Annotated in this window: 203 protein-coding genes (1 of these 203 cut by a window edge); 128 read left to right on the top strand and 75 right to left on the bottom strand. The window is 59.7% G+C overall.

Annotated elements, in window-relative coordinates:
* A protein-coding gene (locus VB672_RS15375; RefSeq protein ID WP_329785071.1) for a dihydrodipicolinate synthase family protein crosses the window boundary here: on the top strand, positions 1-177 show its final stretch. Its footprint begins 735 nt before the window's first position; 177 of the gene's 912 nt are visible here — the last part of the coding sequence; its start codon lies off the left edge, out of view; the stop codon is at positions 175-177.
* A 24-nt stretch (positions 178-201) separates the two neighbouring features.
* A complete protein-coding gene (locus VB672_RS15370; RefSeq protein ID WP_329785070.1) occupies positions 202-981 on the top strand; it encodes an SDR family oxidoreductase in 780 nt (259 codons plus the stop codon).
* 45 nt (positions 982-1,026) lie between these two features.
* Here the strand turns inward: VB672_RS15370 and chrA are convergent, their stop codons facing one another.
* The 3 genes from chrA to VB672_RS15355 form a co-directional block, all read right to left on the bottom strand.
* Positions 1,027-2,376 (bottom strand): chromate efflux transporter, encoded by a 1,350-nt coding sequence (gene chrA, locus VB672_RS15365; RefSeq protein ID WP_329785104.1) that lies wholly within the window; start codon positions 2,374-2,376, stop codon positions 1,027-1,029.
* A 46-nt stretch (positions 2,377-2,422) separates the two neighbouring features.
* Positions 2,423-3,247: a sulfurtransferase/chromate resistance protein gene (locus tag VB672_RS15360; protein WP_329785069.1), complete on the bottom strand. Its 825-nt coding sequence runs from the start codon at positions 3,245-3,247 to the stop codon at positions 2,423-2,425.
* A 134-nt stretch (positions 3,248-3,381) separates the two neighbouring features.
* Positions 3,382-4,170 (bottom strand): TIGR00730 family Rossman fold protein, encoded by a 789-nt coding sequence (locus tag VB672_RS15355; protein WP_329785068.1) that lies wholly within the window; start codon positions 4,168-4,170, stop codon positions 3,382-3,384.
* Positions 4,171-4,465: 295 nt separating this feature from the next.
* On the opposite strand from VB672_RS15355, the gene VB672_RS15350 reads away from it, so the two are divergent.
* The 3 genes from VB672_RS15350 (at position 4,466) to VB672_RS15340 (ending at position 8,343) form a co-directional block, all read left to right on the top strand.
* The gene (locus VB672_RS15350) at positions 4,466-5,662 is read left to right on the top strand and encodes a fumarylacetoacetate hydrolase family protein (RefSeq protein WP_329785067.1); all 1,197 of its coding nucleotides are present in this window, start codon (positions 4,466-4,468) and stop codon (positions 5,660-5,662) included.
* Between the two features lie 2 nt (positions 5,663-5,664).
* Positions 5,665-7,140: an aldehyde dehydrogenase family protein gene (locus tag VB672_RS15345; protein ID WP_329785066.1), complete on the top strand. Its 1,476-nt coding sequence runs from the start codon at positions 5,665-5,667 to the stop codon at positions 7,138-7,140.
* Between the two features lie 414 nt (positions 7,141-7,554).
* Positions 7,555-8,343 (top strand): hypothetical protein, encoded by a 789-nt coding sequence (locus VB672_RS15340; RefSeq protein ID WP_329785065.1) that lies wholly within the window; start codon positions 7,555-7,557, stop codon positions 8,341-8,343.
* A 58-nt stretch (positions 8,344-8,401) separates the two neighbouring features.
* Here VB672_RS15340 and VB672_RS15335 read toward each other — a convergent pair whose 3' ends face one another.
* Genes VB672_RS15335 through VB672_RS15325 form a run of 3 tightly spaced genes read right to left on the bottom strand, consistent with a single transcriptional unit; the run spans position 8,402 to position 10,123 of the window.
* Positions 8,402-9,241 carry a lytic transglycosylase domain-containing protein gene (locus VB672_RS15335; RefSeq protein WP_329785064.1) on the bottom strand — a complete coding sequence of 280 codons (840 nt, stop codon included), beginning with the start codon at positions 9,239-9,241 and terminating at the stop codon, positions 8,402-8,404.
* Between the two features lie 54 nt (positions 9,242-9,295).
* Positions 9,296-9,763: a hypothetical protein gene (locus VB672_RS15330; protein WP_329785063.1), complete on the bottom strand. Its 468-nt coding sequence runs from the start codon at positions 9,761-9,763 to the stop codon at positions 9,296-9,298.
* Positions 9,764-9,769: 6 nt separating this feature from the next.
* A complete protein-coding gene (locus tag VB672_RS15325; RefSeq protein ID WP_329785062.1) occupies positions 9,770-10,123 on the bottom strand; it encodes a DUF6152 family protein in 354 nt (117 codons plus the stop codon).
* Between the two features lie 191 nt (positions 10,124-10,314).
* Between VB672_RS15325 and VB672_RS15320 the strand changes: the two genes are divergently transcribed.
* Both VB672_RS15320 and VB672_RS15315 read left to right on the top strand, forming a co-directional pair.
* Positions 10,315-10,614, top strand: a complete 300-nt coding sequence (locus VB672_RS15320) for an HlyU family transcriptional regulator (protein ID WP_329785061.1) — start codon at positions 10,315-10,317, stop codon at positions 10,612-10,614.
* Between the two features lie 298 nt (positions 10,615-10,912).
* Positions 10,913-12,628 (top strand): catalase, encoded by a 1,716-nt coding sequence (locus VB672_RS15315; RefSeq protein WP_329785060.1) that lies wholly within the window; start codon positions 10,913-10,915, stop codon positions 12,626-12,628.
* 56 nt (positions 12,629-12,684) lie between these two features.
* On the opposite strand, the gene VB672_RS15310 is transcribed toward VB672_RS15315, so the two are convergent.
* The 3 genes from VB672_RS15310 to VB672_RS15300 form a co-directional block, all read right to left on the bottom strand.
* Positions 12,685-13,545, bottom strand: a complete 861-nt coding sequence (locus VB672_RS15310; protein ID WP_329785059.1) for a YihY/virulence factor BrkB family protein — start codon at positions 13,543-13,545, stop codon at positions 12,685-12,687.
* 109 nt (positions 13,546-13,654) lie between these two features.
* On the bottom strand, positions 13,655-15,397 hold the full coding sequence (locus VB672_RS15305; protein ID WP_329785058.1) for a hypothetical protein: 1,743 nt from the start codon (positions 15,395-15,397) through the stop codon (positions 13,655-13,657).
* A gap of 20 nt (positions 15,398-15,417) precedes the next feature.
* A complete protein-coding gene (locus VB672_RS15300; RefSeq protein WP_329785057.1) occupies positions 15,418-16,485 on the bottom strand; it encodes an NAD(P)-dependent alcohol dehydrogenase in 1,068 nt (355 codons plus the stop codon).
* Positions 16,486-17,063: 578 nt separating this feature from the next.
* On the opposite strand from VB672_RS15300, the gene VB672_RS15295 reads away from it, so the two are divergent.
* The 7 genes from VB672_RS15295 to VB672_RS15265 all read left to right on the top strand — a co-directional run bounded on the left by VB672_RS15295 (position 17,064) and on the right by VB672_RS15265 (position 25,088).
* Positions 17,064-19,010, top strand: a complete 1,947-nt coding sequence (locus tag VB672_RS15295) for a PrkA family serine protein kinase (protein ID WP_329785056.1) — start codon at positions 17,064-17,066, stop codon at positions 19,008-19,010.
* 29 nt (positions 19,011-19,039) lie between these two features.
* Positions 19,040-20,344, top strand: a complete 1,305-nt coding sequence (locus VB672_RS15290) for a YeaH/YhbH family protein (protein ID WP_329785055.1) — start codon at positions 19,040-19,042, stop codon at positions 20,342-20,344.
* Positions 20,341-21,885 (top strand): SpoVR family protein, encoded by a 1,545-nt coding sequence (locus VB672_RS15285; RefSeq protein ID WP_329785054.1) that lies wholly within the window; start codon positions 20,341-20,343, stop codon positions 21,883-21,885. Before VB672_RS15290 ends, VB672_RS15285 begins: the two co-directional genes overlap by 4 nt.
* Before the next feature lie 215 nt (positions 21,886-22,100).
* Positions 22,101-22,562 carry a hypothetical protein gene (locus VB672_RS15280; RefSeq protein WP_329785053.1) on the top strand — a complete coding sequence of 154 codons (462 nt, stop codon included), beginning with the start codon at positions 22,101-22,103 and terminating at the stop codon, positions 22,560-22,562.
* Positions 22,563-22,627: 65 nt separating this feature from the next.
* Entirely contained in the window at positions 22,628-22,915 is a 288-nt protein-coding gene (locus tag VB672_RS15275) for a hypothetical protein (RefSeq protein WP_329785052.1), read from the top strand.
* Between the two features lie 191 nt (positions 22,916-23,106).
* A complete protein-coding gene (locus VB672_RS15270) occupies positions 23,107-24,060 on the top strand; it encodes an MDR/zinc-dependent alcohol dehydrogenase-like family protein (RefSeq protein ID WP_329785051.1) in 954 nt (317 codons plus the stop codon).
* Positions 24,061-24,062: 2 nt separating this feature from the next.
* The gene (locus VB672_RS15265; protein ID WP_442932064.1) at positions 24,063-25,088 is read left to right on the top strand and encodes a Gfo/Idh/MocA family protein; all 1,026 of its coding nucleotides are present in this window, start codon (positions 24,063-24,065) and stop codon (positions 25,086-25,088) included.
* Between the two features lie 85 nt (positions 25,089-25,173).
* On the opposite strand, the gene VB672_RS15260 is transcribed toward VB672_RS15265, so the two are convergent.
* Genes VB672_RS15260 through VB672_RS15235 form a run of 6 tightly spaced genes read right to left on the bottom strand, consistent with a single transcriptional unit; the run spans position 25,174 to position 30,501 of the window.
* Positions 25,174-26,103, bottom strand: coding sequence for a beta-xylosidase (locus VB672_RS15260; RefSeq protein ID WP_329785049.1), 930 nt, complete (start codon positions 26,101-26,103; stop codon positions 25,174-25,176).
* Positions 26,100-26,873, bottom strand: coding sequence for a TIGR04290 family methyltransferase (locus VB672_RS15255; protein ID WP_329785048.1), 774 nt, complete (start codon positions 26,871-26,873; stop codon positions 26,100-26,102). Before VB672_RS15255 ends, VB672_RS15260 begins: the two co-directional genes overlap by 4 nt.
* Positions 26,874-26,881: 8 nt before the next feature.
* Positions 26,882-27,694 carry a nucleotidyltransferase family protein gene (locus VB672_RS15250; protein ID WP_329785047.1) on the bottom strand — a complete coding sequence of 271 codons (813 nt, stop codon included), beginning with the start codon at positions 27,692-27,694 and terminating at the stop codon, positions 26,882-26,884.
* A gap of 2 nt (positions 27,695-27,696) precedes the next feature.
* Positions 27,697-28,806 (bottom strand): CgeB family protein, encoded by a 1,110-nt coding sequence (locus VB672_RS15245; RefSeq protein ID WP_329785046.1) that lies wholly within the window; start codon positions 28,804-28,806, stop codon positions 27,697-27,699.
* Entirely contained in the window at positions 28,803-29,402 is a 600-nt protein-coding gene (locus tag VB672_RS15240) for a histidine phosphatase family protein (RefSeq protein WP_329785045.1), read from the bottom strand. Before VB672_RS15240 ends, VB672_RS15245 begins: the two co-directional genes overlap by 4 nt.
* Positions 29,403-29,418: 16 nt before the next feature.
* The gene (locus tag VB672_RS15235) at positions 29,419-30,501 is read right to left on the bottom strand and encodes an inositol-3-phosphate synthase (RefSeq protein ID WP_329785044.1); all 1,083 of its coding nucleotides are present in this window, start codon (positions 30,499-30,501) and stop codon (positions 29,419-29,421) included.
* 408 nt (positions 30,502-30,909) lie between these two features.
* Here VB672_RS15235 and VB672_RS15230 point away from each other — a divergent pair, with 408 nt between their 5' ends.
* The 7 genes from VB672_RS15230 (at position 30,910) to VB672_RS15200 (ending at position 38,760) form a co-directional block, all read left to right on the top strand.
* Positions 30,910-32,022 carry an NAD-dependent epimerase/dehydratase family protein gene (locus tag VB672_RS15230; protein WP_329785043.1) on the top strand — a complete coding sequence of 371 codons (1,113 nt, stop codon included), beginning with the start codon at positions 30,910-30,912 and terminating at the stop codon, positions 32,020-32,022.
* The gene (locus tag VB672_RS15225) at positions 32,019-33,137 is read left to right on the top strand and encodes an SDR family NAD(P)-dependent oxidoreductase (RefSeq protein ID WP_329785042.1); all 1,119 of its coding nucleotides are present in this window, start codon (positions 32,019-32,021) and stop codon (positions 33,135-33,137) included. Before VB672_RS15230 ends, VB672_RS15225 begins: the two co-directional genes overlap by 4 nt.
* Before the next feature lie 42 nt (positions 33,138-33,179).
* Positions 33,180-34,313, top strand: coding sequence for a glycosyltransferase family 4 protein (locus tag VB672_RS15220; protein WP_329785041.1), 1,134 nt, complete (start codon positions 33,180-33,182; stop codon positions 34,311-34,313).
* Positions 34,310-35,422 (top strand): CgeB family protein, encoded by a 1,113-nt coding sequence (locus VB672_RS15215; RefSeq protein WP_329785040.1) that lies wholly within the window; start codon positions 34,310-34,312, stop codon positions 35,420-35,422. The genes VB672_RS15220 and VB672_RS15215 overlap by 4 nt, the downstream gene beginning before the upstream one ends.
* Entirely contained in the window at positions 35,419-36,513 is a 1,095-nt protein-coding gene (locus tag VB672_RS15210; RefSeq protein WP_329785039.1) for a CgeB family protein, read from the top strand. Before VB672_RS15215 ends, VB672_RS15210 begins: the two co-directional genes overlap by 4 nt.
* The gene (locus VB672_RS15205) at positions 36,510-37,619 is read left to right on the top strand and encodes a CgeB family protein (RefSeq protein ID WP_329785038.1); all 1,110 of its coding nucleotides are present in this window, start codon (positions 36,510-36,512) and stop codon (positions 37,617-37,619) included. Before VB672_RS15210 ends, VB672_RS15205 begins: the two co-directional genes overlap by 4 nt.
* A 112-nt stretch (positions 37,620-37,731) precedes the next feature.
* Positions 37,732-38,760 (top strand): UDP-glucuronic acid decarboxylase family protein, encoded by a 1,029-nt coding sequence (locus tag VB672_RS15200; RefSeq protein ID WP_329785037.1) that lies wholly within the window; start codon positions 37,732-37,734, stop codon positions 38,758-38,760.
* Positions 38,761-38,929: 169 nt separating this feature from the next.
* Here the strand turns inward: VB672_RS15200 and VB672_RS15195 are convergent, their stop codons facing one another.
* Positions 38,930-40,120 (bottom strand): YihY/virulence factor BrkB family protein, encoded by a 1,191-nt coding sequence (locus tag VB672_RS15195; RefSeq protein ID WP_329785036.1) that lies wholly within the window; start codon positions 40,118-40,120, stop codon positions 38,930-38,932.
* Positions 40,121-40,380: 260 nt separating this feature from the next.
* Between VB672_RS15195 and VB672_RS15190 the strand changes: the two genes are divergently transcribed.
* Positions 40,381-40,590, top strand: coding sequence for a hypothetical protein (locus tag VB672_RS15190; RefSeq protein ID WP_329785035.1), 210 nt, complete (start codon positions 40,381-40,383; stop codon positions 40,588-40,590).
* 396 nt (positions 40,591-40,986) lie between these two features.
* The gene (locus VB672_RS15185) at positions 40,987-41,373 is read left to right on the top strand and encodes a response regulator (protein WP_329785034.1); all 387 of its coding nucleotides are present in this window, start codon (positions 40,987-40,989) and stop codon (positions 41,371-41,373) included.
* Between the two features lie 58 nt (positions 41,374-41,431).
* Here the strand turns inward: VB672_RS15185 and VB672_RS15180 are convergent, their stop codons facing one another.
* Positions 41,432-42,307 (bottom strand): aldose 1-epimerase family protein, encoded by an 876-nt coding sequence (locus VB672_RS15180; protein ID WP_329785033.1) that lies wholly within the window; start codon positions 42,305-42,307, stop codon positions 41,432-41,434.
* 307 nt (positions 42,308-42,614) lie between these two features.
* Entirely contained in the window at positions 42,615-45,527 is a 2,913-nt protein-coding gene (locus VB672_RS15175) for a bifunctional diguanylate cyclase/phosphodiesterase (RefSeq protein ID WP_329785032.1), read from the bottom strand.
* 1,030 nt (positions 45,528-46,557) lie between these two features.
* Between VB672_RS15175 and VB672_RS15170 the strand changes: the two genes are divergently transcribed.
* The 6 genes from VB672_RS15170 (at position 46,558) to VB672_RS15145 (ending at position 52,439) form a co-directional block, all read left to right on the top strand.
* Positions 46,558-47,244: a response regulator transcription factor gene (locus tag VB672_RS15170; protein WP_329785031.1), complete on the top strand. Its 687-nt coding sequence runs from the start codon at positions 46,558-46,560 to the stop codon at positions 47,242-47,244.
* A 227-nt stretch (positions 47,245-47,471) separates the two neighbouring features.
* The gene (locus VB672_RS15165; RefSeq protein WP_329785030.1) at positions 47,472-47,750 is read left to right on the top strand and encodes a hypothetical protein; all 279 of its coding nucleotides are present in this window, start codon (positions 47,472-47,474) and stop codon (positions 47,748-47,750) included.
* Between the two features lie 245 nt (positions 47,751-47,995).
* Positions 47,996-50,794, top strand: coding sequence for a hybrid sensor histidine kinase/response regulator (locus tag VB672_RS15160; RefSeq protein WP_329785029.1), 2,799 nt, complete (start codon positions 47,996-47,998; stop codon positions 50,792-50,794).
* A 2-nt stretch (positions 50,795-50,796) separates the two neighbouring features.
* Entirely contained in the window at positions 50,797-51,285 is a 489-nt protein-coding gene (locus tag VB672_RS15155; RefSeq protein ID WP_329785028.1) for a chemotaxis protein CheW, read from the top strand.
* Between the two features lie 50 nt (positions 51,286-51,335).
* Complete coding sequence (locus VB672_RS15150; RefSeq protein WP_329785027.1) at positions 51,336-51,719, top strand: response regulator; 384 nt, start codon at positions 51,336-51,338, stop codon at positions 51,717-51,719.
* 18 nt (positions 51,720-51,737) lie between these two features.
* A complete protein-coding gene (locus tag VB672_RS15145; protein ID WP_329785026.1) occupies positions 51,738-52,439 on the top strand; it encodes a protein phosphatase CheZ in 702 nt (233 codons plus the stop codon).
* Positions 52,440-52,557: 118 nt separating this feature from the next.
* Here VB672_RS15145 and VB672_RS15140 read toward each other — a convergent pair whose 3' ends face one another.
* The 3 genes from VB672_RS15140 to VB672_RS22630 form a co-directional block, all read right to left on the bottom strand.
* Entirely contained in the window at positions 52,558-55,317 is a 2,760-nt protein-coding gene (locus VB672_RS15140) for a heparinase II/III domain-containing protein (protein ID WP_329785025.1), read from the bottom strand.
* A gap of 172 nt (positions 55,318-55,489) precedes the next feature.
* Positions 55,490-56,110 (bottom strand): response regulator FixJ, encoded by a 621-nt coding sequence (gene fixJ, locus VB672_RS15135; RefSeq protein WP_329785024.1) that lies wholly within the window; start codon positions 56,108-56,110, stop codon positions 55,490-55,492.
* Complete coding sequence (locus VB672_RS22630; RefSeq protein ID WP_442932058.1) at positions 56,076-58,823, bottom strand: PAS domain-containing sensor histidine kinase; 2,748 nt, start codon at positions 58,821-58,823, stop codon at positions 56,076-56,078. Before VB672_RS22630 ends, fixJ begins: the two co-directional genes overlap by 35 nt.
* 387 nt (positions 58,824-59,210) lie before the next feature.
* Between VB672_RS22630 and flgB the strand changes: the two genes are divergently transcribed.
* The 16 genes from flgB to VB672_RS15045 all read left to right on the top strand — a co-directional run bounded on the left by flgB (position 59,211) and on the right by VB672_RS15045 (position 72,140).
* The gene (gene flgB / locus VB672_RS15120; protein ID WP_329785023.1) at positions 59,211-59,597 is read left to right on the top strand and encodes a flagellar basal body rod protein FlgB; all 387 of its coding nucleotides are present in this window, start codon (positions 59,211-59,213) and stop codon (positions 59,595-59,597) included.
* Positions 59,597-60,013, top strand: coding sequence for a flagellar basal body rod protein FlgC (gene flgC, locus VB672_RS15115; protein ID WP_329785102.1), 417 nt, complete (start codon positions 59,597-59,599; stop codon positions 60,011-60,013). The genes flgB and flgC overlap by 1 nt, the downstream gene beginning before the upstream one ends.
* Before the next feature lies 1 nt (position 60,014).
* On the top strand, positions 60,015-60,344 hold the full coding sequence (locus VB672_RS15110) for a flagellar hook-basal body complex protein FliE (RefSeq protein ID WP_329785022.1): 330 nt from the start codon (positions 60,015-60,017) through the stop codon (positions 60,342-60,344).
* Positions 60,345-60,354: 10 nt separating this feature from the next.
* Positions 60,355-61,143: a flagellar basal-body rod protein FlgG gene (flgG, locus tag VB672_RS15105; RefSeq protein ID WP_329785021.1), complete on the top strand. Its 789-nt coding sequence runs from the start codon at positions 60,355-60,357 to the stop codon at positions 61,141-61,143.
* A gap of 51 nt (positions 61,144-61,194) precedes the next feature.
* Complete coding sequence (flgA, locus tag VB672_RS15100; RefSeq protein ID WP_329785020.1) at positions 61,195-61,629, top strand: flagellar basal body P-ring formation chaperone FlgA; 435 nt, start codon at positions 61,195-61,197, stop codon at positions 61,627-61,629.
* Positions 61,629-62,729, top strand: coding sequence for a flagellar basal body P-ring protein FlgI (gene flgI / locus VB672_RS15095; protein ID WP_442932057.1), 1,101 nt, complete (start codon positions 61,629-61,631; stop codon positions 62,727-62,729). The genes flgA and flgI overlap by 1 nt, the downstream gene beginning before the upstream one ends.
* 8 nt (positions 62,730-62,737) lie before the next feature.
* Positions 62,738-63,226 carry a MotE family protein gene (locus VB672_RS15090; RefSeq protein WP_329785018.1) on the top strand — a complete coding sequence of 163 codons (489 nt, stop codon included), beginning with the start codon at positions 62,738-62,740 and terminating at the stop codon, positions 63,224-63,226.
* Positions 63,223-63,921 carry a flagellar basal body L-ring protein FlgH gene (flgH, locus tag VB672_RS15085; RefSeq protein ID WP_329785017.1) on the top strand — a complete coding sequence of 233 codons (699 nt, stop codon included), beginning with the start codon at positions 63,223-63,225 and terminating at the stop codon, positions 63,919-63,921. The genes VB672_RS15090 and flgH overlap by 4 nt, the downstream gene beginning before the upstream one ends.
* A gap of 23 nt (positions 63,922-63,944) precedes the next feature.
* Positions 63,945-64,454 carry a flagellar basal body-associated FliL family protein gene (locus VB672_RS15080; RefSeq protein WP_329785016.1) on the top strand — a complete coding sequence of 170 codons (510 nt, stop codon included), beginning with the start codon at positions 63,945-63,947 and terminating at the stop codon, positions 64,452-64,454.
* Positions 64,455-64,523: 69 nt separating this feature from the next.
* Entirely contained in the window at positions 64,524-65,261 is a 738-nt protein-coding gene (gene fliP, locus VB672_RS15075; RefSeq protein ID WP_329785101.1) for a flagellar type III secretion system pore protein FliP, read from the top strand.
* A 119-nt stretch (positions 65,262-65,380) separates the two neighbouring features.
* Positions 65,381-67,018: a flagellar basal-body MS-ring/collar protein FliF gene (gene fliF, locus VB672_RS15070; protein ID WP_329785015.1), complete on the top strand. Its 1,638-nt coding sequence runs from the start codon at positions 65,381-65,383 to the stop codon at positions 67,016-67,018.
* Positions 67,018-67,665, top strand: coding sequence for a hypothetical protein (locus VB672_RS15065; RefSeq protein ID WP_329785014.1), 648 nt, complete (start codon positions 67,018-67,020; stop codon positions 67,663-67,665). Before fliF ends, VB672_RS15065 begins: the two co-directional genes overlap by 1 nt.
* Before the next feature lie 6 nt (positions 67,666-67,671).
* Positions 67,672-68,907: a MotB family protein gene (locus VB672_RS15060; RefSeq protein ID WP_329785013.1), complete on the top strand. Its 1,236-nt coding sequence runs from the start codon at positions 67,672-67,674 to the stop codon at positions 68,905-68,907.
* Between the two features lie 5 nt (positions 68,908-68,912).
* Complete coding sequence (locus VB672_RS15055) at positions 68,913-70,169, top strand: chemotaxis protein MotC (RefSeq protein WP_329785012.1); 1,257 nt, start codon at positions 68,913-68,915, stop codon at positions 70,167-70,169.
* A 56-nt stretch (positions 70,170-70,225) separates the two neighbouring features.
* Positions 70,226-71,572, top strand: coding sequence for a flagellar hook-length control protein FliK (fliK, locus tag VB672_RS15050; protein WP_329785011.1), 1,347 nt, complete (start codon positions 70,226-70,228; stop codon positions 71,570-71,572).
* Positions 71,478-72,140 carry a transglycosylase SLT domain-containing protein gene (locus VB672_RS15045; protein ID WP_442932055.1) on the top strand — a complete coding sequence of 221 codons (663 nt, stop codon included), beginning with the start codon at positions 71,478-71,480 and terminating at the stop codon, positions 72,138-72,140. Before fliK ends, VB672_RS15045 begins: the two co-directional genes overlap by 95 nt.
* Positions 72,141-72,876: 736 nt before the next feature.
* Here VB672_RS15045 and VB672_RS15040 read toward each other — a convergent pair.
* The 7 genes from VB672_RS15040 to motA all read right to left on the bottom strand — a co-directional run bounded on the left by VB672_RS15040 (position 72,877) and on the right by motA (position 78,112).
* Positions 72,877-73,380, bottom strand: a complete 504-nt coding sequence (locus tag VB672_RS15040) for a hypothetical protein (RefSeq protein WP_329785010.1) — start codon at positions 73,378-73,380, stop codon at positions 72,877-72,879.
* On the bottom strand, positions 73,377-74,441 hold the full coding sequence (flhB, locus tag VB672_RS15035; protein WP_329785009.1) for a flagellar biosynthesis protein FlhB: 1,065 nt from the start codon (positions 74,439-74,441) through the stop codon (positions 73,377-73,379). Before flhB ends, VB672_RS15040 begins: the two co-directional genes overlap by 4 nt.
* Before the next feature lie 142 nt (positions 74,442-74,583).
* Positions 74,584-75,612, bottom strand: coding sequence for a flagellar motor switch protein FliG (locus tag VB672_RS15030; protein ID WP_329785008.1), 1,029 nt, complete (start codon positions 75,610-75,612; stop codon positions 74,584-74,586).
* Positions 75,613-75,626: 14 nt separating this feature from the next.
* On the bottom strand, positions 75,627-75,992 hold the full coding sequence (fliN, locus tag VB672_RS15025) for a flagellar motor switch protein FliN (RefSeq protein WP_329785007.1): 366 nt from the start codon (positions 75,990-75,992) through the stop codon (positions 75,627-75,629).
* A gap of 11 nt (positions 75,993-76,003) precedes the next feature.
* Complete coding sequence (locus tag VB672_RS15020; RefSeq protein ID WP_329785006.1) at positions 76,004-76,318, bottom strand: hypothetical protein; 315 nt, start codon at positions 76,316-76,318, stop codon at positions 76,004-76,006.
* A complete protein-coding gene (locus VB672_RS15015) occupies positions 76,299-77,231 on the bottom strand; it encodes a flagellar motor switch protein FliM (RefSeq protein WP_329785005.1) in 933 nt (310 codons plus the stop codon). The genes VB672_RS15020 and VB672_RS15015 overlap by 20 nt, the downstream gene beginning before the upstream one ends.
* A complete protein-coding gene (motA, locus tag VB672_RS15010) occupies positions 77,231-78,112 on the bottom strand; it encodes a flagellar motor stator protein MotA (RefSeq protein ID WP_329785004.1) in 882 nt (293 codons plus the stop codon). The genes VB672_RS15015 and motA overlap by 1 nt, the downstream gene beginning before the upstream one ends.
* Before the next feature lie 203 nt (positions 78,113-78,315).
* On the opposite strand from motA, the gene flgF reads away from it, so the two are divergent.
* The 21 genes from flgF (at position 78,316) to VB672_RS14905 (ending at position 95,583) form a co-directional block, all read left to right on the top strand.
* On the top strand, positions 78,316-79,041 hold the full coding sequence (flgF, locus tag VB672_RS15005) for a flagellar basal-body rod protein FlgF (RefSeq protein ID WP_329785003.1): 726 nt from the start codon (positions 78,316-78,318) through the stop codon (positions 79,039-79,041).
* 8 nt (positions 79,042-79,049) lie between these two features.
* Positions 79,050-80,372 (top strand): flagellar protein export ATPase FliI, encoded by a 1,323-nt coding sequence (gene fliI / locus VB672_RS15000; protein WP_329785002.1) that lies wholly within the window; start codon positions 79,050-79,052, stop codon positions 80,370-80,372.
* A 96-nt stretch (positions 80,373-80,468) separates the two neighbouring features.
* A complete protein-coding gene (locus VB672_RS14995; protein ID WP_329785001.1) occupies positions 80,469-81,680 on the top strand; it encodes a flagellar hook protein FlgE in 1,212 nt (403 codons plus the stop codon).
* 32 nt (positions 81,681-81,712) lie between these two features.
* Positions 81,713-83,179: a flagellar hook-associated protein FlgK gene (gene flgK, locus VB672_RS14990; protein ID WP_329785000.1), complete on the top strand. Its 1,467-nt coding sequence runs from the start codon at positions 81,713-81,715 to the stop codon at positions 83,177-83,179.
* Positions 83,180-83,182: 3 nt separating this feature from the next.
* Positions 83,183-84,241: a flagellar hook-associated family protein gene (locus VB672_RS14985; protein ID WP_329784999.1), complete on the top strand. Its 1,059-nt coding sequence runs from the start codon at positions 83,183-83,185 to the stop codon at positions 84,239-84,241.
* Between the two features lie 15 nt (positions 84,242-84,256).
* Positions 84,257-84,604, top strand: coding sequence for a flagellar biosynthesis regulator FlaF (gene flaF, locus VB672_RS14980; RefSeq protein WP_329784998.1), 348 nt, complete (start codon positions 84,257-84,259; stop codon positions 84,602-84,604).
* A gap of 8 nt (positions 84,605-84,612) precedes the next feature.
* Entirely contained in the window at positions 84,613-85,023 is a 411-nt protein-coding gene (gene flbT / locus VB672_RS14975) for a flagellar biosynthesis repressor FlbT (RefSeq protein ID WP_329784997.1), read from the top strand.
* 15 nt (positions 85,024-85,038) lie between these two features.
* Complete coding sequence (gene flgD, locus VB672_RS14970) at positions 85,039-85,437, top strand: flagellar hook assembly protein FlgD (RefSeq protein WP_329784996.1); 399 nt, start codon at positions 85,039-85,041, stop codon at positions 85,435-85,437.
* Positions 85,438-85,439: 2 nt separating this feature from the next.
* The gene (locus VB672_RS14965) at positions 85,440-85,706 is read left to right on the top strand and encodes a flagellar biosynthetic protein FliQ (protein ID WP_009493088.1); all 267 of its coding nucleotides are present in this window, start codon (positions 85,440-85,442) and stop codon (positions 85,704-85,706) included.
* Between the two features lie 123 nt (positions 85,707-85,829).
* Positions 85,830-87,905 carry a flagellar biosynthesis protein FlhA gene (flhA, locus tag VB672_RS14960; RefSeq protein ID WP_329784995.1) on the top strand — a complete coding sequence of 692 codons (2,076 nt, stop codon included), beginning with the start codon at positions 85,830-85,832 and terminating at the stop codon, positions 87,903-87,905.
* A complete protein-coding gene (gene fliR, locus VB672_RS14955) occupies positions 87,902-88,654 on the top strand; it encodes a flagellar biosynthesis protein FliR (protein WP_329784994.1) in 753 nt (250 codons plus the stop codon). The genes flhA and fliR overlap by 4 nt, the downstream gene beginning before the upstream one ends.
* Positions 88,655-88,659: 5 nt before the next feature.
* Positions 88,660-89,058 (top strand): hypothetical protein, encoded by a 399-nt coding sequence (locus tag VB672_RS14950; RefSeq protein WP_329784993.1) that lies wholly within the window; start codon positions 88,660-88,662, stop codon positions 89,056-89,058.
* 50 nt (positions 89,059-89,108) lie between these two features.
* On the top strand, positions 89,109-89,621 hold the full coding sequence (locus tag VB672_RS14945) for a rod-binding protein (protein WP_329784992.1): 513 nt from the start codon (positions 89,109-89,111) through the stop codon (positions 89,619-89,621).
* Between the two features lie 42 nt (positions 89,622-89,663).
* A complete protein-coding gene (locus tag VB672_RS14940) occupies positions 89,664-90,011 on the top strand; it encodes a flagellar protein FlgN (protein ID WP_329784991.1) in 348 nt (115 codons plus the stop codon).
* Positions 90,008-90,457, top strand: a complete 450-nt coding sequence (locus VB672_RS14935; protein WP_329784990.1) for a hypothetical protein — start codon at positions 90,008-90,010, stop codon at positions 90,455-90,457. Before VB672_RS14940 ends, VB672_RS14935 begins: the two co-directional genes overlap by 4 nt.
* Before the next feature lie 52 nt (positions 90,458-90,509).
* On the top strand, positions 90,510-90,893 hold the full coding sequence (locus VB672_RS14930; protein ID WP_329784989.1) for a response regulator: 384 nt from the start codon (positions 90,510-90,512) through the stop codon (positions 90,891-90,893).
* Between the two features lie 4 nt (positions 90,894-90,897).
* On the top strand, positions 90,898-92,013 hold the full coding sequence (locus tag VB672_RS14925) for a protein-glutamate methylesterase/protein-glutamine glutaminase (protein WP_329784988.1): 1,116 nt from the start codon (positions 90,898-90,900) through the stop codon (positions 92,011-92,013).
* Positions 92,010-92,861, top strand: coding sequence for a CheR family methyltransferase (locus VB672_RS14920; protein WP_329784987.1), 852 nt, complete (start codon positions 92,010-92,012; stop codon positions 92,859-92,861). Before VB672_RS14925 ends, VB672_RS14920 begins: the two co-directional genes overlap by 4 nt.
* A gap of 404 nt (positions 92,862-93,265) precedes the next feature.
* The gene (locus VB672_RS14915) at positions 93,266-94,090 is read left to right on the top strand and encodes a flagellin N-terminal helical domain-containing protein (RefSeq protein WP_329784986.1); all 825 of its coding nucleotides are present in this window, start codon (positions 93,266-93,268) and stop codon (positions 94,088-94,090) included.
* Between the two features lie 82 nt (positions 94,091-94,172).
* Complete coding sequence (locus tag VB672_RS14910) at positions 94,173-94,736, top strand: hypothetical protein (protein WP_329784985.1); 564 nt, start codon at positions 94,173-94,175, stop codon at positions 94,734-94,736.
* Between the two features lie 61 nt (positions 94,737-94,797).
* Positions 94,798-95,583, top strand: coding sequence for a DUF1217 domain-containing protein (locus tag VB672_RS14905; RefSeq protein ID WP_329784984.1), 786 nt, complete (start codon positions 94,798-94,800; stop codon positions 95,581-95,583).
* 4 nt (positions 95,584-95,587) lie between these two features.
* On the opposite strand, the gene VB672_RS14900 is transcribed toward VB672_RS14905, so the two are convergent.
* On the bottom strand, positions 95,588-95,962 hold the full coding sequence (locus VB672_RS14900) for a hypothetical protein (protein ID WP_329784983.1): 375 nt from the start codon (positions 95,960-95,962) through the stop codon (positions 95,588-95,590).
* 187 nt (positions 95,963-96,149) lie between these two features.
* On the opposite strand from VB672_RS14900, the gene VB672_RS14895 reads away from it, so the two are divergent.
* Both VB672_RS14895 and VB672_RS14890 read left to right on the top strand, forming a co-directional pair.
* Positions 96,150-96,287: a hypothetical protein gene (locus VB672_RS14895; RefSeq protein ID WP_329784982.1), complete on the top strand. Its 138-nt coding sequence runs from the start codon at positions 96,150-96,152 to the stop codon at positions 96,285-96,287.
* Positions 96,288-96,628: 341 nt separating this feature from the next.
* Positions 96,629-97,303, top strand: a complete 675-nt coding sequence (locus VB672_RS14890; protein ID WP_329784981.1) for a transglutaminase-like cysteine peptidase — start codon at positions 96,629-96,631, stop codon at positions 97,301-97,303.
* Positions 97,304-97,396: 93 nt separating this feature from the next.
* Here VB672_RS14890 and VB672_RS14885 read toward each other — a convergent pair whose 3' ends face one another.
* Positions 97,397-98,011, bottom strand: a complete 615-nt coding sequence (locus VB672_RS14885) for a hypothetical protein (protein ID WP_329784980.1) — start codon at positions 98,009-98,011, stop codon at positions 97,397-97,399.
* Between the two features lie 176 nt (positions 98,012-98,187).
* Here VB672_RS14885 and VB672_RS14880 point away from each other — a divergent pair, with 176 nt between their 5' ends.
* A complete protein-coding gene (locus VB672_RS14880; RefSeq protein WP_329784979.1) occupies positions 98,188-99,858 on the top strand; it encodes a methyl-accepting chemotaxis protein in 1,671 nt (556 codons plus the stop codon).
* A 70-nt stretch (positions 99,859-99,928) separates the two neighbouring features.
* On the opposite strand, the gene VB672_RS14875 is transcribed toward VB672_RS14880, so the two are convergent.
* Positions 99,929-100,378 carry a response regulator gene (locus VB672_RS14875; protein WP_329784978.1) on the bottom strand — a complete coding sequence of 150 codons (450 nt, stop codon included), beginning with the start codon at positions 100,376-100,378 and terminating at the stop codon, positions 99,929-99,931.
* Between the two features lie 269 nt (positions 100,379-100,647).
* On the opposite strand from VB672_RS14875, the gene VB672_RS14870 reads away from it, so the two are divergent.
* The 3 genes from VB672_RS14870 (at position 100,648) to VB672_RS14860 (ending at position 102,234) form a co-directional block, all read left to right on the top strand.
* Positions 100,648-101,055: a response regulator gene (locus VB672_RS14870; protein WP_329784977.1), complete on the top strand. Its 408-nt coding sequence runs from the start codon at positions 100,648-100,650 to the stop codon at positions 101,053-101,055.
* A 44-nt stretch (positions 101,056-101,099) separates the two neighbouring features.
* Positions 101,100-101,522 carry a response regulator gene (locus tag VB672_RS14865; protein WP_329784976.1) on the top strand — a complete coding sequence of 141 codons (423 nt, stop codon included), beginning with the start codon at positions 101,100-101,102 and terminating at the stop codon, positions 101,520-101,522.
* Between the two features lie 298 nt (positions 101,523-101,820).
* Positions 101,821-102,234, top strand: a complete 414-nt coding sequence (locus tag VB672_RS14860) for a response regulator (protein WP_329784975.1) — start codon at positions 101,821-101,823, stop codon at positions 102,232-102,234.
* 225 nt (positions 102,235-102,459) lie between these two features.
* On the opposite strand, the gene VB672_RS14855 is transcribed toward VB672_RS14860, so the two are convergent.
* A complete protein-coding gene (locus VB672_RS14855) occupies positions 102,460-105,930 on the bottom strand; it encodes an indolepyruvate ferredoxin oxidoreductase family protein (RefSeq protein ID WP_329784974.1) in 3,471 nt (1,156 codons plus the stop codon).
* A gap of 163 nt (positions 105,931-106,093) precedes the next feature.
* Between VB672_RS14855 and VB672_RS14850 the strand changes: the two genes are divergently transcribed.
* Entirely contained in the window at positions 106,094-106,549 is a 456-nt protein-coding gene (locus tag VB672_RS14850; protein WP_329784973.1) for an Lrp/AsnC family transcriptional regulator, read from the top strand.
* 9 nt (positions 106,550-106,558) lie between these two features.
* Here the strand turns inward: VB672_RS14850 and VB672_RS14845 are convergent, their stop codons facing one another.
* From VB672_RS14845 to paaZ, 3 genes are read right to left on the bottom strand one after another with little or no spacing between them, the layout of a single operon-like run.
* Positions 106,559-106,978: a PaaI family thioesterase gene (locus VB672_RS14845; RefSeq protein WP_329784972.1), complete on the bottom strand. Its 420-nt coding sequence runs from the start codon at positions 106,976-106,978 to the stop codon at positions 106,559-106,561.
* Positions 106,979-107,036: 58 nt separating this feature from the next.
* Positions 107,037-109,127 carry a 3-hydroxyacyl-CoA dehydrogenase NAD-binding domain-containing protein gene (locus tag VB672_RS14840; RefSeq protein ID WP_329784971.1) on the bottom strand — a complete coding sequence of 697 codons (2,091 nt, stop codon included), beginning with the start codon at positions 109,125-109,127 and terminating at the stop codon, positions 107,037-107,039.
* Positions 109,124-111,151, bottom strand: coding sequence for a phenylacetic acid degradation bifunctional protein PaaZ (gene paaZ, locus VB672_RS14835; RefSeq protein WP_329784970.1), 2,028 nt, complete (start codon positions 111,149-111,151; stop codon positions 109,124-109,126). Before paaZ ends, VB672_RS14840 begins: the two co-directional genes overlap by 4 nt.
* A gap of 213 nt (positions 111,152-111,364) precedes the next feature.
* On the opposite strand from paaZ, the gene VB672_RS14830 reads away from it, so the two are divergent.
* The 7 genes from VB672_RS14830 (at position 111,365) to VB672_RS14800 (ending at position 116,980) form a co-directional block, all read left to right on the top strand.
* The gene (locus tag VB672_RS14830) at positions 111,365-112,261 is read left to right on the top strand and encodes a PaaX family transcriptional regulator (RefSeq protein WP_329784969.1); all 897 of its coding nucleotides are present in this window, start codon (positions 111,365-111,367) and stop codon (positions 112,259-112,261) included.
* A 222-nt stretch (positions 112,262-112,483) separates the two neighbouring features.
* A complete protein-coding gene (gene paaA, locus VB672_RS14825) occupies positions 112,484-113,479 on the top strand; it encodes a 1,2-phenylacetyl-CoA epoxidase subunit PaaA (RefSeq protein ID WP_329784968.1) in 996 nt (331 codons plus the stop codon).
* A gap of 14 nt (positions 113,480-113,493) precedes the next feature.
* Positions 113,494-113,784 (top strand): 1,2-phenylacetyl-CoA epoxidase subunit PaaB, encoded by a 291-nt coding sequence (gene paaB / locus VB672_RS14820; protein WP_181050377.1) that lies wholly within the window; start codon positions 113,494-113,496, stop codon positions 113,782-113,784.
* Entirely contained in the window at positions 113,784-114,542 is a 759-nt protein-coding gene (gene paaC / locus VB672_RS14815; protein WP_329784967.1) for a 1,2-phenylacetyl-CoA epoxidase subunit PaaC, read from the top strand. Before paaB ends, paaC begins: the two co-directional genes overlap by 1 nt.
* Before the next feature lie 18 nt (positions 114,543-114,560).
* Positions 114,561-115,070 (top strand): 1,2-phenylacetyl-CoA epoxidase subunit PaaD, encoded by a 510-nt coding sequence (gene paaD, locus VB672_RS14810; protein WP_442932062.1) that lies wholly within the window; start codon positions 114,561-114,563, stop codon positions 115,068-115,070.
* A gap of 16 nt (positions 115,071-115,086) precedes the next feature.
* Positions 115,087-116,163: a 1,2-phenylacetyl-CoA epoxidase subunit PaaE gene (paaE, locus tag VB672_RS14805; protein WP_329784965.1), complete on the top strand. Its 1,077-nt coding sequence runs from the start codon at positions 115,087-115,089 to the stop codon at positions 116,161-116,163.
* 13 nt (positions 116,164-116,176) lie between these two features.
* Complete coding sequence (locus VB672_RS14800) at positions 116,177-116,980, top strand: Phenylacetic acid catabolic protein (RefSeq protein WP_329784964.1); 804 nt, start codon at positions 116,177-116,179, stop codon at positions 116,978-116,980.
* 22 nt (positions 116,981-117,002) lie between these two features.
* Here the strand turns inward: VB672_RS14800 and VB672_RS14795 are convergent, their stop codons facing one another.
* The 4 genes from VB672_RS14795 to paaG are packed head-to-tail and all read right to left on the bottom strand — an operon-like array spanning position 117,003 to position 120,254.
* A complete protein-coding gene (locus VB672_RS14795) occupies positions 117,003-117,638 on the bottom strand; it encodes a TetR/AcrR family transcriptional regulator (RefSeq protein WP_329784963.1) in 636 nt (211 codons plus the stop codon).
* 9 nt (positions 117,639-117,647) lie between these two features.
* On the bottom strand, positions 117,648-118,982 hold the full coding sequence (gene paaK, locus VB672_RS14790) for a phenylacetate--CoA ligase PaaK (protein ID WP_329784962.1): 1,335 nt from the start codon (positions 118,980-118,982) through the stop codon (positions 117,648-117,650).
* Between the two features lie 19 nt (positions 118,983-119,001).
* Positions 119,002-119,463 (bottom strand): hydroxyphenylacetyl-CoA thioesterase PaaI, encoded by a 462-nt coding sequence (gene paaI / locus VB672_RS14785; protein ID WP_329784961.1) that lies wholly within the window; start codon positions 119,461-119,463, stop codon positions 119,002-119,004.
* Positions 119,463-120,254: a 2-(1,2-epoxy-1,2-dihydrophenyl)acetyl-CoA isomerase PaaG gene (paaG, locus tag VB672_RS14780; RefSeq protein ID WP_329785099.1), complete on the bottom strand. Its 792-nt coding sequence runs from the start codon at positions 120,252-120,254 to the stop codon at positions 119,463-119,465. Before paaG ends, paaI begins: the two co-directional genes overlap by 1 nt.
* A 350-nt stretch (positions 120,255-120,604) precedes the next feature.
* Between paaG and VB672_RS14775 the strand changes: the two genes are divergently transcribed.
* From VB672_RS14775 to VB672_RS14755, 5 genes are all read left to right on the top strand, one after another.
* The gene (locus tag VB672_RS14775; RefSeq protein ID WP_329785098.1) at positions 120,605-121,726 is read left to right on the top strand and encodes an ABC transporter substrate-binding protein; all 1,122 of its coding nucleotides are present in this window, start codon (positions 120,605-120,607) and stop codon (positions 121,724-121,726) included.
* Positions 121,727-121,802: 76 nt separating this feature from the next.
* Positions 121,803-122,675: a branched-chain amino acid ABC transporter permease gene (locus tag VB672_RS14770; RefSeq protein WP_329784960.1), complete on the top strand. Its 873-nt coding sequence runs from the start codon at positions 121,803-121,805 to the stop codon at positions 122,673-122,675.
* A gap of 2 nt (positions 122,676-122,677) precedes the next feature.
* Positions 122,678-123,625, top strand: a complete 948-nt coding sequence (locus VB672_RS14765; RefSeq protein WP_329784959.1) for a branched-chain amino acid ABC transporter permease — start codon at positions 122,678-122,680, stop codon at positions 123,623-123,625.
* Positions 123,622-124,404, top strand: coding sequence for an ABC transporter ATP-binding protein (locus VB672_RS14760; protein WP_329784958.1), 783 nt, complete (start codon positions 123,622-123,624; stop codon positions 124,402-124,404). Before VB672_RS14765 ends, VB672_RS14760 begins: the two co-directional genes overlap by 4 nt.
* Positions 124,397-125,101, top strand: a complete 705-nt coding sequence (locus tag VB672_RS14755) for an ABC transporter ATP-binding protein (RefSeq protein ID WP_329784957.1) — start codon at positions 124,397-124,399, stop codon at positions 125,099-125,101. The genes VB672_RS14760 and VB672_RS14755 overlap by 8 nt, the downstream gene beginning before the upstream one ends.
* Here VB672_RS14755 and VB672_RS14750 read toward each other — a convergent pair whose 3' ends face one another.
* The 11 genes from VB672_RS14750 to VB672_RS14700 all read right to left on the bottom strand — a co-directional run bounded on the left by VB672_RS14750 (position 125,102) and on the right by VB672_RS14700 (position 136,008).
* On the bottom strand, positions 125,102-125,320 hold the full coding sequence (locus VB672_RS14750; RefSeq protein WP_329784956.1) for a DUF2783 domain-containing protein: 219 nt from the start codon (positions 125,318-125,320) through the stop codon (positions 125,102-125,104).
* Positions 125,317-126,921 carry an FAD-dependent oxidoreductase gene (locus tag VB672_RS14745; RefSeq protein ID WP_329784955.1) on the bottom strand — a complete coding sequence of 535 codons (1,605 nt, stop codon included), beginning with the start codon at positions 126,919-126,921 and terminating at the stop codon, positions 125,317-125,319. The genes VB672_RS14750 and VB672_RS14745 overlap by 4 nt, the downstream gene beginning before the upstream one ends.
* Positions 126,922-126,947: 26 nt before the next feature.
* A complete protein-coding gene (locus VB672_RS14740) occupies positions 126,948-127,904 on the bottom strand; it encodes an MBL fold metallo-hydrolase (RefSeq protein WP_329784954.1) in 957 nt (318 codons plus the stop codon).
* 129 nt (positions 127,905-128,033) lie between these two features.
* Positions 128,034-128,864, bottom strand: coding sequence for an energy transducer TonB family protein (locus VB672_RS14735; protein WP_329784953.1), 831 nt, complete (start codon positions 128,862-128,864; stop codon positions 128,034-128,036).
* Between the two features lie 100 nt (positions 128,865-128,964).
* Positions 128,965-129,411, bottom strand: coding sequence for a protein TolR (gene tolR / locus VB672_RS14730; protein WP_329784952.1), 447 nt, complete (start codon positions 129,409-129,411; stop codon positions 128,965-128,967).
* Entirely contained in the window at positions 129,411-130,097 is a 687-nt protein-coding gene (locus tag VB672_RS14725; RefSeq protein ID WP_329784951.1) for a MotA/TolQ/ExbB proton channel family protein, read from the bottom strand. The genes tolR and VB672_RS14725 overlap by 1 nt, the downstream gene beginning before the upstream one ends.
* Positions 130,098-130,106: 9 nt before the next feature.
* Positions 130,107-130,565 carry a Tat pathway signal protein gene (locus VB672_RS14720; protein WP_329784950.1) on the bottom strand — a complete coding sequence of 153 codons (459 nt, stop codon included), beginning with the start codon at positions 130,563-130,565 and terminating at the stop codon, positions 130,107-130,109.
* Between the two features lie 782 nt (positions 130,566-131,347).
* Entirely contained in the window at positions 131,348-132,865 is a 1,518-nt protein-coding gene (locus tag VB672_RS14715; protein ID WP_329784949.1) for a UxaA family hydrolase, read from the bottom strand.
* Between the two features lie 43 nt (positions 132,866-132,908).
* Positions 132,909-134,315, bottom strand: a complete 1,407-nt coding sequence (locus VB672_RS14710; RefSeq protein ID WP_329784948.1) for a TRAP transporter large permease — start codon at positions 134,313-134,315, stop codon at positions 132,909-132,911.
* Positions 134,315-134,899, bottom strand: coding sequence for a TRAP transporter small permease (locus VB672_RS14705; protein ID WP_329784947.1), 585 nt, complete (start codon positions 134,897-134,899; stop codon positions 134,315-134,317). The genes VB672_RS14710 and VB672_RS14705 overlap by 1 nt, the downstream gene beginning before the upstream one ends.
* 113 nt (positions 134,900-135,012) lie before the next feature.
* Positions 135,013-136,008 carry a sialic acid TRAP transporter substrate-binding protein SiaP gene (locus tag VB672_RS14700; RefSeq protein WP_442932048.1) on the bottom strand — a complete coding sequence of 332 codons (996 nt, stop codon included), beginning with the start codon at positions 136,006-136,008 and terminating at the stop codon, positions 135,013-135,015.
* 206 nt (positions 136,009-136,214) lie between these two features.
* Here VB672_RS14700 and VB672_RS14695 point away from each other — a divergent pair, with 206 nt between their 5' ends.
* The 15 genes from VB672_RS14695 (at position 136,215) to VB672_RS14625 (ending at position 153,713) form a co-directional block, all read left to right on the top strand.
* Positions 136,215-136,850, top strand: a complete 636-nt coding sequence (locus tag VB672_RS14695; protein ID WP_329784946.1) for a GntR family transcriptional regulator — start codon at positions 136,215-136,217, stop codon at positions 136,848-136,850.
* Between the two features lie 157 nt (positions 136,851-137,007).
* Positions 137,008-137,670: a peroxiredoxin gene (locus VB672_RS14690; RefSeq protein ID WP_329784945.1), complete on the top strand. Its 663-nt coding sequence runs from the start codon at positions 137,008-137,010 to the stop codon at positions 137,668-137,670.
* A gap of 97 nt (positions 137,671-137,767) precedes the next feature.
* On the top strand, positions 137,768-138,688 hold the full coding sequence (locus VB672_RS14685; RefSeq protein WP_329784944.1) for an MBL fold metallo-hydrolase: 921 nt from the start codon (positions 137,768-137,770) through the stop codon (positions 138,686-138,688).
* A gap of 366 nt (positions 138,689-139,054) precedes the next feature.
* Positions 139,055-139,780, top strand: coding sequence for a DUF2270 domain-containing protein (locus VB672_RS14680; RefSeq protein ID WP_329784943.1), 726 nt, complete (start codon positions 139,055-139,057; stop codon positions 139,778-139,780).
* A 104-nt stretch (positions 139,781-139,884) separates the two neighbouring features.
* Positions 139,885-140,718, top strand: a complete 834-nt coding sequence (locus VB672_RS14675) for a universal stress protein (protein WP_329784942.1) — start codon at positions 139,885-139,887, stop codon at positions 140,716-140,718.
* A gap of 154 nt (positions 140,719-140,872) precedes the next feature.
* On the top strand, positions 140,873-142,105 hold the full coding sequence (locus tag VB672_RS14670; protein ID WP_329784941.1) for a 3-methyl-2-oxobutanoate dehydrogenase (2-methylpropanoyl-transferring) subunit alpha: 1,233 nt from the start codon (positions 140,873-140,875) through the stop codon (positions 142,103-142,105).
* Between the two features lie 3 nt (positions 142,106-142,108).
* The gene (locus tag VB672_RS14665) at positions 142,109-143,122 is read left to right on the top strand and encodes an alpha-ketoacid dehydrogenase subunit beta (protein WP_329784940.1); all 1,014 of its coding nucleotides are present in this window, start codon (positions 142,109-142,111) and stop codon (positions 143,120-143,122) included.
* A 1-nt stretch (position 143,123) separates the two neighbouring features.
* Positions 143,124-144,449, top strand: a complete 1,326-nt coding sequence (locus tag VB672_RS14660) for a dihydrolipoamide acetyltransferase family protein (protein WP_329784939.1) — start codon at positions 143,124-143,126, stop codon at positions 144,447-144,449.
* Positions 144,450-144,454: 5 nt separating this feature from the next.
* Positions 144,455-145,852 (top strand): dihydrolipoyl dehydrogenase, encoded by a 1,398-nt coding sequence (gene lpdA, locus VB672_RS14655; protein WP_329784938.1) that lies wholly within the window; start codon positions 144,455-144,457, stop codon positions 145,850-145,852.
* A gap of 390 nt (positions 145,853-146,242) precedes the next feature.
* The gene (locus VB672_RS14650; protein ID WP_329784937.1) at positions 146,243-147,559 is read left to right on the top strand and encodes an ABC transporter substrate-binding protein; all 1,317 of its coding nucleotides are present in this window, start codon (positions 146,243-146,245) and stop codon (positions 147,557-147,559) included.
* 68 nt (positions 147,560-147,627) lie between these two features.
* Positions 147,628-148,551, top strand: coding sequence for a carbohydrate ABC transporter permease (locus tag VB672_RS14645; RefSeq protein WP_329784936.1), 924 nt, complete (start codon positions 147,628-147,630; stop codon positions 148,549-148,551).
* A 9-nt stretch (positions 148,552-148,560) separates the two neighbouring features.
* Positions 148,561-149,382: a carbohydrate ABC transporter permease gene (locus VB672_RS14640; RefSeq protein WP_329784935.1), complete on the top strand. Its 822-nt coding sequence runs from the start codon at positions 148,561-148,563 to the stop codon at positions 149,380-149,382.
* A 15-nt stretch (positions 149,383-149,397) separates the two neighbouring features.
* Positions 149,398-150,531 carry an ABC transporter ATP-binding protein gene (locus VB672_RS14635; RefSeq protein ID WP_329784934.1) on the top strand — a complete coding sequence of 378 codons (1,134 nt, stop codon included), beginning with the start codon at positions 149,398-149,400 and terminating at the stop codon, positions 150,529-150,531.
* Positions 150,532-150,552: 21 nt separating this feature from the next.
* Positions 150,553-152,235 carry a GMC family oxidoreductase gene (locus VB672_RS14630; protein ID WP_329784933.1) on the top strand — a complete coding sequence of 561 codons (1,683 nt, stop codon included), beginning with the start codon at positions 150,553-150,555 and terminating at the stop codon, positions 152,233-152,235.
* Positions 152,232-153,713 (top strand): mannitol dehydrogenase family protein, encoded by a 1,482-nt coding sequence (locus tag VB672_RS14625; protein ID WP_329784932.1) that lies wholly within the window; start codon positions 152,232-152,234, stop codon positions 153,711-153,713. The genes VB672_RS14630 and VB672_RS14625 overlap by 4 nt, the downstream gene beginning before the upstream one ends.
* Before the next feature lie 4 nt (positions 153,714-153,717).
* Here the strand turns inward: VB672_RS14625 and VB672_RS14620 are convergent, their stop codons facing one another.
* On the bottom strand, positions 153,718-154,755 hold the full coding sequence (locus tag VB672_RS14620; protein WP_329784931.1) for an NAD(P)-dependent alcohol dehydrogenase: 1,038 nt from the start codon (positions 154,753-154,755) through the stop codon (positions 153,718-153,720).
* Positions 154,756-155,735: 980 nt separating this feature from the next.
* On the opposite strand from VB672_RS14620, the gene VB672_RS14615 reads away from it, so the two are divergent.
* From VB672_RS14615 to VB672_RS14595, 5 genes are all read left to right on the top strand, one after another.
* A complete protein-coding gene (locus tag VB672_RS14615) occupies positions 155,736-156,143 on the top strand; it encodes a DUF1236 domain-containing protein (protein ID WP_329784930.1) in 408 nt (135 codons plus the stop codon).
* 174 nt (positions 156,144-156,317) lie between these two features.
* Complete coding sequence (locus tag VB672_RS14610) at positions 156,318-156,809, top strand: RNA polymerase sigma factor (protein ID WP_329784929.1); 492 nt, start codon at positions 156,318-156,320, stop codon at positions 156,807-156,809.
* Between the two features lie 24 nt (positions 156,810-156,833).
* Positions 156,834-157,595, top strand: coding sequence for a hypothetical protein (locus VB672_RS14605; protein WP_329784928.1), 762 nt, complete (start codon positions 156,834-156,836; stop codon positions 157,593-157,595).
* Between the two features lie 122 nt (positions 157,596-157,717).
* The gene (locus tag VB672_RS14600) at positions 157,718-158,071 is read left to right on the top strand and encodes a DUF1236 domain-containing protein (RefSeq protein WP_329784927.1); all 354 of its coding nucleotides are present in this window, start codon (positions 157,718-157,720) and stop codon (positions 158,069-158,071) included.
* Positions 158,072-158,129: 58 nt separating this feature from the next.
* Entirely contained in the window at positions 158,130-158,870 is a 741-nt protein-coding gene (locus VB672_RS14595; protein WP_329784926.1) for a response regulator transcription factor, read from the top strand.
* Between the two features lie 51 nt (positions 158,871-158,921).
* Here VB672_RS14595 and VB672_RS14590 read toward each other — a convergent pair whose 3' ends face one another.
* Positions 158,922-159,644, bottom strand: a complete 723-nt coding sequence (locus VB672_RS14590) for a GntR family transcriptional regulator (protein WP_329784925.1) — start codon at positions 159,642-159,644, stop codon at positions 158,922-158,924.
* 280 nt (positions 159,645-159,924) lie between these two features.
* Here VB672_RS14590 and VB672_RS14585 point away from each other — a divergent pair, with 280 nt between their 5' ends.
* Together VB672_RS14585 and VB672_RS14580 are read left to right on the top strand one after the other, a co-directional pair.
* The gene (locus VB672_RS14585) at positions 159,925-160,638 is read left to right on the top strand and encodes a ribonuclease activity regulator RraA (protein WP_329784924.1); all 714 of its coding nucleotides are present in this window, start codon (positions 159,925-159,927) and stop codon (positions 160,636-160,638) included.
* Between the two features lie 108 nt (positions 160,639-160,746).
* On the top strand, positions 160,747-161,526 hold the full coding sequence (locus VB672_RS14580) for an HpcH/HpaI aldolase family protein (protein WP_329784923.1): 780 nt from the start codon (positions 160,747-160,749) through the stop codon (positions 161,524-161,526).
* Positions 161,527-161,754: 228 nt separating this feature from the next.
* Here the strand turns inward: VB672_RS14580 and VB672_RS14575 are convergent, their stop codons facing one another.
* The 4 genes from VB672_RS14575 to VB672_RS14560 all read right to left on the bottom strand — a co-directional run bounded on the left by VB672_RS14575 (position 161,755) and on the right by VB672_RS14560 (position 165,994).
* The gene (locus VB672_RS14575; RefSeq protein ID WP_329784922.1) at positions 161,755-162,420 is read right to left on the bottom strand and encodes a response regulator transcription factor; all 666 of its coding nucleotides are present in this window, start codon (positions 162,418-162,420) and stop codon (positions 161,755-161,757) included.
* Positions 162,421-162,783: 363 nt separating this feature from the next.
* Positions 162,784-163,452, bottom strand: coding sequence for a response regulator transcription factor (locus tag VB672_RS14570; protein ID WP_329784921.1), 669 nt, complete (start codon positions 163,450-163,452; stop codon positions 162,784-162,786).
* The gene (locus tag VB672_RS14565) at positions 163,442-164,860 is read right to left on the bottom strand and encodes a sensor histidine kinase (protein WP_329784920.1); all 1,419 of its coding nucleotides are present in this window, start codon (positions 164,858-164,860) and stop codon (positions 163,442-163,444) included. The genes VB672_RS14570 and VB672_RS14565 overlap by 11 nt, the downstream gene beginning before the upstream one ends.
* Positions 164,861-165,286: 426 nt before the next feature.
* The gene (locus tag VB672_RS14560) at positions 165,287-165,994 is read right to left on the bottom strand and encodes a GntR family transcriptional regulator (protein ID WP_329784919.1); all 708 of its coding nucleotides are present in this window, start codon (positions 165,992-165,994) and stop codon (positions 165,287-165,289) included.
* A 127-nt stretch (positions 165,995-166,121) separates the two neighbouring features.
* Here VB672_RS14560 and VB672_RS14555 point away from each other — a divergent pair, with 127 nt between their 5' ends.
* The 3 genes from VB672_RS14555 (at position 166,122) to VB672_RS14545 (ending at position 169,430) form a co-directional block, all read left to right on the top strand.
* Entirely contained in the window at positions 166,122-167,048 is a 927-nt protein-coding gene (locus VB672_RS14555) for a dihydrodipicolinate synthase family protein (RefSeq protein ID WP_329784918.1), read from the top strand.
* 79 nt (positions 167,049-167,127) lie between these two features.
* Positions 167,128-168,150, top strand: coding sequence for a 4-hydroxyproline epimerase (locus tag VB672_RS14550; RefSeq protein WP_329784917.1), 1,023 nt, complete (start codon positions 167,128-167,130; stop codon positions 168,148-168,150).
* Between the two features lie 44 nt (positions 168,151-168,194).
* Positions 168,195-169,430 carry an NAD(P)/FAD-dependent oxidoreductase gene (locus VB672_RS14545; protein WP_329784916.1) on the top strand — a complete coding sequence of 412 codons (1,236 nt, stop codon included), beginning with the start codon at positions 168,195-168,197 and terminating at the stop codon, positions 169,428-169,430.
* 550 nt (positions 169,431-169,980) lie between these two features.
* Here the strand turns inward: VB672_RS14545 and VB672_RS14540 are convergent.
* From VB672_RS14540 to VB672_RS14530, 3 genes are all read right to left on the bottom strand, one after another.
* Positions 169,981-171,855, bottom strand: a complete 1,875-nt coding sequence (locus VB672_RS14540) for a glycoside hydrolase family 2 protein (RefSeq protein ID WP_329784915.1) — start codon at positions 171,853-171,855, stop codon at positions 169,981-169,983.
* A 428-nt stretch (positions 171,856-172,283) separates the two neighbouring features.
* Positions 172,284-173,168 (bottom strand): 2-dehydro-3-deoxygalactonokinase, encoded by an 885-nt coding sequence (locus VB672_RS14535; RefSeq protein ID WP_329784914.1) that lies wholly within the window; start codon positions 173,166-173,168, stop codon positions 172,284-172,286.
* An 11-nt stretch (positions 173,169-173,179) separates the two neighbouring features.
* Entirely contained in the window at positions 173,180-174,331 is a 1,152-nt protein-coding gene (locus VB672_RS14530) for a mandelate racemase/muconate lactonizing enzyme family protein (RefSeq protein WP_329784913.1), read from the bottom strand.
* A gap of 114 nt (positions 174,332-174,445) precedes the next feature.
* On the opposite strand from VB672_RS14530, the gene VB672_RS14525 reads away from it, so the two are divergent.
* The 8 genes from VB672_RS14525 to VB672_RS14490 all read left to right on the top strand — a co-directional run bounded on the left by VB672_RS14525 (position 174,446) and on the right by VB672_RS14490 (position 183,425).
* Entirely contained in the window at positions 174,446-176,176 is a 1,731-nt protein-coding gene (locus tag VB672_RS14525; RefSeq protein ID WP_329784912.1) for an SMP-30/gluconolactonase/LRE family protein, read from the top strand.
* Positions 176,177-176,203: 27 nt separating this feature from the next.
* Entirely contained in the window at positions 176,204-177,301 is a 1,098-nt protein-coding gene (locus VB672_RS14520; RefSeq protein ID WP_329784911.1) for an ABC transporter ATP-binding protein, read from the top strand.
* Positions 177,298-178,104 (top strand): SDR family NAD(P)-dependent oxidoreductase, encoded by an 807-nt coding sequence (locus VB672_RS14515; protein ID WP_329784910.1) that lies wholly within the window; start codon positions 177,298-177,300, stop codon positions 178,102-178,104. Before VB672_RS14520 ends, VB672_RS14515 begins: the two co-directional genes overlap by 4 nt.
* 71 nt (positions 178,105-178,175) lie before the next feature.
* A complete protein-coding gene (locus VB672_RS14510) occupies positions 178,176-179,462 on the top strand; it encodes an ABC transporter substrate-binding protein (RefSeq protein WP_329784909.1) in 1,287 nt (428 codons plus the stop codon).
* 72 nt (positions 179,463-179,534) lie between these two features.
* Entirely contained in the window at positions 179,535-180,476 is a 942-nt protein-coding gene (locus VB672_RS14505) for a carbohydrate ABC transporter permease (protein ID WP_329784908.1), read from the top strand.
* Between the two features lies 1 nt (position 180,477).
* On the top strand, positions 180,478-181,314 hold the full coding sequence (locus VB672_RS14500; RefSeq protein WP_329784907.1) for a carbohydrate ABC transporter permease: 837 nt from the start codon (positions 180,478-180,480) through the stop codon (positions 181,312-181,314).
* Positions 181,311-182,222, top strand: a complete 912-nt coding sequence (locus VB672_RS14495) for a dihydrodipicolinate synthase family protein (protein ID WP_329784906.1) — start codon at positions 181,311-181,313, stop codon at positions 182,220-182,222. The genes VB672_RS14500 and VB672_RS14495 overlap by 4 nt, the downstream gene beginning before the upstream one ends.
* Before the next feature lie 6 nt (positions 182,223-182,228).
* Positions 182,229-183,425: a mandelate racemase/muconate lactonizing enzyme family protein gene (locus VB672_RS14490; protein WP_329784905.1), complete on the top strand. Its 1,197-nt coding sequence runs from the start codon at positions 182,229-182,231 to the stop codon at positions 183,423-183,425.
* A gap of 67 nt (positions 183,426-183,492) precedes the next feature.
* On the opposite strand, the gene VB672_RS14485 is transcribed toward VB672_RS14490, so the two are convergent.
* The 13 genes from VB672_RS14485 to VB672_RS14425 form a co-directional block, all read right to left on the bottom strand.
* Positions 183,493-184,677, bottom strand: coding sequence for a hypothetical protein (locus tag VB672_RS14485; protein ID WP_329784904.1), 1,185 nt, complete (start codon positions 184,675-184,677; stop codon positions 183,493-183,495).
* Positions 184,678-184,778: 101 nt separating this feature from the next.
* Complete coding sequence (locus tag VB672_RS14480; protein ID WP_329784903.1) at positions 184,779-186,005, bottom strand: polysaccharide pyruvyl transferase family protein; 1,227 nt, start codon at positions 186,003-186,005, stop codon at positions 184,779-184,781.
* A 135-nt stretch (positions 186,006-186,140) separates the two neighbouring features.
* A complete protein-coding gene (gene galE / locus VB672_RS14475) occupies positions 186,141-187,136 on the bottom strand; it encodes a UDP-glucose 4-epimerase GalE (protein ID WP_329784902.1) in 996 nt (331 codons plus the stop codon).
* Positions 187,137-187,215: 79 nt separating this feature from the next.
* Positions 187,216-188,403 carry a polysaccharide pyruvyl transferase family protein gene (locus tag VB672_RS14470; RefSeq protein WP_329784901.1) on the bottom strand — a complete coding sequence of 396 codons (1,188 nt, stop codon included), beginning with the start codon at positions 188,401-188,403 and terminating at the stop codon, positions 187,216-187,218.
* A gap of 34 nt (positions 188,404-188,437) precedes the next feature.
* Positions 188,438-189,745, bottom strand: a complete 1,308-nt coding sequence (locus tag VB672_RS14465) for a glycosyltransferase family 4 protein (protein ID WP_329784900.1) — start codon at positions 189,743-189,745, stop codon at positions 188,438-188,440.
* A gap of 7 nt (positions 189,746-189,752) precedes the next feature.
* Positions 189,753-191,942 (bottom strand): glycosyltransferase family 2 protein, encoded by a 2,190-nt coding sequence (locus VB672_RS14460; protein ID WP_329784899.1) that lies wholly within the window; start codon positions 191,940-191,942, stop codon positions 189,753-189,755.
* Positions 191,943-191,999: 57 nt separating this feature from the next.
* Positions 192,000-192,770 carry a hypothetical protein gene (locus VB672_RS14455; protein ID WP_329784898.1) on the bottom strand — a complete coding sequence of 257 codons (771 nt, stop codon included), beginning with the start codon at positions 192,768-192,770 and terminating at the stop codon, positions 192,000-192,002.
* On the bottom strand, positions 192,767-194,053 hold the full coding sequence (locus VB672_RS14450; RefSeq protein WP_329784897.1) for a glycosyltransferase family 4 protein: 1,287 nt from the start codon (positions 194,051-194,053) through the stop codon (positions 192,767-192,769). The genes VB672_RS14455 and VB672_RS14450 overlap by 4 nt, the downstream gene beginning before the upstream one ends.
* A gap of 5 nt (positions 194,054-194,058) precedes the next feature.
* Positions 194,059-194,886, bottom strand: a complete 828-nt coding sequence (locus VB672_RS14445) for a class I SAM-dependent methyltransferase (protein WP_329784896.1) — start codon at positions 194,884-194,886, stop codon at positions 194,059-194,061.
* A complete protein-coding gene (locus tag VB672_RS14440; protein ID WP_329784895.1) occupies positions 194,883-197,117 on the bottom strand; it encodes a glycosyltransferase in 2,235 nt (744 codons plus the stop codon). Before VB672_RS14440 ends, VB672_RS14445 begins: the two co-directional genes overlap by 4 nt.
* A gap of 75 nt (positions 197,118-197,192) precedes the next feature.
* Positions 197,193-197,933, bottom strand: coding sequence for a calcium-binding protein (locus VB672_RS14435; protein ID WP_329784894.1), 741 nt, complete (start codon positions 197,931-197,933; stop codon positions 197,193-197,195).
* 357 nt (positions 197,934-198,290) lie between these two features.
* A complete protein-coding gene (locus tag VB672_RS14430) occupies positions 198,291-199,679 on the bottom strand; it encodes an HlyD family type I secretion periplasmic adaptor subunit (RefSeq protein WP_329784893.1) in 1,389 nt (462 codons plus the stop codon).
* On the bottom strand, positions 199,676-201,397 hold the full coding sequence (locus VB672_RS14425; protein WP_329784892.1) for a type I secretion system permease/ATPase: 1,722 nt from the start codon (positions 201,395-201,397) through the stop codon (positions 199,676-199,678). Before VB672_RS14425 ends, VB672_RS14430 begins: the two co-directional genes overlap by 4 nt.
* A gap of 267 nt (positions 201,398-201,664) precedes the next feature.
* Between VB672_RS14425 and VB672_RS14420 the strand changes: the two genes are divergently transcribed.
* Together VB672_RS14420 and VB672_RS14415 are read left to right on the top strand one after the other, a co-directional pair.
* The gene (locus tag VB672_RS14420; protein ID WP_329784891.1) at positions 201,665-202,279 is read left to right on the top strand and encodes a winged helix DNA-binding protein; all 615 of its coding nucleotides are present in this window, start codon (positions 201,665-201,667) and stop codon (positions 202,277-202,279) included.
* Between the two features lie 246 nt (positions 202,280-202,525).
* Complete coding sequence (locus tag VB672_RS14415) at positions 202,526-203,215, top strand: hypothetical protein (protein WP_329784890.1); 690 nt, start codon at positions 202,526-202,528, stop codon at positions 203,213-203,215.
* A gap of 335 nt (positions 203,216-203,550) precedes the next feature.
* Here VB672_RS14415 and VB672_RS14410 read toward each other — a convergent pair whose 3' ends face one another.
* Positions 203,551-203,985, bottom strand: a complete 435-nt coding sequence (locus tag VB672_RS14410; protein WP_329784889.1) for a MarR family winged helix-turn-helix transcriptional regulator — start codon at positions 203,983-203,985, stop codon at positions 203,551-203,553.
* Positions 203,986-204,044: 59 nt separating this feature from the next.
* Between VB672_RS14410 and hmgA the strand changes: the two genes are divergently transcribed.
* The 6 genes from hmgA to VB672_RS14380 all read left to right on the top strand — a co-directional run bounded on the left by hmgA (position 204,045) and on the right by VB672_RS14380 (position 217,197).
* Positions 204,045-205,403, top strand: a complete 1,359-nt coding sequence (gene hmgA / locus VB672_RS14405; protein ID WP_329784888.1) for a homogentisate 1,2-dioxygenase — start codon at positions 204,045-204,047, stop codon at positions 205,401-205,403.
* A gap of 669 nt (positions 205,404-206,072) precedes the next feature.
* Positions 206,073-208,742: a cadherin domain-containing protein gene (locus VB672_RS14400; protein ID WP_329784887.1), complete on the top strand. Its 2,670-nt coding sequence runs from the start codon at positions 206,073-206,075 to the stop codon at positions 208,740-208,742.
* 187 nt (positions 208,743-208,929) lie between these two features.
* Complete coding sequence (locus VB672_RS14395) at positions 208,930-210,837, top strand: TonB-dependent hemoglobin/transferrin/lactoferrin family receptor (protein ID WP_329785096.1); 1,908 nt, start codon at positions 208,930-208,932, stop codon at positions 210,835-210,837.
* A 57-nt stretch (positions 210,838-210,894) separates the two neighbouring features.
* Positions 210,895-211,818, top strand: a complete 924-nt coding sequence (locus tag VB672_RS14390; protein ID WP_329784886.1) for a M10 family metallopeptidase C-terminal domain-containing protein — start codon at positions 210,895-210,897, stop codon at positions 211,816-211,818.
* 525 nt (positions 211,819-212,343) lie between these two features.
* Positions 212,344-214,872 (top strand): Ig-like domain-containing protein, encoded by a 2,529-nt coding sequence (locus tag VB672_RS14385; protein ID WP_329784885.1) that lies wholly within the window; start codon positions 212,344-212,346, stop codon positions 214,870-214,872.
* Between the two features lie 138 nt (positions 214,873-215,010).
* Positions 215,011-217,197, top strand: a complete 2,187-nt coding sequence (locus VB672_RS14380) for a CHASE2 domain-containing protein (RefSeq protein WP_329784884.1) — start codon at positions 215,011-215,013, stop codon at positions 217,195-217,197.
* Here the strand turns inward: VB672_RS14380 and VB672_RS14375 are convergent.
* Entirely contained in the window at positions 217,186-218,451 is a 1,266-nt protein-coding gene (locus VB672_RS14375) for an MFS transporter (protein WP_329784883.1), read from the bottom strand. The genes VB672_RS14380 and VB672_RS14375 overlap by 12 nt on opposite strands.
* Before the next feature lie 142 nt (positions 218,452-218,593).
* Positions 218,594-218,860, bottom strand: a complete 267-nt coding sequence (locus VB672_RS14370) for a hypothetical protein (RefSeq protein WP_329784882.1) — start codon at positions 218,858-218,860, stop codon at positions 218,594-218,596.
* A gap of 1,412 nt (positions 218,861-220,272) precedes the next feature.
* On the opposite strand from VB672_RS14370, the gene VB672_RS14365 reads away from it, so the two are divergent.
* Both VB672_RS14365 and VB672_RS14360 read left to right on the top strand, forming a co-directional pair.
* Positions 220,273-229,422, top strand: a complete 9,150-nt coding sequence (locus tag VB672_RS14365; protein ID WP_329784881.1) for a cadherin domain-containing protein — start codon at positions 220,273-220,275, stop codon at positions 229,420-229,422.
* Between the two features lie 81 nt (positions 229,423-229,503).
* Positions 229,504-230,686, top strand: a 1,183-nt coding sequence (locus VB672_RS14360) for a hypothetical protein (RefSeq protein WP_329784880.1), incomplete at its 3' end; no start/stop codon positions are given.

Raw genomic sequence — 230,686 nt, 5'->3', positions numbered from 1 at the left:
CACTTGCCGCTGGTGCGCTACGAGACGCAGCCGGGTGTGGGCCTTGCCGTGCGCAAATATGTCCTGAAGCGGCGCGGCATCATTGCATCCGACACGCTGCGCAAGCCCGGGCCGAAGCTGAGCCCGGAAACCATTGCCGATATCGAATGGCTGATGGAGCGCATCGAGCGCTCTTAAATCGAACAAGGGGAGTTTTCACGTATGGAAACAGGGTTGAAGGGAAAGCGCGCGCTCGTGCTCGGCGCGAGCAAGGGCTTGGGCTTCGGCATCGCTCAGGGCCTAGCTGATGAGGGCGCGCGTGTCGCCATCGCCAGCCGCACGATGGAAGGATCGAAGGCGGCCGCCGACAAGATCGGCAGGGACGTTCTGCCCTTCATCTGCGACACCGGCAAGGTCGATCAGGTCGATGCGCTGGTCAAGGATGTGGCGGACGCTCTCGGCGGCGTCGACATCCTCGTGCTCAACAGCGGCGGCCCGCCGCCCGGCAAGGCGCAAGGGGTATCGTCCGATCAATGGCGCCAGTCGTTTGAAGCCATGTTCGTCAATCTCGTGCGGATTGCCGACCAGCTTCTCCCCAGCATGATGGAGCGCAAGTTCGGCCGCATCATTTCCGTGATCTCCTCCGGGGTGATCCAGCCGATCCCGAATCTTGCGATCTCCAATGCCATCCGGCCGGCGCTCGTGGGCTGGGGCAAGACGCTGGCGAGCGAAGTGGCGTCCTCGGGCGTCACCGTGAACGCCATTGCGCCGGGCCGCATCGCCACCGATCGCCTGAAGCAGCTCGATGCCGCCAATGCGGAGCGCACCGGCCGCTCGGTGGAGGATGTGGCGACAGCGGCCCGGACGGGCATTCCGGCAGGCCGTTACGGCGAGATCGAGGAATTTGCGGCGGCAGCCGTCTTCCTCGCAAGCGAGAAGGCCTCCTTCATGACGGGTGGGATCCTGCGCGTCGATGGCGGGCAGATTTCGTCCACGACCTGAGCCGGATTCGACGCAAAGGTGAGGCGGGAAGCCGCCTCACCCCATTCAAGTGATGATTCCCGCCCAATACAGACCAATCCCAGCGGCGGATGTTGCTGCCAGCGTCGGGAGCATCCCGACCTTGAAGCGCAGCATGACGATGATGGCGGCACCTGCGAGCAGCAGCGCCCATCCGTTGACGCTCCCCCATTCCGGGGCATCGAACCTGAACGGTCCCCAGTCCACTGCGTGAACGCTGCCGAAGATCGTGTGGATGCCGAACCAGATGGCAAGATTCAGGATCACGCCGACCACGGCGGCCGTGATGGCCGTGAGTGCACCGCTCAAGGCCCGGTTCCCGCGCAGGATCTCGATGTAGGGCGCGCCCAGAAAGATCCAGAGAAAGCACGGCGCAAAGGTCACCCATGTGGCGAGGAGTCCACCCAAGGTGCCGGCCAGCAGCGGGTCGAGCACGCCGGCTTCCCGGAACGCCGCCATGAACCCCACGAACTGCAGCACCATGATCAATGGTCCCGGCGTGGTCTCGGCCATGCCGAGACCATCGAGCATCTCGCCAGGCTGCAGCCAGCCATAGGTTTCCACCGCCTGCTGGGCCACATAGGCCAGAACCGCGTAGGCTCCGCCGAAGGTGACCATCGCCATCTTGGAAAAGAAGAGCGCGATCTGGCTGAAAACGTCGTCGCGCCCGAGGATCAGCAGGAGCGCAGACACCGGTGCCAGCCAGAGCGTCAGCCAGGTTGCCGCGACGCGCACACTTCGTCCGAAGTTTGGAGCGGCATGAGCGGGAAGATGCTCACCCAGGAGATTGTCGCCCTGGGCGTCATTGCCATGCCCCCCGGCCTGGAACTGCGGGAGATCCGCTCGGCCGCCGAAAAAGCCGATCAGCCCGGCCACGAGAATGATCAGTGGAAATGGTGCGTCGAGAAAGAAGATCGCCACGAAGGCTGCCGCGGCGATCCCGATCAGAATGCGGTTCTTCAGCGCCCGCTTGCCAATCCGTATCACGGCTTCGAGCACGATGGCGAGCACGGCGGCCTTCAGGCCGAAGAAGAGGGCCGCAACGATGCCGATCTTGCCATAGAGGGCATAGATCCAGCTCAGACCCATGATGGCGATGATGCCCGGCAGGATGAACAGCCCGCCGGCTAAGAGGCCGCCGAGGGTGCGATGCATGAGCCAGCCCACATACGTGGCGAGCTGCTGGGCTTCCGGGCCCGGCAGCAGCATGCAGTAGTTGAGGGCGTGAAGAAAGCGGCCTTCGGAGATCCAGCGTTTTTCCTCGACCAGGATCCGGTGCATCACGGCGATCTGTCCGGCCGGCCCGCCGAAACTGAGTGCCGCGATACGCAGCCAAACACGGAAGGCCTCGCTCATGGGAACACCATGATCGGGCATGGTCCGTGCGACGCGCTCGTTTGAGGGCCGAAGAGTCTCGCTCACGTCACGGCCCCGGCTTTTTCGAGGGCCAGTTATGCGTCTCATCAGTCGCATCGCGGCACCAGCGGTAGAAGGCGTCGTAGAGCAGGAGCCCGGCCTCAAGCTGAGCGAGATCGTCCGCATACATCCGCGATAATCCCAGTGAGGCGGCGAGCAGCCCGGGCACTTCCGGCGCCAGATCGGGCCGGGCCGTATCGGCTCCCCTGACGATGGTGGCGAGGCGTCTCAGAGGTTCGGTGGTAAGACCGAACTCCTCGACCATGACATCGAAGGTGCACAATTCGCCACGGTGGCTCCAGAAGATGCCGTCGCCTTCGATGTCGAATGGGGTCGCTGTGAAGCGTTCCGCCACCCCCGGAACCTCGGAGGTCGGGACGAACAGGAAGACGGCCCCGGGATCGACGAAGCGACGGATCAGCCAAGGACAGGCAATCCGGTCTATCTTGGGCCGGGAACGCGTGACCCAAACCGTCCGCCCCTGCCGGTCGCGAGGCGGAATTCGGTCTGCCGGGACCATAGGCAATCCGGCCTGTGCCCAGGCCAGCGTTCCGCCATCGAGGGAATCAGCCGATAGTCCAGAATGGCGGAGCCAGGCCGCCACCCCATGGCTGAGCTTTAGGCCTTTGTGGCAGATCACCACAACAGGCTGGCCGCCAAGTTCGCACGACCAGTCAGTGACGGCATCGAATGGTCGGCGCCTGGAGCCCGGGATCAGGCGGGGATCTCCCGCGAAATCCTCATCGGTGCGTACATCGATGAGCAAGGGGCATCTCGGGGTGCCGATCAGGCGCGCGAGTTTTTCAGGGGAGATGGTGTTGAATGACGACATGATGCATCCGTAACGGTTCAGAGCGGATGCGATGCTTGAGCATGTCGCCTCGTGGGGAGATCGCAATCCCCATGACGTCGATCACAATCCAAGCCTGTCGTTTTGTCAATTCAATTCAACAGAGATCCGCAGGATTAGAAATCCGGCTCGTTATCCCTTTCCAGGGTCTGAACGACGAGCCCATTGCCGATCAGGGCTTGCCACACATCCTCTGCTGTCTCGGCGAAATTCACGAGCTTGCGGTTGTGCTCGCTTACCATGCCGTGCTCAAGCAGGGCATCGAACTTGATGACCGATTGCCAATAGGCCTTGTCGAAGAGCACGATCGGAAGAGGAGGGGCCTTGCCGGTCTGGCGAAGGGTCAGGATCTCGAACAATTCGTCCAGGGTGCCGAATCCGCCGGGAAACACCACAAGGGCATTGGCCCGCATCGCCAGGTGCATCTTGCGCATGGCGAAGTAGTGGAAGCGGAACGTGAGGTCCGGGGTTGAATAGGCATTGGGCTCCTGCTCGTGTGGCAGGGTGATGTTGAAGCCGATGGAGGGAGCGCCGACATCGTAGGCGCCTCTGTTGGCCGCCTCCATGATGCCGGGGCCGCCGCCCGTGGCGATCACGTTGTCCCGGGTGCCGCTGGTGACGGTCAGTGCTCCGCCCCGCTGCGACGCGAGGGCCCCGAAGGCACGGGCCTGCTCGTACCAGAACGGGTGCTTTCCGGGCCCATTCTCATGGATGCGAGCGCTGCCGAAGACCACGATCGTGGAGCGCACCCCCCAGGTTCGCAGACTTTCCTCCGCCTTGGCGTATTCCAGCATGAACCGGACGCCGCGCATGGAATCGCCCAGAAGGAAATCCTGATCCATCGCGGCCAGCCGATAGGAGGGCGAGTTGAGACTTGCTGCATTCGAAGGTTTGCCGTCGGCCATGGAAATAAGACTCCTTTCACTCGGGCTGCAAAAAGCACATTTTCGACGCCGGGCTAACCCGGTGCTGGAGCATAACCTTCAGAGGTCCACCGATTCGAATGCTCATGGCCTCACGGGAGGGCTTTCATTGTAGCGCGGCGCAACGGAGCACGAGCCGGCCTTGTTCCGACCTTTCCCCGATTGATGCCAGGGAAAGTCATTTTCCCTATAGCCGCTCGCGCTCTGGTGGCTATATCAAGGGCGCACAAGTTGAAGGGGCGGAAAACGGCCCCTAACAGGAAGCGAGCGCCAGCCGATGGACCAACTGTCTTCGACGAACCTAGCCCGAATTCTGCCAGCCGATGGTTTCCAAGGAGCCCTCGTCGGGCGCGTCTGGCGCCCCGGCATCGGACCGTCCGTGGTTGCGGTGCGGGAGGAAGGTCTCTTCGATATTTCCACGACCTGTTCCACCGTGAGCAGCCTTGCGGCGATGGAGGATCCTGCGCGGGTGGTGAAGACCGCGCAGGGCGAGAGGATCGGCTCCATCGAGGACATCCTGGGCAACACCGCGCCGGATGGCCGCGATCCGTCGAAACCCTGGCTGCTGGCGCCCATCGATCTTCAGGTCATCAAGGCAGCCGGCGTCACCTTTGCGGTCTCCATGCTGGAGCGTGTCATCGAGGAGCGGGCGCGGGGCGATGCGAGTGCCGCTGCCGCCATCAGGGCCGAAGTTCTGCGCCTCGTCGGGGACGATCTCAGCCGTCTCAAACCCGGATCTCCTGAGGCCATGGCCCTGAAGGAGGTTCTCGTCGCGCAAGGCGCCTGGAGCCAGTATCTCGAAGTCGGGATTGGCCCCGATGCTGAGGTTTTCACCAAGGCTCCGACCCTGTCGGCTGTCGGCGCCTTCATGGATGCGGGCCTGCACCCCAAATCGACCTGGAACAATCCCGAGCCCGAGGTGGTGGTCATCGTGACCGCTGAAGGAAAGATCGTCGGCGCCACTCTCGGCAACGACGTCAACCTGCGCGATTTCGAAGGGCGTTCGGCTCTGCTCCTGTCGAAGGCGAAGGACAACAATGCATCCTGTTCCGTTGGGCCGTTCATCCGGTTCTTCGACGACACCTTCTCCCTCGACGACGTGCGCCAAACCACGGTGACGCTGACGGTGGAAGGCGAGGACGGCTTCAAGCTCGAAGGCTCTTCGTCGATCACGAAGATCAGCCGTGATCCGGAAGACCTTGTGGCCCAGACCATTGGTCCCCACCATCAATACCCGGACGGGTTTGCGCTGTTTCTCGGAACGATGTTCGCTCCCACGCAGGATCGGGATGAGGCCGGCATGGGCTTTACCCACAAGCGGGGCGACATCGTCACTATCGCGGCGCCCAAGCTTGGAGCGCTGGTGAACCGCATGAAGTCCAGCTCCGAGTGCGAGCCATGGACCTTCGGTATCGGCGCTTTCATGTCCAACCTGGCCCAACGGGGCCTCATCAACACCAGACAGGCAGGTTAACGATGACGAAGAACTATATCGCGGGCGAGTGGCTCTCGGCCACGGAAGCATCGGCGAACATCAACCCGTCCAACACCAACGACGTGGTGGGGGAGTATGCCCGCGCGTCCGCAGCCGAGGCCGAGCGTGCGATCGCTGCCGCTTACGATGCTTTCCCGGCCTGGTCGCGTTCGTCGATCCAGCAGCGCCACGACATTCTCAAGGCGGTCGGCGACGAGATCCTCGCCCGCAAGGAGGAACTCGGCCGCCTCCTCTCGCGCGAGGAGGGCAAGACCCTGCCGGAAGGCATCGGCGAGGTGACCCGGGCCGGCCAGATCTTCCTCTTCTTCTCCGGCGAGTGCCTGCGCATGGCCGGCGAGAAGGTGCCGTCCGTGCGGCCCTTCATCGACGTGGAAATCACCCGCGAACCGGTGGGCGTCGTCGGCCTGATCACTCCCTGGAATTTCCCGATTGCCATTCCCGCGTGGAAAATCGCGCCCGCGCTCGCCTACGGCAATACCGTGGTGTTCAAGCCCGCGGACCTCGTGCCGGGTTCGGCCCATGCCCTGTCCGAGATCATCATCCGGGCCGGCGTGCCGGCCGGTGTGTTCAATCTGGTGATGGGCCGCGGCTCGGTGGTCGGCGAGGCGATGCTGCAGAGCCCCAAGGTCTCCGCCATCTCCTTCACCGGCTCGGTACCGACGGGACGCAAAGTGGCCCAGACCTGCATCACGGCCGATCCCATGAAGAAGGTCCAGCTCGAGATGGGCGGCAAGAACCCGATGGTGGTTCTCGACGACGCCGACCTGAAGGTGGCGGTGGAATGCGCGGTCAACAGCGCCTTCTTCTCCACCGGCCAGCGCTGCACGGCTTCCTCGCGCCTGATCGTGACCGAGGGCATTCACGACCAGTTTGTGGCCGCCATGCAGGAGCGCATGCAGGGGCTCGTCATCGATGATGCCCTGAAGGCCGGAACCCATATCGGCCCGGTGGTGGATCAAAGCCAGCTGGATCAGGATCTGAAATACATCCGCATCGGCCAGGAGGAAGGCGCCAAGCTGGTGGCGGGCGGCGAGCTCCTGAAGCGGGATGCTCCGGGCTTCTATCTGGCGCCCGCGCTGTTCACGGAGGTGAGCAACCAGATGAGGGTGGCGCGCGAGGAGATCTTCGGGCCGGTCGCCACCGTGACCAGGGCGAGGGACTATGACGAGGCGCTGGAGCTTGCCAACGACACACCGTTCGGTCTGTCGTCCGGCATCTGCACCACGAGCCTCAAATATGCCTCGCACTTCAAGCGCAATGCGGAGGCCGGCATGGTGATGGTGAACCTGCCGACCGCAGGTGTCGATTACCATGTGCCGTTCGGCGGCCGGAAGAGTTCGTCCTACGGTCCGCGGGAGCAGGGCCGCTATGCGCAGGAGTTCTACACCACGGTGAAGACCGCCTACACCTTCGACGGCAACGGACCCTACGTGCCGAAGACCAAATCGAGCGAGTAACTCCATTACGCTTGTGCGTCGCATGCTCTCAGCATTCTCAATTGTGAGATGCTGAGAGCATGAACTTATGTAATGGCTGAACACGCGAGAGCGACAATTCTGCCGTGCGAAGCGGCATCTGTTTCACAATCACATCATGTCAGCAGCAACTCACGCTTCTTGACATTAACTTTATCGACAAAACCCAGGCGGCATTTGGCCCTATCCATTGATCTTTGCCATGGGAACGCCATCATAGGCTTCCAAGAGGACTTGTTCTTACAGGCTCGAACTCCTGCAGCGGCAAACATTGTTGCGATCAAATCCATGCTCATTGGCATGGAAGATTGATTTGCAATTTCGTTCTATTGCGAGTGCATGCTGCAAGTCCTGCGAGCCGGTGAGTTGCGCTCCGTCAATAGTAGAGAACTTAATATGGTTACTTCCCGGCGTTATCTCATTGCTTCTTCGCTTGCGCGCCTGATCCGCAAGGAGAGAGGAGGCAATCGTGTCACGGAAGGCCACTTCCCCAATCAGGCCGATCGCAGCTCCTTCGTGGTCGTGGAGGGCGACAAAGGTAGCCTCGTCCTGCTTCATTCTGGACCCAACGGACCGATCGAGGAGCGCACCGAGGTTCCTCGAGCCCACGCTGAGGCGCTTCTCGATGTCACGCCTGGCAAGCTCGATTATCTGCTGACTCATCTCACCGTCGGCACGCGCGACATCCAGATCGTTCGCTTTGTGACGCCAGGTCCCCTGGACCTGATTTCAGTTCCGTTCGAAAGCGATGAAGAAGCCCGAGATTTCCGACCCTTGTCCTGGTTCGGTCCGGATGTGACGACGGAAGTGGCCTATCAGAACCGGTCCATCGCTCTTGAGGGCGCTCCTCAGGCGCCCGACGTGCCGATGTCGAACGCAGCCCTCAACAGCCTGCTCGATACGCTTGAGAATCGGTATTCGGCCCCACGCGGCTATACCCCGCACGCCCCCGCGCGCGGTTCGGCGGAAGCCGGGGCTGGCCAGCGCAATGCGCAGCCAGCAGCCTCTGCGCAGACCAATGAAAGGACGGCGCAGCCTCAACGGGGTGTTCTGTCCAGGCCTGCTGCTCCGGTCGATGCGGATCTGGGCGATGACGATGCTGGCGACGACAACGATCTGAACCTCAACATCGAGGACAATGTCATCCGCGAACTGGCCCGCTCGCTTCGGCCCCAGCGTCGCTGATCGATTGGCTCGTCGTGGATCCAAGAAAGCCTGTCCCGTTCGTGCGGGGCAGGCTTTTTCAACTCGGCAGCACGATGCAGCTGCCGCCTGCCGTACGGATGTTGCGGCATAGCTGCTCAGCCGCTTGGCGTGTTTCGGCCGGCGCCCGGACACGATAGAATGTGCGCGTGCCGCGATAGCGCAGCCGTGTGCCGATGATCATCGGTCGCACATCCTTCAGGAGCGAAGCGTAGGATTGGCTGGTCCGCCTGAACGTGGCGAGAGCCCTTTCTTTCGAGAAGTTGCCGGCAAGCTGGACGCCCCATGGTGCAAAGGGCGCTTCGATGGTATCCCCGCGTCCAGGGATACGCAGCGTGGCGACGATCTGCTGGCAGCTGAGCCTCGGCCCATCCCAATTGTCGGCATTCCTCCGCTCCCTCGCATCTGCGGCCCAATCCTCCGCGGACCGGCCTGTGACCGATATGACATAATTTCTGGTTTCTGACGGCAGTTCTCCCCGGCCTGCGAGCCAAGTGGTCACCCGTGCGGGCCCGCCGTTATAGGCCGCTGCCGCAAGGCCCAGATTGCCGAACTGCTCCGCAAGATGGGCGATGAACTCCGCAGCTTTGGGGATCGCCTGCTCGGGGTCGAAAGGATCGGCCAAACCCCGCTCTCGGGCCGTTCCTGGCATGAACTGGGCAATCCCCTGCGCACCCGCCGGGCTGACGACGCGGGGACGAAACGAGCTTTCCTGCCAGATCAGCTTGGTGAGCAGATCGTGCGGAATCCGCTGGGTGCGCGCGGCTCCCTCGATCAATCGGCAGAGTGCCTGCTCGACGGTTTCCGTAGGCGCTCCCGGATTCGCCCAAGCGCTGCCCCAGCAGAGGGCAATGCCACAAAGCGCCAGCCGCAAGCGCATGAAGAACCTCGCTTGAAAGGATTGGGGATCGAAGAATGCAAACCACGTGTCAGGCTACAAATAGGCGATCATCCGTCCTGCCAAGAGCGTGACGATCCAGGCGAAGAGAGAGACAATTGCATAGATGCGGGCTTCCGGCGGCAAAGCGCCCACCCGGAGGGCCGATCCGAACTGGATATGGAAAAGCGCGACATTGGCGAGCCCGAGAGCAATGAAAGCAAGCTTCACGTAGAAGGCAGGGTTGATGCCGAGGGCGCGGGCCTCCACTGCCAGGAGCAGGGTTCCGGTCGGGATCTGAAGTGCCAGACCGGTGGCGGCAAGCGGAATGGCATAGCGTCCGACCTGCCATGCATGCTTTCCGCGCTCAGCCAGGACCTTCAGGTCGAAGACCGCGATACCGCCGACAACGAAGGCCGCTCCCAGGACGTGCAGCAGATTGGCGACAGTGTAGAGCCAGGCGGAATGTCGCCCTGCATGGCCGAGCCACGAGCCCTCCAGGGCGGCAAGGAAATCAAGATACATGATGGCTTAGCGCAGTTCGTAGGTCCTGCCGCTCACGATAATCCGTTCGGCTCTCATCTCTGTTGCTGTCCGAGTGGAAGGATAGCCTTCGAGCCTTACCTGTGTTCCAGGCTTGATCATGTCGGGATTCAGCCCACGTGCGCTCATGCGGAAGGGAGGCGCGAGCACCGCCTCCCAGCTTTTACCCTGGTAAGGCACGAGCACCATGACGTGGGGGTTCTCCCAATTGGCCTGCTCGACACTTCCGGCGATCGTTATGACACGGCCCGCATCGTAGCTGCCCCAGCCATGGTGGGCCAAGGCAATGCCGCCGGTCAGCACTGCCGCAGAGAGACAAAATCCGAACAGAGGGAATTTCATAAGGGGCCCCTGCATCTTTTGAGCCAGATGGAGAACGAGAGTTGGCCGCGGGAGGCTTGGCGTCAAGGCGTTCGAAGGGGTGGCTCGCCTTGATCATCGGATCGTGATGGGGACAGGCCAGCGGATTCGCTCCTCTGCGGCGTCCCGGCTATGCTGCGGCTTCTCGAATCAAACCTTGTTCAGGGACAGCCATGGCATCGATCTTGAAAGGCCTCTGGAACCGGCTGGCAGGTGGAGGCAGTACAGGCGAGCAAGAGGAGCCGGCAGCCGAGGCCGTGGAGTACAAGGGGTTTCGTATCCGGCCAGCACCCTATTCCGCCAAAGGCGGGTTCCAGACCGCCGGCGTGATCGAGAAAGATTTCGAGACAGGCATGAAGGAGCACCGCTTCGTGCGGGCCGAGACCCATCCCAGCAAGGACGAGGCGGCCACTTTCGCGATCACCAAAGGCAAGCAGATCATCGACGAACAGGGCGAGCGGATCTTCCGCTGAGGGAGCGGGGGCCAAGTCCCTCTCAAGCTTGGCATGGGCCCACCTACGTTGATTAAGACGGATGATCCCGCGACTTGGGGCCCGCTCAAACCGGCTGCCGCGCAACATCTGCATGAGGCGCGCAACCATTGCGGATTCCGGATGTTGCCTCCGCAAACGCGCCCCTCTCAGTGAGCAGCTTTCAATCAGATAATCTGATCACTTGCCTTAGGATTATCGATTGGTGCTGATGGCCGTAACTCCTTACGATCTCGTTGGGGGCGTGTCTCAATCAACCGGTCATCCAAGGGAGATCGCCATGGCCAAGAACCCTCACGCGCCGTCGGGAGCGTCCGATCAAGTCCTGACGAACAGGCAGGGGCATCCTATCGCCAACAACCAGTCCCAGCGCACCGTGGGCAGCCGCGGCCCGGCCACGCTGGAGAACTATCAGTTTCTTGAGAAGATCACCCATTTCGACCGCGAGCGTATCCCTGAGCGGGTCGTCCATGCCCGCGGCTTCGTGTGCTACGGCGAGCTTGAGGTGACCGGCAAGATCGGCGACGAGCCCGCCTCGAAATATACCCGCGCCAAGCTGTTCCAGACCCCCGGCAAGAAGACGCCTCTGGCGATCCGCTTTTCGACCGTGATCGGCGGCCGCGATTCCTCGGAGGTCGCCCGTGACCCGCGCGGCTTTGCGGTGAAGTTCTATACCGAGGACGGCAATTGGGATCTCGTTGGCAACAACCTGGCAGTTTTCTTCATACGAGATGCCATCAAGTTTCCAGATGTCATTCATTCCCTGAAGCCGGATCCCGTCACCTTCCGCCAGGAGCCGAACCGCATCTTCGACTTCATGAGCCAGACGCCCGAATCCATGCACATGCTGACCCATCTGTTCAGCCCGCGCGGCATCCCGGCGAGCTACCGGCACATGGAGGGCTTTGGCGTCAACACCTACAAGATGGTCAATGCCCAGGGCGACACCGTGCTGGTGAAGTATCACTTCCATCCGCGCTGCGGACTGGCGAGCCTGACGGCCGAGGAGGCGGCCAAGGTGCAGGGCCAGGATCTCGGCTCGGCGTCCAAGGACCTCTTTGAGGCGATCGAGCGCGGCGAGTATCCACAATGGGACATGTACGTGCAGATCATGGAAGACCACGACCATCCGGAACTCGATTGGGATCCGCTGGACGACACCAAGATCTGGCCCGAGAAGGACTTTCCGCTACGGCATGCGGGGGTCATGACGCTCAACCGCAATGTCGAGGATCACTTCAACGAGAATGAGCAGATCGCCATGGGCACCGGCGTGCTCGTGGACGGGCTCGACTTCTCCGATGACAAGATGCTGGTGGGCCGGACGTTCTCCTATTCCGACACTCAGCGCTATCGCGTCGGCACGAACTATCTCCAGCTGCCAGTGAACCAAGCCAAGAATGCCAAGGTATCGACCAACCTGAACGGCGGGCAGATGTCCTACCGCCGCGATCTGGCGCCGGGGCAGAACCCGCATGTGAACTACGAGCCGTCGATCCACAACGGCCTACATGAATCGCCACGAGAAGAGCCCAACAATTCGCCCGAGATCCGCGGGCGGCTGACGCGCAGCGTAATCGAGCGGCGCAACGACTACATCCATGCCCGGGGCCGCTACTGCACCATGATGGACTGGGAGCGCGACGATCTCATCCTCAACATGGGCACGCTTTTGGGCCAATGCGAGCGGGACGTGCAGGAGCGGATGGTCTGGCACTTCCTGATGGTGCACGACGAGTACGGGACCCGTGTGGGCGAAACGCTCGGCATCACGGCCGACGATGTCCGCAACCTTCCGCCGCTGCCGAAGCAGGTCCTGACTGACGAGGACAAACGCCGCCTGCAGAACCTAGGCAGGAACGGCGACAAGATCGACTCGACCGTCTGGGGCCAGTGGACGAGTTCCGTGAAGAACTACAAGGCCTCGGCCGAAGAGGTCTTGGACGGCATGCGCAATGTGCCGACGGAACCCGCCACCAAGGAGGCTGCCGAGTAGACAAGAACGGCGCAAGACCGGAGCGAGCCAGGACGTTTACTGGCTCGCTTTCTTTTCTAGGCTTGCGCAGCCTTGCCTTTCCGGCTGCCGCGGCTCTCCGCATAGGCTTTGGTGAACTCCGCGCCGAAGAGCAGGATGAGGGACGAGTAATAGATCCAGAGCAAGATCGTGATGATGGATGCCGCCGCCCCATAGCTCGAGGCGACATTGCTCTTGCCGAGATAGTACCCGATCAGGAACTTGCCGACGGTGAACAGGAGGGCCGTGACGAGGGATCCGGTCCACACATCGCTCCACTGAATGTCAACCGCAGGCAGGAGCTTGAACATCATCGCAAAGAGAAGCGTGGCAACGGCAAAGGCAACGAGGCTGTTGAGGAACCGCAGGATGACCGTTGCGCCAGAAAAGTTTGCCTCGAGATAGGATCCAAGGGCCGTCACTCCGGTATCGATGACTAGGGACACGAGCAGCAGGAATCCAATCCCCAGCACGAGCGCTAAGCTGACTAGCCTCGTGCGGATGAAATCCATGAACCCGTAGCTCGCGGGCGGCTTGGCCTTCCAGATGATGTTCAGATTGTCCTGAAGCTCGACGACGGCGCCGGTGACCAGAAGGATGAACGTCACGACTCCCACGCTCATCCCGATGATGCCGGAGCCGACATTTCCCGCACTGGCGATCATCGTCTCGAGGAATGACGCCTCGTTGGTGCCGATCATGCCGCCGAGCTCTGCCACGATAGCGCCCTGGGCAGCCTCCCGGCCGAAGGCCAATCCGGCAACGGCAATGGCTGCGAGCAGCATGGGGGCCAGGGAGAAGACGGTGAAGAAGGCGATGGACGCGCCAAGGCTCATGGCGCGGTCGTTCCACCAACCGGCGAGTGCCACTTTCAAGAGACGCCATGTGTCGGAAAACATGCAAGGACCGATCCTGACGGGCCGGATGGTCCGTCGCTGCTAACGTGATGCCTTGGCCGTTAACGGGGAGGAACTTTCTCTTGTTCCTGCTCGGATCCAGGCTCGTGGTTCAGGATTTCAAGCCATGCAGACGGCGGCTGTAGCGATCGGCCGCCTTGCGCAGGCGGGCCTGATCCTCGCCTCCAAGTCCGGCGGCAGCCATGAGGTGGGCGCCCATCTGAAAGGCGCAATAGCAGGGAAGCAGGAAAGTCAGCAGTTCGGACGATACCGGATGACCGCCCTCCTGCTCGACAATGGTACAAAGCCGGGCGGATTCCTCCTCCGAAAGGCCGAACTCGACGATAGCGCCGGCAATGTCCCAGCCGATGTCCTGAGACCCGATCAGGTCGTGGGCTGCACTGTGGTCGAGCGCGTCCGTCTTGACGAGACGTTCTCCGGTGACCAGCCATTCCCAGGCCTGCATGCGGTTGTCGGACCAGACTCGGCGGACTTTGCCCTCCAGACAGCCCGGATGTGGCAGGTCTCGCTCCAGGGCCGAGCCTGTGTCTTCACCCAGCGCCTGCCGGGTGTTGAAGACCGCCATATGGCGCAATTCGGCCAAGGATGCGCCCTGACGCCCCTCTTCAGGGCAGTGGCGGCTGCGAAAGCCCAGATAGGTTCCGATTTGGTCGATCAGACGACCGCGATCGAAGGCGACCTGATCAAGGCCCTGGGCTTCCTCATGCCAGCTTTGCACGAGGAAGCCGTGGCGGTAGCCGGCGGCCCCCGGCGCGAAGCCTGCCTCATGCAGCCGGCGAGCCATGCGCAGCTTCCTGGCTCCCGTCTCTCCGAGGCCTGCAAACTTCACCAGCCACGGAGCACCGTCGCTCCGCACCAGGAATTTCCGGCGTTCCTGCTGAAGATTGGACGGAGGCCAGCTCGCCTCGCCCCGGTAGCGGTGTCGGCGCCAGGCCCCGCCTGAAATGTCCTCGAGCGGGCCATCCAGGGGGCCGATCAACTCTTCCAGCCAGGCTGCGAGATCATGAGCGGGCGAACCGCGCAGCAACAGGTCGTCCATGGTGCGGATATGGCGTGGGGCCTGGCTCCATCGCTCCTGGTGATGCGGGCTGGCCTGCGGCCCGAGGGCGCCGCCATGACTCGGAAAGAAATGGATCCGCTCACGCGGGATGCCGGCCTCCTCCAGCCAGTCGGCGACGGCACCGAACGAGCTCCCGGACAGGCCGGGTCCCTCGTCGACGATGGCGAATGAGCGGCCGGGCTCCATCGCCAGCCTTCTCGCCAGTGCCGGATCGGCTGTCACCTCGCGCCGGAAAGGGTGGCCGGTAGGGCGAAGAGTGAAGGGGGCGCGCGCCCCGAGGGCGGTAGCCACGACGGCGCTGAGGCCCGTACCGATGCTGCGGATGCCGATGACCTGCGTATCCTGGCCCAGACCCGAGGCCCTGGCGGCTTCCAGATAGCTTTCCGGGTAAAGGGCGTAGAAGGCATAGCCTTCCGCCTGCTTGATGCGGATCGTCCGGGTTGGATCGAAGCTGAGGAGCGCTGTGAAAAAGGAGGAGGAAAGGGCGTTCTCTTCAAAGCCGGTCCACCAGGAGCGGGCGACGCTGTGGGCGATGATCAAGAGGCATTCCATTCCCATTTCGTGGGTTGTGGAAAGCCGATCGCAGCCGCGGTCGTGAAACTCCGCGTCGATCATCCCCTGTACGAGTTCAGCCGTGGCGATGAAGGCCGCGACGAGGGCGCCATGCCGCTCGATCCCGGGCGGCATGGTTTGGGTCTTGGACAGGAGGTCCCTGATGGCGGCTTGCCTTGCCGCCACCGTCTCCGATGTCTCGACATCCCCATAAACCAGCATCGGACGGAGCCGATCCGGGCTTAAGCCGCGGCCGCCTCCTGCTTCAGCGACGCCATGTCGATGACAAAGCGGTATTTGACGTCGCTCTTGAGCATCCGCTCGTAGGCCTCGTTGATCTTCTGGATCGGGATCATTTCGATCTCGGCGGTGATGCCGTGCTGTGCGCAGAAATCGAGCATTTCCTGCGTCTCGGCGATGCCGCCGATCAGGGAGCCGGCGAGCTGGCGCCGTTTCATGATCAGGTTGAACACCGTCGTGGCCGGGTGCGGCTCGGCCGGAGCGCCCACCAGCACCATGGCGCCGTCTCGGGCGAGAAGCACGAGATAAGCGTCGAGGTCATGCGGGGCTGCGACGGTGTCGAGGATGAAATCGAAGCTGTTCACGTGCGCCTTCATGGCCTCTGAATCCCGCGACACGACCACCTCGTGGGCGCCGAGCGCGAGCGCGTCCTCGCGCTTGTTGGGCGAGGTGGTGAACAGCACCACATGCGCGCCCATGGCCCGCGCGAGCTTGACGGCCATGTGGCCCAAGCCGCCGAGGCCGACGACACCCACCTTGTGTCCGGGCTGCACACGCCAGCGGCGCAGGGGAGAGTATGTAGTAATCCCGGCACACAGAAGAGGGGCTGCGGCAGCCAGATCCATGCCGTCCGGTACCTTCAGGACGAAGCTCTCATCGACCACGACGGTGTTGGAATAGCCACCATAGGTGTTGGCGCCCGTGCCCTGCTCGGGCCCGTTATAGGTGCCGGTAAAGCCAACCTCGCAGTACTGTTCCAGGCCCTCTCGGCAGCTGCGGCAGCTGCGGCAGGAATCGACCATGCAGCCGACACCGACGAGGTCTCCCTCCCGGAATTTCTGCACGCCCGGTCCGACGCGCGTCACACGGCCGACAATCTCGTGGCCTGGCACACAGGGGTAGAGAGTGCCACCCCATTCTGCGCGGGCGGTGTGCAGATCCGAATGGCAGACGCCGCAATAAAGAATCTCGATCTGCACATCGCTTTCGCGAGGCTCCCGGCGCTCGAAGCTGAAAGGGGCAAGCGGGGTGGTCGCATCCTGGGCGGCATAGCCAATAGCTTTGATCACGGGGCGTTCTCCGAAATGTCGGTTGTCGGACGAAGCAGGTTCTGCCGCAACGCAAAGACCCTGCTGAGCACTCAAGCGCAACAAACCATAGGTGCGATCAGGGCCGCGTCAACCGACGAACAGGACGATTGTTCGGGGTGAACGGCCGGCTGGGCTTGGAACCCGCTTCTCCAAGAAAGATAGAGCGGATTCAGCCCCGGTTAAGAACTGTCGCGATTTAATGGTGGTCACGGTCAATTGATGGACGGCCCGCCCATGGGCGACTTGCGGGAGCTTGCGGCGGACCACCACATGAAGTGCAGGCGGCAATGCGGCACAGTGGATTTCGGGTCCTTGTGGCAAACTTTAACTTGCTGTCCTGCCCGCAATCCGCGAGGCTAGTTGTTGAGGGCGGGCATATTTTCAGGTCGCACGGGTCATCCCGAACAGAATCGAACCTGCCGCGACCTGCTTTTTCCTCCGCCACGACAAAAGGAGTACGCCGCATCATCTTGACCGCATCATAGTATCGCATGGTCTGGGCAACCTTAGCGGTGCACAATAGTTGTCTCTGAGAGGGATTGGATTTCGGTGGCGCCATGCTTCATTCCGACGACCTGTTCTCGAGTTTTCTGAAGACCTATGAAACCCGCCGCGAGGCGGAGATGTCCCTGGCGGACTACCTGGAAGGGTGCCGCAACGATCCCATGATGTATGCGAGCGCTCCAGAGCGCATCCTGGCAGCCATCGGCGAGCCCCAGCTTGTCGATACGTCAAAGGACGCACGCCTCGGCCGCATCTTCATGAACCGCACGATCCGGGTCTACCCGGCTTTCTCCGAATTCTACGGTATGGAAGAGACGATCGAGATGATCGTAAGCTTCTTCCGTCACGCCGCTCAAGGCCTGGAAGAGCGCAAGCAGATCCTCTATCTGCTAGGCCCCGTCGGCGGCGGCAAATCCTCCCTCGCTGAGCGCCTGAAATCCTTGATGGAGGTCAATCCCATCTATGTCCTGAAGGCGGGCGACGAAATCAGCCCGGTTTTCGAGAGCCCGCTCGGCCTCTTCGACTCCGAACAGATGGGACCGATGCTCGAGGAGCGTTACGGCATTCCCCGACGGCGACTAACCAACCTCCTCAGCCCCTGGGCCATCAAGCGCCTCGACGAGTTCAAGGGCGACATCTCCAAGTTCCGGGTGGTCAAGATCAGCCCGTCTCGTCTGAGGCAGATTGGCATCGCCAAGACGGAGCCCGGCGACGAGAACAACCAGGATATCTCGTCCCTCGTCGGCAAGGTCGATATCCGCAAGCTCGAGACCCTGTCCCAGGCCGATCCTGACGCCTACAGCTATTCTGGCGGCCTCAACCGCGCCAATCAGGGCATCCTCGAATTCGTCGAGATGTTCAAGGCGCCGATCAAGATGCTGCACCCCCTGCTCACCGCCACGCAGGAAGGGAACTATGTCGGCACGGAGAATATCGGCTCGATCCCGTTCAGCGGCATCATCCTGGCGCATTCCAACGAGGCGGAGTGGCAGACCTTCCGGACCAACAAGAACAACGAGGCCTTCATCGACCGCATCTACGTGATCAAGGTGCCTTACTGCCTGCGGGTCACGGAGGAGCAGAAGATCTACGAGAAGCTGATCCGCAGCTCGGAACTGGCAGGCGCGCCCTGTGCTCCGGCCACGCTGGAGATGCTGGCCCGGTTCTCCGTTCTCTCCCGCCTGCGGGCGCACGAGAACTCGAATTTTTACTCGAAGATGCGGGTCTACGACGGTGAGAGCCTGCGCGAGGTGGATCCCCGCGCGCGCAGCCTGCAGGAGTACAAGGACTCTGCCGGCGTCGACGAGGGCATGGATGGAATTTCGACCCGCTTCGCCTTCAAGGTCCTATCCGCCACCTTCAACCACGACACCATCGAGGTGGCGGCCGATCCAGTCCATCTCATGTACGTGCTCGAGCAGTCATTGAGGCGCGAGCAGCTGCCCCAGGATGTGGAGCGGCGCTATCTGGAGTTCATCAAGGCCGAGTTGGCGCCGCGCTATGCGGACTTCATCGGGCACGAGATCCAGAAGGCCTATCTCGAGTCCTATCACGATTACGGCCAGAACCTTTTCGACCGCTACGTGGCCTATGCGGATGCATGGATCGAAGATCAGGACTTCAAGGATCCCGATACGGGTCAGCTCTTGAACCGGGAGCTCCTCAACCAGGAGCTGACCAAGATCGAGAAACCGGCCGGCATCGCCAATCCAAAGGATTTCCGCAACGAGGTGGTGAAGTTCTCGCTTCGCGCCCGGGCCGGCAATCATGGCCGCAACCCGTCCTGGACGAGCTATGAGAAGATCCGCGATGTCATCGAGCGCCGCATGTTCTCGCAGGTCGAGGAATTGCTGCCCGTGATCAGCTTCGGCTCCAAGAAGGACAGCGAGACCGAGAAGAAGCACGGCGAGTTCGTGCTGCGGATGATGGAGCGTGGCTACACCGAGCGCCAGGTGCGGCGCCTAGTGGAATGGTACATGCGCGTGAAGCAGGCGGGCTGACAGAAGACGGAGGCAGATCAGGCGTTCCTATGTACATCATCGACCGGCGCCTCAACCCAGGGGGCAAGAGTCTGGCCAACCGCCAACGTTTTCTCCGCCGTGCCAAGGCGCAGATACAGAGGGCCGTACGCCAGACCGCAGGCGATCGGGACATCACCGATCTCGAACGGGGAGGGGAGGTCTCGATCCCCGCCGATGGTGTTCGCGAGCCCAGCTTCCGGAGGTCCGGTGAGGGCGGAGTGCATGATCACATCCTTCCTGGCAACAAGCGGTTCGTGGAAGGCGACACCATCGACAGGCCGCCCGGCGGCGGTGGCAGTGCGGCCGGAGGTGACAGCGGGGAAGGTGAGGACGATTTCCGCTTCGTCCTGACGCGCGACGAGTTTCTCGACCTGTTCCTCGACGATCTGGAACTGCCAGATCTTGCCAAGCGGCGCGTCGCCACGGTGGAAACGCAAGGTATGCGGCGGGCAGGCTATACGGTCACCGGCTCGCCCGTGAACCTCGCTTTGCTGCGCTCAATGCGCAACGCCCTGTCCCGCCGCATCGCCATGCGGCGGCCCAAATCCGAGGACCTGCTCCGCCTTCAGGAGGAGATCAACCGTCTCGAAGAGCAGGAAGGGGCGTCCGAGCGCCTGACCGCCCTGCGGCAGGAACTCGAGCTGCTGCAGCTGCGCACCAAGCGGTTCCCCTATATCGATCCCATTGACCTGCGCTACCGCCGGTTCGAGCCGGTCGCCAAGCCCGTGGCGCAGGCGGTGATGTTCTGCCTCATGGACGTGTCGGGCTCCATGACCGAGCACATGAAGGATCTGGCGAAGCGCTTCTACATGCTGCTCTACATTTTCCTGACGCGTCGCTACAAGCACGTGGAGATCGTCTTCATCCGCCACACCCACGAGGCCAAGGAGGTGGACGAGGAGACCTTCTTCAACAGCCCCGAGACCGGCGGAACGGTGGTCTCGTCGGCCCTGCGGGAGATGCAGCGGATCGTGGAGGAGCGTTATTCTCCGGATGCGTGGAACATCTACGCGGCCCAGGCCTCGGACGGCGACAACTCGCCCAACGACGGCACCACCAGCGCCGGCCTGCTGCGTGACGTAATCCTGCCGGTCTGCCAGTACTATGCCTATCTCGAGGTCGGCAGCGACAGCGACCGGATGCAGACCGGATTCATCAACCACAAAACCTCCCTGTGGCAGACCTATGAGACGCTCCAAGAGGGAGGAGCCAACCTCGCCATGCGCAAGGTGAACCACCGTCGCGAGATCTATCCCGTCTTCCGCGAGCTCTTCCGCCGACGTGACGCGGAAGCTGGAGCAAAGGTGCCATGAGCGTGATCGAGCACGACAGCCTGCTCTTCCATGGGGCCGATTGGGATTTCGGGACGATCCAGCGCATCCATGACGCTGTCGAGGCCATCGGTATCGGTGAGCTGGGGCTCGACGTCTATCCCAACCAGATCGAGGTGATCACCGCCGAGCAGATGCTCGATGCCTATGCCTCCATCGGCATGCCTCTGTTCTACAAGCACTGGTCCTTCGGCAAGCGCTTCGCCCTGCATGAATCGAGCTATCGTCAGGGGCTCATGGGACTGGCCTATGAGATCGTCATCAACTCGAACCCGTGCATCTCCTATATCATGGAGGAGAACTCGGCGACGATGCAGACCCTCGTAATCGCTCACGCAGCCTTCGGCCACAACCATTTCTTCAAGAACAACTACCTGTTCAAGGAATGGACGGACGCGGACGGAATTCTCGATTATCTCGAATTCGCCAAGGGCTACATCACGCGCTGCGAGGAGCGTTACGGGCATGCGGCCGTGGAGCGGGTTCTCGACGCAGCTCATGCCCTCATGTCCCACGGCGTCCACCGCTACCCGCGCAAGAAGCGGCCTGACCTGCGCTCGGAGGAACGCCGGGAACGCGAGCGCCAGCTTCATCTTGAGCAGACCTTCAACGATCTGTGGCGGACGGTGCCGACCAAGGGCGCGGCCGCAAAGCCGCAGCTGAGCGAGGAGCGTCGGCGCGCCCTTCTCGAGCTGCCGCAGGAGAACATCCTGTACTTCCTCGAAAAGTCGGCGCCGCGCCTGCAGCTCTGGCAGCGCGAGATCCTGCGCATCGTGCGCCAGATCGCGCAGTACTTCTATCCCCAGCGCCAGACCAAGGTGATGAACGAGGGCTGCGCCACCTACTGCCATTATCGTATAATGACCCGCCTGCACGAGACGGGGCAGATCAGCGACGGGTCTTTCCTCGAATTCCTGCAGTCTCACACGAACGTGACCCGCCAGCCCGAATTCGACGACCCGCATTACGGTGGCATCAATCCCTATGCGCTCGGCTTCGGCATGATGCAGGACATCGAGCGCATCTGCACGAATCCGACCGCGGAGGACCGGGAGTGGTTCCCCGACATCGCCGGCAGCGGCGATGCCATGGCGGTGCTGCGCGACGTGTGGGCGAACTACCGCGACGAAAGCTTCATCTCACAGTTCCTGAGCCCGCACCTGATCCGGCAATGGCGCATGTTCCATCTCGTCGATGATCCGGACCGGCCGGAGCTCATGATCGAGGCGATCCATGACGAACGGGGTTACCGGCGTCTGCGGCGCTCCCTGTCGCGCCACTACGATGTCGGCTGGAGCGATCCCGACATCCAGGTGATCGACGTGGACCTCGCTGGAGACCGGCGTCTGATCCTGCACCATCACGTCCTCAATCGGACCCTGCTGCACAAGGACGACGCCCAGCGAGTTCTCCAGATGGTGGCCAATCTCTGGGGCTATGCCGTCGTGCTGAAGGAAGTAGAGCCCTCTACGGGAGCGATCTTCCAGGAACACGTGGCTCACCCGCACGAAACGCTCTTTTGAAGGCTGGAACATCGGACCCGAAAGTGGATGCCACTTTTGTGATCGATCTGACGCTCCCTCTTGCTCGACGAGCGCATCGTTCGGGCAGACAAACGGGACGACTTTTCCGCACGTTGCGCCCGTTTGACGCAAAAAAGCCAGGGACTCACGCGATCATAGGATCTCCTGGGCTCGGCCCTGGTTTCGAGGGTCGGCTCCCTTGCAGGAGAATACCTATGGAACACAAGCCTGTAGAGAAGCTGCGTAGCGTCGCTGAAGTGCATGAGTTGAGCCAAGGTTTCCTGTCACGGCGCGAACGCCTCGAGCGTTGGGCCGAAGTATTGGAGCGCCAGCCGAAGCGGCGCTTGAGGTCCCTGGGCGAGATCGAGTTCGTTCCCAAGGACAAGCGGCCTGAACTGAGGTCCGATGAATCCCCCATCACGGTCGCCTTCGAGGATCCGGTCCTGCGGGCCGCCGGCCTGAAAGGTGACACGCTCGGGGATGCCATGGAGTTCTTCGAACTGTCCGAGGGAGCCTCCCATCGCCTTCTCTGCTCCTGCATGAACGGCTGGAGCATGGAAGCGGGCACCACGGCGCGGAAGGTCCATCGCATTGCGAACCCCGATCATCGGCTCATGCTGCTCACGACGGCCGGGCTGCTTACGGCTGCGCCTGCGGTGTTCTACCTGCTGAGCTGAAGGAAAGCTGCGGCACCGAGCCCGGCGATCGGCTGGGCCCGGTGCCGATTGTCTGGAGAGCCTGAATGACGGATGCTCCTCGTCGAATCGGACTGCCCTGGTACAGCCGCGAGGATTATCCCCGCATCCGCGACATGATGATCGACCGGCACAATCTCGCCCCAGCCTATGATTCCTGGTTGGCCGCGGCCGAGAACAACGAGAATGTGGGTCGTCAGGCCGGTCTTGAGGTAACACGTATTATCATCGAACCTGACGCCTTCGCACAATGGTGCCGGGACAAGGGCTTGGAGCCCGACGGCGCAGCACGCGTGCAATACGTTGCCGCGATGAGCGCCCTGAGCACGCCCTGAGCCGGCAACACTCCAATGAAGCCGAGGGCACCCCGGCACGAATGGCCAAGCCTTGAAGTCTCCACCCCTGTTCCTAATTGCTCGGGCTGTGCGCTGGAGGGACAGATTTGCTGAACGAGAACGGCTCAAGCAGCGATATTTCCGCTTTTCCCGCCAAACAGGACAATAGGGAGGCCAGGGACGGACGGACCATGCGGGCCGCCATCCTCACAGGACCTGGCCAGATCCAGATCAGCGAAGTCGAGCGTCCAGAGCCGGGCCCCGGCCAAGTACGCCTACGCCTGGAAGGATGCGGCGTGTGCGCCTCGAACCTGACGCCCTGGGCGGGACCGGAATGGATGCAGTATCCCACTGAGCCTGGTGCCCTTGGGCACGAGGCATGGGGACTGGTGGATGCGATCGGCGACGGTGTCGAGGGGCTGACGGTCGGCGACCGGGTTGCGGCACTCTCTTACAAATCTTATGCGGAATACGATCTGGCCGAGGCCGATGCGGTCATCCCCCTGCCGGATACCCTTGCAGGACGACCCTTCCCCGGAGAGCCGCTCGGCTGCGCCATGAACATCTTTCATCGGAGCGAGATCGAGGCCGGGCAAACGGTTGCGATCATCGGCATCGGCTTTCTCGGGGCTATCCTCACCAAGCTCGCCTCCGATGCCGGCGCTCGCGTCATCGCCATCTCGCGGCGGTCGTTTTCGCTCGATCTCGCCCGCCACATGGGTGCGGCCGAGACGATTCCGATGGAGGATCACGCCGCGATCATCGAACGCGTCAAGGAGCTGACTGGTGGCATATTCTGCGATCGTGTGATCGAAGCGGTGGGCAAGCAATGGCCTCTCGACCTTGCGGGCGAGCTCACCCGTGAGCGTGGCAAGCTCATCGTCGCCGGCTATCACCAAGATGGCCCGCGCCAGGTCAATATGTGGCTCTGGAACTGGCGCGGCATCGACGTGATCAATGCCCATGAGCGCGATCCAAAGATCTACATGCAAGGATTGCGCGAGGCCGTGGACGTCATCGTGTCCGGGCGTCTCGATCCGAGCGTCCTTTACACCCACACCTATCCCCTGGACCGGCTCGACGAGGCGCTCAATGCCACGCGTGATCGGCCAGATGGTTTCCTCAAAGCCCTGGTGACGTATTGATGGTGCAACAGGCTGTGCTCATGACGAATTCTGAGGCCTCTCTTGCGCGCCCGCGACTTGGCTTCCTCGGCGTCGGCTGGATCGGCCGCCACCGTATGCAGGCCATCCTCGGCACAGGCGCTATTGATGTGATCGCCATTGCCGACCCATCGCCTGAGATGGCCGCGGAGGCCGGCAAGCTTGCACCGGACGCGCATCAGGCATCGTCCCTCGATGAAATCCTCGATCTCGGCGTCGATGGCATCGTGATCGCCACCCCAAGCGCCATGCATGCGGAACAATCGATCAGGGCCCTGGAGCGCGATGTTGCCGTGTTCTGCCAGAAACCGCTTGGGCGCACGGCCCCGGAGGTGCAGGCGGTGGTCGATGCCGCGCGCAAGGCGGACCGGCTCCTGAGCGTCGACCTCTCCTATCGGTTTACGGAAGGCATGCGCCGCATCCGTGAGATCATCGACAGGGGTGAGCTGGGGCAGATCTATGCCGTGGACCTTGTGTTCCACAATGCCTATGGCCCGGACAAGCCATGGTTCTACGATCCGGTTCTCTCCGGTGGCGGATGCGTGATGGATCTCGGCGTTCATCTTGTCGATCTCGCTTTGTGGACCATGAACAATCCCAGCGTCGCGAGCGTGACGGGCAAGCTGTTCGCAGGCGGAGCGCCGCTCAAGGATTTGGCATCTCAGGTGGAGGATTACGCGGTTGCAACCGTGGAGCTGGAGACAGGTGCCGTGGTGCAGCTCGCCTGCTCTTGGCGCCTCCAGGCAGGTTGCGATGCGATGATCTCCGTTACGTTCTATGGAACGCAGGGCGGTGCGTCCCTGCGCAACGTGAATGGCTCGTTCTACGATTTCACGGCCGAGCGCTATCGGGGAACCTCGCGCGAGACGCTGACCACTCCTCCCGACGAATGGGGCGGCCGCGCAGCTGCGGACTGGGCATCACGCTTGGCCGCGGGTGAGCGCTTTGATCCCGCAGCGGAGAAGTTGGTGGATGTCGCTCGCGTGCTGGACCGCATCTACGGACGATAGTTGCACCCGTCCGCAAAACTCGCAAACAGAAGAAGCGACTGAACCCGGTTCAGCCGCTTCTTTCCTGAGTGCTAATCCGAACAGGTCAGAGAACCTCAAGGATCTTGCTGGGTTGAGCAGGTTGGCTCGAAGGCGCATAGCGGCGGATCATGCTGGCGCAGAATTCCGCAAACTCCTCCTTCACCTGCGGTGCACTGGTATGATGCGGGGCGATCCCGCGGTGCTCCGGCGTGAAGCAGAAGGTCACGGTCACGTCGAAATCCGCAAGTGCCTCCATCTGACGGTCGAACCAGTCCAGCGCATTCGGACGGAAGCTGTCCGCCCAGGAAAGGCCCGTGCGCAGGTACTTCACCCCAAGCCGCTTCATCCACGCCACCGCGTCGTCGAGACGGTGGTCCTCATAGTGGAACCATTGGCACAGGCCCATCTGCGGCGCGTACTTCGCAAATTCCTCAAGGGCGGGCTTCGGTGTGCCGTCTTCGCGCAGGAGACCCATATAGAAATGCCGATAATAGGACGAGCCTTCCGCCTCCCTATGACGCGTCGTGGCCTCCCAGGCACGAGGGAGGTCATAGAGGCTGTACCAGTGGATCTTCTGTACCTTGCCGATCAGGAGTTCTGCCGTCCGGTTCAAACCCCAGACTTGAACCTCCTCGGCCCCGAAGGTCGAGATGCCGACCTCGCTCACCCAGATGGGCTTGTCCGTCACGGCCCTGATCTCGTCGATCTTTGCAGGCCATTCATGGATCTGCCATAGGTTCCAATCGAGCGGGAAACCATGGACCGCGATGACATCGAGATGGTCGAGAGCCCCGTGGCCTTCCAGCTTTTTGATGAAGCCGGGATCGATGGGAGAAATGCCGCCGAGCACGCGCGGCAGGTTGGGGTTTTCGGCCTTGATCGCCTGACCCGCGGCAATCGCCATCTCGGAAAAGAGCTTCCAATCCGGATCGATCTCTGGATCCCAGTGGGATTTGTTGTTGGGCTCGTTCCAGATCATTGCGGCTTCGATCATGCGGTTCTCCCTTTGGCCGGGTAGACGGCACCCGCACCAGGCGGGGCATCGACGCGGCGGCAGATGTAAACTTCGGTTTCCGGATGCCGGACGATCTCAAACCCGGCGCTGCGGAGCATGGCTTCCACGCAGGCCGAATTCGGTGCCCACCAGTTCGTCGGGTCGTCAGCATAGCGGTGCTCGATGAAGTGCATCTTCGGATAGCGCGGGTCGTCGAAGTGGTCCGTCTGCCAGAAGGTGTAGTTTTCCTCGACCGGCATCACCTCCGTCGATCCGCGCTGCATCGATTGGAAAACAAGAAGGTCCTTGGCCACATGCTCGTGAATGAGGTCGAGCGCCAGGAGGGGATGGCGCAGATGGTACAGCACGCCCATGAAGAGCACGATGTCGAAGCGTTCGCCGAGCTGCCCCAAGTCGTAGACGGACAATTGGCGGAACTCGATGTCGTGACCCATCGTCTGTGCGGCGAAACGTGCTTGAGCCAGATAGGTCTCGTCGAAGTCGATACCCAATACGCGCTCTGCGCCCCGCTTCTTCATCTCCATGGAATAGAAGCCGCCGTTGCAGCCGATATCGAGTACGCTTTTTCCGGTGAGATCCTGCGGAATCGCATCGGCGAATTGCTGCCATTTGATGGCAGGGTAATTGCCGAGGAAATGATTGGGCGCCGTCCAGATGCCACCCTTCAGCTCGATATTGTGAAACCAGGGCCCGAGCGCTTCGGCTCTCCGGCGAATGTCCTCCGGCGGCATGGGATCGATGGCGTTCATCGTGGCGACTACTCCCTGTTCAAGTCATGAAGTCCACGCGGCAGCCGGCCCGCCGGCCAACCGAGGGCCACCCGAGCACCGGTCATGGTGTCATGCTGAGCGGCTTCGCTCAGCAATCCGATGGCAGCGCGGTAGCCATGCAAGGTTCCGACATCGACGTAGGCTTCGCCAGCCTTCACACCAATAGCCTTGCCGCCTTCGGTCAGATAGGCGTTCACGAGCGTGCCGAAGTATTCATCCTCGCGCTCGCGCGAGATCCAAAGCTGGCGCAGCGCCTCGAGAACATGGCCCGGCATCTTGAAGGCGCCCCAGATCCAGTGCGATGCGGCATCTGCTTTTTTCACCTGGATCTCTCGGACGTGCATCGTCTCGTCCAGGATTACCGCGTCGAAGACCTCCGGATTGTCGACCGGAAAGAGCAGAAACGAGAGAAGGTCTTCCGGCAGCTCCGCAAGCGCCTTTTCGGGAAACCAGACCGTATCCGGGAGGCCGACAATCACACTCTCATCGTGCCGAATGAGCGGAGCAGCCTGGAAGATCGCATCGCATAACCCGCTGGCCTGCGGTTGAACCACATAGGCGATGGAAGCGCTGCCGTAGCTCGCCCCATAATATTCCATGATGTCGGATTTCCCGGGGGAGATCACGAAGCAAATCTTATCTGCTCCGCCATGGATCATGCGTTCGACAAGGTACTCGCTGACCGCGCACGGGCGCTCGACGCCATTGTCGAGGCGGCTTCCGACAGGCAGAAGTTCCTTCGAGAACGCCAGCGGCTGGATTCGGCTGCCGATTCCTGCCGCGGGTATAATCCCCCACATGATCAGGCCTCCATCATGGCGGCAGGGCCACCGGCCGAGGGCGAGAGGAAAGTGGGGCCGCCGAGCAGGATCTCAAGCTCCTTGGCCCGATGCTCTGACGTATGCTCTTCGAGCGCCCGCTCTCTCCCTGCCTTGGCAATACGATTCAGCTCGGCGTCCGTGAGGTCGAGAGCTGTGACGACATCCTCAGTTTCCCTGGCTATGAGGACCTCTCGGCCAGGCTCGAAGAAGCTGTCGAGGCCCTGCCAGGAATCCGAGAGGATCGGTGCTCCGCAAGCGGCTGCCTCGAACAGGCGCCCGGATGGACACCAGCCCATCTCGGCCATCGCTTGCCGTGTGATGTTGAGTGTGAGGCGCGATGACGAGAAGAAGGCTGGATGCTCCGGCGGAGGAAGGTGGCACACGAAATGGATGTTGGGCTGCCAGGGGAAGTCCTCGGGATACTGCGCTCCGCCGATGAGGAAGCGACGGTCGGGCCGGCAGGCGGCGGGATCGATGAAGAGATGCTGCAGGGCATCCTGGCGATCCGCCGCGTAAGTGCCGAGATAGGAGAGATAGGACAGGTAGTGGTGGGTGCTCTGCACGGGGCGGTGCACGTCCGGATCGACATGCCCATAAAGCGGGGCAACGCGTCTAGCGCCAAGCTCCGTCTGCAGCCTTTCGAGAGCTCGGCCTCCTGTATAACTCAGGACCAGGTCGAAGCCGGCAAGCCCGCCGGGGCCGATGTAACTGATCGGCTCGCCGGCATCGAGACGCGAGAACGTCACCGGCGTGTCGAGATCGTAGAACACGCGAGAAGCGCGCGGGGCCATCAGAACAAGTTCGCCCGCGGCAATTCCGTCCGGACAATAAGACGTGACCATGGCCGCGTCTGCATCCTTGAGTTCCGCCTCTGCCCGGGCATGAATGCTGGCCCAGTCCTTGTAGAGGATGAGATCGCCGCCTGGGATCTCGATAAAGTCCCGGTTCGTGGCATAATAGGGCACGTCCTTCTCGAAGAATACCACCCTGTGCCCCCGTTTCGCCAGCGTCCGGCACAAACCCCGCCAAAGGGTCGCATGGCCATTGCCCCACGACGACGAGATGGTCAGGCCGAATATGACGATCTTCATGCGGCCACCACCTCGTTCAACCGAAGAAGCTTGGAGCCCCAATCGCCTACCACGAGAGTGCAGATCGAGGCTGGCTCCACCTCGAGGCGGTGGTATGAATCGATCGGCATACCAAGGTGATAGAGGAGGGCAGCCTTGATCACGTCGCCGTGGCTTACGAGAATGACCGAGCGGTCCGAATAACGGATGCGCAGCTGTTCCATGGCCCTGACAATGCGCCCTTGAGCCTCCAGCATCGTCTCGCCCTCGGGGGGGCGGCTGGTGCTGCGTGAATGATTCCAGGAGGACCAGCGCGGATCCTGATTCAGCATTTCAAAGCTTGTGCCGGTCCAGTGGCCGAAATTGACCTCGTTGATGTCCTCGCAAACCCGAACAGAATATCCGAGGCGAGAGGCAATGGGCTCCGCGGTTTCCAGCGCGCGTTCAAGAGGACTCGCGTAGATGCAAGCCACATCCTCGCTGGCGAAACGCTGAGCCAAACGTTCAGCCTGAGCCTTTCCGAGCGAGCCGAGATACACTCCTGCCATGCGCCCGCACAGAACTGTGCCGACTCGATCATGGGCCGCATGGCGCACCAGAAAGAACGTGGTGGTCACCTTGACCTCCTCCGTCCTAATCTTCATCGCCGTTGATGAAGCTTGCAGTTCGATCGCGTGCCTCGTTGTCGGTGAATTGCTGCGGCGGCGATTTCATGAAGTAGCTAGACGGGCCGATGAGGGCACCCCCGATCTTGCGATCCATGGCAAGTTTCGCGCAGCGCACCGCGTCGATCACGATTCCGGCGGAATTCGGAGAATCCCAGACTTCGAGCTTGACCTCCATGTTCAGCGGAACTCCGCCGAAGGTCGTCCCTTCGAGGCGAATGTAAGCCCATTTGCGGTCGGTGAGCCACGGCACATGGTCACTTGGCCCCACATGGATATCGCCCGCGGGCAGCGGGATGTCGAGTTGGCTCGAGACGGCCTGCGTCTTCGAGATCTTCTTCGATTCAAGGCGCTCGCGTTCCAGCATGTTTTGGAAATCTGTATTGCCGCCGAAATTGAGCTGGTAGGTGCGGTCGAGCCGCACGCCGCGCTCCCGAAAGAGATTGGCGAGCACGCGATGGACAATCGTGGCGCCGACCTGGCTCTTGATGTCGTCGCCGATGATCGGGAGACCGCGTTCCTCGAAGCGTCTGCACCATTCCGGGTTAGAGGCGATGAAGACCGGGATACAATTGACGAAGGCGCACCCAGCTTCCAGCGCCCGCTCGACATACCACTCGGTGGCTTGCTGCGAGCCGACAGGCAAGTAGGAAACGAGAACATCGGTCTTGGATTGTCTCAGGATCTCAGTAACGTCAGCCTCATCGTCGGGTGATTCCTCAACTGTCTCGCGCAGATACTTGCCAAGCCCATCCAGCGTCTTGCCCCGGTTAACGATGATCCCGCTCTGCGGGACGCTCGCGAACCGTTGCGTATTGTTCGGTTCTGCAAAGATCGCCTCGGATACGTCACGGCCCACCTTCGACGCATTCACGTCGAAGGCTGCCGATACCTCGACATCGCTGATGTGGTATCCGCCGAGCTCCACATTCATCAAGCCGGGCACAGGTTCATTGCCGTTCGCATCCTTGTAATAGGAGAGGCCCTGCATAAAGGACGAGGCGCAGTTCCCGACGCCCACGATGCCGACGCGGACCTTCCTCGAACTCATGACGGATCTCCCTTGTGTGGCCGCTCGGATGCATTCTTTTCAGGTAAAAGCGCATCAGCCGGCCGCAGGCATCTGGCATCGGCCTTTTTCAGAGCTTGGCTTTCAACGTTTGAAGAAGGTTTGTTGTTCCGCTCAGATTCCGCATCTGTGACTCTTGTCTTCACGACGAGGTGCCCAAACTTCCCGGTTGGTCAGGAACAAAGATGAAGGCGCGGAGTTTCCTGAGAGCAAAGTCAAGCTTGAGCAGGGATATATGGCGCGGATCTCGTTTGTCGAGATCCGCTGTGAAGCTCGCTCCTAAGCCGGAATGTGTGCAGGTTCTGCGTCTCCATTCCAGCTTAGGAGCGGGCTGCCGTTTCCTGTCCTATTCATCGGCGCCTAGGCCAGAAACTGATCTGGAGACATCTCGTGACGGATACGATCCTCATTACTGGCGGTGCAGGCTTCATCGGACGCTACGTTGCACGGTCTTGCCTTGAGCGGGGACACAAGGTGCGCGTGCTCGATAGTCTCATTGAGCAGGTCCATGGCGACAGGACGCAGGCTGAAGGGCTCGATCCAAACGTGGAGGTCATTGTCGGAGACGTCCGTGATGAGGCAGCGCTCCTGCGGGCGCTGAAGGGCGCCACGAAGGTTATCCACCTTGCGGCCGAGGTTGGTGTCGGTCAGAGCATGTACGCAGTCGATCGCTACGTGTCCGTTAACGATTACGGTACGGCCTTGCTGTTCCAGCAGCTCATCGACAACCCAGTGAAGCGGGTGGTCGTCGCGTCGTCTATGAGCATCTACGGCGAGGGTCTCTACAGGGATGCAGATGGGCGGATCCTCGAGGATGTCGCCCGCACGCCGCGTGCGACCGAGAGCGACCCCTGGGATCCGTTGGATGAACAAGGGCGACCTCTCATTCCAGTGCCCACCCCCGAGTGGAAGAAGCCCGCGTTGGCGTCAGTCTACGCCCTCTCGAAATATGTCCAGGAACGGCTGACGCTGACCCTCTGTCCGGCCTATGGCATGGAGGGCGTGGCGCTTCGGCTTTGGAACGCCTATGGACCAGGACAGGCCCTATCCAATCCCTATACAGGCGTTCTCGCCATCTTTGCATCGCGGCTCCACAACGGTCAGCCGCCGATGATCTTCGAAGACGGCCAGCAGCGCCGAGACTTCGTTCATGTGGAGGACGTGGCACAGGCCTTCGTCCTGGCCTTAGAGCATGAGAAGGCACCGGGCGGCGTCTACAATGTCGGCAGCGGACAGGATCGTACCGTTTCCGAGGTCGCCGAGCTTCTGTCTCGGGCGATGAACCAGCCGATGGGACCGGAGATCGCCGGCAAGGCGCGCATTGGTGACATTCGCCATTGCATCGCTGATATTGGAAAGATTCAGCAGGAGCTGGGCTACAAGCCAAAGAAAGATTTCATGCAAGGCTTGGCAGAGTTGGCTGAATGGGTAGCCAAGCAGGAAGCCAAGGACCTCGTCAATGAAGCTCGAAAGGAGCTGGAATCGCGAGGCTTGGTGGCATGACAGAATCTGACACATCGGCTGCTGCGCCAGCCGCAATCCGCCGCCGCCCTGTTCTGGTGACCGGTGGCGCCGGCTTCATCGGCTCCAATCTTGCCGATCACTTTGCGAGCGAGGGGCACGATGTTCTGATCTATGATGCCTTGGCCCGTCCCGGTGTTGAGCGCAATCTGGAATGGCTCAAGAAGCGACATCCGAGCAAGATCTCCACCGTAATCGGGGATATTCGCGACGAAACCTCTGTCGCCGAGGCCACGCGCAATGCGCAGGCCGTTTTTCACATGGCGGCTCAGGTTGCGGTGACGACCAGCCTCGTCGATCCCCGCGAGGACTTCGAGATCAATATCCGCGGCACCCTGAATGTCCTTGATGCGCTCAGGCGGCGCGACAAGCGAGTTCCGTTGATCTTCGCCTCTACGAACAAGGTCTATGGGGACCTCGCGGATGTTGAGCTGGAAAGGACGAACGATTCCTACAAACCCCGTGACCCTGCGATTAGAAAAACTGGGATCGGCGAAACGAGGCCCCTCGACTTCCACACACCCTATGGCTGTTCGAAGGGAGCCGCCGATCAATACGTATTGGATTACGCCCGCTCCTTTGGAGTTCCGACCTGCGTCATGCGCATGAGCTGCATCTACGGACAGCGGCAGATGGGAACCGAGGATCAGGGATGGGTCGCCCATTTCCTGATCCGGGCTCTTCAGGGCGAACCCATCACCATTTATGGCGACGGCTGCCAGGTTCGTGATGTGCTCGACATTTCCGATGCTGTCGCAGCCTACGCTTCCGCCTGGAAACGGATCGACGCGGTTCAGGGACGAGCCTTCAACCTCGGCGGCGGCCCGGCGAATGCCATCAGCCTGCGTCAGCTCCTCACCCACATCGAGGATGTCATCGGTCGCCCGGTCGAGACGATCTACGCCGATTGGCGTGCCGGCGACCAGCGCTACTACGTCTCTGATACCCGCCTTGCTGCTCGTGAGCTCGGGTTGAAGCAGCCGATCTCCTGGCTGAAAGGTGTGGCTGCTCTGGCGACTTGGCTGCAGGAAGAGAGGGGATTGGTGCGCTTGAGTTCATCGCCGTCTCGCATCCAGAATGCAGAGGCTACGTCATGAGGGCGTCTCCCGGGTTCAAGTTGCGTCATGTCGAGAGCTGCCATGGCATGGCCTGACGAGAAAACAGGTCTGCATGTTCTGATGACGGCAGATGCAGTCGGAGGGGTCTGGCAATATGCGCTCGATCTCTCTGAAGGGCTGCGCCCGCACGGTGTCAAAACGACCATAGCCGTTCTGGGGCCTCCCCCTTCTGCAGATCAGCGCGCGATGGCTGAAGCCGCTGCTGCGACGCTCATCCTGACAGGTCTCCCGCTGGATTGGGCGGCACCTTCTCCGCACGAGGCCGAGGGGACTGGCCGAGCGATCACCCGCATTGCAGCGCATATTCGCCCGGACGTCGTTCACCTCAATACCCCGGCACTGGCTGCCAGTGCAGCGTTTGACGTTCCTGTCGTGGCAGTCTGCCACTCCTGTGTCGCCACCTGGTGGCACGCCGTGAAGACCGGGCCACTGCCGGAGGAATTCGTTTGGCGGACGGAACTCGTCAAGCGAGGCTATGATTCCGCCGCGCGGCTCCTTGCGCCGACACACGCATTCGCTCAAGCCACGGCTCAGGCCTATAAGCTCCTGCAGACGCCGATCGTCGTCAGAAACGGCCGGCGGGCCATGCCGGTGACCGGACAAAGGCAACCCAATGAGTTCGTCTTCGCGGCAGGGCGCCTCTGGGATGAAGGCAAGAATGTCGCCGTCATCGATCGGGTCGCATCACGCCTGACTATCCCCATCCTTGCTGCCGGGCCTCTTGAAGGACCGAACGGTACGAAAGTTATGGTGGCTCACGCCAGAGCGTTAGGTCGGTTGAGCGACGCAGAAATTGCGCAGTATCTGGGTGCGCAGCCGATCTTCATCTCGATGGCGCGGTATGAACCCTTCGGTCTTGCGGTTCTGGAAGCCGCCCAGACGGAATGCGCCCTGGTCTTGTCCGACATTCCAACCTTCCGCGAACTGTGGGAGGACGCTGCCCTGTTTGTCGATCCGAGCGATGAGGACGCGATCGCCAAAGCAATTGAGCACCTTCTTGACCATCCGAAAGCCCGTGCCGATCTGGGGCGCGCTGCTCGAAAGCGAGCGGACGCCTATACGGTAGAGGCCATGTGCGCGGGTGTTCTGAACGCTTATCGTTCTGTCTTGTGTCAGAATCCTTTGAGACCCCCCGTTGAGGGAGCAACTGCATGAAGGTCGTCTATTTCACGCATTCCCTCGCCTCCTGCTGGAATCATGGCAACGCGCATTTTCTGCGTGGAGTCTTGCGTGAACTCGCCCACCGTGGACATGCGGTTGTCGCCTACGAACCGCAAGGAGCCTGGAGCCTGGAGAATCTCCTGAAGGATCACGGAGATGCGGGGCTTGATGCCTATCGCAGCCGCTATCCCGAGTTGTCCGCAACCGTTTTCGAGCCCAGTCTCGATTTCGAAGCAGCCCTTAGCGATGCCGACGTGGTCATCGTTCATGAGTGGAATGAGCCCTGGCTGGTCGCCGCGCTTGGCAAGGTGCGGCGCCTGGGTGGCCGTTTCACGCTCCTCTTTCACGACACGCACCACAGGGCGGTGAGCGATCCCAATGCCATCCGCCAATTCGATCTCGAAAACTACGATGGTGTCCTCACCTTTGGGGAAGCGCTCGCGGAGGTGTACCGCCGTTGGGGGTGGGGAAATCGCGTCCATGTCTGGCACGAAGCCGCCGACACCCGGCTGTTTCATCCCCCAGTCCACGAGGGAGAGCGGAAAGGACTCGTGTGGATCGGAAATTGGGGGGATGGCGAGCGGAGCGCGGAACTTGAAAGTTTCCTTTTCCGTCCTGCGCAGAGGGTTGGTCTGCCTCTCGATATTTATGGTGTCCGTTATCCCACCAAAGCGCTTGAAACACTTGACCGCTATGGTGTGACCTATCGCGGCTGGCTGCCAAATGCCTGCGCACCTGAAGTTTTTGCAAGGCATCTAGCGACTGTGCACGTGCCGCGCCGTTTCTATGTCGACGTGCTCCCGGGCATTCCAACCATCCGTGTCTTTGAAGCCCTCGCCTGCGGCATTCCGCTGATCTCCGCACCGTGGAACGATGCGGAAGGCCTGTTCAACACGGGGGTGGACTATCTGGTCGCTCAGGACGAGGCGCAGATGGAACGCCACATGAAAGCGGTTCTCAACGATCCTGATTTACGCCGCTCACTGGTGGAGAACGGTCTCAACGCGATTCAAAGCCGCCATTCCTGCGCACACCGGGTCGATCAGCTCCTTGCTATTCTTGAAGATCACGGCACGTCGGCACCGATGGAGATGTCCGCATGAAGATCGCCTTTTACGGTTCCAGCCTTCTATCATCGTATTGGAATGGAGCCGCCACCTACTATCGTGGGCTCCTGAGCGACCTCGCTCGCCGCGGCTACAGCATCACTTTCTATGAACCAGATGCTTTCGATCGCCAGAAGCATCGCGACATCGACCCGCCGGAATGGGCTGAGGTGAAGGTCTACCCTGCGACCGCAGAGGCCATGCAGGGCGTCGTCGCCGAGGCGGCAAAGGCTGACGTTGTGGTGAAGGCCTCCGGAGTCGGCGTGTTCGACAACGAGTTGCTGGAAGGAATTGTCGCTTCTTCACGTCCCGATGCCATCCGCATTTTCTGGGACGTGGATGCGCCTGCAACCCTGACCGAGTTGCGTGAGGCCCCCGATCACCCGCTTCATCGCGCCATGCCTGCTCTCGACCTTGTGCTCACCTATGGCGGCGGCCCGCCGGTGATCGAAGCCTATGAGGATTTCGGCGCCCGCCGTTGCATCCCGATCTACAATGCCTGTGATCCTATAACCCACCATCCGGTTCCAGCAGAGGAGCGCTTCAAGGCTGATCTGTCCTTCCTCGGCAATCGCCTGCCCGATCGAGAGGCGCGCGTGGAGCAGTTCTTTCTGGAGCCGGCTGCACGGCTGCCAAATCGCAGCTTCCTGATCGGCGGCAATGGGTGGGAGACAAAGGGTATGCCGTCGAACGTGCGCCACATGGGTCATGTCTATACCCGCGATCACAATGCCTTCAACACGAGTCCGCTCGCCGTTCTCAACATCGCCCGTGACTCGATGGCCGATACGGGCTACTCGCCGGCAACCCGCGTTTTCGAGGCTGCGGGAGCCGGGGCGTGCCTGATCACAGATGCTTGGGTCGGTCTGGAACTTTTCCTCAAAGAGGGCGAAGAGGTTCTGGTGGCAAGGGACGGCAAGGACGTCGCTGAGCATGTCGAAGCTCTGACACCGGAGCGGGCTCGTGCCATTGGCGATGCTGCGAGGGTGCGGATCATGGCCGAGCACACCTATACCCGCCGTGGTGCCGAGGTGGATGTCATCCTGCGCGAGGAGGCGTCCCAGAAGCGCGAAAGGAGCGTGGCGTGACCAAGCTCCGCGTCGTCGTCCTAGGGTTGAGTTTATCGTCCTCGTGGGGAAACGGCCATGCGACGACCTTCCGCGCCTTGTTGCGGGCTTTCACGGCGCGCGGGCATGACGTGCTCTTCCTTGAGCGCGACGTGCCGTGGTACGCCTCGCATCGCGATCTGAGAGAGCCTGATTTCTGCCGTCTGGAATTCTATTCGAGTCTGGAGGATCTCGGGCGCTATCATGAAGCGATCAAAGAGGCCGATGCGGTTGTTGTCGGCTCCTATGTGCCGGAAGGCGTGAATGTCGGCCGCTACGTTCAGCGCATGGCAAATGGCGTCGTGGCATTCTACGACATCGATACGCCCGTCACGCTCGCGAAGCTGGAGAGAGGCGATTACGAGTATCTCGCACCGAATCTTATCCCCGACTACAACGTCTACTTTTCCTTCACTGGTGGTCCGACGCTCGACCTACTTATGGAGCGATACGGCTCTCCGGCTGCACGAGCATTGTACTGTTCGGTCGATCCTGAGGCCTATCCGATCCTCGAAGAAGAGAAGCGCTGGGATCTCAGCTACCTGGGCACCTACAGTTCAGACCGGCAGCCGACACTGGAGCGGCTTTTGATCGAGCCGGCTCGGAAAGCTCCGCATCTGCGCTTCGTCGTTGCCGGGCCTCAATATCCGGCAGAGATCGAGTGGCCCGAGAATGTCGAACGCATCGATCATGTTCCGCCAAGCGCGCATCCGACCTTCTATGCTCGAAGCCGCTACACCCTCAATGTCACGCGAGCCGATATGATAAGGGCAGGGTACAGCCCGAGTGTTCGCCTCTTTGAGGCTGCGGCCTGCGGAACGCCGATCATTTCCGACATATGGGACGGGATCGAGACGCTGCTCGAGCCAAATCAGGAGATCCTTCTTGCTCGCCAGCCCGACGATGTTCTCGACATGCTTGGATCCTGGTCGGACGACCGGAGAGGAGATCTGGGAGCGCGCGCGCGCCGCCGCATTCTCGGTGAGCACACCGCCGGTCATCGTGCCGCATCGATGGAGCAGGATCTTTTTGAAGCCATTCGACGCCAGCGTCAGGAACGGCCTCTGGCTCTGGCAGTTGAGTCCTGACGCTATGAATAGATTCAAAAATGAGCATTGAACAAATGCCATGCTTAGCGGTTGGGACAAAGTAGGTTTGTACCTTGGGACCCTCTGAGGGTCTGAAAAGGAGAGCGTTCTCATGAAGAATGGCAAAAGCAAGCATGTTCTCGTAGCCGGTGGAGCCGGATTTCTTGGATCACACCTCTGCGATGCCCTTCTCAGCGAAGGCGCTCATGTGACTGTCCTTGACAATTTTCAAACGGGGCGAAAGCAGAATATCCGCCACTTTGAGCGGGAGCCACGCTTCGACATTATCGATAGCGACATCATCAAGCCGCTGCCCGCCCGGCTGCGGTCCAAGCGCATGAAGATCGATGAAGTCTTCAATCTCGCCTGTGCAGCCTCCCCCCCGCATTATCAGGCCGATCCCGAGCACACGATGCTGACGAGCGTCGTGGGCACTCACAACTTGCTCACCTTCGCTGAGGCAACGGGCGCGCGCTTCTTCCTTGCCTCGACAAGCGAGATCTATGGCGATCCAGAGGTTCATCCGCAAACTGAAAGCTATTGGGGCAATGTCAATCCGACAGGTCCACGTGCGTGCTACGATGAGGGTAAACGGGCTGCGGAGACGCTGACGTTCGATTTCGACCGGTTAGGGAGAGTTGATGTACGTGTGGCACGGATCTTCAACACCTATGGACCGCGCATGCGCGCTGACGACGGGCGGGTCGTTTCGAATATCATCTGCCAAGCTCTCGCGGGGGACGATATCACCGTCTATGGAAACGGCAGCCAGACGCGCTCGTTCTGCTATGTGTCGGATCTTGTCGATGGGTTCTTGCGCCTCATGGCCTTTGAAGGTCCATTCCCCGGCGCCGTAAATCTCGGCAACCCGGTCGAGCTCACGGTTGGTGATTTGGCCGAAAAGGTTCTGGCTATGACGGGTTCTTCATCGCGTATTGTCGCGCGGCCACTGCCGATCGATGACCCGCGTCGCCGCTGCCCCGATATTTCTCTGGCCAAGAGGCTCCTTGGCTGGTCGCCACGAACATCCCTGGATGCTGGCCTGAAGACGACGATTGCCTGGTTTTCGGAGGATCAGCCCGAGAATGGCAAAGCCGTTCAGAAGGTGCCGAACCTGGGAAATACAATTTCCGCCGGATAGGTCTGAAGCTGCCCAATAGCCATTCAGAGGCGAAAATGAAAGTGCGCTGGCGAGGGCCAGCGCACTTTCATTTGTTTGACTTGAAAGAGAGTTTCGCGATCCTTTGGTAGAATTCCAATACAGAAAGGCGCTCCAGAAGGAGCGCCTTCTTTCTTGCAAATTCAGGGGCTCAGCTCTTCGCCACACCAAGCGTGTCAGCCATCCGGGCACCACGAGCTCCCAGAGGCTGGTCGGAGCCCTCGGTCGTATCCTTGGCCGTTTGGTGCTCCATCTCCGCATTGATCTCAGCACCCAGCAGCACAACGATCGTCGACAGCCAGATCCATGTCATGAAGCCTATGACGGCGCCGAGTGAGCCATAGGTCTCATTATAGCTTCCGAAATTCGCGACATACCACGAGAACAGCATAGAGACGGCAAGCCAGAGGACAGCGGCCACGATCCCGCCGGGAGTAACCCAGCGCCATTCAGCCTTGTCACGGCTTGGCCCGAAACGGTAGATCAGCGACAAGCCGAATACGACCCCGATCAGGAGGATCGGCCAGCGCGCAAGAGACACCAGCCATTCGGTACCGGAGCCCAAGCCGATAAAGTTAAGGGCGATCGGCAGAACGATGATCCCGGCAAGAGCGACGAGAATGAAAGCGATCGCACCCAAGGTGAACGAAAGAGACAGCAAGTTCAACTTAATGAAGCTTCTCTTCTCATCTTCCCCGTAGACGATGTTGAGGGCATCGAAGATGGCTTTCATGCCAGCATTGGCGCTCCATAGCGACAATACCAGGCCGAAGATGAAGCCGAACCCAAGCGCACCGCCTCCTTTTGAGGCGATCCGGGTGACCTGCTCGCGGATAATGTCGAGAGCGCCACCAGGCATCACGCCCGATAATGTGTTCAGATGATCTTGAATTGTGGCGGGATCGGCGAAGAGGCCATAGATCGACACCAAGGCAGCAATGGCAGGGAACAAGGCCAGCAGGGCATAGTAGGTAACACCGGCTGCAACCGACATGATGCGGTCTTTGTTGAATTCTTCGTAGGTGCGCCACAGGATGTCCTTCCATCCCAGTGCCGGGATCTCCGTCGGGGTGTCGGCGCTTCGCCCGCGCCCCGCCTCGGCAGCGGCATGCGGTGGAGCATGCTGCTTTTCGCCGAAGTCTGAATCGGCGTTCTGTGTCTGGCGCCGCGCCGGCGTCGGGGCTGTCGATGGACGTCCAGAACGGGCCGGCGCAGAGCGCTCTCCCCCCACAACGAGCCGTACGAGAGCCCATCCGAGCACCACGGCCCACATGGTCGTGACAGTCGCGGATGAGGAGGATTGCCGCGCTTCAGGTTGCGGGATTGCCGGATTATTCGCCATTGTCGGATACAGCCTCGGTTGTCGGATGCAGGCCCAACGGCCTGGTTCAACCGTAAACCTCCCGAATAACTCAACGGTTCCACGGACTTATTGGGACTGGACGACCTTGGATGACCATCACACGGTCTCTGTCCCCGAAAGCATTGCAGTGATGAAAGATGGAAACGGATTGTGCATGCCCGCACTTTGATCGCGGGCTTTAACCCAGATGCAAGATTCTCTGGACCAGTGTCTCTCTCGATCCACGAGGAGGGTCTGAGATGGACGAGTGGTCAGGACGCAAATGGGAGCCAGTGACCGAGGAGCGTCTGCTCCGAGCGATCGATGTGCTCGTCGAGATCGCGAAGGAGCACGGGCCGACTTTCAATCCGGTTCTTGAGACAGTCCGGCAGGAACTGCACGATTTCCGCTGTCGAACCCAGCCTTCAACCGATCAGGTTGCCGATACTCCCATTCGCAAGGTGGGTTGAGCCTTCTGCCGCTAAGAAACTTCAGGGGAGCACGGGAAGAAACTTTGTTGCGGATCGGTGCTTGTCCTTTGCTCCCTCGGCGGCTTGTTCTCAGCTGGGCTGAAGCTGCTATTCACGCAAAAGTCGCTCCAGACCTCCCCGAAGTCCCGCAGTGTGATACCGAAAGGCATTGCTGTCAGCTATTAGAAAGCGGGTGACCTTCTAGGTTTCTTGGAGGTGGGCGACACCGACGATCGTGACCATGCTCAGGAGGCTCTCGATGGCATTCGTGCTGAAGAGCTTGACCAATCTTGTTTGAGCTCGACCTGGAACTTGTGCGACGTCATGGTCGGGTTTCCCGCTCAAAAGCGACCTGAGCAGTAGGAACTAACATAGGTTAGTTTCGTTCCCCGGCTTATGATGAACAATTATTCAGATGACATTCCTGTGGTTCTGCTTGTCGAGGACGAACTCCTCGTGCGGATGGCAGCGGCCGGCGACTTGGAGGAGGCTGGCTTTCATGTACTGGAAGCCGCCAATGCCGACGTGGCTCTCGCGGTTTTGGAGGCCTGCTCTGACACAGTCCAGGTGCTTTTCACAGACATCGACATGCCAGGCTCCATGAATGGCCTCGATCTGGCCGAAAGCGTTCAGCAGCGTTGGCCACACATTTCCCTGTTGATCTCCTCCGCCTATCACAAACTGCATCCCGGGCAGATCCCGGATGAAGGACGATTCGTGCCCAAGCCTTATTCCAGCGAGGATGTGGTCCAGCACATCCGCGAACTCGTGACCAGCCATTGAGGCACACTCGACTAATGGGCTTGCGGGCGCGGCTTCATCCAGGGTCGGACAGGCATGGTCACAATCCCCTGTAGCTGACGGTAATTCCCACTTTGAAGTCTCGCGTCCTGCCTGGCGGGATCAGAACAATGCCTGGCTTGGCGGAAAACTCACCGTCAAAGTCTTCTGGATCTGCATGACCCTGCCAGGGTTCAATACAGATGAAACCGGCTCCAGGCTTGGTCCAGATGCCCAGATGCGGCATATCTGGGAAATCAATGCGGATCGAGCCACCATTCGGCGCCCCATAGATGACGGACTTGCTCACCAAACGGTCAAAAACGAGGGCATCTGCCTCGAAATGGCTGTCACGCAATGAAAGCGTTTGCCCGCTCACGGGGCTCGTCTCGACATCCCGGCTGATTAGGCCATCGACGGGCCGGCGGATCGGGGCTGTTTCTTCGCACTCGAAGCGGATGGCGTGTGCCTCCCTCAGTGCCCCAAACGGTAGCGGCCAACGAAAGGCCGGGTGGAAGCCGAAGGAAGCTGGCATGTTGGTGGGGCCAGTATTGGTGATCGACGCCGTGATGGTGAGTTTCGCCCCGTCAACCTCATAGGAAACATCGAGCCGGAAGGGGAATGGATACTGCTTAAGCGTGGTCTCGTCGGAACAGAGGCGAAAGCGGCATTGGGACGGACCAGCCCCATCGATCTGAAAGCGGGAGAGGCGTGCAAAACCGTGCTTTGGCAGTGCATATTCTGCCCCGTCCACTCGGAATCGGTCGCCTCTCACACGGCCGACGATAGGAAAGAGCAGTGGCGAGCGTCCGGTCCAGAAGGCAGGATCGCCGTCCCACAGAAGATCTCGGCCCTGCTCGTCCTGAAGCCGCACAAGCTCAGCACCCTTCTCGGACACCTCGGCTCGAAGACATGGGCTCGAAATGGTAACGCTCATTCGGTCAACTCCTTGCCTAAGGGGCTGAACTTAGCATGAAGCGTCCGTTAGAGCCCATCCGAGCGCGAAGGTATCGACACATTTCAGTGAGTGCCGGGTGGAGCCGTGTTCTCAGTTCTGAGGATGAATGTGCAGCTTCGACCAGGCGCGGTAAGGACCGAGTCGGGTCGTTCTGATCAAAGGCTCTCTTGGCTGGAAGCTCTAGCATAGAACGAGGACTAGTGCAGGAGCATGCCTCATTACGACCATCCAGAGCGCACCTCACACGTTCAGAGTGTCAGCCATGACGACCTTTCCATAGATCGTGCTAGCCGCTCAACAGCTTCGCGTTTCTTTCAAGGCGAGGCTTGATGAGCATTGTGTTCCAGCGCGTCAGAAGCTCTGGGATTTGTGAGGCTGCCATCGGTTTCGCATAAAGATAACCTTGGGCATGATCGCATCCCAGCTCACGCAGACGCCGGGCCTGACCGTGCGTTTCGACGCCTTCGGCAGTCACGTGGAGCTGCAGGCTCCTACCAAGACTGATAACGGCCACTATGATTGCCTCATCATCGGAGTCCTTCTCCAGATCTCGTACGAAGCTACGATCGATCTTGATGTGATCGACGGGAAACTGTTTCAGGTGAGTCAGCGAGGCATAGCCGGTGCCGAAGTCGTCGAGGGCAATCTGGACACCATGGGCGCGGAACTGCGAGAGAGCTGAGGAGACGTTGTTAGAGTTCTTTCCGAGAAGGACAGTCTCCGTAACTTCGATCTCGAAAAGCGTCGGCGGAACTTTGAGCCAGTCAAGTGTTCTCAAGAAGCTGTCCACGAGCGCCGATTGGCCGAACTCGGCTGGAGACAGATTGAGTGCAATACTGCCGAAAGGAAGGTCCTGGTCCATCCATTGGCGTACATCTGCTGCGATCTTCGAGATCAGGACTTTGCCGATGGAGATTGCTGCCTCATGATCTTCAAAGACAGCTCCGAAGTAACTGGGGGTTAGAATACCTTCGGTCGGATGCTGCCAGCGCGCCAGTGCTTCGAGGCCAACAATCTCCCCTGTCGTCAGACTTACCTTCGGTTGATAAAATGGAATGATCTGATCATTAGCGACGGCGTCGCGTATCCCTCGTCCCAGGGAAACGCGCTGCTCGATAGCTCGTCGCATCTCCGGCGAGTAGGTAATGACCCGGTTGCGACCCTGCGACTTCGCTTGGTACATCGCGATGTCCGCGTCCTTCACCAACTCTGCCGACGTTCCATCGTGGTCCGGGAAGGCGGCGATGCCGATGCTTACCCGGCTGACGAGGGTTCGCTTCTGGTAAGTGAAGGGCTGACGCAGCATCTCTGAAATCAAGCCGCCCAAGCGCGTGGAATTCTCGAGCTTGAGGGGCTCAACGACGAGCACTGCGAACTCGTCTCCGCCGATCCGGGCCACGGTATCGCAACTGCGGACCATGGCGGAGAGACGACGGGCTGTCTCCTGCAGCAGAGCATCGCCTGCGTCATGCCCGAGAGTATCGTTGATGTCCTTGAAGTCATCCAAATCGATCAGCAACAGGCTTACGCTCGTACCGCTTTGCTTGGCTGCAGTGAGTGCTGCCTCAAGTCGATGCTGGAAGAGATTGCGATTGGGAAGACCCGTCAGACCATCATGATTGGCCGAGCGCCAGATTTCCTCCTCCGCCTCCTTCTGCTCGCTGATGTCGAACGTCACTCCCACGATCCGATCGATTCCGGCCTTTTCGGCTCGCGCTCGCAGCCATCGAACCTCGCCGCTGGGCATGACATAGCGGCATTCCATCGCGTCAGAGCCGCTGACCTGTATCTGTTGAAGGAAATCATCCACCTTCTGGCGATCGTCCGGGTAGATGCCTGTCATGAACGTTTTGTCAGTTCCAGGCTTGATGCCGAGAAGCGCCAAGGAGTTATCGGACCGTGTCGTGACCCCTGTCTGCGGATTGAACTCCCAAGCGATCATATGAGCGGCCTTCAAGGCAAGCTTCAGGCGTTCTTCACTCTCGCTCAGAGCCTGCTCGGACTGCTTGCGTTCGTGAATATCCATGGCAATGCCGAACCATTGTTCAACCTTGCCTTGCTCGTTCTTGAGCGGCTGACCTCGGATGATGAACCAGCGATGCACACCGTCGGAAGCGCGGCGTAGCGGCACTTCCAATTCAAACGAGCTATCCTTTGCAAGAACTTCCTTCCAGCGCTCAAGAATCTGCTCGCGGTGGAGGGGGTCGACAACGGTAAGCCACCCCTTGTTACCTGTGTCGGGGCGCAGTCCCGTGTACTCATACCAGACATCGTTGCAGTAAGTGAACTCGCCGTCCGGAGCGCTGAACCAGACCACCTGTGGCGAGGTAAACGATAGGGGCAGGACGTCGACAAGCGTACGGAGACGGTTCTCGCTTTTGCGCAGGCTCTGTTCCGTCTGCCGAAATTGAGTAATATCACGGGAGATGCACAGAAAGCCCTGAGGAACTCCATCCCGAGTCAGGATGGGGGTAACGACTACGTCCCACCACTTCTGTAATCCTGACGCTGCTGCGCCGAATCCTTGAAAACGTCCGATTCCGCCGTTCTTGGCGTTATCGATCGCTTCCTGCGCCTCCCTGTCGGTACTGCTCCAGTAATCTGTCCATTCACAACCCTCGACGGTCCCAAAATCCGCGATATTCATTGCGCGCAGGCCGCCCCGACTCATGAATCGGAGGCGGCCCTCAAGGTCGAAGACTGTGATGCAATCATCGGAGCTCTCCAGTAGGCATCGCGTAAGTTCTTCGCGCTCTGCTGCCGTTCTGTTGGCGAGCTTCAATTCGAGCTGGCACACGACCGCTTTAGCGAGGGCTGCCAGGGCCTCCTCTTGTTTCACAGTCAATCCTTGAGGGCGAGCTTCACGGTCGAGCACACACAGCACACCGAGCGGCAAACCGTCTTTCGTCTTCAATGGTGCTCCGGCATAGAAAGACAAGTTCGGATATTCCACGATGAACGGGTGGTTTCGAAACCGGGAGTCGGCCGCCATATCGGGAACAATGAACACTTCAGTCTGAAGGATCGCATGGTTGCAAATCGAATCTTCGCGGGGTGTCTCCGAGACCTCTAGGCCGATCTTCGCCTTGAGCCATTGCCTATGCTCATCCAAGAAGGAGATGAATGCGAACGGCGTGTCGCAGATCTGTGCCGCAATCTTTGCAATTCTATCGAATTCAAGCGCCGGCTCGATATCCAAAATGTCATGTCTCTGAAAAGCAGTGATGCGATCGATTTCCTTCCATGGAGGCAGGTTGCTATGTCTGGAACATTCTACCATTCGAAAACTGCCCGTTCGGAAGCCTCTGAGACGCTCAGAACATGTCGGAGTTTAACCGACACAGCGGAATGGCATCATGCCTCGAGCATAACTCGATCCGCCGCTCACAAAATACTCGGGCTAGCAACCGGTAAGATGGCAACGCGCCATGCCCATCCAAGAGAAGGGCCGGGTCAAATTGGTGACTAACGTATCATCTGCACTGAACTGAAATACACTCAGTTCAAGAAGTAGCTTTCTCTTCAGAACAAGGTCAAGGAGCACTGAAATCCTTCGATGAGTTATAGTTAATAAACTTCGCAATCACGTATCGAAGCAATCTTCGAAAGTGTGTTGCCTCCGGCTGGTTAATAACAGTTCACGTTCGTGCGTGACACTCAAAGGAAGCTCATGAACGGAGGCATGCTTCACGCAATCTTCGTCGGATACAAATCGTGCAAGGCTGATCGTGCAACCATAAACCTAACCCTATGGGCTTGGGCCGACAGATAGCCTTCGTTATCCCGTTCGGGGAGTGGTGAGATTCGCCCGGACTGATCCTATTCCCGAAAGCAAGCACGGTGGCGAATAGGTGCTTTTACGTAGCGCAAATCTGCGGATACTACGTAGTAATTGAGTTTCGACCTGGCGCGACAGACGGAAACTTACGCAACTCTGAAACATCGATGTTGAAAAAACGCGTGCTTTGTCAAATTGTTGGAGTTGCCATCCAAGGGTGTTCATGTCCGCTGAATAAGCGAGAACTCCGTTTAACGGCTGTTTAAGGTTCGTTAAAAGGCATTAACCATGATGCTGTAGGCGCTCCCATTATTTACGTATTGTCCGTGAACAGGACAAAATATACTTATTGGACATCGCCGATGAACGCGAACGGGTTGAGTAAATAAGTCGCGAAGGGCGAGAAGAAGTATGTAAAACGCACTTAATTACTAAGGCGGGGCAGAAGAAAATGTATATCGTCGTCGATGACCGGCAGATGGTAACGTCCGGATATGTTGCGAGCTTTAAGCGTGAAGGCATATCCTCCCTGGGCTTGTATGCGAATGAATTTAACGAATGGCTGGAATCGGCATCCGATGCTGATCTCGAGGCCGTTCAGGGTTTCGTCCTGGGCACCTTCGAAGAGCGGGTTCACTCTGCCGAAAGCATTCGCCGCTATTCGAAGGCACCCATCATTGCCTTGAGTGATGTTCGTTCTCTTGAAGAGACGTTGGAACTCTTCACGGCTAAATTCGACGATGTCGTCCGCAAACCTGTGCATGTGCGCGAAATCCTCGCCCGGTCGGAAGCCGTCTGGCGGCGGGTCAATGCGAATGCCGGCAAGAAGACCCAGAACGACACTGACAGGCTTAAGGTCTTCTTCGATGGTCGCGACCCAGAAATCGACGGCATGCCTTTGGCGCTTCCGCGCCGTGAGCGGCACATTCTTGAATACTTGGTCCGCAAGAGAGGTCATCGTTTGACTAAAAAGCAGATCTTTGACGCTGTCTATGGAATCTATAGCGACGATGTCGAGGATAGTGTCGTCGAAGGACATATCAGTAAGCTGCGTAAGAAGCTCCGGCAGCGCCTTGGCTATGATCCTATCGATGCCAAGCGCTACATCGGTTACTCTTACGTCGGCGCGGCTTCCTAAGCTTTAGAATAAGCCGACCTATACAAAGCGGGTCTTGAAGCGAAAGTAGTCACGCGTCTTTCGTAGTAATCTAAAACAATGAACAATCACCCGCGAAGGATAAGACCTTCGCGGGTGATTGTTCATTTGCAGGCTGCAGTGGCGTGATCAGCGGGCCCGAGACGAGAGTTCTGGGTTCGAACCTGACATTGGGCGAACCAAATGGGCGGAAGCGAGGACGTCAGTGCATGATAGCGGTAGGTCCCTTGTCCATACCGGATCCCGGGCAATCACTGGATGTAATGGAAGGGTCTCCAGCGGCACTCAATTTTCAACGTGAAATAAAAATTGAGTTCACCCACGTTGTTAACTTTATTGCAGGAAACGGAGATTTATTATTCCTCAACGTCATGATCGAGGTTGAAGCGATAGGGGAGGCACTCTGGATCATTGTTCCCGGCTTGCAGAGGTCGCCCAATGATCCCAGTCGCACCTCAACAAAAATACCAAAGGATCTGACGCGGTGAACAAAGCGTATCGGGGCGGGACATGATAATAAAAGAGCTGCAGATCTCAACGCTGAGACAGTCAAGGTCGGGCTGGACACTTCTCGCGTCCTGAGTGCGGATCAAGATGCCGCCTTCTGATTTCCCAAGCATGGACATGAGGTTCAGCGCTTTATTGCCGGCGTGAAGGCCGCAAGATTCATCCTTCTTGAGGGGCTTGATGATCTGTGCCCGTCAGTTCACGTAGTAAGAGTTGAGACACGGCAATGGACGACCTTCTTCTTGAATTTCTAACCGAGACCAACGAGCATCTCGAAACGGTCGACGTGGAGATGGTCCGCTTCGAGCAAGATCCTAACAACGAAGCCATCCTCAGCAATATCTTCCGTCTGGTTCATACCATCAAAGGAACCTGCGGTTTTCTTGGGCTGCCACGTCTGGAGGCTCTTGCTCATGCGGCCGAAACGCTCATGGGTAAGTTCCGCGACGGTATGCCGGTGACCACTCCTGCCGTCTCGTTGATCCTTGCAACTCTTGATCGGATCAAGGAAATCTTGGGTGAGCTTGAGCGCCAAGGCTCGGAACCGGAAGGCACAGACAGCGATCTCATCGAGATGCTGGACAAGATGGCGTCACAGGAAGCGCCAGCTCCTGAACCTGTACCCACTCCAGTATCGCCACAACCGTCCGGGCAGTTAGTCTATCAGGCACTGGAACGCGAGCTGAAGCCGGGAGAAGTGTCATTGGACGAGCTTGAGCGGGCTTTCCAACAGGCTCCGGGACCGGAGAGGGCCTCGACTTCCGGCAGTCTAACATATCAGGTGCTTGAGCGGGCCTTAAAGCCAGGCGAGGTTTCGCTCGATGAGCTTGAGCGCGCCTTTCGGGAGGCTCCAGGCCCAGTCCCCCTCGTCATTGAAAAGCCTGCTGCAAGCGCTGCAAAGGCTGAGTCTGCGATTCCTGCTACGACACAAGCGCCCAAAAAAGCTGCCGAGTCTTCGGATTCAGCCGAAGGTGGTGAGGGCATTGCCGGGAAAGTGCAAACCATTCGGGTGAATGTCGATACGCTTGAGCACCTGATGACCATGGTTTCGGAACTCGTTCTGACCCGGAACCAACTGCTTGAGATTGCCCGAAGGAGCTCTGAGGACCACGGCTACAAAGTTCCACTGCAACGCCTGTCACAGGTGACGGCTGAGTTGCAGGACGGCGTCATGAAGACCCGGATGCAGCCCATCGGCAATGCCTGGCAGAAACTCCCGCGTGTTGTTCGCGACCTCTCGAACGAGCTTTCGAAGAAGATTGAGCTTGTGATGCAGGGCGCTGACACCGAGCTCGATCGGCAGGTGCTGGAGGTCATCAAAGATCCGCTCACCCATATGGTCCGCAATTCAGCCGACCATGGCATCGAGGGCCCGGCGGACCGCAAGGCTGCCGGAAAGCCCGAGAAGGGAACGATCCGTCTCAACGCCTATCATGAGGGTGGATCGATCACTATTGAGATCGCCGATGACGGCAAGGGACTAAATTTCGCTGCTATTCGGAAGAAGGCCGTCGAAAGAGGGATCGCAGGCGACGCTGAAGTCGAGCGCATGAGCGATGCTCAGGTGGCCAAGTTCATCTTTCATCCTGGTTTCTCGACTGCCGCGAAGGTGACCTCGGTGTCGGGCCGTGGCGTCGGCATGGACGTCGTCAAGACGAACATCGAGCTGATTGGCGGCACGGTCGATATTCGCTCCGAGCAGGGGCGTGGAACAACATTCACGATCAAGATCCCGCTGACGCTGGCTATCGTCGCGGCGCTTATCGTGGCCTCGAAGGATCAGCGCTTCGCAATTCCCCAGGTCGCTGTCTCCGAGCTCGTAAGGGTATCGCCGTCATCGGAGCATTCTATTGAACGCATCAACGGGACTCCAATCCTCCGTCTACGAGATCGCCTGCTTCCAATTGTTCCCCTTTCGAAGGTCATGGGCCTTTCCGGGAATGAGGACGCTAACAGCGGCTTCGTCGTTGTGACGCAGGTTGCGCATCAGCGCTTCGGTATCCTCGTTGATGGTGTCTTCCATACTGAGGAGATCGTCGTTAAGCCGATGTCGTCCAAGCTGCGGCATATTCAGCTCTTCTCCGGCAACACGATCTTGGGCGATGGAGCTGTAGTGCTGATCATCGATCCTAACGGGCTTGCCCGGATGGTCGGCTCAGGTGCCGACAGCAACGAGTTCCAGAGCGATGCAAGCCTTGAGCAGACGATCGCGGCAGCAGAAGAAATGACAAGTCTGCTCGTCTTCCGTGGCGGTGGGGAAAGTCTGAAAGCCGTTCCGCTTTCCCTCGTGACCCGACTTGAGGAAATCGAAGCTTCTACCATCGAATGGTCGAGCGGAAGGCCTGTCGTCCAATATCGCGGGCGCTTGATGCCGCTTGTATCCTGCGACGAGGAGCTTGCGATCAAGCGGCAAGGCATGCAATCCCTGCTGGTGTTCTCCGACGGTGAGGTCTCCATGGGATTGGCGGTCGCCGAGATCGTGGATATCGTCGAGGACAAACTCGATGTCGAACTGCTTGCGGAGCGCTCAGATCTGGTTGGATCGGCGGTCGTTCGCGGGCGCACAACCGAAATCGTCAACATTGCGCATTACCTCCCCATGGTCCTCGAGACCTGGGCTCGTAAGGATCGACGTGGCGGGCCGGACAAGTCACTGCTCCTGGTCGATAGTTCGACCTTCTTCCGGGACATGCTTGTTCCAGTCCTCAAGGCTTCAGGCTACCGCGTTCAAACTGCATCGACGGCACAAGAGGCAGTTCGCATCCTGTCGAATGGATTACAGATCGATGTGATCGTGACGGATCTGGAGCTCTCGGGCCATTCAGGATTCGCACTTGTCGCCTCCCTGCGAGCCGATCCGCATCACAGCGCAACACCTGTTATCGGACTGACCGTCAAGCCTGACGCGCAGCAGATCGCCTTGGCGCGGAAATTGCGGATTTCCGAAATTGTATCGAAGATCGACCGACGAGGTCTGCTCTCGGCACTGGCTGAGCTCAACGGATCGCTTGAAGAGGCTGCATAACAATGAAACTGATCGAACCGATCACCTCCGGTGCCACGAAGGCGACCTCCAAGCAGATGGAGTTCGTAACGGTCACGGTTGCAGGGCAACTGCTTGGGCTACCGATTAGCCGGGTCCATGATGTCTTCGTCGTTAGTGAGATGACGACCGTGCCATTGGCACCAGGAGAGATCGCGGGCCTTTTGAATCTGCGCGGCCGTGTCGTCACTGCCGTATCGCTTCGCCGGCGCCTAGGCTTAGGTGACTCGACCGGCGGAGAACGGCGCATGGCTGTTGGACTCGAAAACCATGGAGAGGCCTATGGCCTGCTTGTCGATGAAGTAGGAGAGGTGCTTAAGCTCGACTCAGACGAGATGCAGCCTAACCCTGTCCACATGGATCGAGGCTGGGTCGGCCTCTCGCAAGGGGTGCATCAGTTACACGACAAACTTCTGATCGTCCTTGACGTCGATGCTGTTCTGGCGTTCGGAGCCGAGCGGGAAGCTGCTTGAAGATTTTCGAAAACCTATCCCAACATCTGGCTTGCTGAGGGTATAACACCGTGAGTCTTGATCTTTCTACTCCTGTCCTTGTCGTCGATGATTATCAGACGATGGTCAGGATTCTCCGCAATCTTCTTAAGCAGATCGGTTTCAATGACGTGGACGATGCCTCCGACGGACAGGCGGCGTTGGAGAAGCTGAGGGCGAAGAAGTACGGGCTCGTAATTTCGGATTGGAACATGGCTCCCATGACGGGCTTCGAATTGCTGCAACAGGTGCGGTCTGACGCCGAACTGGGTTCTCTGCCATTTATCATGGTTACTGCCGAGGCAAAGACTGAGAATGTCGTTGCAGCCAAAAAGGCCGGCGTTAACAACTACATTGTCAAGCCGTTCAATGCGGAAACGCTACGGACGAAGATCAGCGCTGTGTTCGCCGGATAAGTGATTTCGAGCAAGACCATGAAGCCACGTAAAAGCTATCGTATCGAAGCGAGTATGGACGCACTCTCGAATGATGAGGGATCCCATGAGCGGCATTCCGAAATCATGGGCATGCTTAGTATGATCAAGGAATCGATCGTACCGGCGCGCGATATCTCAGCCTCACTGCTTGAAGAGCACCGGCGAGATATGCAGGAGGCTCTTCGCCTGAAGGTGGAACTCGATTCCATCTACGAAGCCATTGCAAGGACCAAAAGGGAAATTGCGACTCTTCGCTACGCCGGGGCTCAAGGGCAAGAAATTAACAGGGTGACTGATGAACTCGGTGCGATCGTTCTCGGCACCGAAACGGCGACCAACTCAATTCTTGCGGCTGCTGAGAAGATTGATGATCTATCCAGCAATTTGTCTTCGCGTTTAACAGGTGGAGATCAGGAAATTGCCAGAGAAATTCTGGATCATGTGATCAGCATTTTCGAAGCCTGCAATTTCCAAGACATCACGGGACAGCGCATCAGCAAGGTCGTTAATGCGATGAGGTTCGTCGAAGAGCGGGTCCATCACATGATTGACATCTGGGGAGGCTTAGAGAGCTTCAAGGATGTCGAGACTATAGACGACTCAAGACGTCAAGGCGATGCGGCCCTCCTGAACGGCCCTTCTCTTGCGACTGATAAGGGCGTAACATCTCAGGACGATATCGACGCGCTTTTCGGCTAGTTGGGGCTATGTTCGTCAGATGGCACCCGGATCGTCATGGTTCGGGTGCCGCCCTTCGTGCCATTGAATGCCTGAGAAAGCCGTCCGGGGAGATGTCGCCGTTTTAGGCCCTGCAGCATCATGCCAGCAGCTTCTGAACCTCTTTCTCCACCAGCAGGTGCGATATTCGCCGAAACCCTTGCTCGCTGGCGGAAAGAATTATCCCTCCGCACACGTCACCTGAACTGGAGAACCTGTACGTTAGGACATTGGCAGGTCGAATTCCTCCTGACGGATGAGAAACGAAGCCCTGCAGAGAGCCTGGGCTGTTATGGCAGCCGTTGTGAATTGTCATGCCGCTATATTGGCCCGATATCATATGTGGGATGATTCGCAGCCGGCTCTTATTGCGAAAGCCGATCGCAAGATTGGAATTCGCCAATGCGACCGCTACATTCTCTTCGAAGTGAAGGTGCCCGTCGAACGAGATTGAAGCTTCGGAGCTTCCGAACCGATCGAAAATGGCAACCGTGTCAAGATTGTCCAAGCATATGAAAGTTCGAATGTGCTTGTAATTTGGGCCGTACACATTCGTTCCAATGCGAATGATGCTCGCGTTGTTGAGCGATGCTCGTGCCTCAATCCACCCGCAACCAGAGGATTGCTCCCGGCCTTGCGGGATTGCGACGTTATGAGCTCTCGAAGAGGTTAAATAGTGTCGAGCTGATCCGGTGTCATGGAGACTTGAGCCGCCCGGATCCGTGATCCAGTGGACGCCTCGTGCCGAATAGACAAAGGATGAGCAATCAAAGTGGCCGTTCTCGTGACGCTGCTCACCGAATGATGCACATAGATAGCTCCAGTGCGGCGTATGATCATAAATCCTGAAGGCGGCGATTCCATCTCCTTCGGAGACAAACGTCCGTGATCCTGTCGGATAGGATAGCTCTTCAGCCAGGTTCTGGTCTGACAGTAGAGATCGCCCATATCCGGAGATCAACCGGCGTAGCCAGGATGCATGGTGGTAGCCGCGAAGCACGTCCCCGAAAGGAGGAAGCATGCCAGCAGGATCCGTAACTCCAACGATAGTCGTAAGGCTAACCTTCAGTCGTGCATCAAGGTGTTCTCGAAACTCTCCGGCCTCTGGCATGTCCTTCAGGTCGTGCGCCAGGAGCAGTCCGGTAGATAGGATCTCAAGTCTGTAATGGACGGATTGCTCGACAAAGGAGCCGTCATGGCCGATCAGTTGATCAAATCCACTGCGAAGCTGGGCAAGGGCTACGGCTTTCCAATATGAAGCTAAGGGAAAGACGGGAACTGCACGTGAAATAGCAAGCAGTGCGCATGCCGCGCGCAGCTGATTGGCAGACGGCGAGAAGATGTTCTGACTTAAGATCTCTGCGAGTGCAAAGCCATACTTTATAACTTCGGCAAAGAGCTTTTGCTGACGCTCGTTACCCTTCGCACGTTTCGAGGTTGAGCCGAAGGCCACCAGGTACAGCAAGACCTCGGCCCGTGTGGCCATAGACGAGGGATAGGTGCTTAAAGGATCCCGAGGCTGTCCCCACGGATTGGACTGCACCCAAGACAAAGCGAGATCCGCTGCCCTCGCAAAGCCGTCGGTGCCTGACCTTCTTGCGAGATCAAGAAGCCACGAAAGCGATTGAAATTCCAAGCGCCAAGCTGGAGACCTATATGGGTCTTCCGTCCACTCCAAAGCTTCGGGGATGGGCCATGGCTCAAGCCCGCAAAGAACTAACCGGTGATCGACAATGACTGACGCTTCGCCGTTTTGGATAGTCCTGAGACGGTCGTGGAATGTGAACAGCGATCCGAGGGTCTCCCGATCTATAAATTGGTCGATCGGACTCCCACGCGCTTTGAGAGCGGCAGAGCTTGGTAGGCATCCGAGCCGATTGCAAACCTCTTCCAAGAAACTGAGCTGAGCGGCGTGCTCTTCACCGAGAAGATTCTCAAGCAGGAGGTCTTCCCCTATGGCAACTTCAAGGGGAGTTACTAGACTGATTGAAGCCTCATCTCTCCAAGCTTGAAAACCGAGTTCCACCGCTGCTGCTTGCGGAGGAGGTATTAGTTCGAGCGTGAAGCGCCTTGTCTGCCGGTGGACTGGAATGTCGATGAAAGCGCCTACCTCGGGAGAGATTTGAACTTCCTCGTAGGGTGGCGTTAGTTCCTTGCCTTGCCTATCCCGGAAGACGACACGGACCAAGGCCCCGTCGCCCTCTGAGCCACGATTGATGAGTTGACCTCGTACGACAAGCGGATGGCCCGGGACGATCCCGTAGTTCTGCCAGCGCGGCGTCGTGCTCAGATCCCACCACGTACGACGTGAGGCTGGTGCCATCGGCTGACCGACCTGTAAGCGAGGATGAGCCGTCTGGTCGTCCGTTAGCGATTGAACGGGTTGGAAAACCCTGAGATTGCTGATCGCGAACGGATGCGAATTGCGCCAGCTACGTATTGTGACGGTCAGGTGCTTTGCCGGAAGCGGAATGAAAAAAGCAAACTGCACTCGGTTTGCATGCGATGGATCGTCGTTTCGATCATAGAAAGCCGGCCCAGCTATGTAGTAGCTATGAGGATCGATCTGGCTTCTCGACAAACCTGGAACGTATGCGAAGTCGATACTTGATCCGTCTTCTGTCAGAAAATCGATACCTACGGATGCAAAGTCATGGACTTTGCGAGCCTTCTCCTCCTGATTCCAGGCGATATCGAAGCAAAGTTCGCACCATGTATCGCCGGAAACATCCTTGATGTCATAGATGGCACGAGACCAGCGATTGTTGTTTGCAACGACGTGCGTGTCCCCTGTAAGACTTTGCGAATCTTCCGCGGCCTGATCGCGAGGAGTTGGAAGGATGCGTCGAATTTCAGGCATGCAGATACCAAAGCCTCTTCGAGAAAGTTCACCGGATGAGAGTGCTTCGAATACTGTCAAATCAGGTCCAAGCCGCAGAACAACTCATGATGAGAGAGCTCGCGCTTTGAGCTGAGACCTGGCTATGAGTAGCATTGCCTCAAGACTCCGGTATTCATTTCGGCAAACTCGCTTAGTTGCCGGTTGCGACCTCAAGAAACAAGGCCATTCGGATGAGTTCGGAAAGGCTTTTTGCTTCCATCTTTGACATCACATTGGAGCGATGAATCTCCACCGTACGGATGCTGATGTTCAACTCATGGGCAATCATCTTGTTGGCTTTTCCGGCGACAAGGCCGTCGAGTACCTGCCGCTCTCGTTGAGATAGCGACTGCAGACGCGCTTGCGTCCGAAGAAGTTCTTGGTTCTTACGAACGCTCTTCTCGTCGCACACCAATGCAAAGCGGACGACTTCCAGGAACCGATCTTCCCGAAATGGCTTTTCCAGGAAGTCGATCGCTCCCGCTTTCATGGCTTCAACAGCGAGAGGAATATCGGCATGACCAGTCATGACGACAACCGGAACATTGAGTCCACGCGCGTGAAGACGACGAATGAACTCAAGGCCGTCGACACCAGGCATGCGCACATCTGTAACGATACAGCATCTGCCAGGATCTTGGACTTCGTCGAGAAATGCTTTCGCTGATTCGTAGAGGCGAACGTTCAGGCCAGCCGATACCAGCAGAAACGAAAGAGCTTTTCGCACTCCAACGTCATCATCCACCACATACACGATCGGCGTGTTCGACACTGGCCATGTCCTCCTTATCGACAGTTCTAAGAGTGAAATGGAAGATTGTTCCCTCACCTGGGTTCGATTCCGCCCAGATCTTGCCGCCGTGCGATTCGATAATCGTCCGGCTGATGGAGAGGCCGACCCCCATGCCACTCTGTTTCGTGGTCGTAAACGGCTTAAACAGGTTCTTCAAGATCTCGGGCGGGATCCCCGATCCGGTATCCTGTACGCTGATCTGAACAAGGGATTCAGACTGTATGGCTCTGGCCCTGATCGTCAGCCCGCGCAGGCTCACGTCCTGCATCGCCTCTATGGCATTGCGAATGAGATTGAGCAGTACTTGTTGGATTTGAACACGGTTCACAAAGACTAAAGGGTTTTCTGAAGGGAAGTCGAACTCAACCTTGACTTCTTTCTCCTTGGCCCCAACCAAAGCCAAGGCGCTGGCCTCCTCGACGAGTCGCTGCAACCCCTCGATCTGGTGCTCGCTGCCCCCACGAGCTACGAATTCGCGCAACTGCCGTATGACCTCACCAGCGCGCAAAGCCTCCTCGGCGGCCTCGTTGACCGCATGCCGGACGAGGGCGACCTTCTCGCCCTCTACATCACCTAGAAGCATTCCGCAGCCTTTGAGGTAGCTGGTGATCGCGGTCAGGGGCTGGTTGATTTCGTGGGCCAGGGTTGATCCCATCTCACCTAAAGCCGTGAAGCGGGACATATAGGCAAGCTCGGACTGCAGCTCCTGCATCCGTGTTTCTGTCCTCTGGCGTTCGGTCAGGTCACGAATGAAGGCTGTAAAGAAGCGCTCACCATCGGATTCCATCTCGCCGACCTGAACTTCCATAGGAAAGGTCGATCCGTCCTTGCGTTGAGCAACGGCCACACGGCCGCTGCCGATGATGCGGCGCTCCCCCGTTTCGCGATAGCGGCGGATATAACCATCATGCTGCTCTCTATACGGCAGAGGCATCAGGAATTTGACATTGGTTCCTATAACTTCTTCCGGGAGATAGCCAAACATTCGCACGGCCGTGGCACTGAAGGAACGGATAATGCCACCCTCATCGGCAACGACCATGGCATCCGGAACGGTCTCAAGAATGGACCTCAGATGCGCCTCTCTCGTGCGTAGACGCTCTTCGCTGGAGCGTAGGGCATTCTCTGCGAGCTTGCGCTCCGTGATGTCCTGGATCGTTCCAATCTTGCGAACGGGCCGGCTACTTTCATCGACCATCGTGCGGCCGATCGCAGTGACCCAGCGCTCGTGCCCGGTGTCGGCACGGATAACCCGGAACGTACCACTATAAGTCAAGCTAGCGCCAGGTTCATCGGTATAGAATGTCCTTTCAATACGCTCGCGATCGTCAGGATGAACACAGCTGAGGACAATCTCTCGAGTGATTTCCGCGTTTGGCGGCAAGCCTAAGATCTGGCGGGCTTCCGGTGTCCACTGCCGACGACCGGTTACAAGGTCCTGGTCCCAGATTCCCAGAGCCGTCGTTTCAATTGCAAGGCGCAGGCGTTCCTCGCTGCTGCGAAGCTTCATTTCCGCCAGTCGTTGGTTGTGAATGTCGGTGACTGTGCCCACCCATTCCACCACAGCCCCATCTTCGTTCAGAAGGGGGACGGCTCTCGTCAGCACCCATCGGTACCTGCCGTCCGAGCGCCGGACGCGATACTCAAAAATGCACGGTTCGTCTGAGGTCCGAACAGCTTGCCACTGAGTGAGCAGCTTGTCGCGGTCATCAGGATGAACGGCCTCCAGGAACCCGTAGCCGGTGTATTCTCCCTTGGCTTGACCGCTGAATGCCTCCCATCCCCAGACCTTCGTGATAGAACCGTCCGTCGACGCGCGCCAGACAATGGCGGCGCTTGCCTCGATCAACGCGCGATACTGCTCTTCGCTTTGACGAAGCCGCTCGGCCGCTGACTTCTGTTCGTGGATATCCGCGACTGTACCGACCCATTCCTGCACCACGCCGTCAGGATCCCGAAGAGGAACCGCTCTCGTCAGGACCCAGCGGTACTCGCCATTGGATTGGCTAATGCGATACTCGATTGTGCCGGCTTCTTCGGATGCAAGTGTCTCTAGCCAAGCCGATGTTACCCGCGCCCGATCATCCGGGTGGACGTTCTCCAGCCAGGCATATTCTTTGAAATCGTTCAGGAACTGGTTGTGTGGAATTCCCCACCCCGACGCGCCATCAATGATCGAGCCGTTTGGTGAAGCTCGCCAGACCACCGCTGCGCTCGCTTCTATCAAGGCCCTGTAACGCTCTTCCTGCGTTCTCAATGCGGCTTCTGCGGCCATGAAGCGACTGACATCGCGCGATGTTAGAACAAAGTTGCATATATTTCCGGATTCATCCTGGATGATATCGATCGTCACCCGGCAAAGAAGATAAACACCTGTCTTGGTCGTGCAGCGAGTCTGATCGGCATAGTGGCCCAGCTGTTCGGCGAGTCTCAGGCCCTGAAGTGATTTGTCTCGACCTGCCGAGTCCGGTGGGTAAAGGAGCGAGAAGTGCCGTCCAAGAACTTCATCAGTTTCCCAACCATAGATGTGCTCGGCACCGCGACTCCATGATACAATATTTCCGCTCTCATCAAGCGTGATCAGTGCGAAATCACGAATCGAGTTAAGAACGCGACTAGGATCAACGGACCACCGTGTCTCTCGACCTGATCGTACGTCGAATCGGTTTGTAAACGCAGAAGTATGAGTCATTCACCCCCCAACCCATGTGCTGCGTCGCCTGCAGGATCTTCGCTTATCGGCGAAGAATCACCTTAACTAACAATAGAGATATGCCCGTTCGGCAATAAAAGTCACTGATGCGAATGCATGAACGTGGTCGGATCAGCAATCGAAAATTCAACCGAGATGACTGCAATATTGTCGCGCCAGAGGCTGATCTAGGATCATTCAAGAGATATAACGTATCAGTAAGGTGCAGGCACCATTTTGCTTCGGTGCTGTTTCGCAAAGCGGTTCAGCTGCCGCAGGTCCCCAGCCTACCACGTTGTTCCCAAAACTTTTTCAGGCAGACAGGTCAGCCTCGGGCAAGGTTGGAGGGTTAAACGCCTCTTTACCATCTTCGCCTGGAGACCCCCTGTGACGGCACCTGTCTATTTGTTCGATCTGGCATCGCGACAGGCCCAGTGGCTCGCCGCTCGCCAAACGACAATTTCCGGAAACGTCGCCAATGCCAACACCCCTGGCTACCGCGCCAGGGATGTCGAACCTTTCGCCGACGTTTTGGATAAGACTAAGCTGAACATGGCTGCAACGAATGCCAGCCATATCGGCTTTACTCCGTCCAAAGCCGAAGCAAGCAAGGTTAAGAAAGCTGACAGCTGGGATACGGTGTATTCCAAGAATTCCGTCAGCCTTGAGCAGGAACTGATCAAGGCCGGTGAGGTCAACCGGCAGCATTCATTGAACACAAGCATCGTCAAATCCTTCCATCGGATGCTGATGTCGAGCGTGAGGACTTCGTGATGATCGATCCCTTAGTTGCATCCAGCAAGTTGTCTAGCTCCGGTCTGGAGGCGCAATCTGCCCGTCTTCGGGTTATTTCGGAGAACGTCGCAAACGCGCAGTCGACAGGCCGCACGCCGGGCTCAGATCCATATACCCGTAAGACAATCACGTTCAAATCTGAACTCGACCGCACGCTCGGAGCAGCATCAGTCGCTGTCAAGGATGTCGGGCAGGATGATTCTGCGTTTCCGGTTGAATACGACCCCGGCAATCCGGCTGCAGACGAAAACGGCATGGTGAAAAAGCCGAACGTGAACATGCTGATCGAAATGGCAGATATGCGCGAAGCCAATCGATCTTATCAGGCGAACCTGCAGATGATGAAGCAGGCCAGAGCCATGATCTCTGCAACAATTGATCTCATGAGAGGCTGATATGGTCGGCGCAGTTTCTTCAATCTCTTCGATGATTGATCGCCCTGCGGCAGTCGCAGCGATCCCTACATTCGGAACTTCGCCGGCTGCAGGAGCTGTATCCGGCGCGACCCAGGCAAGCTTCAGCGACATGATGGCTCAAGTAGCCACCTCGGCAGTCGATACTATGAAGGCAGGCGAAGCGGCGTCGATTGCTGGAATTCAAGGCAAGGCTTCGGTGCAGCAGGTCGTCGAAGCAGTCATGTCCGCGGAACAGACGCTTCAGACAGCCATTGCAATCCGTGACAAGGTGGTCGCGGCTTACCAAGAAATCGCTCGGATGGCGATTTAAGGAGATCCAAATGAGAGCGCTCGCGATCGCTGCGACAGGCATGAATGCACAGCAGCTAAACGTCGAAGTTATTGCAAACAACATCTCAAACGTGAACACCACGGCCTTCAAGGGAGCGCGGGCGGAATTCACGGACCTGCTTTATCAAACTGAGCGGTCCCAAGCCATTCCCAACCAAGCAGGCTCAAGCCCCGTTCCTGAAGGCGCCATGCTGGGTCTTGGGGTGAAAACGGCGGCTATCCGGAATCTACATCGGCAGGGATCGCTGACGAATACGTCTAACCAGTTTGATCTCGCCTTGAATGGCCGCGGTTGGTTTCAAGTCAACGCTCCGAGCGGCGAAATCGTTTATACTCGTGCGGGATCCTTCAACAAGAACGGCGACGGGCAGCTTGTCACTCTTGATGGCTACACGCTGAACCCTCCAATCATCATCCCGCCAAACACGCTCGACGTCACGATCAACGAATCCGGCGAGGTGTTCGCCAAAGTCGACGGCCAGGCTCAGCCTCAGAATCTCGGCCAATTGACGCTCGCGAATTTTGCCAACGATGCTGGCCTGGAACCGATCGGCAGCAACTATTACCGCGAGACGTTAGCGTCCGGTGCGCCGGCAGTTGGTATTCCGTCCGATCCTGGGTATGGCAAAATCCATCAGGGTTATCTTGAGGCATCTAATGTCGATCCGATCAAGGAAATCACGAACCTGATTTCGGCTCAGCGCGCCTTCGAAATGAACTCAAAAGTGATCCAGGCCGCCGACGATATGGCAGGAACCGTTTCCAAGGGCATCCGCTAAGGCTGAACGCCGGGTGATAGTCTCATGAAGCAGATCTTTCATATTGCGCTTATGGCGGTCGCCCTGGCTTCGGTCGCACCTCACCTTGCCACCGCCGAAGAGCGCATTCTTCCGGTGCCTTCGGTTACGATTTACCCCGGCGACACAATCAGCCAATCCATGCTCAAGGATCGGACATTCCCGGAAAACTACCGCTTCCGAACGGCTGTCGTCGAGTCTCCTCGGGTGCTTGCCGGAAAGATGGCACGCCGGACCCTCCTGCCTGGGGAGCCAATTCCGATGAATGCCGTAGACGATCCGAAGCTCGTAACGCGGGGTGTTCAGACGCAGATCATGTTTGAGGAAGGAGGGTTATCGATCATGGGAGTTGGCATTCCGCTCCAATCCGGGACGCTCGGCGAGACCATCCAGGTCAAGAATGTCGACAGCGGCCGGATTATCACAGGCAGAGTCCAGCCCGACGGACGGATCCGGATCGGATTTTGATGATGTTTCGCACGATCCTTTTCCTGCTCGCATTTCTGGCCCCCTTCCAGAGCCATGCTGCAACACGCATAAAGGACGTCGCCGCCGTCCAAGGTGTGCGCGACAACCAACTCATAGGCTATGGACTTGTCATGGGTCTGCAGGGAACGGGCGACACGCTTCGCAATTCCCAGTTCACCGAACAGTCCCTGCAATCAATGCTTGACCGCATGGGTGTCAATGTCCGTGACATCAACCTGCGCACCCGCAACGTTGCGGCCGTCATCGTAACTGCCGACCTTCCCCCTTTCGTAGGTGCAGGATCCCGCATCGACGTGACGGTTACATCCATGGGCGATGCGACATCCCTTAAAGGAGGCACTCTGATGCTCACCGCTCTTCAAGGCGGCGATGGGCAGGTCTATGCGGTCGCGCAGGGAGCCATTGCCGTATCCGGCTTTTCTGCACAGGGTCAGGCGGAGACCCTCACTTCAGGAGTTGCTACCGCAGGACGCATCCCCAACGGAGCTCTCATTGAACGGGAAGTCCAAGGCGGATTCAACGCTGTGGGCCCGCTGGCATTCGAGCTCAAGAATCCCGATTACAAGACCGCAACCCTAATTACGGATGCGATTAACCAGTATGCCCAGCAGCGCTATGGCGTTCGTGTCGCATCCCCACGCGATTTCAGGACCGTCGTCTTGCAGAGGCCGAAGAATGTTGCGGCGACACGATTCATTGCCGAACTGGGCGACCTTGAGATCAGGCCGGACACGCCGGCCCGGATCGTGGTGGATCAACGGACTGGAACAGTCGTGATCGGAAAGAATGTCCAAATTTCCACGGTGGCGATCACGCATGGGGCTCTGACAATTCGTGTGACAGAAACACCTGAGGTGTCTCAGCCCGATCCGTTTTCCATGGGACAGACCGTTGTCGTTCCACGCACCCAGATCACGGCCGCAGAGGAGAGGGTGCCGCTTGCGATCGTTAGGGGGGCGGACCTGCAGACGCTCGTCAAGGGCTTGAACCAGATGGGCCTCAAGCCGTCCGATGTCATCTCCATTCTTCAGGCCGTCAAAACGGCTGGAGCACTTCAGGCAGAACTGGTGATCCAATGACCGGATCCATGATCATCAAAACTCTCCAGTCGGTATCGCTTGCGACTCTTCTGGTCATCGGGGCATCCGACCAGTCCGTCTGGGCGCAGGACGCCAAAAACAACCAGTACTGCGCGAATATTGCCGATGCCGCCTCCGATGCACGCTTTGCACTTCAGAGGCAGGCACTCGCCGACATGGAAAAAGAGATCGAGGGCCGTATCAAGGTTCTGGAAGCCAAGCGTGCCGAATACGAGGAATGGCTGCGTCGTCGCAACGAGGTTTTGGAAAAAGCAGACGAGACTATCGTTCTGATCTATTCGCGCATGCGACCGGACGCGGCTGCATTGCAGCTGACGAACATGGACGAAGAGATTGCCGCGGCTGTCATTGCCAAGCTCAATCCAAGAGTGGCAAGCGCGGTCTTGAACGAAATGGAGCCAGGACGCGCGGCCCAGCTGGCAAATGTCATCACCGATGCTCCCAAGCGGGACAAGAACACCGTGAGGCAGAATTGAAACATCTCATCCTGATTGCGGGCTTGTGCCTCGTCGGCGCCTGCGCAACGAGGCCTGAAGATCTTGGGCGTGAACCGGGAATGACTCCGGTCGGCTCAGGGATCGCCGTCGAGCGAGAGCCGCTTCCTCATCTCTTCAAATCCACCGGTCGAACCGCAGCGAACTCCACCTGGAGCAATGCCAGTGCCGACCTCTTTACGAGCCCACGGGCAAGGCAGGTCGGCGACATCGTCACCGTCAATATCCAGATCGACGATAAGGCCGAGTTCGATAATGCAAGCGATAGGTCACGACAATCTTCGATCAGCGCGGGTCTGGATTACGCGTTCTCCTTCAAGGGATGGAACGCTGATGGGACGGGAGATATCGGGGTCGACTCGTCGTCATCCTCGACTGGCCAGGGAACGATTGATCGATCGGAAAAGCTGCGCCTCTCCGTTGCCGCGGTCGTCAACGAGGTGCTGCCGAACGGAAACGTCGTGATCAGCGGATCGCAGGAAGTGCGTGTGAACTACGAACTCCGCATCCTGAACATCGCTGGAATCGTACGACCGAGGGACATCTCGCCGAAGAACACGATCAGTTACGACAAGATTGCGGAGGCTCGAGTGTCCTATGGCGGCCGTGGCCGCCTGATGGAAGTCCAGCAGCCTGCCTACGGGCAGCAGATCTACGATGTTGTGGCGCCTTTCTAGGCAGAGCATCAAACGAGAGAAGAATGGCCAAGGCTCTAGAACTTCCAGCACCTTCCGGGAGTACGCCAAGCAAGGAGGGTTCGCTTCGGTGGCTCCTCACGCTCGGCCTTCTGACGCTCCTCTCAGCCGCCATCGGCGGCGGGTTCGGCTTGGTCATGGTATCCGGGATCCAAAAGCAGGTCGAGGAAAAGTACAAGGCCTTGCCCCAGAAGCCGGAGGTCGTCAGCCCCTACACCGGCAATATCGCAGTCAAGAAGCTCGCTCCGGTTGTGACCAACCTCGCAGGCTCGGAAAGTGACTGGGTCAGGGTCGAAGCGTCCATCGTCTATAAGCCGAGTGGTGAGCAAAATCCCGACGTTCTGGTGTCTGAAATCCGGCAGGACATCCTGTCCTATATCCGCACCATGTCATTGGCGCAGATCCAAGGTCCGAGCGGCCTCCTCCACCTGCGGGAGGATCTCAACGAGCGTGCACGATTGCGCTCGAAGGGAGTGATCCAAGAATTGGTGCTCGAAACTTTGATTGTTCAATAGGATGCAGCCATTCCGGTATTCACGCCACCAATCCGTGAGTGCTTTCCTGCCTTCCAGAAAGACACTATGATGCCTCTTCGCTTTCTTTGCACTATCGCATTTTTCTTTTTGGCAACGAGCGCCCACGCCCAGATTGCTGGCCTTGAGTCGTTCATTCCTGCCGGCGACGGTGCAGTCAGCGGCAGAATCATTCAGCTTGTCGTTCTCCTGACTGTTCTATCGCTGGCGCCTGGCCTGCTGATCATGGTGACCAGCTTCACAAGATTCGTCGTTGCCTTCTCGTTCCTGCGGTCGGGGCTTGGTCTTCAGAGCACACCTGCCAACCTGTTCCTGATCAGTCTGTCGCTCTTCATGACGTTCTTCGTTATGGGGCCGACCTTCGATCGGGCCTGGAACGATGGGGTGAGGCCTTTAACTGAGAACCGCATCTCCGAAGCAGAAGCGTTCACCCGAACGACGGAGCCCTTCCGTGACTTCATGCTGACCCATGTGCGGCCTAAGGATCTCCAGATGTTTAGCGATCTGGCGGCGGTCAATTATCCCAAGCCCAATGAAGGTGAGAAGATCGATCTCCGTATCCTGATCCCAGCTTTCATGATCTCCGAACTCAGGCGGGGGTTCGAGATCGGATTTCTGATTGCGTTGCCCTTCCTCGTTATCGACATGATCGTAGCGACCTTGGTGATGTCGATGGGCATGATGATGATGCCCCCGACCGTCCTGGCGTTGCCGTTCAAGATATTGTTCTTCGTCCTGATCGACGGCTGGAACATCCTCGTGAGTGGCCTCGTGCGGTCATATTTCTGAGGCTCTGTCTATTTCTCGCGTTGCACAAATATGCCGTCCGGCAGAGGACTAGCAACCTTCGCACAAGGTTGACGACGCACAAGTGATCTCGACACCTCTTACCAGTACCGAGATTCTCTATGCCTGGTCGTCAACACGCCGAAAGATTGTGGAGTAGCTTAATGGTGCTGGGCGCTCGCCGCCTGGCTGCCTTGGCCGCAATTGGTCTTGCTGTTTTCTTATCCGTCGGTATCGGCGCCTACTATCTCAGCCGCCCTGCCCAGGAGACGCTCTATAACGGCCTTGACCGTGAGGACGTCGGACGGATGGGAGCCGTCCTGAAGGATGCAGGCATTCCCTTCGATGTGAGCGCCGACGGAACGTCTCTCCTCGTCAGCTATGGCAATACGGCACAGGCTCGGATGCTGCTTGCCGAGAAGGGGCTGCCCCACAGCACGAAATCCGGCTACGAGCTCTTCAACGATCTCGGCTCGCTCGGTCTAACGTCATTTATGCAGGAAGTCACCAAAGTGCGGGCTCTCGAAGGCGAGCTCGCCCGCACGATCCAAGGCATGAAGGGCATCAAGGCTGCGCGCGTTCATATTGTCCTGCCGGATCGCGGTTCCTTTCGTCGCGAGCAGCAGCCGCCCTCCGCCTCCGTGGTTATTCGTACGTTGCCATCGGATGACGCATCGTCGGCCCAAGCGATCCGCCATCTGGTGGCTGCCGCCATCCCGGGCATGGCCGTCGACAAGGTCACCGTCATGAATACGGATGGCACGCTGCTGATGTCCGGAGATGATGCGGCCAATGCCTCCACCGGTAAGATGGCTCGGCTCGAGAAGACTGTCGGCCTTGAGATCCAGGATAGTGTGCGCCGCACGCTGGCACCTTACCTTGGAACCGGGAACTTCGAGGTTAGCGTGGCGGCCCGCCTGAGCACTGATAAGGTCAGCACCAACGAAACGATATTTAATCCAGAGTCCAAGGTTGAACGCTCGACGCGTACGATCAAGGAGACCGAAGTTTCACAGAACAGGAGCGGCCAGAAGCCCACCACTGTTCAACAAAACCTCCCTGATGAAAATGTCCGAAGCGACTCAAGCGACAGCTCGAGTGAGGACAATCAACGGCGCGAGGAGCTGACGAACTACGAGATTTCGTCCAAAACGATCCAGACGATCAGCGATGGCTATCAGATCAAGAATCTCTCTGTCGCCGTTCTGGTGAACAAGTCTCGTATCTCGTCGCTGCTCGGGGAGAATGCGACGCCGACGGAAATGGATGCGAAAGTTGCGGAGATCGAGCAGCTTGTGTCATCCGCAGCAGGGTTCAGCAAGTCCCGAGGTGATCAGATCAAGGTTGCTGCCGTCAGCTTCGTCGATGATGGCGGGATGCTTCAGCCTGTACCAAGTCCGTCACTGGCCGAAATCCTCATGCGTCAGTTTGGTACGGTTGTGAACGCTCTGACCATCCTTGCTCTGTGCGCCATGATGATCTGGTTCGGATTGCGCCCGGCCGTCCGGATGCTTATGGCCCGCCACCAAGCCGAACTCGAACTCCAGCGTGAGCAGGCGGCAGCACTGGCTGCGGCCGAAGCTGAAGAAGCTCTTGAAGCCAGCAAGGAGTCCGCCTTGCAGATTACTTCCGAGGCGGATGAGCAGAGCCTGATAGAGATGCCGCGGACTCCGCAACGCAAACTGGAGCAGATCATCGAACTCAGTGAAGAGCAGGCCGCTGCCGTTCTGAAGCAATGGCTCGGACGGGAGGCCGCGTGATGGCAGGGACGTTAACCAGCCTTCTCGCAGACTTCTCGAGTTCGGTCGTCGACGACGCTTCGGGCATTAGTCTTTTGCGAGCTGTCAAAGTCATGCCTGAGGCAGCACCGGAGCCGCAGCAACCGTCCATCATAGACCGGCAAGCGGAGCTTATCAAGTCGGTAGAGGCAAGAGTAAGAGCTGAGGAGAGAGAGACTGCTCGCAAGGAGCTAGAGGATGCTATCGCAGTCGAGCGGGCCCGCCATCTTGAGGATATGGATCATCAGCGTACAGCCTGGACAGAGCAGCAGTCACAGGCGATGTCAGCTCAGATCTCGGAGGCGATAGGGCAGCTCGAAGCAAACATCTCGGAAAGAGTCGCAAACATTCTCGTGCCGTTCGTGGCAGACGCATATCGTGCGCAATCTCTTGCCGAGTTCAAGGGCCTTCTTGGAACGCTGCTTTCTGGGCGCGACGCGAGTCTTCTCAAAATCTCTGGGCCTGACGATTTGCTCTCGGCTATGAAGATTCATCTTCGACACTACGGGAGTTCAATTGAGTTTATCCCGGGCGAACACATTGAGATCAGCGCCAAGGCGCAAGATACGATCGTTCAAACGCAACTGAATTCCTGGTCGGCTCGGCTGGCTCAGGCGTTAGAAGGCTGATGGCTCATGGCGAGTTCAGATAAGCAGGAGATCGTCATCGTTCGTAGGAACGATGACGGCGAGGATGTCGTCAAAGGAGGTGCATGGAAGATCGCTCATGCGGACTTCATGACAGCCATGATGGCGTTCTTCCTCGTGATGTGGCTCATCAGCCTGACGGACGAGGAGACACGAAGTGGAGTTGCCAACTACTTCAACCCGGTGAAATTGGCCGAGTCGACCCCGAACAAGAAGGGACTCGACGATCCCCAGAACGTTCCGCCTGACAATGCAACGGACAACACCAAGGACGGCAAGGAAAAGGGAAGCGGCGAGGGAACAGGCGGGAAATCTCACCAATTGCGCAAGCCCCGCTTCAAGGAGGGAGCTCTTTTCCAGGACCCTTATGCCGTCCTGGCTAAGATTGCCGATGAGCCCGAAGCAAACCCTCACGATACGCTTGGTGCGGATGTTACACCAGGCGAAAGCGAGGTTCCCGGCCTCAAGGCCGGCGAAGCCTTCAGGGACCCTTTCGACCCTCTATATTGGCAAGTCGCCCCCATCGAAGAACTGAAGACGGACACACCCTCGAAGCCGGGGACCGCGGTACCAGCTCCTTCGAAGGCGATCATGGATGCAGTCGCGGCATTGAGCCAGAAGTCTCCCGCAGGTGGCAGGTCGGATTCTAAGGCTCCGCCAAGGACCTCACCGTCCAACGAGAGCCAGGACATGCAGTCGAATAGCTTAACCTCGGACGTAGCGTCTCAGAATTCCAATGTTGGCTCGAATGCAGGAACGGCAGCGGACATGAAGGCTGCCGAGCTAAAAAGAGAGATCCTCAAGGCAGTTCAACCATCGAAGGATGCCTCACCGCAGCCCCATATTGAGGTGCGTCGAACCGGTGCTGGGACCTTGATCAGTCTGACGGACGACTTCGATTTCACCATGTTTGCAGTGGGCTCGGCCGAGCCACATGCAAAGGTCGTTCGGGCTATGACTGAAATTGCGAAGATCTTGCAGTCCCGTTCGGGTAAGATCGTCATTCGCGGCCATACGGATGCCCGCCCCTTCAGATCGGCGAACTATGACAACTGGCGTCTGTCCCATGCGCGGGCCCAGATGGCGCTCTACATGCTCGTCCGTGGCGGGCTGAGCGAAGGACGGATTGTGCGGGTCGAAGGGCATGCAGATCGTGATCCGAAGGTGACGGCCGATCCGAACGCTGATCAGAACCGCCGGGTTGAAATCCTTCTACAGGAGTGATCACGATGAAAGGTCTTTCATTGCCTCTCATTGCGATCTCTCTGCTTCTCTTCACGGAAGCGGCAATGGGGGAAAGTGCCCCGCCTGCTGAAGTGGGTGTAGAGCAGGAGCTGCAATCCTCGGCAGCTCCCAGTCCGGTGCAACTCGTGCGGACCCTGCATCTGATGCAGGATCAGATCGCTGTCGGATCCACGGAGGCTCATCTCGGACAGCGTGGTCTGCTCGGAATCCTGGATGACAGGTTTATGAACCTGGAACAGGAGACCTGGAGGACGGGCAAGAATATCCGAGCCGCAGTATCCTTCGTCCTCAGTGGCGGTAATCCGAGCATCCTGAGAAAGCTTCTTGATCTGGGAGCTTCGATCGTCGCGGAGAGTGATCGGCCGTTGATTGAGGGCGCACTTGCCTATGTCGAGGGCAGGGAGGAAGCGGCGCAGAACGCGCTCGCATCCTTGGATCCCCAGTCACTTCCACCTACTCTCGGAGCGCAGATGGCTCTGGTTCAAGCGGCCCTGATCGTGCGCAAGAATGCGGCGAAATCCGACGAGCTGCTGGATTTTGTCCGACTTCAGGCGCCTGGTACGCTCCTTGAAGAGGCGGCACTGCGCAGGCAAGTTTTCGTGGTAAGCCAAGCTGGCAACATGGAAAAGTTTCAGTCGCTCGCTACCGAGTACCTGCGGCGCTACCGTCATTCCATCTATGCTGGCAACTTTCGGCAGCGGCTCGCCTCCGCATTGACGCGGATCGATTTCGGGAAAGAGTCGTCGCGCTTCGAAGGCGCCGTCGCGATGATGTCCGAGCTCGAATCCGAGGCAAGACGGGACCTTTACCTTTTGGCCGCGCGCTCATCAATCGAACAGGGGTTTACCATCTCGGCCCGATTGCTGGCTGAGAAGGCCCAGGAGTTGGTGGGATCAGATAAGATGAGTGCTGCCAGATCAAAGCTATACCGTGCAGCATCATTGATCACATCGCCGCAGGCTATCGAGGGTGCCGTTAACGATCTTCGCAGTCTCGACCGGTCCACTCTTGCCCAAGGAGATCTGGAATTGCTGGATTCTGCCCTCGCCATGGCGGGTCAGATCCGGAAGATGCCGGAGATCGAGTCTCGGCAGGCGCTCGGAGCCAAACCGGATCTAATCAAGCTGGAAGTTGAGCGGCCGCCGGGTGCGTCCGCTCCCGCGCAAGGGCTGGAACAGCTTCAGGCGCTATCCAAAGCGCGAGACGCGTTAAATCGCGTCGACAAGCTAATTAAAAATTAGGCGTGTACGAGCCAATGAGCCGATTAGATCTTCCCCCACAGACAGCGCCCAGGCTTATGGAGGCTCAGTCACGCAGTGGATCCATCAACCCGGACGCTCAGGAAAACCCTGGAGACGCTCAAACGTCGGATTTTTCCTCCCTCCTGGAAGGATTATCCGGCCAAGCGCGGAAAGAGAGCATAGCAACTTTTCAGCGGGAGACTGACATTCTGAGCACTGAGTTGAGTATGGTGGCTCCGGAGCCGGATGCAGGCGGCGACCCCCTGCAGGCCCTTTTGCCTGAGTTGCCGACGAACGACGGTGCTGCATCGATGCCGGCCCTGCAATCCGGAAGCCCCGTCCTGTCGATTCTTGAAAATCTCCTCCCTCGCATTCTGACGCGAGCTGCTCATGGAGACGGTGTCGACTCAGGGCAATCAGGTGCATCTCTTGGATCTTCGCATCTGCCTCTTCTCCAGCAGGAAGCGAGTGCGCTCGGTCCGGCGAACTCGGGTTTAGGATCGAAGCTCGCAATATCGGTTCAGAATCAGGAAACACATTTCAGGCCTATTGTTGAAGGGCTGAGCCACACTTCGGCAGAACCAGGCATGTCCGTCGCTCAGGAAGAGATCGCCCCGGCCACGGACAATCTGCCCACTGGCCAGGCCAAAGGATCCTCGGTGCGAGACTGGATCCCAGATGCAGATACAGGCCTAACTCAGGCCTTGAGTGATATGGCGGTAGAAGGAGAGGCTGCCAAAAGGCTTAAAGAGCAGGAAGCTGTTAGAAGCGCTTCTTTGGAACGTGCCCCCGATCGTGGAGAGTTGCAGAAGCAGTCAATCGCCGGCGGAATGAAAGGGGATGCTGCTTCGCTCCCACCCCAAACACTTCAGCACCTCGCAAAGTCCATCATAGAAGACGTCAAAAGCGTATCGAAGCCTCAGCAGCCATCCTTCCAGCAAGACGGGCTGAACCGGGTTGCTACGGCTAAAGCGTCCGCTGGCGTCCTTAGAGTCTTGGATCTTCAGCTGAGGCCGGCGGAACTCGGTCTCGTAACAATCAGGATGCGGCTTTCCGGCGATAGCATCGAAATGGAAATCGAAGCTCAAAGCGAGGATACGGCCGAGCTTTTGCGCAATGATGCGGAAAAGCTATCCAGCCTTCTCCGAGTGTCCGGCTACCGTCCCGACGTGATCAATATTCAATCCGCTGATGCTATCTCTCATGACCGCTCCTCATTCCAACGTCCCCAGCAGGGAACTCAGGCGCAAGGCCAGTCCTTTGATCAAGGTGCGGCGGCCGGCCAAGGGAACTCCTCCCGCAACCAGGATGGCCGTTACGGCGGGGGGCGACCGGATATCCAAGAGGGTGGAAAAGAGGGGCACTCTTCTGGCGGCAGCCGTTCTGGCGGGATCTATCTTTAACACCGGGATCGCGTTGCCGGTCGTGGCCCAGTCTGCGGCCGGCCTGTGCGAGCGGGAAATGATGCGCGCCTCCTCCAAATACGGGGTGCCGCTGGGCATGCTCTACTCCGTTGGTCTCACCGAGACGGGGCGTCGCGGCAGCCTGCAACCTTATGCCATGAACGTCGAAGGAAAGGCCGTGTTCTCGAACAGCGCCGCCGAGGCGATCCAGCGCTTCGAGCAAGCCAGCAGAAGTGGTGCGAGACTCATCGATCTTGGTTGCATGCAGATCAACCATCTGTATCATCGTGAGAGCTTTCCATCGTTGGAAAGCATGCTGAATCCGCGCACCAATGTAGAATATGCGGCGCGCTTCCTGCGTGAGCTCAAGATGCGTCATGAGACCTGGACGATGGCCGTTGCCCGCTATCATGCAGGACCGAACAACGATCCGGCGCAAAAGCGATACGTCTGTCGCGTGATCGCCAATATGGTCGCAACCGGGTTCGGTCAATGGACGCCGGCAGCGCGAACCTTTTGCGCAGACGCTCCGGGCCTGAGCAGTGGACAGACCGCCTCAGACGGCTGAAGTCGGGCCGCTTATCGTGACATTCTGATTTCCGAGCCGGAACCGTTCAGCGATCCTTCGAGTGCGGCCTCGGCCCCTGACAATCGAGCAACCAGTTGACCGCGCGAGAAGAGGACGACTTGGTTCTCGCGGAAGGTCCAACCATTGACGCCCCTCAAGACCTCCTCAGCACATCCTTGCGTTGAAGCTTTGTAAAGGTCCAGGGATGGGATGCTTGAAAGTTGTACTTTGCAGGACGATCCCCCAACATCAGCCTTCCAGGAACCGGCGTAAGAAGAAGCACGTTGCGGAGGCGTGAATACGCCAGGAGGGTTTGCCGGACCACTGGCCGCAGCCAGACCTGCCGCTTGTGAAGGATGAGCCGGCCCAGCCGGAGCCCGCTCCGCCAGGATGCTCGGGTCCGAAGGAGCGATGGGAGCGGTGCCCTGCGCCGAGGGGAGAGGGCCCATGTCTGCTTCAAGAAAGACGTCTTGACGCCTTGTGGGCTGCACAATGTCGATGGTGAGAGCTTCGGTCTGAATGGCGGCAGGTGTGTTGACCGCGTAATCAGATGGTTCAGCGGGCCGCCCCCAGGGAGCGGAGTATTCTGGGTATTCTCTTCGAATATGCGTCGGGCTCCAGGGCCCTCGAGCATATAAGGATTCCGTCGAGTTGCAGGCCGAGATCGTCCCTGCAGCCGCCATCAAAACTGTCGTTGTCAGGACCTTGTGGTGCATCGAACTAAAATAGGCCGCTATCAATGTCGCACGGAGCCCGCAGGAGAATAGGGAGACTTAAATCGGGCCGGCAGAGGCCGCAAACGGGCTGATGAGAGAATTCTTTCAAAGTCAGACGGATTGAAATCTGACGTGCGCAGTGTCGCATCCAGAAGAACTTCGCTGATCTGAACGCCAATATAATAGTTGCCGAAGATAAGCTTAAAGAAGACTGTCACGGAATCATGCACAAATTCCATGTCGAGAACGACACATGTTGAATCTTCCCGTCCGGAGCTGACGTGGGCTACGTAGCCATAGGAGAGCGTTTCGCCCTTGAAGTACAATTCCGCCGACGACGTCACCATCTCGTCCATATTGCCATGGAGCTGATTATCGGCATAGAAGCGGATGATCTCAGCATCGGTGAGACAGAAGTCAGCGATGACATCCTTGATATTGCAAGCCAAGACTTCTTCCAAGGCTAGGATATCCCAATGCTCTCTCAGCGGAGCCGCGGCTTCGACGGTGCGAAGGCTTCTCATTTAGACCTCGTGAGGATGTAGAACAGGATCTGAGCGACAGCCTTGTAGAAGTCGGGCGGAATCATCCGATCGACCTCCACATGATCATACATGGACCTTGCCAGAGGCTTGTCTTCGATCACGGGTATGCCATTCTTTTCGGCAATTTCACGGATCTTCAGGGCAATAAGGTCCTTGCCCTTCGCGACGACGATCGGAGCGTTCGCCTCGCTGCGCTCATATCGCATGGCAATAGCAAAATGGGTAGGATTAGCGATCACGAATGTCGCCTTGGGAACCGCAGCGAGCATTCGCTTACGGCTCCGATCCTGGGCCAGGGACCGAAGCCGCGCCTTGACCATCGGATCGCCCTCGACTTGCTTATACTCTTCCTTAACCTCTTGCTTCGTCATCTTCAGATCGCTGTGCCACTTGAACCGTGCCCAGAGAAGATCCGCCGCAACAAGCACGATCGTGGCAATGGCAATGGCGGAGACAAGGCGCATCGCCATGGTCAACATCAGCTCCGGAAGTAGGGAGGGATCGGTGAGCATGGCATTCAGAACCTTGTATTGCTCCGACTTCAGAAGCAGGATGCTGACGATTGTCATTGTTGCGAACTTGAACAATGACTTTGAAAATTCTACTAAACCCTGACGTCCGAAGATCCGTTTCCAGCCGCTCACAGGCGAAATTCTATTCCATTGCGGACGAATTCTCTCGGAAACGACGGATGGGACGTTCTGCAATATCGAAGCGGCGAGGCTGCAGCTTGCGAGAATCACGATCGCCGGAATGAGGAACTGGCCGACCTCAAGAGCGACTGCCTGAATCAGGGCAGATGCGTCCAAGCCGGAATCCAAGCGAAAGTCCTGCGGTCGATTGACGAATAGCGATAGCTTCTCTGTCAGGGTCTTAGTGGTACTGCGCGTTGCAAATGTTAGAACGAGAAGAATTCCCACGATCGAAGCGAACATGGGTGCTTCTCTCGAGAAAGGAATGTTTCCCTTCTCGATTGCTTCCCGAATTTTCTTATCGGAAGGCGCTTCTGTCTTGCTGTCCTTATCGTCTGTATCAGACATGATCCGAGGTTCGGCTGCTAGAGCGTCGGATCCAGAAATGGATTATCATTCTGGATCTAATCCGATACTCATTTTCTTGATGACACAACGTGTGGAAGGCATGATCCACTTTTCCTGAAGTAATCTTGGCTCCGTGCGTGCTCTAGAAGTAGGCTTCTTCCTCGGCCTCCGAGTTGATGACGATCTCTCCCCGACCAGCCATTTCGAGAGCGAGATCCGTAATGCTTCGTCTGGCCTCCGCGATATCGCGGTGCGCAGACGGCTCTTTGCTGTTAAGCTCATGCTCGATCATGCGCCGCACGCGTGAAGAGAGCGCGGACAGAACAACCTTGCGGAATTCGTCGTTGGTGCCTTTCAGAGCGAGTACAACGCGATCCGGCGGGACTTGATCGAAGAGGGTTGTGCGATCCTTCGGCGCCAACTTCACGATATCGTCGAAGGTGAAGAGCAGGCCTCTCAGAATTTCTGCCGACTTCGGACGCACGGATGAGAGACTGCTCAGCACATCTTCCATATGATCCCGTTCCATCTTGTTGATGATGTCCGCAATCTTGGCGTGAGTGTCTGCTCCTGCATTCTTCGAGAAGTTCGCCATGAAGTCCTCATGCAACGTCTTCTCAATGTTCTTCATCGTCTCATCGACGATTGGTTTCATGCTCAGCATGCGCCGCATGAGATTGTTCCGCAGCGGCTGTGGCAGCTGGGTCATGACCTTTGCTGCACAGGATGGCTTTACCTTTGACAGGATCAGGGCCGCCGTCTGCGGATGCTCCTTCATGAGGTAAGATGCAATCGCGCTTTCGCTGACCGTCGAGATGCGCTCCCAGATGCTTCGGTTGGCGTTTCCGACAACCTCGTTCATGATGCTGGCGATCTGCTCCGGACTCAAAATTCCGGTAAGCAGCTTTTCGATATGCGCTGCGCCGCCGACCAGGTCCGCTCCGTCGGAAAAGTTTGATGCGAACTCCTCAACCAGCTGCTCTATCTGAGTCGGAGATACTGGTCCGAGTTGAGCGGCGGATTTAGTAACGAGCCGAATTTCCTCTTCGCTGAAATGCTTGAGAATCCTGCTCGCTGCAGGCTTTCCCATAGCAAAGAGGAGAGTTGCGACGCGCTCGGGTCCTTTAAGAACCTTTGTGCCATTTGCCTTCATGGGAACATGAGCGACCATGTGGTGGAACCAACTCAGCCATTAAGATCATTGGTCGGAGGACCGACAATTTCGGTCAGTGAGATGCCGAAGCGGGAGTTGTCGTCCTCCACCACGACCACCTCGCCACGGGCGATGATGCGGCCGTTTACCACGACATCAACCGGCTCGCCGACTCTGTGATCGAGGGGGACGATCGCGCCTCGTCCAAGTTTCATTAGATTGGCGACCGGCATCGTTGCGGAACCCAGGACGACCTGGATCGTAACTGGGATGCGCAGGATCGAATCAAGGTTCTTTCCGCCACCCAGCTTATCATCATGCAAGGCGGAGCCTTCGAAAGCGTTCTCCTGTTGCCACGCAGCTTTGTCCTGGGATTTGGGCTCGAAAGGATTTGTCATGGAAGTTGACCTTATGATTGAGAAGTGCCGGAGCGTGATTGAATTTGCTGACGAGCCTCTTGTGTAAGGTGCTCAAGTCGGGTGGCCATAGCCTGGGCTTCCTCGATGCGTTGGCTGAGGCGAACGAGTGTTTCCCTTCCCTCCGTGCTGAAGTTGGTCACAGCTTTCTGAGCCTTCACCAATGCACTGCCGGTCTTGTCGAAGATCTGCTGATACTCGGCGTGATATCGATCAAGCTTCCTCAGTTTGCGATACATCACGGCCACCATGACGCTGGTCGTCACGAGCGCGAGAAAAAGAACAGCATTAGCGAGGGAGGACATCATCCAGAAACTCTTTTTCCTGGTCGATGAGTTCATCGACCTTTAGAACATAGGATCCCTCTGACTGCCCAATATGGCACCAGAACAGGCCTTGCTGGTTGCTTTCGAGCTTGACGCGGCTCCGCGGGGTTGCCTGCAGCTCGATGACATCACCGATCTTGAGGTCCGCGATTTCGCCCAGAGAGAGGAAACGCTCCTCGAGAACGGCCTTGAGCGTCACCTCGGTCTTTTTCACCTCTGTGGCGATCTGCTTCATCCATCGCGGATCGCGACCGGACGACTCGCCGGTTACTACATGGGAGAGAGCCTTCCGCATCGGGTTGAGGACCGATTGCGGGATGATGACGAACATTTCTCCACCGCGATTGAGCGCTTGAAGAAGGAACTTTGCTGCGACAGCCTGATTGTTTCGGCGCCCGATGACGGCGAAGTCCATACGGGTTTCGATACGCTCGAGCTTGAACTTCGTGTCAACGACCAGCGAGAAGGATGCCTGCAGAGCTTTAGCAACCTGCTCGAAGAGCGTTTGAGCCATCCTGAGCTCGATGTTAGAGAAGCCCCGCGCTTCCTCGACGGGCGGTTCCGAGCCATCGGAGCCGAAGAGCACCTCGACCATCGTGTAGATGAAGTCGCGATCGAAGCCGATCAGGATGTGGCTGTCCCATTCCGGTGCATGGAAAATTCCTGCGACGGCGTTCGCTTCATACATCTCCAGAATTTCGGTGATACGACCGCTCTCGAGCCCGCTGAGCGAGTAGTACATGGGCGACGCCGCCATATGACGCAGGTGCTCGGCGCAGCTCGTCGACATGCGGTCGAAGATCACGTGAAGCATTGGCAGGCGATCGAGCGAGAGACCTGCGGCGTCCAGAAGCATGTCGCGAATATCGGTCGCGCTGTGTGTTCCGCTCGTCATCACGCAGCCTCTTTCAACTCTTCGGAACGGCCGCCCGTCGTGGTCGCTGTTTCAACTTCGTCGATGGTCGGACGATACTCCACGGAGATGCCCTTGCGGCCGTGTTCCACTGCGATCTGTGGGAGCGCGCCGTTCATGTAGGCGATGAAGGCCTGCTTCACGATGACATAGACACGGGTCTGCTTCTCGCGGGTCGCCTTCACCTTATTTGCGAGCGGCGACAGGAAGGCATAGGAGATGAAGATGCCGACGAAGGTTCCGACAAGCGCCGAGGCGATCAGCCCTCCCAGGATGGCGGGCGATTGATCAATGGCGCCGAGAGCCTTCACGATGCCCAGGACGGCTGCAACGATGCCGAGGGCGGGAAGCGCCTCCGACACGGTGTTGATAGAGTAATAGGGTTTCGTACGGTCGCGCTTGAGGGTCGCGATCTCTTCTTCCATGAGAGCTTCGATCTCATGGGGACGCGCATTGCCGATAGTAATCAGCCGTGCGTAGTCACAGATGAAGAGCGTGAGATCCTTGTCCTTGAGGACGCTCGGAAAGGCCTTGAAGATTTCAGATTCCTCAGGCTGGTCGATATGCCCTTCCACCTCATTCCGCGGCTTGTTCTTCAGCTCTCGCATCAGAGCATAAAGAAGGCTCAGAATAGCAAGATAATGGTCTCTCTTTGGCACGGCACCGGAGATCGCCTCACGTGCGGCCCGGCCCGTGTCCTTCACCAATGGCATGGGATTCGCGATAATGAATGTGCCAATCGCGATGCCGCAGATGATTACATATTCCCAAGGCTGCCAAATCACGGCCAGATGACCGCCCATGGCGACATAGCCGCTCACGAGCGAGCCAATGGCGACTGCCAATCCGATCAAAACGCCCAAAGTTGTGGTCCCTTTGTGAAAGTCCAACCTGCTGAGGATGTCCTACTCCCGGAGGCTTGCGCGAAGCTGGAAACAGGAGAGCAAGCCTCGTGCAAGGCTGCTGGATTACCCCTCTGGCCAGGTTCATGCGGCAAGATGGATGCCGCGCCATCGGGGTTGGCTTCATCAGCCTGCCCTTATGAGAGAAAGGCCGGAGCTCCTCTATGCAATCCTCGCTTTATGTCGCGCTGTCCGCCCAAGTGGCCATGGAGAAGCGCCTCAACACGATAGCGAACAACGTTGCGAATATGAACACGGGCGGCTTCCGTGCGGACGAGGTCAAGTTCGAGGAAATCCTCTCTCTTGCGGCAAAGGAAAGTGTGTCCTTCGCTTCATCCGGACAAAACTTCGTGTCACGACGGACAGGACCCATCGTCAAGACCGACAATCCGCTTGATGTCGCCATCCAGGGAGAAGCTTGGTTCGCATTCAATGGTCCCAATGGAGCGGTCTATACCCGCGACGGCCGGTTCAAGATAAACGAGAACGGCGATCTTCTGACTGTGGAAGGATACCAGGTTCTCGATGCCGGCGGCGCGCCTATTGCCCTGGATCCGATGGCGGGCTCTCCAACAATCGGCCGTGACGGAACGATCATGCAGGGAACCAACCAGGTTGGAGCCATCGGTCTCTTCAACCTGAGAAGTGACAGCAGACTGACGCGCTTCGGAAATTCCGGTGTCATGTCCAGCGTTCCGGGCGAAGTCGTTCAGGATTTCAACTCCAACGGAGTTCAACAGGGCTACAGCGAAGGATCGAATGTCAATCCAGTGCTGGAGATGACGAAGATGATCGCGGTCCAAAGAAATTTCGATAGCGCGGCAACGACGATCCAGGAGAGCGAATCGACTCTCATGGACGCCATCCGGACCCTCGGCCCCAGCTCCTGATGGCAGCGATGAACGCTCTCGAACGGCTTGAGGAGCTGGTTCTGACTGAATGTGTCGGACGGCGGAAGGTCCACATCAGCGGGACTATTCGCGAGATAAACCCGAGCTTTTACAGGGTTGCCGGATTATCCCAGTTCGTGAAGCTCGGTGAACGGGTGGGTTTTTCCGCTCACGGGAAGGTGCAGACCGGAGAGGTCGTCCGCATCGATGACGGCGGCATCACCATAAAACCCTTCAATGGACGCATCGAAGCCGGTATCGGAACGCCTGCCTTCCTCGTGGGCGACACGGCCTTGAGTCCCGATCACAGCTGGCGAGGACGGGTCATCAACGCTCTGGGCGAGCCGCTGGACGACCTGGGACCTCTCATTCCAGGGCACAAACCGGTCTGGAACGATGCCGAGCCTCCGTCTGCCATGACACGGTCCAGGGTCAAGATCCCCCTGAAAACGGGTGTCAAGGCCATCGATCTGTTCACGCCGATTTGCCAAGGGCAGCGCATCGGCATTTTTGCGGGCTCAGGCGTCGGAAAGTCGACACTTCTGACAATGCTCGCCAAATGCGAAGGCTTCGACACGATCGTCGTCGCGCTGGTGGGAGAGCGCGGTCGCGAAGTGCGGGAATTCCTTGAAGGGCCCATTCACGCGAACCTGCATAAGTCGGTCATGGTAGTGTCGACTGGCGACGAGAGCCCCATGATGCGGCGCCAGGCTCCAAGAACGGCGGTCGCGCTGGCCGAATACTTTCGAGACTGTGGCGATTCGGTCCTGCTCATTGTCGACTCTGTCACCCGCTATGCGCATGCCGCTCGCGACGTCGCTTTGGCGGCCGGAGAACCTGCCGTTGCGCGCGGCTATACGCCCAGCGTCTTCAGCGACCTGCCCCGTCTGTTGGAGCGGGCAGGGCCTGGAGCCGAGGGAAAGGGCTCGATCACGGGCATCTTCTCTGTCCTCATTGATGGCGACGACCATAATGATCCCGTCGCTGACAATATCCGCGGAACGCTCGACGGGCACATCGTTCTGGATCGCTCCATCGCGGATCAGGGCCGATATCCAGCCATCAATGTTCTGGGATCGATCTCGCGCCTCGCCGATCATGTCTGGTCTCCGGACCAGAAGGAACTGGTCCGCCGACTCCGCGGATTGATCGCCCGATTCGAGGACACGCGGGATCTCAGGCTCATGGGCGGTTATCACCCTGGCAACGATCAGGAACTCGATCAGGCGGTCGTTCTCGTCCCGAGGATCTACGAAGCGCTCCGGCAGGATCCGACCATGCCTGCCAGTCGCGACGCCTTCATGGATCTGGCGCAGGCCCTCAAGCAATAGAGTTGTTCACGTCTCGCATCATCACCTCTGGACCGAAATACAGCTTCGCACAAGCGTCATGGTGTTAGGTCCGGTTTGAAACCGTAGGAGCTTCAGATGAGTCTTTATGGCGTTCTTCGTAGCGGCGTTTCTGGCATGAACGCACAGTCGAACAAGTTGGGAACCGTCGCCGAGAACATCCAGAACTCGAGCACAAACGGATACAAGCGTGCTTCGACTGAGTTCTCATCCCTTATTCTTCCTTCAAGCGAAGGAAACTACAATTCCGGCTCCGTGACCAGCAGGGTTCGCTATACAATCGCGGATCAGGGGCCCATCGCGTATACGACGTCGGCGTCGGATCTGGCGATTTCCGGCAACGGCTTCTTCGTGGTGAGCGACCCGAGCGGATCCCCTTACCTGACGCGCGCCGGCAACTTCGTCAAAGACGGGCGGACTGGCAATCTCGTCAATGCCGCCGGATTTACCTTGATGGGCTACAAGCTGGGGGCGGGAGCTGTAAATCCCTCCTTGAACAGCCTCGACGGTGTCGAGCCAGTCAACATGGCGTCCTTTGCCATGCAGGCCAGCGGATCCACGAAGGCAACTTTCAAGGGTAACCTGCCTGACAGCACTGTTGCCCAGATTCCTCCGGTTGTCAGCCAACGATCGTCCCTACAGGTCTACGACAAGGTCGGAAATCCGATCAAAGTTGACATTGCACTGTCGAAGATCAACGACACGCAGTGGAACATCACTGTTTCCTCGGCTTCCGGTGCGCTGACCGGGACGACGTCGATGACACTGGAGTTCGATGCTGACGGCAAGCTCAATGTGCCATCCGCAACGATGCCGACCTCTATCATGAGTTTCGGCATTCCCGGCGGCGAAACGCTTGCTCTCGACATGGCAGGCATGACGCAGCTGGCCGGCGAATACAACGTCGTCGGTGAAGCCAACGGCAATGCTCCGTCGGCCGTGAAGGACGTCGAGTTCGCCGCAGACGGAACGGTGTACGCGGTTTATGAGGATGGGACCCGTGTCGGCGCCTATCGAATTCCGCTGGCGAATGTGTCGAGCCCGGACAACCTCAGTCCTCGTGCCGGAAACGTCTACGAGACGACGGCTGCGTCGGGCGGCTACCAGGTAGGATTCCCCGAAATGTCGGGATTTGGTTCCATCGCATCCGGCGCCCTTGAAGGGTCGAATGTCGATATCGGCACCGAGTTGACGGCGATGATCGAGGCCCAAACCAGCTATACGGCCAATTCGAAGGTCTTCCAGACTGGATCCGAGCTGCTCGACGTCTTGATGAACCTGAAGCGGTAACTCCTTCCCTTTTGCTCAAGGGTCATTGATCCATGTCTCTGTCAGTAGCCTATAATACGGCGCGGTCTTCGCTTCTGGCGTCTCAGTCCCAGATGGCGACGGTCTCTCGCAATATAACCGGAGCCTCTGATCCGGCCTATTCGCGCAAGATCGCGACGCTCGTGACTCAGGGCGGCGCGGCTCGTGTCGTGACTCTTAGAGCAAGTGATGCGGCACTCCTGTCGAAGATGCTTGAGACGACCTCCGACGCAGCGACCCAGAAGGCATTGTTGGAGGGACTGGAGAAGCTGAGCCAGACCGTGGGCGATACCGAGCTCGACGAGTCTCTAGCTGCGCGGGTCGGAGCGCTGGACAATGCTCTCAAGCAATATGCCAATGCCCCCGACAATCAGCAATATGCTCGTGCCTTCGTCAAGGCGGCCAACGATATGGCGTCCAGCCTGAATCGGGCTACGAGTGCCGTGCAGGCCATCCGCCTCGAAGCGGATGGCAAGATCGCAGACTCTGTTGCCCGCATCAATGACATCCTGGCCAAGTTCGAGAAGGTCAACCAAGAGGTCGTGAGCGGTACGGCGCTCGGGGCTGACGTGACTGATGCGCTTGACGTCAGGGACGGCCTGATCGCTCAATTGTCCGAGGAGATTGGCGTGACTGTCGTGCCGAGAGCCGGCAATGACATCGCTCTTTATACCGACAGCGGCGTTCCGCTGTTCGACAAGACACCCAGAGCAGTCGAGTTCGATCGGACAACTGTTTACGATCCGACCACGACCGGTTTCCCCATCAAGATCGACGGGATTCAGGTGACCGGCTCCGGAGCTCTGATGCCGCTGAATTCGGGCAACCTCGTTGGCTTGGTGGCCATCCGGGATCAGGTGACCGTGACCTATCAGCGTCAGCTCGATGAGCTTGCGCGCGGTCTCATTCAAGCTTTCGCAGAAAAGCACCAGACTGATCCCTTGCAGCCCGATCTCCCGGGGGTTTTTACATTCCCAGGCGCAACCGGAGTTTCGGGCCCACCAGCCGCGACTGGCCTGGCAGGGAGGATCACGGTCACTAACGAGATCGACCCGACGAAGAGTGTGACAGGAAAATTCGAGAATATCCGCGACGGCGGCATCAATGGTGCCGGCTACCGCTACAATCCCGACCCTGGTAAAACCGCCTTCTCCGATCGTCTCTACGGCCTCCTCGGAGAGATGGCGAAGGACCGGAACTTCGACTCAAGCCTAGGTCTGGGTGCAGAGGTATCGCTGCAGAAATTCGCATCAGGTTCGGCAAGCTGGGTCGAGTCTTCGCGTCAAAGTGCTGACCAGTCCCTCGACTACCGGAATACCCTCCTGGGACATGCGTCGGAAACACTCTCAAATGCAACTGACGTCAATGTGGATGATGAAACAGCCCTGATGCTGCAGTTGGAGAAGTCCTACTCGGCTTCCGCGAAGTTGATCTCGGTAATCGACCAAATGCTCAAGACCCTTCTCAATGCGGTAGGCTAAGCCATGAAGACGACATTCATCTCGACAGTGACGCTGTGGAACTCTCCTCGATCGTCACTCGACAAACTTCAGGATAGCCTCACGAAAGCCAATACGGAACTGACGACGGGGCGGCATGCGGATATCGGGCTTGCTCTCGGATATAAAGTATCAGAGTCGCTTTCCCTGCGCCAGCAGCGAGCGGAAATCGATACGCTGACCGGCAGCAATGGCCTGGCCATTGAACGCCTCAAGACAACAACCTCTGCCTTGAATGGCATTCGTGAGAGTGCAACGAAGTTTAGAGATGCATTGGTCGGACTACCGAGCAATCCTCCGGTTGAAACGGTCAAGGTGCAGGCAAAAGCTTATATGAGCAGCCTGATCGGGAACCTCAACACTTCGCTCGGGGGGCAATACATTTTCAGTGGCATCAACACGAAGGTGGCACCGGCCAACGATTACGCAGGCGGAGGCCCTCCCTCGCTCAAGGCACTGGTCGCAAGCGCATTCTCTGCTCCAACGGCATCTGGTGGCTTTGGATTCCCGCAGGGCGACCCACTCGCGTCCGGCATCACGACGGGCGATATGAAAGCCTTCCTCGATGGGCCGTTCAAGCAGCTCTTCGAGGGAACAAGCTGGAACGCGCTGTCGAACGCGTCCGATCAGAACATCCAGAGTCTGATATCACCGACGGAGAAAGCCGAGACGTCAACGAATGCGAATACGCCTCCCATACGGCAAATTGCGATGGCGTACACAATGATCTTCGACCTCGGAATCGAGACGCTGAGTCCTGCAACGAGGGACGTTGTGTTCGGAAAGGCCATAGAAGTTCTCTCAACAGCGATCAGCAGCCTGACCGACTTGCAGGCAGGCATCGGAACGGTCCATGCGAGAACTGAAAGCGCTAACGAGAGGATGGAACTGCAGAAGTCGATTTTCGACGAGCGTATCGGAGGGCTGGAGGCTGTCGATCCAACGGAAGCGAAAGTTCGCGTCGATCAACTCATGACTCAGATCCAAACATCCTACTCTCTGACTGCTCAGCTTAAGCAACTCAGCCTAATCAATTATCTCTAGTTCCGGGTCTCATCAATGTATCGATTTTCGTATGCTGAGGTTGTCGAGGATGCTCCCAAGGAGTGCCGGCAGCGCGAGTATGAAATCTTTGAGCGTGCGATCGGCCTTTTGAAGGCTGCCGAGGGCCTCCCCGCACGATCTCCCGAGATCCGCGATGCGGTGGAGTTTCTCCAACGCCTCTGGACGGCCTTCGTCCAGGATCTGGCGCATCCAGACAACGAACTGCCCGATAAACTCAAAGCCCAGCTCATCTCGATTGGGTTCTGGGTTATGCGGGAATCCAGTCGCGTGGCACTCGGTGAGCATAACGATCTGACCGCGCTGATCGACATCAATACCATGATCCAGGAGGGTCTGAAATGAAAGCCAAAATGAGATTCTCCCTGAAAGCCGGTGAACGCATCTTCATCAATGGAGCCGTCTTGACCGTGAGCCAGAAGGTGACGCTGAGCCTCCTGAACGAAGCGCGCTTCCTCCTGGAGAGCCATGTCCTTCAGGTTGCCGAGGCGACGACCCCGATGCGTCAGCTCTACTTCGTCGTGCAATCCCTCCTGATCAACCCGCAGGAGGCCGGCAAGGTCATGGAGGCATTCCGAAAGCTTCATGATGCTCTGATCAAAGTCGCTACCGATGAAGTCGTGAAGGACACCCTTCGCAAGGTCGGGGACCTCGTGGAAGCCGATCGCACATTCGAGGCGCTGAAGCTCATCCGAACCCTGTTCGAGCCCGCCGAGACTCACCAATCATCATCGGCAGAACCTGCCGCGGTGCAAGCAGCATAATTCGGGAGCCTCATGATGAACGTCTCTTCTGTCTCCAACACATTCACGGCCCAGCGGGCCGCCACCACATCGGACACGTCTTCCACTGCGACGTACGACAACTTCCTGAAGCTGTTGCTGACGCAGATGAAGAACCAGGATCCGACCGAACCCATGAAGTCGACCGACTACATGGCTCAGCTTGCGACGTTCTCCCAGGTCGAGCAGACCGTGAAGAGCAACTCGAAGCTTGATGCTCTGCTGGCGTCTTCGACATGGGCACAAGCCGACAGCGTCATCGGCCGCACGGTCTCGACCGCAGATGGCAAGGTCTCGGGTCAGGTATCGTCCGTCACGATCACGAGTGAAGGCGCCGTCGCCAAGCTGAAAGATGGGACGCAGCTGCTTCTCGGCCCCGGTGTCGTTGTGAGCTGACGATGAACGAAGTCGACGCCCTTGAGCTTGTACGGGCAGCCATTTGGACCGTGATCATTGCGGCAGGACCAGCCGTCGCTGCCGCAATGATCATCGGTATCGTCATCGCCCTGGTTCAGGCGCTGACTCAGATCCAAGAGGTCACGCTGACCTTCATCCCAAAGATCATTGCCATTCTGGTGGTCGCTCTCGTGACCGGTTCTTTTGTCGGGTCGCAAATCTTCGCCTTCACTGAACTGGTGTATGGTAAAATTGTAACAGGGTTCTAGATTGCCGTCATTTGAGTGGCGTGCGGGACGAGGAACATCCCTTTAGGGTGGCTTTGCGACCCTCGCGCAAGCTTCATGGTCCATGTGTCGGTTTCATCGTTCATTCGTTGAGCTGACAGGCACATGGAAGCAAGTGAAGTGACCGCCCAAGGGCGTGGCAGAGATCTGGCATTTGCCGGCGTCGTGGTCGGCATTCTCGCCATTCTCTTTCTCCCGATTCCGCCGCTTGCGATCGATATGGGGCTTGCCCTGTCGGTTGCTTTGTCCGTCCTGATCCTGATGGTGGCGCTCTGGATCCAAAAGCCCCTCGAATTCTCGGCTTTCCCCACCGTCCTCCTCATCGCAACTTTGTTGCGCCTTGCGTTGAGTATCGCGTCGACCCGTCTCATCCTGTCCGACGGCCATAAGGGTGTCGATGCTGCCGGCCACGTGATCAGCGGCTTTTCCCAATTCGTCATGAGTGGCGACTTCGTCATCGGCATCGTCGTCTTCATCATCCTGATCACGGTCAACTTCCTGGTCATCACCAAAGGTGCGACCCGCATCGCCGAGGTGGGGGCCCGGTTTACCCTCGACGCCATTCCCGGCAAGCAGATGGCCATCGATGCCGATCTGTCGGCCGGCCTGATCGACGAGAAAGAGGCCCAGAAGCGACGGCGCGAACTCGAAGAGGAGAGCGCCTTCTTCGGATCCATGGACGGTGCCTCGAAATTCGTCCGTGGCGAGGCCGTCGCAAGCCTGATCACGATCGCCGTCAACATCTTCGGCGGGATCATCATCGGTGTCACGCGCCACGGTATGCCCTTGTCCAAGGCGGCTGACGTTTTCGTCCAGCTCTCCGTTGGTGACGGACTGGTCAGCCAGATTCCAGCGCTTGTCGTCTCCCTGGCGGCTGGTCTCCTGGTCTCGAAGGGCGGAACGAGAGGGCAGGCACAACAGGCTGTGCTTGGGCAGCTTGGCGCCTATCCCCGGGCTCTCATGGTCGCCGCCGCCCTGATGTTCGTTTTCGCGATTGTGCCCGGGTTGCCGATGATTCCCTTCCTGGCGCTGGGCGGCTGCATGGGTTTCATCGCCTATTCGATTCCGAAGCAGAGAGCCGAGCAGGAAGCGAAGGCTCAGGCGAAGCTGGTGCAGGAACAGCAGAAGAACCTTCTGGAATCGCGCGACACGGTCAAGGAATCGCTGAAGCTTGCCGAAATCGAGTTGTGCCTTGGCAAGCATCTCGCCTCCTACCTGGCGAATTCCCATGGCGATCTCGCGCATCGCGTCGGCAAGATGCGCAAGAAATTCGCCCAGGATTACGGCTTCGTTCTGCCGGACGTGAAGCTCTCCGACAGCCTCATGATTCCCCCTAAGAGCTACCAGATCAAAATCCACGGAACCGTTGTGGCGACGCAGGAGGTCCGCCCGGGCGACCTCCTCGTCGTGCTCGGCGACGGCCCGGTTCCCGATGTGCCCGGGGATGAGGTCCGTGAGCCCGCCTTCGGCATGAAGGCTCTGTGGATCTCAGACGTTTATCTGAGCGAGATCAAGCGTCAGGGTTTTCAAGCGGTCGATGGGGCATCGGTCCTCCTCACGCATCTGAGCGAAGTGATCCGCAACAACCTACCGCAGCTCCTGTCCTACAAGGATGTCCGCAATCTCCTGGACGGCCTTGATCCAGAGTACAAGCGCCTGCTTGACGACATCTGTCCCTCACAGATCTCGTATTCTGGTCTTCAATCCGTTCTGAAGCTGCTGCTGGCCGAGCGGGTCTCCATCCGCAACCTGAGCCTGATCCTTGAGGCGATCGCCGAGATTGCACCCCATGCGCGTCGAGCCGAGCAGCTGGTGGAGCATGTGCGGGTTCGGATCGCTCAGCAGATCTGCGGCGATCTCGCCGAAGGGGGAGCTCTGAATGTCCTCAGGCTCGGCAACAGATGGGATATCGCTTTCCATCAAAGCCTGAAGCGGGATGCAAAGGGAGACGTCGTCGAGTTCGATATCGATCCTCGCCTCGTGGAGCAGTTCGGGGCCGAGGCTTCTGATGCCATCAAGGCCCGCATGGGCCAGGTTCATACCTTTGCCGTCGTGACGGCGCCGGATGCTCGGCCCTATGTCCGTATGATCATCGAACGCATGTTTTCGTCCCTGCCTGTTCTGTCGCATCTGGAAATCGCTCGAGGCGTTGAGGTCAACTCGCTCGGTACGATCTCGTGAACCAGGTCACCCCCGAGATCCTGCTCGGGATCTTCCTGATTTTCTGCCGGATCGGCGGATGCCTGATGATCGCCCCGGGCTTCTCGAGCAGCCGCATTCCGATGCAGGTTCGGCTCTTCATCGGCCTCGCCACCAGTCTGGCGCTGGCGCCGGTTCTGCTCGAGAAGGTTCGAGCCGGCATCACCTCGCAGGTTCCAACGGCAATCCTGGTGTATATCGGCTCGGAGCTGCTCACAGGTATCCTGATCGGTTTGTTGGGACGCGTCTATTTCCTGGCGCTGCAAACCATGCTGAGCGCGGTGGCCATGGCTCTGAGCTTTGCCATGCCGGGAACCCCGATCGACGACGCGGAGCCACTTCCTCCGATCAGCTCCTTCATCATGATGGCGGCAACCGCCGTTCTCTTCCTGTCCGACCTTCATTGGGAGCTGTTTCGAGGAATCATCGCCTCCTATTCCAGGCTGCCACTGGGGGAGGGATTGGGCATGAGGCTCTCGCTGACGCAGCTTGTTGACCAGATCGGCATCGCTTTCGTTCTTGCCCTCAGGATCAGCAGCCCCTTCATCTTGTATTCGGTCATCGTCAATCTGGCGGTCGGACTGACGAACAAACTCACGCCGCAGATCCCGGTTTACTTCCTGGCGACCCCCTTCATCATGCTCGGCGGATTGCTGATCGTATACTTCGCCGCAAGCGACTACGTTCTCCTCTTCATGGAGGCATTCTCAACCTGGCTTCGGAACGGGTAGGCCGAATGAAACAGAGAATCCGGAAAATCGACCGCATTTTGAAAGTTCAGCAACATCTTCAGAGGGAAGCCGAGCTGAGGCTTGCCAATCTCGAGCGGGAAGCAACCGGGCTGAAGACCGCTCAGGAGAATCTCATTCAGACAATGAATGACCACGAGACGCTGCACGGTCTCTTCGTCGATGTCGCCGCCAAGCGCTTGCAGGTACTGGCCTCTCAGGCGAGCGCCGTTGAGAAAGCGAAGTTGGTGCAGAAGTCTGTTACCCTCGACAGAGCCATGCAGGCGAAGCGGGTGGAGAAGATGTTGTCGGGACTCAAGGATCAGGAGCGTCGGGAAACGGAGAAGAAGGATCTCGCTTCCGTTCTCGAGAACGTTTCAAGAGGAGAGAGCGCAAGCTTCCCGTAAGCTAGCCGGATTATAGGTTTACTCAAGTAAAGCAACTTGAGAGATGCGAGATGGCTATCAGCCCGCCCTCAGATATTGTGAACGACGTCGCAAGGGCAGCGGATCCTGCACGCTACCAGGCTGCAGCCCAGAAGCTGCTCGATGGTGCATCAGCCGTGGACGGCGCAAGCTTCGAGGATGCCGTGAAGTCCGTCGCGGGTCAGCCGCTGATGGCGACCGGAGCCGACGTCTACACCTTGCGGAACTCGCTTCGCAACGACGCGGAGACGGCCAGTGCCGCCAGAAGGAAGAAGGCTCACCAGGAATTCGAGGCTTACATTCTTCAGACCTTCGTCGAGTCCATGCTGCCGAAGGATGCGGAGAACACTTACGGCAAGGGCAACGCCGGGTCCATCTGGAAGTCCATGATGGCTGAGCAGATCGGAGCGCAGATTTCGCGAGCCGGCGGAATCGGGGTCGCGAAGCGGCTTCTCGGCAATCGTGAGAGCGGACCATCCGCAGATATCCAGGTCCCGCGGGCGACCCCGTCGTTCTCGCTCAAGATTTCACCTCCTAAGGCATGACGACAGCCGCGTCGGGCCATCGACAAAGAAGCAGGAAGCACCATGATGCTGATGAAGTCCCTGGATCGCCTCGAAGAAGCCCTGGATATGGAAACGGCCGCTCTCATGGCGCGTGACCTGTCCAACCTGGAAGAGTTCAATCGGCGCAAGAGCCAATCTCTTCTTGAGATCAGCCGGATCGTACGGACATCCGAGATCCACGCGCTCGACCAGAGGGCAACGAAGCGTCTCCAGGATCTCCAGGTGAAGATCGAAGCAAACCAGGACGTTCTGCGCCGTCACATGCAGGCCGTGCAGGAGGTCGCGAGCATTATCTCGAACGCGATCCAGCATGCAGAATCCGACAGCACCTACTCCGTGCACATGAACAAGGCGGGCTTCGGCGCATGATGAAGAACGTCATGGCGGGCTTCTGGGTCTGCGCGGTCACGCTGGCGTCCTGCTATGCGGCCGTGACCTGGACCGTCGGCAAGGCGCCTGCGGAAGAGAAGGGAAATTACGAGGGGCTGCAGTACAAGAAGCTGCCCCCGATGAACATCCCGATCGTCGCGGAAGGGGCCGTGCAGGGCTATGTGATTGCGAACCTGGTCTTTACGGCCGACGCCAAGACCCTGCGTGAGATCTCCGTGCCTCCCGAGGCTTTCATCCAGGACGAGGTCTTTCGCTACGTCTATGCGGACGAGACGCTCGATTTCAAAAAACTCTCTCGCTACAACGTCAACGGCATGATCGGCAATGTCAGAGAGAGGATCAACAAGCGGCTGGGTGCCGAGATCGTCAAAGAGATCTTGGTCGAAAATTTCAATTTCGTCGATAAATCCGATATTCGCTCCTAGCGCCGACTGTTGATCGGACGCAGCAGGGCGATGAGGCCTGGGAAGATTTTTTATGCGCTATTGCCTGATCGTTGATGACTCCCGCGTGATCCGCAAGGTATCCCGCGAAATCGTCGAAAGCCTCGACTTTCGCGTCTCCGAAGCCGAAAACGGGGAAGCGGGCCTGAAAGCCTGCCAAGCCGAGATGCCGGACGTGATCCTCCTCGATTGGAACATGCCCGTCATGGACGGCTACAGTTTCCTCAAGGCGCTGCGCAGCACACCGGAAGGTCAGGCCCCGAAAGTCGTCTTCTGCACGACGGAGAACGGCCTGGACCACATCACGCGTGCCTTGGAAGCCGGCGCCGACGAATATGTCATGAAGCCCTTCGACAAGGACATTCTCGCTGCCAAGCTCCAGGAGCTGGGCGTCCTTCCTGTATCGCATTCGGCGTGAGACGATGTCCTTATCTCCTGCACCCCAGACAAACCCAATCCCCGGTCGTCTCACCCGCGTGATGATCGTCGATGATAGTGCCGTGATCCGCGGCATGATCGGCCGATGGCTCACCGAAGCGGGCGGCTTCGACATCGTCGCGACGGCGTCGAACGGCCGCATGGCCGTCGATGCGGCGGAGCGCTCGAAGCCGGAGATCATCCTGCTCGATATCGAGATGCCGGAGGTCGACGGTCTTGCGGCTCTGCCGTTGATCCTGAAGGCGCATCCTGCGAGCAAGGTGATCGTGATCTCGACTCTCACGCAGAGGAACGCCGAGATCTCCCTGAAATGCCTCTCGCTCGGTGCCGTCGATTATCTAGCGAAGCCCGAGAGTGCCCGCGCGGCAGGCGCGGCGAACGATTTCCGCCGTAATCTCATCGAGAAGCTGCGGGCCTTAAGCGAAACGAAGGCTCGCCCGTCGAGGACATTCACGGTTCCGGCGCCCGCGATCGTCTCGCCGGCGCCAGTCCCTCTCACACGGCCAAGCGCCGCGAAGCCCCAATGCCTTCTCGTCGGGTCGTCAACCGGCGGTCCGCGCGCCGTCGAGCGTGTTCTCCTGGACATGAAGCCTGCGCTGGCGACGATCCCCGTGCTGATCGTTCAGCACATGCCGGCGATGTTCACCGCCGTCTTCGCGGAGCATCTGCAGACCCTGTTGTCCGTGCCGGCACGAGAGGGGCGGGATGGGGACGCCGTCGTGCCCGGAACGATCCTGGTCGCGCCCGGTGGGCGGCACATGGGAGTCGTGTCCTCCGGAGGCAAGGCGACGATCCGGCTCAACGACGGGCCGCCCGAAAACTTCTGCCGTCCGGCGGTCGACGTACTGTTCCGGGAGGCTGCCACCGTCTACGGGGCCTCGGCTCTTGCCGTCGTGCTCACCGGCATGGGCTCGGACGGGACGCACGGCGCACGCTTCCTCACGAAGGCGGGCGCGACCGTGATCGCTCAGGACGAAGCGACGAGCATCGTCTGGGGCATGCCGGGCAGCGTCGTGAAGGCGGGTCTCGCCCACGAAGTTCTTCCCTTGGAATCCATCGGCCGTTCGCTGAAGGGCCTCATCACCGGAGCTTCGAAATGACCGAAGCCGAATTCGAAGCCCTACGTGTCTTCCTGAAGGCCCGGTCGGGCCTGGCGCTCTCTCCGGACAAACGCTACCTCGTCGAGAGTCGCCTTTCGTCCGTGTGCACGCGCTTCAAGCTCGAGAGCCTGTCGCACCTCATCCGGGAGATCAAGACCGGCCGTGCGATCGCCGTCGAGAAGGCGACGATCGAGGCGATGACGACGAACGAGACCTTTTTCTTCCGGGACAAGACGCCTTTCGATCTCTTCCAGGATGTCCTGCTTCCCAAATATCTCAAGGAGCGTGCCACCAGCCGCAGGCTGCGGATCTGGTGCGCTGCGGCCTCAAGCGGGCAGGAGCCTTACTCCCTGGCGATGCTCCTGAAGGAGGCCTCCGCCCGGATGCCGGGATGGCATATCGACATCGTCGCGTCCGACATTTCCACGGACGTGCTGGAGAAGGCGAAGGCCGGCCTCTACAACCAGTTCGAAGTGCAGCGCGGATTGCCGATCCGTCTCCTCGTGAAGTATTTCACGCAGGTGGGCGACCAATGGCAGATTGCGCCTGAGATCCGCTCCATGGTGGATTTCCGCTATCTTAATCTCCTGGACGATTTCAGCCGCCTCGGCCCGTTCGACATCGTCTATTGCCGCAATGTGCTGATCTATTTCGATGCCCCGCTGAAGGCCGATGTCCTGCGCAGGATCTCCAATGTCATGGCGGCGGACGGATCGCTCCTCCTCGGGGCCTCGGAAACAGTGCTCGGTGTCACCGACGCCCTGACGCTCGATCCGGCTCATCGAGGTCTCTACACGAAGAGCCCTACAACTAACGCGCCGAAGATGTTTGCTGCCGGCGCCCGCTAGGTCGTGGGCAGAGGGCGGATTATCCAGTCATCTAACTGAAGCGCTCAGCCCCAGGGTTGGGCGCTTTTTCTATTCCGTACCGGGCCTTCCTATAGTTAACAAACTGTAAACACAAAGATTTTTACAAAAATCGACGTCTTTCTGCTTGACGCAACGGAGCCTCATCAGTAAACAGGAAGCACAAGCACCGCAGACGAAGCGCTCATCGCTTCAGGTGCCTAAGAAAGCACTATGGTACGCCTTCCGATGAAGGCCAGGCATGATGCCACTCCATTTTGCCGGTAAAAGCCCGGATGTCATGTGAGCAGCGGATCGAGATTGTCTCGAGGCATGAAGCCACTCCGCTGGGTCGGTTAAAATCCGACATTCCCTGAACAATCTCACATCATTCAAGGAAGAAGCACATGTCTTCGATTCTCACGAACTCCAGCGCACTCACCGCTCTCCAGAACCTGAACAACACCCAGCGTTCGCTGAGCAAGACCCAGAGCCAGATCTCGACCGGCCTGAAGGTTGCGACCGCTGCCGACAACTCCACCAACTGGTCCGTTTCGACCAAGATGAAGGCCGAGAACAGCGTCGTCGGAACGATCCGGGACAAGCTGAAGGAAAACTCCGCTCTCGTGAAGACGGCCACGTCTGCCCTGACGCAGATCGCCGACACGCTCACCAAGATGAAGGCCCAGGCTACTCAGGCTGGCGACGTTGACGGCACGAGCGGCTACACCGAAGTGAACAAGGCGCTCGCCGGTCTCGCGAAGACCCTCACAGGCCTGATCGACGGTGCAAGCTTCAACGGCGTGAACGTCCTCAACAGCGCCACTGCTGGCGTGAACATCGTTTCCGGTTGGGGTGGCGCCACCTTCACCACGATCGATCTCACGTCGCAGGATCTGAAGGCGACGCTGACGACCGGCGTCACGGCTCCCACCGCGATCGCATCCAAGGCCAACGCTGAGACTCTGCATGCGGCACTGGACGCCGGCCTGACCGCCGTTCGTGCTTACGCCGCAGACCTGGGTGCCGTTCAGAACCAGATCGATGCTCAGTCGGAGTTCCTTGAGTCTCTCTCGAACTCGCTGACAAACGGCGTGAGCTCGATGGTTGACGCCGACATGAACGAGGCTTCGACCCGCCTGCAGGCTCAGCAGACGCAGCAGCAGCTCGGCGTTCAGTCGCTCTCGATCGCGAACCAGAACAGCCAGATGATCCTGAAGCTCTTCCAGTAAGAGCTTCCTGATCGCTGACCACGAGGCCCCGTCTTGCAAAAGGCGGGGCCTTCTTTTTGGGTCGCTCGCGGAACGCTGAGCCATGTTCAAGACATTTCATCACATGACTGCCCTCGTGCTCGCCTGCACGTTAGGGATCGTCGCTCCTGATCTTTCCACCCTTTCGGCAGCAACGGGTTCGCTCCGAACCTGGAACTACGCCCTCCAGACCGATCAAAGCGGGCTTCCGACCCGGGCACTGGCGCAGGTCAGGGGTGAGGGGGGCAGCTCCCTCTGGTTCTCCTGCACCAGGGTCGCGGGAGACGAGGGCGAACCGCCGCAAGTGGCCGTCGCCGCAACCGTGATGCAGAAGGCCTATCTCGGGCCGAGCGATCCAAGGGGGCGGAGCACTGTGTACTGGCTGGATGAACGTCCGCCTGAGGTCTCCCATTGGGTCTACCGCGATCGATACGGGCAATTGCGGGGAGAAGACGAAGTCATGGGCTTCGTGGCAAGCCTGGCGACAGCGCAAACGCTTATCGTGGAACTCGCGAATTACCGTCTCGAGCCGCACAGCGTGAAGTTCGCACTCGTCCCCGACGAGACCAAAGCCATCGCTGAGAGATTCTCGAAAGATTGCCGGTCGATCGAAACGGTGCAGGATTAGCGTGGGGCAGCCGGTCGCGACCATCGATCTCCGCGATCGACGCCATCCATAGGAGGGAACCATGTTCAGCACGATGAGCCGCTACCAGATGCTGCAGACCAACGCGGCGCTGACCAAGACGCTCACCCAGAACGATGCCATGGTCAAACGGGATACCGAGTACTACCTCGCGAATATATCGAAGGTGAAGACCATCGACGACTTCGTGAAGGATTACCGGCTCTTCAGCTATGCCCTGAAGGCCTATGGCCTCGAGGACATGATCTACGCCAAGGCCTTTATCAAGAAGGTGCTCACCGAGGGTATCACGGATACCAAGAGCATGGCGAACAAGATGACGGACCCGCGCTACAAGGAATTCGCCAAAGCGTTCGACTTTGTCGCCAAGGGCGACAAGGCGACCTCTCAGGCCAGCGCGACGACGGAAGCCGTCAGTAAGTACTACCAGCAGACCCTTGAGAAGAAGGAGGGCGAGCAGAACGAGGGCGTGAGGCTCGCGCTTTATTTCAAGCGCAAGGCGTCCAGTGTCACCACCACCATGGGGCTCCTGGGCGACAAGGCGCTTCTGAAGTTCGTGCAGACGACGTTCAGCATCCCGACGGGTGCCTCCAAGGCCGATCTCGACCTGCAGGTCCGGAACCTGGAAAAACACCTCAACATCAAGGATCTGCAGGATCCCAAGAAGGTCGACAAGCTGATCCAGCGGTTTTCCGCCATGTACGACATGAACAACGTCAGCCCAGCCACGGCCGCCCCGGTCTTGACCCTGTTCTCGGAGCCCGCCGAGGCGGGTGTTAGCGTCGACCTAATGATGAGCATCAGCAAGCTCAGACTCGGCGGCTTCTGAGCCGCTATTTTGAGACGACGTCCACGACGATCCGTTCGGTCAAGGGCGTTGCATCGGAAGGCGCGCTCGCGACGAAGATCCCGCTGCAGATCGTCGTGACTTTGTGAACTGGCATGCGGTGCTTGTCGGCGCCGATCATGTAGTTCACTGTGTAATAGGGCTCGCCGCCGATGAAGGCGGTCTGCTTGCTCTCGAAGATGTAGCCGATCTGGGTCGGGCTGATCCTGTAGACCGTTCGCGGCGGGCCCCAGGCGGCAATCCGCGCCGAGATGGGCTTGCCGATATAGTCCGCACACGACAGAGCGAGCGTTTCATGAGTCGTCGGTACGCATCCGCCGACGCCGACAGCTGCCGCGAGTGTCATGACAAGCGTTCTCACGCGGTTCTCCCAAACAAGCAAAAACTCGGATCGATCCTATATAGACGATTTGAGCGATCGAAGCCTTTCCTGGGAATGTAGTGAATCCCGAGCTCAGGATGTTGGGCCGAGGGAAACGCCTCGTCAGGTTCGGGCAAGCTCGCCATGCCATAGGAAAGGGGTACCTCCGAATGACGAGGAGAGATCCGTGGCCTTGGTTCTGGTGCCTGTCGTTGCTGCCTCCCTGGTCGGGCTGATCGGAACGCCCGTCGTGCGCCTCATGATTTCCTCGCAGAGAACGAGGCATTGGGCGAGACATCGCAGCATGGCGCAGAGCCGGTCCTGAATGAAACGATACTTGGATATGATGAGGCGCTGATCCTACAGGCTCCAGCCACCGTTGAATCCGAAACCCATGATCTCAGTTGCTCAGACGATGCGCGGATTCATGGCTCTCCGTCAGATGCCGGACGTTGAGCGATCTGCATAGCACTGGACAATCTCGAATACTCATCGTCCCTCTTCATTCGGAGAGGTCTGCGATACATCGCAGAGTCGAATGCTTGCCCTGTTGCTGGAAGTCAACAGTGGCGGATCGTTCGTGATCTTGCGACGAGTTCCCGCTTGCGCTGAGCCTCTGCTGCTGACAGCTTTGTTGAAAAGAAAAAAGCTGAACAGGTACGGGGCATGCGCGGGATTACTTCAACGACTTCGGCGAGGCGCAGTAAACGCCTCAATCGTATCTTCGCCTCGGCAGGTCTTGCCGCCGTGGTTCTCTCCGCCATGGCCGGTGCCGGGTCGGCCCTCGCATTCCCTCAATGGGTCACACCTGTGCCGGGCGATGCTCTTCTCTCAGCTGGTGCCGCTGGACCGACGCCGGCCTGGATCGCGTTCTGCGCGCAGCGGCCGCGGGAATGCGCGCACGATCCCTCCGAACCTGACACGATCATTCTCGATCAGGCGAACTGGAAAACCATCGTCGACGTGAACGAGCGGGTGAACAAGGAGATCCTGCCGGTGACGGACCAGGATCACTGGGGTGTTTCGGATCGCTGGGATTATCCGGAGGATGGGCTAGGCGATTGCGAGGACATCCAGCTGCTGAAGCGCCGCCTCCTCACGCAGGCCGGCCTGCCGCAGCGGGCCCTGCGCATGACGGTGGTCATCGACGAGATCGGGGCAGGGCACGCGGTGCTCATGGCGAGAACCGACCGCGGCGATTACATCCTCGACAACAAGCGCAACGCCGTTCTGCCCTGGCAGCAGACGGGCTATCGCTATGTGAAGCGGGAAGGGTCCGACAGTGCTACCTGGGTCTGGCTCGGAAACCAGGCGGCGCCGATCGTGACGGCGACCAAGTAAGCAGCAGGGCCGTGGAACGCAGCCCTATTCAGGCTTCAATCAGGACGATGTAACGATAAAGGTTGAGGCGCTCGGATGGAGCGCCTCGCGGCTCTAGCTCGATGCCCGCGCAGCCGGCGACTGCGTGATCATGGTCTCGGTCGTGAGAACCACCCAGCCGGAATCCGAACGCTCGATGGAGATGACCTGACCGATTCCGGGCAGGGTCATTCCGGGCGTCACCCACCACAGACCTTCGGGACCTTCGATCAAGGCGGATCCGCCTGTCGCGCGATGGACGACGTAGCGCTGGAACTGCGCCCGTCTGTCGAGGCTCTGCGCAGCGGCCTCTGCCTTGTGGCCCGCCGTCAGGACGACGTCCTTCTTGGTCAGGGAACCCGTGGTCGCGGGGTTCAGTTCGGCGGAGCGCGTTGGGTTCGCGGCGATGGCCCTGCCGATACTCGTGTCGGTCACCGCGGTCTTGAGATAGGAATAGCCGTCGCTGATATTCAGGGCGTAGACCGGAAGGCCGATGGCCGAGAGGGTGAGGGCCAAGCCTAAGCACATCACGATGCGGTCGCCCACTGCCTCGCGGGCGCGGATGGATTCCTCGATCCGTTGAACCTTGCGCTCTCGCTGCTCGGCCGTGGTCATGGGGCCTTTGGCGTTTCCTGCCCTGGCCACCTGCTCCAATACTTTGTCGAACCGAATGCCCATGGAAACCGCCACGTTGAGAATCTCGTGGAATCATTCCTATGCGTTTATACTTAACATTTCGTCACTTAAGGCAAAGAAACTTGGCTGTATCCGCCTGACGATGACCGCAAGCCCCGCGCAAGCATTCGCACGCTACCATGCAGATCTATTCATGGGTGTTGCAGTGGCTTCGGCCGTCGGGGTTGATCATGAAGATTAGAACGAAGATTTTTGCGCTCGTCGCGGCGTTGAGCGTTGTCGCCGTCATGACGGCCGCCGTCGGCATCAGCACGCTGCAGACCTACAACCAGGCTGTCGACGATGTCAGGCTCGCGGCCACTCGGGCTCTTTACGGGGAGCGCCTCAATCGCCTGGTGACCCATGTCGTCATGGAGGCCAGGGGTATCTATGCGTCGAAGGATACCGCCGAGGCGCGCAAGTTCGGTGACGGGCTTCTGACAACCCTGAAGGATATGGATGCCCTCCTCAAGGAGTGGGAGCCCATCGTCGCGAGCGACAGCAGGGCCCTGTTCGATGCCGTGGCGAAGGATGCGGCGGAGTTCAAGAAGTTCCGTTCCGAAACGGTCCGGCTAGGTGCCGAAGTCTCTCCCGTGGCGGCCAATGCACAGGGCAACACCGATGCCAACCGCGCCAACCGGAAAGCCTTCCAGGTCAGCATCGACGCCCTGACCAAGCGCGGCAGCGAGGAGATCGCCGCCGTGGAACGCCGTGCGGCGGAACTCTACGACCAGCGCCTGAAGCTGCTTATCTCGATGGCGCTGGCCGGCACGGTCCTGGCGCTTCTGATCGGCTGGCTTGTCGGGCATCGGCAGATCGCGCAGCCGCTGCGGCGCGTGACCGAGGCGATCCAGAAGCTCGCTTCGGGCGATTACAACCTGCCGCAAGCCAAGGCCGGTAAGGACGAGATCGGCGATATCTGGAAGGCCACTCAGGTGTTTGCCGGTGCCATGCAGGAAGCGGAAAACCTTCGGCACGCCCAGGCGGAGACCGAGAAGCAGGCGGCGGAGCGGCGCAGGATCGAGATGATGGCGCTCGCCCAGAGCTTCGAGGGCAGCGTCGGCGGCCTGGTCCAGCATCTCACGGTGGCGGCCCAGCAGATGGAGGCGACGGCCCGGTCGATGGCGTCGACCGCTCAACAGACCAATCAGCAATCCAATTCGGTGGCCGCAGCCGCCGAGGAAACCTCCAGCAACGTGCAGGCGGTCGCCGCAGCGGCCGAGCAGCTGGCGGCCTCCTCCAGCGAGATCGGCTCGCAGGTGTCGCAGACATCCGTCGCAGCGGCCCGGGCCGTGGAGAATGCCCGCAGGACCAACCGGCTCGTGGAAACCCTGGCGGACGGTGCGCAGAAGATCGGCGAGGTCGTTGCCCTGATCAACACGATCGCGAGCCAGACGAACCTCTTGGCGCTCAACGCCACCATCGAGGCCGCGCGGGCCGGCGAGGCCGGCAAGGGCTTCGCCGTGGTGGCCTCCGAGGTGAAGGAACTTGCCAACCAGACCTCGCGCGCCACCGAGGACATCACCGCCTATATCCACCAGATCCAGCAATCGACCAAGGATGCGGTCGAGGCCATCCGCGACATCGGCCTCACCATCGAGGAGGTGCACCAGATCGCCACGAGCGTCGCCGCCGCCGTCGAAGAGCAGCAGGCCGCCACGCAGGAGATCGCCCGCAATGTCAGCGAGGCGGCCAGGGGCACGCAGGACGTGAGCGAGAGCATCGTCCAGGTCCAGGGGGCCGCCACCCATGCGGGCTCTGCCGCGTCTCAGGTGCTCGCCGCTGCCGGCGAGCTGGCGTCCAACTCGACTGCCCTGAGCCGGCAGGTCGAAGGCTTCCTCCAGGGCGTGCGGGCCGCCTAAGCTTGAAGGGCAGCCTCATCTGCCATCGGACACGGCGCATCGGCGCCGTGTTCGAATTCATTGATGCGGATCAGGCGGTCTTCGGAACGGGCGAAGCCGCATCGCCGGCCTTTCCCTGAGGTCTGGCAAAAGCACGGGCCGCCTGAGCCTTCTCGGCGGCAGCCAGCGCATGGGACACCAGGGCTGCCTGGGAATAGGGCTTGGCCAGGAAGGTTGCCCCCGGCGGCAGATCCTTGGCCTTCGGCCACTCGCGGCCCGAGGAGATCAGGATCCCCACCGAAGGCCAGATCCGGTGGATCTCCCACGCGAGCTCATAGCCGTTCATGCCGGGCGGCATCTCGACATCCGAGAGCACCACGTCCACCTCGACCCCGGCCTTCAGGACCGTCAGGGCCTCCGCGGCATCCGCCGCCTCGATCACCTGGAAATGCGCCTCCATCAGGATGTCGGCCGCCACCAGCCGCACGAGCGGCTCGTCTTCAACCAGGAGAATGGCGCCTAAGGGCTTCGGATCGGACACGGGACCAAGAGGATCAAGGACAGGGCAAAAGCGAAACGTGGCCATTGATAGACGGTTCCGCTCCCTGAGGCCAGCGGGTTGAGGCGACAACCCGGCCTGACGCGGCTGAACCCTTGGAGCGGCTGCACGTTGTCGGCGGAGAGCACCGGACGTGAAAGGCGGACACGGCTTTTGGGATCGATCCGATGCTCGGTCTTTCAAGTGGCGCATCATTCGGCGTGGAACCAGAGAGCCGAACGATGCGCGAGCGTACCGCGTCAGGGGCAAGAATGAACGCTGCATCCGTCACGGCTCTCCCACGCCGGACACCTCCCTCCATCCTTGTCGTCGAAGGCGATGCCCGGGTCCGCTGCCTCGTCAGCGATGAGTTGCGAGGCTCGGGCTTCAAGGTGCTGGAGGCGGGTTCTGCCGACGAGGCCCTCGCGGTCCTCGATGCCGTCCGCATCGAACTCCTCTTCATCGCTCTCGACCTGCCAGGGTCCACGAACGGCGCGGAAATGGCCCGTCACCTCGGTGCCCGGCAAAGGGCCATGCGAGTCATTCTCGCCTCTGCGGAGCCGGACAGGCCTGGCGATCCTGGCCTGGACGACCTCGGTCCTCTGATCCGCAAGCCCTATCTCGCATCTCAGGTCGTCGACCTCGTCATGCGCAGCCTCAACTGGCCGGACCCGCCTTGAAGCGGCCGGTGGAACCAAGGCGAAAGCTCGGCGGTTAGCTGGGTGTGAGCACGCCATCGACACATATCACGGCCGAGGCCGGTTCTTCTCTCCAGACGGTTCTGGTTGTCGAGGACGAGGTCCTGATTCGACTCGTCATCGCGGATTACCTGCGCGAATGCGGCTACCGGGTCCATGAAGCCGTGAATGCGGAAGAGGCCGTGGCGATCCTTGAGTCCCCCGAGGTGTCCGTCGATGTGGTGTTCAGTGATGTCGAGATGCCTGGGAGCATGGACGGCTTCGGGCTGGCGCGCTGGGTCCGCGCCAACAAGCCGGGCACGCAGGTGATTCTCACATCCGGGGCGGAGCGGTCGGCCGATATCGCGGCTACCCTCTGCGAGGCAGGCCCCTTGCTGGAGAAGCCTTATCCGTCCCAGGACGTGGTCGACCGGATCAAGCAGCTCACGGCAAAGGCCAAGCGTTTCTAAAGGCTATATCTAGACCTAGTCCATCCCGAAACTCAACCTCATCCGAGAGACTGCCCGGATCCTCACCCTCCACGTCATCACCGGCCTTGTGCCGGCGATCCCGATTGAAAAGGCGCAGTGCTTCACGCCATCGGAGGGCCGGCCATAACGTCAGAGTTCGACCGGACACGGTGAGCGGGCCTTAGGACCAAATTCCGGCCGGGCTCTCGGCATGGGAGCGGAGATCCGTACAACCCAGCCGCTCTCACGCCTGTGCGAGCGGAGGGAACTGGATCGGAGCAGATCCGTTTCATGGAGCATGAAGCCGCATCGCAGAGTCGTGAAACACCCCGTCGTGCTCCTGGTCGAAGACGAGCCGCTCGTTCGTCTGACCCAGGTCGATATCCTGCGCGAAGCCGAGTTCTGGGTGGTCGAGGCGCAGGATGCCGACGAGGCGTTCGAGCTGCTGAAGACCCGGCCCGACATCTCGGCCATCCTCACGGACGTGGACATGCCGGGCTCTATCGACGGTTTCGAGTTCGCGCGCCTGGTGCGGCAGGGCTGGCCCGAGGTCGGCGTGCTCGTGATCTCCGGCAAGACAGGCCCGGGTCCCGGCGACCTGCCGCCCAACGCCACGTTCCTCCACAAGCCGATCATGCCGGACGACCTGGTGGCAGCCCTCACGAAGGTCATGCCGTCCACGCCGAAAAGCACCGTGAGCCAGGAATCTTGAGAGGGACGCGCCACGTCTTCTGTGGCGCTCCTGAAGGTAACAGGAGCATGGACCCCTTCCCGCATTTCGTGCGCCGGGGATGACACCCACCACGTCATGGCCGGCCTTGTGCCGGCCATCCTGATGGTATGAAACGCTGCGCTCGACGCATCGAGATCACCGGCACAAGGCCGGTGATGACATGGCAGTGACACGGTGCCGGGTCCGTAAGGGCTGAAGCGAGCTTCAAGCCCGAACGGCCTGCGGCGCGCGGCTGTCGATCACCACAGGCTCCGCTGCCAGTCGCTTCCACAGATCCTCGACCTGCGACTGCACCTGATGAATGGCCGCCTCCTTGACGGGACCGTAGCCGCGGATGTCCATCGGGGCCTTTGCGATCGCCAGCAGCTCGTCGAAGCGTTGCCGGTCGAGGCTGGCGAGAATCCTGTCGATCTGCGCCTCGTACCATCCGATCAGGGTGCGTTCCGTGCGCCGCTCGGCCGTGTAGCCGAAGATGTCGAGCGGTGTGCCGCGCAGCACCTTCAGCCGGGCGAGAACGGACATGGGCGTCTGGATCCAGGAGCCGAAGCTGCGCTTCCTGGGGCGGCCGCGGGCATCGCGTTGCGACGGCAGAAGTGGCGGCGCCAGATGATAATGCACCGTGAAGTCGCCCTCGAATTGCTGCTTGAGCTCGTCGAGGAAGTCCGTCTCCATGTGCAGGCGCGCGACCTCGTATTCGTCCTTGTAGGCCATGAGCTTGAAGAGCGAGCGGGCGACGGCGTCGGTCAGCGTCTCGGAGCCGAGCGCGCCTTCAGCCTTGCGCACCCGCGCCACCATGGCCTCGAAACGGGCCGCATAGGCGGCGTTCTGATACGAGGTCAGAAATGCGATGCGGCGCGCGATCACCTGGTCGAGCGTCTCGACCTCGTCCGGCTTGTCGCCGGCGACCTGGTGCACGACGTCGGGATCCGCGCTGAGCAGTCGGCCCCAGGCGAAGGCCTGCCTGTTGCGATCGACGGTCACGCCGTTGAGCTCGATGGCGCGGGAGAGCGCCTCGAACGAGACCGGCACGAGGCCCTGCTGCCATGCGAAGCCGAGCATCATCACGTTGGCATAGACGGTGTCGCCGAGCAGCGTCTCGGCCAGCGCATTGGCGTCGAACGTTGCGAGGTTGCCGGGGCCGATCACCCGCTCGATGGCGCGAAGCCGCGTGCGGCTCGCAAGATCCGCATCGCGGAAGCGCACCACGTCGCCGGTCGGCATCTCGGCCGTGTTGACCACGGCGCGCGTGCCATGCCGATAGGTGCCCGATGCCTTGGGCGAGGAGCTGACCACGAGATCGCAGCCGATCAGCGCGTCGGCGGCGCCCTGGTCGATGCGCACCTGATGCAGCGCATCGGGATTTGCCGCAAGGCGGACAAAGCTCAGCACGGGGCCGAACTTTTGCGCGAAGCCCGTGAAGTCCAGCACCGATACGCCCAGCCCCTCGAGATGGGCCGCCATGCTGATGAGCGCCCCGACGGTGACGACGCCGGTGCCGCCGACGCCGGTCACGAGAAGGTCGAAGGGTTTTGCAAGTTCGGGAAGGGCAGGGAGCGGCAAAGTCGCGGCCCTTGCGGCAGCGTCGAAACCCGTCGTGCTCCTGGCCCGGCGCGTGGCGCCCTCCACGGTGACGAAGCTGGGGCAGAAGCCCTCCAGGCACGAAAAGTCCTTGTTGCAGGTGGAGAGATTGATCTTGCGCTTGCGCCCGAACGGCGTCTCCTTCGGCTCGACGCTCAGGCAGTTGGATGCCACCGAACAGTCGCCGCAGCCTTCGCAGACGAGATCGTTGATGTACGCGAACCGCTTCGGGTCCTCCATCTGCCCGCGCTTGCGGCGGCGGCGCTTTTCCGTCGCGCAGGTCTGCTCGTAGATCAGCACCGTGACGCCGGGGATGTCGCGCAGTTCCTTCTGCACCATGTCGAGATCCTCGCGCGGATGGATCGTCACGTCCTTGGGCAGATCCGCCGGCATGAATTTTTCAGGGCGGTCCGACACGAGCGCAATGCGCTCAACGCCCTCGGCTCGCACACTGTGAGCGATGGCATAGACGCTCACCGGCCCGTCGACCGGTTGGCCGCCCGTCATGGCGACCGCGTCGTTGAACAGGATCTTGTAGGTGATGTTGGCGCCGGCCGCGATGGCCTGACGGATCGCCATGGAGCCCGAATGGTAATAGGTGCCTTCACCGAGATTCTGGAAGATGTGGCCCTGGCCGGTGAACTTGGACGAGGCCGCCCAGTTCACCCCCTCGCCGCCCATCTGGATCAGCGACGAGGTCTCCCGGTCCATCCAGCTCGCCATGAAATGGCAGCCGATGCCGGCGAGCGCCTTCGATCCTTCCGGCACCTTGGTCGAGGTGTTGTGCGGACAGCCGGAGCAGAAGTACGGCGTACGCGTTGCGCCCGGCACGGCGATGATACGTTCCGGTTCAGGCATCAGCGCTGCGGCGCGGTGCGTGAGGTCGAGATCGGGAAAGATCGGATCGAGACGCTTTGCGAGAACGCCGGCGAGGAAGCGCGGGGACAGTTCGCCCGTCCAGGGGATGAGCCGCTCGCCGGTCTCGTCGTGCTTGCCCACCATGCGCTCGGGCTTGGAGCCGGGATAGTCGTAAAAGTATTCCTTGAACTGACTTTCGATGATGCCGCGTTTCTCCTCGACCACGAGGATCTCGCGCTTGCCCTTCACGAATTCCATGGCGTCGTGGAGCGGCAGCGGCCACACCATGCCGACCTTGTAGATGTCGATGCCGTGCGAGCGGCAGGCAGCCTCGTCGAGCCCAATCAGCCGTAGGGCTTCCATGAGGTCGAGATGCGCCTTGCCGGCGGTGACGATGCCATAGGAGGCATTTGAAATGTCGTAGATCCGGCGGTCGATGGGATTGGCCTTGGCGAAGGCATAGACCGCGTGCTTCTTCGCCTCCATGCGCTCTTCGATCTGCGGCCCCGGCAGATCAGGCCAGCGATAGTGCAGGCCTCCGGGCGGCGGCGTGAAGTCTGGCACCCGGAACTGCCGCGGCGGGCGCAGCTCCACGGACACGCCGGATTCGACGATTTCCGACACGGCCTTGAAGCCGACCCACATGCCGGAGAAGCGGCTCAGCGCGTAGCCGTATTCGCCGAATTCGAGATATTCGCTGACGCTCGCCGGATGGAGCGTCGGCATGAACCAGCTCATGAAGGCGACGTCGGATTGATGCGGCATGGACGAGGACACGCAGCCATGGTCGTCGCCGGCGATCACCAGCACACCGCCATGCGGCGACGAGCCATAGGCGTTGCCATGCTTGAGCGCATCCCCGGAGCGGTCGACGCCGGGGCCCTTGCCGTACCAGAGGCCGAAGACGCCCTGGACCTGCCGGTCGGGATTGGTCTCGACCTGCTGAGAGCCGAGAACGGCGGTTGCGGCCAAATCCTCGTTGACGGCGGGCAGGAACTCGATCCGGTGTTCTTTCAGCTGATCCTTCACGCGCCAGAGTTCGAGATCGACGCCGCCGAGCGGCGATCCGCGATAGCCGGAGACGAAGCCGGCGGTGTCGAGCCCCGCCGCCCTGTCCCGTTTGGCCTGGTCGAGCACGATGCGGACGATGGCCTGCGTGCCGGTCAGGAAGACCCGGCCTTTCTCGCGGCTGTACCGGTCGGAAAGCCGATAGGAATCGAGGGACGAAACATGGTCCATGGTGATGATCCCGGAACGAGAGGCGCCGTTAGCCGGCTTCTCTAGAATAATCCTGAAGAGCTGGTAGGTGTTTCCTATTCATTCCTGCTAAGAGGTTGTCTGTGGTAGAAAATGCGAGAATTACCTCTACATTTGGAAAAATATACCGGCCCCGGGGCGTGCCATGATCGAGAAGCAGGACGAGCATATTCTGGCGCAGCTCCAGAAGGAGGGGCGCACCACGAACCAGCAGCTGGCGGAGGACGTAGGGATGTCCACCTCGGCCTGCTGGCGACGGGTGCGGGCGCTCGAGGAGACCGGCGTGATCGTGGGCTATGCGGCCTTGGTGGACCGGGAAAAGGCGGGTTTCGCGACCTCGGCCATCCTGCACGTGTCGCTCGAACGGCACGACTCCAAGTTCGTCGACGAATTTGTTTCACGTGTAACAGCGCGCGCCGAGGTCATGGAGTGCTTCGCAACCACGGGCGATGCCGATTATCACCTGCGCGTCGTCGTGCGCGACATGCACGCCTACAATCAGTTTCTCGACGAGTTCATGTTCCGGCTGCCCGGCATCCGCTATGTGCGCACCAACGTGGTCCTGAAGGAGATCAAGACCAGCGTGGCGCTGCCGTTCTGAACGGGTCGTCTATTTGCTCTCGGGCAGAAGGGCATAGGCGAGCTGCGCCATCGCCACGGGCCGCGGATCGCCGTCGGCTGTGAGCGTCACGCTGCCGAAAGCCATGGTGCGCCCGAGACGCACGACCTTCGCGTCTGCCACCACGTCGGCATTCGCCGCCGGCCTCAGGAAATGCATGGTCTGATCGACCGTCGTCATCGGCCGGTACGCGCCTCCGGCCGAGGAGACGGCGAACACCATCGCGGTGTCGGCCAGGCTCATGAGAGCCTGCCCGCAGATCACGCCGTTGTCGCGGCAGAGCGTTTCGGAGAACCGCATGCGCAGGACAGCGCCGTCCTTGTCGAGGCTCTCGATGGAGAGACCGAGCGCCTGCACCCAGGGCGCAAAGACGTTTTTGAGCATCGCCTCGGCGGCCGCCTGGTCGAACATGAGTGCATCCCCGGCTGATTGTTATGCGATCCCGGACCGGTGTTCCGGTCTCGGTCGGTTAGGGATAGAACTTTGCCCCTGAAGCAGCGCGCCTGACAAGGCCGTCCGCCGGCTCCCAGCCAGGGCCGTCCTGTGCCGCTCGCTCCTGGACCTGATCAAGGATCGGCTGAAGTCCCACGCGATCCGCCTCGAACAGGGGACCGCCACGCCAGGCCGGGTAGCCGTAGCCGTGCATCATCACCACGTCCACATCGAGCGGCCGCTCGACGATGCGCTCGTCCAAAATCTTGCAGGCTTCGTTGACGATGGCCGCCCGGATGCGCGACTGGATCTCGTCCGCCGCGATCGGGCGCCGCGTCAGCCCGCGCCGCTGCGAGGCTCCCTCGACGAGCGCGGTGACGGAGGGATCGACCTCGCGCTTGCCGCCCTCGTAGCGATACCAGCCCGCACCCGTCTTGCGTCCGAAGCGGCCGGCCTCGCAGAGGCGATCGGCGATGTCCACATAGCGCTCGCGCGGATCGCGGGTGGGGGCGAGACGCTTGCGGCGCGCCCAAGCGATGTCGAGCCCGGCGAGGTCGGACACCGCGAAGGGGCCCATCGGGAAGCCGAAGGCTTCGAGGGCGGCGTCGATCTCGTGCGGAAGGGCCCCTTCTTCGAGGAGATACTCCGCCTGCTGGCGGTAGCGCGACAGGATGCGGTTCCCCACGAAGCCGTCGCAGACCCGGCAGACCACCGGGATCTTACGCAGGCGCTTGGCGAGAGCGAGGCCCGTGGCCACGACGTCGTCGGCCGTCCTGTCGGTCCGGACGATCTCGAGGAGCTTCATCACATTGGCCGGGCTGAAGAAATGCAGCCCCACCACGTCGGCCGGCCGGGACGTGGCATTGGCGATCAGCGATATATCAAGGTAACTGGTATTTGTTGCCAGGATCGTTCCAAGTGGGAGGATCACATCGAGATCCCGGAAAAGCGCCCGCTTGACCTCCAGATCCTCGAACACCGCCTCGATGACGAGATCCCGATCCGACAGGGAACTCGTACCAACCGCATACCCGATGGCCTGCAAGCGTTCGTCTCTCAGGGCAGCCGTGATCCGGCCGCTCGCAGCCTGCTTGTCGTAGACGTCCGCAATCCGCGCTTGCCCGGCGGCCAGCGCCTGTTCGCTCGTCTCGACGACCTTCACGTCGAAACCCGCATCCGCAAAGGCGATGGCGATGCCCGACCCCATCGTCCCAGCCCCGACGATCCCGACCTTCTGGACCGGACGAGGCTCAACGGATTCGAGACCTGGAAGACGCGTCACCTCCCGCTCAGCAAAGAAGGCATGGCGCAGAGCGGCCGATTGATCGGATGATCGCAGTTCCAGGAACGTCTTGCGCTCGCGTGCCATGCCGTCTTGAAGAGATAGGGTTGCGGACAGTAGAACCAGTTCCGCAGCCTTGCCAGGCGCCTCCGCGCCTCTGGCTTTTCTGCGGATTTCCGCGATTCTTGCCGAAGCTGCTTCGGCATCCATAGCCGTCACAGGCCGTTCGCCGGTGCGGTGGAGCGGCTTGCCGATCAGTTCCTGCGCAAGGTCCATTGCATCCTGGCGCAGGTCGCCAGAGGAAAGGCGGTCGACGAGGCCCAGACGCAGAGCTTCCGCGGCCTTGACGGTTTGCCCGCTCGTCACGAGATCGAGGGCCGCGTCCAGCCCGACAAGCCGAGGCAGGCGCTGCGTTCCGCCAGCCCCCGGAACGAGCCCGAGCTTGACCTCCGGCAGGCCGAAGCTCGCTCCGGGCTCCGCCATGCGGGCATGGCAGGCCAGCGCAATCTCGCAGCCCCCACCGAGTGCCGTGCCATGGATGGCGGCTACGACTGGCTTGGAACAGGCTTCAATGGCGTTGATCACATCGGGCAGGTGCGGCTCGCGGGGTGGTTGGCCGAACTCGCGGATGTCCGCTCCTGCCACGAAGGTGCGGCCGGCGCAGGCGATCACGACGGCTTCGATCTGCGGATTGCGCTCGACTTCCCGGATCGCTGCGAGCAGTCCGGCTCTCACGGCCTGGGATGTGGCATTGATCGGAGGATTGTCGATCTCGATCAAAGCCGCGGGGGTATTCTGGAGCAGCCTGACCGGTCCGGCGCTCTCGAACGACGTGGGCTCTGTCATGAGCGCACCGCGTTCATCGTGAGCAGATCATAGGTCGCGACCGTTTCACCGGTATCGGTCGTGATCTCCACATCCCAGCGGACCTCGCCATACTGCTCGTTGCGTGGCGATTTCGACTTCGTCGTCAAACGCACCTTGATGGTATCGCCCGGCTGTACCGGCCTGATGAAACGAAGGGAATCGAGGCCGTAATTGGCGAGCACCGGTCCGAGGTCCGGGTTGACGAAGAGACCTGCCGCGAAGGATAGCAGAAGATAGCCGTGGGCGACGCGGCCGGGGAAGAACGGATGGTTCTTCGTGGCTTCCTCGCTCATATGCGCATAGAAGGTGTCGCCGGTGAATTCCGCGAAGTGCTCTATGTCATCGAGCGTGATCGTGCGCTCCTTCGAGATGAAGGTCTGCCCAATCGCGAGATCCTCGAAATGGTACCGGAAGGGATGGCGGCCCTCCTGGATCGTGGGAGCGCCCTTGATCCAGCTCTGCGTGACGCGCGAGAGCATGGCAGGCGAGCCCTGCAGGGCTGTGCGCTGCATGTAGTGGTGTACGCCGCGCATGCCGCCGAGTTCCTCACCGCCGCCGGCGCGTCCCGGTCCGCCATGGACCATGTGCGGCATCGGCGAGCCGTGCCCGGTCTGCTCCTTGGCGCAGTCGCGGTCGATGAGCACAAGGCGGCCATGGAAGGCGCCTACACCGAACACGAGATCGGCCGCGGTGGCGGGATCGTAGGTGTAGAGGGACGCCACGAGGCTTCCGTCGCCGCGGTTGGCCAGAGCCACGGCCTGATCGAGCCCGTCATAGCCCATCACTGTGCAGACGGGACCAAAGGCCTCGACGCTGTGCACGTTGGTGGCCCGGATCGGGTCCGGGCAATGCAGCACGAGAGGCGGGATGAAGGCGCCGCGCTCGCGGTCTGCGCCTTCCACCGTGAAGTTGTCCGGATCCCCAATGACGATGTTTGCCTCTGCCCGCAGCTTCGCCACCTGGGCGAGAACATCCCGACGCTGACCCAAGCCGACGACTGGTCCCATGCGGACGCTCTCGAGCTCCGGGTTGCCGACCTTGATCTTGGAAAGCCGTTCGCCCAGAGCCTCGATCACGGCAGGCACATGCGCATTGGGTGCGATGGCGCGCCGGATGGCGGTGCATTTCTGCCCGGCCTTCACTGTCATCTCCTTCGCGACCTCCTTGATGAACAGGTCGAATTCCGGTGTGCCCGGATCAGCGTCTGGAGCCAGGATGGCCGCGTTGAGCGAGTCGCGCTCGGCGATGAAGCGGACGGATTCGCGCGCAATGACGGGATGCCGCTGCAGCTTCTGGGCCGTGTCGGCTGAGCCGGTGAAGGACACGACATCCTGACAGGTCAGGTGATCGAAAAGATCGCCCGTAGAGCCGACGATGCATTGCAGCGCACCTTCGGGAAGGATGCGCGATTCGGCGATCATGCGCACCAGAGCATGCGCCACATAGGACGTGATGGTTGCGGGCTTCGTGACCACTGGAACGCCGGCCAGGATGGCGGGCGCCAGCTTTTCGAGCATGCCCCAGCAGGGGAAATTGAAGGCGTTGATGTGCACGGCGACGCCGTTGAGGGGCGCCATCACATGCTGGCCGACGAAGTTGCCGCCCTTTGACAGGGCTTCGACATTTCCATCCAGAAGAAAGGTCGTGTTGGGCAGTTCGCGGCGGCCCTTCGAGGCATAGACGAAGAGGGTGCCGATGCCGCCGTCCACATCGATGAAGTTGTCGGATCGCGTGGTGCCGGTCTGGTAGGAGAGCGTGTAGAGCTGCTCCTTGCGCTCTGACAGATGAATGGCAAGACGTTTCAGAAGTTCTGCGCGTTGGTGGAAGGTGAGCTTCCGCAGGTTGGGGCCGCCGACCTGCCTGGCATAGGCCAACACCTCACCCATATCGAGACCGCCGTTGGCGACCTGAGCGACCACGTCGCCGGTGACGGCACTGCGGATTTCGGCCAGTTCCTGACCGGGCGACATCCAACTTCCACGAACGAAGCTCTCGAGTCTCATTGGGGCACCTTGGAATGATGAATTGGCGGCCGCGTTGGCATTGCCGCACCTTTCGGGCATTATTGACCGACCGGTCGGTTAGTCAAGGAGATTTCGGACTTCCCTGTAGAGGCGCTATGCCTCGACAGGCTTGGCCAACCGTGAGTAGTTGAAGAAGGAAGGAATAGGGCGGCAAGCGTCGCTGTAGTTATAATATATTCGGGGTGGGCTTAGATGGCCGCGTTTGTAGAGAGCTTGCTGGACAGGTTTCACGGTCAGATACCCATCCGGGCAGGCTCGCTGATAGTGACGGTCTTCGGAGATGCGGTGGTGCCTCGGGGTGGGGTGCTGTCCTTGGCCTCGCTGCATGAGATCATGCGGGCGTTCCGCATTAGCGACACGCTCGTCCGGACGGCACTGTCCCGCCTCGTTGCCGAGGGCTGGTTCGAACGCTCGAAGGTCGGGCGCAACAGCTATTATCGTTTGACGCCGCAGGGGCAGGAGGCCTTCGCCCAGGCGACGCAGCGCATCTATGCCGATCCGCCCCAGGATTGGCGGGGATCCTTCGATCTCCTCCTCCTTGAGAACGCCCAGGACCGGAGCGCGCTCAAAAGCGAACTCTCGGCAGCAGGCTACGGTGCCCTTGGGCCCGATCTCCTCATGGCTGCTACGGCCTCGGCCGACCAGACAGGACTGTTCCTGAGGCTCGCCGCGACCCCAGCCGATCTGCCGACCGCCCGGCGGTTGGTTGAGCGCGCATGGCCGCTCGCGGAAATCGAAAGCCGCTACACGCGTTTCATCGATGCCTATTCGGGCACTCTCGGGGCTCTGGAGCGGGGCGCCGGGTTCACGAATCTGGAGGCGCTGCTCGTCCGCATCCTGCTGATCCACGATTTCCGCAGGGCCGTCCTGAAGGACCCTCTGTTGCCGGCCCAGCTTCTTCCTGGGTCCTGGGCTGGAACGGCGGCCCGCGCGCTCTGTGGCAAGATCTACAGGACACTCCTCCCGGCGGCAGAGCAGTGGATTAATACCCATGCCCAGAGCGACGCCGGACCGCTGCCCCCCGTCGACCGGAATTTCAGGCGGCGCTTCGGGGCCGCAGAGCCGGTCGCCGAATTGAAGCTCGGCTGATGGAAGTGTTACATAAATTTCTTGAATAATACATTTTTTGTGACATATTGGAGAAGCCTCCGGTAAGCTGGAGAGGCATGTCGCCTGCGCGCCGGCAACCAAACGGGCGCCGAGGGGTGGCTCCGACAGGCAAGGCTCCTGTTCCCGCCCGGTACGGCTCAGTCTCTTTAGGACAGCCGTGGGACGAGGGCTCACGAGGCAGCGAAGTCAGGGAGAAGCGCCGTGTACGCACAGATGGTGAAAACGGGCGTCGAGCACATTCAGTCCAAGGAGGAGATGTCTCCGGAGGAGCGTGCCTTCCAGGACCGGATCGATGCCGACATCAAGATCGAGCCAAAGGAGTGGATGCCGGAGGCTTACCGCAAGACCCTGATCCGACAGATCTCCCAGCACGCTCATTCCGAGATCATCGGCATGCAGCCGGAGGGCAACTGGATCACCCGCGCTCCGACCCTGGAGCGCAAGGCCATCCTGCTCGCCAAGGTGCAGGACGAGGCCGGACACGGGCTCTATCTCTACTGCGCGGCCGAAACGCTGGGGGTAAGCCGCGACGAACTCATGGAACAACTTAACAGCGGCAAGGCCAAGTATTCCAGCATCTTCAACTATCCGACACTCACCTGGGCTGATATCGGCGCCATCGGCTGGCTCGTGGACGGCGCCGCGATCATGAACCAGGTGCCGTTGCAGCGCTGCTCCTACGGGCCCTATTCCCGCGCTATGATCCGCATCTGCAAGGAGGAGAGCTTCCATCAGCGGCAGGGCTATGACGCGATGACGAAGCTCGCCCGCGGCACGCCCGAGCAGAAGCAGATGGCGCAGGATGCGCTGAACCGCTGGTGGTGGCCATCGCTCATGATGTTCGGCCCGTCCGATGCGGATTCGGTTCACAGCGCCCAGTCCATGCGCTGGAAGATCAAGATCAATTCCAACGACGAGCTGCGCCAGAAGTTCGTCGACCAGACGGTGCCGCAGGCCGAGTATCTCGGCCTCACCGTGCCCGACCCCGACCTGAAATGGAACGCGGAGCGCGGGCATTACGATTTCGGCAAAATCAACTGGGACGAGTTCTATCAGGTCGTCGCTGGCAACGGTCCCTGCAACCGCCAGCGCCTGCGCACGCGCGTGAAGGCTTACGAAGAAGGGCAGTGGGTGCGCGACGCAGCGGACGCCTATGCAGCCAAGAAGGCCGCACGGGCGCAAAGCAAGGCGGCGTGAACGGGAGACAGACAATGACTGATAAGAAGGAATGGCCTCTCTGGGAGGTGTTCATCCGCAGCCAGCACGGTCTCGCTCATCGGCATGTGGGCAGCCTGCATGCGCCCGATGCCGAGATGGCGATCATGAACGCGCGCGACGTCTATACGCGCCGCAACGAGGGCGTCAGCATCTGGGTGGTGAAAGCCTCCGATATCGCAGCAAGCTCGCCGGGCGAGAAGGGGCCGCTGTTCGATCCTGCCAACAGCAAGGTCTATCGGCACCCGACCTTCTATGAAATCCCTGAAGAGCTGGGACATATGTGATGATCGCGCAGGACGCTCTTGTCGAGTATCTGCTGCGTCTCGGCGACAATGCCCTGATCCTGGGACATCGTCTCTCGGAATGGTGCGGTCATTCGCCGGCACTCGAGGAGGATCTGGCACTCTCCAATGTCGCCCTTGATCTTATCGGGCAGACGCAGCTCTGGCTGAACCTCGCGGGTGAGATCGAAGGCAGGGGGCGGGACGCCGACAAACTCGCCTACCTTCGAGACGCCCGCGATTTCCGCAATGTCCTTCTCGTCGAGCAGCCGAACGGCGACTTCGCCGTCACGATGGCACGGCAGTTCTATTTCGATGCCTGGCATTACCTGCTGCTGCGCGAGCTGACCGGATCGAAGGACGCTCGCATCGCCGAGATCGCCGCGAAGGGCCTGAAAGAGGTCACCTACCATCTGGAGCGGAGTCGCGACTGGGTTCTGCGCCTGGGCGACGGCATGGAGGAGAGCCATCGCCGGATGCAGGCGGCCATCGACGACCTCTGGATGTTCACGGGTGAGCTGTTCGAATCCGACGAGATCGACCACGCCATGATCCAGGAAGGCCTTGGACCGGATCTCGCGTTGCTGCACGAACCCTGGCTAGGTCTTGTTAGCACGACGCTTGAAGAGGCGACTCTTATCGTGCCCCAGCCCGGCTGGGCGCAGAAGGGCGGGAAGCGCGGCATTCATTCCGAGCATCTCGGCTACATCCTGGCCGATCTCCAGTTCCTGCAACGCGCCTATCCCAATGCCACGTGGTGAGGAGCGCGGGACGCGATGATCGACAGCCTGACACGGCCGGATCCGGATCAGATCAGACACTGGCTGGCGGAGGTTCCCGACCCCGAGGTGCCGGCCGTCTCCGTCATGGATCTCGGCATCGTGCGCGACGTGCAATGGCAGGATGACGAACTCGTCGTCGCCATCACGCCCACCTATTCGGGCTGCCCCGCCACGAGCGTCATCGCCTTCGAGATCGAAGCGGCCCTGCGGGCGAAAGGCATTGATCGCCTGCGGATCGAGCGGCGCCTCTCGCCACCATGGACGACGGATTGGATCACCCGAGAGGGCCGCCAGCGGCTGGAGGCCTACGGCATCGCACCACCGGCGGAGAACGCCGGCGGACCGTCTCCGTTCGACCGCTTTCTGCGCAAGCCATTGACGATCGCCTGCCCACGCTGCAAGTCCGAGAACACGGACCGGGTGAGCGAATTCGGATCGACCCCGTGCAAGGCCCAGTACCGGTGCCGCGATTGCCTCGAGCCTTTCGACTACTTCAAGTGCATTTGAAACGAGCGGACGCTCCATGACCAGGTTCTACCCCGTCACCGTTGCCGACGTGCGGCGCGAGACCCGCGACGCGATCGTTCTGACCCTCGACGTGCCGGACGAGCACAAGGAGGCCTTCCGCTTTTCGCCAGGGCAGTACCTGACCCTGCGCACCCACATCGACGGCGACGAGGTGCGGCGATCCTATTCCATCTGTGCAACTCCGATGGAGGGCCGGCTGCGCGTCGGCATCAAGAGAATGGCCGGCGGAGCCTTCTCTAGCTGGGCCAGCGAACAGCTCGCCCCTGGACAGATCATCGAGGCCATGCCGCCCATGGGCAATTTCTTCGTGCCCCTCGATGAGACCCGGAAACGCCACTTCGTGGGGTTCGCCGCAGGCAGCGGCATCACGCCGCTGCTCAGCATCATCAAGACGACGCTCGTCGCCGAGCCGCAATCCTCGTTCACTCTGTTCTACGGCAACCGCGCGTCGAGCTCGATCATGTTCCGCGAGGAGCTGGAGGATCTCAAGAACGAGCATCTCGACCGCTTCAGCCTCATTCACATCCTCAGTCGTGAGCAGCAGGATATCGATCTTTTCAACGGGCGCCTGACGAAGGAGAAGTGCGACCAGCTCCTGGACCACTGGATCGACGCGTCGTCCATTGACACCGCTTTCATCTGCGGGCCGCAGGACATGATGCTGGGCGTCGCCCAGAGCCTCGAAGAGCATGGCTTCGACAAGCGCCAAATCAAGTTCGAGCTTTTCGCTACCGCGACTCCGAGCCGCCGTCAGCGCAGGCCCGAGGAGGCATCGACGGAGGAGAGCAGGAACCTGTGCGAGGCCACCATCGTGATTGACGGTCGCGCCAGGAGCCTGTCCTTCGAGAAAGGAACGGCTTCCGTGCTTGACGCCGCGACAGCCGAGGGACTGGAGCTGCCCTATGCCTGTAAGGGCGGCGTCTGCTCCACCTGCCGGGCGATGCTGGTCGAAGGCGAGGTGGACATGGACGCGAACTTCGCCCTGGAGGATTACGAAATCGCCCGGGGCTATATTCTGACCTGCCAGAGCTATCCGGTCAGCGACAGGATCCTGGTCGATTTCGACAAATGATGGAGAAGCTGCCATGGTCGATGAAGAAAGCCTTGTCAGCTTCGTGGCCGGCGGCGGGCGTCTGAGCGCTCCCGACAATGTCACGCCCCGCTATCGCGGCGAGCTCATGCGCCTGATGGCGATCTTCGTCGACTCCGAGATGGCTGGCGCCTCGGGCTTTGCCGATTGCATCAATCTGGCTCCGAGCCTCAAGGAGCGGATCATCGCGACGCGCATCGTCCTCGACAAGTTCAACCATGCACGTCAGGTGCTGGACCTGATGGAACAGTTCGGCGCCAACACGGCGCAGTATGTGGGTGCGCATCCCTGGGCATCCCGTCTCGACCGCAGCGTCAATCTCGGCACGCGGCGCATGGACGGCGACATGCGTCTCAACGTGTTTCACTACCCGATCAACGGCTGGGTCGACGCCGTGGTGATGAACTGTCTGATGGGGCAGGCCACGGTGGTGCAGCTCGAGGAGCTGACCCGCGGATCCTATCAACCGCTTGCCGACGTTCTTGCCGATATCGTTCCCGTCGAGAAACGTCACGCAGAACTCGGGCAGCAGGGATTGCAGGCAGCGCTGGAGAGAGGCCACGACAGGACCGACGCTCAGGCCTCGGTCAATTATTGGTACCCGCGCGTGGCCGATACCTTCGGCAGCAGCACGTCGGATCATTTCGCCCAGCATCGAAAATACGGCTTGCGCCAGAAGGGCAGGGAGGAGCTGACGGCGCAATGGCAGAGACTCGTTCATCCCATGCTCTCGCGCTTCGGCCTTGGTGTCCCAGGGTATGCATCGCGCGAAATCGGCGACCAGGTCTCCCTGCAGTAACGGTCGACCCTAAAGCAGAATGCTATTCCGCAGCGCTGGCACGCCGTGACGAGGCCGCGGGTTCCACATGGAGATTGCGGGTTCCGTCCACGATAAGCTGTGAGACGAGTTCGGCATAATCCGCGCGAGTCACCTCGCCCGTGCTTTTGAACCAGAGATAATGCCAGTTGATCATGCCGAAGAGGGACATGGTGACGGGCTTGAGCAGCTTGGTGCCCTTGAGCTGCGGCGCAACGCCTGCCACAGCATCGGAGAAGATCTTGACAAGATCCCGCTCCATGTCCTTGAGTTCGCCTTGGCGGTCCGACGTGAGCAGGCGCATGCCATTGATCTGCACGTTGTGCTGGGCGTCGGCATCGCGGTAGGCCTCGAGCAGAGCCGCAACCAGCTCCTTCAGACGGTCGGCCGGCGCGAGGTCCGGGCGGTCGGCTGCTTCCACGACTTCGAGCAACTCTTCGAGATGGAAGCGGATGACGTCGAAGAGCAGTTCTTCCTTGTCCTTGTAGTAGTGATACAGGTTGGCCTTGGAGACGCCGCAGGCCTCTGCGATCTTGCTCATCGAGGCGCGATCGTAGCCGTGCTCTGCAAAGAGTTCGGCCGAGCGATCGAGGATCGCCCGGCGCTTATCGTCGTAATCGGTAGCACGGGTACGGGCCATGGGTCTCTTCTATTCTTTCGGTCTGCGGTCGATCACACGTCTCGCCTTGCCGAGCGAGCGCTCGATGCCTTCAGGATCGAGGACATTGACCTGGGCCGTGATGCCGATGGTATCCTTGATCGCTTGACTCAAGCGTTCCGCAGCCGCCTTCCGGGTTTCCGGATAATCGGCATCCGGCCGGATCTCCGCCTTGATCTCCATCTCGTCCATACGTCCCTCCCGGGTCAGGATGATCTGGTAATGGCCCGACAGGGTCGGAATGGCGAGGAGCTTCTCCTCGATCTGGGTCGGGAAGACGTTGACGCCGCGGATGATCATCATGTCGTCGGTGCGGCCGGTGACCTTCTCCATCCGGCGCATGGTGCGCGCCGTGCCGGGTAGAAGGCGCGTCAGGTCTCGCGTGCGGTAGCGGATGACGGGCATGGCTTCCTTGGTCAGCGAGGTGAAGACGAGCTCGCCTTCCTCGCCATCCGGCAGAACCTCGCCCGTCACCGGGTTGATCACCTCGGGATAGAAATGGTCCTCCCAGATATGCAGCCCGTCCTTGCTCTCCACGCATTCGCAGGCGACACCTGGCCCCATGACTTCGGAGAGGCCGTAGATGTCGACGGCATGGATGTCGAAGGATTCTTCGATCTCGGCCCGCATCGCGTTGGTCCAAGGCTCGGCGCCGAAGATGCCCACCTTCAGCGAGGATTGACGTGGGCCAAGGCCCTGCTTCTTGAACTCGTCGAGGATCGCCAGCATGTAGGAGGGCGTGACCATGATGATGTCGGGCTGGAAGTCCTGGATCAACTGCACCTGGCGCTCGGTCATGCCGCCCGACATGGGGATCACCATGCAGCCGAGGCGCTCGGCGCCGTAATGCGCGCCCAATCCGCCGGTGAAGAGGCCGTAGCCATAGGCCACATGCACCTTCATGCCCGAACGCCCGCCGCTCGCCCTGATCGAGCGCGCGACCACGTCGGCCCAGGTGTCGATGTCGCGCTTGGTATAACCGACGACCGTGGGCTTGCCGGTGGTGCCCGACGAGCCGTGCACGCGGGCGATCTGGTTTTGCGGAACGGCGAACATGCCGAAGGGATAATTCTCCCGCAGGTCGGCCTTGGTGGTGAAGGGGAATTTGGCCAGGTCGCTCAGGTCCTTGAAATCGTCCGGATGAACGCCCGCTGCTTCGAACTTCGCCTTGTAGTGCGGCACGTTCTCGTAGGCGTGGCGCAGGGACCAGGCAAGGCGCTCGCGCTGCCAGGCGGCGAGCTCATCCCGCGAGGCCAGTTCGAGACGATCGAGATCGGTCGTCTGGGGCTTGAGTTCGGACAGCTTGCGGAGCGGGATCTGAAGCAAGGAAACCTCCCATTCTTTCCTATTGGCTGTCTGAGCCGAGAAGCGTTCCGGCAATGGTGCGGGAATGGCCGCGGAATTCGGCAATCACCTCGCCTTTGCCGTCGCGGACGGTGACGTCATAAATGCCCGAGCGGCCCGAGCGATTGCGCTCCACCGCATGGGCTGTGAGCATATCGCCCCGCCGACCCGGCTGCAGGAACGTCACCGCGCAGTGCTGGGCCACCGTGCGCTGGTCGTAGGTGTTGCAGGCGAACGCGAAGGCCGAGTCGGCGAGCGTGAAGATGAATCCGCCGTGGCAGATGCCGTGTCCGTTCGCCATGTCGGGACGGATCGTCATGGAGAGGACGGCCTCGCCGGGCGACACGCGCTCGATCACCATGCCCAGGCCTTGGCTCGCCTGATCCTCGGCCCACATGGCCGCGGCACAGGCTTCTGCGATCTCGTGCGGCGAACGTCCTGAGGTCGGCGCTTGTGCGTCCATCAGGCCCTCCCGGTGAACTTCGGCTGCCGTTTTTCGAAGAACGCGGTGACGCCTTCGATGTAGTCCGGCGTGCGGCCGGCCTGCCCCTGAAGGTCACGTTCCAGGTCGAGCTGCCGGTCGAGATCGTTCGTCTCGGCGGCATCGAGCGCCTGCTTGATCAGGCTGAGCCCGACGGTCGGCTGCACCGCGAAGTGGGCGGCGAGCCGATGCGCCTCGTCCATCAGGCTGGCATCGTCGACGACTTTCCAGATCATGCCCCAGGCCTCCGCCTGCTCGGCCGAGACAGGTTCGGCCAGGAGGGCAAGGGCGCGGGCTCGCACCGGGCCGACGAGGCGCGGCAGGAACCAGGTTCCGCCTGAATCGGGCACGAGGCCGAGCTTCGCGAAGGCCTGGATGAACTTGGCCGAGCGGGCCGCCAGGACGATGTCGCAGGCGAGGGCGATGTTGGCTCCGGCCCCCGCCGCAACGCCGTTCACTGCACAGATCACCGGCATCTGCAGGGCGCGCAGCTTGCGTACGAGTGGATTGTAGAGGCGCTCCAGGGTGGCGGAGAGGTCCGGAACTTGACCGGGGCTGAAGACCCGGTCCGACAGATCCTGGCCGGCGCAGAAGCCGCGTCCTGCACCCGTGAGCACGAGAGCCCGACAGGTGTCGTCGGCTTCCGCATCGAGAAGAGCGGACATCAGGGCCGCATGCATCGCCTCGTTGAAGGAGTTCAGACGATCGGGCCTGTTGAGGGTGAGGACCCGATAACCCTCTCGATGATCCGTGATGACGAGGTCGTTCTCCACCATGGCCCTCCCGAATGTTCGCTGACGGCAAGCGGCCGATCTTGCGACTTGTTTACTATTGACCAACCGTCCGGTCAATTATATTGATGGAAGAAACAGCGTCAATGAGCCAACACTCGGCCCTTCAGGGAGCAAAGCGGGATGGCATGTTTCGACGGCCGACAGAATACGCGAGCACAGCAACGCCAGCTTTGCGCGAACCTGTCCGATGGCGCCTTTCTCGCAATGATCTGCAGGCTCTTGGCAGCCTGATCCCTTGCGCAACAACAAGAACAACAAACGACAACGAAACCCGGAGGAAACCCATGAACGCGAAGGCAACTCTCAAGACACTATTGGTAACGAGCGCCATGTGCCTCGGCCTCTCCCATGGCGCGCTCGCTCAGGGCACTGTCAAGATCGGATCCGTTCTCTCGGTCACTGGGCCGTCGTCCTTCCTGGGAGAACCTGAAGACAAGACGCTGCGGATCTATGTCGACAAGATCAATGCGTCCGGTGGCGTCGCCGGCAAGAAGATCGAGCTCGTGATCTACGATGACGGCGGAGATGCCAACAAGGCGCGCACCTTCGCGACCCGCCTCATCGAGGACGACGAGGTGATCGCCATGGTGGGGGGAACGACCACCGGCTCCACCATGGCGATGATACCCGTGTTCGAAGAGGCGCAGGTCCCCTTCATCTCGCTCGCCGGCGCCATTGAGGTGATCGACCCGGTGCGCAAGTTCGTCTTCAAGACGCCGCATACCGACAAGATGGCCTGCGAGAAGATTTTCGAGGATCTGAAGAAGCGCAACTTCACCAAGATCGGCATGATCTCGGGCACCGACGGATTTGGAGCTTCCATGCGCGCGCAATGCGTCAAGGTCGCGCCGAGTTACGGCATGCAGATCGTTGCCGATGAAAGCTACGGCCCACGCGACAGTGACATGACCGCTCAGCTCACGAAGATCAAGAACACGGCCGGCGTGCAGGCTGTGGTTAATCCGGGCTTCGGCCAGGGACCGGCCATCGTGACCCGCAACTATGCCCAGCTCGGCATGACCAACATCCCGTTCTATCAGAGCCACGGTGTTGCTTCGAAAAGCTTCATCGACCTGGCTGGCGCGGCTGCCGAAGGCGTTCGCCTGCCGGCCGCGGCGCTTCTCGTCGGAGACAAGCTGCCCGAGAACGACCCGCAGAAGAAGGTCGTGACGGAGTACAGGCAGGCCTACGAGAGCGCGACGAAGCAGCCGGTCTCGACCTTCGGGGGGCACGCCTATGACGGTCTCTTCATTCTGGTCGAGGCCATGAAGCGTGCGAACTCGACCGACCCGCAGAAGATCCGCGACGAGATCGAGAAGACGAAGGGCTTCGTCGGCACCGGCGGTATCGTGAACATGTCGCCCACGGACCATCTCGGGCTCGACCTCTCGGCTTTCCGCATGCTCGAGATCAAGGGCGGCGACTGGAATCTGGTGGCCTCCGGAAGCTGATCTCTCGCTGCAACGATTGGACGGGGGCTGACGAATTGCCTTCCGTTCGGCAATCTCAAGGTCGTGGGGCCGCATGATGGCCGAGTTCCTCCAGTTCCTCATATCCGGTCTAACGGTGGGAGCCGTTTATGCGCTGGTCGCCCTCGGCTTCACCCTGATCTACAACGCCTCAGGCGTGGTGAACTTCGCGCAGGGCGAATTTGTCATGCTCGGCGGCATGGTGACGGTGTTCGCGTCGGCTGCCGGAATGCCTTTGCCTCTGGCAGCTCTCATTGCCATCTGTGCCGCCATCGCGATCGGTCTTCTGCTCCACCGATTCGCCATCGAGCCGGCACGCGGTGCATCGGCCGTGACGCTCATCATCATCACCATCGGCGCATCGATTCTCTTGCGGGGTGTTGCGGCGATCGCCTTCGATAAACAGTTTCACAAGCTCCCCGCATTCACGGGCGACACTCCTGTCGACGTGCTGGGCGCCGCCGTGCAGCCGCAGAGCTTCTGGGTTCTCGGCGGAACGGCGGTTGTCGTCCTGGCCCTTTATGTCTTTCTTGAACATACGCTCGTCGGCAAAGCCGTGCTGGCAACGGCGGCGAACCGATTGGCCGCACGCCTCGTCGGGATCAACACGACCACGATCATGGCGCTGGCCTTCGGCGGCTCCGCAGCCATCGGGGCGATTGCCGGCATCCTGGTCACGCCGATCACCCTGACGAGCTACGATGTCGGCACGCTGCTCGCCCTAAAGGGCTTTGCCGCCGCCATGCTGGGCGGCATGGGCAATCCGGTCGGCGCGGTGATCGGCGGGCTCCTGCTCGGTTTGCTGGAGGCCTTCGGCGCGGGGTACATCAGTTCGACCTACAAGGATGCCTTCGCCTTCCTGGTCATCCTCATCGTCCTGTTCGCCGCGCCTCAGGGCCTGTTCGGACGCCGTGTCGTGGAGAGGGTGTGAGAATGCGTGCTCTCCTGAACCAGCGCTTCGTTACGCTCGCCGTGCTGGCGGTCGTGATCGCCGTTCTCCCTCTCCTCTTTCCGTCGAGCTACTATTTCCGCGTGGCCTCTCTCGTATGGGTATCGGCGCTCGCCGCCATCGGCCTTAATATTCTCATGGGGCAGGCGGGCCAGGTCAGCCTGGGGCACGCGGCGTTTTTCGGCATCGGCGCCTACGCGGTCGCCATCGGGCCGACGCATCTCGGCATTCCACCCTGGGCGGCGCTTCTCATCGGTGCGGTCCTCTCGGCTGCTCTGGCTTATCTGGTCGGACGCCCGATCCTGCGGCTCAAAGGGCATTATCTCGCCATCGCCACTCTGGGTCTCGGCGTTCTCGTGGCCCTCGTCATCACGACGGAAAGCCGCTGGACCGGCGGGCCGGACGGCATGCCGGTCGAGAGGTTGTCCCTCTTCGGTTGGCGGGTGAGCGGGTCCTATACATGGTACTGGGTGACCGGCGGGCTTCTGCTCGTCGGGACCTGGATTGCCCTTAATCTCGACGAGACGCCGACCGGGCGAGCCTTCCGCGCGCTGCACGACAGCGAGGTGGCGGCACAGGTGGTCGGCGTCGATGTGGCACGCTTCAAGCTGCAGGCCTTCGTGATCGCTGCCGTCTATGCATCGCTGGCAGGCTCTGCACTGGCATTCATGAACGGCTTCATCAATCCGGATCAGGCAGGTTTCCTGCACTCGGTGGAACTCGTCACCATCGTGGTCCTGGGCGGGCTGGGATCCGTCGTCGGGAGCATCGTCGGTGCTGCCGTTCTCGTGACGCTTCCGCAGGCCCTGACGATCTTTCAGGAATATGAGCATCTCCTGCTCGGCCTCATCATCATCGTGGCGATGATCTTCATGCGCAACGGCATCGTGCCGAGCCTCTCAAGCCTGCTCCTCCGGAGGGCACGCTCATGAGCATCCTCAAGGCGACGGATATCGGGATTTCCTTCGGCGGCGTGAAGGCTGTTGACGGCGTGAGCTTCTCGGTCAGTCTTGGGCAGATCCTGTCGATCATCGGTCCGAACGGGGCAGGCAAGACCACCCTCTTCAACATTGTGTCCGGCGTGTATGCAGCGAGCGGTGGATCGATCCATCTTGCCGGTGAGGATGTGACCGGACTTGCACCCCACGAGCTGGCCGCGCGCGGGCTGTCTCGCACCTTCCAGAACCTGCAGATCTTCCAGCGTATGACTGCGTGCGAAAACGTGATGGTGGGGCGCCATCTCCAGGAGAAGTGCCGTCTTCTGCCAGCCTTGTTCCGCACTCCTTCCGTGACGCGCCAAAATCGTGAGACGCGGGCGGCGTCTCTCGCTCTTCTCGCCGATGTGGGCTTGAAGGACGTCGCGGATATCCCTGCAGGCTCGTTGCCTTATGGCGCCTGCAAGCGCCTCGAGATCGCCCGTGCACTTGCCGCAGAACCGCGCGTGCTCCTTCTCGACGAGCCTGCCGCCGGCTGCAATGCGGTGGAGACCGAAGAGATCGATCACCTGATCAAGCAGGTTGCCGAACGCGGAGTTGCAGTCGTCCTTGTCGAGCACGACATGAAGCTCGTGATGAAGATTTCCGACAGGATTCTCGTGCTCGAGCGGGGGCGGCCGCTGGCCGAGGGAACGCCGCGGGAGGTGCGCGATGATCCAAGGGTCCTTGAGGCTTATCTGGGACAGCACGGCGCACGGGAGGCAGCCCGTGCTTGAGGTCGAAGGCCTGCGCAGCGCCTATGGCCGGATTGAGGTGCTAAAGGGCGTCACTCTCGAGGTCCAGGTTGGCGAGATCGTCGCGCTGGTCGGCTCGAATGGCGCGGGCAAGACCACGCTGCTCCGCGCACTTTCCGGCGTTCAGCCAGTCACCGGCGGCGAGATCCGGTTCAAGGGCCAGCGCATCGACCGTCTGCCGCCACATCAGAGGGTGGGCCTGGGCATTACGCAATCGCCGGAAGGCCGGCAGGTGTTCGGCCCCCTGACCGTCGAGGACAACCTGCGGCTTGGTGCCTACCGCCGCCGCGACAAGGAGATCGACGATGATCGCGACCGCGTCTATGCGATGTTCCCGATTCTGGCCGAGAAGCGGAATCTTCTCGCGGGCGGCTTGTCGGGTGGTCAGCAGCAGATGCTGGCGATCGGCCGCGCTCTCATGGGACGTCCCAAGCTTTTGCTGCTGGATGAGCCGTCACTCGGCCTGTCGCCGCTTCTGGTCGACCAGATTCTCGATGCCATCGTGTCGCTCAAGAAGGACGGTATCACGGTACTTCTCGTCGAGCAGAATGCCAGCGCCGCTTTGGCGATTGCAGATCGGGGCTATGTGCTTGAAACCGGCAAAGTCGCCTACAGTGGAGCGGGTTCGGCTCTCCTCGCCGATCCTCAGGTCAAGGCAGCCTATCTCGGCATCGAATAGTCAGCCAGTCGCGTCTTGTGTCCGTTCCATGGTCTGCCTGGCAAGGGCGAGAGCCTCCTGAAGCACGGCTTGATTGCCGATGTGATTGGCGAGGATCAGCACGAGGGCGGAGTTGAGCGCAGCGCTCTCTTCGTCCGACAGCCCCCGATGAGCCTCGATCAGAACGCGATAGGCACGATCCGGATCCGGAAAACGGCTCTCGGTCATCAGGGCGGTCATGCGCGATCTCCCTCAAAATCCCTCAGGCGGCGGGAGGCTCGTTCGATCTGCGGCGGCGTCGCGTGACGCCAGCGTGCGGCAAGATGCTGGTCTGGTCGGACCAGATAGGTGCTGCCCGGTGTAGCGTCGAAGCGCTGGGCGAAGAGGCCTTGCACATCGATCAGGTCATCGCCGATGACCACGATGCGCTTGCCGTTTGGTAATGTGTCTCCGTTAGGCACGTGAATGATGGTCTCCTCGCCACCGAGCGCTTCGAGCAGCCAAATCGGCTGGCCGCTGCGGCTCAGCATCGGAGCATCGGGCAGAGGCGCACCGAGATGCGCAGAGCCGGACCAGGTGTCCCCATCCGGCGTCGACAGAGGCGTCTCATAGGTCGTGGGCATCGACAGGCGGCCGGAATTCACCATGCGCTTGGCAAACGGGGCTTTGCGGGCGAGAGCAAGAACTGCGTCACGGAAGCGTTGCTCCTGCGCCGAGCGCGGAGCGATGAAGTCCGTCGAGCGGGTCGAATGACCGATATTCTCGTCCGCGGCTGCCGAGCGCTCGATGTCATAGGTATCGATCAGGCCCTCGGATGCTTCGCCCAGGAGGACGAGCGCAAGCTTCCAGGCAAGATTGTCCGCGTCCTGAATGCCGGAATTCGCACCGCGTGCGCCAAAGGGAGAAACCTGGTGAGCGGAGTCGCCCGCAAAGACCACGCGGCCATGGACGAAACGCTCCAGACGTCGGCACTGGAATGTATAGACTGAAACCCATTCGAGGCTGAAGGCATCATGCCCCAGCATCTGGCGCAGCCGGGGAATCACATGATCGGGCGATTGCTCCGCCTTTGCATCCGCATCGGGGCCAAGCTGCAGGTCGATGCGCCAGACATCGTCAGGTTGCTTGTGAAGAAGGGCAGAGCGTCCATCGTGGAAGGGCGGATCGAACCAAAACCAGCGCTCTGGCGGAAAATCGCCTTTCATCTTGACGTCCGCAATGAGAAAGCGATCTTCAAAGACTTCGCCTTTGAAGTCGAGCCCGAGCATCCCGCGTAAGGCAGAACGGGCACCGTCTGCCGCCACGACCCAATCGGCGTCCACATTGTAGGATCCTTCGGGTGTCTCAACGGCAAGCGATACCCCGTCATTGCGACGCTTGAGACCACTCACCCTGTTGCGCCAGCGGATGTCGAGATTAGGCAGTTGGGCGGCACGCTCCACGAGCGCATGCTCCAGATAATATTGCTGAAGGTTGATGAAGGCCGGCATCTTGTGCCCGTCCTCGGGCAGAAGGTCGAAAGCGTAGAGCTGATCGTCGCGCTGGAAGACCTTGCCGAGCTTCCAGGTCACGCCTTTCTCGAGACAGGCTTTGGCGACGCCGAGCCGGTCCAGGATTTCAAGGGTGCGCTTGGCATAGCAAATGCCGCGCGATCCTTCTCCGATCCGGTCCGCATCGTCGAGGAGCACCACAGGGACGCCGCGCTGCGCCAGATCGATGGCGGTGCACAGCCCGACGGGCCCCGCACCGATGACGATGACGGGGCGGCGGACCGGAGAGAGTTGATCCTGGTCCGGGCTGCGGCGGTAGCCGAACTGGTAGAGGATCTTGCGGCTGTTCATGGCGCCTCCCGCCCCATCGCTTGATGTCACCCTTGCAGGGCGGCCCACATCTCGCGGTCGCGCTCGGCGGTCCAGATCACGGGATGATCGATCCCGGAGGCCTCGTCGAAGGCGCGCGAGACGTTGAACGGCAGGCAGTGCTCGTAGATCGCGAAGTCGCCGAACTTCGGATCCATGACGTTCCGGGTCGCAGCAAAGGTTTCCTTCAAAGAGCGTCCCCGCGCCGCTGATAGCTCGGCGGCACCGTAGAGCGTGCTGACGAAGTCCCGCGTCATCGCCACCGCCTCGCGCGCCGCCTGCTCTCCCTGCAGCGCATCGCCGCGCCCCGGCGCAATCGCCTTGGGCTGGAAGTCGAGAATGGCATCGAGTGTCTGTGGCCATTCGCGCAGGTAAGCGTCGCCGCAATAGCAAGCAGAGTGATATTCAACCAGATCGCCGGTGAACATCACCTCGGCATCCGGCACCCAGGCGACGATGTCGCCCGCCGTGTGGCCGGCCCCGAGATGGAACAGCTTGATCTCGCGCTTGCCCAAGAATACCGACATCCCGCTCTCGAAGGTCAGCGTCGGCCAGGTCAGGCCGGGCGGGATGCTGCTCTCGCCGCGGAACAAGCGCGGGAAGCGGCCGATCTCGGATGCCTTGTCCTGCTCGCCGCGCTCGATGATGAGGTCAAAGGTGGTAGTGGAGGCGATGATGCCCTGCGCGTTGTAAGCGGACGCGCCAAGCACCCGTACGGCGTGATAATGGGAGAGCACAACGTATTTGATGGGCTTGTCGGTTACCGTACGTACGCGGGCTATCACGTCCTCGGCCATGGCGGGTGTGGCCTGCGCATCGATGACCATGCAGCCGTCGTCGCCGACGATGATGCCGGAATTTGGATCACCCTCGGCCGTGTAGGCATAGAGATCCGGGCCGATCCTGGTAAACGACACCGTCTTAGCGCTGGTGTCTCCTGTCGAGGCGAAAGCCTTCTCGGCCATGGCGATCCTCCCTGTCGTTATTGGTGGCCCATCTGCAGGCCTGCACAGGCCGCAATTCAAAAGGCCGGTGTGTTGAGAACAGGGTAATCGTGATCCTGCGACCGTCAAGTTCGCGGCGACAAGAAGGACTTAACGCTGATCGAAGCGTAGGGGTGCACTGACCGTGAATTGCGACTGTGGCACGGAAGCCGGCGCTGCCGGGAGAGATGAGCCGGGGCGCACCGTCGCCAGCGCAGCCTGATCCAATAAAGGATTGCCAGAACTGCGCACCAGAGAGGCACTGATGATTTGCCCTGAACGGTCCAGCGTGAACCGTACCTCCGCAGTACCGGAAATCCCTTGCCTCTCCGCCGTTGGCGGATAGCGCAGACGGTTCTTCACTGCAGCATAAAGCGTTGCCCTGTAACGCCTCATAGCATCCGGATCGGCTGAGGCTGCCGAACCGCTCATGTTTTCGCGCGAGGCTGAAACCTGTCCCTGACGCGCTTCCGATGGAGGTTGCGGCTGCTGGGCGACGGTTCGACGAGGAGGGGGCTTCCGCTCGACCAGCTTCGGTGGGGGCTTCTTCTCTGGTTTAGGTTCAGGCTTCGGTGCCGGTTTTTCCTCCAGGGGCTTTGCGACCACCGCTTCGGGGGGCGGCAGCGCGACGACAGCTTCCGCCTCGGCTTCCGGTTGAGCGGGCAGCGCTTCCACAGTGACTGCTTCCGTCACCGGCTCGGGTTTGGATGCTTCGGCCACATCTTGGGGCCGGTCTTGGACGACTTCCTCCGGGGATGAAGGCTCAACCGTGTCCGGTTCGGTCGGTTGGACTTCTTCGACGGGCGGTGCTGCCTGGGCGGACATCTCCGCAGCTGCCACCGACACGACCTCCTCCGTGGCGGGCGCGAGATCGATGGTGATCTCCTGTTCGCCGGGTGGGTCCTCCGCATCGGACGGCCAGAAGCTCACGGCCGTCAGCACCGTCCCATGCAGAAGGAGTGCCGTGAGGAAGGCGACACCAAGCCGGCTCGGCTCCTGCGTGGGTCTGAGAGTTTGAACGGACATGAATTTGCTGCAGATCCTACTGAGCCGGCGTGCCGCTCGGGGCTTGCGCGATCAGGGAGACCTTTTGGAAGCCTGCGGTGTTGATCTGGCCCATGATCTCGATGATGCGACCGTACGGCACGGCCTTGTCGCCGCGCACAAGCACGACCTGGCTTGGATCTGCGCTCGCGAGTTGTCGCAAGCGCGACATCATGGTCTCGGCGGCAAGGGGTTCCTTGTCGAGGAAGGGCTGACCCTGCGCGTCGATGGTGACCACGACCGGCCGCTTCGGCTGCGACACTTTCGGTGCCGCCGTCTTCGGCAACTGGACGGGCACGCCGACGGTCATCAGTGGTGCCGCCACCATGAAGATGATCAACAGGACGAGCATCACGTCCACGAGCGGCGTAACGTTGATCTCGGAGAGTGGCGCAGCGCCGAACTCGTCGTCCGTGTCCTGCGTCCGGATTGGCCCCATACCCATTATTCGGCAGCCTCTGCTCGGACGTGGGGCTTGCGGTCACGGGCCAGGCGATCGCCGAGAGCCGTGATGCCGGCAGCAAAGGATTGCTGCAAACGTCCGAGATCGGTCGTCAGCTTGTTGTAGGCCATTACGGCCGGAATGGCGGCCACGAGACCGATGGCAGTTGCGAACAAGGCCTCAGCAATGCCAGGTGCCACAACGGAGAGGCTCGTATCCTGGCTCGCAGCGATGGCGGAGAAGGAGTTCATGATGCCCCAGACCGTGCCGAACAGGCCGATGAAGGGCGCCGCCGATCCGATGGTTGCCAGAAAAGGCAGTCCGATCTGAAGCTGGCGCATGTCGACGGACAGAGCGGCCCGCATGGCCCGCTCAATGCGCTCCCGCCGCTCCGCGCGGCTCTCGGAGACGTCCTGATCGCGCCAGGCCTCGTGTCCCGCGGCGACGATCCGGCCTGTCGCACCGGGCATCTGCGGATGAAGCTTGTCCCCCGAACGGGCCGCCGCTTCGAAGGCGCGGGCTTGGCGACGGATGCTTCTGAAGCGCAGAAGCTTCTCGAAGATGATGGTCCAGCAGCCGAGAGACGCCAGGACAAGCAGGATCATGACGCCCTTGACGATCGGATCGGCTTGGAGAAACAGACCGAGGAAGGACATGTCATGCGTTGCTGCGGGCATGATCTCGTTCATGATTCAATCTCACTTCACGAAGGATACGGTGTCGATCTTCGAGGCCGTCTCAATGCCGGACAGGCAATCCTCCCGCGAAGTGGTAGAGCCTTCGCAGGTCAGGACATCGTTGAGGAGAACTCGTCCAAAGCGGGAGCAGTTCAGCCCAGGGAAATCGAAAAGCTTGATGAGGGTCTTGCGGCGTGGCACCGGACCGACTTCGACGGCGAGCCTTTTTGCCGCCACGCCATCGGTGTCGAGAGCAAACAGATCGAGCTTCAAGGATTTCCAGGTCTCGCCCTTCTGATTGTCGATGAGAAAATAGGTCCGGCAGCTTTCTCCCGACGCCTCGATCTTGTTCAGTTCAATCCGCAAGGAGTTTGAAGGCGATGTACCGTCTTGAGCAAGGGAAGTCCCGCTGAAGGGCAGGAGAAGGGCCAAGCAGGCGACGATGCCGGCTGCAAAGCCAGGCTCATTCCAGGTGCTCATGCCCATGAACTCGTTCTCCTTATGATGGCGAGCGACTGCCCGACGTGATGTCCAGCTCAGCCCATCAACGGAAGGGCTGAGCGCACGTGTCTTCGGCAGATCAATCGAATGCCCAATGCCGGGAGAATTCCCGTAGGCGACCCTGATGAGATATCTGAAAGAAATCAGATTGATCAAGGGCTTAGGAGAAGATCAGAGATATTCTAAAACAGCCGCTATAGCTTTGAGATCGGACTGGAATTCGCCTCTTTAAAGGAGCTTCAAAGTAATTTTCCTGGGTTCCATATGCGGCTATGAGGCCCGACGAAGCGTAATTCGGCTTCATTCGCAGACTGAGGTCCTTGATCGAACCTAGGCAATTCACGAGCGCATTTCACGAAAATACCATTTTGCGCAAGGATGAGGGAACGTGCCTTTCGATCCAGGAGATTCTGCGTGAGCTTCAACGGTCACGACAAGCCTTTTCCAGCTTGGTATCCCTACGCATTCGTCAGTGCGATAGCAGCTCTTGGAGCGGCCTTCTACGTACTGGCCTGAGTCCGCTCCCGCGCGGGATTCGCGTCTTCCTGCACTTGGACACTGCATCCCAAAGCGAAGCGAGGCGGTACATCCGCGCCCCGCTCGCTTATGGGAGAGTGTTGATCCGCGTCGGGGATCAGCACGACAATCATCGCTTCGTCATGGTTAATGTTTGGTTAATGCTCTCCCATGAGGAAGCTATGTCGCAGGAGAACCACGAATAGCTAATTGCAACGAAATATCTTTCTTATGACAGGTTGCGATCACATGGTCGCGCCGACCTGCCAGGGAACGAATTCAAGGTCACCATAACCGAGATCCTCCGACTTCGTATGCTGCCCGGATGCCACGCGAAGCAGAGTCTCGAAGATCTCTTTCCCTTTCGCCTCGAGAGAGACGCCGTCGAGGATATCGCCGCAATTGATGTCCATGTCGTCCAACATGCGACGGTAGATATCGGAGTTCGTAGCGAGCTTCAGGGACGGCGCGGGTTTGCAGCCGAACGCCGAGCCCCGTCCGGTCGTAAAGGCGATGAGGTTTGCGCCGCCGGCAACCTGGCCTGTCGCGGCGACAGGATCGTAGCCTGGCGTGTCCATGTAGACGAAACCGCGATCCTTTACCGGTTCGGCATATTCATAGACGGCGCGAAGCGTGGAGCGTCCGCCCTTCGCGGCAGCGCCTAAGGATTTTTCAAGGATCGTCGTCAGTCCGCCCGCTTTGTTGCCGGGCGACGGATTGTTGTTCATCTCGCCGCCGTTGCGCGCCGTGTAATCCTCCCACCATCTGATCCGCGAAACGAGCTTCTCACCGATCTCCCGTGTGGCAGCACGCCGGGTGAGCAGATGCTCCGCCCCGTAAATCTCAGGCGTCTCGGACAGGATCGAGGTTCCTCCATGGCGCACCAGCAGATCGGACGCGACACCAAGCGCAGGATTGGCCGTGAGCGCGGAGTAGCCGTCGGAGCCGCCACACTGGAGGGCGAGAACCAGTTCCGATGCGGGACGCGTTTCCCTTTGAGCCTTGGCAGCAATCGGGAGCATGTCCTTCACTGCCTCGACGATCGCCTGCACGGTTCGCCTTGTGCCGCCTGTTTCCTGAATAGTGAGCGTGCGGAATATCTCGTTTTCCGTGAGGTTGTATTCCTGCTTCATCCGGCCGATCTGAAACACCTCGCAACCGAGACCCACCATGACGACACCGGCGAAGTTGGGATGGCTGGCGTAACCCCATTGCGTACGCCGCAGGATGTCGAAGCCCTCGCCATAGGCCGCGTGTCCGCATCCGGTCCCGTGGACGATTGCAACGATCCCATCGATACCGGGGTAATCGCGCAGGATACCGGAGCGCTCCACTTCGGAGGCAGCGAAACGTGCGACCGAGGCCGAACAATTCACCGATGTCAGGATGCCGATGTAGTTGCGGGTGCCTGTCCGGCCCGGCGCGCGGCGATATCCCTGGAAAGTGGCGCGCATCTCCGGCGGGAGAAGATCGTCCTCTCGCGCATCGGTGCTGAAGGCGTAATCACGTTCGAAGTCGTGCAAGCCGACATTGTGCTCATGCACCCATTCGCCAGGCGCAATATGGGTTTTGGCAAAGCCGATGATCTGACCGAATTTCCGGATCGGCTCGCCTTCGCGGATCGGCTCTGCCGCCATCTTGTGACCGCGCAGGATGCGCTCGCGAGCCGTCAATCCAGCTGCGCTCGCGCCCTGGTTCACAAGGTCGATGGCGATGACCACATTGTCATCGGGAGAGAGGCGGATGGTGCGCGGAGTGCTCATGAGTATCTCAGCAAGTGGTTATAAATGCCTATCGGGCAGTTCATTATCGTCCCAATCCCATCTTCTGTGGGAGCCAGAGAGTTAGTTCGGGAATATAGGTGATTGCGATAAGGGCGAGCATCAAGGGCACGAGCCAAGGAAGAATCGCCACCGTGGTGCGCTCGACGGACAGTCTGGAGACTCTTGCCAAGACGAAGAGGACCATGCCGAGAGGAGGGTGAAGCAAGCCGATCATCAAATTGAGCGTCATGATGAGTCCGAAGTGGATCGGATCGATGCCAAGCTTGAGCACGATCGGCAGCAGGATCGGTACAAGAATCGTGATGGCTGCGATGGTGTCGATGAAACAGCCGACGAACAGGATGAGGATGTTGGCCAGCAGCAGGAACACCCATTTATTCTGCGTGAAGCCAAGGATCGCATCCGAGAGGATCTGAGCAGCTTGGCTGACCGTCAGGAGCCATGCGAAGATCGACGCTGCCGTTACGATGAACAGAACCGATGCCGTCGTCTCGATGGTATCGAAAGTTGCCTTGGCCAGACTTCTGAACGTCATGGAGCGGTAGCGAACAAGGCCTAAGAAGAGAGACCAGATGACCGCCGCGACAGCCGCCTCGGTCGGTGTAAAGAGGCCGAGGGTCATGCCGCCGATCAGAATGACGGGTGCCATCAGCGCCATCACGGCCGAGAAATCGAAGTACCAATCGAGGGCAAGTAGCACGGCCAGTGCTATGCCGATAGCAACGTTCGGTGATAGCCCCGCTTGAATCATCAGCCAGACGACAACGGGAAACGCAAGGACGATGACAACTTCGATTGTGGCGTTGCCGAGTTGGGCCCATGAGAAGGGGGTATCCGCACCCCAGCCGTTCTTATAGGCGAAGTAGGCCACGGTCCCCATCATCAGGAGCGTCATCACGATGCCGGGGATCAGGCCACCCAGGAAGAGGGCCCCAATGGAGACGTTCGCCATCATTCCATAGATCACGAACGGCAGGGAGGGCGGGATGATCGGCCCGAGGGTTGCGGACGCCGCCGTTACGCCAACGGCGAACTCGGTCGAATAGCCATGATCCTTCATGGCCTTGATCTCGATCGTCCCGAGGCCCGCAGCATCCGCGATAGCTGTGCCTGACATGCCTGAAAAGATCACTGAGCCGACGATGTTCACTTGGCCGAGTCCGCCCTTCATCCACCCAACGAGGGCGACCGCAAACGAATAGATGCGACCTGTGACGCCGGCGATGTTCATGAGGTTGCCGGCGAGGATGAAGAATGGGACCGCAAGGAGTGGAAAGCTCTCGACGCCAGCGATCATGCGTTGCGCAACAATGACATCGGGCACTGTGCCGCTGGCGAGGATGTAGAGCAGGGAGGCGACCGCCATCGACAGGGCCACCGGCAGGCCGAGGATCATCAGAACAAGGAAAGAACCAATCAGGACAAGCATTAGGTTTCTGCCACTAAGGGTGCATCGAATTCTTCGGGCCGCTCGAGTACGGAGTAGCCACGACGCCAGTTGGCGACAGCGACTTGAACGGAGCGGAAGCACATCAGGACAAAGCCGATGAAGACGAACCCGTAGCTGAGGTTCTTCGGCAGTGCGATGGTCGTCATTTGCTCGTCTCCGACGATGCTCATGAAGCGCCAGATGAGAATCGCACCGTAGGCAAAGAACGCGAGACGGATGATATCGATCGCAGTCGCCAGCACGCGACCGAGGCCGGGAGAAAGATAGCGATAGAGAAAGTCGACCTGAATGTGGCGGCTCATGCGCACGCACATGGACGACCCGATGAAAACGAGGGCGACAAGGAGGTTGGTTGCAATTTCCTCCGTCCAGGCGAAGGAGTCGTTCAGAACGTAGCGTGTGAAAAACTGCACGAAGACTGCGAGCGTCATTGCCCAGAACAGGGCTAAGGATAACCAATCCTCAAAGGCATAGCCCGAAAGTTCGACTGATGCGTGCTCGCTTTCATCAAAGGTCTGCGCCAATTCTTCGGCACTGACCTGGGTGTGGACCTCGGTCGTCATGTCTCGTTAACCCTCATTCCTGGAGGCCTGGAGCAGTTCCTGAACGCGGTACGCCGTAGGGACTTTAGAGCAAAGAGAGAGGTGGGCCGCCGGTTGGCGGCCCTTGCAGGGAATCAGAGACCTTCCGACTTCAGCGCCTGGATCTTGTCATAGTCCGCCTTCCGATAACCCAAAGATTCCAGAGTAACGTTCTTCATCACCGCTTCCTTGAAGTCGTCCTTGTTGATCTCTGTAACTGTCAAGCCCTTCTGCTTGAAGGTCTCGATCAACTCCTTCTCCTTCGCCTGGATCTCTCCTGAGGCACGGACTGCAGCCTCCTGGGCGACAGCAGCGAAGGTCTTCTTATCGTCGTCCGAAAGTTTGGCCCAGAGCTGCTTGGAGATGATCGTTGCAAGGTGGTCGACGATGTGGCCGGTGAGCACGATATGCTTCTGGACCTCGTAGAATTTCTTCGCCTCGATCGTCGTCAGAGGATTCTCCTGCGCATCGACGGTGCCGTTCTGAAGCGCCAGATAGACTTCTGCGAACGCAATCGGCGAGGTGTTGGCGCCGCAGGAGCGCGGCATTGCCAAATAGGCTGGAGCGTCTGGCACGCGAATCTTGAGACCCTTCATTTCAGCGCAGGTCTTGAAAGCCTTGTTCGTGGAACTGTGGCGCACCCCATAGTAGGTGAGGGCAACCATCTGGTGCCCGGTCTTGTCGCTGTAGCCGGCGCTGAGCTCCTTGAAAACGTCGCTCTTCGCAAAGGCAAGCAGATGGGCGGAGTCGCGGAAGATATAGGGATAGTAGCCGATGCCGATTGGCGGATAGCTGCGTGCAGCAAAGCTTGGACCGGAGATGATCATGTCGACCGTGCCGAGCGACAGGCCCTGATTGATATCGCTTTCCTTGCCGAGCTGCGACGCCGGATAGACGTCGATTTGGTAGCGGTTATTGGTCCGCTTGGCGATTTCCTGTGCCGCCCACACGGATTGGGTATGGAATGGCTCAGAGGTTTCATAGACGTGTGCCCATTTGAGCTTCGTCTGGGCATTAGCGGGCAGAGCTGGAAGCATAGCCGTTGCGGCTGCAATGAAGCCGAACGCTAGGCGGCGGGTCGGAAATGGCATAGGCGTTCCTCCGAAAAGCCGGCTCTGCGGCCGGTCGAAAATGGTGACGAGCGGCTCTGCTCGCGGAAAGGGAACCCGACAAGCTAATAGCGTTCGCTCATCGGTTCGGCTAACATGTTAGGCTAATGGACGCGCTCGACAAGAGAAAAAGATATGATTTCCTTGTTCCTCTAGAGCGGGGAGCACGAGGGCATACGACGGAGCAGGTGGAACGGTCCCTGCGATCCGCCATCGTGGCTCTCGATTTCGCTCCGGGCGAATTCATCGACAAGGCTGCCGTCTGCGCCGCGCTCGGGGTGTCCCGGTTTCCCGTTTCCGAGGCTCTCGCGCGCCTATCGGCCGAAGGACTCGTCGAGATCCTGCCCCAGCGCGGCTCCAGGGCGGCACGAATACGCCTCTTGGAAGTCAGGGAATCGATGCTGATCCGCCAAGCCCTGGAAGTGATGGTGGCGGAGACCGCCGCAAGGCATCTGCCCTCCCGGGCTATCGAGGCCCTTCGCAGCAACCTGGAAGCGCAGCAGGAAGCGGTCTCGAGAGGAGATCGTCCCGGCTTCCATACCCTGGATCTCGAGTTCCACATGATTTTGGTCGAGGGACTGGAGATGCCGCGAGTGGCTGCCGTCATCGACGCCTCGCGGGCCAACATCGATCGCGTGCGCCGCCTTCTCTCCTCTCCGCGGCGGCATGTCGTGACCCTTGCTGAACATCGGGAGATCTTTCGGGCTCTCGAGACCCATGATGGTCCGGCTGCACGCCGGGCAATGGAAGCCCATCTGGAGGCGGTTATGGAGGAACTGGGGCGGTTCTCGGTCGAGCACGCCGAAGTCTTCGTGCAGGGCTGAAGGGGAATCAGCTCGGTCAATCGGAGCGTTGTTTTAGTGTCGCCCGAAGTACCGCCGACGCGCATTTGTCCCTTGCCGAGCGCCACTTCACCGTCACCTCTTTGAAGTATATATATGTCAACCGGCGAAGGGGCTCGCTTGCAGAAGGAGGTTCTCGATGACACTCCAGATTGGCGATGTCGCACCGGATTTCGAAGCCGAGACCACGCAAGGGCGCATCCGCTTTCACGATTGGATTGGCGATTTTTGGTGCGTGCTCTTCTCACATCCAAAGGACTTTACCCCGGTCTGCACGACGGAGCTGGGTTACATGGCCAAGATCGAGCCGGAGTTCGACCGGCGCAATGTGAAGGTCATCGGGCTCAGCGTCGATCCGGTGGACAATCATGCCCGATGGGCCGAGGATATCCGAGAGACCCAAGGTGCTGCGCCCAACTTTCCGATGATCGGGGACGCCAATCTCACTGTTTCGAAGCTTTATGGGATGCTTCCGGCAAGCACGAGCGGCACCTCGGAAGGTCGCACGCCTGCTGACAATCAGACTGTCCGCAATGTGTTCGTCATCGGGCCAGATAAGAAGATCAAGCTGGTTCTCATCTATCCGATGACGACCGGCCGCAACTTCGATGAGGTGCTCCGGGTCATTGATTCCCTCCAGCTCACGGCTAAACACCGGGTCGCCACGCCTGCCAACTGGAGGCAGGGTGAGGACGTCATCATCGCAGGATCGGTTCCGGACGAAGAGGCCAAGACGATCTATCCGCAAGGCTGGAAGGCTCCTAAGCCTTATATCCGGATCGTGCCGCAGCCTGGTACCTGAAGAGGTCAACGTTCATTTGAAAATCCGATCGTCCGTGTCGCACCAAGTGACGGTTCGGAGGATCCAATGGTCTCGTGCGTCTCAAGGAGCAGAGGTAATGAGTGCAACGGTTTCCCATCACTCGACGCACGCCCTTTCGACTGCCAAACCGCAGGTCGACGCCTTTTTCGACAAGCGCACCTGCAGCGTGCAGTATGTGGTGTCAGACCCTGCAAGCGGACGCTGCGCTCTCATTGACCCGATTCTTGACTATGATGAAAAGTCGGGATCTATCGCGACCACGTCGGCCGATACCCTGCTTGCTCTCGTGGAGGAACGGGGACTGAAGGTCGAGTGGATCCTCGACACGCACCCACATGCAGATCACTTTTCTGCATCCGGCTATCTGAAGGACCGGACAGGTGCGAAGACAGCCATCGGCGAGCGTGTCGTCGATGTCCAGCGGCTTTGGAGGAAAATCTACAATCTCACCGGGTTCGAGGCGAACGGCTCCCAATGGGACCATCTGTTCGCCGATGGTGACGTCTTTCAGATCGGAGACATGAATGCAAGGGTTGTCTTCTCACCGGGGCATACGCTTGCATCCATCACCTATGTCGTCGGGGATGCCGCCTTCATCCATGATACGCTCTTCATGCCCGATTTCGGCACGGCCCGGTGCGATTTCCCCGGAGGGAACGCGCGAGCCTTGTGGCGCACCATTCATCACATTCTCGCTCTGCCCGACGGCACGCGACTATTCTCCGGTCATGATTACATGCCAGGAGGCCGAGCTCCGGCTTGGGAGAGCACGATCGCGAGCCAAAGAGACCAAAACGTCCATCTTGTCCAAGCTCGCACTGAGGACGAATTCGTTGCAATGCGTCAGGCGCGAGACGCCAAGCTGCCGATGCCGAAGCTGATCCTGCATGCTCTGCAGGTAAACATGGCTGGCGGTCGATTGCCCACGCCGGAGAGCAACGGGAGGCGCTATCTCAAGATACCGCTCGAGGCGCTCCCCCATGCCGTTTGGGATTGACTCAGCCTCTCATATAAGTGTGTGACGGCAACGAAAGCGGAAGGGCCGCTCATATGCATTTCGGTCTAATCGTATGATTGAGACCGTTTGGTATGTCTATGGCACATGCTACCAGTCACAGCTGTTCAAACTGGAGCAGGTGCTCCAAGCATCCGCCCGCGCCCGTTTGACTGGAGCAGGCAAGAACTTTGGAAAAGATTCCGTTGAGAAGGAAGCTGACAGATAGGTACTTTCATCGTGCGCGATCTTCGAAAATCGTCGTGGGATGCTATGATAGATTTCTCCCGGTGAGATCTTAGGAAGCGGGCGAGCCTTCAGAGCTGACCGGTGGTGTCCAACGACTGTCAGGGCGGAGGGAGCGCCATCATGTCGCCGAAGAACGATCAAGGCAGCGTGCAGACCCTGCACCCGTCCATCAAGGCGCCGGTGTTCCCAGGTAGTTCGACCGAGTTCATCAACCTCATGGCGCATTACTACCGCGCCGAGATCGCCCGCATGGCGGGGTGGCGCGACAGGATCGACCGGACCACCAACTGGGCCATCACCGTTGTGGCCGCCATGCTGTCGGTCTCCCTCTCCACGCCGACCGCCCACCACGGCGTTCTGATCTTCGCCATGATTCTGGTCCTGCTGCTGCTGGTGATCGAGGCGCGCCGCTATCGCTTCTTCGATGTCTACCGCAACCGCGTACGTCAGATAGAACGCAACTACTTTGCCCAGATCTTCGCTCCCGAGGATGGTACGACAGACGATTGGGTTCGAAAGCTCGGGGACGATCTCAGGCGTCCTCTGTTTCTGACCAGCACCAGCCAAGCCCTCTCACGCCGCCTCAGGCGCAATTATTGCTGGATGTTCCTGATCCTGCTGTTGGCCTGGCTGGTGAAGACGACTTTCATCAGGATGCAGGAAAATGCCGTCGAAGCCAGCCTGGTTACGTCGGCGGGGGAATGGGTCCGGAATGCCGCCATTGGGCCGGTTCCAGGATGGGCCGTGATCACCGTGCTGACGGTCTTCTATGGCTGGGTCCTCTATGCCGCCCTCCGCAAGCCCCAGGGGGAGGGGGAACTGGCCTTCGGAAACGTGCACGTTTGAAGGCGCAGCGCTCGGCGCAACACGAAGATAGGATGTGCCGAAAGCTGGGTTTGGGAGTATGATGCTTCTCGGGCATCGCTCGCAAGCTGACCGAGGTGGTTGCCATGAAAGCCATATTGGTTCCGGTTGAGCAGCATAGCTTCATCCGCTCGGTCCTGGATGCCGCCCTGCTGGTGGCAGGCCGGTTCGGGAGCCATGTGGAGGGCTTGGCGCTCGGTCCCGATATCCCTGATGTCGTCGCCTTCGATGTTCCGGTCGGCTGGAGCATCCTGAGCGAAAAGGAGCAGCGTGAACTTGTGGAGCGGTCGCGGCATCTCTTCGAGGACTTCATGCTATCCTGCTCGGTGCCGCGCAAGACGGAGGCGCCGGACGAGGTTTCCTGCGGATGGCTCGGCCAGCAATTGTTCGGGGACAGCTATATTGGCAGTTTCGGCCGGGTGTTCGACCTGATCGTGCTTGGACGACCAGGATCGCGCGATGAGCCGCCGAGGCTGGCCACCCTTGAGGCTGCCCTGTTCGAAGGCGGACGGCCTGTGCTGATGGTTCCGCCCTCCGCCCCGGCGTCCATCGGCGAGACCATCGTGGTCGCCTGGAACGGCAGCACGGAAACGGCCCGGACGGTGGCGCTCGCAATGCCCATTCTGGAGAAGGCCGGCCGGGTTGTCGTTCTGACGCTGGAGGGCTGGGGTGGGGAGGGGCCAAGCGGCCCCGAATTGGCACTTCGCCTCAAGCGAAACGGAATCAAGGCCGAGACTGCGGCGCGCAGGCTGAACACGCGCTCTCCCGGCGAGGCTATTCTGGAGGACGCTGCCTCGTTCCATGCGGATCTGCTCGTCAAGGGAGCCTATACCCAAAGCCGCTTGAGGCAGATGATTTTCGGCGGTGCCACGAGCCACATCATTGAGCATGCCGCGTTGCCGGTCCTGATGGCTCACTAGGTGTGAAGGGCTCGGCGCATGGTGATCGACGCCGGCCAGGTGTGTTGTGCTTTCGGAGCCTGTCGATAACCGCTCTTTGCCCCTTTAGAAACAGCTCAGCCTATGGCCGAATGGTGTTTCGTTCCTAGTTCTCTCGGGAGGAGAACGAAAGACCATGACCGATTATGGACCGCTGACCCTGCACGTACCCGAACCAGCCGTTCGACCGGGGGGAACCCCCGACTTCTCGAATGTGAAGATCCCCAAGGCCGGAGCCGTCCCGCGGCCTGAGGTTGATGTGGAACCGGAAACCATTCGGGACCTCGCATTTTCCATCATTCGGGTTCTCAACCGCGCAGGGGAAGCGGTTGGGCCCTGGGCCGGGCTCCTGAGCGATGAAGAGCTGATCGAGGGCATGCGCAACATGATGACGCTGCGTACCTTTGATGCACGGATGCTGATTGCCCAGAGGCAGGGGAAGACCTCCTTCTACATGCAGCATCTGGGCGAGGAGGCGATCAGCTGCGCGTTTCGCAAAGCGCTCTCGCCGGGGGACATGAATTTTCCGACCTACCGCCAGGCCGGTCTCCTGATCGCCGGCGGTTATTCCATGGTCGACATGATGTGTCAGGTCTACTCGAATTCCCGCGATCCGCTCAAAGGGCGCCAGCTGCCCGTCATGTATTCCTCAAAGGAGCATGGGTTCTTCACCATCTCGGGCAATCTCGCCACCCAGTATGTCCAGGCGGTCGGCTGGGCCATGGCCTCGGCGATCCAAAACGACACCAAGATCGCGGCCGCCTGGATCGGGGACGGATCGACGGCGGAATCGGACTTCCATGCAGCGCTCGTCTTCGCGTCCACCTACAAGGCGCCGGTCATTCTCAACATCGTCAACAATCAATGGGCGATCTCCACATTCCAGGGCATCGCCCGGGGTGGGGCTGGGACCTTTGCCGCCCGTGGCCTAGGCTTCGGCATTCCGTCTCTGCGGGTCGATGGCAACGATTACCTCGCCGTCTATGCGGTCGCGAAATGGGCCGCCGAGCGGGCCCGGCGCAATCTCGGCCCGACTCTCGTCGAATACGTCACCTATCGGGTCGGCGCTCATTCGACGTCCGACGATCCGTCGGCTTACCGCCCGAAAACGGAATCCGATGCCTGGCCTCTCGGCGATCCGATCATCCGGCTTAAAAACCATCTGATCTTGCGCGGAGCCTGGTCGGAGGAACGGCACAAGCAGGCGGAGGCCGAGATCCTCGATACTGTGATCGCGGCCCAGAAGGAGGCGGAGAGCTATGGCACGCTCCATGCCGGTGCCAAGCCGTCCGCCCGGGAGATGTTCGACGGAGTCTATGCCGAGATGCCGCCGCATCTGCGTCGTCAGCGGCAGCAGGCGGGAGTCTGAGCCATGGCGCGCATGACGATGATCGAGGCCATTCGTGACGCTATGGATGTGATGATGGCGCGCGACGAGCGCGTCGTGGTCTTCGGCGAGGATGTGGGCTATTTCGGCGGCGTCTTCCGCTGCACCGCCGGTCTGCAGCAGAAATACGGAAAGACGCGCTGCTTCGATGCACCGATCAATGAATCCGGCATCGTCGGAACGGCGATCGGCATGGCCAGCTACGGATTGCGGCCGTGCATCGAAATCCAGTTCGCCGATTACATGTATCCGGCCTACGACCAGATCGTGTCCGAGGCGGCCCGGCTCCGCTACCGCTCGAACGGCGAATTCACCTGTCCCATGGTGATCCGGATGCCGACCGGCGGTGGCATTTTCGGCGGCCAGACCCATAGCCAGAGCCCGGAGGCTCTGTTCACCCACGTGGCGGGTTTGAAGACGGTCGTGCCGTCCAACCCGCGCGATGCCAAGGGACTTCTGATCGCGGCCATCGAAGACCCGGATCCCGTCATCTTCCTGGAGCCGAAGCGGCTCTACAATGGGCCCTTTGACGGGCATCACGACCGTCCGGTGACGCCGTGGTCGAAGCACGATTTGAGCGAGGTGCCGAACGGTCATTTCAGCCTGCCCCTCGGCAAGGCCTCGATCGTGCGGGAGGGCGCTGCCGTCACCGTGCTGGCTTATGGCACGATGGTCTACGTCGCACAGGCCGCTGCCGCTGAGACCGGCATCGATGCGGAGATCATCGACCTGCGGACGCTGATCCCGCTCGACATGGAGACGATTGCGGCATCGGTCAGAAAAACAGGCCGCTGCGTGGTCGTGCACGAGGCCACACTGACGTCGGGTTTCGGGGCGGAATTGGCAGGGCTTGTTCAGGAATCCTGCTTCTTCCAGCTGGAGGCACCCGTCGCCCGGGTGACCGGATGGGATACGCCCTATCCCCATGCTCAGGAATGGGACTACTTCCCGGGGCCGGCCCGCGTCGGGCGCGCCCTTGTCGAGACGATGGAGGCCTGACATGGGCGAGCACCTGATCAAAATGCCCGATGTCGGTGAGGGGATCGCCGAGGCCGAACTCGTCGAGTGGCACGTCAAGGTGGGAGACCTCGTCCGCGAGGATGCAGTGTTGGCTGCGGTGATGACCGACAAGGCGACGGTGGAAATCCCTTCGCCCGTCGATGGCGAGGTCCTGTGGCTCGGCGCCGAGATCGGCGACGTGGTGGCCATCGGCTCGCCCCTGATCCGCCTGAAGGTGGAAGGAGGGGACAGCGCCTCTTCCGAAAGCAGCCCGGCAGCGAAGGCGGCTGAGCCGCCCGCCCGAACCAGCGAAATCGAAGCTCAGGCAGATGGTGCCGTCAGGGTCCCGGAAGCCATCGTCGAACGGCAGGCCGTGAGCACACCGCATCGGCCGGCAGAGAGCGCGCAACCTCCTGCCGCGAGGCTGCACCGCGCGCCGGTGACACGCGCCGAAGGCGAGCGGCCGATAGCCTCGCCGGCGGTCCGGTTGCGGGCACGTGAGGCGGGAGTCGATCTGCGGCAGGTTCCGGGCTCTGGTCCAGCCGGCCGGATCACCCACGAGGATCTGGACGCCTTCTTCACTCATGGACGCCAGGTTGCCAAGGCACCAGGGCTTGCCCAGAACACCGCGGTCGAGCACATCAAGGTGATCGGGCTGCGCCGCAAGATCGCGGAGAAGATGGCGATTGCGAAATCGCGAATCCCGCACATCACCTATGTCGAAGAGGTCGACGTGACGGCGCTCGAGGAGCTGCGGTCTTCGCTCAATGCGAACAGGCGGGCCGACCGACCGAAACTGACCCTGCTTCCGTTCCTGATGCGCGCGCTGGTGAAGGCCATTGCGGAACAACCGCATCTGAATGCCATCTACGATGATGATGCCGGTATCGTGCATCAGCACGGAGGCGTGCATATCGGCATTGCGACGCAGACGGGCTCCGGCCTCATGGTGCCGGTGGTGAAACATGCGGAGAGCCGCGACCTCTGGGACTGTGCGGCTGAGCTGAACCGGCTTGCCGAGGCGGCGAAGGCAGGCCTCGCGAGCCGCGATGAGCTCAGCGGATCGACGATCACCATCACGTCGCTCGGCGCCATGGGGGGCATCGTCACCACGCCGGTGATCAATTATCCCGAGGTCGCCATCGTGGGCGTCAACAAGATGATGGTGCGGCCGGTCTGGGACGGCTCGACCTTCACCCCCCGCAAAATGATGAACCTGTCCTCCAGCTTCGATCACAGGATCATCGACGGCTGGGACGCGGCAGTCTTTGTGCAGCGCATCAAGGCGCTTCTGGAGACACCTGCCATGATCTTCGTGGAGACTTGAGGCCGATGAAGGATATTTCCTGCAAGCTCCTGGTCATCGGAGCCGGACCTGGCGGCTATGTCTGCGCCATTCGTGCCGGGCAACTGGGGATCGACACGGTCATCGTCGATGCGGGCAAGCTCGGCGGAACTTGTCTCAATGTCGGCTGCATCCCCTCTAAGGCGCTCATTCATGCGGCGGAGGAGTACGACAGGATCGTTCACCTGGCGAACGGGCGCAACGCGCTCGGGATCACAACGACGAAGCCGGAACTCGACCTCGCCCAGACGATCGCCTGGAAGGACGGCATCGTCGGTCGCCTCAACAGCGGCGTGTCGGGATTGCTCAAGAAGGCGAAGGTCAAGATCGTTCAGGGGCGGGCGCGCTTTCGTGACGGCAAGACGGTCGAAGTGGAGACGGAAACGGGCCGGCAGATCATCCGTGCCGAGAATGTGGTGATTGCAACGGGCTCGGCTCCCGTCGAACTGCCGAACCTGCCGTTCGGCGGACCGGTCATCTCCTCCACCCAGGCGCTGGCGCTCACGGCAGTTCCTGAGCGGCTCGTCGTGGTCGGCGGCGGCTATATCGGCCTGGAGCTCGGAACCGCCTTCGCCAAGATGGGAGCAAAGGTCACGATCGTCGAGGCGCAGGCCCGTATCTTGCCGCAATACGATGCCGAATTGACGCGCCCGGTGTCCAAGAGGCTGCAGGCCCTCGGCATCGAGGTGATGACCGGCGCCAAGGCGAAGGGGCTGACAAAAGCCGATGGGGCATTGTTGGTCGAGACGGCGGACGGGGCGGAGAGATCCCTTGGGGCCGACAGGATCCTCGTCACGGTTGGCCGGAGGCCAGTCACCGAAGGATGTGGCCTCGACGAACTCGTCCTCGACATGGACGGCCAGTTCGTCCGCATCGACGAACGCTGCCAGACCTCCATGCGCGGGATCTATGCCATCGGCGACGTGACCGGGGAGCCGATGCTGGCCCATCGCGCCATGGCGCAGGGCGAGATGGTGGCTGAGATCGTCGCCGGTCATAAGCGGATCTGGGACAAGCGCAGCATTCCAGCGGTCTGCTTCACCGACCCGGAGGTGGTGGCTGTCGGCCTGTCGCCGGATGACGCGCGGCGAACGGAGGTCGACATCAAAGTCGGGCAGTTTCCGTTCTCAGCCAACGGCCGGGCGATGACCAAGATGGGCGAGGACGGTTTCGTGCGGGTGGTCGCCCGTACGGACAACCATCTGGTTCTTGGCATTCAGGCCGTTGGGCATGGCGTTTCCGAACTGGCGGCGGCCTTCGGCCTCGCGCTGGAGATGGGTGCGCGACTGGAGGATATTGCAGGGACGATTCATGCTCATCCGACCCAGGGCGAGGCATTCCAGGAAGCGACGCTCAAAGCGCTGGGACAGGAACTCCATATCTGACGCAGCGTCGTGCTCCCCCGTCGGGGTGAGTCGATAATGCTATAGGCGCCCTGATCGCCCGTTGACCCCGGCTGGGTCGAACAGGGAGGCCTTGACGCGGGTCGACTGTTTGCCCCGGCGGTGATGCTGTCATCGACGTTGACGCTCGTGCCGTGTGGTGACCGAGGCTCCTTGTGCGGCGGCTCTATCTAGGCATGTCGATGGTCGTGACAACTCCTCTCAGGAAGTAAATCACGGAACAGAAACATCCATGCAAAGCACATCATGAAGAATGATATATATTTCAATAATCCAGATAGCGCCTAAGTAATTGACGCCTATTACTGGTCGTGCCAGCATTCATTCTTATAATCAATAACAATCCAAAACAGCTTCCATCGGGAGGATGCAATGCAGTTGAGACAGCTTACGCTATGGTCTGCAGCGGGTTGGATTGCAGGCACGGGTCTGGCGCTGGCTCAAGGCCAGACCTTGACGATCGCGACAGTCAATAATGCGGACATGATCATCATGCAGCGGCTGTCTCCTAAGTGGGAGCAGGCGACCGGCAACAAGTTGAACTGGGTCGTGCTTGAAGAAAACGTGCTGCGCCAGCGCGCCACCACCGATATCGCCACCAAGGGCGGGCAGTTCGACATCATCACGATCGGCTCCTATGAGGCGCCGATTTGGGGCAAGCAGAACTGGCTTGTCACTCTCGATGACCTCGGCGCCGATTATGATTATGCCGACATCATCCCATCCGTGAAGAACGGTCTGTCCTATAACGGCAAGCTCTATGCCGTGCCGTTCTATGCCGAAAGCTCATTCACGTTCTACCGCAAGGATCTGTTCGATCAGGCCGGCATTAAGATGCCCGCTAAGCCGACCTACGATCAGATTGCGGAATACGCAGCCAAGCTGACCGACAAGTCCAAGGAGCAATACGGATTCTGCCAGCGCGGAAAGCCAGGCTGGGGCGAGAACATGGCCTTCATTGGCCCCATGGTGAATGCCTTCGGCGGGCGCTGGTTCAATGAGAAGTGGGAGCCCCAGCTTACGACCGAGCCGTGGAAGAACGCGATCAATTACTACGTCAAGAACATCCGGGAGTACGGACCGCCGGGCGCGACCGCGAACGGACACAACGAGAACCGCGCTCTGTTCGCGACGGGCCATTGCGCCATGTGGGTCGATGCCACGTCGGCGGCGGGCTACATCTACAACCCGAAGGAAAGCCAGGTGGCCGACAAGACGGCGTTCACGGCGGCGCCGGTGCAGGTCACGAGCAACGGATCGGGCTGGTTCTGGGCGTGGTCGCTCGGCATTCCGGCCTCCTCGAAGAAGGTCGATGCCGCCAAGTCCTTTGTGAAATGGGCCACGTCGAAGGACTATGTCACGCTGGTCGGTAACGAGGCCGGTTGGGTCGCGGCGCCTCCCGGCACACGCAAGTCGACCTATGACAATCCCGAGTACCAGAAGGCTGCCCCCTTCGCGAAGGTGGTCTATGACGCGGTCGTTAATGCTGATCTGACCAAGCCGACGAAAGACCCTGTGCCTTATATCGGGATCCAGTATGTCGCCATTCCCGAATTCCAGGGCATCGGCACGGCCGTCGGCCAACAGATCGCGGCCGCCTTGGCCGGACAGACGACGGTAGAGCAGGCCCTCGAAACGGCCCAACGCTCGACTGAGCGCACGATGAAGCAGGCCGGCTATCCGAAATAGGCCGATCGCCACGCGCCCGGCGGACAATCATCGTCCGCCGGGCGTCTTCTCCAGTGTGAGCAACCGAGATGGCGAGCACCACCACAACTGTCCCCGTTCCCGGTGCGTCCGCTCCTGCCGGGAGGCGCAGCCAGCGGAATGTCAGAACCCTGCCCTTGATTGCACCATCCGTGATCATCCTCTTCCTCTGGATGATCGTGCCCTTGGTGATGACGCTCTGGTTTTCGTTTCAATACTACAACCTACTCGATCCGTCGGTTGGCGGATTTGCGGGCTTCGAGAACTATACCTTTCTGCTCACCGATCCGTCCCTCTGGACGGCGATGGCCAACACTCTCTTCCTGGTGTTCTGGGTGCTCGTGATCACGGTCGGGCTCGGTACCCTTCTTGCCGTCCTGTTCGACCAGGAATTTTACGGCCGGGGCATTGCGCGCCTGCTGGCCATCGCTCCCTTCTTCGTCATGCCGACGGTGAGCGCCCTCATCTGGAAGAACATGCTCATGCACCCGGTCAACGGGCTCTTTGCATTCTTCGCACGCTCTCTTGGCTTCCCGGCCATCGACTTCTTCGGCAGTTTCCCGCTGACCTCCGTCATCATCATCGTCGCATGGCAATGGCTGCCCTTCGCCCTGCTGATCCTGCTCACGGCGATCCAATCGCTCGACAGCGAGCAGAAGGAGGCCGCGCGCATGGATGGAGCAGGCCCGATCTCGATGTTCTTCTTCATCATCCTGCCCCATCTCGGCCGTGCCATCAGCGTCGTCATCATGATCGAGACGATCTTCCTGCTGTCCGTCTTTGCCGAAATTTACGTCACCACCTCGGGCGGCCCAGGCCTTGCCTCGACCAATCTGGCCTTCCTGATCTATCTGCGGGCCTTGCGGGAGTATGACGTAGGGGGTGCCTCGGCTGCAGGGGTGATCGCCGTGATCCTCGCCAACATCGTGGCGATCTTCCTCGTGCGCTCGATCGCCAAGAACATCGCCGATTGAGGTTGAGCCATGCATCCCAAAACCCGCAAAAAGCTCATCCTCACGCTGGTCGGATGGCTTGCCGCAGGACTGATCTTCTTCCCGATCTTCTGGATGATGCTGACAAGCTTCAAGACCGAGGTTGAGGCGGTTGCGACGCCGCCCAAACTCTTCTTCAGCCCAACGCTGGAAAACTATGTCACGGTGCGCGAACGGGCCGATTACATCCATTTTGCCATCAACAGCATCGTGATCTCCGTCGGCGCCACGCTTCTGGCGACGCTCATCGCCGTTCCGGCCGCCTATGCCATGGCGTTCTTTCCAGGAAAGCGCACGAAGGATCTGCTGCTCTGGATGCTTTCGACCAAGATGATGCCGGCCGTTGGCGTCCTGATCCCGATTTATCTGCTCTTCCGGGATACCGGCGCGATTGATACGCGCTGGGGCTTGATCGTCGTCTATACGCTGATGAACCTGCCTATCGTGGTGTGGATGCTCTACACCTTCTTCAAGGAGGTCCCGAAGGACATTCTCGAGGCCGGCCGCATGGATGGCGCGAAGCCCAAGCAGGAGGTCTGGATGCTGCTCCTGCCTCTGTCGCTGCCCGGGATTGCGTCGACGGCACTCCTGTCCATCATTCTGTGCTGGAACGAGGCGTTTTGGAGCCTGAACCTCACCACTTCAGAGGCGGCGCCGCTGACCACCTTCATCGCTTCGTTCTCTGCTCCTGAAGGATTGTTCTGGGCCAAGCTCTCGGCCGCATCGACGATCGCCATCGCGCCCATCTTGGTGTTCGGATGGATGAGCCAGCGCCAGCTCGTACGCGGCCTGACCTTCGGAGCCGTCAAATAAAGCGGGAAGTTCAACATGTCGACGGTTGTGCTCAAAGGCATTCAGAAGAATTACGGTTCGGTCCAGGTGATCAAGGGCGTCGATCTGTCCATCGACGACCGGGAGTTCTGCGTCTTCGTCGGGCCTTCCGGCTGCGGAAAATCGACGCTCCTGCGGATGATCGCCGGGCTTGAGGAGATCACCGAAGGCGATCTGCTGATCGACGGTCAGCGGGTCAATGATGTGCCGCCATCAGAGCGCGGCCTTGCCATGGTGTTCCAATCCTATGCGCTCTACCCGCATATGTCCGTTGCGGACAACATGGGATTTTCTCTTCGGCTCGCAGGCGTCTCCAAGGAGGAGCGACGTGCCAAGGTGGCGGAAGCGGCACGCATCCTGCATCTGGACAAGCTCCTGGACCGCAAGCCGAAAGAACTGTCCGGCGGACAGCGGCAGCGCGTGGCGATCGGTCGAGCCATCGTGCGCAAGCCCAAGGTCTTTCTCTTCGACGAGCCGCTTTCCAATCTCGATGCCGCGCTGCGGGTCCAGATGCGTATCGAACTCGCTCGCCTGCACGACGAACTGGCAGCGACCATGATCTATGTCACTCACGACCAAGTCGAGGCCATGACGATGGCGGACAAGATCGTGGTGCTCCAAGGCGGGATCGTCGAGCAGGCCGGCACGCCGCTTGAGCTCTATCATCATCCGAGAAACCTGTTCGTGGCTGGCTTCATCGGCAGCCCCAAGATGAATTTCCTTCCCGCGACAGTGACGGCAGTGGCAGAGGCCGCAACCACCATCCAGCTTGCCGGTGGTTCCATTCTGGCGGTTCCGGTTCGACCCGGGCGCCAGAAAGTTGGAGATGCAGTCACTCTCGGCGTGCGGCCCGAGCATATGCATCTGGCGGGAGATGGTGAAATCATCGGTGAGGTGATGGTCGTCGAGCGGCTAGGGGGTGAGACGTTTCTCTACACTCAGCTCAAGGATGGCGCGATGATCATCGTGCAGGCGGATGGGGAAATTCCGACAGGCGTGCATGAACGTGTCGCGATCAAACTCGATCCGGCAACCTGCCATCTGTTCGACGGCGACGGTGTCGCGATCGAGCGCGTGCAGCGGCATCCGCTCGCCAGTTTAAGGCGTCTGCCGACCCGCAAGGCGAGCTGAAGCCTTTTCCGGAGGCGGGTCATGGCCTCGAAGCGATTCGATTATATCATTGTTGGCGGTGGCAGCGCAGGCTGCGTCGTGGCAAGCCGCCTTGTGGGCGAACATGGCGCCCGCGTTCTGCTCGTCGAGGCGGGATCCCGCCGGGTGAGTCCGATTCTTGCCATGCCGGCGGGCTACATGAAGTTTCTCGCCCGGGACACCTATCTCACGATGCATCATGTGCTCCCTCAAGAGCAGCTTTCCGGCCGGGCTCCCATCGTCCCGCAGGCCAAGGTGCTAGGCGGCGGAAGCGCGGTCAACGCCATGGTCTACATCCGCGGGCAGGCGGAGGATTACGATGCGTGGGACGAAGCCCTGGGCGGGGCAGGGTGGAGCTACAGGGATCTTCTTCCTTATTTCATCAGGCAGGAGGGCAACGATCACCTGGGCGCACCCTATCATGGTGTGAGCGGCCCGTTGAAGGTGTCCCATCTGGGCCAGCATTCCGCCATGAGCCGCGCCTTCGTGCAGGCAATGCAGGAGCAAGGCATCCCCTATACGGCCGACTTCAATGGAGCTCGCCAAAGCGGCGTCGGGTTCATGCAGCATACGATCGATTGGACCACGCGCCGCCGATGCAGTGCCGTCGATGCGTTCCTCCAACCTGTTTCGTCCAATCCAAATTTGACCGTGTTGACGGAGACGACGGTCACTCGCATCCGATTGGAAAGGGGCCGTGCGACGGGTGTGGAGCTTGCTGGGGCATTCGGATCGGAAACCATCTTCGCTGATGCGGAGGTGATTCTCGCTGCTGGCACCTATTCGACGCCTAAACTCCTGATGCTGTCCGGCATCGGTCCGGCCGACGAGCTGTCACGGCATGGGATTGACGTTGTCGCCGACCTGCCCGGCGTGGGCAAAAACCTCCAAGATCATCATGAGGTTCCCATTGTTGCGGCGACATCCGGAGCCTTCGGCTATTTCGGTCAGGATCGCGGTCTCGCAATGCTAAGTCATGGTCTGCAGTACATGCTGTTCAAATCAGGCGCCGTGACCACCACGGGCGTGGAGGCCTGCGCCTTCATCGATCCCGACGGCGGCGCGCGGCCGACCATCCAGCTGTACTGCGTCCCGACCGTCTATCTCGACCGCGACGTCTCGGGCGTCGAACCAACCCATGGCGTGACGTTGAACCCCTGCCTGCTGCGCCCGAAGGCGCGGGGTTCGGTACGTCTTGCATCGGCTGACCCGGCCGCGTTGCCGCTGGTCGACCCACAATTCTTCGGTGATCCGGACGATCTTCGCCTGACGATCGCAGGATTGCGTTTCTCGCGAATGATTCTCGCGACAAGTCCCGTTAGAGAAATGGTCACGCAGGAGTTGTTCCCAGGTGGGGCGATCGCTTCGGACGAAAACCTCGCCGATCATTGCCGCAGAACAGTCAAAACCAATTATCACCCGGCGGGTACCTGCCGTATGGGAACCGAAGGCGATCCCCTTGCGGTCGTCACGCCGGAGTTGGCTGTTCGCGGCGTTGCGGGCCTGAGAATCGTTGACGCTTCCATCATGCCGACCATTCCCAGCGGCAACACGAATGCACCGGTGCTGGCAATCGCTGACAAGGCTGTTGACATCATGACTGGTCATCCGCGCATAGTCCGTGAGCCGACGACAGCTTTACCAAACCGGATTTCCTCTATGCCCGATCAGGTCCGTCCGTCATGAATCAGAGCGTGAATCTCGCCAATCTCGCGAACCTGCCGCCTAGTGTCGCGAGACCTCGCTATGCCCGCGAAGAGCTTCGGGCCGGCATCCTTCATATGGGCGTCGGGAACTTTCACCGCGCCCATCAGGCCGTCTACCTGGACGATCTCTTCAATGCCGGAAAGGACCGGGACTGGGCTCTGATCGGTGCTGGCATCCGTGCCGGCGACAGGGGGATGCGGCAGGCACTGGAGCCTCAGGATTGGCTCACCACGGTGGTGGAACTCGAACCCGGGGCCAATACCGCCCGGGTCACCGGCGCAATGGTGGGCTTCGTGCCCGTCAACGAGGATGGACGTGCCATCGTCGCTGCTCTGGATGATCCGGCTTTGCGCATCGTGTCCCTGACGGTCACGGAGGGAGGTTACTGCATCGATCCGGCGACGGGAACCTTCAATCCTGAGCACCCGGACATCGTGCATGACGCCGCCCATTTGGATGCACCCAGAGGCGTGTTCGGGGTCCTCCTTGCAGCGCTGAGGCAGCGACGCAATCAAGGCCTCAAGCCCTTCACGGTGATGTCGTGCGACAACATTCCCCACAATGGACAGGTCGCCAGGGACGCCATCGCCGGACTCGCCGATCTCGTCGATCCTGCGCTCGCCGCTTACGTGCGGGAGCAGGTGGCCTTTCCCAGCAGCATGGTCGACCGGATCACGCCTGCGACGACCGACCGGGAGCGCGCCATCCTGGCAGAGCGCTTCGGCATTAAGGACAACTGGCCGGTCTTCTGCGAGCCGTTCCGCCAGTGGGTTCTGGAAGACCATTTCCCGACGGGCCGTCCGGCCCTGGAGGAGGTCGGCGTCACGTTCACGCCGCATGTGGCGGCGTTCGAGCTCATGAAGCTTCGCATCCTGAACGGCGGTCATGCCACGATTGCCTATCCGGCAGGACTCCTGGGGATCCACTTCGTGCATGACGCCATGGCTGATCCTCTGGTGCGGGGCTTTTTGGACAAGTTGGAGACCGAAGAGATCATACCCTGCGTGCCTCCAGTGCCGGGTGTTGACCTTCTGGACTATTATCGACTGATCGCTCGCCGTTTCGCCAATCCGGATGTGGGGGATACGATTCCGCGTCTCGCACAGGATGGTTCAAACCGGCAGCCTAAGTTCATTCTTCCCTCCACGCGGGATCGGCTCAGGGCAGGTGCGGATGTGACGGGATTGGCTCTTGAATCCGCTCTGTGGTGCCGGTATTGCGCAGGAACGACCGATGCCGGCGAGCCCTTCAAGCTCGACGATCCCAATGCCAGCCGCCTGACACCCGCGGCTTTGGCCGCAAAGGACAATCCGGCATCCTTCTTGGGACTGCGGGACATCTTCGGTGATGTGGCTGATGCTCCGCAGTTCAGGTCCCGGTTCGAGACGTCTTTGAACAGCCTGTGGCGCAATGGAGCCCGCGCTACCCTGCAGCGCTATCTGGAAGGCAGCGTCTGAACCTTCAAGCAGGCATGTCGATCTGCACCTTCACAGAGGCCGGCGGCATCGCTTTGGCAAACTCGAAGGCTTCGACGCTGTCCTTGAAGGCGAAGCGGTCGGTGATCAGCGGCTTTACATCGATTTTTCCCGACGCGATCATCGCCACTGCCCGGGGATAGACATGGGCATAGCGGAAGATGCTCTCCACACGAGCCTCCTTGACCTGTGCCTTGCTGACGTCGAAGGCGAATGGTTCAAGGGGGATGCCCACCAGGGCTACTTTTCCGCCAGGACAGATGAGATCGAAGATGTCCGCCATCGCAGGCGGATAGCCTGAGCATTCAAAGACGACGTCTGCTCCCCAGCCGTCACTCTCGCGGGTGACGACGCTCAGGAGACTCTGGCTCCTGACATTAACCGAAATTACGGGTCCAAGGGTCCGTGCCAATACCAGCTTCGGCTCGTGAATGTCGCTGACGATGACCCGCGAGCAGCCGGCAGCCAAAGCTGCCAGGATCGTCACCATTCCAATGGGTCCTGCGCCGATGACGACAGCCAGGTCGCCCGGCTGGACCTGCACCTTAGTGGCAGCGTGCACTCCCACGGCCAAAGGCTCGACCATGGCACCTTCCGCGAAGGAGACATGATCGGGAAGCTTGAACGTGAAATCTGCCGGGTGAACGACCGTTGGCCGTAATACGCCGTGCACCGGCGGGGTTGCCCAGAACCGCACGGCCGGATCGAGATTGTATTTGCCGAGACGTGTTGCGCGGCTCGTCGGATCGGGAATGCCGGGCTCCATGCAGACGCGGTCGCCGGGTTTCAGTTCCGTCACGGCCGAGCCTACCTCGACGACTTGCCCGGCGGCCTCGTGCCCGAGGATCATCGGCTCCTTGACCACGAAGGGGCCGATGGCTCCATGAGTGTAGTAATGGACGTCACTCCCGCATACGCCGACCGTTCGAAGGGCGATCCGGACGTCGCGGGGGCCTAAAGCCTCCTCGACAAAGACGTCGCGCAAGCTGAGTTCGTCCTTGCGCTCCAGCACCAGCGCTTCCATGACTCACTCTCCTCTTCGGGAGCTTATTCTGCCCTATCATGGCGGGAGTGCATAGCACGTCTGATGATGTTCCGTCCTTCCTGTTCCCGATGCAGAGTGCATGAGCGAGGCAGGCACGTCACGGAAGTCTGCTTCCGATCTGCTGCCGAATATGCGAGGGGCGCCTCTTGATGAGGCGTGTACGGGACCGGGGCCTGCGGGACCCCGCAATCAAAAGTCTCCTCGCGACCCGGTGCGGCGAGATTCAGGGTGTCGCTCCCGAGCGTTGCTGAAGATCAGCCGCCTCTGAAGTGCTGCTGGAGCCCTCAAAGATTGCCGATGAGACCAAGCTGAGCGATACGGCATAGGATGTGCCTCTCTTGATGCAGTTATCTCCTGCGGAGACTTGTAAGCCACCCCGGAAGCGGGAGGGGCGATAGACTCACCTAGCGTGGCACGAGGACAGGAAATGCGGTTCCCATCTGCAGCGGCAACCGCGATCGCGCTGTGACAGGTCGCGGGATAGACCGGTTCCGTACCTGCATCATGGCTGCCGGCTGTCTCAATTGCCCTCCTCAGGAGGCATTGGGATACCCGGACAGGCTCACATTGGCGCCGTGCCAAGGCTTTTGAGCCTATGCAAGCGCTGACGCGGTTTCGGGAAGCAGATGCAAGGAACATCAACGGCGACGGTGCGGATCCGGTTTCCAGGGGAGGTTGCTGACTTCAGTGGTCGCAGAATGGTTCGAAAGGTTTCGACGATCTACGCAACTGTTTCTATAGCCTGTCTGCCTCAAACGCTGTCGAAATGCCGATAAGATGAACAGAAGATGAATAACGATGCCATCTATACTCTGGGACACGCGCTCCCATGGCCTATTACTGCTATAGGAAGTTGCCATCATGTCATAGATTGTGAGAGTTGCTCTGAAACTACTTGCTGAATGATGCGTTGTCGGTTGCCGGGTGCGAAGCCCGAAGTTTCATTCAGGAGTAAGATCATGTCGAAGAAGTTCCTTCTCGCGAGCGCTGTTCTGGCTACTCTTGTGCCTGCTGCTGCCTTTGCACAGTCGGGCGGAGCGGCGGCTGGTGCCGCCACGGGTGCGGTCGGCGGCGCTATTGTCGGCGGTCCGGTGGGTGCGGCCGTGGGTGGCGTGACAGGGGCCATCGTGGGTGGCATCGCCGACCAGCAGCAGCCTGAGTTTCGTCAATATGTGACCACCCAGAAGGTGCCGTCCTACACCTATCGGGAAGAGGTGCGCGTGGGCGCGGTTCTGCCCGAGGCTGGCGTGACCTATCACGAGGTGCCTGCCGAGTACAAGGTGAAGGGGTACCGCTACACGGTGGTGAACAACACCCCGGTGCTGGTCGAGCCGAGCAGCCGCAAGATCGTGCAGGTCATCCGCTAACGATCGTTCCTTCCCGTGAGCGGATTGGGCGGCCCATACGGGCCGCCCTTTTCATGAGGGACAGGGACGCAGCCGGTCGCCCCTTGTTTGACGCCCGAATGCGTTTCCCACTTGAGATTGGAATAAAACAATTAGTTCCTCCGTTATGATGCCAGGAGGCCACGCGGAGCAGGAATGCCGGCAGCCATAGGAAACGAATTGGTGGCGCTTCTGCCCCGGCTCAGGCGTTTTGCGCTTGTGCTTTGCCGTTCGCAACCCCTTGCGGATGATCTCGTTCAGGGGGCTTGTGAGCGTGCGCTTGCCAATGCGGACAGCTGGACGCCAGGCACCAAGTTCGATGCATGGATGTTCCGCATTCTCCGGAATCACTGGATCGATCACCTCAGACGGACGAGAGTCGAAGGCATGACGGAAGATGTATCCATGCAGACGCAACTCATTGGGGACCCGGGCGAGGGGCCGATCCTCAACAGACTTGTTCTGTCCGAGGTCCAACGGGCGATCGATCGTTTGCCTCAAGAGCAGCGGGAGGTACTTGTCCTTGTGTGTGCCGAAGATCTCAGCTACCGGGAGGCCGCCGAGGTTTTGGGCGTTCCGATGGGCACCGTCATGAGCCGGCTCGCAAGGGCACGCAAGCGATTGATGGAGATCACGGCGGCCGCCTAGGTGCCGATGACGAAGAGCGGAGCGATGAAGATGTCTCAGCTACATCTTAGCGATGAGATTCTGATGGCCTTTGCCGACGGTGAGCTCGAAGAGCCCACAGCTGCTGCCGTTGCCAAGGCGATGGCTGAGGATCCCGTCGTAGCCAAACGGATCGTGGAGTTTCAGCAGAGCCGCCGCTTGACCCGTTCTGTCTTATCCGCCGCACTGACGCCCAACGTGCCACCGGAGTTGCGGGCTGCCGTGTCGGCTCAGATCAAGGCTCATGAGACGGCAGGCAGGACGAAGTCAGGACGGGACTTCAAGCTGCCGTGGGCCGAATGGATAAGGCAAGGAAGTCCATCCTTGCACATGGCCCTGGCCGCATCCATCGCCGCTGTTGCGCTTGCTTTAGGCTACTTCGCAGGGTGGCATAGCAGATCGGAGACAAGTGGACTGATTGCCCGCGTGGGGAGCCCGGTTGTCCAGCGTGAGCTGAACACGATCGCGTCGGGAAAGGACGTGAAGCTGCCGTTCGGCCAGCTGCGGGTGATCTCGACTTATCGCCTTGCAAACGGGTTCCTGTGTCGTGAATTCCGGCTGCATTCTGCAGGCGAGACAGCGGAAGCCGTTGCTTGCCGCAATGGTGAGTGGAAGACGACCTTCGCTTTGGCAGGTCTCGGCAACCAGGCCGAGTACACTCCAAGCAGTGGAGGCGATCCGACGGCGGCGTACTTGCAGAATGTCGGTGCTGGCCAACCCCTCGTCGAAGACGCCGAAGCCAGGGCGCTCGCCGAGGCTGCTCATTAGGCATTATACCTCTTAGCTCTACGGCTTGTGCCTGCCGCAATTCTTGAGAGTTTTTCCAGACAACTTGGAATAAATCGACGGGATGCTCCGTTCTCTGTCCATTGTGGTGATAGAGGATGAGCATGAGAGCCGCTTATCATCTGGCTTTTGCCGTGTTCTCCGTCGGCACCGTCGCGACACCCACCACGGCGCCGAACGCAACGGATCCGGTCGCAACGACATCGGCAATTCAATCGCATGCTATTCCCGATGTCGTCCGCAATATTGCTGCGGACCTTTCCGCTAGGCTGAACGCGAAGCAGGAGAGAGCCGAGGAGGGCCATATAGACCAGAAGATATCTATAGGCGAAAGCCTGTCCGAGTTGATAGAGTTACATCCTATCCCAAAGCACGAGACATACCGTTACGCCGAGGTGAACGGTCATCGCCTCGTCGTCGACGCGACATCTCGCAAAATCGTCTATGTCATTCACTGAAAGCCAAACCTCTCCGGAGTGACAAAAACGAAGCTGTTCGAAGAAAGGCGGCCGAAACATGTCATTGTATTGTGCTAACCAGACACGTTCGGAACTTGACAATAAAAGCAGTCAACCGACTCTCGTCTTTCCCGTCTGCACCAATCCAGTGCTTCGACTTGGCCTGGAAAGCATTCTGTTCGATGCAGGTTTTGTCGTATGGCACGATATTGTGGATGGATTTTCGAGCCTGCCTACTATCGAAGACGAATTGCCTGCGCTCTTCATTATCGATAAAGGCAGCTTCGCCAGCGGATCCATTGACTTGGTGCGGCGTTTGAAAGCTCACGCTCCTGCTGCGCGGATCGTTCTGTTGGCGGATGCCTTCGATTCAAGCTTTGTGTCCACAGCTTGGGACGCGGGAGCGCATGGGTTCTGTCTCTCGACGCACGCACGCGATGTACTTGTGAAATCTCTTGAGCTGGTGATGTTGGGAGAGGGCATTCTTCCTGCAACGATCGTTCTTCCGATTGCAGGGGCGCGTACGTGCCATGCTCACCCTCACGAGGGTAGGCTGGAGGGGAACGTGGCTGCTCTTCCAAATCGAAGGTTATCCAACAGGGAAGCAGAAATCCTGACCTGTTTGAGGGATGGTGCGCCGAACAAGGTTATTGCGCGCAAGCTAAATCTATCTGAGGCAACGGTGAAGGTCCATGTCAAAACCATCTTGAAGAAGATTGGCGCCTGCAACCGCACTCAAGCCGCGATCTGGGCTGCGAGGTATGCAGCGGCAGACGCAACGGCACTGCAATCCAGCTAGTCCGGCGGCTGCCACCCTTGCTGCCGTGTTGAAGGAGCGCCTTTCCAAATCTTAGCTTCTCACATAGCCGGGGTACTTCGCTCTGAGCCTATCGAGATTGGCTAGGGTGCCGGAGAGATGATGACGCAAGTGCTTTTGGGCCTCCTCGGGCTGCCCATCCGCAATCGCCTGAACGATCAGCCTGTGCTGTCGCAGAATTTCCTGAGCCTTGCCTGGTGTTGGGAGATGAAGTCGACGCAGGCGATCAATATGTCCGCTGCGGCTGCGCACGAGAGCCCACATCTCATTCATCTTGGCGACTTCGTAGAGGTGCTGATGGAACGCTTGATCGGCAATGGAAAAAGCTTCGAAGTCTGCCGCCTCCAACAGAGTCTGCTGCTGTACGAGAAAGCCCTGAAGTCTTGCGAGCAGTCGAGGCCCCGGAGCAAGTGCTAGGGTCCGAACGATTTCAAGCTCCAATGAGCGCCGTAGAAAGTGGGCTTGGTGCGCGACTGTGAGGTCGATCGGGCTCACTACGGTCGCGTGTTGTGGAAAGATATCGACCAAGCCTTCTTCCTGGAGACGCAAAAGAGCATCCCGAATGGGGGTGGAACTGAGCCCGAACTCCTGCTGAAGCGTCAAACGGTTCAAAACAGTGCCGGGTGTCAAGCTGAGGGAAATGATCATTTCCCTCAGCCGTTCGAACACCTGAGGCGCCGCCTGGCGGCTCCGCTCAAGGCGATCTGCAGCGAAGGTTGATAGTTTTAATCTTTCGGTCTTGTGAGATGAAGTCATTCGGCGGGACCTAAATTTCCTTCAAATCCTTCTACACTAAACTTGTACCCCACGCACTAATGCATTAGCGTGCGTTTGGCAGCTCGGGGATCTGCTTGGGTATTCCAAGCTCTCTTCGCGAGGGGCATATCGTGGGAAAGCACACGGAGGACGCACCTTCAGATGTTCATCTTGCGCATCAAGCCGGCTCACGAGGACTGCGGCCATGAATTTCTAAAGCAGGCCCGGAACGTTCGCTGGCGAGCCGGCGATCTAATGGCATACGAAGAGGATCAGGGTCATGCTGAAACCGGAAACCCGAGAGAAGCTCAAGGCAGTCAGTACGGCGACGCTGTGCACGGCTCTCTACAAGCGCGGGCTGCGCAACCAATTCATCCAGGATGTTCGCCCGCTCAATCCAACTCTCGAGAACATGGTAGGAGAGGCCTTCACTCTTCGCTATATTCCGGCGCGTGAGGATCTGAACCCAATCAGCGTCTTTCAGGATCGCGCCCACCCCCAGCGAAAGGCCGTCGAGGAGTGTCCTCCGGGCGCCGTTATGGTCATCGACAGCCGCAAGGATGCCCGCGCTGCTTCGGCCGGCGGCATTCTCGTCTCTCGTCTGATGAAGCGAGGCGTCGCCGGTGTAGTGACCGACGGTGGCTTCCGGGACTCGCCGGAAATTGCGCGGCTCGACATTCCCGCCTACCACAATCGCCCGTCGGCACCGACCAACCTCACCCATCATCAGGCGCTCGACATCAATGTTCCCATAGGATGCGGCGATGTACCGGTATGGCCTGGTGACATTGTCGTCGGAGACGGCGAGGGTGTCGTCGTTATTCCGGCTCACCTGGCGGATGAGATAGCCATAGAGGCCATTGAAATGACCGCGTTTGAAGATTTCGTACAGGAGGAGGTGCTGAAGGGCCGCTCCATCCTGGGCCTCTATCCGCCGACGGATGAGAAAACTAATATCGATTTTGCGGCTTGGCGCAAGGCGATGGGTCGCTAGGCGAAAGAGGATGGCATGGTGCTTGCTTCGTCAGATGTGTTTTAACCGCAGTCAGGCCTGCAAATTACAAAATGCATTACAGGATTTGGCAGCTTGTCAGGAGGCTGAATGAAGCCGAACAAGATCAAGGCACTCTGGGCGGATGGTAAGCCGGTTCTGAATGGCTGGCTGTCGATTGCAAACGCGTTCACGGCCGAAATCATGGCGGAGCAGGGCTATGATTCGATCACCATTGATCTGCAGCATGGGGTTGTCGATTATCAGGCCGCAGTCGGCATGCTGCAGGCCATGCGATCGAGTGAAGTCACTCCCCTTGTTCGTGTTCCCTGGCTCGACCCGGCGGCCATCATGAAAGCGCTGGATGCCGGAGCCTATGGTGTAATCTGTCCTATGATCAACAATCGTGCTCAGGCGCAGGAACTCGTCTCCTACATTCGCTATCCACCAGATGGAACCCGCAGTCTCGGGCCGACTCGGGCAAACTTCTCCGCTGGATCGAATTATGCGTTCGAAGCCGACGAAAACATCCTGTGCTTTGCAATGATCGAGACCGCAGAAGCATTCCAAAACGTCGAGGAGATTGTCTCAACACCAGGATTGGACGGGGTCTATATTGGCCCAGCCGATTTAACACTCGGCTTGACGGGTAAGCGCTACACCGTTGGTTTCGACCGCGAAGAATCGGAAATGGTCGACGCGATTCAGACCATATTGGCCAAGGCGCACCAGGTCGATATCCGTGCCGCCCTTCACTGCGGGACACCAAGCTATGCGGCGAAGGCGCTCGGCTGGGGCTTCGATCTCGTGACGCTGCCAAACGACGTCCGGCTTCTCGCCAGCGCGGCGAGTGCGAGTGTCACCGAAGCCCGTAAACTTATGCGCGCCTAAGATATGTCACAGTCGTTTCTCTGCTGTGGAGCAGCGATGGTACAAGCCAAGATCAATCTCGATCTCAGCTGCCAACCTCTGCACGTCGGGAAGAAGCGCATGTATCATCTATCCCTGTCGGAAGCCGTATGCGGCCTGTAGAGCCCGTCCCTCCAATAGAGGCAGGCTGGAGCTCAGCGATTCCTTCAGTCCTTGAAGACGCTGATGAGGACAGGCGATGTGGCCCAATCAGGAGGCTAGCATGTTCTGTGGAAGGTGATTGGATGCCAGAAGGGCAGCTTCCACGCGATTTCGGACACGCAACTTCTGAAGAATGTTTGTCAAATGGTGCTTGATGGTCTTCTCGCTTAGTTCAAGTTTGTTGCCGATCTCCTTGTTGCTGCGCCCCTGAACGAGAATCGACAGGATCTGCTGTTCGCGCGGAGTAAGGTGCGGCAGCTGGCTTGATCCTCTTGCTTCGCTCATGGCACCGGGACCGGCTCTCATGAGAAGCTTTGCCGCGAGGCTCGGTGAGATGAAGCTTTGGCCCTGACAAAGCACCCGCACAGTCTGCACGAGTTCGATACCGCTCGAGCCTTTCAGCAGATAGCCACGTACTCCCCGCTTTAAGGCTTTATAGACGTGCTCCTCCTCCGCTTTGTCGGCGAGAACGAGAATGCTGATCGATGGATGCTGCTGGAGGATCGACTCCACCGCCTCCATGGTGCCATCCATCGTACTGCAGTCGAGTACAATGACGTCTGGACGGCTCCTGCGAGCGGTATCTATTGCATCCCAAACCGATACGCCATGGCCGACAACCTCGATATCTGGTTGAGAGCTTAGGGCACGAATAACGCCGTCCCGAAAAAGAGGATGCTTGTCGACCACACTGACGCGAATTCTTCCTGTCATTGGAGCCCCCCAGATCCAATATCACCTGCCGCTTACAGTCGCGGTAACTATTCTTGTTGCTCAATAACCGGATTATGGAGCTTCATCATAGCCTTAGAATACTGAGCTTGGATTATAATCGGCAAGATCTATGAAGTGAGAGAATAGTATCTTGCCAACTTATTGGGTGTTATCTCCGAGGGGGTAGAGGGCATTCTTGCTCATCAATTAAGCGCAAACACGTGCAGAGCTTGATGAGAGCTCACCCATCAAAAGTGAGGAGAAGAGGCAGTTCCCACTGTGCCGAGTGTTCAGGGATGAACTTGTTGTATCAGAATGTCCTAGAAGTCGAAATGGCATAGAAATATCTGAGCGGCCAATGGCTCACGTTACGGCTGATTTCTTTCCAGATATGCGATCGGCTGCGATCATCGCCGCTTCCACACGATTGCGGGCCTGTAGTTTCTCCATCACAGATGTCACGTAACCTTTAACGGTCTTCTCGGTCAGCCCAAGCTCATCGCCGATGCGCCGGTTGCTGAGCCCTTGGAAAATAAGCATCAAGATCTGCTCTTCTCTATCGGAGAGTTCAGGAAACTGCTTCGTTGCCGCTGCGCTGCCGCTTTCGTCATGCCCTCTCGACATGATAATCCGTGCAGCAAAGCTCGGTGAGACATAACTTCGCCCCTTGCTGACGACGCGTACAGCATTCACGAGTTCCGCACTGCTCGTCCCCTTGAGGAGGTAGCCCTTGGCTCCTCCCCGCAAGGCATTGCGCACTTCATCTTCATCATCGATGACTGTCAGCATGAGTGTCCTCGTCGAGGGGCAGCGTTGTGCAATCTTTGCGGCCGCACCAGTTCCTCCTCCTGGCATGTTCATGTCCAGGAGGATAACGTCGGGACTGTGCTCATGAGCGAGTTGAAAAGCGTCGAGAGCTGTCTCTCCTTGCCCAACGATCTCAATGTCAGGTTCCGATTCTAACGCAAAGACTACCCCATCTCTATAGAGCGGGTGATCGTCGACCACTGCGACGCGGATCTTATGCGGCATCTGCTTCTCCCTTACATGCTAATGGTAAAGATGCCTTGATGCGTGTTCCAGCGCCGAGCGTACTCTTGATGCTGAGTGCCCCTCCGATGCTTTCGATACGATCCCGTAAGCTTAATAACCCTAAGCGTTGTTCACCCGCCGTCTCATTGAAATTGTCGATTCCTGAACCTTCATCGGCGACCTCGACCGTTACTGTCGCTCCGTCCCAGTTCACTTCAACCTGCAGCTCCCTGACGCCTGCATGTTTGTAAGCGTTGTTCAGGCTCTCCTGGATATACCGACACAAGGAAACTTTAATATATTGCGGCGCTTGGGCCGGAAGATCAGAAATCCTGCTTGTGATTTCCATTCCAGTTCTGCGTTCATGCTGGCGTATCATGTGCACTAGCGCTCCTCTGAGTGTCAGGGTTTGGATCTCTGGCAGGAGGAGGCCCTTGCAAATGCTGCGAGTATCATTGAGCGCATCCGACAGAGCTTTTTGGATCTTATGCAGATTGTCGCGGTCTTCGCTGCTGACCTGAACTTTGTCCAATCGCAGAAGGGCGAGACTGATCAGTTGAGCAACACCGTCATGCAGGTCGTACCCCATGCGCCGCATGAGTCGCTCGTTGTCTTCGGTAACATTCTGTGCAGCTCTCTCGATGCGCCCTTGCAGAATGCGATTCTGACGTAACAGGTCTGAAAGTTGGGAAACTCGCTCCCTCAATGCTGCCCGTTGTCGATCGATCGTCTTGCTCCCATTGGCCACGATGACGAAGAGGCATCCCATCATGTTCAAGGTGATCAAAGCCGTCGAGAGCCATGTCTTCCATCCCGCGGCGACGAGCTCACTATCTAGTACGTCTGCTCGCTCATGAAATTCAACAACCGCGATAATATTTCCGCTCTCGAAGTTTCGAACAGGGGCGAAGACCTTGAGAAGGGGGAGATCGGCGGCGTGCTCAGCGATCTTATCGTCGCCAACACCATCATCGAATTCAGCTGCAATCACTCCCGTCCAAGCCCTTCGGGAGGGAGAGGGAAGTGTGAACCTTTTGCCTACGAGGGTCGGCTCGCTGCTGTGAACAATCAGTCCGGCCTGATTCCAGATTCGGAATGACGTGATGCTTGCTTTGAGATCCTGCCTTTCCATCGCTTGGTTCAAGCGTTGGATATTCTCATGTGAAAGACTGCCATCTGCCGTGAGATCTTGAAGATTGGGGGCAATGAAGGTGTTGATGTATAATGCCGTGGAGGCTGCTTTGACTTCGGCTGCACTTTTTTCGATCTGCCATGTAACAAGAGTACTCATGGCGAGCATGCCGATCAGCATGACGGCAAATGCCACCAGAAGAAATTGCCCGGCAAGGCTTCTCCGCTCTGGTGGCATTGCTTCTGACGATGCACGAAACCTTACATCAGCATACACAGCGACGATCCCCTGCCCCCTGACCGTAGCCTTCTTGTATGAGGTCGGGATCTAGAGACCTTCTAAGGTAGGGCTAAGTCTCTCAATGGGTAAATCCTATACCGAAGAGGTAGTCCCATGATCTATCTAGATGCTGACTGTCGAAGACCATTTGTACTGAGCGGAACCAAAGGGATGCCAGCGGCTTCTCTTGCTCTTCGTACCTCATCAAACCCATCGCCGACAATATGGCAAAAGCCTTCCCGGAAGAATAGCTGCTGCGCGAACCGGAGCCGATCCTCCGGTTCGCCCGCCGCATCAGATCGTTGCCATGTAGCTCTTAAATAGGTTGGCAGAACGAGAGGGGCTGCTCTCATCTCTGCTTAAGCAATATCCGGCGAATGGGATGTTCCTTGCCAAAATTCCAGCTGCAGGGCTCCTCAGATATTAGGTGCCGTCAGCCTTCTGATGTTGCTCGAGATAGATCCTCAAGGATTTACCAACATCTTCAATATGCGTTTTCAAAAGGGAACATGCGTCTGTGATCTGTCCGCTCTTGCAGAGGTGCAGAAGCTCGGCATGCTCGGTCTCAGCGCGCTTCATGCCGTCTGTAAGAGAGAGTTGAAGCCGCGTATGCCGGTCACATTCCTGAAGGAGGTTGGCCACGATCGCCAATGTGCGCGGCTGCTTGGCGTGACCGTACAGGAGCATATGAAATTCTGTGTTCAGCTCACCCCAGCGCCTGACATGGTTCGCCCGGAGTTCCGCGCTATACTCCTGAAGGATCTGACTGAGCTTATTGTAGTCGTTTGGTGTCAAATGACCTACGGAGGCTCGCAGGAGACGCGGCTCGAGCAATGCTCTGAGTTCAAACAGCTCCTGAACCTCGTCCGTCGAGAGTTCCGAGACGATGGCTCCCCGGTGGGGGTGAATTTTGACGAGGCCCTCTGCTTCGAGCTGCATCAAAGCCTCTCGAATGGGGATGCGGCTGACCCCGAACTCGCTCGCCAAGGCGTCCTGCCGCAGGGGAAATCCAGCCTTGAAGTCACTATCCAAAATCCGGTGCCTTAGGCTCTCTGCCACGGCAGCAGCTATCGTCCGATGCTGGAGAGACTTCTGCGTCGGTCTGGAGATCAATTTGGTTTCTGGGGCCATGAGCGGGGAAATCACTGAGCTTGGAACAGCCGCTTCTATAGCAGCATCCTGGGACTTTGGCTTGACAAGGTAGATTTTATACAATCTACAATGAGAATGATCAATATCCAGGATGAGAGAAGGCGGAATGGCTAGGATCGGATGGCAAGGGGTCTTTCCCGCGGTTACCACCCAGTTCAAGTCGAATTACGACTTGGATATCAACGCTACGGCGGAAGTGATGAATGGATTGATCCGGGACGGTGTATCCGGGCTGATCGTATGCGGGACGGTGGGGGAGAACACGTCTCTGAGCCGCTCGGAAAAGGTTGCCATCATGGAAGCCGCCAAAGATGTCTCCCGTGGCCGGGTGCCAGTCATCGCGGGCATTGCCGAGTTCACGACGGCTTTTGCATCTGACGTCGCCAAGGAGGCAGAGCGTGTGGGGCTTGACGGCGTCATGGTCATGCCGGCTCTGGTCTATTCCTCGAAACCCCATGAGACTGCTGCGCATTTTCGCGGTGTTGCCAAAGCCACCGACCTGCCGGTGATGGTCTACAATAATCCTCCCATCTACAAGAATGACGTGACGCCTGACATCTTGGCTTCCCTTGCCGATTGCGAGACGATCGTCTGCTTTAAGGACTCGTCAGGCGATACTCGACGTTTCACCGATACGAAGAACATGGTCGGAGATCGCTTCGTTCTGTTCGCGGGTCTTGACGATGTCGTTGTCGAAAGCGTGATGCTGGGCGCTGCCGGCTGGGTCTCCGGCATGTCGAATGCCTTCCCGCAGGAAGGCGAAACCCTATTCCGTCTGGCGAAGGCAGGGCGTCTTGAGGAGGCGAGGGAGCTCTATGAATGGTTCATGCCTCTGCTGCACCTCGATGCTCGTCCCGATCTCGTGCAATGCATCAAGCTGTGTGAGGCGATCATGGGCCGGGGCTCGGAGCTGACGCGCCCGCCACGCCTCCCTCTCAATGCTCAGGAGCGCGCCGAGGTGGAAGCGACGATGGACAAGGCCCTGAGACACCGCCCGGCACTTCCCGATGTCGGCCTGAAATCGGCCGCCTGATAGGCTCGCAGCGAAGGATCTCGATGTCCTTCGCTGTTTCTATGGTACATGGCAACCTCTCTGATCAACGGGTGAAGCGATGGCGCGTCACACCTTCTTCTGTATCGACGGTCACACCTGCGGGAATCCCGTTCGTGTGGTCTCCGGCGGCAGCGTTCCTCAACTGAAGGGGGCGACGATGTTCGAACGCCGCCAGCACTTCCTGGCGGAATTCGACTGGATCCGAACTGGCTTGATGTTCGAGCCCCGTGGGCACGACATGATGTCCGGTTCGATCCTCTATCCACCGACGCGGCCCGATTGCGATGTCGGAATCCTGTTCATCGAAACTTCCGGCTGCCTTCCCATGTGTGGGCATGGGACCATCGGTACAGTCACCATTGCGCTCGAGAATGGACTGATTCATCCCAAGACCCCGGGCCTCCTTCGTCTCGATACGCCGGCCGGTGTCGTCGAAGCCCGCTATGAACAGAACGGCCCCTTCATCGAGAGGGTTCGTATAACGAACATTCCGTCCTTCCTGTATGGGACAGGATATGAAGTGGAGGTGGAAGGGCTCGGACATCTGATCGTGGACGTCGCCTATGGCGGCAACTTCTATGCCATCATCGAACCGCAGCCGCTCTACTCCGACTTGGCTGACATCAATCCTTCGGATGTTCTGCGCTGGAGCCCGAAGCTACGAGAGGCCTTCAACGCGCGTTACCGGATTGCTCATCCCGAGAACCCGGACATCAATCGCCTGACCCATGTTCTATGGACGGGGCGTGCGCAGACCAAGGACGGCACAGCGCGCAATGCCGTGTTCTATGGCGACAAGGCTATCGACCGTTCACCTTGCGGTACAGGAACCTCAGCGCGCATGGCTCAACTTGCGGCACGCGGCGAGTTGAAAGAGGGTGATGAATTCGTCCATGAGAGCGTGATAGGTTCGACCTTCGTTGGGCGCATCGAGGGACGGGCGAACGTGGGAGATCGCGATGCCATCATTCCCTCAATCGAGGGATGGGCGCGAGTCACAGGATTCAATACGATCATCATCGACGACCGCGATCCCTTCTCGCAAGGCTTCCAGGTCGTCGATCGGGTTACAGGGACATAGTGCTGAGAATATCAGCCAACTCGATGTCCTGAACAGGATGGATGATGCGGATCGCTATCGTCGGTGCCGGAATCGTTGGCCTCGCAGCCGCCCATGCCCTTCTCGACAGAGGGCATCAGGTTACGCTCATCGATCCAGGCGGTCAGACGGCGCGGCCGACTGATGGTAATGCCGGATGGATCGCCCATACCGACATCATGCCGTTGGCATCTCCTAAAGTGTGGAGAAATCTTCCAAACTGGCTGATTGACCCCTTAGGTCCTCTCACGATCAGGCCAACCTATCTCCCCTCTCTGATGCCTTGGCTGTTTCGTTTCGTGCTGGCATCGTCCCCGATGCGGATCAAATCGAGCATGGCCGCCATCCGCGCGATCAACGTGGAGGCACTGCCATCTTGGAAGACGCTGTTGGCCTCGCTGAACTTGAGCGCTCATCTACGGGAGAACGGCATTCTCTCGGTGTGGAGCCGTCAGGAGGCTTTCCTGAGGGCGAAAGACATTCTTGATTGCCAAAGAGATCTCGGAATCGGGATCGATATTCTAGACCGAAGTGAGCTTCGACAAATGGAGCCGGCGCTTCATAACGTCGAAGCTGGTGTGTTCTATCCAGAAGCATGCCACATCTCAGATCCTGCGCATCTAGCAGCCGATCTTATGAGACTTGCTCGTGAACGGGGTGCCCGACATGTGACTGCCCGTGCCCTCATGGTGGAGCCGAAGGGCAGCGACATTGATGTCCGCACGGGCAACCCTGAGAACACCGTCACTGCTGACAGGGTCGTTATCGCGGCGGGGATATGGTCACGGCCTCTGACAACGATGCTGGGAGACAAGATCCCTCTCGACACCGAGCGCGGCTATAACGCGACTTATCCCAAGGGTTCATTTGGTCTCAATCGGCCCACCATGTTTGAAGGCGAGGGGTTCGTCACCACTCCTCTCGATACCGGCGACAGGGTCGGCGGGGCAGTTGAGTTCGCCGGACTGGCCGCCCAACCCAACCATGACCGCACAGCCGCAATGGTTGCTCGCTTGAAACGCTTCCTTCCAAACTTCGATGCCAGCCAGGATGCAAGGCGGTGGATGGGCTTTCGCCCCTCCATTCCGGATTCTCTGCCAGTCATCGGCGCGTCCAAACGGGACAGCCGGGTTGTTTACGCATTCGGCCATGGCCATCATGGCCTGACCCAAGCGGCGATCACATCATTGCTGGTCGCAGACTTGATCGACGGAAGGACCGGCAGGATCGAGATGAACCCGTATTCCGCACAACGATTTTGAAGACCAGGTCTCCTCTCCCGATTCTCATCAAGCGGTAGGTTGGGGGGGCGTAGGCGTCACTGGAATTTCCTGGGGAGAGGTGGGCGGCACTCCGACCGGTTCGCTTGGCGGCGGGATGTCGCCTGGCGTAGTTGGAGGAACGCCGATGGGCTCGGGCTGTGGGGCCTCAGGAGGCATGGGCGGGCTCACAGGCGCCGGGTTCGGGTCCGCCGGCGTCGGCTCCGGATATGGCTGGTTCGGCAGAGGAATAGGCATTCAGGCGGTGCTCCATTGGCGCGGTGTGCATAACGATCTGTAAAGGGCAATCGCTAGCCGAGGGCTAGGTTCCGGTCATGGTAGTAGCCGTCGCTCAGAACCTACCCCAGCGTGCCGGGGTGAAACACTGTCCGGCAGTCTTATGCCTTAGCGAAATCTGCAACTCGCAACACGAGCTTCTCGGGCTGCGAGGCCATTGTAAAGGAAAGCGGTCTAGGACCGGCCTTTGCAACGGTGAAAGCTGCAATTTCTGCCAATGACCAGTTCCACCTCAAGGTTGATGTAACAAGGTATTCTATTCCTGGCCGCGCTCACGGCGCCGCCGCTCCACTTCCTGTTTGATGAGAACATCGAGAATCTCGCTCGGCACCGCCTTCGACGGTCGGCTGTTGATGGCGCGCAGGCGTTCGGGATCGAACTTTGGCTCACGGGTAACGGTGAGCAGCCCGTTGGTTTCCTGCCCAGTATCGGTCAGCTGTGTGTAGCAGAAGCCGGCCAGTGCGGTGGATGCGAGCAGAGCATCGACGAGTTCCTCATAACGGTCGAGCAGTTCGTCGGGGCTGGCGAACTGGCCGTAGCCGAACCAGTCATCATCGGCTTGTGGCACGAAGCCAAGCCCACCGAACTCGCTGATCACAATCGGTTCGTCCTTGAGATCAAGATCCTCACTCAAAAGAGGGTAGTGATGCGGACGCACTTCGCGGAAAGTGCGCGCGATGGTCTGCCGATCCGCATACCGCTCCCGCAGCGTGTCGCCCATCGACGCATAATCGTGCACGCCGAAGACGTCGCCGACCGCATGCTGCCAGCCGTCATTGCCGATGACTGGGCGCGTTGGGTCGAGAGCGCGGGTAAGGTGATAGAGAGCTCGCACGAAATCGCGCTGCTGCCTTGAGCGGTCCAGGTCCGGCACACCCCAGCTCTCGTTCAAGGGCACCCATGTGATGATCGAAGGGTGACTGTAGTCGCGGCGTACAGCTTCCAGCCACTCGCGCGTGAGCATTTCGGCGGCACGGTCCGAGTATACATAGGCATTAGCGGCTTCGCTCCAAACGAGCATGCCGAGGCGGTCGCACCAGTACAGGAAGCGCGGATCCTCCACTTTCTGATGGATACGGACTCCGTTGAAGCCGAGCGACTGGGCCAGCTCCACCTCCCGCTTGAGAGCATCCGCATCAGGAGCGGTCAGGAGCGAATCGGGCCAGTAATTCTGCGCCAGGACGAGCCGCAGAAAAGTCGGGATGCCATTGATGATAAAGCGTCCATCGCGGGCTTCGATGCGGCGCAGGCCGAAGTAGCTCTCGACACGATCGATGATGGCGCCGTTCTCGTCGATCAGCTCGATCGTGGCCGCAATGAGGTTGGGGTGTTCCGGGGCCCAGAGCAGCGTACGGCGCCGGCGGATGGCAGCATCGTTGATGTCCAGGAGGATGTCGCGTCTCAGCTCGCGCCCCGAGAGGAGGTAGCTGTCATCGACCAGAACGCGTGTGGGCCTGTCGCCGATGAGCCGCACGCGGACACGGTAGCCGGTGACGGGCTTCCGGTCGAGCCGGAGCGTGAGCCCGACCCCGAAACGGTCGACGTCAGGCGTCCAGCGCAGTTCGGCAATCGCGACCTTTGGGATCGGCTCCAGCCAGACGGGCTGCCAGATACCTGTGGTGCGGTGATACCAAATATAGCCGGGTGCTTCCTCCCAGTATTGCTTGCCACGCGGCTGCTGCAGATCTCGAGGCTCGTCCTCTGCGCGAACAACGATCACCTGGGCTTCGCCGGAAATGAGCAGGGGAGTGATGTCGGCCGAAAATGGAGTCTGCCCACCCGTGTGTTCGACAGCCATGCGGCCGTTGACCCAAACCGTCGCCTTGTAATCGACGGCGCCGAAATGAATGAGGAGCCGGCCTCGACGATCCGCCTCGCCCACCTGGACCTCACGCCGGTACCAGACGACCGGATGAAAGCCGGTCTCGTGCACACCGGACGATTTGCTCTCAGGGGCAAAGGGTACCAGGATCTCGCGATTGAACGGCTCTTCCTGTTCGAACCAGCGTTCGGCAAGACCCTCATCAGCTTCGTCGAAGGCAAAACCCCAGCGGCCGCACAGGTCTATCCAGCGCTCCCGGCGCAACTGCGGTCGAGGATGAAGTTCGGCCGCAGTGATCGTCTCAGTCATGTCTCATCCGCTCAATGGTCATGGGGCAATCTGGTGCTCACCTTCAGGCGGTGACAGTCGGTCGGTGAGGTGACGAGGTTCAGACACTCCAACAAGGCGACGCCTAAGATTGACCGCGTCGGGAGGACAACAATCCCCTGCAAGGGCGATCCTAGCTCGGGACTGCTACCTGGGTCCTCCTGCTTAGGGCGCATCCTGTTGGAGCAAGCTTGCCGATGTCGGCCGAAGGGACTCTCCTTGCACGGCATTGCGTGGCCTCCGTTCACCCTCACGCTCCCGACCAACGCACCAGCGCAAGAGATGTTCTCCCAGGGCGAACTCGGCGCAACTTTCTAGCGTGGGAGCTGCTTCCCGTAGCGCGGCTAAGTCACGAGCTACTACTGTAGAAGATGCCCGTGCGCCTGATGCCGCTTCTGATACTGCTTGGTTTAGGCATGATCCAAGCACAGTGCTCGGAAGGCCCTGACGCTTACATCGTTGGCCATGGCTGATGTTATTCCCGCCTCTCTCAGGGCTAGGCTGTAGCGCTGGCACAGGGCAGGAGGACCTATCAAAGTGACTTGGCGATGGGGCAATCCGAATTCGTCGATCACTTCGTTGATCTCTGCACCGATCATCAAGCCCGAAAGGTAGTCACTGATGTTCTCAGGCGGGAGTTCATCGAGCAGGGCGAGGCTGCGCGCCGAGAAGATGCGGCGGAGGATGTGGCCTCCGATGCTACGATCCCGGGCAAGCCTAGCGCCCCGCAGGAAAGCCTCCGGACTGTCGGCCGATTGCTCAGGAATCAGCTTACTGACGAGGGAGTTCGACTGGAGCAATGCAGTAATTTCACCCGACATATACGTGGTGAAGTGTTCGATTCGGCCATGGTTGACGAAAGCCCATTTGGTGTGGGCTCCGGGAAGAGCGACAAGGCCACTGCTTGATCCCATGGCTCCAAAGATCTTGAGCTCTTCCCCTCGCATCATGTCGGGGAGGGGTGTGCGCACCGAAACGCCTGGAAGAAAGAAGAGGGGTGGCAGGCCTTCGATGTGTTTGACGAATGCCCCTGCCATGATGTCGGGGAGAGAGGCGGGTGCCGGTACATAGGGTGTCTCGATCCATCCATTGCGGCTGGTGATCATGCCGGACAAGTAAATGCGGTGTGCCTCTGCCGCCCAATCCCCGACGATCTCACGCAATGTGGTTTCGAAGGCACGATTGGCAATGTGGTTGATACCTCTCGCCTCCTGCCGCTGGTTCAGAAGCATTCCGCCTTCAGCCAGGAGGAAGGCGTGGAAGGTGGCCGAGGTCCATTCTATGGCAAGGAACACGTGAGGCTCCTTCAATAAGCCGGCTTGACCGGGAACCAGTCCTGGCGCTCGGCGTCGAGGTAGGCACCGACGATGCCATCGACCGCATAGCGCTGCAGGGCATCCTCATCCACCTCGACGCCGAGGCCCGGTCCGTCCGGAACTTGGAACCGCCCGGCCAGAATGGTAGGGGGCGCCGGAGAGACGTCGCCGCCGAGATAGGCCCGCTCCGTATCGATGGCGAGGCTCATGTTGGGGATCGAGGCCGCGAGGTGGATATAGGCGGCCTGGGACAGGGCCAGTTCGGCGCCTGAATGCAGCGTCACTGGGATCCCGACGGCTTCGCAGATGGCGGCTGCCTTGATCGTCTGCCACAACCCGCCTTCCTCGTGCGGGTCGAGCAGCACCACATCCGCCGCGTTAGCCCGCACGATGTTGCCGATGTCGGACAGGGTATAGGCACTCTCGTCGAGGGCGATCGGGATTGGCGTGGACTGGCGCAGGAGCGCGTGACCCGCCAGATCGTCGAGTTCCAGCGGCTGTTCCACATAGGCTGGATCAAATGAGCGCAGCTTCTCCAGTTGCCGTTTTGCGGTTCCAGGCGTCCAGGCGCCGTTCACGTCGAGCCGCAGGGCCCGCGCTCCGATGGCCTCGCGGGAAGCTTCCGCCAATCGAATATCGCTCGGCTCGTCGAAGCCAATCTTGACCTTAAAGGTTTCATAGCCGGCGTCGAGGAAACGACCGATCCGCTCCTTCAGCTGCTTGGTGTCCTTGGTGAAGAGATAGGCGGCGGCTTCCACATCCTTGCGCCAGCGCCCGCCCCAGAGGCACGACAGAGGGAGCTGGGCCTGCTTCCCCAATGCGTCCCACATAGCCATCTCAAGCGCCGCGATCGCCATCACGGCCGCTCGCTTGTGATGGTAGTAGCCTGCGCCCAGGACGTGCCGGTGCAGCCGTTCCACGTCAGCCACGGGATAGCCTAGCCCGATCTTAGCGACGATGTCGGAGAACACTGCCGGCACGGCTGCGATCAGCGAGATCGTCTCGCCCCATCCGACAATCCCCGCATCCGTCTCGATCCGACAGATCAGTCGTGTCGTCCCGATCCTTCGACCCGATCCCCACAGGATGTCTTCCGTGAAAGGCACCCGCACGAGGGTGTGATGGATGGCGGTGATATTCATCGTGAAAGGCTCGTTCAACGAAAGGCGGGTTGACTTGGAACTGAGTTCCAACATAATCGGAGCCATCCTGAAGGGTCAATCGGGCAGTTAGCTCATCCTTTCGACGGAGCTTTGATGGGACGCGTGCAGGCCGAGCTGAAAATCGACGATGAGGCCGAGGGAGGTGCATCCGGCCCGGTGCCTGGCGTCCAGGCACTCACGCGGGGCGTTCAGCTCCTCGAACTCGTCGCGTCAGCCGCCACGCCACCCCGGTTCACGGATCTGCTGGAAGGGTCCGGCATGCCCAAAGGCACGCTACATCGCATCCTCCAGGCGCTGGTCGACGAGCGGCTCCTGAAGTTGGACGGCCGGGATCAGACCTACCGGCTCGGTTCGCGGCTGTTTCAATGGGCGCACCGGGTCTGGGACGATTTTGATCTGCGTGGGGCGGCCGAGCCTGAACTGGAGCGGCTGCGCGATCTCACGGGTGAGACGGTGCGCCTCGGAATCCTTGATGGGGACGGGATCCTCTACATCGACCAGCGCGAGGCGCCACAGCCAGTGCGTCTGAGCAACGGGGTTGGTAGTCGAGCGAAACCTTATGCCAGTGGTCTTGGTAAGGCGATCCTGGCACATCTTTCACTTGAGATGCGGCGTCGGCTCCTGGGCGAGACAGAACTGCAGCGGCTGACACCTCATACCATTGCGGATTTCAACGAGCTGATCAGCCAGCTCGATCTCACCAAGGCCCGCGGCTACGCGGTATCCATCGACGAGCAGAACGTGGGCATCAGCTCCGTGGCTGCGCCCATCCTGGATCATGAGGCCAAACCGCTTGGCGCCATCGGCGTCATCGGTCCGTCCTTCAGGCTGCCGCCCGAGCGTCTTCACGCTCTCGGGCGCGACGTCATCGAGGCAGCCCGGCGGATCTCCGGCAATATCGGCGAGGTGGCGATGTCGCTGAATATCAACCCGCGGCCTCTCGGTGCCGATCGGGACGACGTGTGCTGTGCCATTCCCGCCAGCCTCTTCCTAGGAGAGGGGCCCCACTGGTCCGTTCAAGATCAGCAGCTCTATTTTGTGGACATTCTTGCGCCATCCGTCTGCGTCGGCGACCCGATCAAGGGATCGTATCGCTCCTGGCCGATGCCGGAACTCACGAGCTTCCTGATCCCGCGGAAAGGAGGCGGCTTCATTGCCGGGATGCAAAGCGAGGTGCGGGCCATCGATCCGTCCGAGAACGAGAGTCTGGTGCTTGCTCGGCCCGAGACCAACCGCCCCGGCAACCGGTTCAACGACGGGAAATGCGACCGCCGGGGACGGCTTTGGGCCGGTACGCTCGCCATCGACACGACCCCAGGCCAAGGTTCGCTCTGGCGGCTCGATCCGGATGGGCGGGTCCATGCGATGGACCGGGGCTTCCACGTCTCGAACGGTTTGGGTTGGAGTCCCGACGACCGTCTCTTCTATTTCACGGACACCGCTAAGCAGACGATTTACGTCTATGATTTCGACAGCGAGACGGGGACTATCGAGAACAGGCGCGTGTTCGTGACCGTGCCAGAGAGCGAGGGAAAGCCTGACGGCCTCACGATCGACGCCGAGGGCTTCGTCTGGAGTGCGCACTGGGACGGCTGGTGCGTCACGCGCTATGATCCGGACGGGCGCGTGGAGCGTGTCATCAACCTGCCTGTGCCGCGCCCGACAAGCTGTGTGTTCGGCGGCGCGGACATGCAGACCCTCTTCGTGACTTCAGCCCGAATCCGCCTGTCCGCCGCACAGATTGCGGATGCTCCCTTGTCGGGCAGCATCTTTGCCATCGAAACCGGCATCAAGGGACTGCCCGAGAACGTCTTCGGCGGGTGACAGATATCGTGAAGGTGCGCAATCGACATGGCTAGACTAGAACTCCATCAGATCCGCAAGTCGTTTGGCCAAGTCGATGTGCTGAAGGGGATCGACCTGACGGTCGAGAACGGTGAGTTCACGGCCTTCGTAGGTCCGTCGGGATGCGGAAAATCCACGCTTCTGCGCTTGATCTGCGGGCTCGACGAAATCACGTCGGGCCAGATGATCATCGACGGTCAGGTGGTGAACGACGTGCCCCCGGCCAAGCGTGGGATTGCCATGGTGTTCCAGTCCTATGCGCTGTACCCGCATATGTCCGTTGCCGACAATATGGGGTATGCCCTGAAGCTGGCCGGAACGCCGCGCGAGGAAATCCGCCGCCGGGTAGAAGCCGCCGCGAGGGTGCTGCGGATCTCCGACTACGTGGATCGAAAGCCGCGACAATTGTCGGGCGGGCAACGTCAGCGCGTTGCCATCGGACGTGCCATCGTGCGCGAGCCGAAGATCTTCCTGTTCGACGAGCCTCTCTCCAATCTGGATGCGGCGCTCAGAGTCGAAATGCGCATCGAGATCGCCCGCCTGAAGGAGCGGCTCGGCACCACGATGATCTATGTCACGCATGACCAGATCGAGGCCATGACGCTCGCCGACAAGATCGTGGTGCTCAATGCAGGCAAAGTCGAGCAGATCGGCTCGCCACTCGATCTCTATAATGCCCCGGTCAACCGCTTCGTCGCAGGCTTCATCGGAAGTCCGCGGATGAACTTTCTGACCGTGCAGGAGCCGCGTCTCGAAGGTGGCCGGGTGAGGGTGCATGGGGGGATCGTGTCGCTGAACACGTTGCCGCTGGAAACGCCCAGCGAGATCGGCGTTCGTCCCGAACATCTGGAACTCTGCGCACCGGGAATCAGCAACGCCCTGGACGGCAAGATCGGCATGACCGAGCATCTCGGCAGCGACACCTATGCCTATGTGGCGCTTGAAGGCACGGACGAGATGATCGTCGTGCGCCTCGATGGAGAGCGTCCGATCCGTCAGGGCGAGCACGTGGGCGTCTCGATCAATCCGGATGCGGTGCACGTGTTCTCGACGGATGGTCGGACCCTGGTTTTCGCAAAGCCCATGGCGAGGAATGCGGCATGAGCATTCATCCCGAACTCATTCCGCGGGTGACGGTGGACGGAGCCGTCTATCCCAGCCTGAAAGGGAAGGGCGTTCTGGTCACCGGCGGCGGATCCGGGATCGGCGCATCCTTGGTCGAACATTTCTGCGCGCAGGGTTCTCAAGTTGGTTTCATTGAGCGGAACGCGGATCATGCAAGCGACACGGCACGGCGCATCGCGGCTGAGACCAGCAACCGGCCGCATTTCGAGGCTGTGGACCTGCGCGACATCGGGGCGCTTCGCTCGGCGATCAGATCGCTCTCGGAGCGCATCGGTCCGGTCCGGGTGCTGGTCAACAATGCTGGAAACGACGACCGCATGCCTCTTGAGGACGTGACGCCCGAATACTGGGACGAGCGCTTTGAGACGAACCTTCGACACCAGTTCTTTGCCGCCCAAGCGGTGATCGGCGAGATGGCCCGATCCGGAGGCGGATCCATCATCAATATGGGGTCGATCTCCTGGATGCGCGGGGCTGCCGGGCTGATCTTCTACACGACGGCGAAAGCCGCCGTCATGGGCCTGACCAAATCGCTGGCCCGGGAGGTCGGCGAACGCAACATCCGCGTCAATTCCATTGCTCCCGGCTGGGTTCTCACCGAGCGCCAGGTGGAGCGGGCCAAGCGCATCTACCAGGGCAAGTTCACCGAATATCTCGAGGTTCAGTGCCTCAAGGAGCACCTCCTGCCTCCGGATATCGCCCGGATGGCGCTCTGGCTTGCTGCCGACGACTCGCGTCTCGTGACTGCGCAGACATTCATCGTCGACGGAGGAGTGGTCTAGCGCACGACCCACCTCAAGGAAACAATGTGCGCAGGAATATGGGGCTATGCTCCGTATCGGGAGGAAGAACGATGAAAAAGTTCAAGTCGATCGCATCAACTGCGCTGGTGGCAGCGGGCCTTGGTCTGTCAGGTCCAGGCGCGAATGCTGCCGATGTCAGCTTCATGAGCTTCAGCTATGCGGAGGAGGCTGCCAAACCGTCGGTTGAGGCATTGCTCAAAGGATTCGAGGCGCAGACCAAGCTCACGGTCGAGCCCCTGGGCTATGCCTGGGGCGACATGCAGAAGAACATTTTCCTGCGGGCGCGCTCCAAGACGCTGCCGAGCGTGGCCCAGCTCTCCGAGCGCTGGCTTCCGAGCTTCGCCAATGTTGCCGGTCTCGTCGACCTGAACGAGGTCTACGGCAAGGATAAGCTCGCCTCGATGTTCACGCCCGACGCGCTCGCCATGGGACAGATCGGCTCCAAGCAATACGCTTTGCCGCTCATCTCCGGATCGATCGGCCTCATCGCCAACAAGGCGGTGCTGGACAAGGCCGGCCTCACGAAGACGCCGACGACGATCGAGGAATTCCGGAGCGCTCTGGTCGCCGTCCGTGACAAGGTGCCGAACTCGGTGCCCTACACCATGGCGACGAAGAACAATGGCTCGATCCTGCTCGACTTCATGATCTGGACTTGGACCTTCGGCGGCGAGATCATCGACGAGCAGGGCAAGGTCAAGATCGGCAACGGAGATGCCGGCAAACAGGCGCTCGGGTTCATGGTGGGCCTGATGAAGGATCGCCTTGCGGCGCCCGAGATCGACCGGCCCGATGCCCGCCGCCTCGTGGCTCAGAATGCGTCGGCCTTCTTCTTCGACGCGCCGCAGGCCAGGACGCACCTACGCAGCTTCTCCGGCCAGGGTCCGGCCTTCGACGCGAATGTTCTGCCCCTGGCAACGCCGGTTGCCGTTGCCGGGAAGGAACCGGCTTCCATCCAGTGGGGTCACCTGCTCGTTCAGTTCTCGGCTGACGGCAAGGCCAAGGCCGATGCGCCGGCCAGCCAGTTCATCTCCTATCTCACCTCCGATGTCGCGCAGGCCACCTTCCCGCTCGAGCAGAGTGCTCTGCCGGTGACGAAGTCCGCGCGGGCCAACCCGAAGGTGACGGGCGATGCGTTCCTCACCGCCTGGGCCAAGGCCGCTGGCAATCCCCGCCGTAACGAGGTGGGCATCTGGCCGAACGCTGCCGAGCTGACGCAGATCATCGGCGAGGAGGTGCAGGGTGCATTGCTCGGCCAGAAGAGCGCCGACGATGCCATCCAAGCGATGCAGAAACGCCTCGAGACTTCCATGGCGAACGTCAACAAGCAGAACTGATCCTCACGGCTGGCCCCGGATCTCCGTAGGGCCAGCCGAACTCTCCCTCTTCCCTTTGCACGTGATGATCCTATGAGTCTTGTCGCCGAGATCACATCAGCTCCCGCTCCGGCTAAAGTTTCGCCGCATGCAGTCCGCGGCGGACTGAAAGCCGGTCAGCGGCGCATCGGCATGCTGCTCCTGACTCCGGCGGCCATAGCCTTCGGCCTCGTCATTCTCTATCCGTTCCTGCAGGCGCTGGCGCTGTCCCTGTTCGAATATACCCTCGAGACCCCGGCCCCCCGGTTCTACGGCCTGGGGAACTTCGCCAAGATCGCGACAACGCCGGACGTCTGGCAGGCTTTCGTCACAACGGCCATCTACGTGTTCTTTACGACGACCGGAACGCTCATCCTGGGGCTCGGCTGGGCCCTGATTCTGAATCAGCCCTTCCGCGGCCGCGGGCTGCTGCGCTCCATGTCGCTGCTTCCCTGGGTTCTGCCGAGCACGGTGAGCGCCTTCATCTGGGGTTGGATCTTCAATAGCCGTTACGGGGTGCTGAACGCGTTCCTGCTGGAACTTGGCTTCATCGACATGCCGCAGGCCTGGCTCTCCACGTCCACGGGGGCTATGGTTGCGGTGATCGTCACCAAGATCTGGCTGTCGATCCCGCTCTTCATGGCGTTCTTCCTTGCCGGACTGCAGAACATGGATCGGGAGCAGGTCGATGCGGCCAGGGTCGATGGGGCCAACAACTGGGCGATCCTGCGCGATCACGTGCTTCCGCATCTCCGCCCGGTTCTGATCGTTGTCGTGGTGCTCGGCGTCATCGGCAATCTGCAGCAATTCGATACGATCTACGCCCTGACCGGCGGTGGTCCGGTCCGTGCGACGGCCGTTCTTTCGGTGGAGGTCTATCGCCGTGCCTTCGAGCAATGGGACGTCGGTTTCGCCTCCGCCATCGGCGTGCTCTGGGTGGCGACCCTGCTGCCGCCCGCCTTCCTGTACCTGCGCATGTTGGTGAAAGGCGCCTGACATGTTCGATCTCTCCAGCGCCGTTTCAAAAGTTGTTTTCGGGCTGCTTCTGACGCTGATCGGGCTCTTCCTGTTCTTCCCGCTCTATTGGCTCATGATCTCCTCGATCAAGTCGAATGCCGAGCTCTACAGCATCGTCCCAACACCCTTTCCGCTCGCCCCGACACTGACGCATTTCGTGACGGCGCTGACGACGGGCAAGCTGCCGATGTACCTGTTCAACAGCCTCGTTGCCTCGGGAGCCAGTGCAGCCCTCAATACGCTTCTGGCGCTCTATGCCGGCTACAGCTTCGCCAAGTACCGATTTGCGGGCCGTCAGCCGGTGATGCTCTTCATGCTTTCCGCTCAAATGTTCCCGTTCGGCCTGCTCCTGATCAGCATCTATCCGCTCATGAGCGAAATCGGCCTGCTGGACACTCGCCCCGGACTGATCCTCAGCTATATCGTTTTCGCACTGCCGGTCTCGACCTACATGCTCTACAGCTATTTCTCGCAGGTGCCGGACGAGTTGATCGAGGCGGCGCGCGCCGATGGGGCAAGCGACCTGCGCATCTTCCACACCATTGTCATCCCGATTTCGATCCCGCCGATCATCACGGTTTTCCTCTACTCGTTCATGTGGTCGTGGAATGATCTTCTCTATTCGATGACGCTCATCGTGTCCGACGACAAGCGCACCATTGGACCCGGCCTGCTGCTCACCTATTTGAACGAGGTCAATTCGGATTGGGGCGGCGCCATGGCGGCTTCTCTTCTGGCGTCAGCACCCATCGTGGCCGCATTCCTTTTCCTCCAGCGATATTTCATTCAAGGCGTTACGGCAGGAGCTGTTAAATGAAAACCCCGCTTTTCGGTGCCTTTCCGGTCCTTCCGACTCCCTTCCGCTCGAACGGGATGATCGATGAAACGGATTTCATATCGATCATCGGATTTGCACTTGAATGCGAGGTCGACGGTGTCGTGTATCCGGGCGTGGCCAGCGAGGTCGATACCCTGAGCCAGGATGAGCGGCGGCGCCAGGTCGATCTCCTGGCGCGCGAGGTCGGCAAGCGGGTCCCGATCATCATCGGGGCGAGTGCTCCCGATCCCGCCGTCGCCGCCCGTCACGTCGCCCATGCGGCTGAAATCGGCGCTGCCGCCGCGATGGTGATGGCACCCGGGCACCTGGGCAACTCGGTCGAAGCTCAGATCGAGTACTTCCAGCAGGTTGCTGATAGAGCCGGGCTGCCGATCATGCTGCAGAACCAGCCCAAGCCCATCGGTGCCGGATTGACGCCTGAGGAGGTGGCGGCTATCGCATCCGCGGTTGGTATGATCCGCTACATCAAGGAAGAAACGCCGCCATGCGGGCAGCACCTCACGCGCATCAAGAACGCGGCGAAGGATTCGGTGGACGCGATCTTTGGCGGAGCCGGCGGTCGCTATGTGATGGATGAGATGGCGCGTGGCGCGGCCGGCACCATGCCGGCCTGCGAGCTCGCCGACATTCACGCCATGATGATGAAATCCTGGCGGGAGGGCGATATCGCCACGGCGCGGAAGCTCTATTCCGCCTCCCTGCCTCTCTTGAACTTCCAGGCGATCTTCCGCATGCACATGACCAAGGAAGTCCTGCGCAGGCGTGGAGTCATTCGGAACACGTCCGTCCGCGCCAAGGGGCCTAAATTCGACGATGGCGATCGTGCCGAACTCTCACTCCTCCTTCAGGAAGCGGTGCTCCCCTACAAGCACCATCGTCCGGTCTGATCGATCATGAGCAATGCCGTCGACGCCATCGTCAAGGTTGAGACCTTCATCATCTCTATTCCCCGCGAGGTACCCTATCTCGGACCCTTGAAGGAAGGAGAGCGCATCAACGAGCGCGGATACCTTGTGCGCAAGGGTAATCGCACAATCTACCCGTCTACAGACATGACCCTTCTCATCAAGGTGACCGGCGAAAGCGGACGCGTCGGGTGGGGCGAATGCTACGGTATCGTGGCGCCTGAGGCGACAAGGGCTATCATCGACGATGTCCTTGGGCCCGTCATCATCGGGCGCGATCCGGGCGATGCCGTCGTGATCCACGAGGATCTCTACGACCTCATGCGGGTGCGCGGGTTCTTCGGCGGATACTACGTGGATGCGCTTGCCGGCGTCGACATCGCGCTCTGGGACCTAGCCGGCAAGAACCTCGGTGTTTCCGTCTCGACGCTGCTCGGCGGGCGACGGCATTCCACGATCTCGGCCTATGTCTCTGGACTGCCACGGGCCACCCTGCAAGAGCGCTGCGACCTGGCCGTCGAATGGGTGGCGAAGGGTTATCGCGGCATCAAGTTCGCGGCGGCGGTCTCCGACGAAGGAATTGTGCAGGAGATGACCGCCCTGCGCGAGGCCGTCGGCCCAGATATCGACCTGATGGTCGATCTTCACTGGAAATTCGAGGCTTCGGAAGCCGTGCGCCTCATCCGCCGCCTGGAAGCGTCGAACCTTTACTTCGCCGAAGCGCCATGTCAGCCGGAGGATCTCGAAGGTCAAGCCCGCGTCGCCCGGAGCATCGGCGTGCCCCTTGCGCTCGGAGAGGAATGGCGGACCGTCTATGAATATCGTCCAAGGCTGGAAGCGCGCTGCATGGGCGTGATTCAGCCCGAGATCGGCCATACCGGCATCACCGAGTTCATCCAGATCGGCCGCATGGCGCAAACCTTCCACATCAACACCATTCCGCATGCCTCCATCAGCGTCGGCATCTTCATGGCAGCGAGCCTTGTGACTTCATCGGCTCTTCAGCGCGTGCCCTATCACGAGTATCAGCATTCCGTCTTCGATCGCAATCTCGCTTTCACGGACGGCGATATGGGCTGCGCGCTAGGGTATTACACCGTGCCGACCGGAGCTGGTATCGGCGTCGAGCCGAAGGATGAGCTGTTCAACTTCGTCGTCGCAGAAGGGCGAGATTCCCGCCTATGACGGCGGCCATCGAATGCAGATTGCCATTCATCCATCTGGTAGCCGGTTGGACCAGTCATTTGGACTCTTAGTGATCCAAGCTCACCTCGAAGCGGACCAAGTCCCTGTTCATCGTGGGACGCTTCGTCTGCCAGTTGAAGCGCGTTAGATATAAATAGAAAGTGTCGCCAGCCGATTGGAAGACGGGAGAACGGCTCTCGTGATCGACGATCGAGGGATAGTCGTAATAGACCTTCTTCTCGGTTGTTCCCCAGGGCGGCTCGAAGGGAGCAAGCAGGGATGCCGGTGACCAGCTCCTCAAATCGGGCGAGGTCGCATAGTAGACGCCGCCCTTGTCGTTCATCCGGGTTGACCAGACCACTATCCAGAGGCTTCTGGTCTCCAGCCAAATGAGGGATCGAACCTTTCCGCTGATGTCGCCGTTTCCGAGGCGATCGCAGGTTGCCCGAACCGGTTCCTGTCCGCTCACCGGATAAGGATTCGGCGGCGCAACGAAGCGACCATTGCTCATCATCTGCCAGCCTGCGACAAGGTCGGATCGGGGAGCACGGAACAGGCAGTTTCCGCGTTCGCCCGGCACCGCCGCGTCCTCCGTCCAAGCGATGAAGTAGGCATAGCCCTCATCGAAAACCGTATTCGACAGGGTGAGGAAACCGGCGGCATCGACGCCCGCATCGAAAGGTCTGTTCGATCCAGCAATGAGGCGCCGGTCGCGAGGCAGCAGCCTGAACGAGAAATCCTGATCATTTGCTTCCAGGGCGACAATCGAAAGGTACCAGCATTCCGGTTTGTCCGGTCCTTTGGCGCACAGCCCGTTGTGGCGAAGGCCGGAGAACTCCTGGCTCGCCAATCCGAGAACACGATCGTCCCCGAGAGGAACGAGGCTCTGCACCCAGAAGCGGTCATCGTAAGCCGAGGGGTCGGCCGATTCCTCTCCTTGGGAGACGACAGAGCATTCGGGGCGAAGCTCGTCGAAGCTCGGCCCCTCGAGAACTCTGTTCCGGAAGTGGGCCGCAATCAGAGCCACGGAACCGTCATGCCGACGGTAAGCCCTTGCGGGGGAATCCGGAATTGAGCGCCAATCGCACCGTTGCCGCTCATAGCTATAGACCACTTCAGGTTCGGGAGAGACCGAGAAGCGAAGGGTTTGGCTTGCAGTCACCGCCGTGCTCATCATAACCATCAGAACTGCCGACCACGCCAGGGTGTTCCAACGTGCGAACTTGCTCACGACTTTCGTAGAGCGGGCCATGCCGGGGCTCCTCCGTTCATGCGGTCGAGCGTACGTGAGGGACCTTTCTCTTGCGGTCGGCAAACGGGATCCGGCCTGCTGAGACTCGTATCATGGCATCCTCACGCGCCGGATGCGATCCGGCGAAGGAAATTCGCCGGCTGGAGCCGGTTTGCTGTAAGAAAATCGAGATATTTCGAAGCGGCTTCGCTCCGATGCCTGTCATAGGCGTCCGGATCGAAGTTGATCATCCTCTTCAAGCTCGAACGGGTGAGGGGTGCCGTCAGATCGGACGCGGCGACATGCGGAACTCCTGTATTCTCGCAGAGCTCTCGGGTCCGGGAGTCGATCGTGACAGTCAAACCCATGCGCTCGGCCTGAAGAGCCAGGGCGACACCATGGTAGCGGGACCCGATCGTGAAGTCATGTCTACGCAACGCGTCCATCCAGGCCGGAACGTCATAGAAGGAGCGGACATAGTTCCGGCACCACGTCTTGAACTCCTCGAAGGAGTAATGCGGGACGGTGTGGCTATGGATCTCCCTGAGAGCGTGGGGATCGATGTTGTCGAAAATGCCCCGAGACACCCTGATCATTTCGCCCATCGATTGGACCACATACTGACCTGGATACATGGGGTCCATCATCAGGCCGATCAGCTGGTGCTCGATGTGGCGTGTCTTCATCCAGGCCTGGTGGCCTGCCGCGACTGAGACGGAGCGTGGCAAGGCAATCTGCGACCATTGCTTATGGATCTTCTGCCCCAGACCTGGATCTTGGTTCGTGAAGTATGAGGGACAGCCGCCCGCAATGGAGCCGTGAATGCCTAGCCTTTCGAGCTGCGATGTGGTGAACGCACCGCGGGTATAGATGTTGGAAGACGATGAGGACGGGTTCGACTGCGCAATGACCTGTGCCCAGCGGTATGTCCCGTCGGTGAGCTGGATGTCCTGATCATAGCTGTCAGCCTGAGCTCCGAGCCCGATGGCAACAATCGGCAATCCGGACTTCTCCAAATTGTCCGCCATATTGCCGTAATCGGTGTGGCGACCCAGTTGGTTGGCGCATGGGATGACAATGATATCGGCATTGTCCCTCAGAGTTTCCGCCGATGCGCTCCAGCTAAAGAACTTGACCGGGTTGGAGAGGTGACTGGCTATGGCGTAAACAAAGGCGAGGTTTCCATTGTTGTGCCCAATGCCGTTGTAAAGATCTTCGAAGGCCGAATTCGAGTAGAGGCCCAGAGACGGGTACTTCCACAGGATTGCGACCCGCAGCGGTTTAGCAGACGCAGCCGTTCTAAGAATCGGTTGGTCGATCATTCTATCTTTGGTGATTTCGTCGAGCATATGAGATCCGTCCTGAAATGGAGAATTTGTCGAGCACTAACCTTATTCGGTGGCTGAGTTCGGAGTCGTAGGAAACGGCGTCAGGGACTTCCTAGAGCGAAGAGGAATAACGGCATTCCAGGCTGTGCATTCAGGTCAAGCAGCTTCCAGCCGACGAAGCTTAAGGCTGTTTTCCCATTCCAATGCATGGCTAATGATTGCATCCAGGTCGTCGAGCTTCGGGGTCCAACTCAGAACTTCCCGAATCTGAGCAGCACTTGCGATCAATGTGGCGGGATCTCCGGGCCGCCGTGGCGAGAGATTTACCGCAAAGTCCACCTTCGATACCCGTTTGACGGCCTCGACAACTTCCAGGACGGAATATCCGCGACCGTAGCCGCAATTGAGAACGACGCTGTTGCCGCCCGCATCCAGATAGTCGAGAGCAAGAGTATGGGCGTAAGCCAAGTCCGACACATGGATGTAGTCACGCAGGCATGTGCCATCGGGCGTAGGATAATCGGTCCCGAAAATATCGAGGTGGGATCGCTGCCCTAGAGCCGCCTGTGTTGCAACCTTGATGAGGTGTGTCGCCTGACGGGTGCTTTGCCCGCTTCGGCCGCGAGGATCGGCGCCAGCGACGTTGAAGTAGCGGAGGGCCACAAAGCGCAGGGGATGAGCGTTCGCCACATCCCGCAGCATCATCTCCGTCATGAGTTTCGAAGTGCCATAAGGTGAGACTGGGTTGAGGGGCGTCGCTTCCGAAATCGGGCTGTTCGTGGCCTCGCCATAGACGGCGGCCGTCGAGGAGAACAGGAAATGCTCGACTCCATTCTGCACTGCTGCGCTGATGAGTGCGCGCGATTTGACGGTATTGTTGAGATAATAGCCCAGGGGATCCGTCACGGAGTCAGGAACGACGATCGATCCGGCGAAATGAACGATAGCTCTGACGCCATACCTTTGTATGATCTCGGCGACGAGTGCCTCGTCGCCCACATCACCTTGGATGAGATGCGCAGAAGGGTGGACCATCCAACCGAAGCCGGTGCTGAGATCGTCAAGGACAACGACGTCCCTCCCGGCATCCACCAGCGCCAGAACCATATGACTTCCAATATAGCCGGCACCACCTGTTACCAGTACAGTCATGCTGGACCCCTTTGCTCTTGATTGCCGCCGTGAGAGTGGAAGGGAGGGCGTAGCTCAACGGGCCTCCCTGATAGGACAATTAAGCGGCGTGTAACTGCCGGTATTCCAGCTGACCCATCACCGGAACCATCTTGGTATCGGCTCCATTCTCGACAAGGAACTGATGCATCTCGCGATATGTGTGATGATAGGCACGATTGAATTTGTCGAAGAGCGACTGGTCCCAGTAGTCTTCGAGTCTGAACTCCTTGCCGGAGAACACGTCAAAGCTCGGGATTTGGTATGTCTCGGCGAATTCCACAGTCCGGCTGTCATAGGTGAAGTAGATGGAAGGCACGCCGTTGGCGAGAGCCATCAGGTTTCCGTGGAGTCGGTAACCGAGAACGACATCTTTCTGCTGCACGAGATCCTCATAATCGGCGACCACGTCAGAGTAGAACAATCTCTCTCTGTGCAACTTCTCCATGGTGTCGTCGAGATACCAGTCGCGGATCTGCTTGTCGGCCCGCAAAGCTGCAATTGCTTCTTCTCTCTGCTCCATCGTTCCGAGAACGATCTTCTTCTCTTCGACTTCTCCTTGCGCCATCAAAACCACGTCGAATCGTGATGCCAAGCCCTTTACGAGATCTCGGTGGAATGTGAGGTATAGCTTGATGTCACGAGCATAGGTGGATGATACCTCCCGGCGGACTGTGATTCCCGCCGTGCGAATGCTTTCAAGAGGCAGCAACTGGATATTGAGATCAGGGTTGTTCCTGCGGAATGCGGTCGGGCAACCAACGATGCGGACGTTCTTGATCCCAAGATCCCAGAGAACCTGCGCCGAGTAAGCTCCGCGCACACCGATGGACGTGGTAGAGTCGGCCATCATACGTAGAACCGTCTTGGTCTCTTCCGACAACTCAATCTTACCTTTGACCGGCGCCTGAGCGCCAATGCCCCAGGCGATCACCGGAATCTTGAGCTTCTTCAGGACATCAATCGCCTGATCCCATACCATGTCCTTGTGAACGTAGTTGGATCCGCGAAGGAAAACGTAATCGTACTCGGCATTGATCCGGTCGATCTGAGACAGATCCGGGTTGGCAATCTCTAAGGCGTCGAGCTTGTCATAGTTCAAGAGCTTGAGCGAGGAGTCGAAGACAAACGCGTCGCCAATGTTGTGGTAGTGATTGATGCTACGCTGGATTTCTTTGTGTCTGTACCAGCGGACATTGTCATGATTATAAACTTCGCCTGATGGGCTGATGACGAGGATTCGCTTCATCGAGATATCTCCAACTCCGGGTGCATCGAGTTCGTTATGCCGTCAATGCGACTGCCGATGTGCTCGTCGCCTTTTTTAAAGCAAGGTCCTGATACAATTCGAGGTGCAGTCGAGCGCATTCTTCATAAGTAATCGGCTTGTTGATACCCGTACGCAGAATTTCCCAGAGTTCCGGGGTTGTGAGCGCTTCGGTCATGCGATCGACCAGATCTTGAGATGAGCCGACACGGAAGTGCAATCCATTTACGCCGTCGGTGATTTTTTCCGCCATTCCGCCGATATTGCTGCAGATCATAGGACGGCCGTGAAAAAAGGATTCCTGGATCACGATCGGCGAGTTCTCCCACCAAATGGAAGGGATAATGGTCCAGTCGATCGAGCGCATGAGACGCGGCATCTCGCTGTTTTGATAGGAGCCGTAGAAGCGTACGCGTGATCCGGCGCGTTCCACTAGCTTCCTGATTTTATCCTGGAAAGGCTCCGGCTGCCGCTCCAAGTTGCCGCCGAAGATCATCAGCTGCGAATCCTCGCCCCAGACCGTATCCGGAATGCAGGTCACCGCGTCGAGCAGTACATCGACGCCTTTAAACTGCGTGATCTGGCCAAAATAGCCGAACCGGGAGCGACGTTCGTTCCGCCGGGGCAGAGTTCGCGGCGGCGCAGGCTCGGCAATATCCAAGCCGTTCTCGATGACGACGAAGCGTGATCGATCGAGGCCCCATTCGACATAGCGGTCGACAAGGAACTGACTGGGCGACACGAAGTAATCAGCTACTTCCAGCAGACCGCGGATGAAGTGCTCGCGGCGTAGAAAGCGTGCTGGTGAAACCTCCGGGAAGCAGGCATTGCAATCCGAGGGAGAGGCCCTATGGCAAAGCTTGGTGCCGCCGGTCTTTACCATCTGCCCATGGTGGCTACATATCGAGAGAAACTCATGGAAGGTGATTATGATCACGCAATCGGGAAGGGCGCGACGGACGGCATAGATCATCTCAAGGCCAAGACCGATGAAGTGATGGAAATGAACGACATCGGGTCCCAGATCGCTCAGCACGCGGAGGAAGTCGCGCTCGATCTCTTCCGTGTTTCGATTGGAAATGAGGAAGTGATCATATTCATCAGCATGATAGAGGAACTCGCCCTCTGTCTGACGAAGGCTCATCAAGGCAGTCCCGCTGTGCCGCGCGACTGGGTGGCCGACACGAGCGAAGAAGCGGGATTCGACATCGGGTATCCGGTTGAGGCCCTTGTGCAGATTGTAGGCTGCAATCTCGGCACCTCCGAGAGAAAAGCTCGGGTGGCCGTGCGACACGATGAGTACGCGAGGAGAATGATTGGGCATAGTTTCACTACCTCATATTGTTGATGAGGAGCGACCACTTTCGGTCGAAGCTCCAGCGGTCAATCTTCTGAGCCAGGCGATGCATTGGGAGAGCCGACATGTCGACATCGTTATCGGCTGAGATCATTTCGACGTCCGGGAGCCATACGGCCGGTGTGCCTCCGAGCCTCATCTTCAGACAGAGATCGCGGGCTTTTTCATTGGTGCTCAGATAGGATCGCGAGAAGCCTCCAGCGGACTCGATGGCTTCACGCGAGACGATGCAACACGCCAATGACCCCGCGATGACCTCTGCTGATTGTGATCCATGCACGACATCGCGCGGGTACCCGATGTACCGATCGACAAGCTTTTGCGCTTCGATGTCGAGCCAAGTGCCCGCGAAGCGGATGGAGTTGTCCTCATAAAGGATTGTAGGACTCACGAGAGCTTTGCCGCTGCGATTGCGGTATGCGCGTTCCAATAGGGAGATCCAGCCTGCTTGACGCGGCAGAACGCCTGCGGCAAGAAGGATCAGCGTCTCCGCCCTTGTCATGTGAATGGCAGCTTCGAAAGCATCGCAGGCATCCTGCACACCTGCTGCGCCAATCACGCGGACTTTAATGCCGTAGAAGCGAGCTAGCCGTTCCGCTTCCGGGGCAATGCTGTCGAATGCTTCCACAGGAGCGGAAACGATGATCTGCACATCTTTTGCCTCGCTATCCAGCGCGAGAAGCGACAATGTGACAGACACCTCTTCGACATCGACGCCGGCTGCGATAACCAACACTTTGCCAGTGTCCGTCTCGTCGAAGCCTAAGTCGCGGGTCTCCGCAACGCTCGGGGCAGGCGAGGCCATGGCCTGCATCATCGGCCCGATATGCCGCTCAATCGCAGCGGCGGCGGCTGCCGTCCGCGGATCGAGAGGTGAGATCAATCGCTCAAGAGACCGGCGGGACATGCCTCTCAGAGGCGTGAGAGGATAGAACGCGAAGGTTTCACCCACAGCCAGCTCGAAGTAGACCGGCGTCTCCGCGGAGGACGGAGGGCCAGGAATAAAGGCTAGAAAACCATGATCGTTGCGGCTCGGGTCGAGCCTCCCGGAGAAAAGGCTGTTGTGTTGGAATGCCGTCGACACATCTTTGCGCGGGAGGCGGGTCCAGACATTATCGATCCGCTGTCTGCTTGCACCGGTACACAAAGTGAGGGAATCTACGTGACCCTCCGGGTCGAGCATCCAACCAACAACCAGCATTCCACCGCCGGTTACCTCGACGACCATATCCATACCAATCCGAACCGGCACTTTAAGGTCCGACACGGTGTCCCGGCCATCAAATCTTTCGCCCGCACGGCGCAAAACCCGCATCGTATCCGCGCTCGCGCTTGCCTGTGTCAGTCCACTCCGGATATGGGCGGGAACGTCTGTCGAGGATAGGACTACGCAGCGGTCATAGACATTGAGGGTTCGCCATCCGTCCCTCCCACGGAAGAACAGCTTCTTAAGCTTGCCAGGATGGACAGCGTACTTGCCTGTATCGAGCAGACCGACAAACCCCTTGCCCTGCTCTCCAAGGTCGTTCCGAGGAACCGAAGCCGACTTGAACTCTCCGACGAGAACTCCCTCTTCCTCAGCGAGGATACGCACAGTATCGGAAGGCAACTCGGAAGCCCAACCCTGCAAAAAGGCTTGGCCGGTGTCGATGGAGCCGGCAACTTCAATCCAACCGTCGGTAGGACTGGCTGACGTCAGAACCGACAGGGCCGCATCGGTTCGCTTCTGAGTGGCTTTGCCGTTGATCAGAGTTTGGATGATACGATCGACGACGTATGATGATTGTTCCTCCGCGTCGGCGCAGACGATCTGAATCAGGTTCGGTAGCGATACGACGGGCCTGATCAGGGTGTAACGGATCGGTGGCCCGCTGCGGCGCACGACGACCGACCGGAGACGAACCTTGCTCGCAAGCCGGATAGGAACAATAGCGACGAATCCTATGGTGGCATCCGGGGGCGCATTCTTCCGATTCCAACAGATCGTCTCCGCCTTCATGGACATCGATGGGTCGCCGTTGAGCAACGTGTCAACCTTATCCATCATCGCGTCAGCTACACCGGCAATCAAGGCAAGGTCCTCGCCGATCGACGTGACAAGAACACTCTCTCCGTCGAGAGGGAGGCTTGGTAGCTCTTGCGCTACCTGGTTGCTGCGTTGCATTAGTACTCCATGTGTCGTTCGAGGATCGCTTCGGCTCTTATTCCGACGGTCTTTGAGCTACCAGGGAGGATGGCGCAGAAAAACGACGAGCGTTGTGACAGCACTTGCCGCCGAGATTCCGCCGAATGCGATCAAGAGCGCAACCGCTCTGCGCATGGGACGGTCGGCGGATGATCCGAGATCTTCGATCTGACGCCCGAAATCAGAGAGCGTTCTGTCGAAGCGCATCTGGAAGACTTCTAGATCGGAAAGCCTCTTGGAGAGATCAGCCTGGTTGGCCTTTACAACGTCGAGAGCCACCGCAATGCCGTTTTCTTCACCAATGATCTCATCGATCTGATTAGAGGTGCTCCGAAGCGCTTCCACGGTTTCGCGTTGAAGGAGCTGGGATCGGCGCTGCGCTTCAATGAGGAGCTCAAGCCGATCAAAAACCCGGCTCAAGGGAGCATTGAGTGCGGCCTCGGCGGCGCGCTCGTCCTGGCTGGGAGAGCGCAGTACAAGCTCTTCGCCGGTTGACGGAGAGGTTGCGACCACAGAGATGCTCGCGAGGTCGAGTTCGGCAGCGTCAGTCAGCTCGATCTCGAACGCGTGCCCGCCATCACCAATTCCATTACGGCGCAAATCGATGCGAGGCATGTCGGCCGAAGCTGATGCTATGATCTTCCCGTTTAGTCGCGCTCGCACCTGTAGGCGATCCGTAGGACTGGAGCGATCCCAGACCCATCCGAACAGGCGCCGGCCTTCAATCGCGTCGATACGTCCTTGAAGCTGTGCGCCGCCTGGCGACACCGGCAGGGCCGCTGCCTTGCTGGACTGTGCTGTGCTCATGCCGCATTTGCCTTCAGTTCGATAATCTCGGCTCCCTTGAGTAGGCTACGATACAGAGCGAGATGGCGCTCTGCGACGATGGTGATGTCCGCTGGCGGGTTGATCCCTGCCGTGAGGTTTTCCCAGAGGTCGGGTGTCTCTATGGCTCGCCGCATGGCATCGGCGAGAGAGACCGGATCATCAGGACGGACATGCATCCCATCGATTCCATCCCGGACGGCTTCGGCCATTCCGCCGATGCCACTTGCGATGACGGGCCGCCGGTGCATGAACGCCTCTTGGATGACCAGGGGGGCGTTCTCCCACCAGATCGATGGCACCACGACCCAATCGACGGCAGCCATAAGTCCTGCAAGGTCCTCTCGGCCATATGGCCCAAGCCTCACGACTTGGGCCTCGACATCCTCGAGAAGGCTGTCGATTTCATCGACGAATTTTTGCGACTGAAATGGTGCGCCGCCATGGAGGCGGAGTTCGAATTCGTCGAATCCCGACGAGACAAGGCGCTGACCCGCCCTGAGGAGTACTGAAGCACCCTTCCAGGGATTGAGGTTCCCAAAATAGCCGAATACGGATCGCCTGCCTGATGCGATCGGCCGATGGCCCGCGGGTGTTGCGGCAGGCCGCCCGTTGGCGACAACTTCAATCGATTCGGATGGGAGACCCCAGTTCACAAACCGCTCCTTGAGGAAGTGGCTCGGCGCGACGAAACGATGAACCTGAGTGAGATGCGTCTGGATGAACTTCTCGCGAAGGAGAAACCGATCAGCCGTGATGGTCGGGAAGCATCCGTTGCAGCGGTTCGGCGTTGCGCGGTCGCATCTTTCCTTTCCTTTGGTCCGCATCATCAACCCGTCGTGAGCACATATCGGGTAGTAGTCATGAAGCGTCATGACAATGCGAGCGCTCGGCAGGATACGGCGGACCAGTGCTATGAACTCTACTCCGATAAGAAGAATATGATGGATGTGGACAATGTCGGGTCGGAAATCCTCAAGCAGGGTGACGAGATGAGGGACAACTCCATAACTGTCGATCTGGCTGAGATTGAACTGATCGAAATGGCCGCACCACATAACGACTTCATCGGAAGCGTCCCCCGGCGATTGGAAGCTTGTCCCCGGACGTTGCCCACGATGGAGGTTGTTCGTTGCCGCCAGGAACAGAGCCTCTATGTCGCTACGCGAACGGTATTCTTTGAAGAGATCGTGGGCGAATATCTCCGTTCCACCAGGGTGAAAATCCGGATGATTATGAGCGACGACCAGTACGCGTGTAGTCACGTGATCTACTCCGGCTTCGCGGCAATGATGACATCCTGATAGTGGCGGCTCTCGATTCCCCGCCAGTGGCCGAGGCTGAGGCGCTGGATTTGCAAGCCCGCCTTCTTCAGAACGTTCTCAATGATTCCGGCGTCGAAACCGATTGCGCCGAGAGGAGCCATGGGATCCCCGTACCACGTTCCCGGCTGCTTTCCAGGAATGAACCGAGGGCGCGCCATCGGCCTTTCCGGGTCTCCAGGAGCAACGATAAAGGCAGTCAGAAAAAGACGTCCACCGGGGGCCAGCAAACGCATAACTTCACGTGCATAAGCGGCAATCTCCGCTTCCGGCAGGTGGGTCGCGACAGACACCATGGTGGCGAAATCGAACTTTTCATCTGCAAAGGGCAAGACAATCTCGTGCCCGGCGATCGCGCCTCCCGGGTTATAGAGTTCGTGCGCCACATCCACACGGCAGAACCGGAAATTCGGATAGGCAGACGAGATGTTCTGCACGCACCACTCGACCCCCGCGTTCACAGGGTCAATTCCCTCATAGAATGCTGTATCAGCGTCCAGGTACTGCGTCAGCGGAACGGCCATTCGCCCGATCCCGCACCCTATATCGAGAACAGATTCGCAGGGTTTGAGCCCGCCAAGGCGGACGAAGTGGCCGAGATATTCGACGCCGATTGCGCGATAGTCGCCGTCACCGACGAAAACATTTTCAGGGGGCGGAGACGGAAGAGAGACGTTCAGAAGAATCTCTTCCATCAGTTGGTCGAGACTGGAATCCGCATCGGGATGAATCGCCGTTGCATTCCGAGTCTTCGTATGATCGATCTGAACGTTCATATTGCGGCATTCCTTCCTTTCCGAGAGCGCCAAGCCTGCGTCGCGGCAATCATCTCGTCACGCCAGCGCTCGGTGTGAAGAGCGCAATTGTACTGCCAGGCAATTCCGCGCATGTACTCGGTATTGAGAGACATCGATCTACGTTCCAGGTGGTAGAGTTCGATGCCAGGGGCATATGCGATCTTGCGGTCCGTCATGGTGATTTTGAGGCAGAGGTCGCTATCTTCATAATCTCCGACCACATAGTCTTCCGTAAAGCCGCCGACGGACTCGAACACGGATCTCATCGTCACGAGGCACGCGCCTGTCACGGCAGGCACGATGCGCTCCTCGCAAGCCGGTGCATAGTCGCGAGGCATGCCCTTGTGGAAGTGCTGATTGAGCCAATAACCGCGATGGTCTTGGGAAAAATACATGCCCGCGTGTTGGATCGAGTCGTCTTCGAACAGAAGCTTCGGCCCGACGGCGCCGATACGGCGGCGGCCGTTTAGGCGTGCTACCATTTTCTCCAGCCAACCGGGAGCGACCGGGATGACGTCGGAATTGACCAGAGCCAAGGCTTCACCCCGCGCGGCCGATGCGCCGACGTTGTTCGCTCGTGCGTAGCCGGCGTTTCGCTCCATGACGAGAAGGATAGCTGGCAATCCATAGACAAGATGGAGGCCGCTCAAAAGGTGCTCAACTTCCTGAGCCTGCTCAGGGGAATCAAGGACGTAAATCAATTCTGCATTCGCTCTGAACCATGTGTCCGCTGCGAAGGCCGCGATCTGGAAGCGAAGGAACTCCAGATTTTTATATAGTGGAACGATCACTGAAACCTTCGGACGGGATCGCAATGCTCCCACATTGGCGCGCGTAGGATGGCCGATTTGTTCACGCGCCTGTTCGTGAAGGCTGGCGATCACCGGGCTGAGGATCTGCGTCAAGATGGTCTGATCAACATGTTGGGCCGGAATGGCCCGCAGGGCAGCGGCACGGGCTGCGACCGCGTCGGCAGGCTGAAGCCTCGGTATGAGGGGATGCCGCGCCCCCGACTTCAAGCGCAGGCTGAAGCGTGGTTGCAGGATCGGTGCTTTTCCCGTGACTGTATGCGCCAGCACGGCAAAGCCCGTTGCGCTAAGACGGGAGCCTTCCGTCGGGCCTGCAACTTCAACCGGGAACCTGAACAGACCTTCTGTCAAGTCCAGTGCTTCGCCATCTGGGCCCGTCGCTTCTATTCCTGCAAAAAGGCCGACCGGATCACGGTACCAGCCGGTCACCAGCGTTCCTGCAGAGGTGGTCAGCGCCGATACGATTTCCGCCGATGGCGTCGTGACGCTGCTCGAGATCCGTCGCGGGCGGAGGGGAGAGCGCAGTTGCAGCTCAAGGGCGTAGGCTGGACCTGCTGTCGCCCGACTTGAGATTTCCGTCAGCACATGCTCGCGTAGGCCAGGTGCTGCTGGAGCCTGTTCGCTAAACCAGCGCTCGATAGAGGGGGGCCGGGCTCCGGGGTCAAGCATCCGCCGGACGGATAGCCCTCGGGGGCCGATCAGGATAAGGAGTGATTCGCCTGATGGAATTCGTGTGCGGTCGATGAGAAAGTGGACGACGTCCCGTCCATCCTTTCCGTCCGGAGTCTTGAATGGCCTTGCATGAACACGTGTTGGCCCGTTCTTGCCGAGCACGTAGAGCGCATCAATCTTGCCGAAACCCGATATGAGTGAGGTTCTTGCGAGGACTAAGTCATCGGCGACCCTGGCTATGACGGTAGCTTGACCTGGTGTCGGTGCGATCTGCGAGAGAAGCTCTCGCAGGATGGCGATATAGGTCCCGTTCCGTTGAAGGTGGAACATGGTGCCCCATACATTGAACAGGGCAGAAACGAGCGCGACGCAACCATGCTGATCGATTCCCTCAATCAACTTTTCGGAGTTGACCAAAGGAATGTCCGCTTTGAGATCAATGGTGATGTTTGTGCTGAGACCGGCCGTTCCGAGCGAGATGTTTATGTCGAGCATCCTATCGGCAGGACGGCGGAAGATCCAGAAGAGGCGTGTTCCTCCGCGAGGCAGAGAGAGGCGTAGGGATGCGAGTGGCCAGATATCCTGGAGGCCATTCTTCAGGGAGGAGGGCGAGATCCACTCGGCGTGAGAGACATCCCATGTTAGCAGAACCGTGTCGCGACCGAGAGAGGATATCTCCGGAGAGGCATTGTCACCAACTAGTGATGTGAGCACGGCAATCTCCGCCATCGCGTATGACCCCAAATGTCCTGGTGGGATGTCGCGGATCTTTCCGCGACATCCGAGCTTTGCTGGATTTCCAGACTAGTGAACCGAGAAATAGTCACTCGGATTGCTATTGATGTCGTCTGCGCTCACATTCACGAGGGTGATCGTGTCGCCGTTGCCAAGGTCAACAATCGTATTGCTGCCGACCTGCTGGACGCGGCCAGCGACATCGTCGGCCGTGGCGATGTCGGTTCCGTTGATGCCTTTCGAGATCTGCAGAATGTCCTGACCGGCTTTGAAGTCGAGAACGACGTCGTTGCCGCCGCCTCCGCTGAAGACGAACGTGTCGCCACCTGCGCCTCCGTGAAGGACATCATCACCCGCACCACCATCGAGGATGTCGGCGCCGGATCCGCCACGGAGGATGTCGCTGTCAGCTCCACCCTGCAGGAGGTCATCGCCAGAGCCGCCTTCGAGGACGTCGCTGCCGTCGCCACCGCGTTGGATGTCATTGCCGTTGCCGCCCCGGAGATAGTCGTCTCCAACGCCGCCAAGTAAGATATCGTCGCTGTTGCCGCCAAACAGAATGTCGTTGCCAGCGTCGCCCTGCTGGACATCGGCACCGACGCCGCCGAACAAGACATCATCGTCGGCGCCACCGGAAATCCAATCATCTCCAGTTCCGCCGAACAGAACATCGGCTCCGGTTCCGCCGGAAACAGCATCGCTGTCACCGCCACCCAGGATCAGGTCGTCGCCGCCGTTGCCGAAGATCACGTCTGCACCGGAAGTGCCCTGCAAGGAATCGCTTGAGGCTCCACCACCAATCGTCGCCATATCTGTCATCCTTTTGTCGGAACCGTGTAGGCCGCTGCGCCCCTGGTTCCATGTTCAAGCCAAAATGAAGCGCCATCTGCGCGAGGGAGTCCGGGATAGGACCTGTTCTGCTCGCCCTCCCGGCATATCGTTAAGTAAAGTACTTGGTTGTACATGTAAATGCTAAAGTAGTATTTCGTTCTTTGACGTTTTACCTTTATAAAAACTTCATAACTGCATTTGTTTAGTTTTATCTAAGTTCGCTATACGCTTTAGTATACTTCTAAATTCGAACTATTTTCCAGGCGCATTCACGCGCGGCCTTCTTCACTGCCGATGGGAGATTGGGCTTCGAGCTAACGGAGCGACGAGGCTGCTCTATTCCTCTCGGAACGCGCGATCGAAGCTCTCTGTGATGGGGCCTAGAAGGTAATCGATGGCACGCCGGGGCTTGTTGATGATGAGGACCTCTGCCGGCATTCCTGGATAGAGCGCTGTGTTCGGATTGGCCTTGAGGCTTTCCGGGACAATCTCAGCACGTGCGATGAAGTAGGCGTAATTGTTGCGATCATCCATCTGCTGATCAGCCGAGAGGTAGGTCAGCTTGCCTGCAAGCGGAGGCGTGCTTCGGCTATTGTATGCAGTCAGTCGAATCTGGACTGGTGCCCCGATGTGAACGGAATCGACATCGCGCAGGCCGATTTTCGCTTCGACGATCAAAGGTTCGTTCTCCGGCACGATGTCGAGAATGGGTTGGCCGGCAGCAATGACGCTCCCTAGCGTGTGAGAGCGAATATTTGTTACCACGCCTCTTTCCGGAGAAACGATCTCGACGCGTCGCAGAACGTCGGTCGCGGCGTCTATACGACCGACAGTATCGGCCAGCTCAAGTTGAGCGGCTTGGATGTCAGCAGCGACTTGCTGCTGAAAATCGTTGCCGAGGGAAAGGATCTCGAGTTCCGCGGCAGCTTTGGCCTGCTCCGCCTTTGCCTTGCGGGAGAGCAACTCACCGGCATCGCCTTGGAGCTGGCTTTCGCGCGTCTGCATTTCGGTTAACCGGGGACGTGGCGCATAACCTTTTTCAACAAGGCTCGCGATTGCCTTGAGTTCTCGGTCGAGCAATTCCGACTGCCGGCTGTTTGCCTCGGTTTGGGACTTCACAGCCTGGAGTTCTGCAACCTGTTGCTCGATGGTCTTCTGCTGGATATCGACGCGCCGATTGAACATCTCGCGCCTTGCTATGAAGAATTTCCTTTCGGCTTTCAAGATCTCCTCCGCCGTAGGTCCTCCCATCTTGAGCAGGGTGTCAGGGAAGCTGAGATCGCTCAGGCCGGCCTGCTCGGCTCGCAGGCGCACAAGCCGTGCTTCAAGGCCAATTCGCTTGGAGCGCAGTTGCTCCAGTTCAGCCTTAGCTCTTGTGTCGTCAAGGCGCAGGAGAGGCTGCCCTGCCTGCACGACCTCTCCCTCACGGGCGAGCAGCGTTTTGAGGATGCCGCCCTCCAGGTGGCTGATGGTCTTGCGTTTGGAATCGACCACGACCGTTGCTGTGGCGACAGCAGCGCTGTCCAGATGGGCCGAGAAGGCCCACGTCGTGAGACCGCCGAGGCCGAGGAAGATCGTGGCTAAGCCTGCGATCACGGGCCCGCGATAGGAGGGCTCGCCTGGATCGTGCTCCCGGAAGCGGTCTCTGGAGGCCTCGATGTTCACGACCGAAGAGGCCACGATGAACGGTGTCGTACGCTTGACGATTTCAGCACGCTGTCTCATGCGCTTCCTTTCACAGCAGCAACCGGCTTTTCTCCGGGAGTGATGGCGCTGACGACGGAGGTTCGCGGGCCAAACTGGCTGATCCTGCCTTCCTGCAGAACCATGAGCTTGTCGGCAGCCTGCATGACGGAGGGACGGTGGGCGATCAGGATGATGATCGCTCCGTCGGCGCGCAGAGTCTCTATGGTGCGAACGAGCGCGCGCTCGCCATCGGTATCGAGATTCGAGTTCGGCTCATCGAGCACGATCAGGCGCGGTCTGCCATAGATTGCCCGTGCCAGTCCGATTCGCTGCCGCTGTCCGCCGGACAGGGTATAGCCACCATCCCCCAAGGGCGTATCGTATCCGAGGGGGAGGCGGCCGATCATCTCATGAACATCGGCGAGCCGGGCTGCCTCCAGCACCAGCCGCGGGTCGGAGTCCCGCATCCGGGCAATGTTGTCCCGGATGGTTCCGTCGAGGAGGGATACGCTCTGCGGCAAGTAGCCGACCATGTCGCCGAACGAACTGCGCTCCCAGAGATAGACGTTGTTGCCATCGAGGTAGACCCCGCCGGATGTGGGCTTGGTCACACCGATGAGCGCGCGCGCGAGTGTTGACTTGCCGGCTGCCGAAGGGCCGACGATGCCAAGCACCTCGCCGGGTGATAGAGTGAAGGACAGGCCCTTGAGTACAGGCACGTCGAAGCCGGGAGGCGCATAGACCAGCCGGTCGACCGTGAGTTCGCCCTGGGTCCGCGGCGTCGGTTTAGTTTCCCGCTTGGGAGCTTGGTTCTCGATGAGATCGCTGACGTTTTTCCAGGCGGAGATTGCCAAGACCCATTGCCGCCAGCCGTCGACCATCGAGTCGAAGGGAAGGAGCATGCGGCCCATGATGATGCTCGAAGCCACCATCGATCCGGGGCTCACTTCCTGCCGGATGACAAGGATTGCACCGACCGAGAGAACGGCAATCTGCATCGCATACCGGCAGGTGCGCGTGACGGATGCCATGGCACGGCTCCGGCGGGCCATGACGTCCAGAAGATCCTGTGTGTGCAATTGGGAATGGCGCCACCGTTCCGAGAGCGCCGGGAGCATCCCCATTGCCTCGATCGCCTCCGCATGCCGGAGGGTGCCGCTGATCTCGCCGAGATTCTGCACGGAGGATTCGTTGGCGCGCTTCATGGCTCGGCGCGTCAGGAAGTCGGACAACAGGCTGAGAGCGATGATGATGACAGCCGAGATCAGTGCCACAAGACCGTAGAGCCAATGGAGAGCGAAGAGGACTGCAAGGAAGATGGGGGCCCAAAAGGCCTCCAGCGGAACGCTGATCGCGCTTCCGACGATGAAAGTCCGGATATCATTGAGATCGCGGACCGTTTGGCCGGATTTCGAGATCCCTTTCGTCACGGATGCGGATATGGCAGCTTCCAAGACCGGAAGGTTCAGCTTTCTGATCAGCTTGCTTGCCATGACCTGGTAGGTGAGGGCGCGCACGTAATCGAGAATGCAATAAACTGTCAGGCCAAGGGCGGACACGATAATCAGCATGATCAGTGTGTCCGTGCTTTGACTATTCACAACCCGGTCATGCACCTGAAGCATGAAAAGAGGAACCGTCAACTGGAGCACGTTGATGACGGCGCTCAGGGCGGCGGCATAGACGACTCCGGTTGCAAACGCCCTGCGCCCCTGGTGGATGACGGCGGATGCTTCCGAACTGGCCGTTTTCTTCATGCAGGAGTGACTCCAAAAGAGGCAACGATGCGGCAGATCTAAATTTTGCCTAAAAGTTGTTCGAGAGGATTTATGAAACACAGATGGTAGAACGTCTACCCATAAAGTATGATTCGACGTACAATAAAAAGTCTCTGGCAGAGGAAACAACAATAAGGGCTCTCGCGATTATCCAAATTACTCTTTGGATATGAGGATGATGCCAAGAGAGCTGCTAAATTAGTTCGAAATTCGAACTAATTTATTTGATGGACGATGGGGTAAAACATGCAAAATATTTCGAACTCCTTGCCTTGGATTGTCGCGGAAAACGACCCGGAGTCCAACCTGCACGCCACGTTGCAGACCCTCTATCGAAGGAGCGACGAACGCGTGAACCGCGCTGAAGGCCATGAGTCGCCTCAAGCCGAGCCGGCAGGAATTACCCATATCGAGATCGTTCGCGTGATCGAAAGATTGCATCGACGGTCTCTCGATCTCGTACGGGCCGATCTGATCGAGGCTGGCATTGATGACCTGAGCCCGTCTCAGGTGATGATGCTATTCACAATCGGATCAAGCGAATTGTCGGTTCGCGATCTGATCGAGCGCGGGTATTATCTCGGATCGAATGCCTCCTATAGCCTCAAGCGGCTTGTCGAAGCCGAGTATGTTATTCGCACTGCCTCGGAGCGGGATCGCAGATCCGCTCGCATCCGGTTGTCTGATAAGGGGCGGGAGCTGTGCGACATGATCAGGCGGAACGACAAGACGTATCATCAGCTCGTCGCACGCAATGAGGCGGAGATTCGGGACCTTGAAACCACGTTCAGGACCCTGAAGCGAATCGAACAGGCATGGAGCAATGCCGTCCGCTACCGAGGGATAGCCTCAGATGAATGATCCTATCGTTTGATATCGGTGCTGCTCCTTGATCCAGAGTGGAAACACTCCACTCCGCCGACAGGGCGAGCAGGCCGGTTGGGGCCTGCTCACGGGGCCTTGGAAGCCAGACTGCTGATCGATGTGAGCTTCGGCGCCTGCGGCTGCCGCGGAAAGACCGCGGGTAAGCTCATGACGGTGTCGGCTCCTCCTGTCGGGCCGATGAACCGGCGGCTCGTGATGAGTGTTATGAAGGATTGAACCTGCATGTTGCAAGAGTTGATAGGAACTCGATCGGTACCGATTCGAAATTCGGAGTACCTGATTTTCGAGCCTCACTCGGACCGTAAGAAACTTCTGATAGTTTTCTCGTATATAAACCAGCAACTTGGGACACGAGCGCATTCCAGCTTCCTTCGCAATGTCGATTGCAAAAAACTCTTCCTGAACCCAGGCCTGAACGAATGGTACCAGTCGGGCGTTCCGGGTGTCGCCCCTTCCTATTCAGGCCTGCTTGCATTTTTGCAGGACGTGAGATCGCAGTTCGCTGATCACGAGATCCTGTGCCTTGGTCACTCCATGGGAGGCTTTCCGGCTCTAGGCATTGGCATTTGCATTGGAGCCGACCGCATATTGGCCTCTGCTCCGGAATATGTCCTGAACTTGCCAAACAGCCTAAGCATCCGACACTTGAGGGATACGCAGATCGAGTGTGGAGATCTGACGCCGGTTCTGTTGGCCAACGTCAGAAGTTCGATCACGATTTTGGTTGGAAGGCAGAACGAATTTGACATGGATGTCGCACGCCGGTTGAGCAAATTCCCACAGACCGATGTCATTGAATTGGAGACGGGACACAATACCTTTCCCTACCTGAAGGACGTCGGGAGGCTGGGAGCAACGCTGGAAGCCCTTGTTGAAGGTCAAGATATCCGTTCAATTGTTGCCGACGTATGATGCGACGGTGATGCTGCCTTTGTTGGTAGGCGCAATGCTCTCCGCAGTATTGAAGTTGAGACTGCCGCGAAAGCCGGTAACGCGGGCATGATGCTCGTAGGGCCCGCGTTTCCAGGGCGGCAGGTTCGGGCGCGGGAGCCTGTTCGGCCCGCGCAAGAGTGATCCGGAACTGAAAGCCATGTTCGACAAGACCATCATTGAGGACCGCCGATGCGACCATCGAGAAGCTCCCGATGACATACTTCGGCTTCGCCGTCACGCCTTGTTGACGCCGTCAATGCGATAAGTGTCGGAACCGCCATGGGTTTTGAAACACTGTGGTTTCAAGCTCAAGATCAACGCACTCTGAAAATGTGCTCAAGCCGCTCCAGTGCCGCTATGAGGGCGATGGAATCGGAGCCGAGCTCGTCCAGGATGTGACGCTCGAACGCCACAGCCTTTGGAACGATCTCGCGGTATGCCTTCTGCCCGAGTGCAGTGAGCGTCAGGATCGCTTCCCGCCGGTCGTCTTCGCTTTCGCGGCGCTTGAGCCAGCGTCGCTCCTCTAGCGCCCGCACGGCCCGGCTCACCTTGGTTTTATGCATGGATGAGTGCTGGCCGATCTCTTTGGCGCTGATTTCATCGAACTGACCAAGGGTAGCCAGTACGCGCCACTCCGGAATTGTCAGGTCATGACGCGGACCGTAGACGGAACGGAAGTCCTGCGAGACGGCCGCGGCGATCCGGTTGAGCCGGTAAGGCAGGAAATGCTCAAGCTGCAGTTTGGCCATGGCGTTGTTGGTTACAAAATTGACAGTTACAATTGTGACCAATTGTGGAGGTCCTGCCCATGAATGTCCAGAATCCATCCCTGCAGAATCAGGCGGCCGACCGGCTAGAGAGCGCAATCCAGCCCGGCTACATGTCCGGCTTCGGCAACGGCTTCGAGACCGAGGCGCTGCCCGGTGCGCTGCCCATTGGCCGCAATTCACCCCAGAAATGCGCCTACGGCCTCTATGCCGAGCAGCTCTCCGGCTCTCCCTTCACGGCGCCACGCACTACCAACGAGCGTTCCTGGCTCTACCGCATCCGCCCCACTGTCTCCCATTGGGGCCAGTTTCAGAAAGCGGATATCGGTTTGTGGCGCACGGCGCCCGCGGTCGAGGTGGAGGTGCCGATCGCGCCCATGCGCTGGAGCCCGATCCCGCTGCCCGATGAGAGCGTCTCGTTCCTGGAGGGCATCCGCACCATCACCACGGCCGGTGATGCCGGCTCCCAGGCCGGGATGGGCGCCCATGTCTATCTCATCACCCGTTCGATGGCGGATGAGTATTTCTACAATGCCGACGGCGAGCTGCTGTTCGTGCCGCAGCAGGGGAGCCTCCGGCTGTGGACCGAGTTCGGCATCATCGATATCGAGCCGGGTGAGATCGCCGTCATCCCCCGCGGTGTGAAGATCCGGGTGGAGCTCACGGGCGGGCCGGCGCGCGGGTACCTATGCGAGAACTACGGCGGAGCCTTCACCCTGCCGGAGCGCGGGCCGATCGGCGCCAACTGCCTGGCCAATCCGCGCGACTTCCTCACCCCTGTAGCGGCTTACGAAGACAAGGATACACCGTCCAAGATGTACGTAAAGTGGGGTGGCTCACTGTGGGTGGCGGACATGGATCACTCGCCCCTCGACGTCGTGGCCTGGCACGGCAACTACGCGCCCTACAAGTACGATCTGCGGCGCTACTCGCCGGTGGGGCCGATCCTGTACGACCATGCCGATCCCTCGATCTTCACCGTACTGACATCGCCCTCCGAGACGCCGGGCACCGCCAACATCGATTTCGTGATTTTCCCAGACCGTTGGTTGGTGGCGGAAAACACGTTCCGGCCGCCCTGGTACCACATGAACGTGATGAGCGAGTTCATGGGGCTGATCTACGGCGTCTATGATGCAAAGACCGGTGGCGGTTTTGTGCCGGGCGGAATGTCGCTGCACAACACTATGCTGCCGCATGGGCCCGATGTCGATGCGTTCGAGAAAGCCAGCAGTGTGGAACTGAAGCCTCACCGTCTGGAGGGTACGTTGGCGTTCATGTTCGAGACGCGCTTTCCGCAGAAGGTAACGGCCTTCGCGGCGCAGACCGAAGCGCTGCAGAAGGATTATGGCGCGTATGGCCATAAGCTGACGAAGCACTTCGATCCAAGCCGGCGATAAGTGGGACGATGATTGCGCCTGATCGTGTGCATGTCCCTAAGCACCAAAGCTTCGCACTCTCAGCCCATAGCTATCCGTTCATCTTGGAAAAAACCGTTCTCAAGGTGAACGGATCGAACTCGCGGGTATGATCGTTTCGACCGTGGGATCAATGGTATCCCACGGTTATCAGTAGCATGACTATTACTGGCCATTGATTCTGCAATCATTGTCCAGCTCAAACGACTACCGTAAGCCAAGTGCGGCCCATTCCTCCCAGGCGGTGGTATCTATTCTGCCACGCCTGCGGTTCGTCGCACGTCAAGGAACCTATTCGCACGCGGGCACGCTGGTGGATTGTTGTGGTGTGACTTGTGGACGAACAGTCAATTCGACTCGAAGCTGCGGATTGTTTGATCCAGGAGTTTCCCGGGTTCAGATGCAATTGATTGTAATTATTATAATTCGAAACAACAGATTTTAGGATGCTACCCTTGAATTGGAATAATTATAATTAAAATTGATATGGCATCAAAATATAGATCTATTCTAATATTACGATTTACTGTGGACTCTACGCAAAAGTGAAAGTAGAAGCTGCTTCCCAGCAGGATCGCCGCCGCCGATCCACGTGCCATTTTCCATGCCGTGTCATTGTGCAGGCATGCGGGACAGCAAAGGGGAGCTGACGTGTCCACAATCAAGACCATCACGATCAATGCATCGAATGCTGCGAGCGGCGTCGACCTCGATGCCTACTTCGCCACCTACTTCCAGGGGCTGCAGACTGGAGCATCAAGCTATTATGGCGGAACACCGGATCCTGCGCCCTTTGGATATCAGAACGGCACCCAAGTTGGATTCCGGTACAAGAACAGCTCAGGTGTGGAAACGAGCAAGCAGCTGCTGATCGAGGGCAAAAACCTCGCTTATGACTATGCCCACTACGGACCAGACAAGGGTCACGGCATTTCAGGTATGATCGAGTCGGTCACGTTCGGTACTCGGGATACGGCTCAGGCCGCAGGTCCCGCTGAATTGACAGGAGTTATCGCTGATTTGGCAATCTCCGGATGGAGCATCAGCTCTGCGCCCGGATCCGGAAACACCTCTGCGAACCCTGTCTACAACCTGTACAATGCGCTGCGGAAAGCCGGTTCCGATTCGACACTTGTCAATACAATCAACACGGTTCTAGACAGCTACGCACAGAACATCATCGGTTCGGGGCATTCCGATACATTCGCGGCCACTGTGAACGACGACACCATCCTGGGCGGCGGTGGAAACGACATGATCGACGGCGGCGACGGCAATGACGTCGCCGTGTTCTCCGGACGTCGTTCTGACTACATCGTCGTCCAGAACGGTAACGGTAGCTTTACCATTACGGACGAACGCAATGCCGGCTCTGAGGGCGTTGATACCGTCAGCAATGTTGAGAATTTTCAGTTCTCCGACGGCATCATCACATCCGACAATGTTGTAGCCCAGCAGGGCACCATCACCATTGATGCGAGTGGTGCCGACGGAATGGATTTTGAGGCCTTCATTCGTGGCGGCTTCACCTCTGGCGTCGAAGGTGCCGGTATGCCTGTCTTCGACAATTCCGGGCAGTTCACGGGCGAGGAGATGTTCATAGGCTATGGCGCCAGTCCTGCCGACAAATACGTCTTTGCCCATGGGAGCCTGCAGTATTCCTTCGGAACTCATACAGTTGCAGGCACGATAAACACGATCGAGTATGGGACGCGCGGAAGCGGAACATACGACAGTAATGGCTATTTCATCGGCGGCAAGGCTCAGCTGAAGATTGCCGGGCTTGATCTGTTCAACGCCGTCCCGACAAACTCTGCCGAAGAGGCCGTGATTGAAGCAAACGGGCCCGTTCACAATTTCGCTCTTGCCTACATGTATGGAAATGCGGCGAGCGCTGACCGTCTGAACAAGTACGCCGATGCTCTCGACAGCTACGCTCAGAAGTTCATTGGATCGGAAAAAACCGACTTTTATGCCGGGACTGACTTTACGGACACCATTTCCGGCGGTGGCGGCGATGATGTAATCCGCGCCACCAAAGGCAACGATACAATCGACGGCGGCAACGACTACGATCAGGTCATTTTCAGCAATGCCAGATCCGACTATGATGTGACCCGACAGCAGGACGGCAGCTATGTCATCGCTTTGAAAAGTGGAGAGGGAGCGACGACCCTGAAAAATGTCGAGGCAGCGACATTCTCGGATATAACCCTCGATACTGTCCGAAATCTTGAGCTTCCTGGCACACCTCCAAAGAACGTTGCCCTCTCCATCAACTCTGTGCTCGAGAGTGAAAAAGCCGGGCACACTATCGGTTTGCTCTCGGCAATCGATGCTGAAGGAAAGGTGCTGACTTTCACTCTTGCCAATGATGCGGGCGGCCTCTTCGAGATCGTGGGCAACGAGTTGAGAATTAAAGGCGAGCTGGATTACGAGACGAATAAGAAGCATGATATTAGGGTCAAGGTCAGCGATGCTGATGGCCATGTCGTTTTCAAAGACTTCTCGATCGCCGTCGGAAACGTCGATGAGGGTCCGGAGAATATCTCCATCTCAAAATCTACCATCTCAGAGACGACGGAAGTTGGAACCAGGGTCGGCGTGCTGTCTGCTGACGATCCAGAGGGCGGAACCGTTACCTATAGCCTCGTGAACAATCCCGGAAGCTATTTCAAGCTGACCGATGGCAAGCTTACCCTGGCCAGGGCACTCGACTACGAGAAGAAGCAGAGTCACACGATCACCGTTCAGGCGACAGACTCCACTGGCCAGTCGACCTTACAGACGTTCAAGATCGACGTCGATGACGTCACCGAAACAAAAGTCGGGACAGCACGCAATGATGTGCTGACGGGCAAGATCGGCCGGGACAAGCTGTCCGGGGGCGCTGGTTCCGACAAACTCTCCGGCAACGGTGGCAACGACTATTTGTATGGCGGCAGCGGCAGCGACAAGTTGACCGGCGGATTAGGGGCTGATGATCTCTGGGGAGGTTCTGACAGCGACAGCTTCATTTTCAAGTCGATCAAGGAAACGAGTGTCCTAAGCTCCGGGCGCGATACGATCTTCGACTTCTCGACCAAGCAGAAGGACCAGATCGACTTTGCAGCCATTGATGCCAATACGACAAAGGGCGGCAACCAGGCTTTCTCCTACATTGGGACGAAGGCATTTGGCGGGAAGGCTGGAGAGCTGCGGTATGAGAACGCAAAGAGCGACACCTATATTCACGGGGACGTGAACGGCGACAAGGTCGCAGATTTCACGATCCACCTGGATGATCGGGTAAGCCTCTCGAAGAACTACTTCATCCTTTGAGTCTCACGGTCGGAGGCAGGCCATGCCTCCGACCGTCTAATCAACCGCTTGTCTCTCAAGGGCTGTTTCTTCTGTGTCTGTGCTTCGCTCCAGCCATGTCTGGATCTATCTGACCCTAGCCGTCGTCGCGACCTCGGCCTTATCCGCAAAGGCGCAGGACGCGACGCCTGTCGGCGTGGGCGGCGATATGATGATCGACCTTGACGCCATCACGGTCACGGCGACCAAGGCAGGTGAACGTGTCTATGACGCGTTGTCGGCTTCGAGCGTCATCGGCCACGAACAGATTGAAACGCAAATCCAACCGAGAAGCACGGCTGACGTCCTGCGGCTGATCCCGAGCGTGACGACGCAGGCTGCTCCAGGAGATCCGGGCATAGGCGTCAACGTGCGAGGATTGCAGGATTTTGGGCGCGTGAACGTACTTGTGGACGGTGCGCGACAGAATTTCCAGCGTGAAGGCCATTCCGCAAAAGGCACCTTTTACTTTGATCCGGAGATGATGAAATCCGTCGATGTCACGCGCGGTCCCACCTCATCGATTTACGGATCGGGTGCCATCGGCGGTGTCGTGAGCTTCACGACGATTGATGCGGGCGACGTTCTGCCGGATGGAACCCATGTCGGCGGGAGGATCAAGGGAACATGGGAGACGAACGGGCATACCCCGCTTCTCCACGGCGAGGTCGCGGCACGTCCAAGCGAGATGTTCGATCTCCTTGGAGCCGCGACTTGGCGCAAGGCTGGAGATTACAGATCGGGGGATGGAACGACGGTCGATTATACGGCCCAGGATCTTCTCTCTGGTCTGTTCAAGACCCGGATCCGCCCTGATCCGAGTCAGGAACTGACCCTATCGGCTTTGCGCATTGCGAATGACTTCGATAATGGCCTTTCGACCCTCTACCGCACCAAGGCTGTGGCGGACACCTTCACGGCGGGATACCGATGGACGCCAGATTCTCCGGTCTGGGACCTGAGTGCCAAGGCCTATTTCAGCGGCACCAACGTGAAGCAAACCACGCTGGAGGGTCTCACGGCAGGAAGTGTGAAGACCTTTGACATCGGGACAGTCGGGTTCGACCTGTTCAATACGGCACGATTCGACACTGGATCGTTCAAGCATGAGCTCACCTATGGCGGTGATCTGTTCCAGGACGATGTGGAAACGAGAGACCCCGTTGGCAACAGCGATCAGCTCACCCCTTCGGGAGAGCGTCTCGTCTATGGCGCCTTCCTTCAGGACCACATGACGTTTTCTGAGTGGCTCGAGATCATTGGTGCCCTGCGATACGATTCCTACCGTCTGACAGGCGGCGCCATCAAGAATGAAGGCAGTCGACTATCGCCTAAGATCACGGTTGGAATCACGCCTTGGCGGCCCGTCACCTTCTATGCGAGCTACGCCGAAGGCTACCGCGCTCCGGCTTTGACCGAAACCCTGATCGACGGCTTTCATCCGCCGCCACTGAGTGCCGGGCGGTTTTTTCCAAATCCCGATCTGAAGCCCGAGATTGCCCACAACATTGAAGGCGGAGTCAATCTGCGATTCGATGATCTGATCGTTCCAGAAGATCGTCTACGTATGAAGCTAGGCATTTTTCACAATCGGGTGGATGATTATATCGAGCAGGTCTTCACGCGCTTCCCGATCCCAGGCGGCTATCAGTACAGGAATATCGCGGAAGCTGTGATCGATGGCTTCGAGGCGGAGGGGGTCTATGACGCCGGTTCCTATTTCGTTGGGATTTCCGGCCATATCCTTCGTGGAAGGAACAGCCGCACGGACGAAGACCTCGTCAAAGTTCCGCCGAACCGTCTGACCGGTACCCTGGGCTTTCGCCGCTATGACGGTCGGCTGGAGTTCGGAACTCGCGTGGCCCTCGTCGGAGCCAAGGACAGAGCGGAAGATTTCGGCTTCGTCGGAGACTCTTATGCCCTGGTCGATCTCTTCGCCAATTGGAAAGTCAACGAGCGCATGACGGCGGGCCTCGTGGTGGAGAACCTCTTTGATCGGCAATACACCGAGTATCTCAACGGGAATCCAAGCCCGGGATTCAATGCTAAGGCGTCCTTGTCGGTCAAGCTGTACTGAGCTGGGAGGGAAATTAATCGCATGTGGAATGTGCCACGCTGATTTGAGGAAGCAGTCATGACAATCACCATCAAGTTGACCGCAAGCAGCTCAAACAAGGGCGTTAGCTTCAACAGCTACATGAAGAGCTATTTCAAAGACTTTTCATTTGAAGGATGGCCGTACATCCTCGGTGGGTCGGGAGAGTTCAAAGGGTCCCAGATTGTTCTGCTCGACAACATGAACGGTCGCAACACCAAGACCATCGTTGTCGATGGCCGTTCCATTGCCTATGATCTGGCCAAGCATGTCGTCAGCGGAACGGCAACCACAATACGCCTCGGCACTCTCGGGAACAGCTACAAGGAATCGGGCGAGTTCACCGAGGACTCCGCAGGACGGATCACGAAAATCTCGGCGCAAGTGCAGATCTCCGGATTGGCAATTGCCGGTACCGAGTTCCACTCGCTCGTGTCCGGTCTCATGGGTGGCGTCAGTTCAAGCCGGAAAGCCAATCCGGCGGTTCTCAATGCGGCGCTCGCCGACGAGGCTCACAATGTCGCTGGCTCCAGCGCCAGTGATACCTATACCGGAACCCGCTTCAGCGACCGGATCAAGGGCAATGCCGGCAATGACCAGCTGACAGGTGGGGTTGGAGGGGACGATATCTGGGGTGGAGCAGGATCGGACACCTTCATTTTCAAGTCAGTCGAGGATACCACCGTCAAGAGTTCCGGGAGGGACACGATTTTTGATTTCTCAGTTCACCAGAGGGACAGGATCCACTTGTCGTCCATCGACGCGAATGCACTCGTAGGCGGAAACCAAGGCTTTGAGTTCGTCGGTGCGCGGGCCTTCAGTGGCAGGGCAGGAGAGCTGCAATACAATAAAGGACCGAGTGATACGTATATCTCCGGGGATGTGAACGGCGACAAGGTGGCGGATTTCATGATCCACCTCGATGATGCCATCGATGTCACCCAGAGCTATTTCGTTTTGTAAGGTGCCGTCAACAGACGGCAAGGCATCCGATGTACCTGATGACCTTGGGCGGAATATTTGCCAATCCGCCCTTTTCTCGACGGGCCGCAGAATGCATCGCAAACTCCCTATCCGCATGCTCCTGTAATATGGCTGCGGGATATTTTCCTTAGAACTGCGGGCATGCGGAATGATTGCCCCACGTAGCGGGTCCAGAGTCAGTCAGAAGAGATATCTCGTCAACAACTCAGGCTTGCACAATCACCGACAAAGCCCATCTGCCGGCGGTCCATCCTTTTGAGATTTCATTCCGGTAGGAATGGGTGAACGAAAGAGCTATCATCCCTTGGACACAAGGGCTCAGCTGTGTACCACTCTCGGGACGGCGCCAGCGTTTCCGACATCTGGATCGACGCCGCCGCGGCGTCGGGGAGCCGCTCTGAGCCCGAACCATCCATTGTCTTTCCGGACAAGGACGTTCTCTTCAATGCAGAATTCAGACGCTCTGGACCCGATCTCCTGCTGACGAGGCAGGAGACAACAGCGGTGATCCTCGATTACTTCAGGGGAGATCGGCGTCTGAACATCACGACGGTGGAAGGAGCAAGCCTTACGGCGGAAACCATCGAGATATTGGCAGGCTCCTTTCTGCAAGAGCGATATGCCCAGCTCTCGAGCACCCCTGCTCTCCGCGCGCCAATCGGCCGGGTCGAGAAGACATCAGGAACGGCAACAGTCCTGCGGAACGGTGTATCGGTCGACTTACAGGTCGGCGACATGGTCACCAAAGGGGATGTCGTTCAAACGGGAACGAATTCGTCACTGACAATCAAGTTCAATGACGGAACGGTCTTCAGCCTGTCCGCCAGCGCCCGAATGGTGTTGAACGATATGGTTTATGCTGCGGATTCGAGCTCGAATTCTGCGCTGTTCACCCTCGTTCAAGGTCTGATCGGGTTTGTCGCGGGGCGGATCGCCAAAACCGGCGACCTCAAGGTCGATACCCCCGTGGCCACCATGGCGATCAGGGGAACAGCCGTGCAGGCGGAGGCTGCGGCCGTCAATGGCGCCACTCGATTTTCGCTTCTGACTGAGCCGGATGGGACCGTCGGTTCATTCTTCCTGCTCGATAAGAGCAACCCGTCTCGCGTTATCGCCCTGATGTCGGATGCACGAACTTCGACGCTCCTGACGCCTGTGGCCGGTGCCGAACCTCGTATCACACAGATCACCAAGACCGGTGACGACATTCGGGGTGAAGTGGACTTCGTGCGGGATCTTTTCCAGGTATTTGCTCCTGAACCTCGTCAACGGAGGGGCAGCAGTGATTTTGAAGGCGGCCCGATCATTCCGGCGAACCTCCTTTCACCTGTCGATACACCCGACCTGTCGGAATTCGTCGTCGCCATACCCGCAGCGGGACGCGCATCACCCCGCGACCTCTCTCTTCCGGCGGTCGCTACAGGGCCTGCCGAGATCTTTGGAGAGGCAATCGAGGACGGGCCGCTCGCGCGCCTTGGTGCGTTCCCCGATTCCATCACCTCAAACGGCACGGTATGGCCGCTTGTGATTGTGCCCGGCGTGTTGCCGCCCGGCGTTAGATACATCGAAGGTTCGCGAATCTTCTCTCTCAATCCCTCGCACCCGGCCTATCAGCGGCTCGGGGAGGATGAGGTTCAGACGGTTACCGTCGAGTACGTACTGCTCATCGATGACGATGTCCGCATTCCAGCTTCGATCTCCTGGACTGTTGCGGGTCGCAACGATGCTCCGATTGCCGCGAGTGATCGCATTGGCAATGTGGATGAGAGTGGACGCACGATCCTGAACCTGCGCATCAATGACCGCGATGTTGACGACGACTTTCTGAGCATCACACACTGGACAAACCCGCTCGAAGGCTCCGTCTCCCGCAACTTGTCCGGAGATCTTGTTTTCAATCCTGGCACTGCATTTCAGGCTTTGAGTGCCGGAGAGACGGCAACCGTGACTTTCGCCTACAGGATCTCCGATGCCAAAGGAGGAAGCGATACCGCGAATGTCACCGTGCAGGTCCGCGGAACGGGGACATTCTCAGCGCCTCTCATGTCCGCCTCACGGGGTGGATCGCTTGCGTTCAACAACCAGCCGGTCTCGCTCACGATCGAGGCGCCGTCGGCAACCACGACCGCCACTGCGAACCTTGATCTGACAATCGGTCTGGGTGCGGTCCTGCAGCCGCAGATGAATATCCTTTATCTGGTCGACATCTCGGGAAGCACGTCGGGAACGTTCGAAGGAACGCCGGTCGGCGATCTCAACGGTGACGGCCGCAGCAATACCATCCTCGATGCAGAAATCGCGAGCTTGATTGCGTTGACCGGGAGGATCAGAGGACTGGGGTTCTCGCCAGCCGATGTCACGATCACGGTGATTCCCTTCAATGGCAGCGCCGACCCCGCGGACGCCTCGGCCGGAGGCATCGTGAACGCGGCGACGTTCAATCTCGGAGCCATGGGAGAAGACGCGATCGCAGATCATTTGAGGGGACTGGATGCAGGGGGAGGAACGAATTTCGCGGATGCCTTGCGAGCGGCCAATGCCAGATTGCAGGGACTGGATCAGGGTGGAGAGAAGAACTTCCTGTACTTCCTTTCAGACGGCAATGGGCAAGGCGCGATCGATGCCGAGCTTGCGACGTTGAACGATGTCTACAGAGCGCAGATCACGGCCCTTGGCGTCGGCGGGAATGCGGGTCTTTCGCGACTGAATGACATCGACAACACGGGCGGCGCCTCGCTCCTGACGTCGCCCGATCAGATCGATCTCTCCGTCCTCGGAACGCCGCTTCCGGGCGGTACGGTCGCTGATCTCGACATCTTCGTGAACGGGTCGGAGCTCCTGGAGTTCGGCCCGGAGGATCTTGTCTCGACGCCCGATGGGTTTGCCCTCGATGCCTCTGTCGGCGGCCTGAGGCGACTTGTGGGTGATGGAAACACAGTATCTGCCATCATCACCTTCGCGAGCGGCGAAGTGCTTGCGACGGAGCTGACGATCGCGGGCGCTCTGCCCCGATCCACGGATATCATCCTGTGAGGGAACGATGCCGCATCCATCACTTGTGTTCAGGCCGTTCTGCAGGAGCGAGGCCTTCCAGGAGATACCGTTGCGGATCCTGAGGGCTAAGGAGGGCGCCCCCGCTGCAGGGATGACCGGCCCAGCGGGGCTGCCATCGTGACCGCTCTGTTGAAGAGACTTCGCCGCTTCGGAATCGGCCGGATCCTCAGCCTCCAGCTTCTCCTCGGTCTGCTCGCATTGCGGGTGTGGGACCCCGGACCTGTCGAAGCCCTCCGTCAGAAATCGTTCGACCTTTATCAGTTCATGCATCCGCGCACCGAGCGCCAGGATCTCGTCGGCATTGTCGACATCGACGAGCGGAGTTTGCGTGTCCTGGGGCAATGGCCCTGGCCGCGCACGGTGATGGCCGACATGGTTTCGAAGATCACGGAGCTCGGCGGGACGGTCATCGGCTTCGACGTGCTCTTTCCGGAGCCGGATCGGAGCTCTCCCGAAGTTGCGGCAAGGACCTTCCAGGGGCTCGATGACGCAACGCGGGAAAGGCTTCAGCATCTTCCCGGCAACGATGCCGCCTTCGCCGAAGCGATCCGGTCGGCCAAGGTCGTTCTGGGACAATCTGGCTATCGTGTCTCGGGGGCGACCGCGATCGACCGGCCGCCGCAGCAGTCGCCCATCGCCACCCTGGGCCTGGATCCCCGCGCGTTCCTGGTCGACTTTCCGCAGCTGCTGCGAAATCTTCCCATTTTGGATGATGCCGCTCAGGGACACGGTCTTTTCTCGATCATCCCCGAGGGGGACGGCACCGTGCGCCGCATTCCGGTCGTCGCGGTGGCAAACCAAACGGTGGTTCCGTCGCTGTCGCTGGAAATGCTCCGAGTGGCCACGGGGGCAAGCACCATTCTCGTCAAGACGGATCCGAGCGGGGTGCGGAGCGTCAGCGTGCACGATTTCGAGATCCCGACCGACGGCAAGGGACGGATCTGGATTCATTTTTCGGCCCCCGATCTGAGCAAGTACATCTCCGCCGTCGACCTCCTGCAGGGTCGGGTTCCTGCCGCGCGCGTGGCCGGAAAGATGGTGCTGATCGGAACATCGGCCGCCGGTCTCCTCGATCTCAAGGTCACTCCGGTTCACCCGGCGCTTCCCGGGGTCGAACTGCACGCGCAGCTTCTCGAGAGCGCTCTGACGAACTCGACCCTGAGCCGGCCCAGCTATACGGCTTTCGCCGAGATCCTGTTGGCCGCATTGATGGGCCTGACCGTCATCGGGTTCGCGCCTAAGGTGAATGCGGGGCCGCTCTTCCTGCTCGGAGGCACGATCGCCGCTCTCATGTTGAGCGTGTCGTGGTATTGCTTCTCGTCGCTCGATCTCCTGATCGACTACACGTTCCCGCTGACCTCGAGCTTTCTCGTCTATGCCGTCTTGGTCTGCACGAACTACATGACCGTGTCCGCCGACCGACGCTGGATCAGATCGGCCTTCAGCCAATATCTCTCGCCCGACCTGGTCGAGCAGCTCGCGCATTCGCCTGAGCGGCTGACTCTGGGCGGCGAGCAGCGCGAGCTGACCGTGCTGTTCTCCGACATCCGCGGCTTCACGGCCATCTCGGAAACGTACAAGGACGATCCGCAGGGTTTGACCGCTCTCATCAACCGTCTGTTCACGCCCCTGACCAAGGACATCGTGAAGCATCGAGGAACGATCGACAAATACATGGGCGACGCGATCATGGCCTTCTGGAATGCCCCGCTCGCCGATTCTGCCCATGAGGCGCATGCCTGCGAGGCGGCCCTCACGATGCAGGAGAGCCTCGAGGCGCTCAACGACGAGCGCCGGCGTGAGGCTGCGGACGGGCAGCCCGTGACGCCGCTCCGGATCGGGATCGGCTTGAACACCGGCGTGTGCGTCGTCGGAAATTTCGGCTCCGACCTGCATTTCAATTATTCGGTCCTCGGCGACACGGTCAATCTGGCGTCCCGCCTGGAGGGGCTGACGAAGCAATACGGCGTGCTGATCATCATCGGGGAGAAGACCGCACAGGCGGTGCGGCCGCAATTCGCCGTGCTCGAGCTCGATCATCTGCAGGTCAGGGGCAAGCAGGAGCCCGAACGCATCTTCGCGTTGCTGGGACGCTCGGACATGGCCGCCGATCCTGTCTTCACGGCGCTTCTGGAGAAAAACGAGGCCATGCTCCTCGCCTATCGATCCCGCGAGTGGTCGCAGGCGCTCGAGACCATCCTCCTGTGCCGCGAGGCCGGCAAGACATTCGGGCTCGACGAGTACTACGATTTCTCCATTCAGCGGATCCGGCACCAGATCGAATCCTCCGCGTCATCCAAGTGACGGTGCCTTCCGCGGTTCGCCCCCAGCCGCCCCGTCGCTGCGGATGAGCTGATCTCGCTGGGCGAGATCCGGAAACCAGAACCGCCACAGGGCCGCGAGCATGATCGTGCCGATCCCGCCGATCACGACCGCCGGCGACGCTCCCACCAGCCACGCGAGCGTTCCCGACTCGAACTCGCCGAGTTCGTTGGAGGCGCCGATGAACACCGTGTTCACCGCCGCCACGCGCCCGCGCAACTCGTCCGGAGTCTCGGCCTGCACGAGGGTCTGGCGCACCACCACGCTGACCATGTCGGCCGCCCCGAGGATCGCGAGCAGCACCAGGGTCAGGCCGAAGCTGGTGGACAGGCCGAACCCCACCGTCGCCAGGCCGAAGACGCCCACGGCCTGCAGCATGCGCAGGCCCGCCCGGCGGGAGAGGAGCGACGAATGGGCCAGCACGACCGCCATGATGACGGCGCCGACGGCCGGCATGGAGCGCAGCAGGCCGAGCCCCCACGGGCCCACATGGAACACGTCGCGGGCGAAGATCGGCATCAGGGCCGTGGCCCCGCCGAGGAGGACGGCGAAGAGGTCCAGGGAGATGGCGCCGAGCAGCAGCGGCTTCGCGCGCAGGAAGACCAGGCCCGCAACCAGGCGGGACCAGGTCACGGGCTCCCGTTTGGCGTCCGCCGGGCGCAGGCGCAGGGCGGCGACGAGCAGGGCCGCGAGACCGAAGCATACGGCGGAGCCCAGGAACGGCGCCGTGGGATCGACCGCGTACAGGATGCCTCCGACCGCCGGCCCGCTGATGGTGGCCACCTGCAGGACCGAGGAGTTCCACGCGATGGCGTTGGCGAGATCGCCCGCCGGCACCAGGCCTGGGACGATGGCCTGGGCGGCGGGATTACCGAAGGCCCTGGCGGCCCCGAAGGCCACCAGCAGGCCGTAGATCGGCCACAGGCTCGGCACCCCCGCATGGACCTGCGCGAGGAGCCCGAGCGAGATCAGGGTCATGCCCGAGAAGACCAGGATGAGGATCACGCGCCGGCTGTACCGGTCCGCCACGAGGCCGGTCACGAGCACGAGGGCGATGGTGGGCAGGAACGACGCGAGCCCGACCAGGCCGAGGCTCAGCGCGCTGCCGCTGGAATCGTAGACCAGCCAGGCTACCGCGACGGTCTGGATCTGGATGGCCAGCGCCATGGCGAAGCGGGCTGCGCAGAACAGCCGAAAATCCCTGTGGCGGAAGGCCGCCCAGCCCTTGGCTCCCATGTCTTGGCTCGCGCTCCTGCCTGGATGTGGCGAGGGTTCTTTAACGCATCCTGCGCCGTTGAGGACTCGTTTTTCCGCATCGTGCGCCGGCTGAAAAGGCGGGCCTCGCACGAATCCGCGGGAGCGCGGCCCCGGCGATACGCTAGAGATGCCGCCTGAGCAGAGCCTCGATGGTGGCGCGCTCCTTGATCCAGACCGCGCGGTACTCCTGCATCTCCTCCAGCACCGCATCGGCGAAGCGCTTGCGGTGCTCGAAATAGCAGGGCGGGCCGAGGCCGCCCTTGCAACGGCCCTCGTTGCGGCAGCTGCGCTTGCGGCAGGTCTGGGGCATCCGGATCACGTCGGCGAGGCGGCGCAGGGTGTCGTCGGGATCGGGCAGGTCCGAGAGGATGTGCCGAACGCGGCTCATGATGAAATCTCCGGGAATGAATGGCTTGAAGAGGAATGGCCCAGACAAGGGCGTGCGCCTGCGGCCCGGGGCTGGATCAGCCCCGGGCTTTTAGGCAATCGAGGGTGGCGCGAGTGGCAGCCCGGCTCGATGGCTATGGGAAGATGGAAGAGCCGGACGGCGCCTCGCGCACGGCTTTTTTAGGCGGACAGGAGCGGCAGGCTCAGTCAACCGCCGCAGGCGTGGTCCGTCTCGTGCAACGGGGGCCTGCGACCGGTCCCGACCACCCACCGGGCATCCTGGGCCTCCTGTCGGGGCGGCGTGCGAGACCACCCCACAGGACCGTGCCTGCTCCCACGCTGCGACGCCTCGAGCGCGCCCCTCACAGGAGCAGATCTGAGCAAGGGTCTAACCCATATGCAACACAGTGTCAAGAACAAAGAGCGAACATTGTCCACATCCTCAAGGTCATCACCTCCTCGGACGTGATCCGGGGACCGTGCCGGTGATCCCTATTAAGTGCGATGCTCCAAAAAGATCGGGATGGCCGGGACTGATCCCCGGATCAAGTCCGGGGACGGCCATGATCTCCAGGATGTCAGGACCGTTGATCGCGACCGGACTAGCATCCCGCTTCACGGTGGGCCGGCCCGCACGGATCCCCGGATCAAGTCCGAGGCCGGCCATGACGTCGAGGGTGCGGCTAGGGCTGCCGATGCCGCGATCTGCCCCCTCGGCCCTCATTCTGAGGAGGCGCGCAGCGCCGTCTCGAAGGAGGATCGGCAGAGCACTGGGGATGCCCGCGTCCCGGATCGAGGCCGGGGCCAGCGCATCGAATCGGGGCAAACGCCTCTTTTTAGGCGCGCTATGGGGAGAGACGCGTAAGCGGCACCCTTTCCGGCACGTCGGGTAACCGGCCGGCCCGCCCACTTCGCACCCCGGACCAGGGCGGCAGGCCACCGGGAAGGAATGCACCGCCTGTCCCGAAAGGCCGCCGTCGCGCGGACCTCGCGCTCGCCCAGCCTCGGCGCGATGCGACATGATTGCAAATTAGCAAGGATCAGCTTGCAAATTTGTATGATCTTTTCCGGGCGGAGGGGCGTCCGGGCATGGACGCTCGCCCCGATGCCGAACGTGCCGCCTGCCCAAGTCGCAGGATCTCGAATCTCCAGGAAATGCAAGCCGTTCAGGCGTCCGGCCGCAAGCTTGAGCACCGGTGGATTAGGCTAAGCTTCCCAGGCTCCTGCTCCCCTACGGCAATTTTCAGTAGTCAGGCATAGGAGGGTACTGCAACCACAAGTAGCTTAAGCATTTTACTTATATAACATTGCCTTCTCCGTGCCCTGCGATATGTTACGTAATATTAAATCATTTCCGCCGGCCTCCTGGGCTTCGGCGAGCGTGCGTAACGACAAGGGCAAGGGGACGTCATCATGAACAAGCCTGTTTTCGAGAACGTCATTGGAGAAGCTGTCGACGTCGGCAATGTGCTGGACGATACGCTGGCCGGCGGTGCGGCAGCGCACATCCCGGCACCCGCGACACCCCCCGCCCCGAACGACGCTCATACGGGCCGCGCCCTCGACCTGCCGCAGGACGAGAAGGACGGGCGGCGCTCCATCGAGGCCGCCTCGCAGGCGCCGGTTTCGTCGCACGAGACCCCGAGGGCGCAGAAGCAGGCGCCGGCGGAGCAACGCGATGCCACGGTGCGGAGCCTCGCAAACGATGGTCATTCGGGAGCGACATCCGCCCGGCAGGCGTCCAACTCAAGCGATGCCGCTTCGGCGGCGCAAGTTGACGGTGTGTCGGCTCGCGCGGAGGATTTGTCACGTGCGGATAACGGATATCTGGGAGCCGAAGATCGCTCGCTAACGTCTGATGCGCCCTCAGACGGCGGTGCGCCTGTGACCACCCTCGCATGGCAGACGGTGCCGGGAACTCCTGGAGACGACACCATCAATTATCGTGATGCCATTATTGGCCCGAACATCCAATACCTCTTCGATCTGCATCACGGGAACGACATCTGCTGGGGCTCTTGGGGCTCGGACCAGTTCTGGGGCGGCCATGGCGATGACTATCTCGTCGGCTTCGGAGGCAACGATACCTTCTGGGGTGGCGAGGGGAACGACACCATCAGCTGGGCCGAGGATACAGACGTCTTCTCGGTAGGGGTTTTTGTGGCTCAGAGAAGTCGTCCGACAGATCCAGTTGTAGATGTATACCGCTATAGTGGGCCCGGTGAGGACGATGTCGTTCATATCAACGAAGTCGAGGCATTCGTCCTTGCGAATGACGCGGGCGGCCGTGACGCTTTCTATGGCAATAATGAAGATACGGTCAAAGGGTGGACCGTCCTCGGCATGGCCGGCGGAGATGGGCTCAGGGGCGGCGGTGCCCGCGATATCCTGGATGGAGGATTTGGTAGCGATGCTGTCGAAGGTATGGATGGTAACGACGTTCTCTTCGGCAGTCGAAACGAGAACGGCCAGTCTGTCGATGACGGTGCCGTGGATGTTCTTTGGGGTGGCGGTGGAGACGATTGGCTAGAGGGCAGCGCCAACGACGTCCTGATAGGCGACCTCGGAAACGACACCTTGGTTCGCGGATGGGTGCGGTATGATACCTATACCTATGTTCATCCGACAGGAGGTCCAACTCCCTCTTCCTTCAACTTCACCTACACCGACGACAACTTCGGCCGCACGGTCAATCTCGTCACTGGAAAAGTCATAGGCGATGGCTACACCGATTCACTGATTGGCGTGCACCATGTCTCGACAGGCAATGGCGCCGACAAGCTGATTGCCGCCGCCGCGTTCGGCGCCTGGTTCGAGGCCGGTGGGGGCAACGACAGCCTCTATGGCGGAGCCAGCAACGATACGCTCCATGGCGGAACGGGCGACGACACCTTCTACGGGTCCGGCGGCAACGACACCATCAACGGTCAGGGCGATTCCGACACCCTCGATTACAGCGCGCTGGGCGCCTCCGTGATTGTCGATCTGGCGAGCGGTTACGCGCTCAAGACGTCCAGGGAAGCGGACGTGATCAGCGGCATCGAACATGTCATCGGCACGAACTTCAGTGATCCGACCACCGGCAAAGGCGATAAAATCATCGGCAACGGCAACATGAACAGTATCTTGGCCGGTGCTGGAGGCGACACCATCGACGCCCGAGGGGGCAACGATTTCGTCAACGGCGAGGGCGGCGACGACAGCATCGCCGGCGGCGACGAGGACGACGCGCTCTATGGCGGGGACGGCAAGGACACCCTCGACGGCGGCAACGAGCACGACAAGCTCTATGGCTGGATCGGCGACGATCTACTGATGGGCGGATTGGGGAACGACGAGCTCTGGGGCGAATGGGACAACGATCTCCTTCTGGGTGGAGGGGGAGACGACACCCTTGACGGCGGCGAGGACAATGACGTGCTGCAAGGAGAAGCCGGGCTCGACAATCTGCGAGGGGGCGTCGGCAATGACAAGCTGTTCGGCGGTGCCGATGCCGACACCCTGGATGGCGGCCGGAACGACGATTTGCTGGAGGGGGGCACCGGCAATGACAGCCTTGTCGGCGGCTCAGACACCGGCAACGATATCCTCAAGGGCGGCGACGGCGCCGACACCATGGCCGGCGGTGCGGGCAACGACGAGTATCATGTCGACAACACTGCCGACGTGATCGTGGAGGTCGCCGCTGTGGGCGTGGACACGATCTACACCTCCGTCGACTGGGACCTTAGCAAGGGCGGCTCCGTCTATGTGGAGAACCTGACGGCCGAAGATGGTTTTACCGATGTCAAGCTGACCGGCAACGCGAGTGCCAACCTCATCATCGGAAACAGCGGTAAAAACGAGATCAGTGGCGGCGGCGGCGCCGACACGATGCGGGGCAAACTCGGCAACGACACCTACCACATCGACAGCCTGGATGACATTCCGCAGGAGTACAACGGCGAGACTGAAGGCTGGGATACGGCCTTCATCTATGTGAAGAACTTTGATGCCCGCAAGCTCGCCAACATCGAGGATGTCAGAGTCGTCGGAGGCGGATCCGTCGATGAGGCACCGGAGTTCACGGACGACAGCGACACGGCCGTTACGATCAATGAGATCTCCTCGGGTATTGTCGCGCATGTGGAAGCAACCGACGACGGCAATGGCGGCACCATCGGCTACGAGCTTCTCAGCCACGCGGACAAGTTCGACATCGACGAAGACGGCAATATCGTCCTGAAGGCCCCGATCGACTACGAGACCACCACGTTCGAATACGACAACAGCGGGCAGGCCTTCCTGCGCGTGGTGGTGCGGGCGACTGAGAGCGAGACCACCATCACGTCGGACCCGCACGAGGTCTGGGTCTATGTCCAGGACTCGAACGAAGCCCCGACCAGCATCACCTATAGCGGCACGCTCGAGATGGACGAGGATGCCCTGCCGAATACGCCGATCAGCCTCCCGCCGGACGTAACCGATCCGGACGCGGGCGACACGGTGTTCCTCTTCCAGCTCCTCGATCTGAACGGCAACATTCTCAACGACCAGGCCATATTCATGATCGACCCCGAGACGGGCGTGATCAGGCGCGGCAACGGCATCATACCGGACGCCACCGTGGCGACGGATTACCAGTTCTTCGTGCGTGTGATCGACCGTGCGGGCGATGGCCTTCCCTTCACCACGCCCCAGCCGATCACGATCACTGTCCATCCGGTCGAGAACCACCGGCCGGGCGCGCCGGCGCTGCTGACGGACCCGCCGGAGATCGCTGAGAACACCACCGGCTCCATCGGCCAGGTGCGATCTCTCGACGACAACAATGGCGGCCCGCTCCGCTATCGCATCGTGACCGGCGACGACAAGTTCGACATCGACGAGGAAAGCGGCCAGATCACGCTCACCGAGGCGCTCGACTACGAGTCGCTCGACGTGGACGACGAGGGCAACCACTACATCTACGTGGAGGTGCAGGCCTACGAGCGCGATGCGGGCAAGGAATCCGACGTCACGCGCATCAAGGTCATCGTCACCAATGCCAACGATGCGCCGAGCGCGCCCGTGCTCGACGGCGAGGCGACCGTGGCCGAGAATCCCGGCGACAACACGGTGGTCGGGCGGATCCTCCCGTCGATTGACCAGGACGGCGACGCGGTGAGCTTCGTCTTCGCGTCCAACATCCCGGGCGCCGATGCGGGCGGCCGGTTCCTGATCGACGCGAACGGCAACATCACGGCGCATCCCGACGCGGTCATCAACTACGAGGCCTTCGGCCAGGACCCGTATCTCCACGACGACGGCGCCGGCAACCGGTGGTACGAGCTCTGGGTCGTGGCGACGGACGGCCAGGCCTCCTCGGCTCCCGTCAAGATCATCGTGGAGGTCACCGACGCCAACGACAAGCCGACCGACATCGCCCTGTCGAACGACACCATCCGGGAAGACGCGCAGCAATTCGCCGAAGTCGGCGAGCTGAGCGCCGTGGACGAGGACGGGCACGAGGTTTCATACCTCTTCCTGTGGGAGTCGGATGGGCAGCTCCACGACACCAGCGAGGACGGCGCCTTCGCGATCGCCGAAGGCCGCGTCATCGTGCAAGACCCGCGCAAGATCCAGATCATCAACGGCGACACCTACAAGGACTTCAAGTACACGGTCGTCGCGTCGGACGGGTATGGTGGCGAGACGCCGGTCGAGATCACGATCCGCGTCAACAACGTCAATCCCAACAACAAGGACCCCTACGAACTGCGATTCGCCGACGGCCCGCCGCATGAGGCGCTTGTCGAGGAGAACGACCAGGGGGCGGTTCTCGGCATCCTGTCGGCCAAGGACGACGACAACGCCGTCGAGACCTTGAAGTACACGATCGCCGACGACCCGAGCGGCAACTTCGAGATCGTTCGGGACGAGGCGACCGGCAAGTACAAGCTCAAGCTCAAGGACGGCGTGGCCCTCGACTACGAGGCGGAGGATAGCTACACAGTCACGGTCAAGGTGGAGGACCCGCAGGGCGCGTTCGTCACGCAGAACTTCACGATCAACGTGGACGACGTGTGGGATCTGACGAACCACGATCCCTACAGCCTGACCTTCGACGACAACCAGACCTCGGCCGGCGTGATCGAGCACAAGGAGGGCGCGATCATCGGCACCCTGCTCGGCAAGGACGAGGACGCGAACGATGCGGGCCGCCTGACCTATCACATTCAGGCGGATGTCAGCGGAAAGTTCGATATCGTCGACAATGTGCTCAAGCTCAAGGAGGGCGAGAGCCTGGATCGGACGACCCAGGCCACCTACACGGTCGTGGTCCGGGTCGCGGACGCCCATGGCGGCCACCGGGATCAGGAGTTCACGATCAACGTCCTGCCGGACAACGACGGCAATCAACGGCCGACGAACCTCACCTTCGACAACCCCGGTCGCACACGCGAGGCGACGATCGACGAGAACCAGCGCGGCATCGATATCGGCGCCCTGCTCGGCGAAGACCCGGACAACGCCGTCACCGACCTGGAGTACTCGATCGCGCCCGGCGGCGACTCCCTCGGCTATTTCGAGGTGGTCGGCTCCATGCTCAAGCTGAAGGACGGCGCCGCCTTCGACTACGAGAAGATGGTCGACGGCCACAAGTACTACGAGATCACGCTGCGGGTGACCGACCCGCAGGGCGATTTCCTGGACAAGACCTTCAAGATCAACATCGATGACGTGACGACGGAGGATCCGGACAACAACGACCCGACGAGCCTCACCTTCATCACCGGCGGGAACGAGGCGACGGTGCGCGAGCACCAGCCCGGCGTGCTGGTCGGCGTCCTTATGGGCCAGGATGCCGATGCGCACGATCTCGGAAAGCTGCGCTACGAGCTGAGGGACGACGCCACCAAGAAATTCAAGGTGGTGGGCAACGAACTGAGGCTCAAGGAGGACCAGAGCCTCGATGTGGACGAGGGAACTGAGCACAACGTGACCGTCCGCGTGTGGGACGCTCACGGCGGCTTCCTCGACAAGACCCTGACGGTCAATGTCGTACCGGAGAACACCATGAACCAACCACCACGGATTGTCGCCGGAAAGAGAGGGTTCGAGGTCGCCGACAACAGTACCGTCAAGCCGTTCGAGTTCCTCTCATACGAGGATGCGGAGGACGATATCCTGACCGTCTCCGTCATCTGGGCGCCCGGAGCGGGCAAGTTCCAGAACGTGCCTGACCTGAACGACCCGGCGAATGCCGGTGTGCTGTGGGACTACGTGGTTGGAGACAACAAGCTGTTGATCAAGGGCACGGAGGCCCAGATCAACAGGATCCTGCAGAACCTTCGATTCAACCCGACGGATCGGCCGCAGGATGCCGGCACGGCGTCCGAGGAGATCACGACCGAGTTCAAGGTCTTCGTGGTCGATTCGGGGGATGACTACGACGACGAGACCGTCCTGGTCACCTCGAAGGCCACCGGGCAGACCAACGACAAGGACGACATCTATCACATCCGGATCGGGAACGAGTTCATCTATGAACCCGCCGGCGACGGCAACGACATCGCCTATGTGCACATCAACGGCTATGCCTTGGGTGTCGACGTCGAGATCGAGACGGTGCAGGTGGCGAGCGAGGTGACCTTCGGCGTCAGCCTGTCGGGCAGCCAATATGCCAACACGCTCATCGGCGGCATCGGCGACGACACGCTCTGGGGCGTCGATCAGGATCCCTCCAGCCCCAACCAGGACGTGCTCCGGGGCGGCGCTGGCGATGATACCTACATCATCAAGTACAGGGCCGAACTCGGCGTCGCGATCGAGGAGCTCAACGGCAATGTCGACGGCATCGACACGGTGAAGCTGGTCGACCTCGCTGACGACGGCGCCGGCACCGAGTTCACGGGCTACACCCTCGGGGCCAATCTCGAGAACCTCGATGCGAGCGAAACCGACGCGGCGGTGACCCTCACGGGCAACGGTCTCGGCAATCTCATCATCGGCAACGTCAATGCCAACACCCTGGTGGGCGGCGCGGGCAACGACACCCTCGACGGCACCGCCGGCGCGGCGGACCGGCTCGAGGGCGGCGCCGACGACGATACCTACCGCGTTCACAGCGCCAACGACGTGGTGGTCGAAGGCGCGGGTGGCGGAACCGACACCGTCGAGGTGTTCGGCACCGAGTATCACCTCGGCCAGACTGCGCGGGTCGAGACCCTGAAGGTCGGCGACAACGTCGCCACCGGCGTCAAGCTCATCGGCAACGCCTATTCCGCCACCATCATGGGCGGCAGCGGCCAGGACACCCTGGACGGCAGCCTCTCGGGCCGGTACCTCCAGCACACGCTCAACGGCGGCGGCGGCAACGACGTGTACCACATCGTCCATGTCGGGCGCACCAACGAGGAGAGCGACCAGATCGACGGCGAGATGCTGTTCGACGACGGTTGGGCCAATGGCCGCAACGACAAGGTCATCCTGTACCGCGGTCTCTTCGAGCTGCTCTACGGCAACCCCGCCGATGTGGACGCGGCCATCGAATCCGCCAAGGTCTACTACCGGGCCCAGGGCATCGAGGACTTCGAGGTGCTCCCAGGTCTGCCGCCGGACGACGGTTACAACCAGCTCCCGGTCCTCACGATCGCGGAGGGGACCAAGGTCACGAACGCCACCGACAATGGCCTGGCCGTGTACCTCTTCCGGGGCGTCGACCTCTCCGACCACGAGAACGACAATCTGACGGTGACGATCCGGTTCCTGGCGACGACGCCGGGCGTGCTGAACATCGACCCGAACCATCTCCCGACCGACAGTGGCGAGGACAACGGCTTCAAGTTCTATACCTGGACCGGCAAGGCGGACGAGCTCGAGGCGATCCTGAGGGCGCTCAGCTTCAATCCGGACAACGACTCCGCTCCGGTCGACGGCTTCGACACGGACTTCGAAATCTCGGTGCAGGACGAGGATCCGGATCACGAGCCCGTCACCGGCCAGGTGACCGTGCACACGAAGCCCGGGGACGACAGCGACAACGAGGCACCGGTCCTCAAATTCGCTCCCGACACGCAGATCACGAATGCCACGAACAAAGGCCTCGCCGTCTTCCTGCTGCGCGGCATCGACCTGTTGGACAAGGAGAACGACACCCTCACCGTGTCGATCTCCTTCCGGGCGGCCGACGGCGCACTGGCCTTCCCGTCCGGCGTCACCGCCCTGGTGTCCACATCGGGCGAGATGATCACCTACACCTTCACCGGAAAGGCCGATCAGCTCGACGCGATGCTGCGCAAGATCACGTTCAATCCTGAGGACAACCTGGCGCAGAACGCCGCGGTGGATACAATCTTCACCATCACGGTGCAGGACGAGAAGCACGGACCTGTGACGGGCGCCGTGACGGTGAGGACGACCGATGGGACCGACAATGACACCCACGAGCCCGAAATCGATGGTCTCGTCAACGTCGAGACGCCGGAGAACGTGCCGGTGGCCCTGTTCGAGGACATCGACCTCACCGACGAGGACGGCGACAAGCTGACGGCGATCATCACCTTCGCCGAAGGCCGGGGCGATCTCCTCGGTGCCGGCAACACCTGGTCGGTGATGGAAGGGGTGAGGACCTACATCTTCTCCGGCACGGCGACCGAGCTCGAGAACCTCCTGAAGGGCTTCACCTTCGACCCGAGTGCCGCCAACGAGGAGACGAACATCACCCTCAGCATCCAGGATGGCAACCACCCCGCGGTGGCCCAGACGGTCAAGGTGACGTCGCTGCCGGCGAATGGCAACACGGCTCCGACGGCAATCTTGCTGACGTCATCCACTATTCGCGAGCATGCCCCGGCGGGTCTTCTGATCGGGACATTGTCGCTGGTGGATCCTGATGGACACATTGGCACCAACTACACGCTTAAGGACACGTCGGGGCGGTTTGCAATCGACTCTGTGACCAAGCAGGATGGCACGGTCGAGTGGCGTCTGAAGGCAGGTCCCAACGGCGTCACCATGGACTCCGAACAGGGTCATCGGACCTTCACGATCAACATCGAAGTAGATGACGGTCATGGTGCGGTAGTGACTCTGCCAGTGACGGTTTCCGTCCGCAACATCGCGACCGAGAGTGTGATTGGCACGGCTGCGGGCGAAAAGCTCGTGGCGAGCATTAAAAACGACTCTCTTGATGGACGAGGAGGCAGCGACATTCTCGTGGGCGGTGCTGGCGAGGACTTTCTCACGGGTGGTCAGGGAGCGGACGCATTCGTGTTCGATCAGCGCCCGCTAACGGATGTGCGGGACAAGATCACAGACTTCTCGTCAGCTCAGGGTGATCAGATCCAGTTGGTGAAGACAGGTGTGTTTACCGCACTTGCGAAGGGTGCACTGGGGGCAAGCGCGTTCTATTCCGTTGGGGTAACGGCAGGTGAGATCACCGAGAACACCCGGGTGATCTATGACCAGAACACGGAGGAAGAGGCCGGCGGCGCATTGTACTACGATGCAGACGGCTCGGGCGATGAAGCGGGACGTGTGCTGATCGCTATCCTCCAAAAGCGTCCTACCCTCACTCACACCGATATCTTGGTCATCTAGGGAACAAAAAAGGGGCTGGTCAAAAAGGGTCGGCCCCGATAATCTAACGTTATAGCGTATTTATAGAAGGGGGACGGCCAAATGGCTGAACTTAAGATTACTGCAGGCCCTCAAGGCACGAATGTCGACGATTATGAGGTCGAGTTCGTCGAAAACGTGCCGCTAGGTATCGTAATCGGCACGATCTCTGGCGATCCAGCTGCAACGCAGTACTCATTTTATATCGACGACGACGGTGTGAAATGGGATGGCGAGGGGCGCGTCACCATTGTCGGCGACAAGATTTATCTTAGTACGACAGGACCTGGCCTGAACTACGAAATGGCATCGGGTGCGTACCAAATCTGGATCGTTGCGAAGAATGCTGCCGGTGATGAAGTAAACCAAGCTGTTTTCGGCCTTAGCCTGGCAGATGCGAACGATGCGCCCACCGATTTGACGGTGAAGAACGCCACCGGCGGTACAACATTCTCCTTCCAGGAGAACACGACGCCGACGGGAACGTTCGTTGCGGTTCTCACGTCCAAGGACGAAGACCGAACGGCGCAGGGTGGTGCTGGCGACACCTTCACCTATTCCTTGGTGGATGATCTGGGTGGGCGCTTCAAGGTTGCAACAGCCACTGTCGCGGGCAAGACTCAGTACCAAATTCAAGCTGGCTCTAACGGAACTTTGATCGACTTCGAAGATTACGGCGCGGGTAAGCTTCTGAAATCCGATGACAATGGCAACTCGCGTTACTATGAACTAAAGGTTCGAGTGACGGATGGCGGCGGCCCGGATGGTGCCTCCGCGGCGAAATATACTGAGCAGACGATCAAAGTCTACGTCACCAACGACACGGCAGACGATCAGAACCTGCCGCCGAACGCGCCGACGGGCGGCTCGGGAACGCTGAAGGAGAACACCGCCTCCACGAACACGCTCGTGCAGCTGGCGGGCTCGACCGATCCGGAGGGGCTGGCGGTCACCTACGACTTCGCCGCAAACGGCAATCCGAACAGCCTGTTTGCACTCTCGGCCGATGGTAAGCTCACGCTCGCCACCGGCAAGACGCTCGACTACGAGGCGGCCGGCCTGAGCAGCGATGGCACGGGCAAGTACTACCTCGTCAAAGTGGTGGCCAAGGACCCGGCCGGCAACGCGTCGACTGCCACGGACGTGAAGGTCTATGTCACCAACGACACGGCAGACGATCAGAACCTGCCGCCGAACGCGCCGACGGGCGGCTCGGGAACGCTGAAGGAGAACACCGCCTCCACGA

The sequence above is a fragment of the Microvirga sp. CF3016 genome, from assembly GCF_036314085.1.
Taxonomy (GTDB): domain Bacteria; phylum Pseudomonadota; class Alphaproteobacteria; order Rhizobiales; family Beijerinckiaceae; genus Microvirga.
This window is presented reverse-complemented; position numbering and strand designations above follow the sequence as displayed.

What these genes read in the sequence shown, in the direction of transcription:
- VB672_RS15370 (WP_329785070.1), top strand. Translation starts at nt 202, where the DNA reads ATGGAAACAGGGTTGAAGGGAAAGCGCGCGCTCGTGCTCGGCGCGAGC.
- chrA (WP_329785104.1), bottom strand. Translation starts at nt 2,376, where the DNA reads ATGCCCGATCATGGTGTTCCCATGAGCGAGGCCTTCCGTGTTTGGCTG.
- VB672_RS15360 (WP_329785069.1), bottom strand. Translation starts at nt 3,247, where the DNA reads ATGTCGTCATTCAACACCATCTCCCCTGAAAAACTCGCGCGCCTGATC.
- VB672_RS15355 (WP_329785068.1), bottom strand. Translation starts at nt 4,170, where the DNA reads ATGGCCGACGGCAAACCTTCGAATGCAGCAAGTCTCAACTCGCCCTCC.
- VB672_RS15350 (WP_329785067.1), top strand. Translation starts at nt 4,466, where the DNA reads ATGGACCAACTGTCTTCGACGAACCTAGCCCGAATTCTGCCAGCCGAT.
- VB672_RS15345 (WP_329785066.1), top strand. Translation starts at nt 5,665, where the DNA reads ATGACGAAGAACTATATCGCGGGCGAGTGGCTCTCGGCCACGGAAGCA.
- VB672_RS15340 (WP_329785065.1), top strand. Translation starts at nt 7,555, where the DNA reads ATGGTTACTTCCCGGCGTTATCTCATTGCTTCTTCGCTTGCGCGCCTG.
- VB672_RS15335 (WP_329785064.1), bottom strand. Translation starts at nt 9,241, where the DNA reads ATGCGCTTGCGGCTGGCGCTTTGTGGCATTGCCCTCTGCTGGGGCAGC.
- VB672_RS15330 (WP_329785063.1), bottom strand. Translation starts at nt 9,763, where the DNA reads ATGTATCTTGATTTCCTTGCCGCCCTGGAGGGCTCGTGGCTCGGCCAT.
- VB672_RS15325 (WP_329785062.1), bottom strand. Translation starts at nt 10,123, where the DNA reads ATGAAATTCCCTCTGTTCGGATTTTGTCTCTCTGCGGCAGTGCTGACC.
- VB672_RS15320 (WP_329785061.1), top strand. Translation starts at nt 10,315, where the DNA reads ATGGCATCGATCTTGAAAGGCCTCTGGAACCGGCTGGCAGGTGGAGGC.
- VB672_RS15315 (WP_329785060.1), top strand. Translation starts at nt 10,913, where the DNA reads ATGGCCAAGAACCCTCACGCGCCGTCGGGAGCGTCCGATCAAGTCCTG.
- VB672_RS15310 (WP_329785059.1), bottom strand. Translation starts at nt 13,545, where the DNA reads ATGTTTTCCGACACATGGCGTCTCTTGAAAGTGGCACTCGCCGGTTGG.
- VB672_RS15305 (WP_329785058.1), bottom strand. Translation starts at nt 15,397, where the DNA reads ATGCTGGTTTATGGGGATGTCGAGACATCGGAGACGGTGGCGGCAAGG.
- VB672_RS15295 (WP_329785056.1), top strand. Translation starts at nt 17,064, where the DNA reads ATGCTTCATTCCGACGACCTGTTCTCGAGTTTTCTGAAGACCTATGAA.
- VB672_RS15290 (WP_329785055.1), top strand. Translation starts at nt 19,040, where the DNA reads ATGTACATCATCGACCGGCGCCTCAACCCAGGGGGCAAGAGTCTGGCC.
- VB672_RS15285 (WP_329785054.1), top strand. Translation starts at nt 20,341, where the DNA reads ATGAGCGTGATCGAGCACGACAGCCTGCTCTTCCATGGGGCCGATTGG.
- VB672_RS15280 (WP_329785053.1), top strand. Translation starts at nt 22,101, where the DNA reads ATGGAACACAAGCCTGTAGAGAAGCTGCGTAGCGTCGCTGAAGTGCAT.
- VB672_RS15275 (WP_329785052.1), top strand. Translation starts at nt 22,628, where the DNA reads ATGACGGATGCTCCTCGTCGAATCGGACTGCCCTGGTACAGCCGCGAG.
- VB672_RS15270 (WP_329785051.1), top strand. Translation starts at nt 23,107, where the DNA reads ATGCGGGCCGCCATCCTCACAGGACCTGGCCAGATCCAGATCAGCGAA.
- VB672_RS15260 (WP_329785049.1), bottom strand. Translation starts at nt 26,103, where the DNA reads ATGATCGAAGCCGCAATGATCTGGAACGAGCCCAACAACAAATCCCAC.
- VB672_RS15255 (WP_329785048.1), bottom strand. Translation starts at nt 26,873, where the DNA reads ATGAACGCCATCGATCCCATGCCGCCGGAGGACATTCGCCGGAGAGCC.
- VB672_RS15250 (WP_329785047.1), bottom strand. Translation starts at nt 27,694, where the DNA reads ATGTGGGGGATTATACCCGCGGCAGGAATCGGCAGCCGAATCCAGCCG.
- VB672_RS15245 (WP_329785046.1), bottom strand. Translation starts at nt 28,806, where the DNA reads ATGAAGATCGTCATATTCGGCCTGACCATCTCGTCGTCGTGGGGCAAT.
- VB672_RS15235 (WP_329785044.1), bottom strand. Translation starts at nt 30,501, where the DNA reads ATGAGTTCGAGGAAGGTCCGCGTCGGCATCGTGGGCGTCGGGAACTGC.
- VB672_RS15225 (WP_329785042.1), top strand. Translation starts at nt 32,019, where the DNA reads ATGACAGAATCTGACACATCGGCTGCTGCGCCAGCCGCAATCCGCCGC.
- VB672_RS15220 (WP_329785041.1), top strand. Translation starts at nt 33,180, where the DNA reads ATGGCATGGCCTGACGAGAAAACAGGTCTGCATGTTCTGATGACGGCA.
- VB672_RS15215 (WP_329785040.1), top strand. Translation starts at nt 34,310, where the DNA reads ATGAAGGTCGTCTATTTCACGCATTCCCTCGCCTCCTGCTGGAATCAT.
- VB672_RS15210 (WP_329785039.1), top strand. Translation starts at nt 35,419, where the DNA reads ATGAAGATCGCCTTTTACGGTTCCAGCCTTCTATCATCGTATTGGAAT.
- VB672_RS15200 (WP_329785037.1), top strand. Translation starts at nt 37,732, where the DNA reads ATGAAGAATGGCAAAAGCAAGCATGTTCTCGTAGCCGGTGGAGCCGGA.
- VB672_RS15195 (WP_329785036.1), bottom strand. Translation starts at nt 40,120, where the DNA reads ATGGCGAATAATCCGGCAATCCCGCAACCTGAAGCGCGGCAATCCTCC.
- VB672_RS15190 (WP_329785035.1), top strand. Translation starts at nt 40,381, where the DNA reads ATGGACGAGTGGTCAGGACGCAAATGGGAGCCAGTGACCGAGGAGCGT.
- VB672_RS15185 (WP_329785034.1), top strand. Translation starts at nt 40,987, where the DNA reads ATGATGAACAATTATTCAGATGACATTCCTGTGGTTCTGCTTGTCGAG.
- VB672_RS15180 (WP_329785033.1), bottom strand. Translation starts at nt 42,307, where the DNA reads ATGAGCGTTACCATTTCGAGCCCATGTCTTCGAGCCGAGGTGTCCGAG.
- VB672_RS15170 (WP_329785031.1), top strand. Translation starts at nt 46,558, where the DNA reads ATGTATATCGTCGTCGATGACCGGCAGATGGTAACGTCCGGATATGTT.
- VB672_RS15165 (WP_329785030.1), top strand. Translation starts at nt 47,472, where the DNA reads ATGATAGCGGTAGGTCCCTTGTCCATACCGGATCCCGGGCAATCACTG.
- VB672_RS15160 (WP_329785029.1), top strand. Translation starts at nt 47,996, where the DNA reads ATGGACGACCTTCTTCTTGAATTTCTAACCGAGACCAACGAGCATCTC.
- VB672_RS15155 (WP_329785028.1), top strand. Translation starts at nt 50,797, where the DNA reads ATGAAACTGATCGAACCGATCACCTCCGGTGCCACGAAGGCGACCTCC.
- VB672_RS15145 (WP_329785026.1), top strand. Translation starts at nt 51,738, where the DNA reads ATGAAGCCACGTAAAAGCTATCGTATCGAAGCGAGTATGGACGCACTC.
- VB672_RS15140 (WP_329785025.1), bottom strand. Translation starts at nt 55,317, where the DNA reads ATGCCTGAAATTCGACGCATCCTTCCAACTCCTCGCGATCAGGCCGCG.
- VB672_RS22630 (WP_442932058.1), bottom strand. Translation starts at nt 58,823, where the DNA reads ATGACTCATACTTCTGCGTTTACAAACCGATTCGACGTACGATCAGGT.
- flgC (WP_329785102.1), top strand. Translation starts at nt 59,597, where the DNA reads ATGATCGATCCCTTAGTTGCATCCAGCAAGTTGTCTAGCTCCGGTCTG.
- VB672_RS15110 (WP_329785022.1), top strand. Translation starts at nt 60,015, where the DNA reads ATGGTCGGCGCAGTTTCTTCAATCTCTTCGATGATTGATCGCCCTGCG.
- flgG (WP_329785021.1), top strand. Translation starts at nt 60,355, where the DNA reads ATGAGAGCGCTCGCGATCGCTGCGACAGGCATGAATGCACAGCAGCTA.
- flgA (WP_329785020.1), top strand. Translation starts at nt 61,195, where the DNA reads ATGGCGGTCGCCCTGGCTTCGGTCGCACCTCACCTTGCCACCGCCGAA.
- flgI (WP_442932057.1), top strand. Translation starts at nt 61,629, where the DNA reads ATGATGTTTCGCACGATCCTTTTCCTGCTCGCATTTCTGGCCCCCTTC.
- VB672_RS15090 (WP_329785018.1), top strand. Translation starts at nt 62,738, where the DNA reads ATGATCATCAAAACTCTCCAGTCGGTATCGCTTGCGACTCTTCTGGTC.
- VB672_RS15080 (WP_329785016.1), top strand. Translation starts at nt 63,945, where the DNA reads ATGGCCAAGGCTCTAGAACTTCCAGCACCTTCCGGGAGTACGCCAAGC.
- fliP (WP_329785101.1), top strand. Translation starts at nt 64,524, where the DNA reads ATGCCTCTTCGCTTTCTTTGCACTATCGCATTTTTCTTTTTGGCAACG.
- fliF (WP_329785015.1), top strand. Translation starts at nt 65,381, where the DNA reads ATGCCTGGTCGTCAACACGCCGAAAGATTGTGGAGTAGCTTAATGGTG.
- VB672_RS15065 (WP_329785014.1), top strand. Translation starts at nt 67,018, where the DNA reads ATGGCAGGGACGTTAACCAGCCTTCTCGCAGACTTCTCGAGTTCGGTC.
- VB672_RS15060 (WP_329785013.1), top strand. Translation starts at nt 67,672, where the DNA reads ATGGCGAGTTCAGATAAGCAGGAGATCGTCATCGTTCGTAGGAACGAT.
- VB672_RS15055 (WP_329785012.1), top strand. Translation starts at nt 68,913, where the DNA reads ATGAAAGGTCTTTCATTGCCTCTCATTGCGATCTCTCTGCTTCTCTTC.
- fliK (WP_329785011.1), top strand. Translation starts at nt 70,226, where the DNA reads ATGGAGGCTCAGTCACGCAGTGGATCCATCAACCCGGACGCTCAGGAA.
- VB672_RS15045 (WP_442932055.1), top strand. Translation starts at nt 71,478, where the DNA reads ATGGCCGTTACGGCGGGGGGCGACCGGATATCCAAGAGGGTGGAAAAG.
- VB672_RS15040 (WP_329785010.1), bottom strand. Translation starts at nt 73,380, where the DNA reads ATGAGAAGCCTTCGCACCGTCGAAGCCGCGGCTCCGCTGAGAGAGCAT.
- flhB (WP_329785009.1), bottom strand. Translation starts at nt 74,441, where the DNA reads ATGTCTGATACAGACGATAAGGACAGCAAGACAGAAGCGCCTTCCGAT.
- VB672_RS15030 (WP_329785008.1), bottom strand. Translation starts at nt 75,612, where the DNA reads ATGGTCGCTCATGTTCCCATGAAGGCAAATGGCACAAAGGTTCTTAAA.
- fliN (WP_329785007.1), bottom strand. Translation starts at nt 75,992, where the DNA reads ATGACAAATCCTTTCGAGCCCAAATCCCAGGACAAAGCTGCGTGGCAA.
- VB672_RS15020 (WP_329785006.1), bottom strand. Translation starts at nt 76,318, where the DNA reads ATGATGTCCTCCCTCGCTAATGCTGTTCTTTTTCTCGCGCTCGTGACG.
- VB672_RS15015 (WP_329785005.1), bottom strand. Translation starts at nt 77,231, where the DNA reads ATGACGAGCGGAACACACAGCGCGACCGATATTCGCGACATGCTTCTG.
- flgF (WP_329785003.1), top strand. Translation starts at nt 78,316, where the DNA reads ATGCAATCCTCGCTTTATGTCGCGCTGTCCGCCCAAGTGGCCATGGAG.
- fliI (WP_329785002.1), top strand. Translation starts at nt 79,050, where the DNA reads ATGAACGCTCTCGAACGGCTTGAGGAGCTGGTTCTGACTGAATGTGTC.
- VB672_RS14995 (WP_329785001.1), top strand. Translation starts at nt 80,469, where the DNA reads ATGAGTCTTTATGGCGTTCTTCGTAGCGGCGTTTCTGGCATGAACGCA.
- flgK (WP_329785000.1), top strand. Translation starts at nt 81,713, where the DNA reads ATGTCTCTGTCAGTAGCCTATAATACGGCGCGGTCTTCGCTTCTGGCG.
- VB672_RS14985 (WP_329784999.1), top strand. Translation starts at nt 83,183, where the DNA reads ATGAAGACGACATTCATCTCGACAGTGACGCTGTGGAACTCTCCTCGA.
- flaF (WP_329784998.1), top strand. Translation starts at nt 84,257, where the DNA reads ATGTATCGATTTTCGTATGCTGAGGTTGTCGAGGATGCTCCCAAGGAG.
- flbT (WP_329784997.1), top strand. Translation starts at nt 84,613, where the DNA reads ATGAGATTCTCCCTGAAAGCCGGTGAACGCATCTTCATCAATGGAGCC.
- flgD (WP_329784996.1), top strand. Translation starts at nt 85,039, where the DNA reads ATGAACGTCTCTTCTGTCTCCAACACATTCACGGCCCAGCGGGCCGCC.
- VB672_RS14965 (WP_009493088.1), top strand. Translation starts at nt 85,440, where the DNA reads ATGAACGAAGTCGACGCCCTTGAGCTTGTACGGGCAGCCATTTGGACC.
- flhA (WP_329784995.1), top strand. Translation starts at nt 85,830, where the DNA reads ATGGAAGCAAGTGAAGTGACCGCCCAAGGGCGTGGCAGAGATCTGGCA.
- VB672_RS14950 (WP_329784993.1), top strand. Translation starts at nt 88,660, where the DNA reads ATGAAACAGAGAATCCGGAAAATCGACCGCATTTTGAAAGTTCAGCAA.
- VB672_RS14945 (WP_329784992.1), top strand. Translation starts at nt 89,109, where the DNA reads ATGGCTATCAGCCCGCCCTCAGATATTGTGAACGACGTCGCAAGGGCA.
- VB672_RS14940 (WP_329784991.1), top strand. Translation starts at nt 89,664, where the DNA reads ATGATGCTGATGAAGTCCCTGGATCGCCTCGAAGAAGCCCTGGATATG.
- VB672_RS14935 (WP_329784990.1), top strand. Translation starts at nt 90,008, where the DNA reads ATGATGAAGAACGTCATGGCGGGCTTCTGGGTCTGCGCGGTCACGCTG.
- VB672_RS14930 (WP_329784989.1), top strand. Translation starts at nt 90,510, where the DNA reads ATGCGCTATTGCCTGATCGTTGATGACTCCCGCGTGATCCGCAAGGTA.
- VB672_RS14925 (WP_329784988.1), top strand. Translation starts at nt 90,898, where the DNA reads ATGTCCTTATCTCCTGCACCCCAGACAAACCCAATCCCCGGTCGTCTC.
- VB672_RS14920 (WP_329784987.1), top strand. Translation starts at nt 92,010, where the DNA reads ATGACCGAAGCCGAATTCGAAGCCCTACGTGTCTTCCTGAAGGCCCGG.
- VB672_RS14915 (WP_329784986.1), top strand. Translation starts at nt 93,266, where the DNA reads ATGTCTTCGATTCTCACGAACTCCAGCGCACTCACCGCTCTCCAGAAC.
- VB672_RS14910 (WP_329784985.1), top strand. Translation starts at nt 94,173, where the DNA reads ATGTTCAAGACATTTCATCACATGACTGCCCTCGTGCTCGCCTGCACG.
- VB672_RS14905 (WP_329784984.1), top strand. Translation starts at nt 94,798, where the DNA reads ATGTTCAGCACGATGAGCCGCTACCAGATGCTGCAGACCAACGCGGCG.
- VB672_RS14890 (WP_329784981.1), top strand. Translation starts at nt 96,629, where the DNA reads ATGCGCGGGATTACTTCAACGACTTCGGCGAGGCGCAGTAAACGCCTC.
- VB672_RS14880 (WP_329784979.1), top strand. Translation starts at nt 98,188, where the DNA reads ATGAAGATTAGAACGAAGATTTTTGCGCTCGTCGCGGCGTTGAGCGTT.
- VB672_RS14870 (WP_329784977.1), top strand. Translation starts at nt 100,648, where the DNA reads ATGAACGCTGCATCCGTCACGGCTCTCCCACGCCGGACACCTCCCTCC.
- VB672_RS14860 (WP_329784975.1), top strand. Translation starts at nt 101,821, where the DNA reads ATGAAGCCGCATCGCAGAGTCGTGAAACACCCCGTCGTGCTCCTGGTC.
- VB672_RS14855 (WP_329784974.1), bottom strand. Translation starts at nt 105,930, where the DNA reads ATGGACCATGTTTCGTCCCTCGATTCCTATCGGCTTTCCGACCGGTAC.
- VB672_RS14850 (WP_329784973.1), top strand. Translation starts at nt 106,094, where the DNA reads ATGATCGAGAAGCAGGACGAGCATATTCTGGCGCAGCTCCAGAAGGAG.
- VB672_RS14845 (WP_329784972.1), bottom strand. Translation starts at nt 106,978, where the DNA reads ATGTTCGACCAGGCGGCCGCCGAGGCGATGCTCAAAAACGTCTTTGCG.
- VB672_RS14840 (WP_329784971.1), bottom strand. Translation starts at nt 109,127, where the DNA reads ATGACAGAGCCCACGTCGTTCGAGAGCGCCGGACCGGTCAGGCTGCTC.
- paaZ (WP_329784970.1), bottom strand. Translation starts at nt 111,151, where the DNA reads ATGAGACTCGAGAGCTTCGTTCGTGGAAGTTGGATGTCGCCCGGTCAG.
- VB672_RS14830 (WP_329784969.1), top strand. Translation starts at nt 111,365, where the DNA reads ATGGCCGCGTTTGTAGAGAGCTTGCTGGACAGGTTTCACGGTCAGATA.
- paaB (WP_181050377.1), top strand. Translation starts at nt 113,494, where the DNA reads ATGACTGATAAGAAGGAATGGCCTCTCTGGGAGGTGTTCATCCGCAGC.
- paaC (WP_329784967.1), top strand. Translation starts at nt 113,784, where the DNA reads ATGATCGCGCAGGACGCTCTTGTCGAGTATCTGCTGCGTCTCGGCGAC.
- paaE (WP_329784965.1), top strand. Translation starts at nt 115,087, where the DNA reads ATGACCAGGTTCTACCCCGTCACCGTTGCCGACGTGCGGCGCGAGACC.
- VB672_RS14800 (WP_329784964.1), top strand. Translation starts at nt 116,177, where the DNA reads ATGGTCGATGAAGAAAGCCTTGTCAGCTTCGTGGCCGGCGGCGGGCGT.
- VB672_RS14795 (WP_329784963.1), bottom strand. Translation starts at nt 117,638, where the DNA reads ATGGCCCGTACCCGTGCTACCGATTACGACGATAAGCGCCGGGCGATC.
- paaI (WP_329784961.1), bottom strand. Translation starts at nt 119,463, where the DNA reads ATGGACGCACAAGCGCCGACCTCAGGACGTTCGCCGCACGAGATCGCA.
- VB672_RS14775 (WP_329785098.1), top strand. Translation starts at nt 120,605, where the DNA reads ATGTGCCTCGGCCTCTCCCATGGCGCGCTCGCTCAGGGCACTGTCAAG.
- VB672_RS14770 (WP_329784960.1), top strand. Translation starts at nt 121,803, where the DNA reads ATGGCCGAGTTCCTCCAGTTCCTCATATCCGGTCTAACGGTGGGAGCC.
- VB672_RS14765 (WP_329784959.1), top strand. Translation starts at nt 122,678, where the DNA reads ATGCGTGCTCTCCTGAACCAGCGCTTCGTTACGCTCGCCGTGCTGGCG.
- VB672_RS14760 (WP_329784958.1), top strand. Translation starts at nt 123,622, where the DNA reads ATGAGCATCCTCAAGGCGACGGATATCGGGATTTCCTTCGGCGGCGTG.
- VB672_RS14750 (WP_329784956.1), bottom strand. Translation starts at nt 125,320, where the DNA reads ATGACCGCCCTGATGACCGAGAGCCGTTTTCCGGATCCGGATCGTGCC.
- VB672_RS14745 (WP_329784955.1), bottom strand. Translation starts at nt 126,921, where the DNA reads ATGAACAGCCGCAAGATCCTCTACCAGTTCGGCTACCGCCGCAGCCCG.
- VB672_RS14740 (WP_329784954.1), bottom strand. Translation starts at nt 127,904, where the DNA reads ATGGCCGAGAAGGCTTTCGCCTCGACAGGAGACACCAGCGCTAAGACG.
- tolR (WP_329784952.1), bottom strand. Translation starts at nt 129,411, where the DNA reads ATGGGTATGGGGCCAATCCGGACGCAGGACACGGACGACGAGTTCGGC.
- VB672_RS14725 (WP_329784951.1), bottom strand. Translation starts at nt 130,097, where the DNA reads ATGAACGAGATCATGCCCGCAGCAACGCATGACATGTCCTTCCTCGGT.
- VB672_RS14720 (WP_329784950.1), bottom strand. Translation starts at nt 130,565, where the DNA reads ATGAGCACCTGGAATGAGCCTGGCTTTGCAGCCGGCATCGTCGCCTGC.
- VB672_RS14715 (WP_329784949.1), bottom strand. Translation starts at nt 132,865, where the DNA reads ATGAGCACTCCGCGCACCATCCGCCTCTCTCCCGATGACAATGTGGTC.
- VB672_RS14710 (WP_329784948.1), bottom strand. Translation starts at nt 134,315, where the DNA reads ATGCTTGTCCTGATTGGTTCTTTCCTTGTTCTGATGATCCTCGGCCTG.
- VB672_RS14705 (WP_329784947.1), bottom strand. Translation starts at nt 134,899, where the DNA reads ATGACGACCGAGGTCCACACCCAGGTCAGTGCCGAAGAATTGGCGCAG.
- VB672_RS14700 (WP_442932048.1), bottom strand. Translation starts at nt 136,008, where the DNA reads ATGCCATTTCCGACCCGCCGCCTAGCGTTCGGCTTCATTGCAGCCGCA.
- VB672_RS14690 (WP_329784945.1), top strand. Translation starts at nt 137,008, where the DNA reads ATGACACTCCAGATTGGCGATGTCGCACCGGATTTCGAAGCCGAGACC.
- VB672_RS14685 (WP_329784944.1), top strand. Translation starts at nt 137,768, where the DNA reads ATGAGTGCAACGGTTTCCCATCACTCGACGCACGCCCTTTCGACTGCC.
- VB672_RS14680 (WP_329784943.1), top strand. Translation starts at nt 139,055, where the DNA reads ATGTCGCCGAAGAACGATCAAGGCAGCGTGCAGACCCTGCACCCGTCC.
- VB672_RS14675 (WP_329784942.1), top strand. Translation starts at nt 139,885, where the DNA reads ATGAAAGCCATATTGGTTCCGGTTGAGCAGCATAGCTTCATCCGCTCG.
- VB672_RS14670 (WP_329784941.1), top strand. Translation starts at nt 140,873, where the DNA reads ATGACCGATTATGGACCGCTGACCCTGCACGTACCCGAACCAGCCGTT.
- VB672_RS14665 (WP_329784940.1), top strand. Translation starts at nt 142,109, where the DNA reads ATGGCGCGCATGACGATGATCGAGGCCATTCGTGACGCTATGGATGTG.
- VB672_RS14660 (WP_329784939.1), top strand. Translation starts at nt 143,124, where the DNA reads ATGGGCGAGCACCTGATCAAAATGCCCGATGTCGGTGAGGGGATCGCC.
- lpdA (WP_329784938.1), top strand. Translation starts at nt 144,455, where the DNA reads ATGAAGGATATTTCCTGCAAGCTCCTGGTCATCGGAGCCGGACCTGGC.
- VB672_RS14650 (WP_329784937.1), top strand. Translation starts at nt 146,243, where the DNA reads ATGCAGTTGAGACAGCTTACGCTATGGTCTGCAGCGGGTTGGATTGCA.
- VB672_RS14645 (WP_329784936.1), top strand. Translation starts at nt 147,628, where the DNA reads ATGGCGAGCACCACCACAACTGTCCCCGTTCCCGGTGCGTCCGCTCCT.
- VB672_RS14640 (WP_329784935.1), top strand. Translation starts at nt 148,561, where the DNA reads ATGCATCCCAAAACCCGCAAAAAGCTCATCCTCACGCTGGTCGGATGG.
- VB672_RS14635 (WP_329784934.1), top strand. Translation starts at nt 149,398, where the DNA reads ATGTCGACGGTTGTGCTCAAAGGCATTCAGAAGAATTACGGTTCGGTC.
- VB672_RS14630 (WP_329784933.1), top strand. Translation starts at nt 150,553, where the DNA reads ATGGCCTCGAAGCGATTCGATTATATCATTGTTGGCGGTGGCAGCGCA.
- VB672_RS14625 (WP_329784932.1), top strand. Translation starts at nt 152,232, where the DNA reads ATGAATCAGAGCGTGAATCTCGCCAATCTCGCGAACCTGCCGCCTAGT.
- VB672_RS14620 (WP_329784931.1), bottom strand. Translation starts at nt 154,755, where the DNA reads ATGGAAGCGCTGGTGCTGGAGCGCAAGGACGAACTCAGCTTGCGCGAC.
- VB672_RS14615 (WP_329784930.1), top strand. Translation starts at nt 155,736, where the DNA reads ATGTCGAAGAAGTTCCTTCTCGCGAGCGCTGTTCTGGCTACTCTTGTG.
- VB672_RS14610 (WP_329784929.1), top strand. Translation starts at nt 156,318, where the DNA reads ATGCCGGCAGCCATAGGAAACGAATTGGTGGCGCTTCTGCCCCGGCTC.
- VB672_RS14605 (WP_329784928.1), top strand. Translation starts at nt 156,834, where the DNA reads ATGAAGATGTCTCAGCTACATCTTAGCGATGAGATTCTGATGGCCTTT.
- VB672_RS14600 (WP_329784927.1), top strand. Translation starts at nt 157,718, where the DNA reads ATGAGAGCCGCTTATCATCTGGCTTTTGCCGTGTTCTCCGTCGGCACC.
- VB672_RS14595 (WP_329784926.1), top strand. Translation starts at nt 158,130, where the DNA reads ATGTCATTGTATTGTGCTAACCAGACACGTTCGGAACTTGACAATAAA.
- VB672_RS14590 (WP_329784925.1), bottom strand. Translation starts at nt 159,644, where the DNA reads ATGACTTCATCTCACAAGACCGAAAGATTAAAACTATCAACCTTCGCT.
- VB672_RS14585 (WP_329784924.1), top strand. Translation starts at nt 159,925, where the DNA reads ATGCTGAAACCGGAAACCCGAGAGAAGCTCAAGGCAGTCAGTACGGCG.
- VB672_RS14580 (WP_329784923.1), top strand. Translation starts at nt 160,747, where the DNA reads ATGAAGCCGAACAAGATCAAGGCACTCTGGGCGGATGGTAAGCCGGTT.
- VB672_RS14575 (WP_329784922.1), bottom strand. Translation starts at nt 162,420, where the DNA reads ATGACAGGAAGAATTCGCGTCAGTGTGGTCGACAAGCATCCTCTTTTT.
- VB672_RS14570 (WP_329784921.1), bottom strand. Translation starts at nt 163,452, where the DNA reads ATGCCGCATAAGATCCGCGTCGCAGTGGTCGACGATCACCCGCTCTAT.
- VB672_RS14560 (WP_329784919.1), bottom strand. Translation starts at nt 165,994, where the DNA reads ATGGCCCCAGAAACCAAATTGATCTCCAGACCGACGCAGAAGTCTCTC.
- VB672_RS14555 (WP_329784918.1), top strand. Translation starts at nt 166,122, where the DNA reads ATGGCTAGGATCGGATGGCAAGGGGTCTTTCCCGCGGTTACCACCCAG.
- VB672_RS14550 (WP_329784917.1), top strand. Translation starts at nt 167,128, where the DNA reads ATGGCGCGTCACACCTTCTTCTGTATCGACGGTCACACCTGCGGGAAT.
- VB672_RS14545 (WP_329784916.1), top strand. Translation starts at nt 168,195, where the DNA reads ATGCGGATCGCTATCGTCGGTGCCGGAATCGTTGGCCTCGCAGCCGCC.
- VB672_RS14540 (WP_329784915.1), bottom strand. Translation starts at nt 171,855, where the DNA reads ATGACTGAGACGATCACTGCGGCCGAACTTCATCCTCGACCGCAGTTG.
- VB672_RS14530 (WP_329784913.1), bottom strand. Translation starts at nt 174,331, where the DNA reads ATGAATATCACCGCCATCCATCACACCCTCGTGCGGGTGCCTTTCACG.
- VB672_RS14525 (WP_329784912.1), top strand. Translation starts at nt 174,446, where the DNA reads ATGGGACGCGTGCAGGCCGAGCTGAAAATCGACGATGAGGCCGAGGGA.
- VB672_RS14520 (WP_329784911.1), top strand. Translation starts at nt 176,204, where the DNA reads ATGGCTAGACTAGAACTCCATCAGATCCGCAAGTCGTTTGGCCAAGTC.
- VB672_RS14515 (WP_329784910.1), top strand. Translation starts at nt 177,298, where the DNA reads ATGAGCATTCATCCCGAACTCATTCCGCGGGTGACGGTGGACGGAGCC.
- VB672_RS14510 (WP_329784909.1), top strand. Translation starts at nt 178,176, where the DNA reads ATGAAAAAGTTCAAGTCGATCGCATCAACTGCGCTGGTGGCAGCGGGC.
- VB672_RS14505 (WP_329784908.1), top strand. Translation starts at nt 179,535, where the DNA reads ATGAGTCTTGTCGCCGAGATCACATCAGCTCCCGCTCCGGCTAAAGTT.
- VB672_RS14500 (WP_329784907.1), top strand. Translation starts at nt 180,478, where the DNA reads ATGTTCGATCTCTCCAGCGCCGTTTCAAAAGTTGTTTTCGGGCTGCTT.
- VB672_RS14495 (WP_329784906.1), top strand. Translation starts at nt 181,311, where the DNA reads ATGAAAACCCCGCTTTTCGGTGCCTTTCCGGTCCTTCCGACTCCCTTC.
- VB672_RS14490 (WP_329784905.1), top strand. Translation starts at nt 182,229, where the DNA reads ATGAGCAATGCCGTCGACGCCATCGTCAAGGTTGAGACCTTCATCATC.
- VB672_RS14485 (WP_329784904.1), bottom strand. Translation starts at nt 184,677, where the DNA reads ATGGCCCGCTCTACGAAAGTCGTGAGCAAGTTCGCACGTTGGAACACC.
- VB672_RS14480 (WP_329784903.1), bottom strand. Translation starts at nt 186,005, where the DNA reads ATGCTCGACGAAATCACCAAAGATAGAATGATCGACCAACCGATTCTT.
- galE (WP_329784902.1), bottom strand. Translation starts at nt 187,136, where the DNA reads ATGACTGTACTGGTAACAGGTGGTGCCGGCTATATTGGAAGTCATATG.
- VB672_RS14470 (WP_329784901.1), bottom strand. Translation starts at nt 188,403, where the DNA reads ATGAAGCGAATCCTCGTCATCAGCCCATCAGGCGAAGTTTATAATCAT.
- VB672_RS14465 (WP_329784900.1), bottom strand. Translation starts at nt 189,745, where the DNA reads ATGCCCAATCATTCTCCTCGCGTACTCATCGTGTCGCACGGCCACCCG.
- VB672_RS14460 (WP_329784899.1), bottom strand. Translation starts at nt 191,942, where the DNA reads ATGCAACGCAGCAACCAGGTAGCGCAAGAGCTACCAAGCCTCCCTCTC.
- VB672_RS14455 (WP_329784898.1), bottom strand. Translation starts at nt 192,770, where the DNA reads ATGAGCACAGCACAGTCCAGCAAGGCAGCGGCCCTGCCGGTGTCGCCA.
- VB672_RS14445 (WP_329784896.1), bottom strand. Translation starts at nt 194,886, where the DNA reads ATGAACGTTCAGATCGATCATACGAAGACTCGGAATGCAACGGCGATT.
- VB672_RS14440 (WP_329784895.1), bottom strand. Translation starts at nt 197,117, where the DNA reads ATGGCGGAGATTGCCGTGCTCACATCACTAGTTGGTGACAATGCCTCT.
- VB672_RS14435 (WP_329784894.1), bottom strand. Translation starts at nt 197,933, where the DNA reads ATGGCGACGATTGGTGGTGGAGCCTCAAGCGATTCCTTGCAGGGCACT.
- VB672_RS14430 (WP_329784893.1), bottom strand. Translation starts at nt 199,679, where the DNA reads ATGAGACAGCGTGCTGAAATCGTCAAGCGTACGACACCGTTCATCGTG.
- VB672_RS14425 (WP_329784892.1), bottom strand. Translation starts at nt 201,397, where the DNA reads ATGAAGAAAACGGCCAGTTCGGAAGCATCCGCCGTCATCCACCAGGGG.
- VB672_RS14420 (WP_329784891.1), top strand. Translation starts at nt 201,665, where the DNA reads ATGCAAAATATTTCGAACTCCTTGCCTTGGATTGTCGCGGAAAACGAC.
- VB672_RS14415 (WP_329784890.1), top strand. Translation starts at nt 202,526, where the DNA reads ATGTTGCAAGAGTTGATAGGAACTCGATCGGTACCGATTCGAAATTCG.
- VB672_RS14410 (WP_329784889.1), bottom strand. Translation starts at nt 203,985, where the DNA reads ATGGCCAAACTGCAGCTTGAGCATTTCCTGCCTTACCGGCTCAACCGG.
- hmgA (WP_329784888.1), top strand. Translation starts at nt 204,045, where the DNA reads ATGAATGTCCAGAATCCATCCCTGCAGAATCAGGCGGCCGACCGGCTA.
- VB672_RS14395 (WP_329785096.1), top strand. Translation starts at nt 208,930, where the DNA reads ATGATGATCGACCTTGACGCCATCACGGTCACGGCGACCAAGGCAGGT.
- VB672_RS14390 (WP_329784886.1), top strand. Translation starts at nt 210,895, where the DNA reads ATGACAATCACCATCAAGTTGACCGCAAGCAGCTCAAACAAGGGCGTT.
- VB672_RS14375 (WP_329784883.1), bottom strand. Translation starts at nt 218,451, where the DNA reads ATGGGAGCCAAGGGCTGGGCGGCCTTCCGCCACAGGGATTTTCGGCTG.
- VB672_RS14370 (WP_329784882.1), bottom strand. Translation starts at nt 218,860, where the DNA reads ATGAGCCGCGTTCGGCACATCCTCTCGGACCTGCCCGATCCCGACGAC.
- VB672_RS14365 (WP_329784881.1), top strand. Translation starts at nt 220,273, where the DNA reads ATGAACAAGCCTGTTTTCGAGAACGTCATTGGAGAAGCTGTCGACGTC.